Genomic DNA, 195,000 nt, shown 5'->3' with positions numbered 1-195,000 from the left:
TCAGTGATCATGTAAGGGGAAGCGTAGCCACGGTCAAATTGCATACCTTCTACTACTTCCAGCTCTGTTACGAATCCTTTGGATTCTTCAACAGTGATAACGCCATCTTTGCCCACTTTTTCCATTGCTTCAGCGATCAAGTTACCTACTTCTGGATCGTCAGCGGAAATAGCAGCTACTTGCGCGATAGAGGATTTGTTCTCAACCGGCTTCGCGATGGATTTGATTTCTTCAACAGCTGCACGAACTGCTTTTTCCATACCACGACGGATAACCATTGGGTTAGCGCCAGCAGTTACGTTTTTCAGACCTTCACGGATCATAGCTGCAGCAAGTACAGTTGCAGTTGTTGTACCGTCACCAGCGATGTCGTTGGTTTTGGTAGCAACTTCTTTAACCAGTTGCGCACCCATGTTTTCGTAAGCGTCTTCCAGCTCGATTTCTTTCGCGATAGTAACACCGTCGTTCGTAATCAACGGAGAACCGAATTTTTTCTCAAGAACCACGTTGCGGCCTTTTGGACCGAGGGTTACTTTAACCGCATTTGCCAAAGTTTCAACACCGCGGAGCATGGAGCGGCGAGCGTCTTCAGAGAATTTGACTTGTTTTGCCATCTAAACTCAACCTCCTGTTATGTGTTTATTCGTTCGACTTCCTATGTTAAGAGCCTTAACCGATGATCGCGAGGATATCGGATTCGCGCAGCACGAGGTATTCCTTGTTGTCTACCTTTACTTCAGTACCAGCGTATTTGGAGAAGATTACTTTATCGCCTTCTTTTACTTCCAAAGCGATGCGCTCGCCGTTGTCAGCAACACGGCCAGAACCTACTGCGATTACGCGGCCTTCTTGCGGTTTTTCCTTTGCAGAATCAGGCAAAACGATACCGCTTGCAGTCGTTTCGTCTTTGGAGATAGCTTCGATTACCACACGGTCACCCAATGGCTTAAGCACTAAAAACACCCTCCTCAAAAAATGTAGGTAAACAGTATTTCTGTTGTTAGCACTCGACTGTTATGAGTGCTAACACCCAATTCCTATAATAATGAATCACTATGTACTTTGCAAGTAGTTTCCCTCACTTTTTTCCATTTGCAACTGCTTGACTACTCTTCCTCCTATCAAATTGCATTCTCTAGCAAAAGGGTTCTAGTATTCGGACACGCTCATATAAATGAAACATAGAATCAGGCAAGCTCGCCAAGGAGGGAATTGTTCCATGCACAAATGGCTCTGGATTGGCTTAATTGCCCTGGGAGTCTTGGGAATCAGCCGTCTCTTCACTTCGGATACTACTTCCTTTATACGGGTCAACCTTAACCCAGCCTCCATCTATTGGGATGGCCGTGAAATCGTCGCAAGCGAAAAACCCGGGTACTACACAGAGGAAGGAAAGGAAATACCAGCTTCCTTAGAATATGAAGGGACGATTTATGTACCTCTGTCTATGATCAGCCGCCACTTGAACAAGCCTATCGGTTGGGATGAAACTTCTCAAACCGCTTGGGTCGGTCAACCTCCTGTATCCTCTGTCGGACAGCCCGAAAAACGGACCACACCAGATGCAATCCCTGCCTCTCTGCCGCTTCCCCAAAAGCCTGCAACGAACAAACCACCTGCAGCACCCATTCGAGAGGAGAAGCCTAACACGATTTTTGACGTAGGTCTCGGCATGTCTTCTGGGGAAGTACACAAGCTATTAGGTGAGCCTGCTCGCAAAGAGCCAAGCAGTCTCGGCTATCAATGGTGGGTGTACAATCGTGAGCCTGCCCGTTACATTCAAGTCGGCATCGCAAATGACAAAGTCGTCGATGTGTACTCGCTCGCTCCTACAGCAAAGCTCGGAAACATCGGGGTCGGCACCAGCCAGCAATCACTCGAGCGTCAGTTGGATGTACAAAACATTGTTTCTTTCTCTTTTCAGGGGGCACAAATCCAAATTACCAATCAAAAGCAGCAACGTCCTCTCGTCATGAAAGACGGCACCCCCTTCATTTATTACCTGGACAAGCAAAATGGCAATAAGGTCACCGCCGTACGTATGATGGATACGCAAATGCTATTGCGCGGCAGTTTTTACGAAACGAAATGGACCTATCAAGGTCAGGCACCCAATTTTGATCCCCCGCCGCTTCGTGTTGGTGAACGAGAACAAGTCAATGCTGCATCTGAGCGTCAAATCCTCGATCTGGTCAATGTCTCCCGCTACCGATACAAGCTTCCGCCCCTTCAATGGAACGAAAAGGCTGCCGATGTGGCACGAAAACACAGCATGGACATGGAGGGCAACAATTTCTTCGATCACATCTCTGCGACTACCGGGAGTAATCCATTTGACCGTATGAAAAGTGCCTCTCTCTCTTACAGCATGGCCGGTGAAAATATTGCAGCAGGCTACACAGATGCCATCGAAGCCCATGAAGGCTGGATGAACAGTCCAGGCCATCGCAAAAACGTACTCGAAAAAGGCTTCACCCAGTTAGGAGTGGGCGTATATACAGACTACTTCACTCAAACCTTCCTCACTCCCTTGAAATAATCGAAAAGCCCGGTTTCGTCGCTTTTTATGGACGACCGGGCTTGTTTTTGCTAGGAGAAACGCCACTTTACGGCAATTTCACTTGCTCCCTCAGATGGTCAACTTTTTCGGTAAACTCCACAACGACCGTCTCATATTCCTTCGTGTGCAGAATCAGCCACGGCCGACGCTCCCCTTTTTTGGGCATGATGACAAACATCTCTGCAATCATCGCATCGAGATTAGCGGATTTTAGCTTTATTGACTTTGGGGGGACTAGCGGAATTTTTACGATCATGGCAGAATCCAACGATGGATTAAACTCCAAGACCCGCCCGCTCACACTCTGCAAAATCTGCTGGGCTTCCTCCTGAAAGCCAGCTGTATTTTCAAAGCTAGCCACAACACGCTGCTTGTCCGTATCAAACAGTTCGATAGGCTCTCCCAGCCCGGTGGCATTAGCAGTACTCCCCGAAAAGAGTAACGCCAAACAGACGATCAGCCACATATTCAGCACCTCCCGGATCATAACGTCCGTAGTATTTCCCAATTTCTGCTGAAATACAAAAAAGTCCTCTGCCAAAAGGGACAGAAGACTTTTCTCATGCTCATTATTGAACGGGTTCGTTTGTTTCCAGACTGCCGTATTCTTGTTCCCACGCTTCTTGTTCTTTCAATTGCTTGCGATAAACAACACGGGATAGCCAAATGCTCAACTCGTACAAAAGCAGCAAAGGGATGATCACGAGAATATCGCTGACAATCTCGGGAGGCGTCAAGGTAATCCCGATGACAGCCAGTGCAAAGTAAGCGTAGCGGCGTGCCTTTGCCAGCCTCATTGGATTAAGGATGCGCAGCCTCGTCAGGAACATGACGATAATCGGCAACTGGAACAGTATCCCGAACGGAATGACCATATTAAACATGAAGCCAAAGTATTGCGCGATTCCGTAGTTCGGGTCTGCACCCATCGACGCTGTAATACTGGTCATAAACTGCATGACCATCGGGAAAACGACGTAGTAGCCAAACAAGATACCAACGATAAACAGAAAACAAGCCGCCGGGATGAAGTAAAGTGTCCCGCGCTTTTCCTGTACTTCCATCCCTGGCGAAACAAAACGCCAAACGTGATAAAGTGCTACAGGCAGTGTGATGACAGCGCCCACCAGGAAGGCAACCTGCATGTAAACACGAAGTGCGTCTGACGGATGCAACGAGACAATGGGCACGCCATCCGCAATCGGTTCTTGCTTTAAATAATCCACGAGTGGACCGGCGAGGAAAAAACCGACGATCAATGCGACAATAAACACGGCCAGCACCCATATGATGCGCTTGCGCAGTTCCGTCAGGTGTTCTACCACTGTCATTTCCTGATCCTTCATGGTAACCACCAACCTTACCTGTTACGCGTTCTTCTGCTCTTTTTCCATTTGCAGGCGCTCTAGCTCCAGCTTTTCGCGGATTTCTTTTTCCAAGCGCTCGCGTTCCATTTTTTCACGAACTTCGCGTTCAATTCGCTCCCGCTCCGCTGCTTCCTTCTCAGCGACAACAGGCGTTGTTTTGGCAGACGCTTCTTTGGAGGCTAGCTCCTTGCGCTTTTTCTCCTCATCGTCGTCTTCATCGTCGCTTGTCAGACTACGCGTAGCATTTTTGAATTCTTTCAAAGTATGACCTACCGCACGCCCCAATTCTGGAAGCTTTTTCGGACCGAAAAGCACCAAGGCTAAAACTAAAATTAAGATTAATCCAGGAATCCCGATTGAGCTCATACGTGTTCACTCCTTTTTCTTGTGAAGTCGTTTGCTTTTCGTTATTTGCCAGTCTAACCAGCTAGCACTTTCGTAAACCACCATATCCGAGTCTTGTCATATCGGATGCCACAATTCGTTCCCCTGCCAAAATGCGCGGCAAAAATACATCAAAGGAAGTAAAGGTTTCATGCATGACCGCTCCCGGCAGTCCGAGAATCGGCACATCGCCTTTGTAAGCAACCATCAGCATGGAACCCGGCAACATCGGCGTACCGTAGCGCACTACTTCCGCTCCTACTCCTGCAATCGCACCCGGCGTGCGGTCATCCGGATCGACAGACATGCCCCCCGTGACCAAGATCAGATCGACCCCTTCATCGAGGAACGAATGAATCTGTTGTTCGATCGCTTCCTTGTCATCTGGCGCAAAACGCTGGTCTACGACAGTAGAGCCGAGAGCTTCTACCTTGTTTCGAATGACAGGACCGAATTTGTCTGCGATCCTGCCAGAGAAAACTTCTCCTCCTGTTGTAACAAGCCCCACTCTTTTATCCTGAAACGTTTTTACTTGTACAATCGGTTCGTCAAACTGTTTGGCCAGTTGCTCCAGCTCGATGATTCGAGACTCTTCCATAATTAACGGGATGATTCTCGTAGCCGCCAATGTATGTCCCGGATGCACCACCTGATCGCCGTAAATCGTGGAGAACGCAATTCCTTCGAGCTTGTTCAACGCATGGACAGCTTCCTCATTGATTTTGGCTAAACCTGTTCTCGCGGCCTTCATCGACACCTTGCCCTCATAAGGAGGCGTCAAGGTCAAACCTGGTCCGGAAACAGCCTTCGCGATACGAATGCCCGCTTCTTCCTCATGGATGTAGCCTTCTGGCATCTCCAGCACGTAAATATGCTCTTTGCCAATGGACAACAGCGGCTCAATATCCGCCTCGGTGACAACATGTCCTTTTTTAAACAAGCGTCCTTTGAATTCTCCAGGCAAAATTTGTGTCATATCGTGAGGAAGCATCATGCCGATCGCTTCACGCACTGGCACTTCCCGCATTTGAGGTTTTTCTACCAATGCAATCCTCCCCAATCTTCGTTTGCTTCTCCCGTTCCTTGCAAAATGTGCAAAGCGTCGGACAGCATATCGCCAATCGCATTGAAACAGATTTCTACACCTCTCGGATTACCAGGGAGGTTGATAATCAACGAATTACCCCTAGTTCCCGCAACTGCACGGGTCAGCATCGCCCGTCGGGATTGCTTCAAACCAGCACGGCGCATTTCTTCGGCCAAGCCTGGGACTGGTCTGTCAATAACCCACGCTGTCACTTCTGGCGTAACGTCACGCGGGCTAAGTCCTGTGCCCCCCGTAACAATCAACAGATCGCATTTTTCCCGGTCTACGAGCTCAATCATATGTTCTTGCAAATCTTCCATATCATCACTAACGGCACGGTATACAGCGACATCTACTTGAAGCCATTCCCTTGTCAGATGACGAATAATTGGCATACGATCGTCGACACGATCTCCTCTGGCAATCGAATCACTTGCAGAAATAACGCCTACCTTCCATTTGCTCACGATACATTCCTCCGGTTTCTCATTCGATAGTATTGTACACTTTTCCGCCAAAAACGTCTCGCCGTTTTTCTTTGGCGGATAGCACCATTCGCGACAGTAGAAGGCATGAAAAAGCTGCTGACACAAAACATTCAAAAATGCAGAAGACCTTTCTCAGTGACAACTGCATCTAGCAAAACATCATGAGACTCTAGAGGCACATGCTCCACAACCTGAATAGAGAAGCCGACTCCAACCAAGAACGGGAGCTTTTTCAGCGTTGCCAGAAAGCGGTCATAATAACCACCGCCATACCCCATACGTCCGCCCTTGCTGTCAAAAGCAACGCCGGGAACAATGATCGCATCCAAGTGTGATACGTCCGCTTCCTCTGCCAGAGCAGGATCTGGCTCCCAAATCCCGTAAACTCCTTGCTTTAGCATGTGCGGTCCCGTATACCGATACGGAATGAGACGTCTATCGGCAACGTTTGTGAGCGGCAGCCATATGTCTTGGCCTCGCTTTTTTGTCTCATGTAGAAAGGGCAGAATATCCAGTTCATCGCCAAAAGGATGGAAAGCCATGATTGCTTTTGCATCAGCCAGCCTTTCATGAGACAGCAATTGATCGCATACTTCTCTGGAAAGCTGCTCCCGTTCCTTTGCAGACATGGACTTGCGTCTCTCCAAAATATGGCTTCGCAGCTGTTTTTTATTCGTTTTTTGGTCCATGACAACCTCTTCCCTCTTTCGTAACGTGCTTGGGACATTCCCACGAGGCTTGTCCCATGCGCTCTCTCTAGGCTACACTGGCATTAGTATATAAAGAGGTGAATCCGATGATTTTGCTACAAGCTGAACATATAGAAAAAACGTATGGTATCGAAACCATTCTACAAGACATCTCCCTGCAAATTCAAACTGGGGAACGGGTTGGTCTGGTTGGCGTAAACGGTGCAGGCAAATCGACTCTGATGAAGATCCTCGCCGGCGAGCTAAGCTACGACAAAGGAATTATCCGCATTCCAAAGGATGTTACACTCGGGTATTTGGCACAAAACAGCGGACTAGAATCGGAACGATCGATTTGGGATGAGTTGCTCTCCGTATTTTCCCATCTACAAAAAGAAGAGCTGGAGCTTCGTGAGCTCGAGGCCAAAATGGGCGATCCGGCTATTCTCGCAGATGAGAAGCGTTACCAGCAGCTGTTGGAAAATTACTCTCACCGCTCGGAGGCCTTTAAAGAAAAGGGCGGCTACAGCTACGAAGGTGCGATTCGTGGGGTTTTGCACGGCCTGCGCTTTGCGGACTTCGATTACACGACACCGATCCGCACATTGAGCGGCGGACAAAAGACTCGTCTGGCACTAGCCAAGCTGCTGCTCCAATCTCCCACCATTCTCCTGCTCGATGAGCCGACGAACTACCTGGACATCGAGACACTGACCTGGCTGGAGACATATTTGCAAAACTATCAGGGCGCCATTCTCGTAGTTTCCCATGACCGTTACTTCCTGGACAAGCTCGTGACCGTTGTCTATGAAATCGAACGGACACGCGCTACCCGCTATGTCGGTAACTACAGCCGCTTCCTCGATGAAAAGGCGGCTCGGCTCGAACAAGATTTGAAGCGGTTCGAAAAGCAGCAGGAAGAGATCGCCAAGCTGGAGGATTTCATCGCACGAAACATCGCTCGCGCTACCACGACCAAACGAGCGCAGAGCCGACGCAAGACGTTGGAAAAGATAGACCGCTTGGACAAGCCGATCATGAACAACAAATCTGTCCACTTCTCCTTTGATGTGGCGAAAATGAGCGGCACCATTGTGATGAAAGCAAACAACGTCGCGGTTGGTTACCCGGATGCTGTCCTTTCTCAGGGCCTTACGTTTGAAATCGAGCGCGAGGAGCGTGTGGCATTGGTCGGCCCCAATGGTATCGGGAAATCGACACTGTTAAAAACGATTGTGGAACAGTTGCCTAAGCTACGCGGCGATATTCATTTCGGAAGCAATGTAACAATCGGGTACTACGATCAGGAGCATCGTAACCTGAACGAACGGAATACAGTGCTCGGCGAGATTTGGGATGAATACCCGAACATGCTGGAAAAGGACGTCCGTACCTTGCTCGGCAACTTTTTGTTTAGCGGTGATGATGTACAAAAGAAGATCAGCGACCTGTCTGGAGGAGAGCGTGCACGCGTCTCCTTAGCAAAGCTCATGCTGAAGCAAGCAAACTTCCTGATCTTTGACGAGCCGACGAACCACTTGGATATTTTCAGCAAGGAAGTACTGGAGAATGCCCTCTATGATTATCCGGGTACGATCCTGTTCGTCTCCCATGACCGTTACTTCTTAAACAAGATTGCCACCCGCGTCCTAGAGCTGACAGGTGATGGGGTGACCAGCTATCTGGGTAACTATGATTACTTCGTGGAGAAAAAGCAGGAACTGGAAGAGCTCGCAGCCGAACAAGCAGCGCAGCCCGCAAAAAAACAAGGCGGTACCGTGGCGGCACAGCCTGAGAAATCCTCTTATGAGCTGGATAAGGAAGCGAAACGTCGCGAACGTCAACGCCAGCGCCGTCTGGAAGAAATCGAGGTCACGATCCAAAAACGAGAGGCCGACATTATTAAATGGGAAGAAGAGCTGTGTCTCCCGGAAATTTATAGCGATCATGTGCAGGCAAAAGAACGCAACAATCAAATCCATGCTGCCAAAGAAGAACTGGAGCAGTTGTATGACGAGTGGAGCGCGCTATCAGAAGAGTAGTCCCGTTTCAAGTAGAACAGCGCTCCTGCGCAGGCTCCTCCAAGGCGGCACAGAGAGCAGGAACCACCAGAAATGAAATACAGGTGGCTGCTGTGACGATGCCCGAGTCATTGAGGATCAGCCCAGCCAGAGCACCGACAATGACGCCAGCAAAGCCTTTGACCAAGTAAGGCGTGTCCTTCGCCAAATGGTGCAAAAAACGTTCGTTTTTCAAGGTGAGAACGCCTAGTGCAATCAAGGAGACGACAAATGCTTTGCTCCAAATGGAAACGCGAATCAAGCGGAGATTCATCGCCAGCTTGCGTTCGATCATCTGCCCTACCTCGGACCATTCACCATGTACAATCTGCTGAGAAAGCCGTCCGACATGAGTCAAAGGCTGATCTGACATGAGGCTGATCGCCATCAAACTGCATACACCCATAACCAGGCCGCCTGCCAACAGCAGGAGGCCTTTTTTGCCGATTCGCCATCCCTCAAGCCGTGACAATGCCACGGAAAATCCAATCAACCCCGCAAGAAAACCGCCTGCGTCCGTTCCCAGGTTTGGTACCACCATGTAGTAAAGCACGACACTGTATATGGCTGCGGAGACAGCAGGCAACCATTTATTTTCCCTGCTTAGCTCTTTTTGTCCCCCAAGCGTTCTCTCGTACAGCGAAGCCACAAGCATGATCGTGCTGCCGATCAGAACCCCTTCGTATTCATTTCCTAGCCCGTAAAACCTCGCTCCGATTACCGGATCATACCCGAGATACGATTGCCGCATCAAATGAGCGCCAGTCCATCCGTCCACCAGCAGAATGGCTGTCGTCACTCCGCTAACCGTCATCACGATTCGCGGGAGAGCATGGGCTTCCTGCCAAAAAGCCGCGATCAAGGCAGTCATGATGAGTCCCCCTAAGACAACCGCACCTGAAACCTGCCAGTCGAGCAGGCTCTCTAGCAAAAGCAATACGGGAAACCACCATAAAGCCAGCAACGCGAGACGTATTCCTCTACGAAGCCGCAAAAGTCCTGCCCCTTCTCTCTTCCGTCCAAACCACCAGAGAGCGACCGCACACCCTACAATGACAATCTGCAGCATGACGTAGGTATAGAGCACTGCTGGCCGTGTCGCATACGTATGATGAATCTCACCTACCTGATTTTGAAGGGCAGTGAGACCATTCCCTTTTTCGATACGTATGACATGACCAGCCAACCCTTTTGGTACGGGTACGTCCAGCCAAGACAGTATTGTTGGTACCATATCTAGTCCACTGACTAATCCCGACTGCCTCGTGGTAGCTGATGTCAAAACTCCACTCGCTTTCTCTCCCCAAATGAACACCGGAGATAAGAGAGCCTTTTCTTTTGTCGCCACATGATTGACGGCTGGCGATGCCAATACAATGCGTTGGTGTGGTTTACGTTCCACAAGGAGCTGGTCAAGGAAAAGGGACAAGTCGCGCAAAACCCGTTGATACTGCCAGGTAAACTGACCAGGGTCCATATCCGCACTCAACTGGTATAACCGGGATAAATCCGAGAGTTGAGCAATGATCAAGCCTGCTTGACGCTCACTGTGGATTTTCTCAAGCAGGTAGGTGTAGTTTGTCTTGATCCCGTACGGATAGCCACGCAGGAGCTCCACGCTTTTTGTAGAAATGTCCCCTGTCGGAACCTTTCCTTGCTGATCCATCGCAAACAGAACGGCATGTCTCTGTCGGATATCCTCATAGTCACCGTTTCCATACAAAGCGACCTGAATGTTGTTTGCAGCAAGCACGGTCCCAAGGAGCCCGATTTGCGCAGAATACGGTTTCTCCTGATTATCTGCCCAGAGCCGGAAAATACCCGGAAAAATGATCGAGGAGCGCGCCACCTCCTGCGCATGATCACTGCCTAGCTCCTGCGCCCGTTCACCGGCTGTTTCCCTCGACGAGAGCGCTTCATACGGATGATAGCCTGTCCCGCTCTTATCAGAGTAAAGCGCTTGACCGCCGCTTCCCATAAGCAGGTAGCCGTTTGCGGCTGTGCGCGATCCGGGTGTTCTGATGGACAGAGCCCCTGCTCCTGCATCATCCAACCATTTATCCACAGTAGATAACTTTTTTAGCTGCTCCAGATCATGAAACGACATCCCCTCCACAAACAGCATGATGACCTGTTGTTTTTCCTTTGCTACCAATGGTTTTCCTATATTTGTAGCTAGAAACAATATCAGGAATGACAAGCAAATCAGCACAAGTTTCTTTCTCACAAGTCTCCCTCCTGTTGATAACTCGACTTTTTTATCCACATTTTCCACAGAACAATCCACAGAGTACATGCGGTTTTCCCGGTCATTTTCTTGTGTTATCACCAGTATTCACAGGAGTACATGTGAACAATCCAGAAAGTTATCCTATGATGTGGATAAATCATAGATAGATGGACGGAAACATCTGAACCTTTTTGCCTCTGTTAGCGAATATAGGGGTGTAATACGTTCTGGAGGGGCCCCCATGAATGATAAAGAGTTACTCCCTTGGCTGGAAAAGATGCTGACGGGAGACGAAGCAGCTTTTCGCGTCGTTTATCAAGCCACGCATACCGATGTTCATCGTACGATCGCTTTTCTTGTCTACAACAAGCAAGACATCGAAGACATCGTGAATGAGACCTATATTCGTATGTGGCGTTCTTTTCACACTTATGATCAGAGTCGGCCGTTTCGATTTTGGCTTCACGGGATCACCGTTCGTCAGGTGCAGGACTGGAAAAGGAAGGCTTGGCGAAGAATACGGCTCTTTGAACGAAACCGCCTCATGTATGATGAGCAATTTGATTGGACAGATTCCGAAGTGATCAAATCAGAGACACAGCTCGAATTGCTCGGGGTGGTTCGGACACTTTCGTACAAGTTACGAGTAGTGGTCATTCTGCGCTATTTTCACGATTATGCTCTGGATGAAATCGCCGAGTTGCTGCAAATCCCGCTGGGTACCGTGAAATCCAGGCATCATCTGGCACTAAAGGCACTACGCAAGCATTGCGAATCAACAGGAGGAGACTCTTATGTCCATAGACAAACAACTACGCGATGAGCTTCTTCAACATGCTGAATCGTTGAAAACTCCACCTGAGATCGAGAGTCGTGTATACCTCTCCTATCAATATGACTTCTTGCAAAAGAAAGGGAGATTATCAATGAAAAAACGTTTGGTAAGTGGAATTATAGCAGTGGCTATCCTGCTCCCAACGGCGGCTCTGGCTACTCCTTATTTGGCTGATCAATTCTTCGGGTCATCGAAAACAATCATCGAGCGTGGTGGCACACAGGAGGATTACGAGGAAATCGAGAAATTCTTTCAGGAAGCAAAAAGTAAGCTGACGGAAGAAGAGTTCGCGGAATTTTCGGCGATCATGAAGGAGCTCATGGATATGAAAATAAGGATTACGGATGAAAACGGGGTCATGCACGAGGACCAGCTGACTGCTGAGGAACGGAAGCAGTTTGAAGAGATACTCCCCCAAAAAGCCGCACCCTTTTTCGAAAAGGTGCGTGGCGACAAGTAAGAAAAAAAGAAAGGGACTATCCGATTTGGATAGTCCCTTCTTGCATTTTTACATCTATTATTGCTCAGAAAGTGACAAGCTCGGTACGCCGTTCAAATCAAGCCCCTCAAACTGTCCTTTTTCATACTTGATAAAGCCTGCCGCCGCAATCATCGCTGCGTTGTCTGTGCATAGCGAGAACGGTGGAATCACCAACGGAATACCTTCTGCCTCGCACCTTGCTTGCAATCGCTCACGCAATCCGCGATTTGCGGCAACGCCGCCTGCCAGCAATACCTGCTTCGCTCCATGAGAACGAGCTGCCCGAATCGTCTTTTCTACGAGCACCTCTGTTACAGAGTCTTGGAAGCTCGCAGCCAGATTCGCCGGTTCGATCGTCTCTCCTCGCTGAGCTGCATTGTGCAAGGTATTGAGCACCGCTGACTTCAAGCCGCTAAAGCTGAAATCGTAGGAGTCTGGCTCCAGCCATGAACGAGGGAGCGGTACATTTGCCTCCCCTTCATGTGCGAGGCGATCAATATGAGGTCCTCCTGGATACGGCATATTCAGCGCTCGTGCTACCTTGTCATAGGCTTCCCCTGCTGCGTCATCTCGCGTTTCTCCCAAAATCTCGAACTGACCGTGCTCCTTCATCCAGACAAGCTCCGTATGTCCACCCGATACGACAAGTGCGATTAGCGGAAACTCCATTTCTTGCACCAGACGATTTGCGTAAATATGACCCGCGATATGATGGACTCCAATTAACGGGATGCCTCTGGCCATGGAAATAGCTTTTGCTGCTGCCACGCCAACTAACAGGGCTCCGACAAGCCCAGGCCCGTACGTCACCGCAATTGCCTGGATGTCATCCAACGTTTTTCCAGCCTCAGTCAGTGCCTCTTCGATGGTAAGCGTAATATTCTCTACATGTCTGCGAGAAGCCACCTCCGGCACGACTCCGCCAAACCTTTTATGGATATCGGCTTGGGAAGCGATGACGTTCGACAGCACCTCTCGGCCATCACGGATGATAGCAGCCGATGTCTCGTCGCAGCTTGTTTCAATTCCTAAAATATAAGTAGGAGCACCTGATTCCCTATGTGCTTCGTATTTTTGCTGTATGCGCTTCTCGTAGCGCGACGTATACGTCTTGTTCATTACAATGTCACCCACATAATGATTGCGTCCTCATTGTTATCCGAATAATATCCCTTGCGCCGCCCATGCTCTTTAAAACCGAGCTTGATATACATGTTCCGCGCTACTGTGTTCGAAGGTCGAACTTCCAGCGTCATGCTGTGGGCACCATGCACCTTGGCAACACCCATCATTTTGATCATCAGCGCCAATCCAACCTTTTTTCCACGATATAGTGGATGGACGGCGATATTTGTAATATGTGCCTCATCGATCACGATCCACATGCCGCAGTAAGCGATAATCCGATTTTGGTGAACGACGACTACATAGCGTGCATTTGGATTTCTCGTCAGCTCGTTGACAAATGCATCATGCGGCCATGGAGTTGTAAAAGCCAAGCGCTCCAGCTCTGCCACAGCCCCAACGTCCTGCATCGTCATATAACGATATTCCAAATCGATTGGTTGACTCATGCTTTTACTCCTTTACGGCCCCCGCCTGCTTTTGGGCAAGCCACTTCGCTTCTGCTTCTGCCAGTTGCAAATACTCTGGAACCAGTTCATGCGCATTTCCGCCGTCTTGAAGCTTGCTAAGTGCCACATAGCCGATATGGGCAGCCCGCGGGTGATTGAAAGCTGGAGAAGCAAATTGCGCCTGATTCCCGAGCTCTTGCACAATCGTCTCCCGATGCAGCCTTACATCTTCACCCAAGAACAAGATTGGCTCTCCTTGTGCTTGATCTCGCAACAATGGCAGCCATTCTCGCAACAGGATGATTTGTTCTGTGGACTGCGCTCGCACCGCCTCCATGCCATCGGAACGATAACAGCCGGTGTACACTTGACCTCTGCGCGCATCGAACAGCGGTACAATCAATCCAGAGAAGCCTGTGGCATTCATGGCGATTACCTCCAGACTGGATACACCAATGACTGGCACATTCAGTGACCAAGCCATGCTTTTCGCAGAGGCAACGCCGATTCTCACGCCCGTGTAGGAGCCCGGTCCGTTTGCCACCCCGAAGCCGCTGAGTTCCTCTGGCGCTGTTCCTGTTGCATCGAGCAGTTCACTGACGCAGTCCATCAGACGCACGGAATGGTTTTTTTGCTGGTTCGTCGTCATTTCTGCCAAGACCCGCTCTTCCTCTACCACAGCTACACTTAGCACCAGATTCGATGTATCAATCGCCAGTACGCGCATCAAAATCAAACTCCTCACACAATTTCACATAACGATTCCCTTGAGGAACCAGCTCGAGCATCCGCTGTTCCTCCCCTTCTCTACGCAGGAAGACGGTCATCCGATCTGTCGGCAGGACATCCTCGATCAAAGAGGCCCACTCTACGACACAGACACCTTCTCCAAAAAAGTAATCGTCCAGACCAAGAGAGTCTGGATCATCGCCTACCCGGTAGACATCCATATGATAAAGCGGCAAGCGCCCCTGATATTCTTTTATGATCGTAAAGGTCGGACTGTTCACTACTTGTCGGACTCCTAGTCCTTTGGCCAACCCCTGGGTAAAAGTTGTCTTGCCCGCTCCCAGATCTCCCTCCATCGCGAGGAAGTCACCTGGCTCAAGCAGGTCTGCCAGTTGCTCGGCAAAGCGCTGCGTCTCCTGCGCTCCCGTGAGCCTCCATGTATAGCTCATCTCTTTCATCCACTCCTAAAATGGTTGAAACCCGCTTTGGGCAACGGGAGCTGTTGATCATCGCGCTGAAGCATCAATTCTGGCTCATGCGTTTTTTCTACCACCTCACCGATGACAGTAAACGGTACACCACTAGCGGCAAATTGCTTGCTTACGGCTTCGTAGTGACTTTTCGCAAGCGTTCCGACCAATTGATAATCTTCACCGCCATAAAAAGCCCATTCCAGCGGATCTTTCTCTACGTGCCGTGCATACTCCCGAACTTCGTCATGGATCGGTACTGTTGCAGCATCGACCAAAATCGATACGCCGCTCGCCTCGGCAATCTCCCACAGCTCTGATGCAAGTCCATCACTGACATCATTCAGCGCACTGCATGCCCCTGATTCCAGGAGCAGTCTTCCCGCCTTTATTTGGGCAACAGGACGCTGATGAGCATCCATCAATGTCTCCCAAGGTAAAGAGACGCCTCTTTCAGCAGTCTCGCCTTGCAGGAGAAGATGTAGTCCTGCTGCAGAAGTTCCGACATGCCCTGTAACAAAAACAAGCTGCCCAGGCTCTGCTTGTGAGCGACGAATGGCACGCCCTTTTTCCACCTCGCCCAGTACGGTTACACTCAAGTGTAGGGCATCAGGCGCAGAAACGGTATCGCCACCAATGACACGAACTCCATATGCCTGACAGGCCTCGTAAATACCTTCATAGATTTGCTGGCATTCGTCAGGCATCCATTGCGGACTTACCGCGATACTGACAAGCGCATACCGGGCAACCCCGCCCATCGCTGCAACATCGCTCACATTGCTGATAACAGCCTTATATCCGATATCACTAGGATTCATCGTTTTCTTCAAAAAATGAACCGTCTCCACCATCGCATCGCAGCAGGCCACGACTTCCATTTCTGGCGCTGGGGAGAAGACAGCGGCATCATCCCCTATCCCGACAGTCAAACCGTTCCCTTCCTGCCCCGCAGAACGACTCGTCCATTGCCGGATCAGGGAAAATTCGTCGTGTGCCACTTCAAACGCTCCTTTTCCTTCGCGGAAAACATTTTTCGTCTGTTCATTATACCCCTGCTGTCAAAAGACGCGCAAGAAAGCCAGTCGCCTCTGACTCTTTACGTCACAAGCTCGCGCAACAGCAGCTTTCCTTTGCAGCGTCCGCAACGATAGCGGCTCGGGTTCATCTTTCGTTTGCGTTTGTAGCTCATACCACATGCCTTGCAAACCAGCTCGTAGCGATAAGGCAGGGTCGTCCGACCGTTTCCTACCTGTTGGCAGTATCGGCTTCCCCCCACTTGACGCAGAAGCAGTTGAAAATCCCGATCAGCGTGACGATACCCGCGCTTTTCTATGTGCAAATGATAATGGCAAAGTTCATGCTTGATGATCGCAATTAATTCCTCCACACCATGCTCCTGCAAATGCTTCGGATTCAATTCAATGTCATGCGAGCGTAGCAAATACCTTCCGCCAGTTGTGCGCAATCTGCTGTTAAAGCGGGCCTGATGGCGAAAGGGCTTGGCAAAAAATTCGCTGGATATTTGCTCTACCAGCATTTGCAGTTCCGAATCGGTCATCTCATCTCCTCCGCTTCCTTCCTTTCACCATAGCAGTTCCAGTTGAAAAGTGCCAGACAGATAGGCTACACTGATTGCAAATAAACGGTTGTGACCGTTTATTTGCTGACCGCATGCGGTCATATCCTGTTTAATGAAAAACGTCGAGACGTTTTTCACAAATAAACGGTAGACAGAATGGTGGAGGAGCTCATGCGCTATTTGTTGTTGCAGTCCCGTGACGGACTACAGTTTGTCTCGTTGCCCGAAACGCATATGTACCAATTAATCGCTCTATTGAAACGACTTTACAAGGAAATTGACAAATTGACGATCACAGAGCGCCCGGAATTGCCTACGGTTCTGGCAGACTGTGCGGATGTGGAACGGTTAGAGAGCGAGCTTTCGATCGTGGATGGTTTGGAGTACGTCAGTGGTCTGGAGCGCCGCTTTGCTGCCTTACAAGAGACCGAGTATCCACTCATCTCTTTATTGACAGAGATCCGTGCTCTGCAAGCCCAATTGGAGTATTTGCACGAAGAAGAAGAGTAAATGAAAATTCTAGGCACCTCCTGCTCGTCTCGGCGCATACATTGCCTATAGACGAATATCTCCAGGAGGTACTTTCATGCCACAATGGATGCGCAGGCAGTTGCAACGTGCCTTTAATGGGAAGGACGTTCGCCAAATACGTGTGCTCAACAGTTGCTGGTTCTTATATTTAGAAAAAAATGGCGGCCGTCCTGACTGACAGGAGGCCGCCTTTTAGTTCATGTTCAAGAAGTTGTCTTTTCAGCACCGAGAAAGTAGCGAAGCGAGAACCTTATCCTTCCGTTGGCGCGATCATGGTCATCCCTACACGCTGACGTTTCTCGTCAATTTCTACTACCCATACATCAACGATATCGCCAACGGTCACCACTTCAAGTGGATGTTTGACAAAGCCCTTCTTCAAGCGGGAAATGTGCACGAGACCGTCGTTTTTCAGACCGATATCCACAAACGCTCCGAAGTCGACCACGTTGCGCACAGTGCCTTGCAGCTTCATGCCCACACTCAGATCAGACAGCTGGAGGACATCACTTCGCAAGAGTGGTTTTGGCAGCTCGTCACGCGGGTCGCGACCAGGACGCAAGAGGCTGTCCACAATGTCTTGCAGTGTTGGCTCGCCAATCCCGAGCTTTGCAGCGGTCTCTTTTACATCCAAAGACTGCACGCGTTCTTTGCAGTTGTCACTGCCAATCTCCTGAGCGCTAATGCCCAGCATCGATAATAGCTGGTGGGTCGCATCGTACGATTCCGGGTGAATCGGCGTTTTGTCTAGTGGATTCGCTCCGTCCATCACGCGGAGAAACCCGATGCACTGCTCGTACGTTTTAGCACCCAAGCGCGGAACCGCCTTCAGCTGGGAGCGCTCCGTAAACTTCCCGATCTCGTCCCGTTTTTTCACGATATTCCCCGCCACTTGACGGCTGATCCCTGATACATACTGCAATAGAGAAGGAGAAGCCGTATTCACATCTACTCCAACATGGTTTACGGCAGACTCAACCACAAACTGCAGACTGTCTGCCAACCTCGATTGGGAAACATCGTGCTGGTACTGACCAACCCCGACGGACTTCGGATCGATTTTGACCAACTCAGCGAGCGGGTCCTGCAAGCGACGCGCGATCGAAGCTGCACTTCGCTCTGCTACATCCAAGTCCGGGAATTCTTCCTTGGCCAGGGTAGAAGCAGAATACACGGATGCACCTGCCTCGTTTACGATGATGTACATTACCTCTCGCTTCAGCTCTTTCAGTAGCGTGGCAATGAACTGTTCTGTCTCGCGCGAAGCAGTACCGTTCCCAATCGCCACAACCGTAACCCCATAGGTTTCGATCATCTGCTTCACTTTCACTGTAGCTTCAGCGACTTTATTGGCCGGAGGGGTCGGATAAACGACGGCAACCTCAAGCAGCTTGCCGGTCTCGTCTACAACGGCGAGCTTACAGCCTGTCCGAAACGCCGGATCGACCCCAAGTACGACTTTGCCTTTGACAGGCGGTTGAAGCAGCAAATTGCGCAGGTTTTCTGCAAAGATGTGAATGGCACGTTCCTCGGCTGCCTCTGTCAGCTCGGCGCGCACCTCTCGTTCAATAGAAGGGGCAATCAGACGCTTATACGCGTCCTCGACTGTCAAAGTCAGCAGATTGCGGGCTACTGTATCACGAGGAATAGTGCGTTTTTGCATCCAAGCCACAATCTCTGCGGCAGGCGCTTCAATGGAAACCTTCAAAATGCCTTCGTTTTCTCCCCGATTGATGGCCAGTACACGATGTGGAACGACCTTTTTCAGAGGCTCACTATATGCGTAATACATTTGGTATACATTTTTCTCGTCTGCTTCTTCGGCTTTCTGCTCCGTCAGAAGCAATCCTTTTTGCACGGAGCGTTGACGAACCCACTGGCGAATTTCTGGGTCATCAGACAGAAGTTCCGCCACAATGTCCATTGCTCCTTGCAGAGCTTGCTCAGTCGTCTCTACGCCTTTTTCCGGGTTGATATATGGTTTTGCTTCTTCTTCCGGATTCCCGGTTTTCGGTAAACTCATGAGGTAGTTGGCAAGTGGCTCGAGTCCCTTCTCCTTGGCCATGGTTGCACGCGTACGGCGTTTTTGGCGGTAAGGGCGGTACAGGTCCTCTACCTCTTGCAGCTTTGTGGCACGCTCAATAGCTGTGCGCAGCTCGTCCGTCAGCTTGCCTTGCTCATCGATGAGCCGAACGACTTCTTCCTTCCGCACTGACAGGTTGCGTAAATAGCGAACGCGTTCCTCAATCGCTCGAATTTGTGTTTCATCTAGCTGCCCCGTCATTTCTTTGCGGTAGCGGGCAATAAAAGGAACCGTGTTTCCTTCATCCAGGAGGGCAACCGTGCGCTCCACCTGGTGAGGTTTGACACCCGTATCTTGGGCGATTGTCTGGATCATCAACGTAAGCTCCATACCTGTCCTCCTGCGCTCATTCTTCGTCGTTTATTGTACCACATTTGCTAACAAGGACTGGAAAAAGGGAAGAAAAAAGAGGAGCCACTTGGCCCCTCTACGTCGCGGTTTCCAGCTGTTCCACTTTCAATGCTTCTCTCAGCTTGCCCAACGCCCTGCGCTGAAGGCGGGAAATATGCATCTGCGACATCCCCATGATGTCCCCCGCTTGCTTCTGACTCAAATTTTGATAAAAAGTTAATTGAATGATTTCTTTTTCACGGTGATCCAAAATTTGCAGGGCCCGCTCCAGCATCAGATTCTGCTCGACTGCTCCGTATCCTTCTTCCGTCGTCCCCACTAGGTCGAGTAAAGAAATGGTATTGCCGTCCAAATCCGCTTCCAGCTCGCTGTCCATGGAGAGAGAATGATAGCTGCGCCCCATCTCCAAGGTTTCCAGAATCGCTTCCTCTGTAACGCCGAGGCTGTTGGCAATGTCCGCAATTTGGGGAGAACGCTGCAGCTTGATCGTGAGCTCGTCTACCACCCGTTTGATCTTCGGGCTCAGTTCCTTTACTCTGCGCGGAACATAGACACTCCAAGTCTTGTCCCGAATATAGCGCTTAATCTCCCCCACGATAGTCGGGATCGCAAAGCTCTCAAATGTCCGCTCAAAACTAGGGTCGAACCGACGAAAGGAAGCAAGCAGGCCAATTAATCCGACTTGCACGAGGTCTTCATACATGACTTGTCCGCGAACAAACTTCTTCGCTAACGATTCCACAAGAGGAGTATAGGCCCTCACCAGTTGTTCCTGTATCGCAGGATCTTTTGTTTCACCATACAGGTGGATGAGCTCCTTCAACTCCTCTGGACTATATTTCTGCTTCCGAGATTGTCCAGTCATTGCCAGCCACCCCATCCTGCCGAACATACTTGGTCATAGAGACTACTACCCCTGATTCAGAGCGAGTCTCCACCTCATCCATAAGCGTGTGAATGAGATAGAGCCCGAGCCCGCCCTCATCCAAATCCTCTAGGCTTTTCCCTGCATAAATCGGCGTCAGTTGCTCAGCAATGAGCTCATTTGAAAATCCTACGCCCTGATCGCTTACCTCGATCACCAACCGATCTTCATAAACGTGGCATTGGATATGAATGGAGCCTGGATTCTCTGTTTCCTTGTATGCATGTCTTACTACATTCGTGCATGCTTCTCCGACGGCAAGCTTGATATCCTCAATCTCATCATAAGAAAAGCCCATACGGTTGGCTATACCGGATACAGTCAGACGCGCTACTCCCAAATACTCCGCCTTGCTTGGCAAAGTCAATTGAATCACGTCTGCCTGAGGTCGATTTGGACCCATTACTCGCTCTCTCCTTTGCGGATGGCAATATGATCGTATAAGCCAGTGATGCGAAATAGCCTTTCCACACGCGGAGACAATTTGTGCACCTCAAATGTACGATTTCGTTGGATGCACTCTTTCATAATCCCGATGAAAATTCCGATTCCGGTACTGTCCATGTATTCTACTGCTTCCAAATCAACCGTAATGTGATTGATATCCGGCTTGGTAACGAGTGATAGGAGTGTTTCCTTTACTTTCGGTGCTGTAAAAGCATCAATATCTCCACCAAGGACCACTCGATGCTCAGTTTCAAGGCTCGTTGTCTTAATTAGCAGGTCCATCTGCGTCTACCCCCCGTACGTTGCTTAGGTTCTTCGAAGTACAATCATGGTGTAATCATCCAGCAGGTCAAACTGGGAGAGCAGAAGCAGTCTATTGTACAGGCCGTTTGCCATCTTTTGGGCAGATTCGCCCACCTCTTTTTGCAAATGGTGTACAAGCTCTTCCCTTTGCAAATAGTATCGGTTATTTTTGCATTCTGTTACACCATCCGTCAGAAGAATCAGAACATCATTTATCTCTAAACGAATCTCCTGAACCTCGTATTCACTGTTTGGGGATAAACCGAGTGCATTCCCTCGCCCTTCGAGATCGTAAAACTTTCCTTCTGCCGACCTGTACAAAAATCCTGGCTCGTGTCCTGCCATCGCATAACGGAAACAGTGTTCCTTCGAGTTGTAACTGCCAAACAGCATCGTCACAAACATGCTCGGATCAATATTTCTTCCCACGATCCGGTTTAAATGGTGCAGCATTTCATCGGGACCCAGCTCCATTTGTCCAAGGCTGTCTATCGCATATTTCACCATCGACATACACATCGCAGCAGGCATTCCTTTTCCGGTAATGTCTGCAATAGCGACGCCGAAACGACCTTCGTTCTGTTCAATGAAGTCGTAATAGTCGCCCGAGATTTGTTTCGCGGCAACACTCACTACGCCAATCTCCAGATCTGGATAGACTGGAACCTCACTTGGCAAAAGTGATTGTTGCATCGCTTTCGCCACGGCTATTTCTGATTCCATCTGCTGATGCCTATTGCGCCAGCTGTTTACGGATCGGTGCTCGTTCCCATATTCAATCATGACCTCTGTCAAAATGGAGAAGGAGGAGCGCACAAACTCTGGCACTTCCCCGAGCTGCTCAAGCGCTCGCGCATGCAAATCAGTTATTTCTTCTGGCGAAATATCTTGAGAAAGCATCCATTTCCCCAACTGCTGGGCTCCGTAAAGCTGGTCCTCCCCTTGAGCACTCAGGTAATCCCGAAGAATTTTTACATACTCTTCCTGGAAGCTCCGGGTTACCATTTATCTCATTCCTCCTTTGCTTGATCGCTCCACTTCACAACAACGACACGCGTCCCTTCTCCCAGGGTACTGTGGATCTCAAATTCATCCATCATGCGCCTAACACCCGGCAATCCGGCCCCGAGGGCACCCGAAGTCGAATAACCATCATCTAACGCCTGACGAATATCAGGAATCCCTGGACCGCTGTCATTCGCTGTTATTTGCAAGCCGATCACTCCTTCGCGCTCAATCGGCGAAATGGTGATCGTCCCCGTACCCGCATACAAATAAATATTGCGAGCCAATTCAGAGATTGACGTGGCGATGCGGGACTGCGTGATCGTGCCAAAGCCAAACAACTTCGACATATTTCGCCCCACTTGCCGCGCCGTCACGATGTCTGATTCTTGTTCTATATTGATTGTCTCAGGAGAATAGTCTGCCACAACCAAAAAAACCCCTTCCGCCTCGCTTGGTAGGTAGAAATGAGTTTTTTCTCTACCTCGAAAAATAAATCATATTGTGTCACATTTTGTCTTATATTCTCTTTTCGAACAGTTCGCTGTGCACCTATAAAATCCCTGCAAATTTGACAGCAAAAAACCACTTGCTTCACTCAAGTGGCTTTTCCTATCTGATCTTTTTTCACACGTTAAAAATCAATGAGTCCTAAACTGATTTGCAAGGATTCATTAACCCGATCCATCATCTCGTCATCGAGATGCGTTATTTTATCAGTTAGACGTTGTTTGTCAATGGTTCGTATTTGTTCCAACAGAATAACGGAGTCACGATCAAATCCATAAGTTTTTGCGTCAATTTCCACATGCGTAGGCAGCTTCGCCTTTTGAATCTGCGCCGTAATGGCTGCGACGATGACCGTCGGACTAAATCGATTTCCAATGTCGTTTTGAATGACTAAAACAGGCCGTACGCCTCCTTGCTCAGAGCCAACGACCGGGGACAGGTCCGCGAAAAACACATCGCCACGTTTGACAATCACCAGTCACACCCCGCTAACTAAGCGGACAAGAGTATGGTCAGCCTCTTCTTCAGCGCCAAAAGCCTCCGATGCCATATTCAGATTGATCTTCGCCATCTCCATGTACCCTTTTTGCATGGTCTCACGGATTGTGCGTTTTTTTCGCTCTTTCAAATACAAATGCATCGCTTGACGAATAAACTCGCTGCGATTGGATTTTTCCTTTTGAATAACGCCATCCACTTCCTGAAGCAAGTGTTGTGGCAAGCTGATCATGATGCGTTTCGTGTTTGACTTCGACAAGACAAATCCACCTCCAACCATGACCGTAACTTCCATCCGCTATGCTGGTTCTAGAAAGAACAGCCAATATGAACAATACCATTATGTCGAATCCATTGCAAAAATATACCTACTGTCGCTTTTTTGGTGAGAAAACATGAGTGTAAACAATCAAAGATGCAGGTGAAGACTTCGTTTACCCAAAAAAGCCAGCTTTTTCGCTTAACTAGTATTCGTGTTCCGCGGGAAAATTCCTGCTGATTTCCCTTGCTAGTTATTTACATTTTCACGGGACGAGTGCTTCATTGTCAATGGATGAAATACGTCAGTTACTCTCTGGTCGCGCAAATAAAGGCGCGGAATTCGGTAATTCAGCATACAAGGAACCTCGTAATTGATGGTTCCCAGCAAATCGGCAATTTCATCCAAGGAGATTTCCTCGTCCCCCTGCTTGCCATACAAGACGATCTCATCATTGACCGCTGCTTCCGTCGAATTCAGGCTGACCATGAGTTGGTCCATGCAAACTCTGCCTGCAATCGGGTAGCGCGAACCATTGTACAACACCTCACCACGATTGGACAGAAGGCGAGAATAGCCATCTGCGTATCCGATCGGCAGCGTTGCAATCCACTCGTTAGGCTTTGCTGCATACGTAGCACCATAGCTGACCGTGAATGGCTCATCTGCCTTCTTCACGTGGGCAATTCTGGTCTTGAGCGCCAGGGCGGGGGCAAGAATGACATCCGCACGTTCTTTCATGTACAAAGAAGGATACAATCCGTATAAACCTATGCCTAAACGAATCGTATCATACCCCCAATCGGGAAATGCGATAGCCGCAGCCGTATTGCAGCAATGAACGGTCGGCAATGTTTTATTTGCTTCACGCAGTGCTTGCAAAAAGGATTGAAACAAGTCGTGTTGTCGTCGCACATGGGTTGTATCTGGTTCATCCGCGCAGGCAAAATGCGTAAAAATGCCTGTCCACTTAAGCTTTGAGCATTCTTCAAGGGCACTTACGACCGCAAGCAAATCTTCCTTTGTCCGAACACCCAAACGTCCCATGCCCGTATCGGTCTTTACATGAATCCCGACAGGCTTGTGATCGTTTTTCTGAAGAATGTCATTCGCTTCCGTGATCCATTCGACGCTGTAAGCGGTTAACTCCACTTCCAGCTCGCTTGCAGTGACAATGGATTCGAGAGGTGTGTATCCCAACACCAATATCGGCGCTGTGATCCCTGCCCTCCGCAAAATAAGCGCTTCATCAAGCAATGCGACTGCAAGTGAATCTGCACCGCTCGCCAACGCTTCTTTTCCAACATGGACAGCGCCATGACCATACCCGTCTGCTTTCACAACAGCCATAATACCTGTTTTTTCTGGCAAATGGCGTTTGAATGTCACGAGGTTCGCCCGGATGGCATCCAAATCAACCTCTACCCAAGTGTCACGACAAAACGATTTCATTCCTATCTCCTCTTGTTCCCTTTTTTATAGTAAAACAAGCGTTCATTTAAATGACTGAGAAATTGCCTGGAAACCATCAGTGATTCCTTTTTGCCGCCTACACGATAAAAATGACGGCCTTCATAAATCTGCTCGACTTCAGACAGCGGGTAGCTTTTTTCCTGCCCTGACATGGATATAATCAGGTGGGTCTTGGTCAGCTTGTACACCGGACGCAATACCGATTTGTACAGAAACGGAGACAATCCAACAACAGCAATGGCAATGGCGAAAACAAGCACCTTGAATCTCGTGTCATTGGTCGGGAAAAATTGAGAGAGAATCATCATCCCCAGCACAAACATGACAGTCTCGTTAATGCGCATTTTCCAGCTTTTTCGCAGGAGCATGTCTTTGTAGGTCGATGCTTCCTCGTACAAAACTTCGTTAGACGGTTTCTTCATGTAAAGCATGCCACCTCATTCAATAAGTTACTCTGAATGTATCGTGTTTTCCCGCTATGTGTCAATTCGCGGATTGTCCTTTCACCTCATTCGCACGTTGGTTTTTATGTACAAATCGGCCCTCATCGACCAATCCCGAGAAAATAGAAAAGCAGATGGGATTAGCTCCCACCTGCTGACTTTTCTACATGGTTTCCTCCTGGTCTTTTTCCTCTTTTTCATGTCTTGGGAAAACGACTTTTTCAAAGCTGCCATCCACCATCTTTTGCACCATCGCTGTCAATTCCTCGCTGCGCTTGTCTGCTTGCTCCTGTGTGAGCTTGCCTGCCTCTACTGCTTCTTTCAGCTTGGCTTCGTGCTGACCTACCAAGAGCTCGATAACGTCATCCACTTCTACGCCTTGCTCCTTGACGATGGTCGCCAACGATTTTCCTGCTTTTTGCTCTTCCTTCAGCTTGTCTGCATCCAACTTGAGGAGGGACAGCAGTTCTTCATTTTTCTCCATGCCCATTCCTTTACCCGGTCCACGTCCGTGATGCGTGTTTTGCACCATTTCTTTTACCCGCTCACTGGCATTCTCATTCATTTTGTCGGCTTGTTCCTGTGTCAGCTTCCTGGCGGTTACCGCCTCTTTCAGCTTGGCTTCCTGTTGTTTCACCAACAGCGCTACCAGATCATCCACGGATACGCCTTGGGCTTCTGCGATGGCAGCCAGCGTTTTCTTCGCTTTCAGCTCTTCTTGGAGTTTATCGGCATCCAGCTTCAAGAGAGACAACAGTTCTTCGTTTTTCTCGAAGCCACCGATGAAGCCTCCTTTGCTGAAGCCTTTATCCGGTTTCGTGTTTTCTACCTGTTCTTTTACGCGATCGCTCAGATTTTCAGACAGCTTATCTGCCTGCTCCTGCGTCAGCTTGCCTGCTGTTACTGCTTCCTTCAGCTTGGCCTCTTGCTGTTCAACCAAGAGTGCCACGACATCTGCGGTGTCAATTCCTTGGGCTTGTGCAATCGCTGCGAGTGTTTTCCCTGCCTGGAGCTCTTCTTTCAGCTTGTCAGCATCCAGCTTCAACAGCGCGAGCAGCTCTGTATTTTCTTTGAAACCCACTCCACCGTGGTGGCCCATCTTGCCAGTTTTGAATTTTACTTCTGCCGGTTTATTCAAGGAAGTTGTTTGTGCTGAATCGGCTGCCATTGCTCCGCCTATGCTACCCAGACTCAGAACCACTGCCATCGTTCCCATCAGCATTCCCATTTTCGCTTTGCTAAACATATACACTCAACCCTTTCGTCTTTGCTCGTGTAGTGTGCTTCCTCTTTGGTACAAGACCAAGTGTACATGGGTATTTTTAGATTCCCGTTTGAGAAAAAAGGAAAACTTGAGGGAAAATCGTAAAAAACTATGGAGGACATTTTGGTTTGAGTCAACATAGTGGAGGAAAAGAAAAAGCACAGTTCTCTTCGACTCTGACACGCCAGCAGGGGGATTCACTGGCCGTCTCCACTGCAAAAAAAGGACCGTCGAGCCAAAGCCACCCTACGGGCGGATGCTTCGCAAGGAAGAAGTGTTCGACAAGCGTGGTCCTCTTTTTGCAGTTCCGACTGGGTAGGCGTTGTCAAGGTCTGCGAGCCCTGTGCTTTTTCTTTTCGCCAGCTTTTTCGATTCATTTCTTAGATAGTAGAACAAAGCCGCTTGGGAAGAAGTGCATTTCCAGTCCAAGCGCCTCTGGAGCCCGACCCAGTTCCGAAATAAATGACGGGGGTTTTCAGCTTCAACCTCTGCGAATACGTCATCGAGATGACTACTTTTGAAGCGCTCCCGTCATTTATTTCGGAACGGACAGTCCAACCTACAGCGGGGCGTAGGCCGAAGCGTAGACTGGAAATGCGCTTCTTCCCTTCCACTGCAGCTACTTTCCAAAGCAAAAGCACATGCAAAAGAGGACGGCATTCACCGTCCCCTCTCCCACACTTTTATTTCGCGCTGAGGCCGTATGTCGACTGTGCGACATTCACCATTTCTTCCTCAGGCAGATCCCCCGCGATTGTATATTCGATGCCGTCGAGCTCCCATGTCAGCAGTCGCTGATTTTCACCTGTCTGCGCAAGCACACCAACCGTAAAGCCGAGGTTCACAGGCATACCTTGCTCATACGACACAGATGCTGCTGTCGGGCGTCCTTCGATTACCTTGTAATTGTAGGCCCCTTTGTAGGTCAAGATGACCTTTCTCTCTCCATCACGGGTAACTGGCTCGATATCTGCTTGCGTAACCCCTTCTGGCATATACGTAGGGACGATGACGCCGAATTGGCTGTTGGGCTGTTTCACGACCTGTCCATTTGTTTGCGCCATTGTTGGGATCGTTGTCAACGAGCTTGTTGTCATGTTGCGCTCTTTGTCAAAGGCGTCTTTATCAAACATAGGGTTGAACGAAAAATCAGTGAAATCAATCCGTACGAGCGGATTCATGCTCGCATCCATAATTTCGGCGTGCGTCGGTTTGAAATCTTCTGTCAGCCAAATTTTTTGCTTGGTCAAAGAACGGTTGCCGCTGTAGTTCGCTTTCACTTCGAATACATACTGTTTTTCTTCCATCTTCATTTGGCGCTCGGTGTCATCGATAATGCTCTTGGCCAGCGTTTCGTATAGATACAACGGTCCGTTGTTCTCAGGCCAGCCACTTTGGAAGCGGAAGCTCTTGTTCAGATGCGGGGTCAGTACAAAGACTCCTTCATTGTTTCGCAAGATGATTTGTGTAATGCCACGCTGCTTCGAAGTAAGAGCTACCCGATAGTTGGTTGGCTTTTCATACCAGACCTGAACATCGTACTCCATGGGGGTAGAGCCTGTCTGCATGGTCAAAACAGCCTGAGACTTGTACCCAGACATTTTTCCCAGCGTACCGTTCAGGTCGCTCACCACATCTTCTGGTGTTTTCTGACCGAAACAACCGCCGAGGAACAGGGTGAAAACCAACAATAACACCAGTGGTAAAGCTACCCGTTTCATTCAATGAACTCCTCCTTGTCAATATTTTCGACAAAGAAGGGCATCCCTGTCTATTTCCTGGGAAATCTGTCAGTCTCTCGCCCATGCAGCGCACATCGTGTCAATAGTTGCAAATGGATACGAAGTTGGCGATATATCGCTTGGATCGGCTACAGACTTAGCCTTCCTGTGTAAGAGCAGGTAGTCCCTCCTGATCTACGCGATATAAATGTATGTCCATCCTCGTCCCAATATGCAGACAAGTTTATCGAGGTTGTTCAAACATCTATCGTTCTTCTACAATGACTTGCGCAATCGCATGCGTCTGGCTATGTGAAATGCTCACATGAATATGAACACGAGTCGGGTCCAGATCGAGTTTGCTGTACACCTCGTGCTTTATGGTCATGATCGGCTTACCCGAAGCATTCGGGAGGATTTCCATGTCCAAAAAGCTGAGTACAGCACCAATGCCTGTGCCAAGAGCCTTTGCCCCCGCCTCCTTGGCAGCAAATCTGCCTGCTACCATTTCCGCCTGTCTCGTCTCTGCTTTTCCATGCAGGAGTTGTTGTTCATCTGTGGTCAAAAAGCGTTTGATTGCACTCTCTTGTCTGTTTATCAAAGTAGCCATGCGCTCTATTTCCACAATGTCTACGCCTGTTCCAATGATCATGAGCAATTGCCTCCTAAGTGGGCTGATTTACGAATCACAGTATCATCCACTTCCACGCTTTTGCAAGTGCGAGGATAGAAACCACATTCTGCGCATAGACTTTCCGTAAAAAATAAGAAAACCCCCGCAAATTGCGAGGGCCTTTTCCGCTGGCTCTTACTCAGTAGCTTGGCCAGATTGTTGCGCAGCCGATTGTTGGTTTTGACGGCGAACTTCCGCAACATTTGTCTCACTTGCGAATTCAGTCGCAGCACCTTGGGAAGCAGCGCGTTGTGCAGATTGTTGAGCGGATTGTTGGTTCTGACGACGAACCTCTGCTGCGTTTGTTTCACTTGCGAATTCAGTTGCAGTGTTTGCTGCTTGGCTAGCTTGGTTCGCTTGGCCCATACCAGCTTGTCTGTTTTGTTTAGGCATCGTTACATTCACCTCCTCGACGTCACTGAATATAATTTGTACAGCCCTCTATGTGCGTATCCATCCTCATTTTTCCAAATCATGCTGTTGTTGACTTGCTTTGTCGCGACCGATCATTCATATTGGAAAGTGCAAGGCTTCTATTCTGCTTTTGAAAGGAGCAATTACGTATGGCTCAAAAGGTTATTATCTATACCCAAGTCACTTGCGGTCCTTGTCAGGAAGAAAAAATGTGGCTGACTTCAAACAACATTGCTTTCGAAGACAGAGACATCCGTCAAAACGAGACTTATTTCCAGGAAGCCATTCAATTAGGCGCCAGCATGACACCTGTTACCTACATTGAAAAGGAAAACGGTGAGCAAATTGTCATCCATGGATTTGACAAGGAAGAACTAAAAAAAGCGTTGGATCTCAATTGATCCAACGCTTTTTACGACTGATCAGCCAAATGAAGGTTCACTTGCAACTGATTTTTGTTTGACGATTGGCGACATATCCGGCAAGTTAGACAAAATTTGCTTAACTTCAGGACCGCATTCTGTATTAACGGAGTAATATACCCACGGTCCCTTCCGACGCTCTTTGACCAAACCATGAGTTTTTAGCTTAGCCAAGTGCTGGGAAACAGAAGGCTGGGAAGTTTGCAAAATTTCCACGAGATCACGGACACATAAGGACTGTACTTGCAGGAGAGCCATGATCGTCAAGCGCGTCTTGTCACCAAGTAGCTTATAAGTCTCTGACAAAAACAGTACCTGCATCAAATCCATTTCCATAAGGATACCCACCTTTGCCTTACATATCTGTTTATCAGTATACTATATGGCTTATATGATGGGGAAGATAGAACGCAAAAGTTATGTGAATCCTGCTTATACATCTTGCTTTTTCATCGCCTCAATGATCTTGTCTGCAGTGCGCGCAGCAAGCGCCATGACTGTATTTGTCGGGTTGCTGCCACTCGAGGTAACGAACGTAGAAGCACCCGCTATGAAAAGATTGGGTATGTCATGTGACTGCCCATATTCATTCACCACAGAGGTTTCCCTGTCATTCCCCATCCGGCATCCCCCCATGAGATGAGCAGTATCAGATACCACATGTTCCGGCTGCCCCCCCATCGCTTCTATAATCCTGTTCATTTGCCCAATAGCATGCTTGTACAGTTGTTTGTCGTTCTCCTGATAACTGAACGTTACTGTAGGGATCGGCATACCGTATTCATCTTTTTCCCCTGAGAGCGTCACTCTGTTATCAGGATGAGGCAGCACTTCCCCTACCAAGGTGATCCGCGCATACATATTGTAATCCAGCATGGTCTCTCGAAGCTGTTTTCCCCATAAATACGAGCCGTCTTCCCTCTCGGCAGCAATGGCAGCAGCCATCCCGACCGGACGTACCCCGTGTGCACTCAACGTATATCCGCGGGCAAATCCTCGTTCCCGATCCGTTTCATAAAAATGCTGGGTCAAAGCAAGGACAGGTGTTCCTTTATACAATCGCACTTCCTCCGGGAGTCGTCCGTATACATCATGACTGGAGTGGGGCATAATTGCTTTTCCTACCCATCCACTCGAATTCGCCAGCCCTTGCGGAAACTGAGCATTCGCCGAACTGAGCAGCAATCGGGGAGTCTCCACCACAAACCCGGCCAAAATGACCACACGAGCCATTTGCCTGTGCGTCAAGCCATTATGGTTGAACAACACACCACTGACCCGGTCGCCAGCCATCAAAATTTCCGTCACCATGCAGTCGGACAGCACCTCTGCCCCCTCCGCTATCGCTTTGGGAATATGATGAATCAACCCGCTGTACTTGGCATTCGGCATGCACCCTTGATTGCAAAAGCCACGATTGATACAGGGAGGACGTCCATCAAAGGGAGCCGATAAAATCGCCAAAGGGGCGACCACACTCTCGATCCCCAGCTTCTCGCACCCTTCCCGGAACAGTTGGGCATTGGCACTGATTGGCTCCCGAACGGGGTACGGATAAGGGCCTTGAAAAGAACCCCACGGAAAATGATTGGGACCTGAGACCGCAATCTCCCGTTCGATCTTGTCGTAATACGGGGCAAGGTCCTGATACGTAATCGGCCAGTCTTCCCCTACGCCGTCTACGGTCTTCGTCTTAAAATCACTCTCGTGGAAACGCAGGAACACCCCCGTAAAATGCACGGTGCCTCCCCCAATTCCCCGTCCTGAGTTGTTATGTCCCATACGCAGTGGGTCATTGCCTGCTACCAGCCTCGTTTCCTGCCAGGCCAATCTCCGCATCGACAGCTCATCACTGGCAAAATCGTGTTGCGGGTCCCAAAACGGCCCTGCTTCCAGTACGACTACGCGCAACCCGGCCTTTGCCAGCTCATAAGCCAGTACGCCTCCTCCCGCTCCAGCACCTACGATGCATACATCTGCGTCATCGGCGTATTTTCTTTGATCCACAGGAGTGGGGCGATGAGTAATCGTACGATGGTCATGACTCGTCATTTGCTTTCGCCTCCCATGGGTCCGTCAAACCTTTTTCCACCCGTACATAGCCGCGCGGATAAGCAGGTCCGCCGTAGCCGATATCCGACCAAACTAACGGATGTGAATAGTACGCACTGACAGTGTCATGCAGCAACCGCTTGAAAAAATCTGTAGGAGCCAAGTCTGTCCACGCCTCCTGGTTTTGGATGCCCCCATTCGCGACGTGCTGAAGAACGGCTTCCTGCTGGTCTAGCTTCAACGCAACAAAATCAGTTCCATAAGCGGCATGACTTTCCGCATCAATCCCTTTCAAGCCCGAGCGGTAGAGCTCTTTTTTGGGTGGAACTCCGACCTTTCGTTGCGACTCCCCGATATTACTAGCCGTCGTATTATCCAGATGCTCCACCACAAAGGTCAGCACCTCCAAACGGTGATCGTGGACCAATACGCCTACGACTGTTTGTAAGAGCAAGGATTCAGGCTTCGTAAAAAATTGATTGGCAATCGCGGGCATTTTTCTGGCCCCTACTACTTTCCTTGTGTGAGCATCCCACTCTGTATGCTGGTCCCAAACATCATAGGATGGGTAACGTCGAGGCTTCTCCATGTCCTCTCACCCCTTCGAAAACGATTTTTACCAAAACAGCGCAAGAAGCCCTAATGCTGACATTGCGGTGATCAGTAAAGGAAGAATCACAGGAGGACCGACGAGAAAATTTTGACCTTGCGAATAACCTCCCACACGCTGCCCAACCCCGACCGTATGCAAATAAGCCCCGTACAAACCACCAGCCATGCCGACCACCATCATCAACGCAAACACCCAACGCAGCCAACCCGCATTCACAAACGATAAAACAATAGCAGTAACCGCAAATACAGGGAGCTCAAGCACAGGAATCCACATTGCCCAATGTCGGAAGTTTTGTCTGGAGTGAAAAAGTGTGACCTGAACCGCAATCAGGGCAAACGCCAATCCAGAAAAAAGAATCAGTACGCGTTCGATCGGCCAGCCATGCCACATGGAAACATCCTCCTTTTTACGTACGTTGCGCCTATTTTTTCCGTCCTTGTCAGGTCCTATTCTGCCTCTTGATTTTTGAAAAAACATTTTGAGATCAAATTATCTGACTATTATGAAAATAACTTTATAACTTCGCGCTATTTCATCCTGAACGTAAAACGTAAGTCTAACGCCTCGAAGTACAATTCATTAATCCATTGTCTCAACAAACTGATTACTGAGAACACGCTCCTTTGTTTTTCATTCTTTCAAACATTTATTACTTCCAACAAAACACGTTTCTGTCTCAAGACTGTTAACAAAACGGGTTGAGGACGATAATCCCCAACCCGTTTGCCATCGCTTATAATCATTCAGTCTGTATTTAAAGTCCTCCACCGAAAAAGAGGTGTTCTGTAGAATTTAGATCCTACTTTTATATTCTTCCTTAATCATGGTATTGTTTCTTTTTCACTGCAAATGTTCTTTTTATTAACTCTAGTTTACTAGCGTTGCATAAAAACACACGCACAAAAATAAACTGACTTTTCTGGATGATGTTTTGTTTTCAAAAAGCTAAGAACGGAATAACAACCTAAAGATAGTTCTGTCCATTTGGTAATTTTATGCCTTTACTATTCGAATAGATTTTCTCCAACACAAGAAAACAATAGGCGATCAGAGCGACAAACACCTGATTCAAAACGGCTTTTTCCCTTTCCCGTAAAACGAGGTAGTCCTCACTTGTTGTTTCAGCCATTAAAAAAGATTTCAATGGCCCACCGGCTGCGGTACATGTCGCCAATCTCTTCTGCCGATAGATCCCACCGATTTGTGATTAACACGAGGGGATTTCCTTCTGAATCTGTGGTTTCGACGAGGCGAAGAAGATAGCGCATTCGCTTTTGCATTGTCCTCACTTCCACGAAACTATCTCTAGTAATCGCCCTTTTTCAGGTATAGATCGGTCAAACAAATATTGAATCGATGCGTTCTTCTTCGCTCTATCGACAAAAAAACACATTGTTTGTAATACTCATCAAATTTCGCATAATCCAAAAATCACCTGTCAAATACATACGTAATGTCAGACTGACCAGCTCATCGAGTTGTGTTCGATCATGGGAACAAGCGGTTGTCAACTGTAACGTTTCTGGATAGACATCTTCCGGAGTTACAAAATCCAGCCGGAAGTATAGCTCCACCCCTGCTTTTGTCTCGCGAAAGGTTGCCCATTTATATGTTTCTACACACAACGGAATCCTCGTAGAGTTAATGATTCGAAAATCTCGCTTCCATTTTGAAGGCATTGAGCATAAGCGAATACGCTAAACCAACTCCATAAAGACATACTGGAGCAGTTGCGTGTTCATTTGTTGATGCTTTCGTGAAAGTTGCGAAGTACTGATGGATGTAAATCCTAATTCTAGTTGAAATTTCGTCTTTAACGCATCGTCTGCGATTGCACGCAACCCTTCTCGTTGTTGCAGTTGAGCATGGAGAAATAACAGGAGATAGGATGGAGTGGTTAGCTTTTTCACATACTTGTCCTGATCGTTTGAAGCTACCTCTTGATAAAACCTTTTCGAAAAAATAGGCGGAATCCATTTTAGCGCATGGACAAGGATACCTTTTTTTGGTCATTTGGTAATCCTTTCAGTGGATTATGGACAGAAACTATCTGACCATTCCATTGTAAAGGATTTTTTTATATCAACATCGAGACAAAGCCGAATCTTTCGTTTATTTTGACTGCATTAATACAACTCTAGTGAAAAACATCAGAAAACCAATACATTATAAAAATTGTGCTAAGTAACCTATAAATAAAGCGCCAGGGTATAGCATAGCCAGAGCTAAAATCGTTCCAAACAGTCTACTTATAGACAGATAAACCATTATTGACTTTACAGTGTCAAAAGGCATTTTCTTATTTATCCCTCTATCAATTACAATTGCTGAATATGGATCAACTAAAAATAAGAGCAAAAATGCACTAACAGCATTTACAGCTGGTGAAAGACTTGTAGCACGTGCCATATATTCTGGGTTTAGCCAAGCAGAATAATACGCAGATATTGAACCTACAGTGAAAAGAGAGTACAGTATCGCATTCATTACCAGAATATGTTTAGAAATTCCCTTGACACTAATCCTTCTCCACATTTCCAATGTCGGCCGTCTCCAGCATTTAAATAACTCATATATTCCTTTTTTAGATAGGAAAATAGATTTAAATACCTTTATTGCCGTTTGGCTAGCATCCATTTTGTTAATACCAAGTCTGTAGAAATTAACAACAGTAGGCATCATAAAAATGGCAGCTCCTGTACCGAGTGCTGCTCCCATAACAACGAATATTAAAACAAAGAATGGATCAAAACTATTTGTTATGGCACGATCGATAATCCCCCCAATTGGGGCAATATATAACAGTGTTGTAGTCCTTGACCCAAATGTCAACATGGAATATAAAGAGTTTGCAATAGCAAGTTTTCCTGTAGCGATACCACTTAATCTTGCAGCGTAAGCGGTAGTATCAAAAAAATTAGTTATTGCAATCATTATTAATATAAATATGACTTTCCCAAACTCAATTTGTCCGTTGAGTATACTTTGCATCCAAGTCATCTCAGATAAAAACCCCTATCTATACCCCTAGTAACGATAGAATTTATTTTAGCATTCTTTCATTAGAAACTACATTAGTGAGTTTAACTTGCTTTATGAGAGATTGCCTTTATGACAGCCATTAATTGCTCAAAGTTATCGACGCCATTTGCGTATAAAATATATCCCTTCTCATCAACCATAATCATTGTTGGAACAGTTCTAATATAATACTGTTTTACAATGTTTTCTGAACGAATTAATGATATTTGATCAGGAATGTTGTATTCCTTTTGTTTACTATAGTTACTTACTATAACAAAAATTTTCAGATATGGATTTATTAAAGTGATATCCGAAAGATAGGGAATTAAATCCTTGCAGGTTTCGCATGTTTCACTTATGAACAATAGCACAGATTTTTTACCGAAATTATCTGCTAGTTTTACTAAATTCCCAGTCTGATCTTTCTCACGAAATAACGGGGCTCTATCACCGACAATTAAGGATGTATCCTCAATAGTCTTCCCACTAAGCCGAAACCGATTTAAGAAATCAACAAGTAGTTTCGAAAAGAATAGAATTATTACTAATTGAATTAGCACAATAATCCATACAGCAATATTAGAGATTACAAGAAAATTAGTCATTGTTTTCTCCTTCAAATTGTTTTTACCTGTCACTCAATAGTTCTGCGCAACGTTTTCTTACCTTAATTAAGTCGGTTAATATTTGAAATATTACGATAAATGCTATAGTAATTATAGCTGCCCCCACATATTCAATGTTAAACACATCAGTCAGAGGTTGCCCCAAGACAACATTATATACTGATAGATGGTTGCTAGGGTTTATAATCAAAAAGGCAGCTATGCAAATAAATATCACATTTCTTAATACAAGCAACCAGGATAAATGATGGTTACCAGCTATTCCCCCACACCCACAAGAGATATTACGCCTGCCTCTTAGTAGGTTGATTGAAATGGCAAGAGTATAAATCAATAATAAAAAGGTAGCCATGCCAGCAGTTAACTTTGGGAATAAGCCCAGTGCAAGGAATATCCCCACACTGAACTCAGTATAGACTTCCAGCTTTGCAAAGACGTATACGAATCGATTCGGCAATATCTTATATTCCTTAATGATTAAAGCATGTTGATCTATGTTATGAAATTTTGATAGGCTTGTACTTATAAATAAAGTGATAAGAGTTATGCGGATAATTAAACTGAGGAACTCCATCTCGAATCCTCCATTACTTTAGAATCTACTTCCTCCTCCACGTACCATCGTGCTTGCACCTTAAACATCTTATAGTATTCTCCCTGTAAACGCATTAATTGAAGATGGTTACCATCCTCTATTAACGCACCGGACTTTAAAACTAAAATCCTATCGGCCATCCTAGCTGCTGCTAATCGGTGGGATATAAAAATTACAGTTTTATCTTTCACTAGGTACTGAAAATCACTAAATACCTCCATTTCTGCTTTTGGATCTAGTGCAGATGTTGGCTCATCTAATATCACGACCTGGCCAGCTCGATACAGAGCTCTTGATAGTGCAATTTTTTGCCATTGCCCTCCTGATAAGTCCAACCCGTCAGCAAAAAGTTGCCCAAGATTTGTTTCATATCCGTTAGGCATTTTTTGGATAAAACTGTCAGCACCAGACATAACAGAAACCATCTTGATTTTATCCATGTCATTCAGCTTTTTAACATTACCAAAACCAATATTTTCTGATACCGAAAAAGGATATTTGACAAAGTCTTGAAAAATCGCAGTAATATTGTCTCGTAGCATGTCTTTATTAATTTCTTTTAAATCCGTGTTATCTACAAATATTTTACCCTCAGTAATTTCATAAAGGCCTTGTAGACATTTAACTAGTGTCGTTTTCCCGGAGCCATTTTCTCCTACGATTGCTATCTTTTCACCCTTCTTTATATCGAATGAAATATTTTTCAATGTGTAGTTTGCTTCATCTGGGTATCTAAACGAGACATTTTTTAATGAAATTTTTTCGTGAAATGAAAATTCTGATTGTTGATCATTAGAATTACAGTCATATGAATCATGTTTGAAATTAAGAAAATCAAAAAAATCTTTAATATACAAGTTTTCTTCATAATACGATGCTAAAAGCATTGAAATTTGATTTATTGATTGTTGTGTTCCCTGCACCGCTTGACCAATTGCGACAAAATCTCCTATTGTGAGTGTCTTCCTTTTTGCAAGCCAAATAATAATACCGACCGAACAAGCATAAAAAATGGCTGTGATACCATCCAATGCTATCTGTGAGTGTTTTTCTTTCCGTAACAATTTAAGGGATTCAAAAGCATTCTTGTTGTATTTACTCGACCATCGTTCTAAAAGATAATGTTGAAGTCCAAACAACCGAATTTCTTTTGCAAACTCTCGTTCATTCAACAGTTTTGTAATATAGTTTGTTTCCCGCGCTAATGGTGTCTGAGTATAGTGAAACCAAAATCTCTCTTTACTATATTTTGTTTGCAATATCATTATTGGCAATGCGGCTAAGACGCTAAAAATTGTTAAAATCCAATGTGTACTTATTAGGAATACTAGAAACGAACTAGTTGTTATTACGGACTCCGCTAATGAAAAGATTCCCTTCAGCGGACTTAAAAAACGCCCTCCCTGCATACCATTTATTCTTTCCATATGATTATGAAATTCAGGTAGGTCATAATAAGCAAGGGGAACAGTTGATGTTTTCTTTGAAATTGTCTTTTGCAAGTCATGGCTTAATTTGATTTCTACAGATCTATCTAACAGTTCTTGTGTTTTTCTCAATACTGATGAAAAAATACTTATTAAAACTTGTGTGAGTAATATCCAGAAAGCATGTGAGTAACTGACGTTGTTATGTTGTATCGCTTCTGCAATTGCATCAATTAATTGTTTTGATAGCCATAATGTTATAAGAGGGTTAATTCCCTTAAAACATGATGTAAATACCGAAAAAAATATCCATTTTTTTGTCAACACGTAAAACAAATTTAATTGCGTAAAGAATAAATTTAAATTCCATATGTAACCCCTAAAGGAAAAATATGCAAACTTTACTATAAAGCTAAACTTTGGCTATACCATGTTCTTACACCTTGAGCAATATAAAAAACTTTCTCTATATCTCCTTCAGCATTCACTATTAGAAACGTCGGATTTGTAACAACATTAATATTTTTCATATCTTCATAGTAAATGGGGATAATAGGAAATTGTTCGTGATATTTTTCCATAAACTCATTGGCAAGCATTTCAATTGAGCTCTCTAAGAGACAAATAAAAGGAATGTTTAGTTGACTGTTCAGGTAGTCTTCTAATTCTCCATGACATGCTACACAGGATGGAGATACAAACATGTAGACTATGTACTTATCACTTTCGTTTTGTGGGTAGACAATAATTGATTTAACATTATTCCCCACTGGTGACAAGGTTGCTTTCTGTTTAATCGATGACTTCGGCAATCCGTTCACTTCCATTTTTAACCGTTGGAGTTCTGTTTTTGTAAAATTTAACAATAATATATAACTAACTATTAACAAGCCTTCTATTACGAACAAAATATCCCACCAATTCTTTATAGATTCTTATAAAAAAGAGGTCATCGCTAACATGACCTCTTTTGGAGTTATTCATTAAAGCATATTATAAATTTTTCTTTGAAGGCTTAAATCTGCTTCAATGAACATTGGAAATTATTGCGGGTTCCCGAATACACAACATTTGCTGTTTGTATACTCATCACATAATGTCCCATAATTTTTGTCGATTACTTGTACCACTTGATCAGTAAATCCAAAACCATACAGTTCATTGCACTTACCATAGTCTCCACAACTAATTACTTTTGTTGTTATAGAACATTCAGGAGCTAGCGGAGTTAGTCCGATTTTATTGTAAATTTTTTCAAACATTGTATATCACCTCCTTATTTATTTAAATAGTAAATTGTAATTTTTTTCAATACTTTATCTTACTAGTGTTGTATAAACACACACGCCTAAAATAAACTAACTTTTTCGAACGAATCTATATTTTCTAAAAGCTAAGAACGGAACAACAACCTAAAGGTATTTCTGCCAATTGGGAATATTATACGGTTCAATCAAGGGCAACACGATCTCTTGGTTGCTTTGCTTATGTATCAGGTTCCCTTTGTTTTGATGCAAGCAATTCCACCCCTGTCTTACAATTATCCCAAAGACTTGCTCTCAACCATCGATAAATCTGAAGCAAATTCGCTTTACTATTCGAATAGATTTTGGCCAGCTAATAGGCGATGAGGGCGACAAACACCTGATTCAGGACGACTTCTTCCTTTTTTCCGTAAAACGAGGTAATCCTTACGTGTTGCTCATCCCCTTAAAAAGATTTCAATGGCCCACCAGCTGCGGTACATGTCGCTAATCTCTTCTGCCGACAAATCCCACCGATTTGTGACCAACACAAGGGGATTTCCTTCTGAATCCGTAGTTTCGACGAGGCGAAGAAGATGGCTCATTCGCTTTTACATTGCTCCCATTTCCACGAAACAATCTCTTGTAATCCCACTATTTTCGGGAATAGATCGAGCATACAGATACTGAATCGATGCATTCTTTTTCGTTCGAGTGACGATAAAAATACCTTGTTTGCAATACTCATCAAACTTCGCATAGTCCACTAACCCTCGGTCAAAAACATACGTAATGCCAGATTGATTGATCAGATCATCCAGTTTGGTTCGATCATGGGAACGAGCAGTGGTCATCTGTACCGCTTCTGGATAGACGTACTTCGAAGATACAAAAGCCAGTCGGAAGTAAAGTTTCACCCCTGCTTTTGTCTCGCGAAAGGTGGCCCATTTGTAGGTTTCTACACACAGCAGAATCGTGGTCGAGTGGATGATTCGGAAATCTCGCTTCCATTTGGATGGTATCGAGCATAAACGAATACGCTGAACCAACTCCATAAAGACAAGCTGGAGCAATTGCGTATTCATTTATTGATGCTTCCGTGAAAGTTGCGAACCACTAATGGAGGTAATTCCTAATTCCCGTTGAAATTTCGTCCCGAACACATCGTCCGCGATTGCACGCAGTTGAGCACGGAGAAATAACAGGAGATAGGCTGGTAAAGTGTACCCTTTGTAAAGGACACGAATTCCACCAAAAACGCCAAATATGAATGCTCATATTGAGTCATTTCACCGACTTCTTCAAGAGAGTGTTTGTCACGATACGAGTTCCAGACATACGGAGAAGCGTACCAAGCTGTTAGTGAATACATTCGCTATTATAACGAGCCACGAATTCATTCCAGCATTCGTGATCTTTCTCCCTACGAGGTTTACGAGAAAAACCAAAAACAGCCCATCTCAATTAAGGCTGTTCGCGTATAATTAGCTATCTTGTGAAAAGCGAAGATTAAGGTAGTATGTGTCCAAAATCAGGGGGTTAATCCGACTTGCACCCATGCGTACTAGTGCTATACCCTTGATTCGTAACTATGTCGTACCTTGTAATTCTCTTCCTCTCGAACCTGTTCGTTGGGTCGCTTAATGTTGTCACAACTCCAATAATACTCACATGTTGTTTCAGAATACGTTTGAGAACATTCTAAACCCAGTGGTTCAATTCCAAATAATTATCCCATAAAATTACCTCCATTTTGTTATTTGTCAAAAAAGATCTCCTCATCTAACATTTTAATTGAAGATGTGCTTGGTTTTTCAAGTGTCTCAAAGCGGTTACTACGAATAGTCAAAGGGGAAAAAGCTACCGAATCAAGCGTCGAAAAGAGTTGGAGAAGCAATGTTCGCCGTATTTTTCTAGAGTCACATCATGTTGAAGCAACAAGGGATTCAGGTGTCTGAGAAAACGGTGGCTGGATCATGAAGGACCTGGATTTGAAATCACGAACCATCAAGAACTACAAACCCAACCACTTCCAAGCATATCCTGCCCGTTCACGACAACGTGCTAAACCAGCAGTTTACTGTTTATGCATCGAAGCGTTCAACGCGTTTTAAAGAATGAACTGGTAATTGGTTCGTGGTACTTGCGTTTATCAATATCAGGTGATTTTTAATTATCATTGAAAAAAGAGGGCTATCCTCTAGTCATTCTCATGACTTTCGAACAACCCTTTTCTACCATTTAGTAGTTAAACAAATCACCTCATCTCAAAGTTAGTTTTGGCAAACTTCACCCTCGTAATGCGCAGTGTAATAGATCATATCTCCCCAAGGTGACCCTGTCCAATTAAAGAGGGTTAAGGTTCCCTGCCATCCACCTTTTTCTTGGTAATTTACTGTTTGTGGCGGTTCTTGTCCAGGAAATAATGCCCCTTTTACTACATGGTCATCTATGTACTTACAAGCCATAAGTACTACGTCTCCTGATGTTTGCAATTTTTGCTCTAAACTTTTAGCACTTACTGAGGTAGTAATCGTAAATACTAACGCCAATGAAAATAAACTACTTAGCATTTTTTTGAACACTTTTTCATCCCCTCTTTCAAAATAGATGATAGTATTTATCACAAATAATAGTATATTAGTTATTTTCTGTAAATGAATATTTTTCAGACTTTTATCTTATACTCTCAGCATTTGAGTTTAGTTTTTTAAAAATCAAATTACACTTGAAACATCTTTTTATTTGATATAATAGCAACCTCAATTGTATGAGGATTAGGATAGCCCTGTGTAAATTCTGTACTCTTCAAATCCAAGAATGGCTTCAATGTGTTTGCACCCTCACAGATGAGTTTGTCAAGACAAAATATCAAACACAGAATCAAGGACCGGGTATTGCCACTTTTCCGGACTGATATTAATAGCGGTTTAAAACCTACCGTATAACTACATGCTCATAAAAAAAGCCTGCTGACCACGAATGAACTGTGACTTTAAATGTAGAAAGTTTTAAAAAAGCTACTAGCTAGGTAACCAAAAGATGACTTCTGAATTCATCAGGAGTCATCTTTTTTAATGACCATTGGTAGAGCCCTGAGTTGTAATACGTGATAAAATCGTCAATTTGGTCCCTTAACTCATGGATCGTCCGGCACTCCTTGTAATCCAGATCATCCTTCATATGACCAAAAAACGATTCCATGAAGTAAGCCAGCGGTAGTAACCAACTCGCGCTAACACGAACCAGCTTACATAGTTAATGCGTTAGACGTTTCAGATTGTGCTTACGAATGGTCTGGTTGATTATTTGATAGCGCTCGGAGGGCGTCAATGTTTCCTTTGCATCTTCTGCTTTTCGAGCGCATCGAGCTTTTTTAGAAAGTCATTCTCCGACTCTAACAGCTTGATGCGTGCGTGCTTCAGCACGTTTAAGCTTTTCCTCAGTAGACAGATTTTCTCCTGATGGTCTGCCCATACTACCTTTCCCTCTTTGTTCCTCTAAAAGCCCCGTCTCTCCATGAGTTGTATATGTATTACGCCAACGTTTTAAGCAATATTTGGGTTTCTCATGCCCAATGACATCTACGTCAAAACCTGCGCGAAGAAAGATCTCCATAGGTGTTTGTCCGCTTAGGTATGCTTGAACAGCAGCTAGTTTTAATGCTGGAGCATACGTAATACTTTTATCCGTTACATGTTGGACATTTGGATTCGACTCGAATTGCTTCATCTCATGTTCCGAAAAAATCTTTGAACAACCTCTTTTTTTGCCCATTAATTTTTTCCCCACTCTTTTCTAATTAGGTTGATTAAAACACAAATGACCCACAAGATGGTCACTTTTTTCAAAGTGTCCATCCTATGGGTCACAGTTCACTATTAACCAGCAGGCTTTTCATTCCCTATGAAAAATAAACCAACGTCAAATACAATCCAAGCAAGGTTACCATCAATGTCGGTACAGTCAAAATAACCCCCGTCCGAAAATACTGCCCCCACGTAATCGTCACGTCTTTGCGTCCCAAAACATGCAACCAGAGCAAAGTCGCCAGTGATCCAATCGGGGTCATTTTCGGCCCCAAATTGCTCCCGATCACATTCGCGTAGATCATTGCTTCCCGCAACACTCCGTCTGCCTGTGTCCCTGCAATTGCCAATGCGTTGAACATGACTGTCGGAAGGTTGTTCATGACAGAGGAAAGAGCAGCAGCCAAAAAGCCTGTTCCCAAGGTCGTTGCCAATAAACCATGCGCCACGAACCAATCCAAGGTTTCCTTGACCAAGTCAGTCAATTTCGCGTTGTGCAGCCCCCACACCACGACATACATGCCAATCGAAAAAACAACGACTACCCACGGCGCTTCTTTCATAATCCGCCGCATGGCGATCGCTTCACTTTTTCTTGCAGCCAGGCAAAAAATGATGGCTGCCCCCGCAATGATGATAGAAACGGGCGTATGGATGGACTCGCTAATAAAAAAACCAATCAACAAGACCGCAAGAATCGGCCACGCCAGACGAAACATTCTATGGTCGCGAATCGCTTCCTTCGGATTTTTCAGATGGGAAAGGTCAACCTGCACCGGGATGCTTTTGCGGAAATATAGGTACAAAACCAGTAGACTTCCACCAATCGAAAACAAAGTCGGAATGATCATTTTAGCCGCATACGCAGCAAAGCCAATATCAAAATAGTCAGCGGAAACAATATTCACCAGATTGCTAATCACAAAGGGCAAAGAGCTCGTATCTGCAATGAACCCGCTCGCCATGACAAATGCCAAAACCGTTTTCGCATCCAGCTTTAATGCCCGCACCTGTGCCAACACAATCGGTGTCAAAATCAGGGCTGCCCCATCATTCGTAAACAAGGCGGATACGAGTGAACCAAGCAGGATGACATAAACGAACATAAGCCGCCCATTTCCTTTGGCAAATCGAGCCATATGGAGCGCAGCCCATTCAAAAAAACCGATTTCGTCCAATACGAGTGAGATGATAATAATCCCGATTAACGCTAGCGTCGCATTCCAAACAATAGAGGTTACCTCTGCGACATCACCGATCGTGACGACCCCAATCGCCAAGGCCAACAGTGCTCCACCGACAGCCGGATAACCAATCGACAGCCCCCGCGGTTGCCAGATGACCAATGTCAACGTGATCAGAAAAAGGAAGAATGAAATCCAAACCACTGCAAGTATCTCCTTTCCAAAAACCCAAAAGAACGGACCTCGAAAAGTCCGCTCTCCTACCATACTACAAATGAAAATGATCCGAAACATCCGGTAATGGAATTCTTTAAAGTAAAATGTGGCCACCTTCTACATGAAGTACAGTTCCGGTTACAAAACTATTTTGGAGCAGGTATAGTACGCTTTGTGCGACGTCTTTCGCTTGTCCAACTCGCTTCACAGGGAGCTTGTCTGCCAATGTTGCATAGAAATTTTCGCGCACGTCTTCAGGCATTTTGCTGCGTGATGGCGTATCAATTATGCCAGGTGAAACGATATTCACTCGGATTGGTGCCAGTTCCAAGGCGAGGGTTTGCCCCAGATTCGAAACCGCCGCATTGACTGCGCCAAGCGCAGACGAACCAATCATCGCTTTGTAGGCGACGACCCCGGAGAATAAGGTGATGGAACCGTTTGTTGAAATCTTCGGAGCTCCGTACTTCGCCGCGTAGTACTGACCCCAAAATTTGTTTTCGAACAACTTCCGCGCTTGGGCTGTATCCGTTTGAAGGAATGAACCGCCAGATGTTTCCGCAGCACTGACAACCAGATGATCAAACGTGCCTACTTTTTCAAAAAAGGCCTGCACTTGCTGCTCATCGGTGGTATCCAGCGTATACGCCGAAGCTCTGGAGCCTAGACTCTCTTTTGCCTTCTGCAATTTATCTTCGGAGCGGCTCGCAATGATCACTTCTGCTCCAAGCGCTATTGCCTGTTTGGCTGTCTCCAAACCAATTCCGGAGCTTCCGCCGATGATGACTATTTTTTGATTGTGCAACATGATAAGATCTCTCCCCTTTATTGTGAGGTTTTTATTAGAAACTCAATACCTGTTTGAGATGCGCCTCGAGTTCAGATACAAATCGGTCGATCTGCGGATTTTTGATGACATCATAGCAAGCAAAGCTCTTTACAGGTTGCATGCCTAAAAATTCCTGTACGCGGTGCAAATGGCTGATTGCATCTTCCAGGCTTTCCCCTTTAAAAAATTGGGTCGGATCGTTAAATGCTTTTTCTGGAGCATTCCAAGTCGTCGAGAACATATATTTTTTGTCGGTTAATAAGCCGCCTCTTCCGTATTGATTAGCACCTTTGAAAAACAAGCCGTACGCATATACTTCATCCATATATGTTTTCAATAACCCAGGGACACTGAACCAGTAGATGGGGGTTTGATAAATGATCATATCTGCCCAGAGAAATTTCTGGTGCTCTTCTTCCATTTTGTATCCATTTTGAATAATGGTAGTTCGTACTTGGTTCTCTTTTTCGAGCAGACTCACCATATGATCCATCAACGTTTGGTTCAGTTTTCCTTCTGATGAGCCATATTTTTGGTGACCATTGATGATAAGGATTTTTTTCATTTTTTAACATCCCCTTTACGTTAGGACTTTCAATTTTCCGCTACGACGCCAATTTGTTGCATAAAAGTTAAATTGTCTTCCAGGTGCCAGTCTTCAACAAGCTTCCCATCCTTTATGCGTAAAACATCGATCGCCATAAATTGAATAGGCTTCCCGGCCAAAGGTTTTCCCATAAACTCGCCTTTGCTCGTACCCGTAAAGGAAAGACGAGCTGTCACCTTGTCTCCCACTACCAGTAAATCCTCAATTTTGCATTGCAAGTCGGGAACTGCTTTCCGAAAGTTGCGAGAAGCGAATAACAAGCCATCGGGGCCTTGCGGTCTTCCTTTCGGCAACGTGTTATCCATGAAACTTGGAGAAACGGTTTGTGCAATGAGATCCTCGTTCCCGGTGTTCCAGAATCCGTAGAAACGTTGAGCGGCCTGTACCATTTCGGTAGCTTCCGTTGAGTTCAATGAGGAGTCAATCGTCATTGAAACGGGTTGAGGAAGATCCTTCAATAGTTGAATGTCTGTCTTGGAGGACAACTCAGCAGTTTGATTATCATAAGCAGACGTTTTCGAATCAGTAGCGCATGCTGTTGCGAACAGCATCGTCCCGAAGATGACAGCAATACCAGCTATCGAACTAATTGTTTTGGTACGTGGAATCATGTTGTTCTATTCAGCTCCTTATCTAGAGTGGAAGGATCGGTTTACATTGATATTGTAATGACACTAACTTCATTTACGGAAGTAGTGATATTTAATTCATATAGTTTCCGAAAAGATACTATTGCGCTATAATAGCCAAAAAACCCTAAAAAAAATTTTTGGAGGATATTCCGATGAACGTTCTTGAGCCAATCGAACTGAACAAAGGAACCCCGGGCCAACCTTGCCCCATTGCCAAAACGCTTGACGTAATAGGGACCAAATGGACCTTTTTAATCATTCGGGACCTGCTTATCGAAGGAACGCTGCGTTTTAGCGACCTGCTGAAATCCATGGATGGGATTAGTCCGAAAACACTGTCGCTCAGACTGAAGGAATTGGAGGAGCACGGCATATTGGAAAGGAAGGTGTTTCCAGAAGTCCCTCCGCGCGTGGAATATACGTTAACGGAGAAAGGAAAACGATTGGAAGGTATTTTTATTGAGTTAAAGAGATTCGGGTTACATTTATAAACGTTTTAAAATCAAAAAGAGCGGACTTCGAAAAGTCCGCTCTTCCTACATCATGCCTATTGAATTATCCGAAACGTCCGGTAATGTAATCCTCTGTTCTTTTGTCACGAGGATTTTGGAAGATCGACGGAGTACTGTCAAACTCGACTAGCTCTCCATTCAAGAAAAACGCAGTCTTATCTGAAATACGTGCTGCCTGCTGCATGTTGTGCGTCACGATTACAATCGTATAACGGTTCTTCAGTTCTTCCAACAGCTCTTCGATTTTGGCTGTCGAAATCGGGTCTAAGGCTGAGGTTGGCTCATCCATCAAAATGATCTGTGGCTGAACAGCGAGTGCCCGTGCGATACAGAGGCGTTGCTGCTGTCCGCCGGAAAGCCCTGTTGCTGGCTTTTTCAGTACATCCTTCACTTCATCCCAAAGAGCTGCTGCCTTGAGGCTTGTCTCTACCAACTCGTCCAGCTTGTTACGATCGTTCATGCCATGAAGTCTCGGCCCGTACGTGATGTTGTCATAGATGCTCTTCGGAAAAGGATTCGGATGCTGAAACACCATGCCGATATTTTTACGAAGTCGCTCAACTTCTACGCGAGAGCTATAAATATCCTCATCGAACACTTTTACCGTTCCCGTAATTTTGGTGTTCGGTACAGAATCGTTCATTCGATTCAACGTCCGTAAAAATGTAGACTTACCGCAGCCCGACGGACCGATTAAGGCTGTAATAGAGTCAGGCTCTACATCCAGATTTATATGATAGAGGGCTTGCTTATTACCGTAGAAGAGATTCAACTCTCTCACCGAAATAACGCTCATACGGTCTTCGCTCCTTCGTGGTTGTTACGTCCTTTTACTTCCCCACTATAGCGCACCAATGTTAGGTTTCCGTGTGATGTTTATTAAGTTTCGATAAATTTTTTGTTTCGGGACTTTTTACATAGGTCATTTTACATTAAGTTATGGTAAATCTTGCTGGTAAAGCATATACGCTCCCCTAGGTACCCCCTACAATAAAGCTGAACGTTTTGACGAATAAGGGGAGAACAATGAATGCCAGACATAAGAAAACTATGGGGTCACTCGTCGTTTCATTATCGTTCAATTTTCACCAGGCTTTTCGCAGGCATTATGGGGATGGTAGTCTGCATGATGGCAATCGCCGCTTTCTTCATCAGCTATCAATCCGAAGCCACACTCAATGAAAAAACAAAGCAGCAATTACACGAGGCATCAGGTGCAGCTCTACAGAAAGTACATAGCAGGGTCTATGACATCGTAACCGCCTTGCAATCATTTGCTTCCACTTATAAAAACAGCAAGATCACCAACAGTCAGATATTTGGCATTTTTACAGATATGTCTGCCAGCAATCCTACGATTTCCGAATTACAGATTGTCACCTCAGACGGACGTTATTTGACCTTTCCGGGATCGCCCCTCGACAGTTCCTACGATCCGCGAAAAATGGACTGGTATGAGGGGGCATTGAATCAACCACAGCAGGGGCTTTTTGTCTCAGATGTCTTCCAGTTTTCCGAGACGGAATTTCCCAAGATCGCCGTCTCACTCCCTTTGCGCAATGAAGACGAGGAGCCCGTAGGCGTCGTCGTGGCATTTGTCTCTGTCCCGAAGCTGAGCGAATCCATCGGGCAGATTAAACTGGGGGAAACCGGATATGCCATGATCGTTGATCAACAAGGCAAGCTGGTCGCTCATCCCGATCAATCCTACGCGTTGCAGCGTCCCCTTCTCTCGGAGCTTGCAATCGTGCAAAACGTCATCGCTGGTCAATCTGGCTACGAACCGAGCAGAATCAATGGGGTGGACTCTTTTGCCGCCTATCAATTTGACCCCTCCCTAAAATGGGGAGTGATCGTCGCACAGTCGGTATCCGAGGTAAAAAAAGAGGTCCGTCGCCTTCAGCTAACCATTTTGGCCGTCTCACTCGTCGGACTCGCTGCACTCGCACTAATGCTGTATGTGTACGTACGTCGAATCATCAAGCCAATTAAGGAAGCACAACAAAAAATGTCCGCCTTTAGCGAGGGCGATCTCCTGCAAACCATGCACGTACAAAGCAATGATGAAATTCGCCAGCTGGCTGACAGCTTCAATCGAATGAGTGAACAAATCCGGACGATCATCGGTAAAATCCAGTATGTCATCTCAGACGTCAAACAAGTAGCCGATCATGTGGGAAAAGGTTCCCGCCATTCTCACGCCATGCAGTCAGAAGTCGTATCCGTAACAGAGCGGCTTGCCCAAGAAATGGACAACCAGCAGGAGCAGATCGATGATATCCACGCCACAATGGCCGACATCACGCAAGAAATGTCTCGGATCACAGACTCCATGGAAAAAGCAATCGTGCAGAGCCAGGAATCACGTCAGCAAAATGCGAAAGCAGCAACCTCCATTGACTTGCTAAAAGAAAATATGCACAGTATCTCAGAGGATATGAAAGCTTCTCTGCATGCGATGTCCTCCATGAGAGAAAGCATGAGCGACATCAACGAGATGCTCGGTCTGATTTCCGCCATCTCCAAACGAACCAAGCTTTTGTCCTTCAATGCCCGAATCGAAGCTTCCAGGGCTGGGCAAGCCGGAATCGGCTTCAGCGTCGTAGCAGACGAGATTCGCTTGCTGTCCGACCAGACCGAAGAGGCATCGACCCGTATTCAAAAGGTAATTGAATCGGGAGAAGAAAGAATGGAGCACGTAGCCGCCTGCTTGCAAACGACCGATCATGCTACTGTAAATGGCATTCAAACCTTGCACCAGGCCGCTTCTATCTTTCACAATACGATCCAGCTCAGCGAAGCGTTGACTGCGCAATTTGAATCGATCAGAATGCTCACAGGAACAATCTCGACACAGAGCCAAGCCATTTCACAGCGGGTAGACAATCTGTCTGCCTCTGCACAGCAAGTCGTATCAGGCACACAGCAAGCCGTAGCCGCGAATCAAGAAAGTCTATCCTTATCGGAGCAATTTCTCGATGACTCCCTGCGTTTGGCAGATATCGTTGAGGATCTGGAGCAAGCGATCAAGTTTTTCAGAGCGGAAGACAGTCCCTCTCACCAAAGACATACATAGATATGAAAAAGCCCTCCTGCAAGCACATCATGTGCTCGGGAGGGCTATCCTTTTCTATTAACCAAAGCGTCCGCTAATATACGCTTCGGTTTTTTCGTTTTCAGGTGATGTGAAGATTTTCCCCGTCTCATCCATCTCGATCAGCTCACCCATCAGGAAGAAGGCGGTTTTCTCAGAAATTCGCGCTGCCTGATGGAGGTTATGGGTAACGATCACGATCGTATACTCATCTTTTAGCTGCATGACGAGCTCTTCAATTTTCATGGTAGAGATCGGATCGAGAGCCGAAGCCGGTTCGTCCAACAGCAAAATGGTTGGCTGCATCGCGATTGCACGCGCGATACAAAGCCTTTGCTGCTGTCCACCAGAAAGGGAGAGCGCTGAGTCGCGAAGACGATCCTTTACCTCATCCCAAAGCGCTGCTTTTCGCAGGCTCGACTCAACCAATTCATCCAAATCACGTTTATTGGTCATCCCGTGGAAACGCGGTGCAAATGCGATGTTTTCATAGATCGATTTAAAAAATGGATTCGCTCGTTGGAACACCATTCCTACCACTTGGCGCAGACTCTCGATGTTTACTTGCGAGCTGTTAATGTCGATACCATCTACAATAATGGAACCCTCTACACGACAAGAAGGAACCAGATCATTCATCCGGTTCAAGCTCCGTAGAAGCGTCGATTTCCCACATCCGGACGGACCGATAAAAGCCGTCACGGAGTTGCGTTCAATATCCATGGATATATTTTTTACGGCGTGCTTCTCTCCGTAGTATACATTCACGTTATTCGTCTGAATGATCGTTTCTTTCATGGTCAGTACGGACATGGCTGCCACCTACCTCTTCTTAGTTTGATCCTGACGTCATCTTTTTGTAAACCCAATTCCCGAACCAACGAGCGGAAAGGTTAAAGAGCAAGACGGCAATAATCAGAACAGCAGCCGCGCCATCTGCGACATCACGCGCATCCGGTGTCAGCCCCTCGCTGTTTACCTTCCAAATATGCACGGCCAATGTCTCGGCAGGACGGAACGGGTTCAACGGTGAGGTCGTACTATTCAATGAGAAGTCGGTGAAATCCAGATTCGGTGAAGACATCCCCGCTGTAAACAGCAAGGCAGCTGCTTCTCCAAATACACGGCCAGATGCCAGAATGGCACCCGTAATGATACCTGGGAGTGCTGCTGGAAGGATGACAGACACGATGGTACGCCATTTAGTAATACCAAGCGCGAGACTCGCTTCCTTTTGACTGCGCGGTACGTTGCGCAGTGCATCCTCTGTTACACGAACCAAGAGTGGCAGGTTAAATACCGTCAGCGCAAGTGCTCCACCAAACAGGGTATAGCCCCAGCCAGTCATATTTACGAACACGAGCAATCCAAACAAACCAACTACGATAGACGGAAGGGAAGACAATACTTCTATACTCATGCGGATAAACTGTGTAATCTTGTTATCCGGCGCATATTCAGCCATATAAATGCCTGCTCCGATCCCGAGCGGCAACGCGATCAGCATGGTCAGGACCAGCAAGTACAACGAGTTGAAAAGCTGCGGTCCAATCCCGCCACCCGCATTGACGATATCCGGTGGAGAGGTCAAAAAGTCGAGATTCAGCTTATGCCAGCCTTGTGAGAGAATGAAGCCCAAAAGTCCCACCAAGGTACCGATAATCAGCACGGCAATCAGTGTCAAAACAACAGTAGCAGCGCGGTCCATCAGTCTCGCTTTCATCTATTTTGCCAACCTCTTTCTGCCCAACAGGCGCAAAATCACGATAAAGATGAAAGACATCGCCAAGAGCAGCAAAGCCATTGACCAGAGAGCATTGTTATACGGCGTTCCTTGAATCGTATTCCCCATGTTCAATGTAATACCGCTAGTGAGCGTACTGATCGGTTCGAGCAAACCGCCTGGCAGCTTCGTTGTGTTACCGATGACCATTTGCACAGCCAAAGCTTCTCCAAAAGCGCGAGACATTCCCAAAACAATGGCCGTCAAACAGCCAGGAAGCGAGGAATGCAACACGACATTCCAAATTGTTTGCCAGCGAGTAGCACCCAATGCGAGCGAAGCGTTGCGCAAATCTTGCGGAACAGCCTCAATTGCATCTGCTGCCACACTCGTAATGGTAGGCAAAATCATCAGGGCAAGAACAAGTCCCCCTGCCAATAAGCTGAAGCCAAGAACATCAAATTGTTCGCGAATAAATGGAACAAGCAAAGTTAGTCCAACATAACCATAAACGACTGATGGAATACCAACCAACAGTTCGATAACCGGCTTCAACACTTTTTTCCCGAAGCCCGGAAAAATCTCTGTCATAAAAATAGCGGCACCGATTCCGAGTGGCGCGGCAATCAAAGCAGCCAGTGCCGTTACGAAAAACGAACCAAGAATAAAAGGCAACACACCATACGCGGATGGCTCACCTTCTGGGTCCCATTTGTCATGGGTTAAAAATTCTTTGAAGCTTACTCCATCGACAAAGAACGTCGACAGCCCTTTGGAAGCAATAAAATAGGTGATCGATAAAACAACAATAACGAGCAAACCCGCACAAATCATCGCGATCGTTCTGCCAGTAATATTCTCTGTCTTTTGACGCTTGTTCGTTGTCAGCATTTTTTGCGCAATCATCGATTTACGCTCTGTATTTACCCCTTCAGTACGATGGCTCATGTTCTCCCTCCTGGAAAGAAAACGACTGTACGCAAGCAAAATGAGGGGAAGGCCCCCCTACCCCTCTATTTTGCTGTTGACGATAACGCTTATTTTTGTGTTACTTTGCCTTCTGCATCACGTTCCACTTTCATATCTGTGATTGGCAGGAAGCCCAATTCTGTTACAGTTTTCTTTTGTACTTCGTCAGTCAGGATGAAGTCGAGGAATGCTTTTGCATCGCCAGTTGCTTCACCTTTGGTGTACATATGCTCGTACGCCCATACTGGATATTTGTTCGTTGTAATGTTTTCTGCGTTTGCTTCCACGCCATCCAATTTCAGAGCTTTTACAGTGTCATTGAAGTAGGACAGTGCCAAGTAACCAATTGCACCTGGTGTTTCAGCAATGATTTTGCGAACAGTACCGGAGGAATCCTCTGTGATACCTTCTGCTTCTTCTTTGCCATCCAAAGCGAATTTGCTGAATGTCGCGCGAGTTCCGGAAGATTTTGGACGGTTAACCAGCGTGATCTTCATGTCTTCACCGCCAACGTCTTTCCAGTTGGTGATTTTACCAGTGAAGATGTCGATCAATTGTTGCTTAGTCAAGTTGTCTACTTTTACTTGCGGGCTTACCGCTGCTGCCATACCGACAACCGCTACTTTATGGTCTACCAGTTCGTTTGCTGGAATGCCTTTTTTCTCTTCTGCAAAAATATCGGAGTTACCAATCGTTGCTGCACCGCTTGCTACTTGGCTCAAGCCCGTGCCGCTTCCTCCGCCTTGTACTTGGATTTGTGCGCCTGCATTTTTTGCCATAAAGTCTTTGGCCGCTTGCTCGACCAGAGGCTGTAAAGCGGTAGAACCTACTGCTGTTACAGGTTCACCGGATGTTTTTGTTGTCGAACCAGAGTTGCTTTGCTCCTGGGCTGGTTGTTGCGCCGGTGCTGGTGTCTGTGCAGTGTTGCCACTTCCGCACCCCGCGAGTAATGCCCCTACACATGTCAGCGCAAAAAACATTTTGCTGAGTTTTTTCATTGGATGAAAATCCTCCTTAAAAGGTTCGGTTTGTTTTTTTCTCTCTTACAAGTACAAACTATACAGCGGGAATGTTGTCGTATTATGTTGTGAATGTAAAGCTTTCTTAAAGATGGAGAAATACCTGTTGTAAAACCGCAAACATGGGAATAATGTCCCTATTCTTTTCTGGGGGTGTCCATATGGATCGACTGGCCTTGCTGTTTGTTATCATCGGTGCCCTGAACTGGGGATTAATCGGGTTATTTCAATTTGATTTAGTCGCAAGCTTGTTTGGTGGAGCGGAGTCAATCGTAAGTCGAATCGTGTATACGCTGGTAGGCTTGTTTGGGGTATATGCCATCAAGTTTCTTTTCACGGATCGGGAAGAAACACCAACATAAAAGATGATGTCCGGCTGTTGGGGAGAGGAGGAAACAGGAGAAAACGCTCAGCTTCTTGTCCCACCCGCTGAGGGATTCACTGCCCGTCTCCATGAAAAAAAGCGAAACCCGCGTCCAAAGTGGTCCATTCAAGAGGCGTCTCAGAGGTGGACGCTAAAAGCTTGTTTCGCTTTTTTTCATTACGTCTCGGTCGGTGTACCAAAGATCTTCGCTTATTTCTCCTGTTTCCTCTACGAGCTTTCCGTTCTATTCGGGTTTTAAAAGCTTTAAAAGAATGAAGAACGTATTCAGTCACGACAGAGAAGAATATTTCCAGACGTAGCGACTTGTGAAGTCCTACCGAGCGGAGAAGCGATTAGCGGGCAAAAGAAACGCAACGTGCCCATGCGACGAAGCGGCTACCACTTTTGCGTTTCCCCGCTAATCGCTTCGAAGCGGACAGTCTCAGCCCCCAGTAGGACGGAGCCTGGAGCCTAGACTAGAAATATTCTTCTCCCCACGACGGCCACTATACGTGAACCACGTTATTATGAAAAAAGACGGCACATCCCGATTAACAGGGTGTGCCGCCTTTATGTGATGATTAATTGTCTCGTTTCAGTGGCTCGGAGAGATCTACGTGCCCCATCAGTGTTTCTACTTTCTTTCCATCCTCTAAGAAGACAATCTCCTTTACTTCCGGGAACTGAAAGAATGTATTCTTCAACGCATCCAAAGCCATCGTCTCGCCACTTGAACCCATATTGAACTGATTCTTGCTATCCGCATCAATCGTCAGGGTTCCTTTATCAAATGTGATCGAATGGTACTTGAAGTCTTTCCACAGTGGAATGTGCACGTCTGGCTTTACAGGCGTCTCCAGCAGAGCAAGTGACTTTTTGTACTTCTCGATATCTTCTGCAAACGTGATCTCTTGCTCTTCTTTTTGCAGCTCCATCACATTATTATCCGAATAGTAAACGGTGACCATTTGCTTTTTCAGAGTCGGCTCTGTTGTCGATGGATCAGTTTTTGAACCAGATGGCTGTTCTACTGGTGTGGTTGGCTGTGGTGTTTCTGTCGCGTTTTGCCCACATCCGGCCAAAAGCAGCATCACTAACGCTGCCATCCAGATCACTCGACTTTTTTTCATCGTGAAAAGCCCCCTTACTAATAAGACTCGTAGTATTCACGAATAGCCGCAACGATAGCTTTCGCGATTTTATCTTGGAATGCCGGATTCGTCAGCTGCGCGTTCTCCTGTGGATTGGAGAGGAAGCCAGTTTCGGTCAACACAGCAGGCATATTCGTGTTTTTGATCACATAAAAGCCGCTCTTCTTGACGCCTCGATCCGGGAACTGCGTTGCCCCACGCAAATGTTTATGTACCACTTGGGCAAAGTCTTTACTGTTTTCATTATAATAGAAAGTTTCTGTTCCTGCAGCCGTCGGTTTCGGGAATGCGTTGGCATGAATAGACAAGAACATGTCGGCTTCTAACTCATGTGCAAAAGCGACACGCTCTGACAGTTCATAAAACACATCTGTCGTGCGGACGGGAACGACTTGAAACTCTGGATATTGCTTTAACAAAGCCACAATCTTATTGGAGACAGCCAAGTTGTAATCTTTTTCATTGTTGCCAGCGGAGCCCTTCGTTCCTGGGTCTTTTCCTCCATGACCGGCATCGACGACGATCAGGTAGCCTGTTTTCTTCGGTTTTGGCGTCAATTTTACTTCGATACCGTCTTTCGTGTAAGCCAGCTCATACGTGCTCTTTTGGTTTAGCTCAATAACGACGCGAACCGTGTCAGGAGATGCACTGTATTGGCTGTAACGCAGGTCAGCGATGAGAGGTTCTTCTTTCGCTTGTTCTGCTTGATTCTGTTCATCAGAATCTGAATCTCTGTCTTGGTCTTCATCATCAGCGGAGGCTGTTTCTTCGGATTCGCCTACACTATCGTTTTTCTCGTCTTGACGTTTTAGATCTTCGACTAAATCATCATCCAATGCTGTTTGTGGGAGATCCAAGACGATCCGGTGAGGACCTGTCATCACAAAGGACTGAGGAATTACAGGTATGGTCGTTTCAATACGAACACGATCGCCGTCCTCAGATACATCTTTCAAAATATTGAGGCGCTCGATCTCAACCTGATTATTTTTCTTGTCCCACGCAAATGACCCTCCGAGCTCGTCCTCCATTTGACGTAATGGGAGGACCAACTGATCATCAATCGTCATCCCGCGCTCAGGTCGTTTCCACGCAAAGCCTTTTTGTCCCACTTGTTCAGCTACAGCCTGTGCGGACGCGTACATCGTGTCCTCCACTTGATACAGCTTGATCGGCTGGGTTGGTGCCTTGCCATTCAGCTTTACCTGTGGTGTTTCGTTCGCAATGACAGTTCGTGTGCTGTTGTCCCACCCGACTGTAACGCCAAGTGACTCCCCAACAAAACGCAGTGGCAGCAGCATACGCTTTTGTGAAATAACAGGCGGCGTATCGAGCTTCACTTGTTTGCCGTTCAACACTGCTGAACGGGAGTCAAGTGTAAGGGAGAGCTGCTGCGTGCCTTTGGTAATGACAGCTGTTCGAGTAGCGTCATTCCAATCCACGGTTGCACCTAGCCCTTCGGCGATGACACGGACGGGAACCAACGTGCGTCCATTCTTGATGACTGGCGGTACTTCAGCATTCACTGCTTGTCCACCAATCATGAGATTGACAGCTTCCTCTGAGGCACTGCTTGCCGCAACCGCCCAACTGGGGATTAGCAGCAGGACCAACAGCGCAAAAAGCAGAGGGTAAAATCGTCTCTTCATCCTGACCTCCTCCGTGATGTCTGTTTTCTCGTTATGTGGCGTCAGCCAATGTGCAACGTTCACCATTCTATTAGACGCTAGATGATCTGTAAAGTTTATAGTCTTTTGGTACCAAAATGAAAAGACCGCCTCCACAAGCCCGCGAGACAGTCTTTGCAACTGATCATGTGTTATCGAAAAAATCCCCTTCTCTCTTGCCTACTTACTTCTTGAACCGGTTTTTTTATCATGTTCAAGCCCCCGTTGGCAAGAAATTGCTGGATTAGCGAAATCACAGCTGGATTCGACAGCACCTTAATGGAGTCGGCTACCTTGGGGTTTTTTAATTGGGGAATAGCGTCGCCTAGATACGGTAAAAGCGGCAGTAAATCTTCGATAGAAATGGCAGGCTTTTGTGGTTGGGGTACAGCTTCCACTTGAGCGGCATTCCTTCGTCCTCCAAACAACAGGCCTCGCCGTTCGCCTGTATTTCTTGGAGGTGCTTGTTTGAGACGTCCCAGTGTATTCTTCATGTCCTGGAGCTCCTGTCGCACCTGACTCATCTCTCTCATCATTTGGGCATTGCTTGTATGTTGTGCATCCGCAAGTTTGTTGATCGATTCTTGCAAATTGCTCCTGGGGACAGCCTGCTTCTTTTTCGCTTTCATTTTCTCAACGATAATCCCACCTCCCTCCTCACTCTCCCCCCTTATCTAAACCGTTTTTTTATATTTTCCAAATCCTTTGCAGTGACACCTTTTTTCGAAAGCTTATTCAACAGACTTCCAACATTTTCTGTTTTCTGCATCTGACGAAACTGCGCAGCATAACTGTTAACCTCTTGCTCGGTCAATTTTTTCCCTGACTTCCTAGCCATTTCACGAATGACTTCCTTGATTCCCGCATCTGTCCTCAGCTTTTCCTTAGGAATGGATTTAACAATGTTGAGCAAAGAACCAATATCCATCAATATCCCCCCTGGTTGCAGTTAGTTCCTTTTTACTCTATGTAGCCAAGGGCGTAATGGATTGGTCATTTGTCCATGAGATAGAAAAAAAGAAGAGGGAAACGAAAATAGCCCTCTTCTCCTGCATTCTTATTTTTTGGTGAGATCCGCATATTTGAAATCGATAGCACCCAGACCATCCATCACGACATCTTTCAAATTCTCGTTCTGCACCCAAGAGTTCGCGTAGAAGTAGATTGGCATGATTGGCATTTCGTCCATCAGGATTTGCTCAGCCTGCATGAGAATTGCTTTGCGCTTCTCTGGGTCTTGCTCCAGAGCGGATTGGTTCAGGAGCTCCTTGTACTTTGGATTTCCCCAACGCGTATCGTTGTTTCCGCCGACTTTTTCTTGGAACATTTCCAAGAAGTTGATGGGATCATTGAAGTCACCCAGCCAGCCTCCACGAGCGATTTGATAATTACCTTGGTGTACGTCTTCTAAGTATACCTTCCATTCTTTATTTTCGAGCTTGATATCTACGCCGAGGTTTTTCTTCCATTGAGCCTGTATTTCTTTTGCAATCTTTTTATGACCTTCGGATGTGTTGTAGATGAGTGTGATTGGGGGGAGTTTGGAGATACCCTCTTCCTTCATACCTTCCACCAGTAATTTCTTAGCAGCTTCAAGGTCATTGTCTTTGAAGTAACCGTCTTTGTTCAACGCCATGCTTGGTGGTACATAGCCTGTTGCCGGTACTTGACCAGCTTTCAGGATATCGGCGGTGATGCTTTCACGATTAATGGCATACGCGAACGCCTTACGAATTTTTGCGTTGGTAAACGGTGCTTGCTCTGTATTGAAACGATAAAAGTAGGCACCGGCGATTGGCTGTGTCTTCAAGATGCCAGCTTCCCTCAAAACCGGAAGTGCGTCGGTTGGCAGGGAGGAGTTTGGAGCACCCGCCCAATCCAACTCGTCGTTATCAAACATGGACAATTCCGTATTCTCATCCTCTATCATGGAGAATTCGATCTTATCCAATTTTACATTGGCTTTATCCCAGTACTTCTCGTTCTTTACGACAGTCAGCTTGCTCTTGTGTTCCCATGTTTCCATTTTGAATGGTCCGTTGCCAACTACCGTCTTTGCCTCGTCAGCCCATTTTTTGTTGCCTTCGACTACCTTCTTGTTCACAGGGAAGTATGTTTTGAAAGCAACCAGCTCTGGGAAAAATGGTGTCGGGTTTGTCAGTTCCACTTTTAGCGTCTTATCGTCAATCGCCTTTACTCCAACGTCTCCCGCCTTGCCGATTCCTTTGTTGAAGTCTTCTGCACCTTTCACATAATACAACTGGTAGGCGTAGCTGGAATCTGTCTTTGGATCAAGCACGCGTTTCCAAGCATATTCGAAGTCATGTGCCGTTACTGGATCGCCGTTGCTCCATTTTGCTTCACGAATCTTGAATGTATAAGTCTTCCCATCCTCAGAAACGGTATAGCTCTCTGCTGCGGCTGGGTGCACCTTCCCGTCTTTTCCGAGACGTGTCAGACCTTCGAATATAGCCGTGATGATCGTACCAGAGGTAGTATCCTCCGCAATTCCTGGGTCTGCTGTAGGCGGCTCCGATTGCAGATTCATTCTTAATACTTTAGGCTCAGCTGCTTGGATAGCGCCTTCGTACCCTGTCATCATTCCACCGAAAACGAGGACCGAACTCAACACCATAAAAACACTCTTCTTCATCATATGCCCTCCATTACCCCCTGATAAAATCTTCCAAAAATAGTATACAATAAAAAGTAAAAATTTGGATATTAAATAGACAAAAAAAGAAGAGAGGTGAGTATAACACCGCTCTTCTTTTACATGCACAGCTATTATTTCTTTTCTACGAAATCTGCGTACTTGTAGTCTACAGCACCCAGACCATCGATGATAACATCTTGTACTCTGTCGTCCTTCACCCAAGATTGAGTATAGTAGTAGATTGGCATAATTGGCATTTCATCCATCAGGATTTGCTCAGCCTGGGCCAGGATTGCTTTACGTTTTTCTGGGTCTAGCTCCAGAGCGGATTGGTTCAGGAGTTCTTTGTACTTCGGATTTTCCCAACGAGTATCGTTGTTTCCGCCGTCTTTTTCCTTGAACATTTCCAGGAAGTTGATTGGATCGTTGAAGTCACCCAACCAGCCTGCACGAGCTACTTGGTATTTACCTTGGTGTACATCATCCAAGTAAACCTTCCACTCTTTGTTCTCGAGCTTCACGTCAACGCCGAGGTTTTTCTTCCATTGGTCTTGGATTGCCTCAGCAATCTTTTTGTGACCTTCGGAAGTGTTGAAGGATAGAGTAAGTGCAGGGAATTTGGTGAGACCCTCTTCTTTCAATCCTTCTTCGAGCAATTTCTTCGCTGTTTCGATGTCATTATCCTTGTAGAAACCGTCTTTGTTCAGCGCCATGCTTGGTGGTACATAGCCTGTTGCAGGCAATTGACCAGCTTGCAGGATGTTATCGATCAGGCTTTGACGATCGATCGCATAGGCAAACGCTTTACGGATTTTCACATTGTTGAACGGTGGTTTTTCTGTATTGAAACGGTAGAAGTAAGTACCCGCGATTGGCTGAGTTGTCATTTTGCCGGATTCTTTCAAAGCCGGGATCGCGTCTGTTGGCAACGCAGAAGTTGGAGCTCCTGCCCAGTGCAGTTCACCGTTTTCCCACATGGACAGCTCAGTATTCTCATCCTCTACCATGGAGAATTCGATTTTGTCCAATTTCACGTTGTCTTTATCCCAGTAGTTATCGTTTTTGGAAACGACGAGCTTGCTCTTGTGCTCCCAAGAATCCATTTTGAATGGACCGTTACCAATAACTGTTTTCGCATCGGTAGCCCATTTCTCGTTGCCATCCACTACTTTTGGATTAACTGGGAAGTATGTTTTGAATGCAACCAGCTCCAGGAAGAATGGAGTTGGGTTCGCCAGTTCTACTTCGAGTGTTTTATCGTCAATTGCTTTTACGCCAACGTCTTCTACTTTACCCTTGCCTTTGTTGTAGGCTTCTGCGCCCTTCACATAGTACAGTTGGTAGGCATAGTTGGAAGCTGTTTTTGGATTAAGAGCGCGTTTCCAGGCATATTCGAAATCTTTTGCCGATACAGGATCGCCATTGCTCCATTTGTTATCACGAATTTTGAATGTATATTTTTTACCGTCTTCAGAAACAGTATAGCTCTCTGCTGCTGCTGGATTATATTTACCGTCTTTACCAACGCGAGTCAGACCTTCGAAGGTAGCAGTGATGATGGTGCTGGAAGTTGTATCTTCCGCGATACCTGGGTCAGCTGTTGGTGGCTCGGAGTGCAGGTTTAGTTTCAGTACTTTAGAGCCAGTTGGTGCAGAATTTTCTGTCTTTGTTCCGGAAGCGTTGCTATCTGCCGGTGCCGCCTGGTTTCCGCCACCGCATCCTGCGAGTGCCGCGCCAAGAACGAGGATAGAACTCATTGCCACGAAAACATTCTTTTTCATACAAGTAATCCCCCTTTTCTAAATCTTTTATCAATATACATGGTTTTATATATTTTTTAAATATGTTTTAGAATGATTTAATAAATTTTTATTTATTTATAAAGAGAATTAATAAATTATAAAACATATTGATCGATAAATAAATTTTCCAGAACATCCCTACGTCGATACCTCTAAGAAAAACCGCATAATATCAAGCTTTTTCAGAGTTGAGGATTCAGAACTCATTTATCGATACATTTTTTCATTCACCCAATTTTATCGACATTCAGCAAAATGGCAATAGTAATTTAATTTATCCTCTGCTCGATTGTTCTCTCTTAAAATGGTTTACAAAAAAAAGAAGAGTGCCGTAGCACCCTTCTTTTTTTACAACGTGTTATGCACTTTTTCTTATTGAATGTCTGCCCATTTCCAGTCTACGAAACCGAGACCGTCGAGTACTACACCTTTTACTTTGTCTTTTTTCACATAAGAATGTGTGTAGTAGTAGATTGGAACTGCTGGCATTTCGTCCATGAAAATGGCTTCTGCTTGTGCCAGGATTTGTTTGCGTTTTTCTGGGTCTTTTTCCAGAGCAGATTGGTTCAACAGCTCTTTGTACTTCGGATTTTCCCATTTCGTGTCGTTGTTGCCGCCATCTTTGTCCTTGAACAGGTCCAAGAACGTGTATGGATCGTTGTAGTCACCAGACCAGCTGGAACGTGCGATTTGGAATTTACCTTGGTTCACATCTTCCAAGAATACTTTCCATTCTTTGTTCTCCAGCTTAATGTCTACGCCGAGTGCTTTTTTCCATTGGTCTTGGATCGCTTCGGCAATTTTCTTGTGGCCTTCAGACGTATTGAAGGAAAGAGTCAGGGTCGGCATTTTGGTAATGCCTTCTTCCTTCATACCTTCTTCCAGCATTTTTTTCGCTGCTTCAACATCGCCGTCTTTGAAGTACGGGCTTGTTGCCACTGCCATTGTTGGCGGGATCAGACCCATAGCTGGTTCTTGGTTTGCTTGCGTGATGTTGTCGATGATAGACTTACGATCGATTGCATAAGCAAACGCCTTACGGATTTTCGCGTTGTTGAACGGCGGAACTTCCGTATTGAATTTGTACATGTACGTACCCGCGATCGGGCGTGTTTGCATTTGACCGGTTTCTTTCAATGCAGGAATCGCATCGGTAGGAAGTGAGCTCAAAGGTGCTCCGGACCAATCCAGATCGTCATTGTCGAACATGGACAGCTCTGTATTTGCATCTTCAACCATGGAGAAGTTGAGCTTGTCGAGTTTTACAGCGTCTTTATCCCAGTAGGTATCGCTCTTCACGAGAACCAATTTGCTCTTATGTTCCCATGTTTCCATTTTGAATGGACCGTTACCTACGTGTGTAGCTGCTTCGCCCGCCCATTTATCGCTGCCTTCCACTACTTTTTGGTTAACTGGGTAGTACGTATAGAACGCAGTCAGCTCCAAGAAGAATGGGGTTGGGTTTTTCAAAGTCACGACGAGTGTTTTATCGTCTGTCGCTTTTACGCCAACATCTTCAGCTTTTGCTTTACCCTTGTTGTATTCTTCTGCATTTTTCAGGTAATACAATTGGTAGGAGTAGTTAGATGCTGTTTTCGGATTGAGCGCTCGCTTCCAAGCGTATTCGAAATCCTTTGCAGTAACTGAATCTCCATTGCTCCATTTGCTATCACGCAGGGTGAATGTATAAGTAAGACCATCTTCGGATACGTCAACTTTTTCTGCTACAGATGGATGTGGTTTGCCATCTTCGCCAATACGAGTGAGACCATCAAATGTTGCACGCAGAACCGCACTGGAAGTAGAATCCTCAGCCAATGCAGGGTCAGCAGTTGGTGGCTCGGACATCATGTTCATTCTCAATTCTTTAGGACCACTTGTTTGCTCCTTAGAAGCATTTCCTTGCTCGCCTGCTTTCTCACCGCCGCCGCCACAGCCTGCCAGCGCCGCACTAAGAACCAGGATAGAACTCATTGCTGCAAAAACGCTTTTTTTCACGGTGTTGACCCCCTATTTTTCTATCGGTAAAACTTCATTGAACGCTACTCCACAAATATACTGCATTTTTAGTAATATTGAAGACATTTTAAGTAAAATTAATTATGTTTTATTCAAACATCAAATTCTATTAAAGGAAATAAAATTGGTATTTTCATCACGATGAAGTATGCCTCTTACATGAAAATTTATGCAGCTATTTGGAGACAGTAAAAACCCCTCCGTCCTAAAAGACGAAGGGGTTCACTATGATTAAATTTTAGCTCGTCGATACTCGTTCGGCGCTACGCCGACGATTGCTCGAAAATCTCGAATGAAGTGAGAGTGATCGTAGTAGCCAAGAGAGGTAGACAGGTCCAGCCAATCTTGGACCGTTCCCTGGTCAATCTGCTCTGCCGCCTCGTGCAATCGGTATCTCTGAATGACTGATTTCGGACTGACGCCTACATAACGATCAAACAAACGCTGCATCGTCCTCATGTTCATTCCGGTCAACTGTACCGCATCCTCGACCTTCAGTACGGATCGATCTGCCTGGATCATCCTGACGATTTCACTGATGCGCGCTACATTCGGGTCAGGCTTCGGCAAATATTCAAATAGAAAGGCTTCTACTCTTTTCACCATTTCCTGATCATCTGGCATACTTAGCACTTCTTTCTCAAGCTGCTCAGTTGAAACACCAATACCAAATACGGATTCCAGACTCGTAGAAGTGCCACTCAGCTTTGATACCGGGGCATTTAGAAATGAATAAAAACCTCCGGGCTTGAATTTCACTCCGAAAACGTGACCTTGTCCCGCTAAAAGATGCGAGGAAGTCGTGCGGGCTACCCCAAAAATGCCAGTTGCTCCTTTTTCAAACACCAGATTCACATTGGGATGGGCCAGTACGGTTTGCGAGTAAGGAAGTTCCGTACGCAAATCCCACCGGACGACCCAGTAGTGCTGCACGAAGTAGCGAATTTCGGCAGATGGCTCGTATCTGTCCAGGGAAAATTTCTTCTGTCCAATCATGGCATGCAGTACACCCTTTGGGAGCTTGGCAGTCTGATTTTCCAAGGCGCGCCTCCTGTCGTGTTTTTACAATACATACTACCGAATTCTTCTTATAGTAAGAGTAGTAGTTGAGAGACTTGATTACAATTCCTAAATGAAAAAATTAGGGGGTAAAACGATGGATCTTCGCTTCGATTACTATATTGGTGCTAGGCCAGAGCAGGTCTGGCATGTCCTTACTTCCGATGAAGGCGTAAAGAGTACTTTCTTTGGCTGTACGATTCGTTCAACCTTTCAAGTAGGCGATGAGATGGCTTATGTTGGTCCGGGAAAAGACGGTGACGACACGGTGCATGTTTACGGGAAAATCTTGCAGTTCGAGCCTCATCACATTTTCAGTTTCACTGAACATCCTGGTCCTGCCTATTACGAAAATCATGCAGAATTGCAGTCTCGCGTCACCATTACCTTAGAACCGGTTGGTGGCAGCACCAAACTGACGTTGATTCAAGATCAATGGACAGAAAACCACCCCTCCCACGTAAGTGCCAGCAACAATTGGCCGATGATGCTCTCGTCGATCAAGACGTATGCGGAGACAGGCAAGACACTTGATTTTGGTTACGAATAGAAAAGAATCCCGAGACCAGGAAATGCCCTGACCTCGGGATTTTTATATTTTCGTTACTCCGTCATCTCTGCCCACTTCAGGTCGATAAATCCGAGTCCATCCACTTGAACGCCTTTCACCTTGTCGCTCTGTACCCAGACATCCACATCCGTGAACATGGGAATCAAAGGCATAGCATCTATGAAGATTTGCTCAGCTTCTCCAAACAGTTGCTTGCGCTTCTCTGGATCAGTTTCTACCGATGCCTGTTTCAGCAGCTCTTGGTAGCGCGGGTCTTCCCAGCCCGTGTCGTTGTTGCCTGTTTTACCATCACGGAACATTTCCAGGTAGTTCATTGGATCATTAAAGTCTGCATTCCAGCCGATACGGCCGATTTCGTAATTGAGCTCATGCATATCCTGTATGTGAACAGTGGCCTCCTTTACCATGAGCTTTACTTCAATGCCAAGTTTTTGTTTCCATTGGTCCTGAAGCGCTTCGGCAATTTTCTTATGTCTGTCGCTTGGATTGTAAGATAAGGTGATCGGAGGCAGCTTTGTCACGTTGAGCTCCTTCATGCCTTCTTCCAACAGCTTTTTTGCTGTTTCTACATCATTATCCTTGAAGTAGCCTTCTTTATTGATAATCATGGATTGTGGCAGCATCCCCATCGTTGGCACCTGACCAACTTGTGTGATGTTATCTACGATGGTTTGACGATCTACCGAGTATGCCAATGCTTTACGAATTTTCACATTGCTGAGCGGCCCTTTTGTCGTATTCAGCTTGTACCAGTACATCGTCGCTTTTGGATGAACAACGAGCTTGCCCGCATCTTTCAGCGACGGAATCGCATCGGTGGGAAGCCCGCCGAGTGGCTGACCTGCCCAATCCAGCTCACCGTTTTCGAACATGGACAGGGCTGTATTATCGTCCTCGATCATCGCGAACTCAATGCGATCGAGCTTCACTACATCTTTATCCCAATAGTGCTCGTTCTTTTCAAGAACAATCTTGCTCTTGTGCTCCCATGCTGTCATCTTAAATGGACCGTTGCTTACGTGTGTCGCCGCTTCGTTTGCCCATTTTGGATTGGCCTCCACTACTTTTTGGTTAACCGGGTAGTACGTGTAGAAAGCCGTCAGCTCCAGAAAGTAAGGCGTTGGATTCTCCAGCGTGACTTCCAGTGTTTTGTCATCGATTGCCTTTGCACCGAGGTCGTCGGGCTTTGCCTTGCCTTCGTGAATCAGCTTCGCGTTTTTAATGTAGTACAGCTGATAGGCATACTCGGCACCTAAGGTTTTGCCGAGTGCACGCTTCCATGCATACACGAAGTCATGGGCAGTTACTGGATCACCATTGCTCCATTTGGAGTCGCGGAGCGTAAACGTATACACCAGTTTGTCATCCGAGAGCTTCACATCGGATGCTACTGAATTCACTGGCTTTGCGTTTGCATCGAAGCGAGTTAAGCCATCAAACGTAGCACGAACGATCGCTCCCGCAGTGGCATCCTTCGCAAGACCAGGGTCCGCTGTAGCAGGCTCACTCATAATGTTCGCCCGAAATACCTGCGGCTTTGTGTTTGCAGGCTTTTCAGCTGTCGCTGCGGTTCCCTCAGCTGGAGGGGTTGTCGTTGATGGCTGCGTACTCGTGGAGCATCCAGCTAACACGCTTCCGGCGACCAGCATCGCGCCAAGAAACAACCTGAGATTTCTTTTCATCAGAAAATTCCCCCTAATCTATATTTTCTCATTTCACACAATATACTCGACAAGAAATGAGTTGAAAACGGGGACGAGATATATTTAACCAAATTTTATAAAAATTCACTATATTATAAATAAAAGTGAAACCCAACCAGCTTTCGAGCCAGTTGGGTTTCGTTGATCGATCAATTATTTCTTCAATTAGAACGCTGGAATAATCGCGCCTTTATATTCATCTTCAATGAACTTTTTCACTTCAGGTGAGTTCAGTTCTTTTACCAGCTTTTGAATGGCTTCGGAATCCTTGTTGTCAGGACGAGCTACCAAGAAGTTTGCGTATGGAGAATCTTTGTCTTCAATAAACAGGGCGTCTTTTGTTGGAACAAGCTTTGCTTCCAGCGCATAGTTGGTGTTGATCAACGCCAGATCTACTTCTTCCAGAACGCGCGGCAGCATTGCTGCTTCTACTTCTTTGAATTTCAGGTTTTTCTTGTTCTCAACAACGTCTTTCACTGTACCGCTGATGCCAGCGCCTTCTTTCAGCTTGATCACGCCGTTTTTCTCCAAGAGTGCGAGTGCGCGACCGCTGTTTGTCGGATCGTTTGGCAGCGCGATAGTTGCGCCATCAGCTAATTCATCCACAGATTTTACTTTTTTGCTGTAAGCGCCGAATGGCTCGATGTGTACAGCCACTACTGGCTCCAGGTTCATGTTTTGTCCTTTATTGAAGTCTTCCAGGTAAGGCTTGTGCTGGAAGAAGTTTGCGTCGAGTTGTTTCTCGTTCACTTGAACGTTAGGTTGTACGTAATCAGTGAACTCTTTGATTTCCAGGTTCACGCCTTGTTCTTTCAGTTTTGGTTGAACCAGCTTCAAGATTGCTGCATGTGGAACGGGAGAAGCGCCTACCTTCAATGTTACTTCCTGTTGTCCGCCTTGTGCGCCGCCTTCAGCTGGAGCAGGTGCTGTTTCGGTTTTGCCTCCGCAAGCTGCCAAAGAAAATGCCAACACAGTAGAAAGTACAGATACGACTAGCTTTTTCATAAATGATTTCCCCCTTGCATGTATTTCATCTTATTTTTTGAAAATCTATATGGAAAGATCCTATTTGCGGCTGAACTTTAGAACCAGACGGTCCCCCAGCGATTGTAAGATCTGTACCATCACCAGCAAAATAACAACAGTTACAATCATGACATCGGTTTGGAAACGCTGATAACCGTATCGGATCGCCAAGTCACCCAAACCACCACCGCCAATTACCCCAGACATCGCTGTATAGGAAACCAGCGTAACCGTCGTGATCGTAATACCCGCTATCAGGCCTGATCTAGACTCTGGCAAAAGGACATTCCAGACGATCTGCCAATTGGAAGCCCCCATAGATTGTGCGGCCTCAATCACGCCTTTATCAATCTCGCGCAGAGAGGTTTCCACCAAACGTGCGAAAAACGGAGCGGCACCAAATACGAGCGGCGGAATGGCACCCAGTACGCCGAGTGAGGTTCCTACGATCATTTTCGTCACAGGAATCAGCAAAATCATCAAAATGATAAACGGTACCGAGCGCAATACATTGACCACGAATGATGCGATCGTATAAAAAGTGCGGTTTTGCAGAAGCTGTCCGCGTGAAGTCAAAAACAGAATGATACCCAACGGCAAACCAATCAGGACGGTAAACAGGGTGGAGAAGCCGAGCATCGTGAGCGTATCCATCGTACCTACGCCGATTTCAGCCCAATCCACATTTTCGAATGTCCAGTCCATTTATATCACCTCTACTTCCAAGCCACGTTGGCGCAGCGTCTCGATGGTCTTTTGATTCTGTGCGACATCGCCTTCCAGCTCAATCACCAACTGACCATACGGCGTATCCTTCATGCGGGAGATCGTTCCCTGCAAAATACTGAACACCGTACCTGTCTCTTGCATCGTTTGAAACAGGATCGGCTGGTACGTTTTTTCTCCGAGGAAGGTGACACGAGCAATCGTGCGGTTCCCCGAGGCCTTTTCATGCTCGACTGCTTCACGCAGCTCTGTAGAATCCGCCACTTGTTCCACGAATTCTTGTGTCGTTGGATGCTTCGGACGAAGGAATACATCCAGTACGTTACCCGACTCGACGATCTTTCCTCCATCAATCACGCCGACACGATCACAAATAGAACGAATGACGTGCATCTCGTGGGTAATCAACACAATCGTCAAGCCTAGCTTGCGGTTGATGTCCAAGAGCAGTGCGAGAATGGAGTTCGTCGTCTGCGGATCGAGAGCCGATGTAGCTTCGTCACAGAGCAGCACTTTTGGATCATTCGCGAGCGCACGGGCGATCCCGACACGCTGCTTCTGTCCGCCAGACAGCTGGGACGGATATTTGTCCTTATGTGCCTCCAAGCCAACCAGCTTCAGCAGCTCGTTTACTTTCTTGTCAATCTCTGCCTTCGGACGCTTTGCCAGCTTGAGCGGAAAAGCGACATTTTCGCCGACTGTTGAAGAAGACAGCAAGTTGAAGTGCTGAAAAATCATGCCGATTGAGCGGCGCTTTGCTTGCAGTCTCCCTTCATCCAGCTTTGTCAAATCGACGCCGTCCACAATAACTTCCCCTGAAGTTGGGCGCTCCAGCAAATTGATGCATCGGATCAATGTACTTTTCCCGGCACCAGAGTGTCCGATGATCCCGTATATTTCTCCTTGCTCTATGGAAAGGTCGATCCCCGTTAACGCTGGGATGGTTTTACCTTGTACTTGATAGCTTTTATGCAATTGACGCAATTGGATCAACGCATCCACCTCCCGACCACAATCTTGATAAAATCAGAAAACCCCTTTTTCATAAACGAAAAAGGGGCTGCAACGCAATGTTATACGTTCGCATCCACCCTTCTCATCTATACAAGATCCAAACAATCTTGTAGGAATTGGCACCGCGACGTTCATCCGAAAATGAACCGGCTGCCGGGCTTCATAGGGCCTGTCCCTCCGCCTCTCTTGATAAGAAAGATATCTACGTATATTATGTTCGTCTTTTCTATTTCATGATGATACAAAACGGATTATATCCTTTTTGAAAATATCACGTCAATAGTAATAGTAGGAAAAGTTTTTTAATCCATGACGCCATTGCGGATGATCGTTGACTTTACGTGAAAGCGAAACGTTGCTTCCTTAAACATTTTTCTCCACTCAGCCTGCGTCATGTTTGCCATCCCTCTTCTATTTGCACGATACACCGTCCCGAAGCCAGCGGGATCGACATTGAGGTCCTGCAATTTGTGGACTACTTTCTGCAGTTCTTTTTCGATCTCTTTTTCCAATGCATTTTCCATGATTTTCATCAACTTTGCATTCTCCAACTTCAGCGGAAGGGTTAATTCCAAAATTCGCGCATTTAATCGGATATGAATATCAAAGAGTGGGGGGGATACTTGAGTCAGCTCGATTTTTGATTGGCTGGAAATCGTGTCAAAGACAAGCTGCACACGGTCTTTTTTACTTCCGTGACTCTTGGGCACCTCGCCAAAAATATGAGCAGGGACAGAAGTATCGTAGCTGCCAATGCTGAATTTTCCATGCATGAGCTTGATTAAAAAAGCTTCCTTAGGTGTGATCCATCCTACATAACGCTCCCCTTGAAATAATGCGATACCCTTGATTTGCAGCTCATCTCCCTTTCTTGCAATGAACGGCATGATCGGGTCGATTCCTTTGTCATAATAAGCCCGAAAAAACTCATGCATGGTGGAAGACGGAATTTTTTCCCCTTCAATATTTTGCTCAATCATACGATATAGATAGATTCCGATATTCCCTTCTTCAGAATAGGGATACGTTAACATATCATATGTTTCGCCTTCAAATAGGCAAAGATAAACCCTGCTGGAAATAGAGGAATCCCGATATAGCGTGTCAACGATACTGCCAAGTCCACGCTTAGCCAAATTTTCACTGTAGAGTGCGACACGAATCTGCCCACCCAATACTTTTTTATCTGATTGTAAATTTATCCGATCCCGAATTCCCTTGCTGGTTTCACCGGTGGCTGAAAAAACCTGTATCTTTTCTTTCGCCTCTGGATTAATGGAGGGCATGATTGCTGTCCCCCGAATGTTTCCATCCTTTAAAAGATCATAGCCGACCGCCGTGGCAAGTCCTGTCTCATCAAAAATTTGCCGATCTGAACAGCCTGCCAAAACGAGGACACATGAACACCACATCGCAAAAAGCCGCTTGGATAATTGCATCCAATGTTTTCGATCAGGCAGCATCAGGCACTCTCTCCTTTGCTGGTTGGTTTCGCCCTTTGCTTTCGCTGCTTAAAACAAACCATAAGGTACAAAAAATAGGGGTACACGTAAATAATGTACAGGGTTATATCCGAGAATATATTCGTCATCCTGCTCATCTCCTGCCTGGATAGCAGCGACAAGGAAGCTACATAAATCACGAGAATAATCCAATACAATGAATGACGCAGGTTGAATCCGAACAAGCGCTTGAGACCCCGGGCAGAAGCCCACAAATACAGCATGATATTCGGCAAGATCACGAGAAGCCATAACGAAATGACAACCAGCTCAAACCTTTCCAGAATAGGGAGGTACACCATCTTTTGCATGTTGAGTGTCGCCCAGATCGTTCTCATGAGCTGACCCTGACTAAAAAAAACCAGCGCCACAATCATGACAAACAAATAAATCAGATACGTCACTAGCACTCCCAACTGCACACTTTTATTTACTCTATCTTTATTTTGTACATAAGGATAGACAACGTAGAGAATCTCAAAGCCGGCACTGGTCAGAGACATGGCGATCATTCCATTGAAAAGGTCCTCTAGGCTAGTGTCCATGATGGGAAGCAAATATTCCCAACGTGCAAATTGCAAGGGAAAATATAAATCAAGTATCAGCCATATCGTGACCATAATGGAAAAAAACGAATAGCCTGCTATGACTCTTATCCCCCCTACGACTGTGTAAAACGCTAGAAAAAGGATGATGCCAGACAGAATCCATGTAGGCAAATTCGGAAAGACCCATGTTTGGACAACTTCGATGTAGGTACGCAAAATGACTCCAGCCGACACAAAAAAATAGGTCAAATAAATGATGCTAATGCCTGTTCCCAACCACTTTCCGAACACATCTTCCTGAATTCCGTAAATATCGGCTGAGGGGTATCTATGCAAGGTCTTGTTAATGGTCATCACCGTAAGATGAGTAAACAAGGCTGCGAGTATGACAGATATCCAAGCATCGTGCCCCGCTTCCTTGGCAATGATTCGTTGGAAGCCCAGAATCCCCATCCCTAGCTGCGTGCCATGCACAAGAACCCCTGCAAGAAATGCCGATATCGTATTACCCTTACTTACATCGATGTTTATATTCATGGCAGCCTCGCTTACTCGTCAATGTCTTTCTTCTCTTTGGCTCTATCCCTGTCGAAGCGCGATATTCGTTTTGGGTTAAAAAACTTGAGGCGCTCCGAAAGGGAGGATAAGGGAGCGCGTATAAATCCATCCTTCCAATCTGAAAATCGCACGGGGTAAATCGGGTACATATACGGACGCCCCAAGCTGGTCTGGCGAAGCAAGTGACTGGCTAAAAAACTAAATCCGACCACAATACCTAATGCCCCCAGCACACCCGCCAGAAAAATCATTGGAAAGCGAACTACCCGGATCGTAGAACCGATCATATAGCTAGGCGCGATAAAGGATGACAAAGCCCCGAGGGCAACGATAATAATCAAAATATTGCTCGTGAATCCGGCCTGAACGATAGCTTGTCCGATAACAATACCGCCCACGATACCAATCGTCTGACCGACCTTGGTCGGTAGCCTCGCTCCCGCTTCCCGCAAGAGCTCAATGATCAATTCCATCAAAATGGCTTCCCACAGTGGTGGAAACGGTACCCGAGAGCGCGATTGTGCGAGAGAAAGCAACAGATCAGCCGGAATCATCTCGTAATGATAGGTCAGAGCTGCCACGTAAATCGGTGTCAGCATCAGGGACAAAATCATGGCAAAGATTCGCATGACCCTGTTGAAGGTAGCGAGACTCCAACGCAAGTAATAGTCATCTGGCGACTGAAAAAATTGCAGCAGGGTAGTTGGCCCGAGTAAAGCGAACGGACTCCCCTCCACAAGAATGGCAATCTGTCCTTGGCGCAAACCGTGTATGACACGGTCTGGACGCTCTGTTTGCTGAAGAGTAGGAAATAATGATTTCTCATTGTCTGCGATATGCTGAGCCAGTATGGTAGAATCCAGACTGGTGTCTAATTCCAGATCATCAATCCGTTGACGTACTGTATTCACATTTTCCTCATCGGCCGTCCCACTCAAATACAGCATCGACACATTCATCGGTATCGTTTTCCCCACGTTCAATCGTTCATGGAACAATCTTGGGGTAGACATATATTTGCGGACGATGCAGATGTTCACATTCAGTTCTTCTACAAAAGCAATCTGTGGGCCGAGTACAACTGTTTCAATTTCGGGTGCTTGAATGCTTCTGCCAACTGTGCCATCACTGGGAAACGCCAAGCCGTAGGACGAGTTCTCCAATTGAATGATAATATGACCGCTGAGTAAACGTTCAATGGCTTCCCCCTCATCGAAAACTCGGTTACTGCTTGATGCTCCTAAGTGCTGAGCTATCACTTCAATCCCGCTTTCTTCCAAACAAATCTCACGCAGCTTCGGGATGAGCTCACTGTAAACAACCTTGGCATCCGCCATGGTCGATAAATAGAAAAGTCGCACGCGGCCTTCAGGCTCATCGATATGCTCAGTGACCAAGTCGCTTGTATGTGTAAACCAATTGCGTGCACTCTCCCGATCCATCGACATTGTCACCTCAGCACTTAGAAAATCATGGTTAGTCTTTCCTAATAAACACAAAAAAAACAGCACGCTTAGTTTTGCGTGCTGTTTTTCTTTTCTCCCACGGGTTGATCTGATGCTTCTGTAGGAGGGGCTATTTTTTCTTCAATAAACGACTGAACCTGATCGACATCCGGAATCAGAACAGAGCCTGCGCGGTTGGATTCACGGAACATCCCCATTGGCGGTAATTGATAATTACCTGGCTGTAGCGTGTCCAATTTTAATCCGAGTGCAGACAGCTTCAGCATATCCACCGAACTAATATTGGTTTGAATATACGGTGTTACTTCCTTCAAAATTGTAGGAAGCTGCATCAGCGTCGTACCATTCTTCATCTGATCCACGACTGCTGTCATTAATTTCCGCTGACGCTCCGTCCGTGTATAATCTGAGGTCGCGTCATGGCGGAAACGAACATATTGCAAAGCTTTGTCTCCATCCAGCTTTTGCAGACCCTTTTTCAGATTAATATCGTACTCGCCTTTATCAGTCGGGTCATGATAATACATGTTTTTTTCTACATCGATCTCGACTCCGCCCACTGCATCAATCAGAGCCTTGAAGCCTTCAAAGTCAGTAATCACGTAACGATCGACCGGAAGTCCAGTAAACTGACTAACGGTTTCCATTGCCAGCTCAGGTCCACCTTCTACAATCGCAGAGTTGATCCGAGAGCTGCCTCTACCGGGAATATCTACATACGTATCACGCAGGATTGAGAACATATCATAACGTTTCCCCGCAGGATCGATGCTGACCAGCATCATGGAGTCAGAACGAGGAAGCCCGTTATTTTTCATTCCTCTGCGGTCTACTCCCATCAGCAGGATATTGACACGTTCCTTGCCATCCCACTCTGGTATTTCTGCTGCTTTGGTGGAATTCCCACCACTAGGCGGTGCGATGTTAGGCTCTTGAATATTTTGAGCAAATTGATAAAAAGAGTATCCGTAATATCCAGCTGTCGCAGCCATCACGACAAGCAAAAGAAGCAACACTCGTTTCCATATCTTCATAAAGTCCACCTTTATTCTCTATATCCTCAGTTGATGTCATCTCTCCACTTTGTCTAGTATACTCGAATTCGACAAAAGTGGAGCAGCCTTTATTTGGGTACCTGTGACATTATAAACATTTTAATTTACAAAGTTTAGAATATTCGCTATACTATTCTTATCCATAATGGTAAGGGGTGTATTCGCGTGATATCACCGTCAGCTTTCCTCAATCGCTATCCACGTGAGGCCATTTTCTTCCTCATCGCCAGCTTTATTAACTCCTCCGGGAGTGCCTTTATGTGGCCACTTACTACCTTATACGTACATACCATTTTGCAACGCTCGATGATCGAAGCTGGATTCGTCCTGATGATCCAATCTCTGGCTGGGATCTTCGGCCAATTCATCGGCGGATCGTTGTTTCATCGACTAGGTGCCAAGCGTCTTATTGTCGGCGCATTGATTATTCAAGGACTTATTCAATTTTCCATTCCTTTCGTTCAGAGCTGGCCTGTCTACCTGATTCTCATGATGGGGCTTGGCTTTACGTTCAACCTGTCGTTTCCTGCCATTCAGGCATTTATCGGTTTTCGCTGGAAGGAACAGCGTCGCGAATTATTTAACATCGTCTACGTCGGTAATAATTTGGGGATGGCAATCGGAACCGCATTGGCAGGCGTCATTGCCACTTTATCCTTCCAGCTTACTTTTTGGTTCAACAGCACGAGCACCTTATTGTTTGCCCTGTTCTTCTTCCTTTTTATGAAGAACATATCCCATCAGGAGCTGGTCGGAGAAAACCTGGAAGAACAGCAAAAGCATCGTGTGAAAAACAACTTTACCCTGCTATTCCGCTACCAATTGTACTTGTTTATGGCATTGGGCGCAGCATTCATTTTCTTTTCCAATACGGTATGGAACACAGGCGTCGCTCCCTATATTACCGAACAAGGTATGCCTCTGTCTTCGTATAGCTGGCTGTGGACCATCAACGGGATTATCATTTTTGCCGGGCAGCCCATCACATCCTGGATCAAGCGGCTGTTGAATCAGAGCTTATCTGCCCAACTCGTCGTCAGTGCCATCGCGTATGCTGTCGGTTTTGGGTGTATGCTGGCCTACCACGGTAGTTATTACGCATTTGTTGTCGGAATGGTTATCACTACATTTGGAGAAATGCTCATCTCGCCGACCATTCCTACTTTTATATCGGAAAAAACCGGAGAGAATGCTCCATTTTATTTGGGGGTCGTAGGGGCGATTACAACCGGTGGGAGACTGCTGGGGCCTTTGGCTATGGGGTTCATGTATGACCATGGTGGAATTCATCCAACTCTGTTCTTGGCAACGCTTGTCTCTGCTGGTTCGGTCTTGCTCTGTCTGTTACACGCTTATTTTCATCGGGAAAAACGGACTGAGGTTGAAGCTAAATACTGATTCCAACTGCAAAGAAGCCGCCCGATCCTTTTACAGGAACGAGCGGCTTGGTTATCACACTACTTCTTTTCTTCCTTGATTGGCACTTCCCAATCGACTTTGTTCTCTTTTATTACATGATCAAGCACAACTGTTATTTCCTTCACATCTTTTTTATCAAAGAGCACATCTAGCTTCCCTTCGAGTTTTATCGTACCATCTTGGTTTTCTTTTTTGTTGACCCGTAACCATGCTATGCTGGCATCATTCCCGTTCTCGTCCTTCACCGTCCATCGCTCTGGAAGTCCCACTATATCTTTGGCCAGAATGGCTTCCAATGGAATATCGAATAAGGTATTCTCCTCATCCTCTTCCATAATGATCGGTTTAAATGTGATTTGGTTCCCAGCTACATCCACTTTTTTCGGATTTTTCTCCGGTTCAGCAAGAGATAGCTTGGTTTGAGATGAGACTTTTTCTCCTGTATAGATAGCATCGAGCTTCATTGTCAAGTTTTTTGCAGGGTCCAACGGCATGTACGTATGGACAAACCTCTTACTTGGCTGCCACTTCTGTGTGAAGTCAGTCGACGCGCCATGGCTCATGCTTATGATATTGAGATTGTGATTCAATTCATCCGATTCGATCATATCATCCCATTTGCCCACTACAGTACCCTTTTCATCGACCAGCTCGTAACGAAAACCCTCCACTACTTGCTTATTCGGATTGCTGTTTGAGAACTCTAGCTGCGTAGCAGTAGGAGCAAAGCGCGCTTCTTTTAGCTCTACTGTTGCTCCTGTTGGAGTTTTTAACTCCTTGTTCAACGCTACTGTTTTCATGGCTGCTTTTGCTGGTCGCATATCAATCGGGATATCGAAATTCCACGTGCCTTTCGTATCTGTCAGGCGCTTCACGCGCATTTCCAAAATCAATTCGTCCGGCATCGGATTCGCTTCATTAAAGTATGCGTTCATTCGTGCTTCGTAAGCGAAGTTTTCACCGTTCGGCAGCGGTAGCCATCTCATCAATTCAGATTTATCATCTAAATCCGTGATTACTTTGCCATTTTTATCTTTCAGTCGAACTTCCCTGAATTCATTCACAGTGTCGCCTGTTATGATCGTGAACTGATCCTTCCAGAACGAAGGAATCTTTTTGCCTGACGAGTCCTTCACCGAGCCCAGAATCATGATTCGCAACGGATCGGCTGCAACCGCATTGATTTCCATTGTCAGACCTTGGTCTGTCACCTTCATGTCAAGCGGCTGTACAAAGCCGTTTTCTGCCGCTTTCTTCACGCCAATGTCTGTCTGCTTTTTATCAAACAGGTTGACTGTTTGTTTCGCATTGTATGGCCCTTTTGTTACTGTTATCTCACTCGGATTGATCGATGCATAAATCCCATTCATATAGCTCGCAAACGTAGGAGAAACTGCTGTTCCGAATGTGACAACCATAGCCAAGCCTGCAACTGCAATCGTAGTTTTCTTCACAATATCCACACTCCGCTTTTTCCAATTTATTTGAACTGGTTGTTTTTGTATGGGTTTGAGCACGTTCATCGGGTAAGCGGGGAGCTTGTCTATGACATTTTGGATGGTTGCCTCCGTCTGCCATACATCTTCGGCTTCATCATTAGAGTTGTCCAGATCATCCAAATATTGTTCAAACTTGCTCTGACACGAACCGCATGTTTCCAGATGACGCTGTATGTTTTGCTGCATTCGCAAAGAAAACTTGTCTTCCAAATACGCCTTCAGCATGAATGTATTCAAGCAAGTCATAGGTAGAGGTCCCCTCCTTTACCCGAATTCGTAATGGCATTTTTGAGCTTGGCTCTGCCTCTGGAAAGACGTGTTCGCACCGTACTGATGGGAACATCCAGCTCTTCGCTAATTTCTTCGTAGCTCAAAAATTGGAGGTAACGCAGTTCCAGGACGACGCGGTATTTGGACTCCAGGGTCATCATTCGATTTTGTAAAAAGACTTTCTGCTCTTTCGCAAGGTATTCGAGCTCAGGTGAATGACTGGTAGCCAGTTCAATATCTGCTTCTGCAACTGGAATCGATCGTTTTCGGTTTCGCAGTTCATCAAAGCAATAATTGGTGGCGATCCTGTAGAGCCAGGCACCAAATTCGTAGCTTTTGCTGTAGTCACCCAAATGGTAATACACCTTGATAAAGATCTCCTGAGCCATGTCCTGCTCAAGATGCGGCTGTCCGATCATCTTGCGAATGAGCAATCTGACCCTTTTGTTATATTTTTGTATGATCTGAGAATACGCCTCTTTGTTCCCTTGGAGAACCTCCTCAATGATCAGCCTGTCGTCCTGCATCTGTCTTCCTCCCCATATCAAAACCTGTATCGAGGGCTACAGGTTCAAAAAGGTACGCTGCGCAGCTATCACCTTTTTGCTTGTACACCTTAATACGACGGAAAATGGTGGAAAAAGATCGCAACTTTTTTTAAAAAATATTATGGAAGTGAAATAATCGATGAATAAAGTCTCCCATCAACGGGAGTTTTTTTCATACCAAAAAAGCTGCCGAGGGTTTCTCGACAGCTAATGAAACAACGGCAACGATATTCAGTTGTTTCTCACTGGTGGGCAGGTAAGTGACTTTCCGTTGTCTTGCGGACCAAGACCGATGATGTACGGTACCGCTACACGGCTCCACTCTACCGGATTCGGTGCCGTGCCTACATCTTCTGGCGAGCATGAACGGAGCATGGAAGTATCGATACTGCCTCCTGGATCAAGCGCCACTGCCGCCATCCCCTCAGGTAATTCGGCTGCCAATGACTGTGTCAATCCTTCGATGGCGAACTTCGATGCGCAGTACGGTGATAAAAACGCTTCCCCGTGTCTTCCCCAGTACGAGCTAATATTGACGACGACTCCGCCATTTGCGCGCTGAACCATAAACGGTAAAAAGGTGCGAATTACATAGAAAACACCATTCACATTGATGTCCATCACTCTCGAAAACTCATTTGCCTCAAGACTAGTGACTGGACTGTTCCGGTTTATAATGGAGGCATTGTTAATCAACAGATCGGGAACGCCCACCTCGGCTCTGACTTCCTCTGCCCACTTTTCCACTTGCTCCATGACCGAAACGTCGACAACGGAAAAATGATGCTGATCTTCGAATTGCTGACGCAATCCTTGCACCTCTTTTTCCGAACGACCGCAGCCTGCAACCGTCCAGCCTGCTTCGTGAAAACGCTCGACCATTTCCCTGCCCAAACCACGTGTCACGCCTGTAATCACGACCAACTTACTCATTCTCTCTCCCCCTTCATTACCATACTTATTAAACATTTTAGTATAGTAATAAAAGGAAATTAATCCCAATAAATTTGAGTTAGGTACTCCTTTTGCGTTTCCCGGCTAATCACTCCGGAGCGGACAGTACAGGCTTCCCTGAAGGACGGAGCCTGGACCCATTTCAAACGATTACTAACACCAAGTCTGTCAAAAAAGACGCCCGTTACCGGGCGCCTCGTGATGTTTAGTGGTTTCTTATTTGTAAGTGTCGTAAGCATTGGTCAACAGGCCAGCGATTGTCGCCAGTTCGTTGTTCTCGATCTGATGACGCTCGATCATGGTCATGATTTTGCCGTCTTTCATGATCGCGAAGGATGGGGAAGACGGAGCATAGCCTTCGAAATACTCACGAGCTTTTGCAGTCGCTTCCTTGTCTTGACCTGCGAATACAGTGAAAATGTTATCCGGCTTTGTAGCGTGATTCAAGGAATGTACAACTGCTGGACGAGCGAGTCCTGCCGCGCAGCCACAAACCGAGTTCACGACAACAAGTGTCAAGCCTTTTGCATTTGGCAGTGCTTGCTCTACTTCTTCAGCAGTGCGAAGCTCCTGAAAACCGTTGCGAGTCAACTCATCGCGCATCGGTTGAATTACTTGGCTCATATATGCTTCATAAGACATCATTGGGCAACCTCTCCTTTATATCACGAAGTTTAACTTACCTATTATTATACCCCGACTGCGCCTACCCGAGAAAGCAGGAGCTACACTTCCATCAAAATGGTAAGAATCATTGGATTACGGCCTGTTTTTTCATAAATGAACGGCTTGATCACTTCATTAATCTGTGACTTCAGCTCAGACCATTCCTTGATTTTCTTATCCAATGCTTCCTGCAGACGCCCACGAACGAGCTGTGTCGCTTCCTGAATCAAGGATTCAGAACCGCGTACGTATACGAAGCCGCGGCTCACGATATCTGGGCCCGTCAAAATTTTGAAGTTCTTCATATCGAGGCTGACAACCACGACCATCAAGCCATCCTCCGCCAAATGCTTGCGATCGCGCAGGACGATATTGCCGACGTCGCCGATACCACTGCCATCAATGAGGACAATCCCTGCTTGTACTTTGCTGAGCCACGCTTTTTCGCGGTTGCAATTCAGCACTTCGCCGTTGTCCATAATAAAGATGTTGCTCTCCTCGATCCCAACCTGTTGGGCCAGCTTGGAGTGAGTCTTCAACATCCGGTATTCCCCGTGGATCGGGATGAAGTACTTCGGACGAATGAAATTGAGCATGAGCTTCAATTCTTCGCTGCTACCATGTCCCGATGCGTGAATATCAAATTCATGACTCAATACTACGTTGGCACCTGCACGGTACAGCTTGTCTATCGTGCGGCTTACGTTGATCGTATTTCCTGGAATTGGGGATGCAGAAATAATCACCGTATCTTCCGGATAAATGGAAACGGTACGATGGGAACCGGCTGCAATGCGGGTTAACGCTGCCATCGGCTCGCCTTGACTGCCTGTGCAAATAATCAGCACTTGGTTGTCTGCGTAGTTGTCGATGTGCTTAATATCAATCAGCATGCCCTCTGGCATCTGGATATAGCCTAGCTCTTGTCCAATCAAGAAAACCTTTTCCATACTGCGGCCAATAACCGCCACTTTGCGATTGCACTGCTCGGCAGCATCTACCACCTGTTGCAGGCGATGTACGTTGGAAGCGAAGGTAGCCAGAATGATGCGTCCACGCGCTTTGCGTACCACATCGAGAATCCCTTCCCCTACCGATCTCTCTGACATCGTAAATCCAGGACGCTCACTGTTCGTACTATCGGATAAAAGCGCCAAAACGTCACCGCTCGCACCAAAGCGTGCAATTTTTCCGTACTCCGTTGTTTGTCCGACTGGTGTCATGTCAAACTTGAAGTCACCCGTGTGAATGACCATTCCCTCCGGTGTATGGAGCACAATTCCCAAAGAATCAGGAATACTGTGGTTCGTCCGGAAGAATGTCGCCTTTAGCTTCGCAAAAGGAATTTCCGTATCTTCCGAAATTGGAATCAGCTTCACTTCATTTTGCAAACGGTGCTCTTCCAGCTTCGCCTTGACCAAGCCCAGGGTCAGACGACCACCGTAAATCGGCACCTTAATTTGCCGTAAAATATAAGGAATCGCACCAATGTGATCCTCATGTCCGTGCGTTAACAAAAGTGCTTTGATCTTGTGCTGGTTATCCACTAGATAGGAAACATCCGGGATAACCAGATCAATACCGAACATTTCATTCTCAGGGAATTTCACCCCGCAGTCAATGATGATGATTTCGTCCTCATACTCGACGCAGTACATATTTTTTCCGATCTCGCCGAGGCCGCCCATCGCGAAAATCTTAACGTCGCTCAAACTCTTTCCTCCTAACATCGTCGTGCATGATTATGGGAATCCGAACCAAGCATGCCATTCTTATTATATCACAACGTAAGACGTTCGTTTCACCCAGTCTTGTCTATTCCACACATTCATCTTCGGTCAATAATTGAATACTGATACTCCAAATCGGCAACTCGTTCATCCGTAACCACACTTGCTCTCGCCCAGAAGTCATGCTTCGCATAAGAATCGCCCGTCCATACCTCCGTAATTTCTCCTGAAGAGAGCTTAAGCGGTACTGCCTCGATTTCTTTTAATACGACGCCGCTTTTGTTTTTCAGTCGCAGTTTCAAATCAATCTCCAACGGCTGGTCCGACTGATTTCGTACCAGGATGAGACTTGAATACGGATACCCGGCACAATTTTTCGTACAGTCTTGTCTGCTGTATACGATGGCGAGATCAATGGGCTTCTCATTGTCCATCTTCGCCCCTTTCCACTGGTCTTTTGCTTTTTGTACGACGGTGACGTACTCCGCTTTCTTCAAAAACGGCCCCATTCCTAAAAAGGCAACAGCAAAAAAGCTAAACAAGCCAAATGCTGTACATAGAAAAACGAAATTCATTTTCCAAAACTGTTTTCTCATCGTGATTAAAAAGCCAATATACAGGAGGATACAAACAAACACTAACAGGATACAAAAGTATAAAAAGACCTCCAAATCAGACTCCGTGGGTAACACCGGAATACCATACTTCATTTGCCAATATACATTCGCGGCGAAGCAGCCTCCGTAAATCAATATGGCTGAAACAATCGTGAGCCCCCATTTTTTCCAGAAAGGAGGCTTTTGGAAAATCGCCGCAAGAACCCCCACCAAAACAGGAACGCCAAATAAGGGAATGAGCAAGTAATGCATCAAATACCTCCCACAATTCATTGTCATTATTTTCTACGAATGATATTCCGAAAAGTCTTCAAAATACATGGCAAACCATTTCGAAAAGGAGAGGGATAATCAGGTGCAGGTCACTCGCCGCCTATTTCGTTATCGGAACATGATGCCCCTTCTCTGTGCCGTACTTTTCCTGCTCATCTTTCAGACAGTCCCTACCTATGCCCAGCCTCCCTATGCAAAATGGGGCAGGCTCGCGATGCAGGAAACGATGAAGCGATATCCAAACGCTCAAATTGTGGACTACCTGCATGTCGGACGAAAACAAAAAACGCCCACCACGTCGGAAGAGACGTTTAAGCTCTTGCTTCAAGAAGGCAATCGCAGGTGGGCGTTACTCGTTCATATTGAATTCGTGAATCAGACAGAAGAAGTTGTAAACATCTCTTATGAGGAGACCCGCTAGTCAGCGAGCTGTTCCATCTCTTTCATCATGACTTCCATGTCCATGTCAGCTGCCATCCCGTACGCGCGACGCATGTTTCCATCTCCATCCACAAGGAACATGCGAGCCGTATGGGCATAAGAACCATCTGGCTGCTTCATGACCATCAGACCAAAATCCTTCGTCACTTTCTCTACAGCCTGAGCGTCCCCGCGCAGGAACTTCCAGCCACTCTGATCTGCCTTGAACTTGGCTGCATACTCCTGCAAGACTTCCGGCGTATCGTTATCAGGGTCAAAGGAAATGGAGATAAACTCTACTTTGTCTCCGAACAGTCCCTTTTCCTTCAACTGATCTTGCAGCTTGGCCATGTTGTACGTGGTCGCGGGACAAATATCCGGGCACTTGGTAAACATAAACTCAACCAGTCGTACCTTGCCAGCGCTTTCATTAAATGTATAGGTTGTTCCGTCACTGTTGTCTAAGGTGAAGTCCGCAATGGGCTTCAACACTTCGATCTTCTCTTGTGTCATGTACTTATAACCAAAGACTCCGACGATAGCCAAAATGATAATACCAGCTAACACAGGAAACCAATGTTTCTTCATCGCAGATTCCTGCTGCAATTGTGTTCCTTCACTCACGGGTTGCTTCCTCCCTGCTTGTCCCATGCGTGATGCCTCCTGATTGCAAGCGGGAGGCATCACACTGTTTCTATAGATTCTTACTGTTCGACTTCACCTGGCCATGCTAGCATGCCGCCAACCATATTCGCCACGTCATACCCTTGTGCACTCAAATACTCTGTAGCATTATGGCTTCTGGCACCACTACGGCAAACCATCACAATCGGAATGTCCTTATCCAGCTCATCGATACGATGCGGCAAAAATCCGAGTGGGATCAGCTTTGCCTCTTTAATGTGACCTGCATTCCACTCATCAACTTCACGTACATCAATGACTTGCAGCTCCTCTTTGGCTTCCAGCTTTTCCAACAGCTCTTGTGGTGTCATTTCCTTTACTCCATGGCTCATCGCTATTTATCCTCCTATATGTACGATCAGATCAGTTGTAACCACCTCCATGATATCACACGCTTTTTTACTTTTCTAACGCGAAGAGCACTTGGCTTCCCCATGCATCCGTGCTCCCTATTTTCTACCATTATCTCCTATTTCGCTGCGGCAGTAGCCACACGGGATGTGAACAGCTTAAGACAAAACCGTTACAAATTAATGGCATGAGTGAACACCTTTCATCCATATATACATAAAAACCTCCCCGATAACTGTATATTTCACATTGACAGCGAGGGGATATTTTCATACAATTACGACAATAACTTTTCTCATCAAGAGCGGTGGAGGGACAGGCCCTACGAAGCCCGGCAACCAGCAGACTAGCTGCATGGTGCCAATTCCTGCAGAATCCAATGATTCTGAGAGATGAACACAAGCCCGTGCATGAACGGAGCCTTCTTCTTCTCAGGAGAATGCTCCGTTTTTTATTATCTATTTTTCATAGAAAAAGGAGAGATGATCATGTCCGATCAACAACAATGGAAGCCAGAAACACTTGCGGTACACGGTGGGCAGGAGGTTGACCCTGTAACAGGCGCACGTGCTGTTCCGATCTATCAGACGACCTCCTATGTTTTCCGTGATACGGAGCATGCAGCCAACCTGTTTGGCTTAAAAGAATTTGGGAACATCTATACACGCATCATGAATCCCACGCAGGATGTGTTTGAGAAGCGTGTTGCCCTGCTCGAAGGTGGTGTTGGCGCACTCGCGACCGCATCCGGGCAAGCTGCCATTACGTTTGCCATCTTAAATATTGCGCATGCAGGAGACGAGATTGTCGCTTCCAGCAGCCTCTACGGCGGTACCTACAACCTGTTCGCCCACACGCTTCCCCGCCTCGGTATCAAGGTTCATTTTGCTGATCAATCCTATCCGGAAAATTTCCGTGCCTATATGAATGAAAAGACAAAAGCCGTGTTTTGCGAGACGATCGGCAACCCGCGCATTGATGTCGCTGATATTGAGGCGATCGCCAATATTGCCCACGAAAATGGCGTGCCTTTGATCGTGGACAACACCTTTGCGACTCCGATTTTGTGCCGTCCTTTTGAGCACGGGGCCGATATCATCGTGCACTCTACCACCAAATTCATTGGCGGTCACGGAACGGCAATTGGCGGTATCATCGTAGATTCTGGAAAATTCGACTGGAACAATGGGAAATTCCCAGCTCTGACTACACCAGACCCAAGCTACCATGGCGTCGTCTATACAGAGGCAGTCGGTCCACTCGCCTATATTATCAAGGCGCGCGTCCAGCTCCAGCGCGATATCGGAGCGGCTGTCGCTCCAATCAACTCCTTCTTGTTCCTGCAAGGATTAGAAACATTGCATCTGCGCATCGAGCGGCATAGCCAGAACGCCTTGGCAGTAGCCCAATTCCTCGCCAATCACTCTGCCGTAGAGTGGGTGAGTTATCCGGGACTGGAGTCAGACTCCCAGCATGAATTGGCACAAAAATATTTGCCAAAAGGTGCTGGCGCGATTCTGACCTTTGGAATTCGCGGTGGAATTGAGGCAGGAAAAACATTGATCGAGTCCGTGAAGCTGTTCTCCCATCTCGCAAATGTCGGGGACTCCAAGTCACTCATCATTCATCCAGCTAGCACAACACATCAGCAGATGACGGAAGAAGAGCAAGTGGCCGCCGGCGTGACGCCAGGATTGATCCGGCTCTCCGTCGGCACAGAGTCTATCGACGACATCATCTCTGATCTGGAGCAAGCACTGCAGCGTGCGTTGCAATTATCCACGGTGGGTTGATAGCTATGAAGAAGGATCGCGCTACCTCTTTTTTGAGCTGCGAGGTCCTTCATTTTTTTATTTATGTTCGAAAAATATTGAATTTTAAATTCGATTTTTCTATAATGCGAGCATAGATGAAATTTTTGGAAGGATGGATAAGACGTGAAAGTTTTGAACATCGGAAGTGAACGGACAACGTATCGCGTGGAGATCTCGTATTCTCCTTTATTTGAAGCTGCCTTGGGAATCGCTGCCGCTACCTACGATCAATTGCATCATACGATGGAACACCCTCCTGCCTATTGGGGTCAACTGTTGAACGAGCTATCACCTTCTGTTCGGCAAGAGGTCGACTATGCGAAGGAGCACAACACGTGGAAGACGCTTTTGCAACTGATCGATCTTTGCCCTTTCGCTGATCTGGATTCCTTTCTCTCATATGTCAGAGAGCTCTCAACAGAACAGCTCCGATACGAAGCCCTCCCTTATCTGGGTGAAAGTCTGCAGGAAGCACGGCGGAAGACTGCACAAGGAAGCAAGGATGATTGCGCCGCTTTGCAGGAAGCGTGCCGTGCCCACCTCTTTTTTGAAACGTATATCGGGCATATTACTTCCGTTGATGCAGAAGAGCTGCGTGGTCATATTCTTCGATTGATGGAAGGCTGGTATACCACTCATATCAAGCCGCGTGAGGAAGAAATCGTTCGCATGCTAGGACGGGATTGGTCGCAAAAGCAAAGCAAGCTAGGAAAGCTCAACCCGGAAGCCTTGGTGGAGTATGCAACGGGATCGAGCTATCTCCCGGAGCCTGCCGTGACACGAGTACTGCTGATCCCACAAGCGATCTATCGCCCGTGGACCGTACAGGCCGATGCTGTCGGGACGAAAATTTTTTATTATCCTGTTGCCGACGAGAATTTGCACGATGCTGTAGATCCTAATCAGCCACCTCCTTCACTGGTGCAAGCCTTAAAAGCACTCGGAGATGAGCACAGGCTGCGCATGGTCAAAATGCTGGCGGAAAAGGACCTGAGCCTGCAAGAGATAACAGATCAACTTTCTATGGCAAAATCGACAGTGCACCATCACCTGTCCATGCTGCGGTCTGCCCATCTCGTTGAAACAGCAGGCTCCCGTTACAGACTCCGCCGTCATACTTTGGACAAGCTCCCCCTGATGTGGGGTGAATTTCTGGACAGGAGCAACCCATGAACCAAACCGCGGTACAAGCCTCTGTCTGGCAGCAGCGTTCTTATCGTTGGATTCTTTTCGGTCAGCTCATTTCAGAACTCGGCGCCTCACTCGGTACCCTCGCCAATAGCTGGTTAATCTATCAGGCAACAGGCTCACAAGGTGCGGTTGGACAGATGTGGCTGTTGTATTTCTTGCCGTCGCTCGCTATTCAGTTGGTAGCTGGACCATACATCGACCGATTCGACAAGAAGCGTGTCATGCTTTTTTCTCAGTGGATGCGAGCTGCTGCATTTTGTTTGTCCTTTGTGGTCATTACTTCCGGGACCGAATCGCTCTGGCCGTTGTATTTCACTGCCTTGATCAACGGTCTCGTTCAACCGCTGTATGTGCCAGCCAGCCAATCACTCCTCCCTGCTCTGGTCAAAAGAGAGCAGCTCCTCCAAGCCAATGCCTATTTGGATAGTGTCCTGCGCATTGCCTTGATTACAGGTCCTCCTTTAGGGGGGATTCTCGTGGCGATTATCGGCGGTGAGTCAGTACTCGCATTGGTCGCGATCAGCTACGCACTTAGCGGTTTCTTTCTGGTTCTTTGTCCACTCGCCCCAGCGGATACCGCCAACAAGAAGCAATCGTGGTTTGTCATGTTTAAGGCTGGTCTTGCGATTTTTTGGCAGAAGCCCCTTTTGCTCTGGCTTGGTCTTTACTCGGCTCTCGTCCAATTTGCTGTCGGAGTTACACTCGTACTAAACCTGCCTTTTGTAGCCGGCGAGATGCAAGGCACCTCGTTTCATGTAGGCTTGTTTTTGGCTGGTTATCCGTTGGGATATTTCTTCGGCTCCTTGCTCGTGCCTCACTTCCGTAGCAGCCTTGGACAGCCCCTGATCATGTTGGGCTCACTGGTATTAGGTGGCTTAAGCTTTGTTGCAATAGGCTTTACCCATGACATCTGGCTTGCAATCACCATCGAACTGTTGGCTGGTCTGTTTGCTCCTTTTTTCCAAGTACATAGCACAAGCCTGTATCAGCTTCACGTTCCTTCCGAGCTAATGGGGCGTGTACTGTCTGTCCGCCTGCTCATCGTGCGTGCGACGATGCCCGTCGGTATTTGGCTTGGCGGACAGCTGAGCGATCAGGTAGGGATTCGCCCTCTTTACATCTCTGTAGGTGCCCTCATCGCGTTCGCTGCGCTGGCGGGAATATTATTTCGAAAATTTGTAAATAACAGGATATTCCATATATAATTAGAGCCGTATGACTCCTAAATTTTGAATGGGAAAAGGAGAATTTTCATGACTCATCCGACATTGGATAACCTGCAAGGTGCTATCAGCAGCGTCATCGTGGGCAAGGAAAGCCAGATCCGCCTATTGGTAACGGCCTTGCTCGCCCGTGGTCACGTATTGCTGGAGGACTTGCCCGGAATGGGAAAAACCGTGCTTGCCAAAACATTGGCGCAAGCGATTGGCGGCTCTTACAACCGCCTGCAATTTACTGCGGATCTACTGCCATCTGATGTCGTCGGTCTACATGTATTCAATCAACGAACAAGTGAATTCGAACTGCGCAAGGGACCTGTTTTTGCGGATGTCTTGCTCGCAGATGAAATAAACCGGGCCACTCCCAGGACTCAATCCGGCTTGCTGGAATGCATGGAGGAACGCCAGGTCACGATCGAAGGCATCACCCTGCCACTTCCATCGACCATGCTGGTCATCGCTACCCAAAATCCGATTGAATCGGAAGGGACCTATCCGCTGCCGGAAGCACAGTTGGACCGCTTCCTTTTCAAGCTGTCTCTTGGCTACGGTACGCGAGAGGATGCCAAAGAAATTTTGCGGAGATTCCGCAGTACCTCCCCATTAGAGGCCGTCGAGCCTGTCATCACTGTCGAGCAAATTGCGGCTCTGCAACGCGAGGTCACGACCGTCCATGTCAGTCAACCGGTGGAAGACTATGTTATCGACCTGACGGAAGCGACTCGCCAGCATCGTTCGGTTGAGGTGGGCATCAGTCCCCGCGCCATGCTCGCCCTGTTGCGATCTGCCCAGGCTTACGCGTTCGTTTCTGGTCGTACTTATGTCTTGCCGGATGATGTAAAAGTGGTGTTTCCAAGTCTGGCAGCACACCGCATTCGCCTCTCTATGGAAGCAGAGCTTCATGTGACGGAGCAGGAAGTCGTGGAGCAAATCTTGACCAGCGTCCCCGCTCCCGTCGAAGAAAGCGTGTAGCGCTATGATCACCAAGCAAACCTTTCACGTAATCGGTTTTGTCTTGCTGCTCTTCGCCGTTTTTTCCGGCCACTGGTTTTTCTTTCTGTTTGGGGGCTTTTTCTTTTTTCTCCCCGCTGCACAAGACTGGTGGGTCAAATCCATGTCCAAATGGGTGTCACTCGAATGGTCCAGTGATCAAACGCGCGTCCTGTCAGGGACACCCGTACACATTACAGTTCGCTTGCACAATCGTTCGTGGCTGCCTTTGCCTGCTACCTGGCTTCGCTTCACACTGCCGGAGCATGTCTCGGTGGAGGGCGCAGACGAGGTGCGAATCCTCAATCATCGGACGAGCGTTCGCCTGCGGTTTGATCTGCCGATGCGACAAAGTGCTACACGCACCTTGATTCTCATTCCGAACAAGCGAGGAACGGTCTGGCTGACGGATGTTCAATCCGAGACATTGCCGTTATTGGGCGAGGAGCCTACCGCTATGACATTGTTGATTTCCTTTTCCTTGCTGGTCTATCCGTTGCCTCTTGCTCTTTCTCCCGTCGTGCTCGCTGAAACGGAACCGGACGGGAATCGGCTTTCTCGTCAGCGCCAACAGGACGATGTCACTTTTCAGCGTGGCATTCGGTCGTACATGCCAGGTGACCGTTTCAAGCACATCCATTGGAAGGCAACCGCCAAAACAGGCTCACTGGAGACGCGTCTTTTCGAGTATACAGCCCATCCAAACTGGCGAATTGTCGGGCATATCCTGCCCTCCTATGAACCGATGATGCAAAAGTATAACGACACCACCAATGAACGGACGATCTCCTGTCTTGCGGCTTTGGCTGGCCTGTGCAGGAGAAAATCGGTCGGATACGAGCTGTACCTCACCGTGAAGCAACGAGGACGTGAGCATTTTCATTTGCCTGCGGGAAGTGGCAAGGCACACCACCTGCACGTCATGACTCAGCTGGCGCAAATGCATCATTTTGTGACAACGCCACTGACAACTGTTCTTCGCCGGTTAGAGGGAGCACATGGGAAGGAAGCCATTCTCATTGTGACACCACGAATGGACCAATCTGTACAAGCTTCCGCGGAGCGTCTTGTTCAACGCGGTCATCAGGTTGCAGTGCTGGATGTTTCTTCTGACCCTGTCATCATCCAGCGTTTTGAGCAAGCTCGCTTGAAAAAAAGGAGCGTGATGATGGGATGACACTCTCCTTGATCGGCCGTTGGACGCTCGCGTTTTGGCTGGAGGCCATGCTGACAGGCGTATTCCTGATATTGTTTGGGTATATGACAGCAGGCTTTGGTCAACTGCTCTCGTTTTGTCTAGTCGCAGCGATCCTACTCATGGCTGGGAGCTGGTTGTATCATGGTGGTGGCGGTCGCTTTATGCTTCACTTGTTACTGTATCCGACCGTGTTTGCAGTCGGGGTCGCCAGCTTTTACCTCTACGATTCCTGGCTCATTGCTCTGATACTGGCTGCTGTTTATTTTTGGAGAGTACAAAGTGCTGCATCGGAAGGTTATCGACATGACAGTCTGCAACGCAGATTTGTTCTCGCGCTGATGGCGGGTCTGATACAGCTCGTGATCGCAGTACTTTACACCTCCATCGTTGACCCAGATTCCTATTCGCTCCCAGCATCTTTTTCCATGCTCGTCCTCATTACTCTCAGCTATATGTTGGTGGCGATTGTGGCGTTCGTGCTGCGGGAAGGATCACTTTCTACGAGGCTACCTGCTCGCATTAGCTTGCTACTCGGCAGTCAAGTGCTTGGCACTCGTTTTCTTTTGATCGCAGGTTATTTGGCCGTCGGTTCTATCGTACTTGGTCTCATCTATTGGATCTGGAGTTGGATAAAAGGCCCTGTCAGCGCTGGACTGTATACGCTCTTTGAGCCTGTGCTTATTTTCATTGTGGAATTGTTTGAACGTTTGTACGAGAGGGCGAACCAAAAACAGGCAGCGATTCAGTTATTAACGGAAAATACAGGACAAAAACCAGATAACCCCAGTGTGCAGATACAACTCGGAGAACCACTCTTTTCTGTTCTGCAGCCATACTTAATCGTTGCCTTCATCCTCGTGTGCGTGCTCCTGCTCGGCCGATACATGTGGAAAAAGCGCTTCAAGGGGACGATTACGCTGGAAAAAGAAGTGGCGGCTGCACAAAATACCGTATTGACCGCTGTTCCTCCCTCTTCCAGTAAAGAAAGCGCGGTAGATGACTCTTTCAAATGGTTCAAGCAGCCTGTTGGCCCAGAGGATGACCCCACCAGGTACGCCTACTATCAATTCCTCGTCCTCATGGAAAAGCAAGGAATGCCAATCGCGCTGCATGAGACACCCCAAGAGTTTTTCAATCGCCTGCGCGAACAGTCCTTGCTAGATGTAGGTCAACTGGATGCTGTCAGTCGCATCACACGTTACTATCAGCAATATCGCTATCAGGAAAAGTCGCTTCCCGAAGCGGATTTGACAGCGATGCAGCAAACGGTGCAGACCCTCGGCTCTCGTTTTTCCGAAACGTGATACCGTTCCGCAACCACGTGCTACCCGTTAGCCGTGGTTGTTTTCTTTTTCTCTTGACATCGAGATGCCCCTCCGGCATAATTTCTTCAATTTTGCCCACTCCCAAATTAAATTCACCAAATGGTTAATTGAACGAGAAAGGAGGATGCTCGGTGCAAGATTTACCTGACTGGCTGCGTAAGCATCTTCATGTCGCATACATACCCGGCTATGAGTTTTTCTTAAGTCTCCATGTGCTTGCCAAGCCGGAGCATCACACCTCCCGCTTGCATTGGGCGGAGGAGTTGCTCACTGCTTTACCTGCCCCGCTCTTGAACAAGCTTCACTATTTTAGTTCCATGTCCAATCAGTTTCTCGATGCCATGGACTTCCTAGCACCTTGGGAGGAGTGCTTTGAGCATTCTGTTGAGGCCGCATTGGAGCGTGTACAGGCGATGGATGCTGGCGAGTTTGCCCAACTCATGATCGGTCCCGTCTATCATCCCAGACAACTTCACGCTTGGATGCAAGGACGTACAGACGAGATTTTTGATGAGCTGAAACCGGAGCATCGGGAGCTTTTGCGCCATCCGCTCTCGACCAAGCGCAGTTTTCTGGAGTTTTGCTACGACTACCTGCCTTTTTTCCAGACAGAAGAACGGCGAATTGAACCGTGGCTCGTCCGCGCCGTACATGAAGCACAAGAGCAGATCAAGCTTGATCCGATTTCGTTTTTGTCGCAGGTACACCCGCGCTTGAAGGTGCACGAAGACTTCTTGCAATTTCACAAGGCAAAAACGTATACATTTGGCTATTCGGAGCTGGCTCGTATCCATTTGCGTGTCTCTACTTTTATCGCACCGCATTTGTTGCTCGGCATTTACGACGACCATATCTCCGTGTGCTTATCCGTTGACGTTCCCGGCACCTCTGCCACCTCGGTGGTTCCCGCTGACTTCATCAGCAAAATGAAGGTGTTCAGTGACCCGACGCGGACAGCGATTCTCAAATCATTATTGGCTCATCCTTACTGTACACAGCAGTTGGCTGACCTGCATAACATCAGTGAGCCTGCCGTCAACAAGCACTTGAATCTGTTGGTAGACACAGGCTTTATCTGGAGTGAACGGCGGGGACGGTATGTGTTTTACCGCGCCATTGCATCACGGCTGGAACAACTCGCCGTCGATCTGCATGAGTTCATCGATATGCCTGTTCCTGGACTTGCCGCTCCACCTACTTCATCACATCCCCCAGAACGGAGGAAATAACTTGTTTCATGTCGCCAAAGCTACCTTTATCCGCAATACTCGCGTAATGATTCGTGCCTATCCGTGGTCGTTTGTCATCGGCCACATTTTTTCCGGGGTCTATACGGTGCTGTTCGCCTTCTTCGCCTATCACTATGTATTTGTCGGGCAGTTGGACGATAATTTTGCGCATCTCACTGGCTCGTCCGATTACTTGTCGTACGCCATCCTCGGCGGAGCTTTTTATGCGTTTGCCGTCTCGACCTTGATGAATGTCAGCCGCTCACTTATTACGGAGCTTCGGGAAGGAACCTTGGAGGCTGTTTTGCTCACCCCTTCCTTGCGCAGGGGGTACTTTTTGGGGAATGTCGCCCAACAACTCATGCGTACTTTGTTCGAATTTTCGGTGATTGTGCTTGTAGGGGCGTTGTTCGGACTTACGCTCTCTCATACGAACGTATGGAGCGCCGTTCTTGTCTGGATATTGTCTACAGGGGCTTTCTTTTGCCAAGCGCTTGTATTGGGTAGTCTCATGCTTTGGTTCCGCGATACGTACATCACACAAAACACGCTGTTTGCCGTAATGGCCTTTGTCAGTGGGGTGACGTTTCCGATTCCGTATTTGCCTGAATGGGTGCAACCACTCGGTCTCATCATGCCGCTCGCGCCTGCGCTGGATGCTTTTCGGCAATGCGTGATTCAAGGAGCGCCGCTGCATGCTGTTTCACCACAGCTGTTTCATATGGCAGCCCTGTCCCTCGTCTATCTCGTCATCGGGATGTGGGGCATTCGTAGGATGGAAAAACGCGTCATGGAATCAATTTTTGGATAACGAGGAGGACAACGATCATGCTGATTGCAGAAAATGTACGGAAGGTATACCGAGTAAGGGAGAAAAAAGGCTGGTTTCGCCAGCAATGGACAGAGGTCGAGGCAGTCGCTGATCTGTCCTTTCGCATGGTACCCGGCAAAATCATTGGATTGTTAGGCATTAATGGCGCAGGAAAAACAACAACGATCAAGATGTGCTCCACACTGCTCACCCCAACCAGCGGCACAATCACGGTAGACGGGTACGACGCGGTAAAGGACGATCGGTTCGTCAAAGCCAAGGTCAACATGATTGCAGGGGGCGAGCGCATGCTGTACTGGCGGCTGACAGGGCGGGAAAACCTGCAATATTTCGGCAGTCTGTACGGTTTGCAAGGGCAGGCCTTGCGCAATCGGATCGATTCATTACTCTTGCAGGTTGGCCTGTACGAGGCCGCCAACACCCCTGTCGAGCGTTATTCCAAAGGCATGAAGCAGCGACTACAAATTGCTCGGGGCCTGATCAATGATCCGCGCTACCTGTTCCTTGACGAGCCGACTCTCGGCTTGGACGCCCCCATCGCCCGACAGCTTCGCAAGCATGTGAGTGAGCTCGCTTCTCAGCATGGAAAAGCCATTCTGTTGACCAGCCACTACATTCATGAGGTAGAAGAGCTTTGTGACGAGGTATACATCATCAATAAAGGAAGGCTCGTGGCGCATGATACACCGGAGCAGCTGACCAAATCGCTCCACCTGGATACAGCCTTACAGGTAGTGATCCCCGCTCTTTCCGACTCGCTCGATTACGATCTGCGCCAGCTGGCTCTGGATTATGGCGGCTCACGGGAAATCGCGGAAACAGACGAGCAGTCCTGGGAAGTGACGTTACGAGGAAAAACGGATATGACGACTCCACTGCTTTCCCTCTTGGCTGCCCACCAATCCCCTGTCTTGCGTCTCTCTACCCAACAGCCATCTCTGGAGGACGTCATCCTGCACATGGCAGATCGGAGGGGAGCATGAAACAGCTAGGCAGCCTGCTTTTGGCCGAAATCATCAAGGAGCATCGCCATTCGTTTCACAGCAAAATGATCTACTTCTCGCTCTTGGTCTGGCCCGTCATCAATTTTGTTACCGCGTATTATTCGTTTGCCCCGTTCCGGATGGGAGCTGATTCCCCTTTAGCCCGGTTCATCAGTTACGAACAGTTGCCGCTGTTCCTGTTGACTGGCTATTTAGGCTACATCTTTTATTGGTGCCTGGTACAGTCGTCATGGCAAATGAGCTTTGAACGGCAAGCGGGAACCATGGAAATGATCTTCATCAGCCCGGTCAACCGGCTCGCTTTTTTGTATGGGCGTTCGCTTTCCTCGCTGATCGAGGGGGTCTGGCTGTTCTTCTGTTTTGCCCTGTTAGCCTTGTTTTTTGTCGATGGCATTCAGCTGAGCGGCTGGTGGGCGCCTCCACTCGCCTTCCTCATTTTGCTGGTATCGGCCATCGTCTGGGGCGGCTTTCTCTGTGTGCTCTTTCTGTTTTCACGCGATTCGAGCTTTCTGTACACCGTTCTGGATGAGCCGATGCTGATCTTTTCCGGTGTCCGCCTGCCCCCGATGGCCTTTCCGGTTTGGGCCAAGGTCATTTCCTTTTGCTTTCCCCTGACCTACGCGCTTCAGTTGATTCGCGAGCTGCTGATGGAGGGGGCGTCATTGCAAACAATGCTACCGAGTATGGGACTTCTCGCCGCTGTCTTGCTGGTGCTCGTGACAGCGACCGTCGTGTTGTTGAAGCAAGCGGAGAAGCATATGAAAAAGACCGGGAACATGGTGATGTATTAGTTGGGCAAAGAGTAGGTAAATAAAGAACGCCCTTTCCTGATTGGAAAAGGCGTTTTCTTATTTCCTCTTACTCCACCGTCAGCAGCTTCTCCACAAATCCTCCAATTTCCCGTTCCCGATCAATAAAATGAACCTCCAGGATCCAATCGCGCGGGTGTCCGTTATGATCCGGCTCTCTCATTGGCTTGTGATTGTCAGGGTGAATATAGTTGACGATATCATCCCCCTGAATTTTTTCATGCGGGAATTCGCCGATGAGATGCCCTGCGTGGGGACCACCGTACTCCCAGCCGTATGCTTTGGCGAGCTCGCACATGTAGGCAAACAGCTCGCTGCTCGTAATATCCGGCTTGGACAAAAAGTAAGCCTTGCCCTCGTCCCACGCTTTTTCAATATCGTCGCGCAGCTTTTGTTTTACCGGATCATTTCCAAGCACATACGTCCGCCCAAGATCGGCTTCCCAGTCCTCAAAAATCGGCCCGAAATCGAGAAAGACAATATCTTCGGGAGCGACAGTCAAGTTCGGTGGGTTTTCTCTGTATGGATACAGCGTGTTTCTCCCCGCTCGCACAATTCGCTTATGCCAATATTTTTTGATCCCGAACAATTGAAAGGCCAGCTCGTAAATCTCCTTGTTGATATCTTTTTCCGTCACGCCACTGCGAATGATGCCCTTCTCTTCGATTGTGGCAAATAAAAACTCCGCTTTGGTCTCTGCTTCGCGCAGTGCCTGATGTCTCTTCTCCAATAATGGATTCATCATTTGATGGCCTCCTTTTCGGTTTATGGAAGAGCTAACTCATACTGCGCGCCCAACTCTCGCAATTTTGCGATAATAGATTGCTCCACCTGATCATCCATGGTGATTTTTTCTTTTGCCAGTGAAAGAAGCGGTTCATACTCGCCAATCAATACGGAATGATGCGCTTTTTCAAACAGCGGCAAATCATTCATGTCATTGCCAAAGCAGATGAACGGCTCCCCTGCCACATCGAACTGATTCAGGGCAGCCCATTTATTCACTCCCCGATAAGTCAGGTCGAGAATGCCTTCTGCCGAATGATAATGCAGCGTAACGTCGAGTTCCTTGATTCTCGCCATCAATTCTTCATAACGGTCACACGATAAAATCAGGATTTTCAGCACGGCATTCAGTTGATCCACGTCCACGCGGCTGGCTGTCCGCTTGGGATCGATATTGCTCAAAAAAGGATGGGTCGACACACAATTATGTGCGTAATTCCACGAGTCATCGATGAAATACTGCGCGCGATAATCATCGAGAATGCTGATGATTTCATGTGCAAAACGATCCGGGATCGGCACACAGCCCTGCAAGCTCCCTCGATGATGTGTCATCGCCCCATTCGCTCCAATGAGGAGATGGTTGGCAAACCGCTCATCGAGGACAGGCAGCATGTCACGACACGGTCTTGCGGAGGCGAAACCTACGGAATGTCCCGCTTGTTCAAGTGCAAGCAGGCTATCCAAAATGTTTGTTGAGATCGGTTGACCCTTGAAGCAGATCGTCCCGTCCAAATCAAAAATGAACTTCATTTTTCCCACCCTTTCTCTGACGCTGTCCTGTCCATCGTAATGGATAGCCGTTCGGGGCCAAAGGGACAGATTGTTCGAGATGAGTGGGACAGAAAGCTGATCTGTTACTCGAACCAGGCGCTAGCCAACAAGCGGATGCCCTCTTGAATATCGTCGGGGGTCAATGCTCCGTATCCTAGCAATACCGTCGGATGCTCTCTTGTATCATGCAACCAGTATCGGGCAGTTCCGTAGACTTTTACGCCTTTCTGATAGGCACGCTCCATGAGTTCGGCTTCCGTACGCTGACTTTTAACGGTCAAAAATACATGCAGCCCCGTATCCTTCCCTTCTATTTCCACACGGCCGTCCATGTAACGAGCGACTGCCTGAAGAAACACCTCTCGCTTTTCCACGTAGTTTTTTCGCATGTGCTGCAAGTGTCTATGCCAATAACCATCGGACAAATACACTGCTAGCGTCAACTGGTCCAAGCGGGAAACAGGCTGATCGTATTCAGGCACGCGCTGGTGAAAAAGCGATAACAGTTCGTAAGGAAGGACGACGTAGCTAACGTTTACGAGCGGCAGCAATGCTTTGGAGAGTCGCCCAATGTAAACAACCTTTTGAGGAGTCAGACTCTGGATCGAAGGGATGTAGCTCTCTTGATATTTGAACTCCCATTCGTAGTCATCCTCCACCAGATAAGAATGCGATAAGGATTGCGCCCACAGGGACAATTGGTTTCTTTTCTCCAAAGGCATCGTCATTTTGTTGATGAATTGCTGGGAAGGACTCACATACATGATGCTTGCCCCGCTTTGCCTCAGTTCTTCAATGGATACACCGTCTGCCTCCAAGGAAATGCCATGTACACGGTAGCCACCGTTGAGAAACGTATTTCTCGCACCATCATAGCCCGGATTTTCTACGCCAATCACATGCTTCTCTCTGTCCAGAAGCTGGACGACAATCGACACCAACTGTTGCGGGGTGGCTCCAATAATAATCTGCTCCGGCGTGGCGAGGACTCCTCTCGTTTCATGCAGCAATTTCGAGAGTTCCTTTCGCAAGACGTATTCGCCTTGAGCCAGCCCCTCCACCATATACGTGCGCTGATGGTAGGAAATGAGCTTGTTGCGCAGCTTATTCCACGGATGAAAAGGGAATGCCCCGAGCTCGATGTTGCCATAGCGAAAGTCATAGCGAATCGGCGGTAAACGAGAGTCCTCTAGTTCCGCTGCGTACTGCCCGGAAGGAGATCCTGCTTTATACGTCACCTGATACCCTTTTTTCGGAATGCTGCTGATGTACCCTTCCGATACCAGTAGCTGATAGGCGACTTCCACTGTGTTTTTGTTGACAGCAAGCGATTGGGCACAGCTTCTGATCGAGGGGAGAAACTCTTCATACATGATTTGGTTACGCAATATTTCGTCTTTGATAAAGTGATAGATTTGGATGAACAGTGGCTCTCCCTCTGTAAAACGAATGGCAGAAAGCTCTCGCAACGAACAGGAACCCCCTTCCTTTTTTGTTTTAGTCTACCACATATTAGATTAAGCCTGAATGAACAAAAGGTCAGCTATCCGCCAGAAGGCTCTGTCTCTTGGCCCTACCGAACTGATAGTAGTAGAAGACGATTAGACATACGTGCATCAGGGCCATCATCAAATAAATATTGCTGTAAATGAAGCCGCTCGTATAAGGATTCACCGGGTTCCAATTGGTAGTCGCGCCAAGATCGATAACCTTGCTGTATACAGCAGACGCGATCCCCATGGAAATGAAGCTCAGCATCGAGAAGATTCCCATGCCTACTCCCGCCTGCTCCTTCGTCAACGTCCTCGAGATCGAGTTCGCCATCGAGATTTGCATATAAGACTGCCCCACGTTGCCTAGGATCAAGAAGAGCGCAATGCCTATAACCGAGGTGCTTGTGAAAGTAGACAGCAAGCCAAAGCAGCTAATCAGTAAGCTAGAGGCAACGAAATACAGAAAAGCATTCCCCCGCCTGTCCGCGAGCTTTCCTCCCACACGACCAAGCAATGCCGAAGCAATGGCCGCTGGAACCATCACAAAGCCGATCCAGCTCGTCGATAGCTGCTGTACCTGAGCCAAGAGCAGCGGACTGAGATAATAAAGCGATATCCCCATTCCATTTATGAGAAATGCCATCAGAATCCCGATTGTATACTGCTTGTTGGCAAAAACCTTCGGCTGGACAAACGGATCAGCTACCGAACGAATTCGTACGACGAACAGGAGCAAAGTAATCAAACTGCCCAATGCATACCACCACGATCCATTCGTTACTCCCAAAAGCAGTGACGTCACGCTGATCGCAAGTAAGGAGCCGCCCACCCAATCAAATTTCCCACCAGACGCAATCTCTTCATCCTCCAAATATTTGCGGTAGAACGGCAGCGTAAGCAAGATCAGGAGCGGTATGGAAAACAGCCAGCGCCAATGGGCAAAGCTGACGATTAACGCCGCAACCACAGGACCGAGTGCACCACCAAGAGCCAATCCTACTGCCGTTCTTCCTAAAACAGAACCCCTGCGCTCCGGCGGGAAGTATCGCAAAGGAATGAGCATCGCAGTAGCCGGAACGACAGCCGCCCCTACTGCCTGCAAGCATCTTCCGAAAAGGGCCATCGCAAAGGAATCGGAGACCAAACCGAAAAAAGAACCCGCCGTAAACACCATCAGTCCAAACGTCAACAAATTCTTGAGCTTGTATCGATCCGCCAGCTTGCCATACGTCACCGTTCCGATCGCGTATAACAATCCATATGCGGTCGATAGCCAGCTCACCTGTGCGATGCTCAAACCAAACTCCTTGCTAATTTCGGGGAGTGCAATGTTAAACACCAAAGCACTCATGGAGGAAATGACCAAGGTAAACATCAAGATCCGGATTAATATGTCCCTGTTTTGCTGCGTTTTTGTCGCTTCCATGCCGCATCTTCCCCTTCACTATTGTTATTCGCAATTTGACTGTCAGTACTGACTGACATATAAGTGGTAAAAAAACTAGGGAGTCAAACCCCTAGCAAAAACCTCTACACTCTCTTCGATAAATGCATCCAGAGATACCCCTGAAAAATTGCTAGCGCTATCCAGATCGTTCAAAAACGCCCCGAAATTCATGACCATGAAGGCTGTTGCCTGTGCCTCCGGATTCGTTTGGATCATCTTTCCCTTTTTGCCCATCTCTATGAAGTAATCTGTAAACAGTACCATCAACTGTCGCGGGTGCTTTTGGGTCCGCTCGCGGAATCCCGGCAAATGGGCCTCATCCTTCATGCTAATTAAAATCATTTTTCGATTCCGGTTCATCATTTCGTGATACGTTCGGCTGATCAATAGCAAATCCTCGCGCAAATCCCACGTAAGCTTCTCCGCAAAAAGCTTTGTCAGTCCTTCCGTGTAATGAAAACGGTCAAAGGCGCTTTCGAGCAAATTCCGCTTGCTGCCGAAGTGACGAAACAACGTCTTCTCGCTCAATCCTGCCGCTGTGGCAATTTCTTGCGTGGTTACGCCGTTGTAGCCTCTTTCCGCGATGAGGTCGATTGCGGCTATCATCAGCTTTTCGCTGCTTGTAAGACTTTTGCTGCTGCTCATTGCTATCCTCATTCCCGGAAGTGATTGTCAGTACTGACTGACATTTATCTTAAACGGACTGTCAAAAAGTGTCAAGGGCTCGCGGTAAAAAAGGGCTCTCCTCCGACTCATGCAGTCGAAAGGAAAGCCCCCGCTCTATTACTCGATTAAAACGCTCTTGAATATTGCTTCGGTGGCTGCAACTCATCCGCCGACAACTCACGAATCGCATGCAGTGCCCAATAAGGATCACGCAGCATACCGCGTCCGACTGCTACCAAATCCGTATCGCCATTGCCAATCGATGCTTCCGCCACTTTTGGATCATCGAGGTTGCCGACTGCAATGACTGGGACATCCAGTGCCTGCTTAATTGCGCGTGCCAATGGTACTTGATAGCCAGGATGAACACCTGGACGACCTGCTGAACCAATCGGTCCTTCCCCGCCGCTGGAAAGATGGAAAATATCAACGCCTGCTTCCTTGTATCGACGGCACAGCTCCGTGCTGTATTCCAGCCCATATCCACCATCCACGTACTCTACGGCAGAGACGCGCATGATCAGCGGCATGTCGGCTGGCATGACCTCTTTGATCGCCTGAATAATTTCCACGCCAAACAGCGCTTTATCCCGCCCATACTCATCGTCTCGCTGATTGGTCAAAGGGGAGTGGAACTGGTGAATCAAGTATCCGTGCGCACCGTGGATTTCAATGGTGTCAAACCCGGCTTCCACCGCACGTCTCGCAGAGTCCTGGAACTTGACGACCATTTGCTTGACTTCTTCTGTCGTCAACGCCCGTGGCGTTTTGTAGCGCGCCCCTGGGAAAGCAATCGCGGACGCCGATACAGGCACTTCTGCGTCTTCCGCTTTGCGGCCCGCATGAGCAATCTGTATGCCAATTTTGGCCCCATACTTATGAACCTCGGAGACAATTCGTGCATACGCCGGAATCTGCTCGTCTGACCACAAGCCCAAATCGCCGTTGGAAATTCTGCCATCAGGCTCGACATCGGTCATTTCCACGATAATCAGACCTGTTCCGCCTACTGCACGGGAAACGTAATGAACAAAATGCCAGTCCGTTGGTGTTCCATCGTGTGCATCCACAGAGTATTGGCACATCGGTGGCATGACGATCCGATTCTTCAAGCTAAGTCCTTTGAACTGAAACGGGGTAGACAACAACGCCATTTGCTCCACTCCTTACTTTTTTTTATTATCATGCCAAAAGTAAGCTTGTTCTGCAATCCCGAGTTGCACTTTGTGAAAACGATATATACTTTGTCCGGCTGTTGGGGTGGGGAGGAAACAGGAGAAAACGCTCAGCTTCTTGTCCCACCCGCTGTGGGATTGACTGCCCGACTCCATGCAAAAAGCGAAACCGCGTCCAAAGTAGTTCTTTCAGGATGTTTTTCAGAGGTGGACGCTTAAGAGCGTGTTTCGCTTTTTGCATTCCGTCTCGGTCGGTGTACCAAAGATCTTCGCTTATTTCTCCTGTTTCCTCTACGAGCTTTCCGTGCTTAAACGGGTTTTTAAAGACTTAAAGATTGAAGAACATCATCGGTTACGACAGAGAAGAATATTTCCAGACGTAGCGACTTGTGGAGTCCTACCGAGCGGAGAAGGGATTCGCGGGCAAAAGAAACGCAACGTGCCCGTGCTACGTAGCGGCTACCACTTTTGCGTTTCCCCGCGAATCCCTTCGGAGCGGACAGTCTCAGCCCTCAGCGGGACGGAGCCTGGAGCCTAGACTGGAAATATTCTTCTCTTCACCACAGCCACATCTATAACACCAAAAAAAGCTACCCGTATAACGGATAGCTTTTATGATTGGCGTCTCGATTATTCTGGCATCGTGCCAATGTAATTGGATTGCGGGCGAATAATGCGGTTTTTGCCTGCTTGCTCCAGAATGTGCGCACTCCAACCGACCACACGGCTCACGGCAAATGTCGGTGTAAACAAATTGTCGTCCAAGCCCACCGCGCGCATGACAGCTGCGGCAAAAAACTCTACGTTTGTATTCAGCTTGCGGCCTGGTTTGTACTCTTCCAGCAGTTGCAAGCCTACTTTTTCTACGTGTGTCGCCAGATCGAACCACGGATCGTTGGACGACAGCTCGGATGCAACGACGCGCAGAGCAGTTGCACGCGGATCAATCGTTTTATAGACGCGGTGCCCGAAGCCCATCAAGCGTCCGCCGCTCTCCAGCTTGTTGCGCAGCCACGGCTCTGCATTTTCCTTCGTGCCGATAGCCTCGATCATCTCCGTCACTTCAGAAGGTGCTCCGCCGTGCAAAGGCCCTTTCAGGGTTCCGATTGCCGCCGTAATGGAAGAAATCAGATCGGATTCGGTCGAGCTGACGACACGACCGGAGAATGTCGATGCATTCATGCCATGCTCCTGCGTCAAAATCAGGTACGCATCCAGTGCACGTACATGTGCCGCATTCGGCTTTTCGCCTTTGAGCATATACAGATAGTTCGCTGTATGATCCAGCTCCGGATTCGGTGCAAACGGCTCGCGGCCCTCCAGGCAAGCGAAGCGATACGCAACGATTGTCGGCATCTTGGCAGCGAGCGAAATCACCTCATCGATGGTTGGCGGGAAGCCGTGCGAGGAACTGCCCAGTGCCGAAACACCCGTACGCAGCACACTCATCATATCTACATCTGCCGGGATCAGCTTCAGGATTCCCTTTACGTGCTCCGGCAGCTCACGGTTTGCTTTGAGCTTATCTTTTAAATCAGTCAACTCCTGCTCGCTAGGCAAATGTCCGAACCAGAGCAGGTGTGCCACTTCCTCAAATGTGTGGTGGATAGCCAAATCACGCGCCCAATGACCGCGGTACACCAGCAGTCCATTAATCCCATCCACCAAACTAAGGTCTGTTTCTGCTACGGCGATACCATCCAAGCCGATAGCCAAAGGATGTTGTTTTGTCATCATCACCACTCCATTTTCGTCTCTTTTCTCTTCAGTATAATCGATTCATAATCGTGAAGGGAAATAAAAGAAAACCGGAGTTTTGATCACGTTTTACAATCAGTTAGCAGGAGCTGGAACCGTCTTCTTTTTACGTCCGTATGTCAGGAAGCGCCACAGCTTTTCCATCGGCCCCTGGTTAAAACGCTTCAGCCACAGCCAGCTTGCGAGTAATTGAAACGCATAGATCGGCAGCGCGAGCAAAAACCAAGAAGAGAGCGGCATGGCCGTAATACCGAGCAAAGGAATTAGAATAGTCATGATGACGGTCTGACCCAAATAAGTCGTTAATCCCATTTGTCCCGTGTAGGCAAATGGCTGGAGAACTTTCCTTGCTGGCTCACGATCCAGCAATAGAAACAAGCTGGCTATCAAACACAGCGCCATAGGCAGCGTACTTAGATCAACCAATATTTTATTCACCTGTTCAAGCTTTGGACCAAATACAACACCGCTAGCCCAAACAATCCCTGCTGCGATCGGAAGACTGATTGCCAGAGTAGTAACAGTGATTCGTTTCAACAACGGCTTATGCTCGCGAATTTGAGCAATCAAACCGCGTTTGCCCGCATACAAACCAGACAGGAACATCACGAAAATCGGTATCATTGTCGACTGTAATGATGCGATAAACGGATAGACCTCTTGACCATTTAGCGTCTGCACGAGCGCCACGCCTTGAGTGAGCATGTACACTCCTCCCAGACTGGCCGCCCATGCTAGAATCGTAGAAGGTTTTCTTCGATAAAAAGGCATCAGTAAAAAGCCGAGAAGTGCATACACCGTCAAAATATCTCCGAACCAAAGAATGACGTGCACCACACCAATGAAAAACATCGCGAACAACCGTCTGCTGAAGAGACGAAATACTTTTTGTCCACGCTGTTCAGCCCGTGACATAAAAATGTAAAAACCTAAGCCAAACAGAAACGAAAAGATCCCGAAAAATTTCGTCTGAATGAACAAGTCATAGCTCAAGCGAAGCCATGCATCGATCCCCGCCTCTATTGGCATAGGAACGTCTTCCGAATACATGATAAAGCCGGGCAAGTTCACCAGCAAAATCCCGAACAATGCCAATCCCCTTACAATATCAATAGAATAAATCCGATCCTTCTGTGCGATTGGTTCAGCCTGCATATTCGTCATTCCCCCCTGCTGTCTTCAAGCAGGGTTCAGTATAGGATACATATATTGGTCAAAACTATCGATTCACCTTACAACTACCTTACAGGCTTGTTATCTTTTATGTCCGTCCACCCGACTGAACAAGCGGCATCGGTGGATACAAGGACTGCAAGATATCCATAAAATGCTGCGCTGGCTCGCTAATCCCTGCTTTAGGTACCAGCAAATAAGAAGCGACCTTCGGCAAAACCAGGCCAGGTGTGGGCAGTTCAATAAAGCGGTTTTCAAACAAATCCCGATCGACAGCCGTCCGAGGCAAAAAGGAAACACCCAATCCATCCTCGATGAATCGCTTTGTAATGTCTACCTGCGAAACAGCCATCGTACGCAAGGAAAGCCCCCTCTGACGCAAAAGCAACAGCAACTCATCCCAGTAGCCCGGGTGATTGTGGGTCAGCAGACGATTCGATTGTACCTCTTGCTCCCAATCAGGCAAGGGCGCCTCCATATCTCCGCCACTGTGAGGGACAGCAAAAACAACAGGATCTTCGTACAAAAGATAAGTAGACAACTGGAATTCTCCCGGCACCATCCGGGTTAAGCCCAGATCAGCTTGTCCATTTTGAACCAGCGGGCCAATTTCCACGGAGTCGACAATTTTAATCGAGATATCTATATCGGGATAGAGCTTGGTGTACCGGTGCAGCAAATGGGAAAAACGAGCACGGGCAATAATCGGGGAAACAGCCAGTTGCAGCTTTTCCCGATATCCCTGTCTCCAAGCCTGCAAGTCCTCCATACTGTTATGCCACTGTTGAAGGAGTCCTTTTGCATGTGGCAAGTAGCGTTTGCCCGCAGCCGTTAACCGAACGCGTTTGCCAACCCGTTCAAACAGCTTGATCCCCAATTCCTTTTCCAATTGTCGTATATGCTGGCTGACAGTAGGCTGCGCAATGAACAACGCTTCTGCTGTCTGGTGAAAATTTTCTGTCGTGGCCGCCACCATAAACGTTTGCAGCACGCGAAAATCCACGTGATCTCCCCCCTGCTGTCGCTTTTTCTTTGTTCTATATGCATACAAAAGAAGGAAGACTGCAACTATTTGGGTCTTTCTTCCTCTTTTTTGAAGAAATTTACTGGAAATCGTTCCCCTTCATCCTCCTTATGGTACAATACAAAATCGAGTGCGCAAAATGATAACGCACATTGTACTCACCAAAGAGAGAGCAAAAAGGGGAGAGAAAAGATGGAAACTGCAACAAACGTGAACCCACCGCGCAAAAGCAAGAAAAAAGTATGGTTGATCGCGGGGGCAGCGGCTGTCGTTGTGCTGGGTGGATTAGGAACCGCCTATGCCAAGTACGATTTGTTTAAGAGCGCAAAAACGATTTACCTGCAAGCGGAAGCAGAGAGCATGATGAAGTTTTCAAGCGACGCATCCAAAGCTTACGGGGAATACCAAGACTACATGAAGCCTTACCTGGAAAAACCAGTTCACTCCACTACTGAGGTGAGTGAAATTGCCCTAGATGCAACGATCCCAGACCCGCAAGCACAAAAAATTCTCGACATGCTGGGCAAAGCGAAGCTCGTGATGCAAAGCAACATCGATGAACAGAAAAATCAACAATCAGGGAACCTGGAAGTTCACCTACAAGACAAAAAGCTGGCTACTCTTGAGTACTTCATGAATGATTCCGTGATGGGCTTCAAGCTGCCAGAGTTTTACTCTAAATACGCTTATATGGACTTGAAAGATCGCGATGCACTTAAGCAAAAGATGGGCGAGGAACTGCCGAAGCGCTTCGTAAGCTATAGCGATTTGCATGAAGCAATCAATTTTAACCAAGATGAACTGAAATCGGTAATGACTCCGTATGCCCTGCTGTATGCTGACAGCATCAAAGACAGTCAGGTAAGCATCAAGAAAGACGTTTCCTTCTCTGAAGAAGGCCTCAAGGAAGATGCACGTGAGATCACTGTTACTTTTAACGACGCAGAAGGCGCGGCTCTAACGAAGCAAATTGCAGAGAAGGCAAAAGCAGACCAAAAGCTGTTTGACCTGATCTACAGCCGCTACCACAATGTGGCTACACTGATGCTCGACAGCGGCTACCAAGTAGAAGAAATCAGCAAAGAAGAATTCAAGAAAAATTACGAGCAAGCCTTCGATGACATCATCAAGGATACAGAAGATACAGACGCCAAATCAACTGACCAATTGAGAATGGTCGTGCTCGTGGATAGCGATCATCAAATCTTGTCCCGCAAGCTCTTGTTCGATGAAAAAGAGAAAAAAGATCAGCTGGTCTACAGCAGTGTTTCCTACGATAAAGGTGCAGAATCGTACTACCGTTACTCCCTGCACAACCTGTCTGATCTGCAAAGTGGCGAAATGTCCTTCACCTACAGAGCGACAGAAGAAAAAGACAAGACAAAGGGTAAGTTCAGCATCTTGGCGAAAGAGACCGACCAGCCAATTCTGGACCTCTCGACTACTTTCGAGACAACCAAGCAAGACAAGAAAAAAACCGGAAAGTATGACTTTGCACTCGTAGTGGCAGACGAATATTCCTCCAACCCTGTTGCTCTGACCGGTAATGTTACCGTGAACGAGACGAAGACGGACAATGGTGTCGATTCTGACGGCACGGTAAAAGTAAACTTCTCGAACCCTACTCCAGATATGCCAAAAGGCTTTAGCTTCAAGATGAAGTCCAAAGCAGAATTCGGCAAAGCACTGGAAATTCCAGCTATGACTGCTGACAACTCCATCAACTTCGCTACGGTAACGGACCAACAAATGATGGAAGCGCAACAAGAAGTCATGCAAAACGCGGATAAATTCATGACTGAAAACGCTGAGCTCGTGCAACAGTTCATGATGCCTTAATTGTTTCGTGATAAGAAGAATCCGATCATAATCGTTACAGCAAGCTGGCATCGGCCCTAAACCGGTGTCAGCTTTTTTTGTTCTAATGAAAAAGGACCTCCTGAGGGGTGATATTATCCCCTTTGAGTAGACAGTGTAAAAAGCCCGCCCACCTAACGGTGGGTGGTACACTCTACTTGGAGGGGATTTTCTCATGGCTAAAAAAGGTCAAATATTCAAGCGTTATTCCGAGGAGTTTAAGCTGAGAGCAGTAAACATGTATCAACAGGGAGAGATGGGTTATAAAGCAATAGCTAAGGAATTAGGGATACCTAGTAAAACACAAGTTCTACAATGGGTTCGAAAGAAGAATAAAGGCGAAGGTTTTGTGGATCAAAGAGGAAAGAATGGTTCTAGTGACACCCCATTTGTTGGTCGTCCAAGAACCAAGTTTGCTACTGTGGAAGAAGAAAGGGACTATCTAAAGGCGCAGGTAGAATACCTAAAAAAGCGCAATCCCAATCTGCATCTGGGGGGAAGGTATGGAAAATAACTCGCTTTACGATCATAAACGAGCTGCGTAAAAAATATCCACTAACGTGGTTGGTAGAAATTGCGCAAGTGTCACGGTCGGGTTTTTACAAATGGCTTAGCACCAAAGGAAAGCCGTCAGCAAGAAATGAGTTAGATCAGATTCTGAAAAAGCATATGATGGCGATTCATTTGGAGCATCCATACTATGGTTATCCACGAATGCAGATAGCATTAAAGAAGAAGGGATTGAATGCGAATCATAAGCGAATATACCGCCTGATGAAAGAATTAAACCTTCAATCCATCATCAGGAGGAAGCGCCGCTATTTTGGTAAAGCACCTTCGATTGTATATCCCAACTTACTTAACCGTAAGTTTAGAGCGGACAAGCCCAATGAGGTATTTGTAACAGATATTACGTATGTTGCACTTCATAACCGTTACTATTACCTTTCGGTCATTCAGGACCTTTTTAACAACGAAGTTGTTGCCTGGAAAGTTTCCAAGCGAAATGATTTACAACTTGTGTTAGACACTGTGGGGCAGCTAAACGAAGAAAGAGACGTGCTGAAAGCAACCCTACATTCAGATCAGGGCTTCCAATACACGTCTCGACAGTACAATAAGCGAATAAAGGAACTTGGCATAAGTGGCAGCCACTCTCGCAAAGGAAACTGCCTTGATAACGCCTGCATCGAATCCTTTTTCTCGCATCTCAAAACTGAGACATTGTACTTTACTGAGTGTAAGACAGAAGAAGATCTCTTTCAAGCCATTGAAAAATACATTTGGTTTTATAACCATGAACGGTTCCAGAAAAAATTAAACCAGTGTGCCCCGGTTGAATACCGAAACACACTGGCTGCTTAGGCTTTTTTAATTGTGTCTACTTGACAGGGGTAAGACCAGGGGAAGTCCTTTTTCATTGTCCATTCTTCTTACTGATAACCTCTAATCACGATATAAACAATCGCTACATAAAACACGATACGATCCACAGTCCGATACATCGACTTGGACACCCGAATGCCGAGCCATCCCACTCGCAACGGCCACAATAACTGAATGCGTCCCACCAGCATATCGCTGATTAGATGGGACAAAATCCCCCACAGCGCTGCCATGGCAGCCGGAGAATCACCGAATAGCAGAAATGGAAGGAACAATATTACCCATGAATGTGTCACTGTACGATGGCCGAATCCTTTTTGCAGCATTTTGGATACAGGCCCCATCAAGTTTCCGAGCTTGCTATTTGCTTGATCAATATCAGGTACGAGTGCCATCGTCGCGCCAATGACGCTGCCCTTCCAAGAAGGATAGGCACAGTAGCCAGCGATGGCACCGAGTGCCATATGTGTTTTCCAATTCATTCGCCTTTCACACCGTCTTTCTAGGGTAGTCTAATGAGCTTATGTACAGTTGGTGGAATGGCAAACCAATACCATTATACATACGGATACTACGTCTCCAACAAGGACATAAAGCTCTCCGGATCAAGTCCATCTCCTTCGATCACGATTGCCGTCATTCCAGTTTCACTGCCCGATTCGTGTCCTTCCCCTGTGATCCAAAACGCCGCTTGTCCACTTTGGATCGGAATGCGTGCTGTACCTTCACCACGTACCCAGCCTTCACCGCTCACGACAAGAAACAGCTGAGGACAAGTCGCCGGATGATAGCCGACAATTCCGCCTGCCTCCAAATGGATACATCCAATCGAAACCGAATCAGGCGTGCGTAAGACACGAGAAATCGTCGCCTGGACGGAATTATAGCGATCAATCGTTTTGCCTACTTGCTGATCAAATCGGAATCGTTTCATACTTTCCCCTCCGCCTTTTGACGTGTAAGCCTTATCATAGCGCAACTAGTGGTGCTGTGACAGACTCATCTTCCACGATTACTGCCGAAACCAAATATTTGATTCGGATGTTTGCATTCGTATGCTTCGTCGTATAAGTCTGGACTTTATTGGAGCCAGGGCAGTTCCTTTTTTAACAGTGGCAGTTGAACCGCACAGGAGGAGTTTACCATAACAAGAACGTATGTTCTACAAAATTATTGAGAAATTTAACTAAAAAACAACAAAGCCACTTTGTCCTTCGGGCCTTGGGCTGTCTTTTTAGCAGCGGCAGTGGGGAATCTCGTGGTTTTTCTCGTGTATCGAAGATTGGCTTTGTGGAAATTGGCGTAAACGAAAAGACACCCCTCAGAATCATTCTGTCGATTCTAAGGGGTGTTTCGTGTGGCGAAGCTTTATACCTTGAAATGGTCTATCAGCTTTTCCAAATCATCTGCAAGACTCGCCAGCGATGCGGCTGAGGAGTAGATTTCCTCCATCGAGGCAAGCTGTTCTTCTGTAGCAGACGAGACTCCCACCGAGAGAGAGACAGCCGATTGCGCTACAGTGGCAATCATCTGCATCGATTGTCCGACCTTGCCTGTACTTTCCGTAAGGGTATGTGCGGCAGTCGATACTTCTTGGATTTCATTTGTCACGCCCACAACAGCATCGCGAATTTGAGAGAACGCTTCTCCTGCCCTTGCGACGCCCCCCATCCCATCTGATACTTCTTGAGAGCCTTTTTCCATCGTGAGGACTGCTTCGTTCGTCTCCAGCTGGATCGACGCTACCAACTGGGAAATTTCTTGTGCCGATGCAGATGCCTGCTCCGCCAGCTTTCGCACTTCATCCGCCACGACAGCAAAGCCTCTGCCATGCTCGTCCGCCCTCGCCGCTTCGATGGCGGCATTCAATGCCAAGAGATTCGTTTGACCTGAAATTTGCGTAATGACCTCGACGATTTGGCCGATTTGCTCGGAGCGTTTTCCCAAACCACCTACTAGTGCAGTCAAATGCTCCATGGTTTCTCCGATTCCGTTCATCTGGGCAACCGACTGCTGGATGGTCCGATCTCCTTCTGTCGCCAGCTCTGAGGTACTGGAAGCCGCAGCAGACACGCTTTGTGCACGTGCTGCAATTTTTTCAATTCCAGCTGATATTTCTTCGACTTCCTGCTGACTCTCCTCTACGTTTTGGGATTGCCTGTCCGTTCCTTCCGTCATTTCCTGGATCGTGATAGCGATCTGTTCCGTAGCTTGGCTCGTTTGCTTGGAGCTCGCTGTCAGTTGTTCAGCTGCGGCTGCAACCTGCTGGGCATGCTCGCGAACCTGAGAAATCAACTCTCGTAAATTGGCTAGCATCCGGTTGAATGAGCCTGCCAACTGTCCAATCTCGTCTTTTGAAAAGACCGTCAACTCTTGCGTCAAATCTCCTTTTCCGTTTGCGATATCATGCAGCTGTTTGTTCACCCGATGCAGCGGTACTACAATCGAGCGGATCAGGAGACCGCCAACCACAATCGCGACGAGAATTCCCACTACATTAAAAAACAACTGAATCATGGCCGAAATTCCTTCGTTTTCCGCCAGCTCGTGTTGATCTACTTCGATTTCTTTTCGCACCTCTTCAACCAATCCACTCACAACCGAATCCATTTCTTTTCTCGATTGCCGTTCCTGACCGAAATGATGAGAGATGGCTTCTTCACGTAGTCCATTATCCTGTGCCTCTACCGCTTTATCGCTCGACTCCAGATAGGACTTGTATAGTCTCTTTGCCTCCTCGATATCTTCATGATGGTGAGAAGACTCAAGAGAACTGTTCATTTTGGCAAACAGGCTGTCCACCTTTGCTGCCTTTTCCTTCAATTCCATCCGAAATTCTTCATCGCCCGTTAACAAGTAGGCTCGTTCGTCATTATTTCGACCCGTCATGATAAACTGCATTTCTCGTAGGTCCGTCAATAATTCTTCCTCTTCGATAATTTTTGTGTAGGATGCCTTCATTGCTAACATTTGCACATACATATACGTGCCTGAACCGAACAAGACTGCCAATATGACACCAAAAGCCAGGATGATTTTTGTTCTGATTTTCACAAGATGTGCCTCCCGTCATCTGATACTCATGTTCATTCCCGGCTCCTCTTTCCTTCAAACACTTTGATGTGCAAACAAAAAAAACCGTCAGACAACATCCTGACGGTTCAAACAGATTACACACGAAAATCCGTGCTACATACTAAACGCCGAGCTTCGCGAGCAGTTTATCCTCTGTTATATAGTTGTTTTCTTGTAACATGTTTTCAGGAGGATGATCAATCTCCCATGCAATCGTACGTCGCATAGACTCCTCTGCGGTGGCTTGTTCTATATACCCCAGCTCTCGCCTGATTTTTGCTGTGTCCAGTTGAATATGCTGCTTCGATTCGATCTGCGGGACCCACTCATTTGGCAACTCAGTAGAAGGCGCTGTAATCACTTTGCCATTCCAACCGTAAACGCTGCCGATTCGTTCAATCCACTCTCGCATCGACAAGCATTGCTCTTCTGCTACGTGGTAAATCTGATTTTTTGCTCGATCGTCGGTCGCCACCAGACAAATGGCATGCGCGATGTCTTCTACATAGCCGCGTGCCCAACGCCAAGAAGTAAAGCCTTCTTCGAGCAAAATAAACGGACGCCCGTCACGCATCTGCTGAAGATATGGATAGACGCGATGCTGGTAATCATGCGGGCCATACACCATCGGCAGGCGTAAAATCGTGCCCGGCAGACTCTGCTGCCCCATCACGACTTCCTCCACGAGTACCTTGTCATAATATTCGCGATCTGGTCTGGCCCCGCGGAACGGATAGCGCTTCTCGCAAAGCGGTGACTGCTCCGTAAGCGGCTCGGTCGTAATCGGACCGGATTCGATCTTGTTCACCCGTCCGAACGCCTGGTACACGTCACAGCTGCTAATCGCTACGACACGACTTGCTATTTCCTGAAACGTTTCTATCAGCAATCGGGCATCTGCTTCTGTATACGGAAACAGATCAATAACGACATCCGGTGCAAAGGAGCGAAAAGCCTCCCGGTATTCACCCAGGCGGGCACGATCTCCCGTGATAGAGATGATACCTTGTGGAAGAGTGGCTGCACCGTGGGAAAGCCCCCTATTAAATACAGCAACCTCATGACCTGCTTCTGCCAAGCGCTTCACTGCATGTGGACCGATAAAACGCGTTCCCCCCAAAAATAGGATCTTCACCCCGGCACCCCCAGCTCTACAATTTTTCGATCACTTTATCAATCAAACCGTATTCGAGCGCCTCTGCTGCGGTAAGGAAATAGTCGCGGTCTGCATCTTTTTCGATTTGCTCGACTGTCTTTCCCGTACGCCCCGCGATGATCGTATACAGCATGTTTCGATGTCGCATAATACGGTCTGCTGCGATCTTGATATCGCTCGCCTGTCCTTGACTGCCTCCCCATGGCTGGTGGAGCATGACTTCTGCATTGGGCAGCGCGTAGCGTTTGCCCGGCGCTCCTGCTACAAGAAGCATCGCTCCCATGGACGCTGCCATCCCCGTGCAGATCGTGGACACATCAGGCGCAATGAAACTCATCGTATCGATAATCGCCATCCCTGCTGTGACAGAGCCTCCGGGCGAATTGATATAAAGGTGAATGTCTTTTTTCGGGTCCTCTGCTGCCAGGAACAGCAACTGAGCTACGACTGCATTAGCTACCTGATCATCGATGGCACTACCGAGAAAAATGATCCGATCCTTCAACAACCGGGAGTAAATGTCATAGGACCTCTCTCCATAACTCGTTTGCTCGACTACTACCGGAATGAGATTCATGAAAAACCCTCCTTCGCTTGTGTACACTCGATTTTTTACGCGGCCATACGCATGCTGGTTGCTTGTGGCACTGCCACTGATTTTTTGTTAAATCCAGAAGAAACCTGCGTCACCACTGCCGGATTACTTGCCGGACCCACTGACCATGTCTGAACAGCTGCTTCTCTTTCGACCGCAACCCCATTTCCGCTTCGGGCTGGCATGGCAATGATCTGATCAGATTGTGACTGGATACGATTTTCCCAAACGATTACGGGTTTGGACTTGTTAGACTCTGTCACTTGTGCCTTCATGCCTCGTCTCCTCCTTGTTTTGGATAAACCGCGAGAACGACCTGATACGTTTCTTGTCCCTTTTCTTTTGGCTGATACTTCGCCACAAGCTGATTCACCAGTTGGACGTATTCCTCTACAAAAGCACTGCGCTGTTCCGCACTGGCAAGCTGAATACTCGCGTTCAGTGAGGCACTCGGAACCTCCACCTCTTGATCGGAACGCTCCAGCAACAGCATGGCATCCCGTTTGATTCGTTCTGCTGTCTGGACCAGATGAGACAACGATCCTTGGTCCTTCATTTGCTGAACGGTATCGTTGCCCCAGTTCAGCCCTTCCGAGAGTACATACGTCCGCGCAATCGCCAAATAAAGCACCTCGACGAGATTGCGCACCTGTCGACTCCCTACCCGCCTGACCAATCCGACCTTTTCCAAGGCCTTCAAGTGATAATTGACACGCTGCGGGATTTCATTGATACCGCGTGCGACTTCTGCTGCTGAAGCAGGCTCTGCCAAACGGCTTAATATCTCGGCACGGAGCGGGTTCAATAACGCCATCGCCTGTTCCGGCTTCTCGACTACATATGTTTCCAGTTGTTCGTGCGCCACAACAACACCTCATGACATTAATCATTTACGTAAAAATAGTTTATTACGTTCGTTTTTGTTTGTCAAATGATGGATGAGCCTTTTTTTCGACAACATCAAAAGCCCCGCTAGGACCTGCGGAGCTTTTGTTTTTCATTCCTATTCGGTTTACTCATTGAAAAGAAATGATTTCGCCATCCTGCGGAACATGTACGCGAACGGACAGCTGTTTTTCCTGCAAACATTCATTTAATTCCTGGCGGCTGAGCAAGCAATGGTTCCACGTCTCCATGTGGGCAACGAGAATCCGGCTGTCAGGCGCGGCATTTGCGACATGGACGATATCCTCCTTCGTCATCGTGATCGGGTCTCCCGTCAAGAACCGGGCCGCACCTGCGAAAACGACGATCACATCAGGACGATACGCTGCAACAGCCTGCTCCACTTCCTCACACCAAATCGTATCCCCCGCCACATACAGCGTCGGCTCACCAGCTCGCTCCAGAACGAAGCCAGATACTGGCCCCATCTGCTGTCCAATTTCCCCTGTTCCGTGTTGACCACCTGTCCGATGCAGGTGAACCCCTTGCCATGTATACTCCTCATCGATGGCAATGACTTGTTCGAAGCCATGCTGCACCAGCTTATCCAGATCCGGTGGCTGGCAAAATACAGGCAAATGCTTCGGGAGAAGGCGTATGGCCGCTTCATCGAGATGATCGAAATGGGTATGCGTCACCAAGAGAGCGTCCACGCCAACGAGTACCTCCTCCACGGATATGGGCAATTCTACTCCTGGATTCGGGCGCTGATTCGGCGTATTTGGTACTGCTGGCATTTCGCCCTTGGAGCTAAACATCGGATCGACCAAAAATGTCAGCCCTGCATATTCCACGCGCAAGGTAGCATGTCGTACAAGCTGAATCTGCATGTCATTTCTTCCTTTCCTCGTTATCGTTATAATGGATGTACGTTTATTGTATAAGGTCGTGAACGGTTGCCGCGAAACGATTGCTGGCTACCCACTTTCGCCGTGAAAGGAGATACACATGCTAGACCAAATTGATCTCTCCATCCTTGCCTTGCTACGCAAAAACAGCCGATTACAGTGGAAGGACATCGGCGAACAGGTCCATCTAAGCGGTCAAGCCGTCGGCAACCGAATTAGACGAATGGAAGAGCAAGGCATTATCCAAGGCTACACAACGCTCATTGATGAAGCCAAAATCGCCCCAGTCCTCACTGCTCTGGTTACCATGTTCATGACCACTACCGATCATTCTCTCTTCACTCGCTTTATCAAAAGTCGCAGCGAGATCGTCGAAGCGCATCGCATCAGCGGAGAAGGCTGCTATACCATGGTGGTACATGTTCCAGATCAAGAGGCCCTCAATCATTTTTTAGATGCCCTGCTTCCTTTTGGGAACTACCGTGTCAATCTATCTATTAACAAATTGAAATAGTTGGCATTTTGGCAATGAATCCGTTCTCATGATTTTTCGGGGTTGCTCGATATTGTGAACAAGAGTAGAATGATGAATACGAAAGGAGGAGAGTCGCCATGGAAGATATGCTATTGCTGCTGTTTTCGCTGGAGGATTTCTTCGCCTTGGTCGCGCTTTTTGTAGGATGCTTCACTTCTGCTTTTTGTCTCAGACAGTGTTACCTGCAAAACCGGGCTCTACATCAGAACGTCACGGATACGTACCGACCTTCCATTAACACGTTGTTGGTTGAGACTTATCCAATGGCGGCAAGGCAACCGCAGCGCCATCGTTTATTCAGGCGCATACAGCATACAGACGGCGAAATGGATACATATGGTTCCTTCGTTTTGGATCGCGTAGCGTAACAAAAATCCAAGAGGAGGTTGATCATATGATCGCCAAATATATCGGAGAAGCTTTGTTGTTTGTTGTGGGTCTGCCTATTTTCGCTTATCAAACATTCGAAGGAATGCACGCATTGGCAGATATCTTCGCACAAATGTCCGATTACACCAATTTCAAATAAGCTTGACGCATATAAAAAGCCTGACCGCTTCTTTAGACGGTCAGGCTTTCTTTAATCTGCCTGGATGCGGTCTCCTCTGGTTGTCGGCTGCGAGATCACAAGAAACTCCACATCCTCTGCTCCCTCGTTTTTCATCTGGTGTTTGACTCCTGGAGGCACTTCTACCCCTTCCTGCCTGCCCAACACATGACGAACGCCGTCCACTTCGAGCATAGCCTGTCCTGATAGCACGAAGAAAAACTGACGCGACCGCTCGTGATAATGACGTACTTCTGCTGTATTCCCGGGCATTCGTTCATGAATAATGCTTAGCTCTTGGCCTTTGACCAGATGCCAGCCGTCGCATTGATCTCCCCAGATGTAATGCTCTGCATTCTCTTTGCTAATTTTTGCCATGAATGCTTCTCCTCCGATTTTTGCTCTATCTTCACACGTAGGAGAGCATTTGTCATCAAATGTTTACTTTTTCTCCCCAATATGCTAAAATGTTTGTAGATCGTAAGTGAATATTCAATTCGTTACTGGAGGAGCCTGTCATCATAGGGTTCTTTTTGTCTTTTTTTAGCCGACAAAAAGAAAGCTGTGATTGCGGGCTCTTTTTTATTTCGTAAAAAGGGGGAAACCACATGCTTATTTTTCAGCTGGCTGTCATTTTGATCGCCTCCAAAATCGCTGGCGACATCAGCGTACGGCTGGGACAGCCATCCGTTTTGGGGAAACTGCTCATCGGTGTCGTTTTAGGTCCTACCGTTCTCGGGCTGGTCACAGACACAGAAATCCTCAAGGAAATTAGCCAAATCGGGGTTATCCTACTCATGTTTATCGCGGGCTTGGAGACCGATATTGATGAGTTCAAACGCACCGCCAAGTCTTCAACGAGCGTAGGTATCGCAGGGATTGTCATGCCCCTTGCACTCGGTTATGGTGCCGGAATTGCGATTGGTCTCTCCAACATCGAAGCGATCTTCCTGGGCCTGTTGCTCTCTGCTACAAGCGTGAGTATTTCCGTACAAACGTTGAAGGAATTGGGCAAGCTAAAATCAAGAGAAGGCGCAACAATCATGGGAGCCGCTGTTATCGATGACGTTTTGGTCATCTTGGCACTCGCTTTCTTGATGAGCTTTGCTGGCGGCGACGTAAATCTCGGCATGGTGGTTTTGAAAAAGGTCGCGTTTTTTGCCATCGTCATTGTTCTTTCCTGGAAGGTTGTCCCTTGGGTTTTGAAAAAATTTGCTCCGTTGCAGGTGACAGAATCGGTCATTTCCGCAGCGCTTATCATCTGTTTCATGTTCGCATATTTTGCTGAATATACAGGGGTTGCTGCCATCATCGGTTCCTACATCGCCGGGGTTGCGATCAGCTTGACCAATTACAAGCAAGAAGTGACGCACAAGGTCGAAACCATCAGCTACGCGGTTTTCGTGCCAGTATTCTTCACCTCGATCGGGGTAACGGCGCAGTTCTCTGGTATCTTGGAAAATCTCGGACTGATTGTGCTCCTGAGCGTCATCGCGATTATTTCCAAGCTCATCGGTGGTGCTTTTGGTGCAAAAATCACAGGCTTCCCGTGGAAAAACTCGATGGCCATTGGTGCGGCCATGGTATCGCGTGGGGAAGTCGCCCTCATTATCGCTGCGATTGGTTTGGAGAACAATTTGCTCACACAAGACATGTTTGCGGTACTGATTGTCGTCGTTCTCTTAACAACTATCGTCACTCCACCAATGATGAAATGGTTCTTCTCGAAAACGGCACAGCCAGAAGAAATCGCATTGAAAAAGAACGCCTAACACAACCAAGACTGTTTCTCGCCTAGACGCGGGGGACAGTCTTTTTTTATTATGGAAAAAATGCCCTCTTTCCTGATAGGAGGAAACACCGTCATGAAAATTGTAATCGCTCCGGACTCCTTTAAAGGTAGCCTGACTGCCAAACAAGTGGGCGAAGCCATTCGCTCAGGGATTAGACGTGTACTCCCGCAAAGTGAACTCATCGTGAAACCGATGGCTGACGGCGGCGAAGGTACCATGCAATGCCTGGTCGATGCCACAGATGGCAAAATACTGACCACCTCCGTAAAAAACCCGCTCGGCCAGGACATTTCTGCTGAATTCGGTATTTTGGGTGACGGTGTAACCTGTGTGATTGAAATGGCTGCTGCCTCTGGTCTTTACTTAATTTCAGCCGCAGATCGCAACCCGCTTGTCACGACGACCTATGGCTTTGGTCAATTGATTACGGCCGGACTGGATCAAGGGTGCCGCAAGTTTATTTTGGGACTGGGTGGCAGCTCTACCAATGACGGAGGGGCTGGCATGCTCCAAGCTCTCGGATATGTGCTTCTCGATCAAGACGATCAGCCACTCTCTTTTGGCGGTGGTGAATTATCACGACTGAGCCGTATTGATACGAGTCAGGCTGATAAGCGGCTGGCTGACTGTCACTTCATCATTGCGTGTGATGTTATCAACCCTTTTGTTGGACCAAATGGCGCTTCTCACGTCTTCGGCCCGCAAAAAGGAGCCACACCGGAAATGGTGCTGCAATTGGATGATCATCTGCGCCATTTCGCTGACTTGATCGAAAAGACCCGCGGCATCGCCATTCACGATTTGCCTGGCACAGGTGCTGCGGGTGGTGTCGCTGGTGCCCTTCTCGCTTTTCTAAATGGTCAGCTGCGTTCCGGGATTGAGATTGTGATTGAGACGACCGGACTTGCGGAAGCCATGGACAAAGCCAATCTTGTGATCACAGGTGAGGGACAAGTCGACTTCCAGACGGCCCAAGGAAAGACGCCATGTGGAGTTGCCCAAGTCGCACAACGATACGGCATTCCCGTCATCGTCCTCGCTGGTTCCATTGGAAATGGCATCGATACTCTTTATGAAAAAGGCGTTTCTGCCGTTGTCAGCATCACCAGCAAACCGATGACGCTGGATCAATCGATGTGCGAAGCCTCCTCTCTCTTGGAGCAGACAGCCGAGCAGGTCATGCGGATTTATAGCCTGAAATCCTGATCGGCCTCTTGTTAACCGTATATGAGTGCATCGACAAGCCTTTGATAGCCAATATCGGAAAAGAAATCGAAGGTGCCTTCGTCGTCATCATCAAAGCAACTCCAATCGTGGACTATGTCAAATGGTTGCAGGATGGCATCACAGCATTGATTGCTTCTCTCGTCATTATCTCCACCATTGTCAGGTTCCTCTTGCCTTCGCTCTGGCTGGACGCCATGCTCGGTACCATGGCATTCGTGTAAATCATGACGTTCATGGTAATCGGTAGCGGTGCACTGGTCTCCACCACCGCTTGTCGTACCCAGACATTGGTCATACTCGTGGAAGTTATGACATGGATTGTTGTGGTCTCCATTTTGGAGCTCATCCTTCTGTAAAGCTTTATCAGATTCATAAATGTGGCTGAGTCTATCTGCTGTTGCACGCCAACTAAATTTCTCCAAGGCAATTTGACGAGCTTCTTGTTTCATTTTTAAATACAGTGGCTTATTCATGATCAGCGAACAAATCGCTTCCGCGAATGCTTGCGGGTTTCTATATTGGTTGATCAGCAATCCAGTGCGGCCATGCTCAATGATTTCTTTTATGCCCCCGTTTTTCGAGGCTACGACTGGCAATCCGGAGGACATCGCTTCGACGTTAACAAGACCGAACGATTCATGTTTTTGCGAAGGACAAATAAACAGATCGGCTTTTCTAAAAACGCGGTGGATACTACGATGGGGGACCGTACCTAGAAATTCGGCATGTACGCCAAATTTACGAGAGAGCGATTGCAATTGCCTTGCATATTTGCTTGTTGGTGATCCTCCTGCAATCATTACTTTGACAGGTTGGGCTATCTGACTTTTCACAAGCTTAGCTGCTTGAAGCAATACGGGAATGCCTTTACGTGGAATAAGCCTGCCCGCGAACAATAAGGTGAAGGCACGGGGATGAGAGGTTTTTGGAATAGGGGAAAAGCGAGATGTATCGACGCCGAGCCATGCAACTCGGATTTTCCTCGATATGCTAGGAAAACGAGCAGAAAGCCGACTTTCAAGCGATGAACTGTTGGTGATAATCAAGTCCGCTTTTCGTAATCCAGCCAAGGTCTCTGCCCGGCTAGTATGGGGAGAATTGACAAAAGTCAGCGAGTGAAGATACAAGGATACGGTCGCTTTCGGAAACATCGATTTAATCTGCCTAACGAACTCCGGTCGATTATCGATTTGCAAAACGTCAAATCGGCGTTTTTTTAGGATTTTTTTCACATGGGTCAAATATTTCGCAGGACTGCCGGTAGGAACGCGATAAATGTGCACCCCATCTATAAAAGAATGCTTCGGATAACGAGGATGCGCTCTGCTGATAATCGAGACCGAGTGCCATTTACTCAATTCCTTGGCAATCGCCAGAATCGTAATCTCGACGGACCCCCCAAGAATGGGGGGGACGGGGATTTGCTCGGGGGCGATGATGACGATTTTCATACCGAACACTCTCCTGTTTAAGAGCTATGACTGGCAGCATACTCATCAAGTTCCTGCAAAAAAGGATCGATTCTCCTCTCTGAATCAAGTGCCCATCGTAACCGCTTCATGGTAAACGGGATTCTTTTGAATCCGGACACTACCAAATACGTCGAAAACGGAGATCGCAACCAGGCGCTCATCAGTTTGTAGTCGCTTTTGTCAAGATGGGCAACCTGACGATAGCCATCCAGAATTGCTTTCGCTATGGAAAAATCCCATTGATAATCTTTGCAGGAATTATAAATGATCCGGTATAAATCATAGGCACGCAGATCAACACGCAAGGTTTCAAAGTCGATCAGATAGGTTCCTTCGTCATTGAGAATGAAATTGCTCGGTCCCCCGTCTCCATGACACAATATTCCATGTTTGCGTGGATGGCGACGGTAGCTGAGATATCCGCTACTTTTCAATAATCCTTCCGCTTGTCTGGCATACCGTATGATTTCCGGTCCGTGCTGCTTGATAAAACGGTTAATTGGCTGGCTAAAACCATTTCTCCTCGCGTTTGCCATCTTCGTTTGTATATAGCAGTGCCGTTTACGTAAAGTGGCGAACCACGTCCCCATCTCACTGTGCGCGAAATTTCCTTTAAGAGCAGTTAATCCAGCCTCGTGAAAGCGTGCCAGCGCGACACCACATGCCCTCATATCAGCCAAAGAACTCGGTGAGGGTTTCCTCCCTGAAATCCAGGGAGTTAGCACGAAAATCTCTCCTTTCTTTGAGAGATGATAAGCTCTGCGACCCTCCGGCCTGTTTGGATTGCGCCAAGCCAAAAGCGATCCGCTTCCCCGAACCCGCAACAGCATTCGGTCGATCCACCGTGCTCGGCCGACTCCTTTTGGCATCCGCTTTAAACTGAGCGTACGGCCGTCTGGCGTTACAATCCGATAGATTCCTGCCCGAATTTTCTTTTGTTGGCGTACCCGGACCCCAAACTGTTTGGCTACACCGTTAATGGAGTGTTTGCTCATTGTCCTTCCACCTTGTTTAGGTTTGTAAACAACGATTCATATTGAAGCGTAATCGAAGACCAGTTATATCGTGCGGCAGTCGAGTGGGCATTGCGTACTCTATTTTTCGTTAGGGATGGATTATTCCAGAACGCTTTAATGGCTCGGGCTATATCTGCGCTAGTTACAGAGGAAATGATTTGGGCATTTTGGTCGTTTACAAATTCCTTTAATCCTCCCGACAAGGTCGAAACAAGTGGGACGCCATTTGCCATCGCTTCCAACGCAACCAGGCAAAACGACTCTTTTTTGCTTGGAACAATAACGGCACCGTACGAAGTGTACATTCGTTGCACCGCTCCATATTTGCTCTTTTTGACCCAGTGAATTCGCTTCGTGAGACCCATTTGTCTTGTAAGGGCTCTGATTTTTCTTTGATAGCTGATAAGGCCGCTCCCTACAATGGTTAAGCGAACATCTTTATGGGTTCGTGACAGGAGGCCAATGGCTCTTATTAAAGCATCGGCCCCTTTTGAAGGAATCAGTCTACCTACGTACAGCAATTTAGTCGGGGCAGCCTCTGACTGCCTGGTTCCAGGTTTAACACCGTGCGGGATAACAGAAAATTTATTGATATTTGTATTGGGGTAACGTCTCCTTGTTGCATCTATTTGCCACTTGCTCGGCACAATGATTCGACTTGCGCTGCGAATCAATTTTGTTTGGTTTTTTCCAGGCGCAGAAAGGGCACCTTGAGAGGCCATTGAGTGACAGGAATAGACGATCGGCACATGAAACCGGGCTTTCACCAATTTGGCAGTATCTGCAAAATCTGTACTATGCACATGAATGATATCCGGTTTGGTGAATCCCTTGCTAGACACCGTGTTCAAGATTGTTTTCGCTTTGAAGGATTGTTTCGTGCGATGAAAGTAACGAGTACTTTTTGGGAATCGAAGAATGCGCAAATTGTCGTTTGGTTTTGATATCGTCAATTGATTGGAATTTCCGGCGCATAGAACCGTTACCTCCACACCATTCTGACTCAGTGCTCTAGACAAATGAGTGGCGACAACCCCTAGTCCTCCCATTATTTGGGGTAGATACTCATTCGTCATGACCAACACTTTCAATTTGTTGTCGTTCTGCAAATAGTACCCTCCTCGTATACTCGCTGTTATCGCATCGCATTCTATAGACACAAGTATATTTTATGTTTGGCTGATAAGAAGGTGTTGGGCACGATGCCTATAGGTCCTCCAAGCCTTTTCGTTTTTACTTTGTTTCCCTGTGAATGGTATAACGCTTCAGACGTGGCGAATATTTTCTCAGTTCTAGTCGTTCTGGATGATTCCGCTTGTTTTTGGATGTGATATAGTTGCGGTCTCCGGTTTCAGTGCATTGCAGGGTAACGTTCACGCGCATGGATGTCAGCCTCCTCTTTTTTGGTTACAATGTCGTCTCGATTACAGCATCTGCTGTTGGGAGTGGATCGGGCAGTTTACTCCAGTCCGCCTCGTATTCCTCATCGTTCAGGAGACATGCATCGAGATGCTTCACGATTTGCTCCTGTTTCAGATCAATCCCGATAAAGACAAGCTCTGTCTTTCGATCCCCATGTACGGGATGCCATGTTTGCTGCCAGTCCGGCTCCTCTACCAGAATGGCTTGTTGCTCTTCTGCCGATAACGCTGCTGTCCAATAGCCTGCCGTTCCGATTTCGATGGATGGCCCCGCCTGACTGAGTGTCATCGCCACGTCATTTCGTGTCGCCAACCAGAAAAAGCCTTTGGCACGTACGACCTCCTCTGGCCACTCCTCCAACCACTTTTCAAAACGTTCTGGATGAAACGGCCTGCCACTGCGATAAACGAAGGAGGAAATTCCGTACTCGTCCGTCTCAGGTGTATGCTCTTCCTTTTGCAGCTCAGCAAGCCATCCCGCTGATTGACTGGCAGTCTCGAAGTCGAACAGGTTGGTATTCAAAATTTCTTGCGGGTCTACCTGCCCACGAACAGCGCGGATGAAGCGAGCATTTGGCTGTAGCTTGCGCAGAACGGCTTCCAGCTGTATCAAATCATCTGGAGCGACACTATCGCATTTGTTCAGGATCAGCACATCACAGAATTCAATCTGGTCGATCAAAAGATCCGCTACCTCACGGGTATCCTCTTCGCCAACTGCCTGCCCTCTGTCCAAAAGGTTTTCGCCGGAAGAAAAGTCATGCCAGAAGCGGTACGCATCCACTACGGTCACCATCGTGTCCAAGCGGCACAGCGCTGATAAATTGATGCCATTTTCTTCGTCTACGTATGTGAAAGTCTGGGCGACAGGAACCGGCTCGCCTACTCCCGTCGATTCAATCAGTATGTAGTCATACCTTCCTTCCAAAGCCAGACGCTCTACCTCCGTCAGCAAATCCTCTCGCAAGGTGCAGCAAATGCAGCCATTCGACAGCTCCACGACCTTTTCGTCCACGCGTGAAAGACCACTGCCCGAGAGAATAAGAGAGGCGTCTACGTTTACTTCGCTCAAGTCGTTAACAATCACGGCGACTCGTAGCCCGTCCCGATTGTTCAGGACATGGTTCAGTAGCGTCGTTTTACCCGCTCCCAAGTACCCGCTCAGGACTGTGACGGGGATTTTCGTTTCGTTCATGTTCATGGTAGGTTCTCCTTTTTGCTCCATTCAAAGCGTAATGATTACGATTTGTTGGTTATCATAACGCATCAAAATATCCGAAGTCAATACAAAACGAAATTATTACGATTTATACAAAAATGAAAAAACCTTGAAAGGAATTCTTCCAAGGCCTTTCCAGGAGTTATGAAATTAAACGGGTGAAATCTACTTTCCTTTTGCGGTCTGTGCAACTTCGCTTGTACTGGACACTCTGTTAATTGGTTAAACAACAGGCTTGAGTGTAACCTTAAAATTTTCACGTTCACTTAAGGGTGGTCTATCCACGTTGCAAATATAAAAAGTATTAGATCCATAATAATCTAATCTAACTCCATTTTTGACCTCATAATATTTAACAATATCCTCGCCATTTTCAATGTCAATTGCCATGTTAAATTTAATTTCGTTATTAATCTCTCCGTTAACCGTCACTTCAACGGCCATAGCTTTGCAGGTACCAAACCATATTGTAGAAAAATTACCGCTTGCACGGCTTCGTTGATCATCTAAGTCAGTATAACTCGATACTACAACAGCAATGGGTCTGCTCATCTTTCATCCTCCCGAAGTGTTTTTATGAAGAGTCATTTTTTACATTTATTAATTGGTAGAAGGTTTAATTGTAACCGTAAAATTTTTGTTCGTTGGACATCTGGTTTCACAGATATATAGCGAATTACTCTCGATATAGCCCAGTTCTGTATTATTACGTACGTCACGAGCTTTAACAGGATCGCTGCCGCTCCGATCTTCAGCAATACTAAATACAATCGTTTCATCAACTTGGCCATCAACAGTCACTTCAACGAGCATTCGATGTGCGCCTCCAAACCATTTAGTCGAAAAGTTACCGCTTGAGCGACTGCCTTGGCCTGCTAAGGGGCCTGGTTCGGATACAATAATTCCAATAGTTCTCTCCATAAACTTCTCCTCCTTTACGATAATAAATTCTTTATCATAAGTACTGATAAAAACCGTTTTTATGACCTAAATTTTCTTCGGTACGAACCACCTTCACTATAGTTGTTGTTCCCGCGACTTGTGCAAAAAAAATCAGCCAGATTTCACTCTGACTGATTCCTCCACGCCTACTCCACTATTGTTTTTTGGCCTTATTCATCCCAACCGCTTCCCCATAAACCCCAATGACTGGCTGGTACGCCTGACGATCATTTAATTTCCCCTGCTCGACGACTGGCTGCGGGCGATTTTCTTTCCACGTAATCTGACTGTACACATGACCTGTTGCAGTCGGCATCGTGACGAGGATGTCTTTTACCTGATCGGCATTGCCATCTGTGATGGCGAGCTTCGGAAGAATACCGCTGTCCCGTTTTCCTACAGAGATAAACGTCTGCTGATTATCCTTCCCTTCGCGAACCACGACACGCAGGTTATGGGCCGTCTGATTCATCGATACGCCCATCTTATCGCCTACAAGCAAAATAAGATCCTTGATGTTGTCTCCGGTCACATCTGCATACTTCGAATCAAGGACAAAGGTACTATCGCTGCTCATACTGAAGCCGCTATTGATCGTCACATCTGGCGACGGCATATTGTCCCAGTCTGCTTTTTGAACCGTTACCTGTAAAAGTTGCGGCTGTTTATTGACGATGTTCCACACACTGGTCGCTACTGCCAAGCGATCCTCCGTATTCAGCCCCCACAAGGTTTGCTTGCCCATATAACGCAGGTTGCCTTTCGCATCCCGAAATGGCACCAGCTCCACCAGCTTTTGCGTATATCCATTGGTTTCCTTTTGCAGCTTTCCATTGGCATGATAAATCCCTTGCCTCACGTACGTAGCCTTATTGTCCGATATATCTACTGTACTCGTCGCTTTTGTTTTTGCATTCGTTACTTTTGCCACAAATCCATCGACAAATTGTATGGTGAACGGGATATTTTGCTCTGGTTGCAATAAGACTACCGGCGCGTACGCTTGCGATTGGGTGCCACTTGCTTGAACCGGGTCAGCCCCAATGCCCGAAGCCATGAGAACCGCGCCGCTGCAAAGAACTGCCGCCATCGTTTTGTGCCATGCTTTCATCCTATTCTCCTCCTTCGTATAGATAACATCCAACTCCTATCCTACATTTTTAAACGAATTTGGTAGGTCAATTGTTGCTAGTAAAATGTTCCCTGTTCTCTCGCACTTTTTTCCTGTATAAGGAAGCATAGGACACGTTCCACTCGTTTGAAAAAGCTCAAATACGGGTTTTTTTACCGTTTTGCAACAAATTTGCGGGATGGGCAAGCTACAATATAGTCAAATGGATGCAGCAACAGAAAGGAACATTTGAAATGAAAAAGGCTTGGCTCGTTACGACAGCACTCTGCGCCTCGCTTGTTAGCGGTTGCGGACTCACAGATACACCCAATGAATTGATGCGCGCCCCGTCAGCAGACGGCGATCAAAAATCAATCAATCAGGCCGTCATGCAATTTTTGCCGGCTGGGTCACAATTATCTGTTCCTCTTCATCCCGCAGAAGCAAGTGCCGTCTCCCTACAGGATCTAAACGGAGATGGTGTTGCGGAGGTCGTCGCTTTTTACAAAACCGAAAAAACCGATTACGAAATCGGTGTGCTCGTGCTTACCCAAAAACAAGGAAACTGGGAAAAGCTCTCCTCCTTTACTGGTGTCGGCAGCGAATTGGACTACGTCTCCTTTCAAGATCTCACAGGTGACAAAATCCCGGAAATGCTGATTGGGATGGGGGGCGGCGAAGATTTGAACAAAGAGCTCTCTGTTTATTCGCTAGCCAATCATATGACCCAGGAATTGATGAAACAGCCCTATTCCGTCATGGCAGTAGGCGATTTAACAGGAGATGATCAATCCGATCTCGCTCTCGTTGTACTTGATAAAAATAACTTCACAGCCAAAGCCGAGCTGTATGGGGCGGCGAACGGCACAATCGCCAAACAGACTGAGGTAGCCCTTGACGGATATGTTAATGGTTACTATCAGGCTGTCATCGGAAAAGCATCGCCAACCCGCAACGGACTATTCATTGATGCTGGATTAGGTGCTCACTCTGCTTCCACTGAACTACTCCTCTGGGACAATGGACAACTGTCCAACCCTTTGGCAAAAATAGAAGGAGAGATGGACCCGACCTTCAAGCCATATTCTTTGGAAAGTGAAGATATCAACGGTGATGGCATCATCGAGATCGGCACGAAGATACAACCCGCTGGGACAGAGGATATGGCCATGGCGGAAATCCCCTGGATCTCCTCCTACTTACAATGGGACGGAAAAACGGGCTTGAAACACATCGAAGATCATTATCAAAATTACACACAAGGCGTTGACCTCAAGATTCCGGCAAAATGGGGCGAAAAATACACTATTTCCATCAACCATGATACGAATCCACTTCTAGTCCGATTCCAATATTTCAGTGCAAATGGGAAAAATAAGGCAGATTTACTAACGCTGCAAAGCATTCCACAAAACGAATGGGTCAAATTTGAAAGCGGATTGAAGCAAAAACAAGTTCCCTACATTTTGCTGAAGGAAGAGGGCAAACAAGTCTTGATCGCCATTTTACCGCAAACAACACCTACCCTTGGAAAGGCTGCTCTCGCGGAATACCGATCGATGCAGCTTACCGCAGAGGAGGTTCGTCAGCTCTACAAACCGATGACGAACCGGTAATAAAGTGAAATAGTAAATCCTTATCAAGGAGATTTGCCCTATGAAGGTTCTATTACTGGAAGACGAGAAATCCATCCGGGATTTTGTGCGCATCAATCTCAAACGCGAGGGCTATGAGGTAATCGAGGCAGGCACTGGAGAAGAGGCACTTGAGCTCGCAGATCAACAATCGGACATCGTCATTGCGATTCTCGACGTCATGCTTCCCGGCATTGATGGCTTCGAAGTATGCGGGCATCTGCGAAAAAAATATCCGCGCCTCGGGATCATTATGTTGACGGCTAAAAGCCAGGAGCTGGACAAAGTCATGGGTCTCGAATTCGGAGCAGACGATTACGTATCCAAGCCGTTTAGCCCCGCTGAACTGTTGGCCCGTGTCAAAGCGTTGCATCGCAGATTGACACCTATTCCAGAGGCTGAGGACAAAAATGAAATTAACATTGCCCCCTTCACGCTTTTGCTCGATGAACGCAAGCTGATTCGGGTGGAACAAGAAATTGACCTCACGCCAAAAGAATTTGCCATCATCAAATTACTCGCAGAAAATGCGAACAAAGCCATTAGTCGCGACGAGATATTGACAGCCGTTTGGGGTCAATTTTTTGTCGGGGACTTAAAAATCGTTGATGTGAATATCCGCCGAATCCGGCAAAAAATCGAGGACGATCCGGCTCATCCAGCTTTCCTGGAGACAGTCTGGGGGTATGGCTACTTGTGGCGAAAGGACGTCCCAGATGAAAGGCATTAAGAGCAGGCTCGTTCTTCATTTCGGCCTGATCCTCCTTTTGATCGTACTGCTTTTGGAAGGACTGTTTTACTGGGCCGTTCATACATATTACATAGGGACTGCGACCGAAGCATTAGTGACCCGCAGCACGACCTTCACCAATTTTATTAACAAGTACGCCACTGGCTACAGGTTAAAAGACAAAGCACGCTATATTTTGGAGAATGTTTCGAATCAGGAGTACGCCAAAATTGAGGTGTTGGACCCAGGGGGAAAAGTCATTCTCAACTCCTACGGCTTTCAGACCAGCGAGATCATCAATACCCCTGACGTCATGGATGCCGTCAAAGGGCAAAGCGGTCTGTACATCGGGAAAAGTCCACAGTCGCGGGAGCGTGTCATCGCGGTGTCCAATCCGCTTACGTACAGCGGAGAATTTGTAGGCGTTCTGCGGTACACGATCTCCGCTGAACCGCTCTATCAAGCTGTAAATCGCATTGCCTTGTACGGGGCTGGCGTTGGGACAGGCGTAGTCGTCCTTGCTTTTGCGCTCAGCCTGCTCATGGCAAAACGAATTGTCGACCCTATCGAAGATTTAACGAATGCGGCCAAACAAATGGCGGAAGGAAATTTCGCTGTCCGCGCGCCAAAACGATTCGATGATGAGGTAGGAACCCTCGCGGACACTTTCAATTACATGGCAGCGGAGATCGGAAAAAACGAAAAGCTGAAAAATGACTTCATCTCCTCTGTCTCCCATGAGCTGCGTACCCCACTTACCTCGATTAAAGGATGGGGCGAAACGATCATTTCGGGAGGTCTGGAAGAGCCTGAAGAGACGATGCTCGGTCTGGAAGTCATCTCCAAGGAGACAGATCGTTTGATTGGGCTCGTCGAGGAATTGCTCGATTTCTCGAAGTTTCAATCCGGTGAGATGAAATTGTCTCGCGAACACATGGATGTCCGGGAGCTTCTCCATGATTTGCATCTTCAATTTTCCGTACGTGCCAATGCCAAACAAATCGAGTTGAAGCTAGAGACTCCCCCTACCCCACTCATGGTTATGGGAGACACGAATCGGCTGAAGCAAGTATTTGTGAATCTATTGGACAACGCGTTGAAATTTACGCCACAAAACGGCTCGATTGTCATCGCAGCTTCCTTGTCAGGCGATCGGCTCCTTGTCACTGTCACGGATACTGGTGAAGGCATTAACCCGGAAGACCTGCCGCATGTCACAGAAAAGTTTTTCAAGGGACGCTCCAAGCTCTCCGGCAGTGGTCTGGGACTGGCGATCTGCAAAGAGATCATTCAACTCCATGCCGGGCGGTTTTCAGTCAGTAGCGCCCTTGGTCAAGGAACATCGATTATGGTGGATTTACCGTTGTTGGCGAATCAAAAAAACTCACCCTTGCCGCATTAGTATGAGGCATGGATGAGTTTTTTTGCTGTTGGAACACGATATTAGAAGCTGTTTTGAATAACCAGCTCTTCCAGGCCAAAACGGGAAGTTGAATAAGCTTGCACGCTTGCTTTCCCCAAAGTCAGCATCAGTGTTGGCAAATAGCGAGAAGGGATGTTCAACTCTTTAATAAGCGCATCACGGTTGTAGCCACCCATCGGGCACGTGTCGTATCCTTTTGCTTTTGCCGCCAACATGAGCTGCATCGCTGCATAGGACGAATTACGGATTGCTTCATCACGCGCGATTTCCGGGTTGTTATTGTAAGCCCCTTCGATTTGCGCGATCATAGTCTCACGCACTTGCTCTGTAACGTATCCTTTCGCCAATGCTTCATCATAAACAGGGCGAGCAGACTTGTAAGCCTCCAGATCGCCAAGAATGATGATGGTAGCGTAAGCATCCACTACCTGCTGCTGATTGTATGCGATTGGGAGCAGTTTCTCTTTGATAGCAGGATCAGTCACGACGAGAAAACGCCAATGCTGCAAATTCCAGGACGATGGCGCACTTGCCGCAAGACGCAGAATTTCGTTCAACTCGCCTTGTGGAATTTTTTCATTCGGATCGTATTTACGCACGCTGTGACGGGCTTCCATTACCTGTTCAGCGGTAATTTTCAGTTCTCTATTCATGGTTGAATCTCCTCCATACTGTATAGTACGCTGTTTAAAAGATACTACTTACCTTATTATCGTTACAAACATTTTGCAAGCAATTTTTACATTTTGCTTCATACCCTATTATTTGGAGGCACTCTCGATGAAATACACGGATAACATTGTCATCGTCACTGGCGGTGGCCAAGGTATCGGACGGGCTGTCGCCACCATGTATGCTGCCGAAGGAGCACATGTCGTCATCGCCGAGTACAATCGCGCTGCGGGAGAAGAAACGGCCTCGCTAATCAACACAACAGAAGCAGTGAAAGGCACAGCACACTTCGAGCACATCGACGTCAGCGTGCCAGCGCAGATCGAACAATTGATGAGAACCGTTGATGAACGCTGGGGGCGGCTCGATGTTTTGATCAACAACGCGGGCTTGTCCGTATGGGAATCTCCGTATGAACTGACCGTCGAAGCGTGGGACCATATCTTGAACACGAATTTGCGCAGTGTCTTTCTAGCGGCGAGAGAAGCAGCCAAAATCATGCGTCGCCATGGCGGAGGCGCTATCCTTAATCTTTGTTCGACGCGGGCGCATATGTCCGAGCCACATTCAGAGGCGTACGCGGCTTCTAAAGGAGGCATTTTATCATTAACACATGCGCTTGGTGTCTCACTCGGCCCCGATGGAATTCGTGTCAACGCGATCTCTCCTGGCTGGATTGAACACCGCGATTATGCCGCTCTTCGTCCCGGGGATCATGCCCAACATCCGGCAGGTCGCGTAGGTACACCCGATGATATTGCCCGTGCGTGCCTATTTTTGACGCAAAAGGACAACGATTTCATTACGGGTACTGAGCTGATTGTAGATGGCGGTATGACCCGCAAGATGATATACGAGCCTTAAGCTAAACCAATGCCCTCCCTCTTGAATATGTTGTGCTAACAAGAGAAAAAGGAGGAGTTGTATGCCATTTGAAGAGGAAGACCTCAGAATTCTCGCCCTATGGCTTTTGGCATTTGGGTATCTGATTCTTGCCTTTACCGAATTGGCAGCGCTAGAGTTTTTTTAAAAAAGAAGGGCCGCTCGCTTCCAAACGGAATGAGCGGCTTTTTTTGTACGTATCGTCTTACCAAGTCACAAAAGGTGGCGAGCCTGGTGCCTGGTGCTGAATTTGTTCCAAAATCGGATAACCATACGCGAGAATGATCAGGAAGGCAACGAGTCCGATCCATACAGGCCAACGCTCCAAAATTTTTGGAACCTCTTGCGTTGTCTCTGTCTCAGCAATCGGATATTCTGTATTCCCTTTTGGTGCGTAGAACGTCAGGTACAGCAAGATCACGATCAAGAGAATCGCAGATACGAACAGCAGTCCGCCACCAAACGCCATTACACGTTGATAATCCATCCAGCCCAAAGCTAACGGATGATCCATATACGTCGTGTAATCTGTGCGGCGCGGAGCCCCTTGCAAGCCCATTGCGTGCATGGCGAGCGACATCAGGAACATTCCTACTGCCCAGAATACCGTTTGCACCATTCCCATGCGATTCGCAGTCTTGGTCAGCTGCCGTCCAGTCAATGCTGGAATCAGCCAGAAGCTGACACCGAAGAAAGTGAGCGCAACAGCAGCTCCTACCGTGATGTGGAAGTGACCGGTAACCCAAATCGTATTGTGCACAACCGCGTTAATTTGGTTACTTGCGTTAATAATTCCCCCAGCTCCGCCAGGAATGAAGAATAGCATCCCTACAAATGGAGCAAAGAAACGTACGTCTGTCCAAGGCAGTTTTTTGAACCAACCAAAGAGTCCGACTCCGCCTTTTTTACGTCCAGTCGTTTCAAAGATGGCAAACATCGAAAATGCTGTCATCAAAGATGGGATTACAACAATCAGTGTCAGTGTAACGTGGATCATTTTCCATGCTGGTGAGATTCCCGGCTCCATCAATTGGTGGTGGAACCCGACAGGAATCGAGAACAACAGCAGGCAGATAAAAGCGAGTCGACTGAGCGAATCACTGAAAACGTGACCGCCAATGATTCTTGGTAAACATACATACCACGCCATATAAGCAGGCAATAGCCAGAAATAAACGAGCGGATGACCGAAAAACCAGAACAGCGTACGGCTGAGCATGACATTAATCGTTGGAACCAGCCCAAGCGACCATGGGATAAGCTGGAACAGAACCTCAGCTGCTACAGGAATCGTCGCAGTAATCCACAGGATGTAAGTAGTGACCCCCATGTAGAGGAACAGCGGAGACGTTTTCCCTTTATTTTCGCGTTTCCATTTGCGATAGCTGGCAAAAACCCCGAATCCCGCCAGCCAGCTGCCTACTACGAGCAAGGCAGAACCAATGTAAAAGTACGGAGATGCTTTCAGTGGTGCGTAGAACGTATAAAGGACAGAGGCTTCATTCAGCAGAATGGTGACAACAGCCATCAATGTCCCTACCGTCATGAGAATCCAGCCGGCCCATCCAAATTTCAGAGCGGCTCCGTGCAAGGAACCACCTGTTGTGCGGGCGACTCCTGAGAAAATAAATCCGACGATGAAGTACGTGGTAAAAATAAGTGCCATCAACACGCCATGGGCGGTCAAAATTTGATAGTAATTTGTCCAGCTCGGCAGTTCCATGATTCCACCACGAACCATGCCCTGTACCATCCCTGCCACAGCTGCCAATCCGAATGCAATATAAGCTACCCACACATAGGCCAAACTAAGACTTGCCGCAGAACGCTGAACCGGAACATGGGGGATAGTATCGTCGATCTTCCGTGCGATTACCATAGGATTCACCTACCTTTATTTCACAATAATCGTGGTCGCCATTACCTGATGACCTGCGCCACAGTATTCGTTACAAAGGATCAAATACTCGCCTGGCTCGTCAAACGTGTGTGTCGCCGAGCTGATGTGTCCAGGCAGAACCATGAAGTTGATGTTGGTCTCTGGAATCTGGAATCCGTGAATAACGTCTGGACTCGTGACGTGGAAATTCACCGTTGCGCCAACTGGTATTTCCATCTTGGTCGGAGCGAAGCCGAACGCAAATGCTGTCATGTAAGCGTCATATTCGTTGTCTCCTACCTGTTTCAAGCCTGGTTTATCAAAAGGAGGCGTCTCCGTAACCTTCTCCGGATCAATCATTTCCATATTACTTGGCGGAGCCATCCCCATGGCAAACGCATTGACGCACAACAATACAATAAATAAGGCCAAACCACCTGCGCCAAGCATCAACCAGATTTTTTCATATCGATGCAAATGCATAAGTACCCTCCTTTACTTCCCTTATTACGCCCTATCTAGGAAAAGCCCGAATACACCCAACCAACCGACTAGAATGATACCGCCAACGATCAGAACCGCGACAAACGTTCCCTTCAAGTCTTCCTGGTCCGTTTGCAGCTTGCTGGATTTTGATTTCTTTCCTTTCGCCGCTTTGTCTACTTGCGTCTCCATCGCGCTCTTCTCCTTTCCACGTGCCTTATAGGCCCTGTGTACTATTCACGCCTTCATTCTACCGCTGGAACCCCATGGAAGTAATTCGGGGAAATCCCCTAAAATGTTCCGGGAAACCCCTGATTTCGACCGTTTTATGACCGTTTTTGGTCACAGGTTCGACACAAAAAAAGACGCCCCCGTATTGGGATCGTCCTTGGACCTTGTTGTAGCCTCGACAAAAAAATGACCGCTCTTGAGCTAGCAGGCACCTGAGCGGTCATAACCCGTTTTAAATTCTGCTGAGTCGATCGCCCTTACTCAAAATCAAGCCAGCCCTTCTTAATCGCATACCGCACCAAATCAGGGCGGGTACGCAGGTGGAGCTTTTCCATAATATGCGCTTTATGTGATTCTACCGTCTTGACGGAAACAGTGAGCCGCTCGGCAATTTCCTTGTTGCTGAAGCCCTTTGCAATCAAGACCAGCACTTCTTTTTCCCGATCAGTCAGGATATCGTACTTGGCCTGCTCCTCACCGTTCTTGACCATTTGCAGAAATTCCTCGATCAGAGATTTCGTCGCGGATGGATACAAATAGGCCATGCCCTGATTGACCGAACGGATCGCCGTGATCAAATCGAGGTCAGGGGCGCTTTTTAAAATATAGCCGGCAGCACCGGCTTGCAGTACCCGAAACAAGTATTCCTCGTCATCATGCATCGTAAGCACGAGCACCTGAATGTCGGGTGCCGTTTCCTTCAGCCGTGCTGTTGCCGTCAAGCCGTTTTCCCCAGGCGGCATGCTCAAATCCATCAGGACGACGTTAGGCCGGACTTCCCATGCTTTTTCACATGCCTCTTTTCCGTCAGCTGCATAACCGACGACTTCCATGTCCTCTTGGGCGTTGATCAGCATCCCCAGCCCAGAGCGTACAATCGCATGATCATCAGCGATCAAGACGCGAATGGTCATCCTCTACCCCCTCCTTCGACACCGGAATTCGGACGATCACCGTCGTTCCTTCCTCGGGTGCGGAGCGAATATCAACGGTACCACCAAGCAGCTGGGCACGCTCCTTCATGCCAAACACCCCGAGACCTTTGCCGATTTTCAATGTTTTCTCTACTTCAAACCCTACACCGTCATCCACAATCGTGACGACAATTTCCTTCTCCCTATTCTCGAACATGATTCCCAGATGGCTCGCCTTTGCGTATTTTGCCGTATTGGTCATGGCTTCCTGTACAATCCGGTATAACGCTGTTTCCATCGCAGCGGAGTATCTGCGTTTCTCCCCCTGAACATGCAGCTCCACCTGGATATGAAACGTCTTTTCCACCCGTTTCATCAACGAACGTAATGCAGGCAGTAAACCGAGATCATCCAGTGCAGACGGACGCAGCTCCAGCGCCATGCGCTTCACTTCCTCCATCGCCTTGGAAGTCATATTCACCAATTCCGATACATGCTGCATAACCGGCTCGCTCAATTCTCGTTGTCTGACTACGTTTAGTCCCACTAAAATACTATAAAGCGCTTGCCCTACGCCATCATGCAGTTCCCGGGCGATGCGCTTTCGTTCTTCTTCTTGTGCTTGGATCGCAAAATTCGTCAGTTTGTACTGGTAGCGCTCTTTTTCCACTCGCTGTTGCGCAGACATATCACGCAAAATCATGACCAGCTTCCCCTGCGATTCATCCTCTAGTCTCGCAGAGCTGGCAGCGACAGGGTAATCCACACCCGATTTCGTTCGGAGCCTCATCTCGAATGAAGGCATTTGCACGCGCTTAAAAAAGCAATCCGTGCAGCTCGTTTCTTCCATACACGTTGCCATTCCGAGACACAGCTCGCAAATATGTTTATCTCGAATCAGCTCTTCTTCTGTCCAGCCCGTCATCTGCTCCAACGCAGCATTGGCCCTTACGATTCGTCCCTCATTATCAATTACCAGGATCGCATCGCTAGCGTTGGCAAAGATGGACTGCATCAGGGAAAGCACTTCACTCGACGTACCCATGCGCTCCTCCTTTTGAGACAATCATTCTAACGTTATTGTAAAGTTTCCATAAAAGAAAGTGTATCAGGGAATTCCCTTATCATCATTCGAATTGACATTTTATAAAATTAGAATATCATCTAATTAGATTAATATCAAACTCGTTGAAAGGAGCTTTTGACATGCCAAGCACTACTCCCTTCCCATCCGATAGCGCTCGATTGATTTTTCAGCCCGTCACGAAATACGATTTCCCCGAGCTGCTGACGGTGTACAATTCAAACCCCGATTATATGGAGTTTGCCTTTGGACAACAGGTCGTCACTCTACAGACAGTAGCAGATGACCATCAAGATAATCTGGCGTTTGCGGACTCCTATAGCTTTTCGATAAGAGAAGGACACGGTACCGAGATCATCGGGATCGCCCAGTTCATTTTGCGTAATCCGCGAGATGGCCACCCTTGGCTCGGCCTCATCATGCTGCACAGCGCCTACCAGCGTCACGGTTACGCTAGAGAATTCCTAGATACGTTAATCGCCTGGTACCGGGAAAACGGCTACACCTCTCTGCATCTGGCCGTTTTGGAGAAGAATAGCCGGGTCGTGTCTTTTTACGAGAAATACGGTTTTGTTGTCTACGAGGAAAAAGAGACGGAAAAGCTCGGCCGCGTCATGTGTATGAAATACACGATCTAGCCATGGACGCAAAAAAACGGGACAGCAAATGCCATCCCGTTCTTTCTCTTACTCTACTACGATTTTTTCAGCAGTGCCGATAGGCGGCAGGCTCTTTGTCATCATTGGGCCATAGAAGGCAACTACTTGCATATCTTCTTTCAGATCTGCTGGGGAGAGAACTTTGTTGTCTCGCGCATTGATGATCACCGTTTTCTCGGTAATGTTCAGGTTGATTTTTTCTTGGGAGGTTTCGGTAATACCACGACCCTCTACGAGCATTTTGTAGTTGCCATCCTTGTCAGATGAGATGCTCGCAACTTTTCCCGCTGTTCCCAGGATGTCCTGAGTCTCCAGGCCGCCTTTTACCGTGATGCTGAGCACACTCGTTTGTGGCGGCAAGCTCATCGCCATGAATTTTTCGGTAGTAGCATCTACAGCCATACCCAGCTTCAAGTCTTCTGGCTTCAGTACTTTACCTGCTTCATCCGTAATTTTCGTATCTTCCGTCAGGTGCAGGATGATGCCAGACTCATAGATGTTCAGTGTAACCGAGTATCCTTTGTCGGATTTGCTGATGTTGGTAATTGTACCTGTACGCATAGGAGCGATTTCGTCTTCTACTACAGTCACTGCATCATCGGTTACATTCACTTCTGCTTGCAGGATTTCGTCTACGAATTTAACTGGCACATATGTACTGCCATTCAGTACACGCGGCTCTGCTCCCAATGTTTTGTACATTTTTGCGAAAGGATAGCGATCCTCTCCTTCTTTGGCGTAGCTGGTGATCGCGCCTCTTTGCACTTCTGCTGCTTTTTCCTTGTCGTTCCAGCTTACTTTGAAGCCGAGGGCTTCAGCAACGGGACGAAGTGGAACCAGTACGGTTTGTTGACCTTTATCGAAGATCGCATCTTGTGCGATTGCTTGACCGTTAATGTTAACGGAAAGTTCTTTTACTGGTTCGGAGGTTGCAGATACCACGCTAGTTCCCAAAACGGCCAGTGCCGCGATTGTCATCATGCCTGTACGGATTGTTTTCATGTTGTTTACGCCTCCAATGTTCTTGCTTGTTTTTGTGTGTCTCTATTCATTGGACGGCACCCTTTCAGAAACGTTTCAAAAAAATTTTCATAGATGTGTAAATCGTTCGCGTGTAAGCGAAAAACATCACGGCTGGCTTGGGATTTGGTTATTTTGTGGCATCGGCACATCGGGCTTGCCTGACGGGTTGTCATACAAATAAGTCGGTACCTTGCCGACGATCAGGGCTTCGGAGACCGGGATTTGTGTGGTGACCGTCTGTTGCTTGGTCGCAAACGGGATAATGACCCGCAAATCGACTTCGACGTGAATGTAGACAGTCACCAGCACCATATTGATTCCGGCTTGCTTCAGGCCTGTTTCCAGCTTCGTTTTGACGGCTCCAATCGGAACGAACGACACTGGAATATCAGGCCCAAAGTGCTCCAGAAAGACGTTTTTGGTAGCCAAGCCTAGTGGTATGGTTGTCCGGACGTGCTCCTGCTCGAATTCCTTCAAGCGATTTTGAATACGGGCTGTCGTTTCCCCCACAATCCGGGAGTACTCTTTGAAATTAAAATTCACCGCTTTGATGCTGCCATTCTCGTCTTTCTCCATGATGACAACTTCGTTAACGTCGAGACCCTGCTGGGACATGCGTTTGGTGACTGCATCGGTAATAGCGAGCTTGGCGACCTGCTCTGCCTTGGCCTGGGCTATCAACATCAGCGTCGGCTCTACCCTGCGTTCCACAACGATAAACAAAACGATCAATACTACAATGATCAGCAGGATCCCAGCGAAAATTCTCCTTCTACGTCTTTTCCATCCTCCCCTTCTCAAGCGCACGATGGCTCCCTCTCCCCTTTGACGACTCGGTTAGTCAGGACGAACCGTACGCATAGCTGGGCGTTTTTCTTTGCTTGTGCGCTGTCTGCCGCTGGTAAGCACCCCACCGATTCCCGCGACAAACGTAGGAACTCCCGCCGCGACTAAAATTAATGCCCAATCGCGCAGATTTAAATCGGTTGTTTTGAAGATCGGCTGGAGTGCCTCCATGTATACAACACCGATCACGAGCACGATCGACGAAAGCACGGCCCAGACGAGGTATTTGTTTTCAAAAACATTGCGGTGAAAAACGCTGTATTGACTCCGGCAATCGAAAACGTGAATCAGCTGCGCCATAACCAACGTGACGAAAGCTACAGTTTGGGCATGCACCAAGTCATTCGGATTCTCTTTGAGAGTCAGCCAGAACGCGAGCAATGTCATGACCCCGATGAGGAAACCACGGCTGATAATTTTCCAGCCCAACCCCCGGCTGAATATGTTCTCTGCCTTGTTGCGCGGCTGTTGATACATCGTATCTTTCTCCGCCTGATCGACGCCGAGCGCCATTGCTGGTAAGCCATCCGTCACGAGATTGACCCACAGGATCTGGATCGGCACCAAAGGTAAAGGAAGCCCGAGGAGCATTGCAAAAAACATGACGAGAATCTCGCCTACGTTGGACGCCAGCAAATAACGAATGAATTTTCGAATGTTGTCATAGATATTGCGCCCTTCCTCGACGGCGGCGACAATCGTAGCGAAGTTATCATCGCGCAGCACGAGGTCTGCCGCTTCCTTCGTCACATCCGTACCGGTAATCCCCATCGCGATCCCAATGTCTGAGGTCTTGATCGCAGGAGCATCATTGACACCGTCTCCCGTCATGGCAACAACATGTCCTTGGCTTTGCAGGGCACGGACGATCCGCAGCTTGTGCTCAGGAGACACACGGGCATAGACAGTCACTCGCTCCGCATATTCTGCGAGCTGCTCATCTGACATGCCATCCAGCTCCCGTCCCTCCAATACTTCTCCGTAGCCACGCATCAAACCAATCTGCCGGGCGATTGCTTCTGCTGTCACCTTGTGGTCGCCTGTAATCATGACCGTCTTGATTCCTGCTTGATGGCACAGATTGATCGCGGGACGCACCTCTTCACGCGGTGGATCGATCATCCCGGCCAATCCGACAAAGACGAGGTTGTTTTCCAGGGTGCCGATCGGCTGTCCTGGGCGATAGCCTTGCAGCGTCTTATAGGCGAAGCCCAGTACGCGCAGCGCTTTGCCTGCCATCCGTTCCGTTTGCTCCAGTACTTGGTGGCGAAGCGTCGCGGAGAGTGGAATAAGCTCTCCCTTCCACAAAATGTGCGTCGATCTCGCCAGCAATGCCTCCGCCGCTCCTTTGGTCAGCAGGGAATACACTCCGTCCGTCCCCTTTTCGACGACCGACATCATTTTGCGGTCAGAATCAAAAGGGAGCTCCTCCACACGCTCTCCCTGATTCTTCTGGTTGCTACGCTCTGTATTGCCACCCAATGCCTTTGCGGCAAGCACCTTGAGAGCACCTTCTGTCGGGTCACCTACGACTTGCCAAAAGCGTGACGTCTTGCCCATTCCGAGCAGATTGCGTGTGCTTTGCTCCTCGCATGTCAAACGGGCGTTGTTGCATCGGTCTGCGATTCGGATCATTTGCGAGAGCGCTCCGTCACGGGCGGGAGATACCATTTTCCCTAGATAGTGAAAGGCTCCCTCTGGTGCGTAGCCGCTGCCGCTCACTTCATACGTGGAATCGCTGTGCCACACTTGGGTAACGGTCATTTTATTTTGAGTCAGGGTCCCTGTTTTATCAGAGCAAATGACAGAGGCGCAGCCCAATGTCTCGACCGATGGGAGCTTGCGTACGATCGCATTGCGCCGGATCATACGCTGGACGCCAAGCGCTAGCGCGACAGTCACAATCGCGGGCAAGCCTTCCGGAATCGCCGCCACTGCGAGACTCACCCCCGCAAGGAACATCGTAAACAGCTCATGACCATGCCAGACACCAGCAGCGATAACCACAATCGTCAACAGCAGTGCGACGACCACGAGAATTTTGCCCATTTGCTCCAATCGCAGCTGCAAAGGGGTTTCTGCTTCTTCCGCTGTATTCATCAAGTGCGCGATTTTCCCGATTTCCGTGCTCATCCCTGTCGCTACGACAATGCCGCTCCCTGTTCCTCCGGTCACCATCGTGCCCATGAACGCGAGATTTTTTTGGTCCCCAAGCGGTACAGTAGAAGCCTGGGCTGTCTCTAGTCTTTTCACGTTTTTTCCGACGGGGACAGACTCCCCTGTCAACGCCGACTCCTCCACCTCCAGCCGATTGGCCGAAAGCAAACGCAAATCTGCGGGAACACGATCCCCGGCCTCCAATTGCACCAGATCACCAGGTACCAGCCGCGAAGCCGGTATCATGGAAATGTGCCCACCCCGGATGACGCGCGCCATCGGGGATGCCAGCTCCTTTAGCGCTTGCAAGGATCGCTCAGCCTTGGCCTCCTGAATAAAACCGAGGATGCCGTTAATGAGGATGATCGCGATAATCGCAATCGCATCCAGGTACTCTCCGAGGAAGTACGAGATCAGAGTTGCGATGAACAGGATGAGTACCATAAAATCCTTGAACTGATCAACAAAGACCGAGTAGAGAGGCTTTCGCTTTTGTTCAGCCAACTGGTTGGCACCTTGTTTAGCCAGTCGCCGCTCCGCCTCCTGCTGAGTCAACCCTTGCGCAGCATCACTATGAAGGGCTTCGGTCACGTCGGCCGCCGCCAGCGTGTACCATTTTCGAATTGGCTGTGTATCCACCTACATCTCCTCCATCCACTTCTCACTCATTTTCATGTGTATGCAGACGAGCTAGAAAATAAAACAACCCGTCCATTTATCTGGACGGGTTCGATATTTTTGATATAAATAACTACTTCAAGCTTTTGGCTACACCAATGCAAATCAACAAAATCGGAGGCAGCCAGGTGAGTCGCGTCAACCAGCTCGCTTTTCCTGCGCGCCTACCGAGGGCAATTCCTACCACAAGAAGCAAGGCACTCATCAACGCGATACAGAGAGCGACGAGCAGTGGCGAGTATCCCAAAAACGTAAGGCTGATGCCTGCACCGAAAGCATCTAAAGACAGAGCAAGCCCCAGCATGACGGCCTCCCAGCCCATAATATGCCCAGAACGGTCAGCATCGGCTTTGGACGGATCTTTTAAAATCTGGATCATGACACCAAAAATGCGGAACTGCGACAATAATACGATGGGTTCCTGCTCTTCCTGTTTTTCTGCGGCTACAACGGCGTTGCTGCTCGCAGCAGTAGACTCCTGAGCCTCTGTCCCCGACCGTGTCGCAATGAGCCGCCACAGCGTAAACAAACCCATGAGGATCAAGACCGCGGCACCAATATACTTGCCAATCTCGGGTGTTAACCATTCGGTGAGGGATGAGCCTACGAGCATGACACCATAGACAACAGCAAACGAACAACCGGAAACGACGACGAGCGACAAAAAGGGCATTCTCATGTTCCGTAAACCATACGTCAATCCTACACTGACACTGTCCATGCTGATGGCCAGGGAAACGAGCAGGAGTGCGAGCCATCCGCTCATATGTGGTCACCTCTTTCCCATTGCCTATTAGGTATACGCGAAAAGCTCAGCGGATGTGCCAACGAATCATTGCCATCCCAGATGGAAAGTGCTACCATTAAATTAAACAATGTTTAAAACGTTGTTTAATAGAAACGTTTTGCTTCCAATAAAAAGGAGGTTGGTCATGTCACAGGTAGATAAAAACAGCGAAACGAAGGCGAAAATTTTGCAATCGACACTGGATTTGATCAAGATGGAGGGCTTCGAGAGTGTGACGGTGCGGAAAATCGCAGCCGATTCCGGTACTAACGTAGCTTTGGTTAACTACTATTTCGGTTCCAAGGATAGGCTCATCAATGAAGCCCTCAGTGCTTTTCTAAGCAGCTTTACAACTACATTTGATATCTTGGATGACACATCTCTGCTTCCCCAAGAACGACTCAAGCAGTTTTTAATGAGCTACGTGCAGATCATCAACCAATATCCCGAGCTGGTTTCGCGAATCTTCTCACTTGGTGGCGCTGTATTTACCTCGCAATATGAGTACGGTCAATTTCTCAAACGCATCGGGTTTGTGAAGATGGAGGGAGTTTTGAAGGAAATGACCCACGAAGAAGACCATGAGGTTCTCATGATGATGATCATGCAGCTGTTTGGAGCGATTTTTCTGCCAGCCTTGCTCAAGTCGATATTGTCTACAGGCGCTGGTATCCAGGTAGCTTCCGTAGAACAACAGATTGATTTGTTATTCGCACGCTATTTTCACGAAAAATAGGAAATAGGGGGAGAGACAAATGGGCTTTTTGCGAAAATATTGGTCTGACCTTGGTGTGTTGGTGGCAGTCGGCGTAGGGCTGTATCTTATGCTGCAATGGAGTACCATTCCTGCTATCGAGCGGCTGTTGTGGCTAAGCTTCATCGCTATCCTTGTTCATCAGTATGAAGAGTACCGTTGGCCGGGATATTTTGCCGGACTGTTTAATGGTTTGATTTTCAAAAGCAGCCATCCAGAACGATACCCGCTGAATCCACAGTCTGCGATGATCATCAACCTCGTCATTGCCTATGTCTTTTATCTGGTTCCCCTCTTATTCCCGACGGTCATCTGGCTCGGCTTAGCACCAATTCTCATGGGCTTCTTCCAGTTTATCTGGCATGGAATTTTTGCGAATCTGAAAGCAAAAACCTTCTACAATCCGGGTTTGTTCGCCGTTATCCTTTTCCACATCCCGATCGGGGTATGGTATATCCGGCACATCATCTCCACTGGCATGGTAACCACATCAGACTGGATCATTGGGACGGGCTACTTCATCGTTGCGGTGTACATTCTCATTGTGAAGGGGAATATGTGGCTAAAGGACGAAAATTCCCGTTATACCTTTACTCGTCAACAGTTGGGGCCTTACGTACACAAATCATAAAAAAACTAGCTCCTGTAATGAAAAAGAAGAGGCCACTGTCGGCCTCTTCCTTTTCTTTGAACTATTTGATTTCAAAAGGTACTTCCCACTTCACGTCATGTTCCACCGTATATTCAGGATAGGAAATGGTAAGCTTTTTCGGTGCTTGCTCCAATTTCGGAATGACCAGCTCGCCTTTGACCAGTACGCGTCCATCTTTGTCTCTAGTGCTTTCTGGTCTCAATGTCGCATAGTAAATCTTCCCATTTTCATCTTTTACATACCAATATTTGATGGAGACCATGTCTTTTCCTAGTGTACCCTCTACAGTTATCACAGCCTCACCTTTTTCTTCCCCGCTAGCAGGTGTCCACGAAAAGGAGGAGAATGTAAACGAACTGCCTGTCTCATCCTTGAAAGTCGCTGCCTTCTTGTTTAAGTCTTCTGGAATGAGGTCGAATTTGGGAGAAGCCAGTTTGTTCTCATAAACTTTTTGGAGCTGAAACTTTAACTTTTGTTCACCCTGTAGCGGGCCAAATGTATGCCACCACTTCATGATATCGCCTTCTTGTTTACTGGACAGCCCAGAGACGTAAAGAACATTCTTCTTTTTCGCGATTCCTTCATCTAATACAAACATATCCCGAGCTGCCACGACCTCACCTTTTTCGTTGGTAATTTCGTACGCGATATCACCCCCTGATAAAGTAGGTTCGACTTTTTTGTTTGTGATGTGGACTCCTCCCGGATGATCCTTATCATACATGAGCACTGCCCGTTCAAACTCTACGTAGGCTGATTTTGGAACCGTTGAATCCAGCATAACCCGTGTCGCACTTGGGGAGAATTCGATTTGTTTCAGTTTAAGCTCAAGCCCTTGTGGTGATTGATACACGGCGTCTTTGAACGCAACCGTCTTGGTCGCTTCTTTCGCTTTCTTCATATCGACCGGAATTTCCAAGTCCCACTTCCCTGTCTTGCCTTCGATGTCTGTTGGTACAATTTTCAAGGTCAGTTGTTCAGGAGTAGCCTCCGCCGATTCGAAAATATCGTTCAAGCCCACCTCAGTGATGAAAAACTGTCCATGATTATCCCCAGACTCCTCTCTTCCATCCTCCGCCAACCAATCTTTTCCGTTCGAATCAATTAACTGAAACTTCATAAAGTGGTCTTCTATCTGCTTTCCATTCTGGTCGTACATATCATAGATGACCGCAATCCGCATCGAGTCAGCCATCAGTTCTTTTGCTTCGAAAGTAATCCCTTGATCGGTTACCTTCTGCTCCAGCTTTTGGACAAGGCCTTTATTAACAGCATTTTTCATACCGCTATCCGCATCCTTTTCAATCTGGAACAAGCTATTCACATAGTTGGCAAACGTCGGTGAAACGACCGTTCCTGTCACCACCAACGCGGTAAGTCCTGCTACTACCAGTCCTGTCTTCTTCACAATATCCCAGCCCCTTTGTCTTCTGGTTCGGGAGGAGCGCTTTCGTGCCGTACGTACGGGAACCTCTTCGAACAGTTTACTCATGACCTCGTCCGTAAACGTATCGGGTACAGGAACTTCCGGATAGGCGGAGAATTCCTCTTCCAGCATGTGATCTACCCACTCTTGCAGCTTGATTTGACATTGTGGGCATTCTACTGCATGCTGCTCCAGTCCTTTGCTTTCGGCAGGGGAGAGCTCGCCATTTGTATAGAGCTTCCATTGATTAAACATGAAGCATGTCATAAACATCTCCCCCTCCCATTGTTTTCGTCAGGCTTTTCTTCATCTCTTTACGAGCACGGAACAAGCGCATTTGAACAGCACTCTCCGTAAGAGACAGTCGCTCGCTGATTTCCCGATACGACAGACGCTGCAAGTAATGCAGGACGAACACCTCACGATACTCCTCATCCAGCAGCATGATGCTGCGCTCCAGCTGGGCGTCCCGCTCCTTTTTTAACAGGGCGGTCTCTGGTGTCTCTGGATCAACGATCTGTTCCTCCACGATTGCAGTCTGCTCCGTCCTTTTGCGTCTCCGCATTTCATCGAGACAATAATTGCTCGCGATTCGATACAGCCATGAAGAAAACTTGTGCTCAGGCCGATAGTCTTTCAATAGGTAAAAGGTTTTGGTAAACACGTCTTGAGCCAAATCCTGTGCGTCAGGCATGTTACCGATCATTTTGTACAAGTAGGTAACGATCTTGCCCTTGTACCTGTCGATAATCTGACTGTACAGCTGATGATTGCCCGCCAGGATTTGCTCGATCAATTCCCGATCGTCCGGCATTTTTACTACTCCTCCATCTATCACCGATCAGCCTTTGGGGAATGCTGCGCAGCTTCCGATTTGGTTGATTCACAACTAATACGAACGGGCTGGAAAATCCTTTCTCCTTATTTTTAAAAATCTTATTTTCCTGTCAAAAGAGGTACCGCAAAGCTCACATCGCGATGCTCCTTCAACATACTGTCAAACGTGATCGTCATTTGCTTCGGCAAGGATTTCATCTCCTCGATTTCCAAATACCCGCTTACTTTCATCCGTCCATTTTGATTGGCGGATTCCTCGACATGGCATACCGTACTGTACTTTTTGCCCTTTTCGTCCGTCACGTACCATGTATCAAACGGGAAGATTCCCACAACTCCTTCCGCTAGCGTCCCCTCAAACTCGATGTTGTGGCGATCCTCTCCGCTGCCCTCCTTGTGAAACGTGAAGCGAGTCCCATTCTTTTCTGCTGTAACTGGCTTTGCTCCCACACTGGCAGGGTCCAGTTTTACGCTGAATCCTGGCTCTTCCTCTGTGTAAACAGCATGCAGCTTAAAGGTTAGACCATTCGATTCTTTCAGGTCGTGGAAGTAATGAAATTGTCGCAGCCCTTTTTCCACTGGAGCAGACTCGCGCCATTTCATCGTATTGATTACGTTTTTCTGAATGCTCTCATCATGGATAGCGACTGCAGAGTCCCATGCGCCAAGGACGACTCCCTTTTCATTGACAAGCTGATAGCTGAAGTCCTTGTTATTCGAATCAATCACCACTTCTGTTCCACTCGGTGCAAAGGTAATCTCTCGCAAATCGAACTGAAATCCTTTGGGAGAGGTATAGGACTGATTGACAGCCACTGTTTTCGTCGCAGCTTTTGCTTTTTTCAAGTTCACGGGTACCGACAGCTGCCAGTTGCCTTTGGTACTGCCCATCTTTTTCATGTAGAACTCTACGACCAGCTCGTCCGGCAGCTTGTTCCCATCGTCAAAATAGCTTCTGAGCTCGTGTTCAAACAGGATGTAATCGCCTATCTGGTTTGTTTTCCACGACACTTGATTGGGGGATGAGCTATGTAAAACCTTGCCCGCTTTATCCTTGATCGTGATTTCTTGATATTCATGGGTGGGGGAGTGGAAATTATCCCAATACACATCTGTTGCCTTGCCGTCTTTGTCTTTTACCCCGGCGATGATACTGATGCGCAGCGGGTCTGCCAGAACCTCTTTTGCTTCCAAGGTAAAGCCTTGATCGGTCACTTTCAGATCAAGCGGCTGGGCAAATCCATTTTGAGCGGCTTGCAAAATTCCAGGATCTCCAGCCTTTTGCGAGACAAACAAGCTAGTGTTCACAGACGGTGCTGCATTCACCACTGCTGCCGGACTACTTGTGAAAAACGACGGGGACACGAGGATTCCCGTTGATACAACGACTGCCAATGCTGCCACACATAATGCCATCTTTTTCATAACTGCTCCACTCCTTGTTTTCCTAGATTCACTCTATATTCACGAGAAACAATCGTTCGGTTCACGAGGAGCACGCAAAAAAAGAGCCCGACAGCCTGAACGAATCAGGATTACCGAGCTCACGTGCTATCGAATTGATTTCATAGATGGGAGGGCTTTACGCACGTGCAGATAGTGCCCGGGCGAGCAACTCTACCAGCCTCTGCGCATACTTGCCAGTGGTATCCCTTGCCCCTGAGAATTCCGTCACTTCCATACTGGTCACGCGCGAATCTCGTAGAACAGTCGCAAGCAATGTCTCCGCTTCGGACAGAGACAATCCTGTCTCACTTGGAGAATAGGCCGCTGGCATCGCGTCTTTGTGCATGATATCTACGTCGAAATGAACGAGGATTTTGGCATCAGGCGGGATCGATTCGAGCATATGAGAAACTCGTTCCACTAGGCTTCCCTCTGTGAGCTGAGCCAAGGTCATGACGTCAACGCCGAAAGTCTCTACAGGCATCTGCTGGCAGCCGACAAGGCGGATTCGCTCTGCATCCCAGCCGCTTGACTCGATCCATTGTCCGCGATCCTGAAGTAAAAACCACAATCCCATCCCTGCTGCCCCGATACAGCGAGAAGCCGATGGCACTACTGCATCGAGATGACCGTCAAGCACGAGCAGATACGCTTTTTCCTGATACCGAGACTGATGAGCCTGTGCCGTTGCAACGACCAAGCTGCAATCGCCACCGAGCATCAAGACAAAGTCGTCTGTATCGAGCCACTCTTGCGCGTCCTTTTGCAGCAAATCCCAGAACATGCGCGGTGCCGGCCAGTTACGAACTGGTGGAATATTGTGGCGAGGCAAATCATCCGGAAGATGCAGATTTCCTACATCCTGCACATCCAAGCCTTGCTGCTGCAACTGCTCGATCAATCCTGCTGTACGAAGCGCGTCCGGAGCTAATTCTGTGCCAGAGACATATGCTCCTGTGAAATGCGGGATACCAGCCACTTTTACTTTTATATAAAGTCCCTCCCAAGGAATTCATGGTATGAATGTCCTTAAAAGTATATCACAGCTTGGTTTGCAATAATTGGATGAGATCACCGACGGAAGGCCGCAACCAACGATCTGGCAAGGATGCCTTTTCCCCGCGCAGCAATTGGCAAGCAAGTGCATTCGGATGGATATCCGCACTTAAAAAATACACTTGGTGCACAGGCTGCGGGAGAGCGTCCATGACCTCCACACATTTGCTGACATACGTTTGCAGCGCATCCCGATAGGCGGGAGTCGTTAATGCCGCACCACACCACACATCAATTCCGGTCAACGCCTTGGCATGAGCTGCATCCAAGCTTTTGGCGAGCGAGCAGACAACGAACAGCAGCTTCTCTGGCGCCAGCTTGAACCGCTTCTGATACTGCTTGGCAAAACGGGCAAGTGTCGCATTCCAGGACGGAGTATCGTAGCTGCCGAGATCAGGGATGCATTTGAGTGCCCCGACTAGCTGCTCTTCCCTCTTTATAAACAAGAGACCATCGATCACTTGAAACGAAAGCCCGGTCAACTGCCCGGACAAAAACTCACCCACCCGCTCATGCATGACGCGAGAGATTCGCTGTGAGGATTTGCGCTTTAGCTTTTGCCGTATGCGCACCTCTTCTTCCTCCAGGTAGACCCGTATCAGCCTGGAAAACAAATCTGCCTCCGTAGTTGGCTCTAGTGTCAGGCACTCCAAACGGCTATAGGCATCTGCCACGCTTTGGTCCCATTGCCCTTCTTTTTCTGTGCCCATCATTACCCTCCCTCACATCATATCGGGTGCGTGATCAGCCACGACCAGCACATCCATGTGTCGGACCTCCCGCAATAATCGCTGGATGACCGAACCCTCGAGAATTTCCTTCCAGCGGGTCCGCGCCGACTGCCCGATGACGACCTGCGTCGTTCCTTTTTCGTTCATATGCCAAACCAGCTTGGTGAAAACCTTGCGTCGGGAAGGGGCTTCGTATCGTTCAAAACGACCTCCGAGCCGCTCCGTCAGTGCCTTCAGCTTTGCCAGTTGTGTCTCTTCCTCTTCTGTCAGCGTGGGATGATCCTGTACATACGCCACATGCCAGGTCGCTTTCAGGCGATACGCAATGCGAAACCCCCGACGAATCAACCGTTCACTGTCCGCACGCAAATTCACACAGACAAATATGACTTCCTGCTGCCGCCAAGGCCCGCGCAGCGTTCGCCGCTCCCACGCCTCCAAGCGTTCGTCGACGTCGTCCGCCACTTCACGCAAGGCCAGCTCTCGTAACGCGATCAAATTCCCTGTTTTGAAAAAGTTGGTCAGCGACTGCTCCACCTTTTCCAGCGCGTAAATATTGCCTTCCCGCATCCGCTGACGCAATGCTTTGGGTGAAATATCAATCAGCTCTACCTCATCTGCCTGATGCAGAATATGGTCCGGCACCGTCTCTCGCACGCGGATTCCGGTGATCTGCTCCACACTGTCGTTTAGACTCTCAAGGTGCTGTATGTTCATCGTGGATATGACGGAAATACCCGCAGCCAAAATCTTCTCGACATCGTGGTAGCGCTTCTCATAGGTGCTCCCCGGCACGTTCGTATGTGCCAGCTCATCCACCAGTACGACCTCCGGATTTCGCCGGATAATTTCGTCCGTATCCATTTCTTCCAGCGTCACGTTTTTGTACGGAATGCGCTTGCGCGGAATAAGAGGAAGTCCCTCTACCTGCTCAATGGTTTCTTTTCGTCCATGCGTTTCCAAAAGCCCAATCACCACGTCGATGCCATTTTCGGCGAGCTCGTTTCCTTCTCGGAGCATCGTGTACGTCTTGCCGACACCAGGTGCGGCTCCTACATATACTTTTAGCGTCCCGCGCTTGATTTTCCCGATTTCCTGCTGCATCTCCTCATCGGAGAGTCGTCGGTACGGATTGGCCGTTACCGCTTGTTCTCGCTTAGTCGGCATGACGCGCTCACCGTCCCGCTCGGAACGATCCGCCACGATCAAGATATCAATATTTTTCGTTTGCCGAAGAATCTTATGGACGATGGAGCCATACCATATCTCTTCCCAGCGCGTACGCTTGGACTGCCCCATGACGATTCGGGTCACATTATTCTCCATCGCATAAGCGACGAGCTCGTTTGCTACGTCCTTTTCACGTGCAAGCATCTGCTCTTCAAAGGTACCGCCGACTTTGTCCACGAGCTTTCCGATGGCTCTCTTAAAAGTCGCTTCTTCCTTCGTCAGCTTCTTGGATAAAGGGAGAAAACAGACGACCAAGAGCTCTCCGCCGAGCCGCTTGGCAACCTGTTGTCCTCGCCGAACCAATATCGAGCCGTTCCAATGATACTGGGCAGAAACCAGCACCTTCTCTGTGGCTCCTGAAGCCCCTACCATGCCGTGCTTCTCCCGATAATCCTCCAAATCCTCGTTGACGCCCGTAGCTACGAACCGAAGAGCGAGCTCCCGCAGCACATGCAGATTGTCTCTGCGAAACAGCGGATGCTTGGTTCGAGTCGGGTTGCGATCGTCTTCTTGCAGCCGTTTCAGAATGGCTTCTGGCGTAACATCGAGCAGCTTCACCTCGTCAGCCATGGCAAGCGTATCTTCCGGGACACACTGGTCGATCCGCACCTCTGCCTTCGTCAGTCGCTCCGCCATCTCTTTCATCCCGGCCAATTCGTAAATGTTGACCGTCGCGATCACACTAATATTATGATTCAGCAAATACTGAACATCTTCTAAGCTGGTTGGTCGCGGGGCGTCTGGACGATTACGATGAGCCAAACCGTCTACGAGCACGACTTCCGGATCTCGTTCGATAATGGCTGCAACGTCCAGATCATGTCTCGCTTCCCCGAGGGAATACCAGATGATTGGCTGGATTTGTTCCAAGCCCTCCCGCTTTTGCGCCAGCTTGGGATGAGTGGCCTCACCTGAGCCAGCTACGACCACATCAATCCCTTTTTTCTTAAGCGTCTGCCCTTCCATTAGCAGATGATAGGTTTTCCCTGAACCACTAACTGCCCCCAGAATGATTTTCAGCCTGCCCCGGTGCATTCTGGAGATGGACTGCAAGATTTCCTCCGGGGATTTTCGCCGAAACTGCTCTACCATCTCGCAGCCCTCCTTCATTCTTTACTTCTTCATTTCGTCCAAAGCCAAATTCAGCTTCACTACATTGACACGCGGCTCTCCGAAAACACCCAAGCTTCTTCCCTCTGTATTTGCCTCAATCAGAGCCTGTAGTTGTACCGGTTCGAGATTGCGCGCCTTCGCTACACGCTCCACTTGTATTTGGGCAGCTTTTGGCGAGATATGCGGGTCCAAACCGGAAGCGGAGTTGGTCAGCAAATCAGCCGGGATGTCCTCCTGCTTCACGCCAGGATTCGCTGCCAGAAATGCGGCGATATCCTTTTGCGTACGTTCGATCAAGGCCGGGTTGGATGGCGCGTAGTTGTTCGAGCCAGAGCCTGCCGCATTGTTATCAATAGAAGAAATGCGTCCCCAGAAGTACTTCGGATCGGTGAAGGTCTGCCCAATCAGCTCGGAGCCGACCACCTTGCCGCTCGCATCGGTGATGAGACTGCCACTCGCTTGTGCAGGCATTACAACCTGTGAAATACCTGTCATCGCCAGCGGGTAGGCAATGCCGCAAATCAGCAGCAAAACGAGGCTGAGACGCAAATTTTTCAATATCATATCGGTTCACCTGAGCTTTCTTTTTTCAATATGAGTTACACCAGATTCAATCCGGTCAAAATCAAGTCAATCAGCTTGATGCCCACGAACGGAACGATAATTCCTCCCAAGCCATAGATCACCAGATTGCGGCTAAGCAGCTTTGTCGCGCTCATTGGCGTGTATTTCACACCTTTCATCGCCAACGGAATCAGAATCGGGATGATGATCGCATTGAAGATCAACGCGGACAAAATTGCACTTTGCGGTGTAGCCAGACCCATGATGTTGAGCGCACTCATTTGTGGGATCGCCAGCATGAACATCGCAGGAATGATCGCGAAGTATTTCGCTACGTCATTGGCGATACTGAACGTCGTCAATGCGCCGCGTGTCATCAAAAGCTGCTTGCCAATCGCCACGACCTCGATGATTTTGGTCGGGTCAGAATCCAGATCGACCATGTTCGCTGCTTCCTTCGCCGCTACCGTTCCCGTATTCATCGCCAAACCGACATCGGCTTGTGCGAGTGCTGGCGCGTCATTCGTACCGTCACCTGTCATGGCGACGAGCTTTCCTGCCGCTTGTTCTTTGCGGATCAGCGCAATCTTGTCTTCCGGCTTGGCTTCCGCTACGAAATCATCTACACCAGCTTCGCGGGCAATCGTCGCTGCTGTCAGCGGGTTATCCCCCGTGCACATGACCGTACGAATTCCCATGCGGCGCAGCTCTTCAAAGCGTTCACGCATGCCTGGCTTTACGGTATCTTTCAAGTAAATCAAACCGAGAATCGTATTGCCTTCTGCTACAGCCAATGGCGTGCCGCCCGCGGTTGCAATCCGGTTTGCCTTTTCATCCAAATCAGCAGGGATGTTGCCCCCTTGCTCTACCACGTATTTTTTGATGGCGTCTACGGCCCCTTTGCGGATGAGAACGCCGTTTGCCAAATTCGTTCCGCTCATTCTTGTTTCAGCCCGGAACTCCACGCCTTCGGAACCAGGCAATTCCAGTTCAGCAAGTGCCAAACCTTGTTTTTTCGCCAGTTCTACAACAGAGCGTCCTTCCGGTGTTTCGTCATGAACCGAGCTTTGTGCAGCTACTCGGTTCAATTCCGTGCTTTTACTGTTGCCTACTGTGACAAACTCGGCAGCCATCCGGTTTCCGTGCGTGATCGTTCCCGTTTTATCCAAAATAATGGTGTTGATGTCACCGGATGCCTCTACGGCTTTACCGGACATGGCAATGACGTTAAACTGTGTGACCCGGTCCATACCCGCAATCCCAATCGCTGACAAGAGCCCGCCAATCGTGGTCGGAATCAAGCAGACGAGCAAAGCAATCAGTGTCGCAACCGGAATGGCTGCATTCACATAGTTGGCGATCGGCTGCAAGGTCGTGCAGACGATTAGGAAAATCAACGTCAAGCTGACCAACAGCGTATTCAACGCGATTTCATTCGGGGTCTTCTGTCTTTTCGCGCCCTCTACCAACGAAATCATGCGATCCAAAAACGATTCGCCGGGATCAGTCGTCACACGGACGCGGATGCGGTCACTGACTACACGTGTGCCTCCCGTGACAGAGCTGAAATCGCCACCTGCTTCTTTAATGACCGGAGCGGATTCACCCGTAATCGCTGATTCGTCCACAGAGGCGACACCCTCGACGATTTCCCCGTCGGATGGAATCAGCTCGCCTGCTTCCACGATAACCAGATCGCCTTTTCGCAGTTCTGTGGAACTGACGACCTGAATGCGACCATCTTTCCCCACTTTTTTTGCTTGCGTGTCCTGCTTCGTTTTTTTCAAGCTCTCTGCCTGTGCTTTGCCACGACCTTCTGCCAAGGCTTCTGCGAAGTTAGCGAACAAAATCGTCACGAACAAGATGAAGCTGACGACGCCGTTGTACAGCGGGTCCGAAGCTCCCCCAAACAAACTAGGTACAAACGTCAGGAGAAGCGTAATGAAGAACCCGATCTCTACCACGAACATGACAGGATTTTTCATCATTACACGCGGGTCCAGTTTTTTGAAAGACTCGACAAAGGCCCGTTGGTACAAATCTTTAGGAAGCGCAACCGTGCGCGTTCTACTCATGGAAAATTACTCCTTTGCCTCTAGTATTAGCGGATCGTTAGCCACTCGGCGATTGGGCCGAGTGCAAGCACAGGCAGGAATGTCAGTGCGCCTACGATTACCACAGTCGCAATCAAAATCACTGTGAATACACTATTGTCTGTGCGCAGTGTCCCCATCGTTTCTGGTACCGGCGTTTTTGCGAGCAAGGAGCCTGCTACCGCCAGCATCGTAATGATCGAGACGTATCGACCGAATAGCATGACGAGTCCGGTAGAAATGTTCCAGAATGGCGTGTTGTCGCCCAATCCTTCAAAACCGGAACCGTTGTTGGCTGCCGAGGATGTGTACTCGTACAGCACTTGTGAAATGCCGTGGAAGCCTGGGTTCGACACTGCGGATGAACCCATTTCTGTCGCCAGTGCAATAGCGGTTGGCGCCAAAATAATCAGGGGATGAACGAGAATCGCGATGGCGATCAGCTTCATCTCTTTTCCTTCGATCTTGCGGCCGAGGAATTCAGGCGTACGCCCTACCATCAAGCCCGCCAAAAATACAGCCAAAATTGCATACATCAAAATGTTAATCGTTCCGACGCCATCTCCGCCGAATACGCAGTTGAGCATCATTTCACCGAGCGGCACCAAGCCGCCAAGTGGCGTCAATGTATCGTGCATGTTGTTCACGGTTCCTGTCGTTGCCGCTGTTGTCACGGCGGTGAACAAGGCGCTTTGTGCGATGCCAAATCGGACTTCCTTTCCTTCCATGCTGCCCATTTCTTGTGACAGGCCAGCCCGTTCCAGCGCCGGGTTGCCGTTTACTTCATTGGCATACGCCGTAATCAAGAACGCCAGGAACATCACGAACATCGCTCCAAAAATAACCCAGCCTTGCTTGCGGCTCTTCGCCATGAAGCCGAATGCGAATGGCAGTGCCGCCGGGATCAAGAACATCGACAAAATTTCAATCACATTCGTAAGCGGTGTCGGGTTTTCAAACGGATGCGAAGAGTTTACCCCGAAGAATCCTCCCCCGTTTGTTCCCAAATGCTTGATTGATACGAGTGAAGCAACCGGACCACGAGCGATTTGTTGCTCCGTTCCGCTAATGGTTGTCGCTGTTGCCGTCGGCTCCATCGTCTGCGGCACACCTTGGGACACCAAGAGCAATGTCACGACAATCGCCAGTGGAATCAACACCCGTGTATGGGCACGCACCAGGTCAACGTAGTAGTTACCGATGCTGCGCTGCCCTGTCAGCCCGCGCATGAAGGCCATCACGACCGCGATTCCTGTCGCTGGCGTCGTAAACATCAGGTAAATAATGACCAGCATTTGCGACAGATACGACAATCCACTCTCCCCGCTGTAATGCTGAAGATTCGTATTCGTCAAAAAGCTGACGGCTGTGTTAAAGGAAAGCAACGGCTCCATCGCCGTAATTCCACTTGGGTTTCCCGGCAGCATCCCTTGCAAACGAAGCAAGAGATAGGCAATGGCTACCATCGAAATGTTGCTGACCAGAACAGCCATTGCGTACTGCTTCCAGGTCATATCTGCTACGCGAATGCCAGACAGCTTGTATATCGCTTTTTCCACCCCGCCAAAAACACGGTCCAATCGGGTCGTCTCCAGCGAAAAGGAGCGTGCCAAATATTTTCCCATCGGTATGGCGAGCACGAAAAGCACCACCAAAACCAACGCTATTTGTATAAAATCCACGACAGTTCCTCCTACTCCCTCTAAAAAATGGTTCCAAATAAACGAATGCTTCGGGTAAACCCCTAGTATTTTTCCGGGTAAATCAATGCGTGGCACAGGTACATCGCAAGCCCTGCCACAATCAGCAGCAACCAGATCATTTCTCTTTCCCTCCCTGTTCTCTTACCACGGCGTCACAAAACTTGATGAGTGCAAAAAATACACCGAATGAAAGCGCCAAGAGCAGTATGGAAACCACGTCCATGCAATGTCCCTCCTTTTTTGCCGTACGAATTATTCCGTGAAGTCTGACCGAAGCGTCTCTCTCGCTATCCCCTGTACGAGCTTTCTTGTAAAGGTAGTTCAAAAAGTTGTCTTTTGATCACGTAGTAGTCCTGAGGGCTTATGCGACGTCGAAAGTGTCGTTCACCTTCAAAGTCCGGTGCTCATGTAGGTCCCCTACACTCCGCTCCTCCTTCATCAGGTTCTCGCCACTTTCTCGGTGCTGAAAAGCCAACTTTTTGAACACAGATTTTTTTGAAGAAAGCCTGCCATTTGGGATAAAAAAATAGACCAATGCTTACAATTCCCCCGAAAGATCGCCACATTTGACCGAGCGAAAGATAAACAGACGAAACAAGTCGCCCGCCTTTTCGCGGCAAATAAAAACGTTCCTTTGTATCGGAGAAAAAGTACTCATTGGTCTACCTAACGCCCAGCCGACTTGAAGTTGCCTTCTTTGCGTTTTGTCTCCCGTTTCCTTTTTCAAAAAAACAGCTATTTATTTGTGAGTAAAAACGGTCATTGGCCGTTTTTGAGCAAAACGAAAAGACCTGCATTACGTTTCGAGTCAACCTTTGTCGTCCCAAATGGAAAACAAAAAGGCCTCCTCAAACAGGCGGTCTTTAGACCTCCCTCGCTTTAGCCGACGAAGTTAGCTGACGGGTAGGATGGCGAAAGAGTTTCTCATCCCTCCCACGATTCATACGTGGGATTAACCCCTACTGATTGGGTCCTCCGTTCCCGAGTGCCTCGGGATTTGGCCATATTTGCAATTGTTGGTTACGAGTCTCATTATACGTCTGGCATAATCGGATGTTAATGTCCTATTTCAGTCTTTTTCACACGATTTTTGCGTTCTTTATCCGTGTAAGCGATTTAAACCTATCAGGCCTCATCCGATCATGATATTTCATCGTTTCTCTTGCGTTTTCACATTATCAGCCTATTTGTTTGACAGCCTCCAGACGGCTGAGTAATATTAGGCACAATGATAAATTATGGGAGGTATGGCGTTTGGCCATCTCTAACAAAAAAAAGCTGGAAGCTGAAATCAGCGAAGCATTCATAAAATTTCAACGCGAACTAATTGGACGAGGTCCGCAGGAAGCCAAGACCTATATCGTCGGTGATATGGTCATCGCTAGGTTCAAGGGCGTTCTCACCGTCGAAGAAAAGCATCTGTCCAGTCACGATAAAGGTCGCCGCATCGTCAAAGAAATGCGCGAGGTTCTTCGTGAAATGTACAGCGAAGAATCGGAAGAAATCGTAGAAAAGCTAACAAGCTGCAAGGTACTATCGAGTCATAGTGACATCAGCACGAAAATGGGTGAACGAATCGAGGTATATGTATTGGACAAGGACCTCGAAAAAATGTTGGGCTAATTTCACGAAAACAAGGCTCCGCCTCATTTGCAGGCGGAGCCTTTTCTATTCCTCTCTTACCCACTCATCTGTTCAGCCAACCAGCCGTAGCCTTTATACCCGGGCTGGCTCACGATGACGTGATTCGCCCCGAGCGCCTTGTATAACATCGCGTTCCGGTGCTCCTGCGTCATCACAAAAATCCGGCAGGTGCCCAGCTGCTTGAACAGTGTAACGAAGTCACGTCCTTCCGCCCACTCATCGGGAAAGATGTAGACGGAATGATAGAGCAGCAAGGATTCCTGATCGCGGTAGCACTCGTCAAATGAGATGGGCAAAAAACGCTGAATCGTCTTGTCTCCAGGCCCTACCGTCAATGAAAAGGCACCGGGATTCCTTCCCCAAAAAGCTGGAAAACTGTCGCAGCATAGTGTCTGGACAAAAGAAGTGAAAGCTTCCCCCTTGCCCATTACGAGATAATGCTTCATAGCAGCACCTCCCCTTCCTTATTGGAGATCCTCAATTGACGAGATGTTCATGTACGAAGGAACCACGAGTCCAATTTTGGTACCGTCGAGATTCGGACCCAAATCCTCAATTTGCCCACCAAATTTTTTCAAATAGCTCGTATCTGTAGACGGCAGCCAAGCCGCAACCATCCCATCTACATCTCCAATGGCCACACCTGCCCACATCGGTCCAGTCTGCACCTGACTCAATTCGACTTCATACCCCAGCTTCTGCTCCAGCACATGCTCTACGACGTGCGTGCTGGCAATCTCGGAATCCCATGCTACATAAGCGAGAGTCAGCTTCTCTTTTTGGACAGGCTGGATGCCCTCCACCCATTTCGCTACTTTGGCTTCGTTGTTTTTTACCCATTCCGCAGCGGCCACTTCCGGGTCTTTTCCGTCAATCATTTGGACCATGACTGACTCCATATCGGCTGGCTCCCACCAGAACTTATCTAGAAATTGATAGGCAGCAGGCTGATCCTCTTTCAGCCCTTTGCGCACGATGGTATGGATTTGTTCCGCTCCACCAAAGCCGTTCTTCGGGTCCGCCAAATATTTTAAATCCATCTTTTTAAACATCCAATGCGGCGTCCAGCCCGTAATGATAATCGGTTCCTTCGCTTCGTACGCCTTGATCAAAGCTGCTGTCATTGCTGCATCTGAGCCTTCAACAAGCTGCCATTTATCCAAGCCATAAAGGTTCATGACTTCCTCTGTCTTCACCATCGAGCCTGCTCCTGCGTCGATTCCGATAATTTTGTAGTCGAGCTTTTCTCCTAGCGCGTTGTCCGACGTCTCTGAAGAAATCGGACCGATCACCGTTGCTGTCGGTATTTGTGTGTTTGTATTTTGACTGGAGCAGCCTGCAAGCCAAGCTGTCGCTCCCATCATCACTGCCAGTAAAGCTGGAACCATTTTGTTCATCATGTGTTTCGCTCCTTTTTTCCTGCATATTGAGTAAGCCGATCCAAGACGATAGCGATGATCACGATGGATAGCCCCGCCTCGAATCCTCTTCCTATATCCACTTGCGACACGGCGCGATATACGTCTGCACCCAAGCCTTTCGCCCCGATCATAGCCGCTATGACCACCATCGACAGGGCGAGCATGATGCACTGATTGACTCCCGCCAAGATCGTCGATTTCGCATACGGCAGTTGCACTTTCACGAGCTTTTGCCACCCAGTTGCGCCAAAGGCGTCCGCTGCTTCCTCCATTTCTGCTGGGACCTGACGTATGCCTAAGTTCGTGAGACGCACGATTGGCGGCAAAGCAAAAATAACGGAGGCAATAACTCCCGGCACCTCGCCCAAGCCGAAGAAAAAGATCGCGGGAATCAAGTAAACGAACGCTGGCATCGTCTGCATCAAATCCAGTACTGGCGTTACCAGATTGCGAAACGTATCGTGTCTCGCGCAAAGAATGCCCACCGGAATCCCGATGGCGATCGAAATCATGGTGGCAGTGAGGACGAGTCCCAATGTCTCGATTGTTTCATCCCAGTACCCCAAGTTGTGAATGAGAGAAAGTCCGATAACCGTAAAGACCATGGACGCTCTCCCTGCAAAAACCCACGCAGCGGCCCCCAGCAGCAAGATGAGAATCAGCGAAGGTATCTCTGCCAAAACCGTGGAACAGTAAGTCACCATCGTAGAAATGACAATAGACACCGGATCAAACAATACCCCTTTGTACTGGCCCAGCACCTCCACGAAGCCTTCCATCCATTCGCCAATCGGCAGCTTAGGCACGGCGTCCATCACTCATCACCTCTGCTCTCTGGTTTTCTTGGACATTGACTTTGCCTACCAGCCCGCCTAGAACCGCTCCTTTTACGATGACACCCAACAAACGCTGCTGCTCGCCCACTACAGCAATCGGGACGTGCAGGTCTGCCATCATCGGGAACAAACTGTGCAGACGTGCGTCCGGTGAAACAGTAGGGAGGTCAGTTTTCATGATCGTCTCCAGTGAATCTCCCGTACCGATCGCGAGTGATACGTCATAGGCCGTAATCAAGCCGAGCAGTGTGCGCTTTTTGTCCACGACGTACAAGCTGGACACTCCGTTATCCATCATGAGTTGCAACGCCACTCGCGCCCCTTTGTCAGGGGTGATTGCTTCTGCCCGTTTCATCACATTTTCAGCAACGAGCACCCTGGATAGGTCGGCATCCTCGACGAACTTCCGCACGAATTCATCCGCTGGATCTGCCATGATTTCTTCCGGGCGGCCGATCTGAATGATCTGTCCGTCTTTCATAAAGGCAATCCGATCGCCCAGCCGCAACGCCTCGTGCAAGTCATGTGTAATGAACAGGATCGTCTTTTTCATCGTCATCTGAAGCTCCAGCAGCTCATCCTGCATGTCTTTTCGAATGAGCGGGTCCAGTGCACTGAACGCTTCGTCCATCAAGAGAATGTCTGGATTATTCGCCAACGCCCGCGCCAATCCGACTCGCTGGCGCATCCCTCCGCTCAATTGATCCGGGTACGCATTTTCCCACTCGGTTAATCCAACGAGCGCGAGCGCTTCCCGTGCTTTTTCTAGCCGGAGCCCCGGTGGTACTTGTTGAATCTCCAATCCAAACTCGACGTTTTCTCGTACCGTCCGCTGCGGAAACAGGGCGAAATTTTGGAAAACCATCCCAAGCTTCTTCCTCCGCACCTCGCGCAAAGCCGTTGCTTTCATGTCTACAATCTCCTCCCCATCGATCTCGATGCTTCCGCTCGTTGGGTCAATCAGGCGATTACACAGTCGGATTAACGTTGACTTGCCGCTGCCGGACAGGCCCATGATGACGAAGATTTCACCTTCCTCGACTTCAAAGCTGACCTGATTTACCCCGATAGACTGGCCTGTTTGCTTGTAAATTTGTTCCTTCGTACGTCCTTCTGCCAGCAGCTTCAAGGCAAGCTCTGGCTGCTTGCCGAACACTTTTGTGAGTTGATGGACCTTCATTTTGGGCATGGTATCCCTCATCCTTCGTTTTTTCGTAAATGAAAAAAGCCCGCGAAGTTTCCACACTCCAGCAAAACCAAGCATGCACGCTTGATTTTTACTCGTGTTGAAAATCCGCAGGCTTACGTAATACCTGGCGTCCCTTTTCAGGACTCCCTGTACTCTGTCTTCCTGATTTCGATTGTCAGCGGTTTATGTCGTACCAACTGCCTCCCAGCGATCCACACCATTCCCTTTCACGTCTGTATCGCGTAAGCTGCTCGTCGGTATTTCCATAAAAAATAGGCCGATCCATCTTTTTCTCCAGAACAAAGGTCCCAAAGAAAAAGCCTGTATCGGCCTATCACATGCCCGCAAGGAAAAGGAATCCCCTTGTTGCGCATTATAAGCCTAGACTTTATCCATCCATGACCTTCCCTGCTTTGGCCGACGAGGTTAGCTGACGGGTAGGATGGCAGAGAAGACATTTCCTCATCCCTCCTGATCACTCAGGATTAACCCCAAAAGATTGGTTCCCCCGCTTCCGAGAATCTCGGAACTAGGCCGTATGTGTTGTTTCTTATTGAATCGTGATTGTGATTTGATTATACGCTCGCTTCCAGTTGTTGTGAACGTTCGTTTTCGTTGAATCAAACAGAATAGCGCCTTTCTTAATGAGTCGCATTGATTTAGATGGTTCATGCTTATCCAATTGAAGAATCCCTTGGCTATCTTTCCCTTTTTACACACAAACCTCTACGCATACACGCTCCTCATAGGAAAATCGCTGACTGATGTCCGTGACAACCTCCCAGTCATCCTCCCCGACCCGGATGGAATAAAGCAGCTCTCGCCCCTGAAATTGCACATGAGATACCTTTCCGACAACGCCTTCCATTCCTTGCTGCCACGGTACGAGCTTCAACTGATCGGGACGAACCGGCAATATTTGCTGAGCGTGAAAGGAAGAAAAGTCGCGGGAAACGGCAATCGGTACCGCTGGCTCTCCTTGCCTCTCCAACAAAAAGGTATTGGGGGAAGACCAGTTTCCTTTTAAGAAGTTGGCCCGTCCCACAAACTTGGCGACAAAAGGCGATTGGGGCAAATAGTATATATCCTGCGGGCTACCTGCTTGTTCCACCCTTCCGCCTTTCATTACGACGATCTGATCCGCCATAGCCAGTGCCTCTGACTGATCGTGTGTGACGTAGACGATGGAAGTCCCCAGCTCGCGGTGAATAAATTGGATTTCCTTGCGCATTTGCATACGCAGCTCTGCATCGAGACTGCTCAATGGCTCGTCCATCAGGAGCAGCGTAGGGTTAAACACGATGGCCCGCGCCAGAGCAACGCGCTGCTTTTGTCCACCAGAGAGCTGACTGGGAAATCTCTCTTCCATTCCTCCGAGACCGACCATCTCCAGCATTTGTGCCACCCGTGCCTTGGGATTATCTTTGTAAGCGGCAGGCACGTGCTTTTGATGTTGCAACGGAAACACCACATTCTCATAGACAGTCAAATGCGGCCAAAGAGCGAATGACTGAAACACCATACCTATCCGCCGCTCCTCTGCCGGCTTTCTTCTTGTCTGGTCCGCTACGCACTCTTGATTGATCCAGATTTCTCCGCTGGTAGGCGATTCAAAACCCGCTAATAGCCTAAGCAGTGACGTTTTTCCGCAACCGCTCGGCCCGAGCAAGGCAACGAATTCCCCTTGTCCAATTTGTAGATCCAGATGGTGGAGCGCCGTCACATCTCCGAATTTTTTGGAAACGCCCTTCACTCTTGCACTGTTCATCCCTGTATCCTCCGTTGCCAATATCGTTTCCACAAACCGCCCATTGCCAAAGCCAGCAGGATAGCCGCTACGATCAACGAAGAAAGGGCCGTGCTATGAGTCGTTGATCCCGCCTGCTCAAAGCTGAAAATAACGACACCGATCGTTTCCGAACCGGATGACCACAGAAGCGATGATATCGTCAATTCAGTAAATGCTGTCAGGAACACCAGGAACAAGCCTGTTGCCATTCCCGGTGCATAGAGCGGAAGCAAAATCCGGGACCACTTCGCCCAAAATCGACCACCGTTGATCCGTGCTGCTTCTTCTACTTCCTTGCCCACCTGCATAATAGAGACCGTACTGCTTTTTACTTGCAAGATCAAAAAGCGAGTTACATACGCAATCAAAATGAGCCAAACCGTTCCATATATTCCTGGCTGCCAGCCGGGAATCGGCTCGATCCACGTTAAAATCATCGCCAGACCAAGCACCATACCGGGCAAAGCATACGGCAAAGCGACAGCTCCTTCCATTACTTTTCCCATAAAGGAAGGCCGATGGATGCGCCAGTAAGCGAACCACGTTCCAGCCACCACGCACAAGACGCCAGTCAAGCAGGCTAGCATCAAGCTATTGCCGATGGCCGCTCTCGTTCCAACATGGTCAAACAGAACAAACGCAAAATGCTTCCACGTCAGATTTTGCGGAACAAAAGGCAACCCATACGCCTTGATGAAAGCGTTCGCTGCCATGGACAAGAGAGGAAGCACACTCGTCACCAACAAAAAGAGTCCAACAAGAACCTCCACAACCCGTCTATATCTTTCCAAGTGACGGCGAATCGATTTGTCCTCGGCACTGGTCTGGTCCACCCGGCTTTTACGCAAAAAGAGCCACTGTACTCCTGTTCCAGCCAATGCTATCACTCCAAGCAAAATAGACAAGACAGATGCCCTCGCAAAAGCGCTCGGGCCAAATCCGATGACCTCCTCATAAATCAACGTACTCAATAAAGGGATATTTTCCGGGATCCCGAGAAACGCCGGGACACCAAAATTATCGAGTCCGGAAATAAAAGCAAGCAGTCCTCCTCCTGCTATTCCCGGTAAGGCGAGTGGGAGTGTCACCTTGCGAAATACGGTCGTAGCCGTAGCCCCTGAAGAATGAGCCGCCCATTCCAGTTCTTTGGGAATCCGATACAGAACGGACAGCGTGAGCATGTAGACTAACGGATAATGCGTTAGACCCATTACAACAATGATCCCGTCCAAGCCATAGACGTTCCACAGCTCCAAAGGCCCACCATAAAGCCAGCTCGCTGCCAGGTTCAATACCCCTTGCGGACCTGCCAGTTGTGTCCAGGCCAAGGTCATCACGTACGAGGGAATCAGCAATGGCAACAGGGCAAGTACGTGAATGCCAGACTTCCAGCGTATGTCTGTATAGGCGCATAACCAAGCCAGCGACACGCCAATGACTAACGCGATGAGCGTAGAAGCTCCTGCCGCCGTAACGCTGTGACCGATAGCGTTCCACGTGCGTTCATGTGTGATCACATCCGCAAAGTATCGAAGACCGATCCCTGCTTCTGTTTGCACACTAAGAGCGATCAACTTCCACAACGGATAAATAAAAAAGAAGGCGACCGGCACCAACACGATCCATGTGGCCGCCTTTTCCAACGACAGGGGCACGGCCATTTTTCGCCGTTCCCCCATCTTGCGCTCGGACACTGCTGTCTGCCAGTTACTTTGCACCCATCATCTCTCCAAATTTCTTTTTGTCCGCCTCTCTGTTCGCTTCAAGTTCATCTGTATTCGCAGAAAGCACCTTGATCTGGTCTTGAGCGCGTAGCCCTTCCGGAGCAGCGATGCCTTTTCTGATCGGGGTGTACCCAAGACTGCTTGCAAGCTGCTGTCCTTCTTCCGAGAGCACATAATCGACAAACGCTTTTGCTGCCTCTGCATTTTTCGTTGCTTTCATGATCCCGATTGGTTCGGTTATGACAGGAACACCCTCGTTTGGATAGATGAGCTCGACTGGAGAGCCGTCTTTTTTCGCCCGAGCTACGAGGTAATCCACAACCATCCCATATTCCTTCTCGCCGCCTGCGACGCTTTTCAATACAGCACCATTGCCTTTTGTGACTGTCATCTGGTTTGCTTTGAGTCCGGCTATGTAGTCCCAGCCAAAATCAGCCTGACGTGTAAGTACGCCTATGTTATAGGCTGCTGCCCCAGAGTAGAGTGGACTTGGCATGATCGCTTTGTTCGAGGCTGTCGGACTGGTCAGAACCTTCCAACTATCCGGAAGAGCGGCAACCTTGCTGCTGTTGACTGCAAGAACGGTTGCCATCACTTTGGTTCCCGTATAGGCGCCCTCTGCATCCTTCCACTCCGCCGGAATTTCTTTAGCCTCGGGCGAAGCATATGGCATGAGCAAATCCTGTTTTTTCAAGCTAGCAAAGGTCGGTGCATCCGCAACCAAAAGCACATCTGCTTTTACCTGCCCAGCTTGTGCCTCCGCCTGCAAGCGACTCATCACTTCCTCTGTACCGGATCGGAACAGCTCTACTTTTACCTCCGGATAATTTTTCGAAAAACCCTCGATCAATGCTTGCGCGTCTGCATCTGGCTGGGAGGTATAAAAGCTCAGCGACCCTGCGATTTTGGCAGGGGCAGGGGCAGACTCAGATGTCGCTGCGGTGTTTGCCGCCGGGGTTGGTGATGTGGAAGAAGGCTGGGAACCGCAAGCTGCCAGTCCGAAGACAGAAACGGCTGCGAATAAAGAAAGGGTCCATTTTGGGCTAAGAACACGTTTCACTTGTTCATTCCTCCTAAAAATCATGAGTGGTTAACAGCTAAGAGCTTTGCTTCGCGCCTTGAAACCATTTGCCGATTTTTGCCTTCATGGCAGTATTCGTCATGTTTAATTGCAAAGGAGTAATCGTGATATAACCGTCGCGAAGCTTGTAATAATCAGACTCCTCGTCCTCAAAGTGGAGCTCACTCAAGTGGTCGGAGAGCCAGTAGCACATATACCCTTGCGGATCGTTCAAGCCCACATATTGATAGCGCAGAACATCCATTGCCAGCGGCGTGACTGCTACTCCTTTTACCATTTCCTTGGACAAATACGGGAGATTGATGTTCAGAACCGTTTCGGGACTGAGCTTGTGTCTGAGCAGAGTTTCAAATACTTCGTAGGCAAGCGGCTCGATGATTGAAAAATTCGGGTTTGGCTTCAGCGTAGCGAGAGATATGGCGATGGAAGGAATCTGGTACATCGCCCCCTCAATCGCTGCTGAGATCGTACCTGAATAAAAGACATCCCGTCCCAGATTCGGTCCACGGTTGATTCCAGATACAATTACATCTGGCTTTTCCTTGAGAATGACCTCAATCGCCATCTTGACGCAGTCAGCCGGTGTGCCATTGACGGCCCATGCTTCCAGCGAGGTTTCAAAAAAGTTTACTTTGTTTGCTTTGACTGGCGATTTCAACGTAATGGCATGGCTGATCGCACTACGTTCTTGATCCGGGCAGACAATGGATACATTGCCAAAGGGCTGAAGTGCCTGCGCCAGACAAAGCACTCCACTTGAAAAAATTCCATCGTCATTGGTTACGAGAATATTCAAAATTATACGGACCTCCTATCCAAATGAAACACAATCCTCTTGCCGTAAATAAACCATGTTTTGCTTGAGCTGAGACAAGCTCCTCGCATCATCGAAGCCTTCCACAACAACGGGTCTCTTTTCTTCAAACAACAACGGCCAAATGCCTAGCAAATCAATCTCTCCTGTTCCTAATGGCACATGCAGCTTGGTTGCCGTAGCGTCGCTCACATGAATTTTATCGATCCCCTCCAGCTCGCGGTAAAATTGCGACAAGGAACAGGAAAGAGGAACATGAGCAATATCAAACGTGGTTGTCGTCGGGTATTCCAATGCCGTTCTCAGTTGATTCATATCTTGCGGTGTCACGATCATTTCCTTCGGCAGAGGCTCAATGTGCTCGATAGACAACATACAATCTTTTTTCCTCGCTTCGTACGCCAGCTCATTCACGCTCTCAATCAGAATCGGCTCATGCCAGCTTCGGTTTCTGGGCGACAGTGTCACTCGTCCCGGATGGATGGTCACACTTTTGGCTCCGATTTCACTTGCTAGCGTCAAGGAACGCTTCACCTCTTCAATGGATTGCTTGCGAATGCCATGATTCAGCGAACACAAATTCAAATCCCAGCTAGCTGCATGCAAGGTCAGCTTCATTCCCGCTCGTTTTGCCGCCTGTTGGATTTCTTTCGGGTCACTCTGGTAAAACCAGACGTGCTCCGCCCATACCTCCATACCCGCAAATCCGTATTGACGCGCAATCAAGACAGCCGCCTCTACCGGGTAAGCCCACATCAGTGTTGATGAAACATACAGCATTTCCACCACTCCTTTACCTCTGCCGGGATTGGCACGCTACCGACCGGATATGGGTTGCGTGAGCGATGACCGTGAAAGTCGCTCCCTCCCGAACGGATGAGATGATGGGCTTTGGCTTGTCTCTCCCAAAAAGCCATCTGTGCAGCCGAATGTCTCGGATAATATACTTCAATCCCGTCGATTCCGTATTCAAGCAACGCATCAAGCTGAACCTCAAACGGGTAGATGCCAGGATGAGCCAGTACAGCAATTCCGCCCGCTTCATGGGTAATTTCAATCGCTTCCCGTGCAGAAAAGATAGGACGGGGCACGTAAGCGGCACACCCTTTGCGCAAATACGTCTCAAAGGCAGACTGGGGAGATGAGCAGTAGCCCCGGTCGGCAATGACCTCTGCAACATGCGTGCGAACTATCACTCTGCCGTTCGCCCGTGCCATGCACTCTTCCATAGAAATGGACAGCCCCAGTCGATTGCAGCCCACAACTATCTCGTTGATCCACTCGATACGCTCCCGTTGCCGTCTTTCCATGACATGAAGCAGGCGAGCATCGGATATATCCAGGCCGTACCCCAAAATATGTAGCTCGTCCTCCGATCCGTCTGTATTCCACTCAATTCCCGGTATAAGCTGTATGCCGAGCTGCTGGGCATCCTCACGGGCAAGCAGATAACCATCCACGGTATCATGGTCGGTAATGGCTAAATAATTCACACCACGCTCTTTGGCCTCTATGAGCAATTCCCGAGGTGACAGCTTTCCGTCAGAAGCAGTCGTGTGCATATGCAAATCCAGCATGACCATTCCTCCTGTTTCACTATCCGACATTGCTGTGTTTTCTGTTTGATTTCATTCTAAATCCCGTTTTTTAAGGCCATATAAAGCACCTAACAAGGTTTGATAAAAGTAAAATCAGGTGTTCATGCGATTTTGTTTCGTTCATCCGCTCAAATATGTACGTTTGATTAACGATTTACGAATTCTTTACAAAAAAGAAAAAAAGCTCTCGCCTCAATCAGGCAGGAGCTTTTGGATAGGTACGATGATTAAACGACGTCGTAACCTTGGTCTTCAATAGCTTCTTTTACTGCATCGAGAGTCAAGTTGCTCTCGTTGTAGGAAACCTCAACCTTTTTTTCAGCCAGATTTACTTTGCCTTCTGCACCCAGATCTTTCAACGTGTTCTCGATGCGCGCTACGCATTTGTTGCAAGACATACCTTCTACGTTCAATGTGATATTTGTCATGATCAATCTCTCCTTACATTTTATGTTGTATAGGTAAGGCGGACAAAGCCGCTTGTTACTGTTGTTACAGCTTCACTCGTTGCAGTCTCAATGCGTTGAGTACAACGGATACGGAGCTGAAGGCCATTGCGGCACCGGCAAGCCATGGAGCGAGGAAGCCGATTGCGGCAATTGGGATGCCCAAAGTGTTGTAGGCCAATGCCCAGAACAGGTTTTGCTTGATGTTGCGGATGGTGAGTTTGCTCATCTCGATGGCGTCTGCGACACTGGTCAGTTCGCCACGCATCAGGGTAATATCAGCTGCTTCCATAGCCACATCTGTACCTGTACCGATTGCCATACCAACGTCAGCGGTAGCGAGTGCAGGAGCATCGTTGATTCCATCGCCGACCATCGCAACTTTTTTGCCTTGTTCTTGCAGTTTTTTCACTTCTGCGGCTTTGCCTTCAGGCAGGACTTCTGCGATGACGTGATCGATTCCTGCTTCACGGGCAATGGCCTCAGCAGTTTGACGGTTGTCACCGGTCATCATGATCACAGTCAATCCCATTGCTTTCATGCGCTGAACAGCTTGCTTGGAGGTTGGTTTGATCGTATCCGCTACGGCAATCAAGCCAGCGAGCTTGCCTTCGACGACTGCGAGCATCGCCGTTTTACCGGAGCGCTCCAGTGCCAGCATGGTATCAGACACTGCTTCGTACGAAATTTGATGTTTTTCCAGCAAGCGGCGGGTACCGACGAGTACTTCTTTGCCAGCAACGGTTGCCCGGATACCGAAACCTGGAATAGCTTCAAACGAACCTGTATCAGTCAAGGCGATTCCTTTATCTGCAATTCCGCGAACGATGGCTTGAGCCAATGGGTGCTCGGAATTTTTCTCAGCGGCACCGACCAAAGAGAGTAGCTCTTGTTCTTCGATATCAATGGCAATGACGTCTGTCAGTTCTGGCTCGCCTTTGGTTACAGTCCCTGTTTTATCGAGGACGATCGTATCCAGGTGGTGAGCAGTCTCCAGATGCTCCCCGCCTTTGAACAGGATGCCCAGCTCAGCTGCGCGTCCAGAGCCTGCCATGATCGAGGTCGGTGTTGCCAAACCGAGGGCGCAAGGGCAAGCGATTACGAGTACAGCAATGGCTTTTTCCAAAGCCTCGCCGAAGTTGCCAGGTATAACGAAGAAGTACCAGATCAGGAAGGTAAGAATGGCAATCCCTACTACGATTGGGACAAAAATCCCGGAGATGCTGTCAGCTACGCGCTGAATCGGTGCTTTTGTTCCTTGTGCTTCTTCCACTACTTTAATGATTTGCGCCAGAGCCGTTTCTTTTCCTACTTTGGTTGCCTGGACTTTCAAAAAGCCGTTTTTGTTCAAAGTGGCGCCGATGACGGTATCGCCTGCGGCTTTATCCACCGGAATACTTTCACCAGTCAGCATCGATTCATCAACTGCGGACTGTCCTTCCATGACGATGCCATCGACAGGTACTTTGTCGCCCGGTTTCACGTGAACGACGTCGCCCAGTCTCACTTCTTCTACAGGAATGGTCATTTCGACGCCATCCCGTACGACTACTGCTGTTTTTGCTTGCAAGCCCATCAGCTTGCGGATCGCTTCCGAAGAGCGGCCTTTTGCTTTCATCTCAAACAGTTTACCCAAGACGATCAATGTGATCAGTACCGCACTGGTCTCAAAGTACAGCTCCAGCATGTGGCCGCCATGAGCACCGATGGAGTCGATCGCGACCCATAAACTGTAGAAATAAGCAGCTGAGGTACCGAGAGCAACCAGCACATCCATGTTGGCACTCTTGTTGCGAAGGGCTTTGAAAGCTCCCACGTAAAACTGTGCTCCGATGAAGAATTGTACGGGTGTTGCCAATGCGAGCTGTACCCACGGATTCATCAAGATTTCAGGCAGCCAGATAAACGAGGTGAAGGAAAAGTGGCTCACCATCGACCAGAGCAGCGGGAGCGACAGAATCGCGGAAATCCAGAACTTGCGGGTCTGACGCTTGATTTCTTCCTGGCGACGATCTACTTTTTCTTCTTCTTTTCCTTCTTCCTTGCGAGTCGCCTGATACCCTAGCTTTTCTACCTTTTGAATAATGTCCGCCACACTTACCTGTGATGAATCGTACTCGACAGTGGCTGTTTCCATCGCCAGGTTCACGTTTGCCTTCAGAACCCCAGCTGTTTTGTTCAAGCCTTTTTCGATCCGTGTGGAGCAAGCCGCACATGTCATTCCCGAGATGTTTAGCTCCACCTTGTCAGTGACGACGCCATAGCCGAGCGACTCAATTTTGGAGCGGATGTCGTCGATGTTCGTTTTCGTTGGATCGAACACAACTGTGGATTTTTCCAAAGCCAGATTGACGTTGGCGGTCTCCACTCCCTCCATTTTTCCCAAGCCCTTTTCGATGCGCAGTGCACAAGCTGCGCAAGTCATCCCTGAGATTGCGACTGTTGCCTCTGCTGTTTTCACACTCATTTTAATCCCTCCAAATACCCTTGAGGGGTATATTTTTTCGTATCGTTTCCCTTACGTTGTTTCCTGATCACACCTTTACTATACAATACCCCCTCAGGGTATATCAAGTGCTTTTTTCAATTTTTTTCTAAATAGGCTTTACGTGCTGAAAACACAGGGAAAATGCTTAGTTGTTATCCAGCTATTCTGCCGGACGAAGCCCTACCACATGTTTTCCAGTCGCCTTTTTCCTTACTTCGTTCGGGCGGTCTCCTTCCAAACATATGGCAGTACTTCTTTACAGCAATTGTCTTCCCCCAGCTTTACACCGTTTGCAGGTTAACTCAAAGAGGCATTACTTCCATGATTATTCCTCCTTGAAGCAGCGTTCACAATGTTATCAACAACTGCGCTTCGGCCTAGGCCACAACATTTCTTGTGTTAAATGAAGGATGTGACTAACAGCTAATCACTCACGTATTAATTCAGAGTAAAATCATTCAGACACAAATGGCTTTAAGGAGATTGAAATGATGGAAACGAAATCACGGAAAATCATCTTAGTTGGCACCATATGCTATACGATTTTAATTTTATTTTTTATGTTCTTTGCGTTTAACAGGCTCGGCGGTGCAACCAGTGTAGATGGATATACATTTTTACTTGTTCCAGAAGGAGTACCACTTCTATTTCCAGATCTAACTTTAATGTGGTTGGTTGATTTTGGGAATATTGTTGCTTTTATCCCTTTTGGAGTACTATTTCCCCTGTTGTATCGTGTAAGATTTGGGAAGTTCATATCCTTGTTTGTCTTAACGATTCTCGTTCTAGAAACTCTTCAGGCTTTAACTTATCTCGGTAGTTTTGATGTAGATGATGTTATATCCAATACATTAGGTGCAGCGATTGGTTATGTTGCCTATCGAGTTGGATTTTCTTCAAAAATTTCTTATAAAAAGCTCATGGCTTCTGCTCTATCTATTGTTGTCCTTATAATTGGAGTCATGGTGGTCTCTGAAATCATCAAAAAAAGAGAAGGCCCTATTCAGTCATTAACGGTTATGAAAGAAGTGACAGGAACTACACCTATGACTGAGAACCTCCCAAGTTTCACGGTAGCAGGTGAGCGAATAGAGCCGAAAATGAACGTGTATAGCAGTGAAGGGGAATCAACCAAAACATACAACTATATTCTGGGGAACCAAAAAAATGTCTGGCTTTATTTCTATTTCGGCATTCCCGACAATGGAGACTCTAAGGGTGAAGCCAAAATCATCGTAGATGGACAAGAACTATCTCCGTTAAACGAACAATCCTATCAAGGGGCAGAGGCTTTAAGGGAGATGCCTTTTAACGAGGTAAACGAAATTACCATTATCGTTTCCGGAAATGCTAAGCTGTGGGACGTTGGAATCCGTGGAATGCAACATTGGTGGGAATGAGTAAAATAAACGAAACGAGCCCTAGAAGCGATTCTAGAGGCTCGTTTTTCTTTGACTATTTTGTTGTTCGCTCTCTCTTATTTACCTTGGTTCGCTTCTTTCTGATAAGCTGCCGCGATTTTTGCAGCTACTTCAGCATTATGTTTTACCAGTGCGATGTTCGTTGCCAAGCTCTTGCCTTCTGTCAGCTTTTTCACTTTATCAAGCATGAATGGCGTTACCTGTTTACCTGCAATGTTGTTTTCTTTTGCTTCTGCGAGAGCTTTTTGGATCACAGCCTCGATTTCTTGGTAGTTTAATGCATCGGATTCTGGTACTGGGTTCGCGATAATCATACCGCCTTTGAGTCCCAGATCCCATTTGGTGTTCATCATCTTACCGACTTCTTCCGGTGTATCGATGCGCATGTCTACGCCAAATCCACTTTCGCGAGCGAAGAAGGATGGGAATTCATCTGTGCGGTAGCCCACAACTGGTACACCTTGCGTTTCCAAATACTCGAGGGTGCGGCCGATATCGAGGATCGATTTCGCGCCTGCGCATACTACAGCTACATCTGTTTGCGCCAGCTCAGTCAGGTCAGCAGATACGTCCCAAGTGATTTCGCCTTCACGGTGTACCCCGCCGATACCGCCAGTTGCAAACATGTGGATGCCAGCCATCTCAGCTGCGATCATAGTAGCGGCTACTGTAGTCGCACCGATTTTACCGCTAGCCAAAATGTAAGCAAAGTCGCGACGGCTTACTTTTGCTACATTTTTGTTCGTCGCAAACTCTTCCAGCTCGCTGTCAGTCAAACCGATTTTGATTTTGCCGTCCATGATCCCGATCGTAGCTGGTACGGCACCGTTGTCGCGAATGATTTGCTCAACTTCTTTTGCCATTTCAATGTTTTGCGGATATGGCATACCGTGCGAAATAATCGTCGTCTCCAGAGCAACTACCGGCAGGTTGTTCTCCAGTGCGTGGCGTACTTCCTCAGTAAAGGTCAAATATTGTTTCATCTCTTATCGCTCCTTTTCGAATTGTTCTATAGCCAGTTCCAATTGTTCTGCTTTTAATAGAGGAGATACGGACTGCTCTGTTTGCAATGTCAGAGCGGATGCTGCCAATCCAAGGCGGCACGCCCTCTGGAAAGACTCTCCGTTTACAATGCCATACAAGAGTCCCGACGCGAACGCATCTCCCGCACCCGTAACATCTACCACTTTCGTTGGATACGGAGGCATATGCTCCGCAACGTCCTCGGATTGATAGTAAATGCCTTCTTCACCCAAGGTCACGATGACGTGCTTGACGCCTCGTTCCCTGATCTTGCGGCAAGCCTCGGCGCATTCTTCGATCGTCGTGATCTTCATGCCAGCCATCAGCTCAGCTTCTTCGCGATTCGGCAAAATCGCTTCTACTCCGTCCAATTGCTGTGGGAGCTTCTTTGCTTTAATGGAAGAGACCGGGTCCACGAAGAGCAGGATGTTTTCTTCCCGACAACGTTCGATGATGTAGGCCAAGCAGTCCGCCGGAATGTTTGTATCGATGAAAACCACGTGGGATGCTGCAATATGCGACCATTTCTCCGCGAACATCTCCGGTGTGAGAGCATCGTAAATATCCATGTTCGCCAAGGAAACAACCATCTCGCCATCAATATCGAGAAGCGCGGTATACGTTCCGGTCCGCTGTGTAGGCAGTCTCCACACTTGGCTGATGTGTACCCCGTGCTTTTTCGTCTCCTGCAAGAGCCATTCGCCTTCTTTGTCCTCACCAATGCTGGTGATGAGTGACGTATTGCAGCCAAGACGACCGAGGTTCTCCGCGATATTCCGTGCCACCCCTCCACACGATTCCATAATCGTTACGGGATTGGATGAGTGTAGACGCACCTGTTGCTTGCCTCGTGCTTTGCGGTCCAGGTTGGCCCCACCGATACAAGCAATCATTCCTTCATCACGAAGTACATAAGCCCGTCCTTTGATTTCCCCGCGTTTGGTCAACTGTGCGATGTAACCAGCTACCGCTGAGCGTGAGATGCCAATCAGATCAGCCAGCTCCTGTTGCGTGATAAAAGGATTTTGCCGGATATGATGAAGGATCTGCATGTCTTTTTCCACGGTCATCCTCCTTTCTTCTGTTTCGCTTTCACAGCTCGTTTACAAACAAAAGTTTATCACGGAGACAACTGTTTGTACAGGCGTGTTTTTCATTTTATTTTTCATCTCAATTTGACAAATATGAATACGAGATGTAGGATTATCTTAAATTAGAGATATCGAAATTCCGATGAATAGGAGGGTCCATATGTCTGACAAACCACTACGAAATGATCCCCTTGATCTTTTTGTAGTTTTATCGAGGTCATACAACTGGGTTACCGCTCACTCCAATCGTCACATTCGCCAGCATGGACTTAATCCAACCGAATTCGGGGTACTAGAGGTATTATTTCATAAAGGTCCTCAACCATTGCAGCAAATTGGCGAAAAAATATTAATCTCCAGCGGAAATATCACCTACGTTGTAGATAAGCTAGAAAAGAAGCAACTGCTCATTCGCAAGCCCTGTGCGGCAGACCGCCGCGTCATTTTTGCGGAACTCACAGAAAAAGGGCACCAATTTTTGTCCGAAATCTTCCCTCCTCATCAACTCGCAATTGAGAAAGCGATGGAAGGTCTCACACCAGAAGAACAGCGTCAGGCAATCGAATTGCTAAAGAAGTTGGGACGCACTGCTCAGGCTACTTATTAGATGAGCAGTCCCCTCTCTCCACCACAATCGTTTTAAAAAAGTGTTGACAAAAGATCTTAAACATAATAATCTTAAAATCAAGATTTACACATTAAAAGTTAGTGACTTACTAAACGGAAGGGGAATAAAATTTTCATGAGTAAAGTACTTTTTATTAAAGCAAACGATCGTCCAGTTGAGCAGGCTACAAGTGTAAAGTTGTACGAAGCTTTCACCAAAGCATACAGAGAAACACATCCAAATGATGAAATCGCAGAATTGGATCTGTTCGCAGCTAACCTCCCTTACTATGGCAATGACTTGCTCACTGCTATGTGGAAAGCAGGAAACGGTATCGAACTGACTGCTGAAGAGCAAAAAGGTGCTGACCTGGTAAACAAATACCTGAACCAATTTGCTGATGCTGACAAAGTAGTAATCGCATTCCCTATGTGGAACTTCGCTGTTCCAGCAGTTCTACACACGTATGTAGACTACCTCTCCCAAGCAGGCAAAACATTCAAATACACTGCTGAGGGTCCAGTTGGTCTGATGGGCGACAAAAAAGTAGCTCTGTTGAGCGCACGCGGTGGCGTTTATTCCGAAGGGCCTATGGCTGAAATCGAAATGGCTAACAAATACATGCGCACTGTTCTGGGCTTCTGGGGCATCAGCAATGTAACAGAAGTGATCGTAGAAGGTCACAACCAATTCCAAGACAAAGCAGCTGAGATCGTTGCAGCTGGTGTAGAAAAAGCAGTAAAACTGGCGGAATCCTTCTAAGGCCCGCCAGCCTTTTTGGACAAATATCTCAAAATAAAGATACACTAATTTAAATTAATTAAGGAGAGATGAAAAGTGTTGGATACTGGATTGTTGTTGATTCGTTTGGTCATCGGTTTGACGTTTGCAGGTCATGGTGCGCAGAAGTTGTTTGGCTGGTTTGGTGGTTATGGTTTGAAAGGCACAGGCGGTTGGCTGGAGTCCATCGGGGTTAAGCCTGGCGTAGCGATGGCCTTCATTGCTGGCTTGTCTGAACTCGTTGGCGGTCTGATGTTTGCGGCAGGTGTAGGTATCTGGCCAAGTGCTATTTTGCTTGCTTTCACAATGCTGGTTGCCATTCTGAAGGTACACGGTCAAAATGGATATTGGGTCACACAAAACGGATTCGAATACAACCTGACGTTAATCACAGTTGTTATTGGTGTGGCGTTGATCGGTCCAGGCGCATACGTTTTGTTTTAATGGTGACTCCTCACAACCCGTAAGCCAGCAATTGTATTAAGGGAGGAAACATCAGATGGAAATCCGCGTCTTTACACAAAACGAGCAAGCAAAAGGACATTTTGGCGACGGTGAAATCGTAGAGAATAAACCAATTGGCTTCCCTCATGAAGGCTCCGTTGTCAAACGGGTAGGACCACTTTTTTACTGGGCATGGGCAAAATCACTGAAGACATTTGAAATTCCGCTGCACCCTCACTCCGGCTTCGAAATTTTGTCGTATGTCCTCACAGGGACAGTCGGACATCGGGACACGCTCGGAAATCTTCAAGAGGTGTCGACAGGCGGCGCGCAGATCATGCAAACCGGGTCGGGCGCGTACCATGCAGAAGAACTTGGCAAGGATACGGAAATGTTTCAAATCTGGTTTGAACCGCATCTCGCACAAACGACGAAGCAACCTCCGACTTACCATCAGTATGACCATGAGGAGTTTCCGTCTGAGGATGTTGATGGCGTGCAAGTAAAACACATCATCGGATCGTCTGCGCCCATTCAGTTGGTCACAGATTCCTTGATGAGCGACATCACGATTCCCGCTGGAAAATCGTATGCAAAAGAACTCCCGGCTGGTTACGCTCACGCAGTCGTCATAGTGGAAGGAAACGGAAGCGTTGCGGAGAAAGCAACTGTCAGCGAGAAACAAACCCCAGCAACCAAAGGTGACTTTGTCGTTACCTCCTCCGAGGAAGGCAACACAGCCATCTACCAAGCATCAACGGATGCTTCGCTCCGCCTGGTGTTGATTCAAGTACCAACTGAGGTTGATTATCCACTCTATCGTAAATAATCAATTCTTCCAAACGTCCTTATCCTATCATCAAGCCCGACCGTCACATTTTTGTGACGGTCTTTTTCGTATAAACTCCACCTCCTCATGGGACATTAACGAGGAAATCGTTAACAATTTTTGGTGCCGATCAGAAAGGAAGTTGAACGTGGAAGATATCGTGATGACCAGAGCCATATTCGGGACGACCATGGCCTTTCACATTATTTTTGCGACCTTGGGCGTTGGTCTCCCGCTCATGATCTTGCTGGTAGAGCTCCTCTTTTGGCGGACACGTGACCGCGATTACGAGATGATGGCTAAACGTTGGACAAAAGCCCAGGCGATCTTGCTAGGTGTCGCGATCCCGTCTGGAACGATTGCTGGGGTCCAGCTTTCCCTGTTATGGCCCGGGTTCATGGAGATTGTCGGCAAGGTGATCTCGCTGCCTTTTCAGATCGAAATATTCGCTTTCTTCGTGGAAGCCTTATTTATGTCCATCTACGTCTACGCAGCTCACCGCCTATCCCGCAATATGCGTTTATTGAGTTTGTTCATGGTATTGCTTGGTGCAACGGCCTCCGCGATTCTGATTACGAATGTCCACGCCTTTGAAGGCACGCCAACTGGGTTCCGGATGGTCGATGGGCAGATCGTCGACGTGGACCCGTGGAAAGCTTTTTTCAATCCCAGCTTTATCGTGACGGCAGGTCATGTAACTGTCTCTGCTTATATGACGGGGGCATTCATCGTCGCTGGAGTAGCAGCGTGGAAAATGCTGCGCGCCGAAAAAGGCAGCCGGGTTTACTTGTATCATCAAAAAGCACTCTTGGCCGGTTTGATTGTGGGTGGCACCTTTTCCCTTTTAACCGCCTTGAACGGTCATGAATCTGCACAGCTTTTGCATAAATACCAGCCGGAAAAGCTGGCCGCTGCGGAAGGACTGTTTGAAACACAAGCATATGCCCCACTCGCAATTGGCGGCTTTACCGATCCCGAGACGAAAGAAGTCAAATACGGCATCGAGATTCCCTGGGCGCTCAGCTTCCTTGCAGCCAATCGCTTTGACGAGGTCGTGGTCGGTCTGAACGATTTTCCACAGGAGCTGTGGCCTCCACTCTACGTCCATACGCTGTTTAACGGAATGGTCATCATCGGCAGCTTGTTGATCTTTGTTGGTTTCATCGGCTTCGCTTGGAAGAAGCTCCTGAAACGCTCTCAGTTTCCCCGTTGGGTACTCTGGGTATTTGTCGCGAGTGGACCGCTCGCCTTGTTAGGCATCGAATTCGGCTGGATTTTTGCCTGCACAGGACGACAGCCGTGGGTGGTTTATCGTGTGATGAAAACAGTAGATGCCGCTACCCAAGCAGCAGGCATCTCTACCCTGTTCTGGATTTTCCTCTCCGTGTACGTATTTTTTGCGATCGTCACCCTGCTCGTATTCCGCAGCTATTTTGGCCGTCACCCCTTGGAGCTCGATCCGCCAGAACAGCCGAAAGTGGACGGAGGAACTGCATGACCGACACGATTATTGCCATTACGCTGCTTTGGATTTTCGTCGTCATCTATTCCGTTGCGGCCTCCTTCGACTTCGGTGCAGGTTTTTGGTCGATGATCTATTTGAATCGGGAAAAAACCAAAGCCACTCAAATCGCCAATCGCTACCTCTCGCCCTCCTGGGAGGTCGTGAATGTCTTTATCGTGTTAATTGTTGTCGCGCTCGTTACCTTTTTCCCTGGCGCGACCTACACATTGGGGAGCCTGCTGCTGGTTCCCGGATGTCTCGTGGTGTTATTGATGCTGATTCGCAGTACGTTCATGGTGTTTTCACATCTGATTTACAAGTATGACAAGATGCTCAGCATCGTCTCCGGCGTTACCGGGATATTGGTGCCGGCTCTGTTAATCAGCGTGCTTCCTGTGACACAGGGTGGGTTGTCTCGAACGATCAATGGTGTGGAGTATCTCGATTGGGGACTGTTTTTGACCAGCCCGCATGTCTATTCTTTCATTGGTCTTGCCGTCAGCAGTACGCTCTTCCTCTCGTCGCTGCTTCTCGCGGACTATTCCTTTGTCGCAGGTGAAAAGCAAGCCTTCGCCGTCTACCGCCGGGATGCGGTGATTCTGGGTCCGATTACGTTGCTGGCGGCATTGGTTACTGTGCTCACGATGCAAATGGAGGCTACATGGCTATATGACCGCATTCTCGGCTATTTGCCGTGGCTTATTGCATCTGCGGTCTGTTTTTTCATTAGCTATATCGCTCTCTTGCTGCCCCAAGACCGTCGATACTTCGGCATCCATCTTCCGCGGATTGCGGTCATTGTCGCCACGACGCAATACCTGCTCGCCAGTTATGCGTACGGTGCAGCGCGCCTCCCCTACATCGTCTACCCCAATGTGACGATTGAGTCCAGCTTTACACATCCGGATACGTTCCACGCTCTGTTCATTTGTTATTTGGTCGGCTTTGCGATTCTCGTTCCCGGATTTATTTATTTCTGGCGTCTGTTCATGAAGGACGAGCAGTATGTACGGCAAAAATAGCAATTTCGCGATACGCAAAAGTAAGAGGCTTCGCCCTGATACGGCGGAGCCTCTTTTTTGTTCGGTCATGTAATCCCCACTGATCCGGTACATGTCCGTCACTTCCGGCGATTGCTTGCAGAAATGCAATGGAGACGAGAACCCGCCAAGGCTTCAACGCCCGAGCGGGTTTGTTTTTTCATCATTCAATCGCCTAAACCAACGCTGGCTTTTTCGCAAGCATCGTACCTTCCTGCGCGTAACGCACGTGCCAGGAGAATGCCTTTTCCAGTACATGCGGGGTGTGTCCGCCGCGTGTAAGTGCTTCCTCGTAGTACGCCATCAATTGATCGCGGTACATCGGATGCGCACAGTTCTCAATAATTTTGATGGCTCTTTGACGCGGAGCCAAGCCTCTCAGGTCAGCCAAGCCTTGCTCGGTCACGATAATATCTACATCATGCTCGGTATGATCCACATGGGAGGCAAACGGAACGATGCTCGAAATGTTTCCGCCTTTGGCGATCGACTTGGTTACGAAGATACCCAGACGTGCGTTGCGAGCAAAATCACCAGAGCCGCCGATGCCGTTCATCATTCGCGTACCCGATACATTGGTCGAGTTGACGTTACCGTAAATGTCCGCTTCAATCGCGGTATTGATCGCAATCAGACCGAGGCGGCGAATCAGCTCCGGATGGTTCGTGATTTCTTGGGGACGCAACAGCAGCTTGTCACGGTATTGGGCGAAATTTTCGGTAACATGCTTCATCTTGTCAGCCGTCAGCGTGATCGAACAGCCTGAGGCAAACGAAATTTTACCTGCATCAAGCAAATCAAACACCGCATCCTGCAACACTTCCGAGAAGACAGTCAGATCCGTGAACTCCGAATCCAAAAATCCGTTGAAAACCGCATTCGCTACCGATCCGATTCCCGATTGCAAGGGCGCGAGATTGTTCGGCAAGCGTCCCTCTTTTACCTCCTGACGCAAAAACTCGATCAGATGTGCAGCAATCTGCGCCGTTTCTTCGTCCGGTTCCACAATCGTCGAGGGAGAATCCAACTGATTCGTCAGGACAATCCCTTTTACTTTATCCGGATCGACGGGAATTCCAGCTGTGCCTATTCGCTGATCCACGGACGTGAGCGGAATCGGTTCACGCTCTCCCTGTTTCGCTGGTGTATAAATATCATGAATGCCTTCCAGCTCCACCGATTGAGCCATGTTCAGCTCAATGATGACATGCTTGGCATTTTCCACGAAAATATTGGAGTTCCCCACGGACGTAGCCGGAATGATCATGCCCTCTTCTGTAATTGCAACCGCTTCCACAATTGCGTAATCGATAGCGTCTATCGCTCCCTGACGAATCGCTTCCGCTGTATGCGACAGATGCTGATCAACGAACATCATGCTGCCATCGTTGATTTTTTTGCGCATGACCGGATCTGCTTGAAAAGGCAATCGCTTGTTGATGATCCCCGCTTCCGCCATCACGGCATCTACATCGGAGCCGAGTGAAGCTCCCGTATATACGTTTACGCCAAAAGGCTTGTTCTCTTTTTTCGCCAGCTCAGCCAATGCGAGCGGCACGACCTTGGCATCACCAGCACGCGTGAAACCACTTAACCCGATCGTCATGCCATCCTCAATCCATCCTGCTGCTACCTCAGCTGTCACGATTTTATCTGCCAGTCGTTTATCGCGTAAGCGCTCCCACATCATTGTGACCTCCCATGCCATCTTTATTGCCTTTACACTAGCACAGGGATTCTGAGCGGGCACTCGATTTTCAACAAAACAGAATATTTACGCGGCTATCAAGAAAAAACGGCAGCGAACCATTCTCATTTATCAGATATTTCAGAAGCCGAGCATTTGCCGAAACGAGCTGGCGTACGACTGACTCACAGGAACTCTCGTCTTTTGCTTGTCCTTCATCTCCAACAAAAACGTCGAATGAAAATGTGGGTGAATAAAGCCGATCGATTCCATATTGACGAAATACGACCGATGACAGCGCACAAATCGCTCTTGCGGGAGCAAGTACTCCAGTTCAGCCATGTTGTATTTGTTCGTATATGATCCACTAGCCGTATGCAAAAGCGTTTTTCCTTCATGAGAGCTGATATAGACGATCTCCGTTAACGGAATGGGTAGCCAGCCGTCCTCCTCCTTTCCGACCAAAAACGATAGCCGCGGCTCCGGGTTTGTGAGCGGAACGCTTTGAGGCGGATAGATGGCGGTTATACAGCCCATGACCTGACCATTTCGCACTAATGGAAGCGAGAGTCCGTAGTACGGCACGCCAAAAATACGACTCTCCACCTGATGCCCCACTTTTCCCATTTCCATGAGGGCTTGGTGTGTAGCCGAGCCTATGGGAACGATATCCCCTGGCGTAATTTTCAAATCAATATTGGAACTCGGTTGATAATACAAATATTGTGAGCCGTCCGAGATCGCAATCGATACCCCGTCTGGCACGACTTCCCCAATCATTTGCAGCACCTCTGGAACCAATCTGTCCTCCATGCTGATTCCTCCTGCTCCTTTTCTAGCTTTTCTACTTCTATTAAAACACATTTCCCCACCCGCAAATCAATCCTTGTCTTTCCTCTCTATACAAGCGAATCCATCCGATTACATCCAGGCATTGTGCTATCATGAGATTACAAAACATTCACGATTGTTTGAGCAAAGGCGGTGCATCATGGACCACACCATTGTCTTGATTGCAAAAGGAACGGACACTCTCGAATTTTTGTTAAAAGAACTGCGGGCTTATTTCGAGCCGTATTGCAAAGTCATCGGTTACGCCAGCCATGAGCATATTCCCGATTTGCGCGGAGTCGATCATGTCTTTATCACGACCAAATCCCCTGAGCTGTACACAGTTGCCCGTCAAGCTGTCGCTGACTCCGTACCCATCACGGTTTTAAACCGTTTTTTCGAGCTGCGTAAAATGAAAGCGCTGATGCAGATTCCTCCGGGGACGACCGTCCCTGTCATGAACAATTCGCCAGTTTCCGCACAGGAGGTCATCCAAAATCTATTAGAAGCGAACGTCGATCATTTAAATTACGTTCCCTTTCACCCTGGATGTACATTTGATGATCTCGAATTTCAATACGCCATCATTATGAGCGTTCCTGACGTGCCTCTCCCTCCTCATGTGGAGGTGATCGACCTCGGTTTTCGCAAAATCAGCATTCATGACCTGATTGATACCGGTCGAAAGGTAGGCGTGCCCAGTGAATGGGAGCGCGAGTATTTGTCTGCCTTCATCGTAGAAATGTCTGAGCTCGCGAAAATGCTCGGCACCTCCTACGCAGAAGTACAAAAGCTCAACAGCCAGCTGCAATCTACCTTTCAGGCAGTCAAAGACCCCGTGATCGCCTGCAACGAACAAGGTTTGATCACGTTTATTAACGACGTCGCAGTTGAGCTGTTTTGTCCACATGCATCCTCTATTGTTGGACAACCGTACACAGTGTTGAAAGAGCACAGCTTGCTGCAGCCCTTTTTTGAGCAGGAAGATCAGGAGGACGCCCTCGTAACCATTGATCACAAACAATTTATCGTCAGCAGTCAAAGCATCCGCCGCAGGCATGAGCATTTAGGCTTCGTTTGTACGCTAAAAGACGTGACCGAAATCCAACGCTTGCGAACCACGCTTACGTTGCGCGGTCATACAGCGACCTACTCCTTTTCCGATATCAAAGGACAAAGCCAACCGCTGCTCCAAGTCATCGAGCTCGGCAAAAAGATGGCAAAAAACAATCAAACGATCCTGCTGACAGGCGAAAACGGAACGGGAAAAGAGCTGTTCGCCCATGCCATTCATCAGCACTCGCTACGCAAAAATGGCCCCTTTGTTGCAATCAACTGTGCCTCCTTGCCGGAAAACCTGCTGGAGAGCGAGCTGTTCGGCTATGAAGACGGTGCTTTTACAGGAGCACGAAAAGGCGGAAAGCCCGGCCTGTTTGAGCAAGCGGACGGTGGGACGATTTTTCTCGATGAGGTGGGGGACATCTCTGGGGCCATTCAGGTCAAGCTGCTTCGCGTGCTGCAAGAAAAGCAGGTCATCCGTGTAGGCGGCACGGGAATTCTTTCTGTGGATTGCCGCATCATCGCTGCTACCAATCGGGATTTGGAAGACGCTGTTTCCCAAGGAAGCTTTCGCGAGGATTTGTTCTATCGTTTGGCTGTCCTGCCGATCCAGATTCCCGCTTTGCGCGAGAGAATCAGCGATATTCCTCTTCTCATCGATGAGCATTTGGAACAGCAAGGCATTCGCAAAACATGGTCGCCAGAAGTAATGGAGCTATTCTATCGCCATGACTGGCGGGGGAACATTCGCGAACTGAAAAATGTCGTGGACTATGCCATTACGGTAAGCGAGCATCCTGTCATCGGCATTCAGGATCTCCCCAAACGATTGACGGATAGCCTGTTTCAAAAGCAGCAGACGGCTTCTATCCCTAAATTGGACGACAACCGCGACTTGGATATTTTGTATTGCTTGCATCATTATTACGTATCCAACAAACCAGTCGGGCGTTATCAATTGGCGCACTCCCCTGAACTACAATCCATAGGCTGGACGGAGAGCGCACTGCGCCACAGGCTAAAACTGCTGGAACAACAAGGTTTAGTTCGTTCAGGAACGACCCGCCAAGGAACCTCCATCACCCCCACGGGTATCGAATTGTTGCGAAAACACGGGCGGATTTAGCTTCCGCCCAATGAATAATAGGATGTATTAGGCTGCATAAAACCTAATAAACATTCCTAAAGCTCATTTTATTCCCTTACCTTGCCTATGAAAATTCACTGAAAACGCTTATATTCGGGAAATTTCGACACTTGGCACGACCCTTGCTTGTCATAAGCAAAAAAAAGCGAGGTGACCTCATGTCTACACATCCATTGAAACCTGCAAAGAAACGTTTTTCTGTACCGCATACCTATGCCATCCTCTTTATCATCATCATTTTGGCAGCCCTGGCTTCCTACGTACTCCCGGCTGGTGAGTTCGAACGCGTCAAGGACGTTGCCTCAGGCAAAACTGTCGTCGTCAACGGCAGCTACCATCCTGTAGAAAGTGATCCGGTCTCGTTCTTTGACATGTTCAAAGCGATTCCAGAAGGGATGCAAAAAGGCGCGCAAATCATTTTCTACATCTTTATTGTAAGCGGTGTATTCGGAATCATCCGCCAGACAGGAGCGATTGAAGCCGGGATCAATAAAGGTGTCCGACACTTGGAGGGTCGGGAAAAGCTGCTCATTCCTGCTTCCATGTTCCTCTTCTCCATCGGTGGCTTCACCATGGGAATGGCAGAAGAAAGCATCATCTTCGTTCCAATCGGTATCGCGCTGGCTCGTGCAATGGGCTTCGATGCCGTAACAGGTACGGCCATGATCACCATGGGGGCGGCAGCCGGCTTCATGGGCGGGATGATCAATCCATTTACGGTTGGGGTGGCGCAGTCGCTCGCGCAATTGCCGCTCTTCTCTGGTCTTACCTTCCGTGCTGTTGTGTATGTCTTCGTTCTTGCTTTTGCCATCTGGTACGTCATGCGTTATGCGTATCGTGTCAAAGCAGACCCGACCAAGAGTGTGCTTTACGGCGTAGAGAATCACGAAAGTCAAGAACAGGCAACAGTAGACATCCCGGATTTGAATGCGCGTCACAAGCTCGTGTTCCTGGTAATGGTTTGTGGCCTCGCCTTCAACGTTTACGGTGTTTTCAAGTACGAATGGTTCCTGACAGAGCTTACCGCTTCCTTCCTGATCATGGGGCTGGTTGCTGGTCTCGTCGGAGGTTTGTCGGTCAATACACTGTTTGATTCCTTCGTCGCTGGTGCGAGAGCCGTTACGTTTGGTGCGCTGATCGTCGGTTTTGCCCGCGCGATCACGGTCGTCCTGGAAGACGGAAAAATTATCGATACGATGATTAACAGTCTGACTTCGGCGATTGGCCATTTGCCAGATGCCGTTAACGTCCTGGCTATGTTTGTGATTCAAGCCTTTCTCAATCTCTTTATCTCTTCTGGTAGTGGACAGGCAGCGACAACCATGCCGATCATGGTGCCGATTGCGGATCTACTCGGCATCCAACGTCAGATAGCGGTTCTTGCCTTCCAATACGGTGATGCGGTAACCAACTCCATTATCCCGACTTCTTCTGCGTTGATGGGCTATCTGGCTGTTGCAGGCATTCCGTATGAGAAATGGGTTAAATTCATTTGGAAGCTGCTAGCTGGTTGGGCCGTAATCGCTTCGATCGCGCTCATTGTAGCAGTAACAATCGGCGTTTCGTAACAAATAAGCTTTTCACAAAATTGGCTGCGTCAAGTGGATTGGCGTAGCCTTCGCTTCACATATCGACTACTTACGAACAAACCGATGGAGGAACCATGCGCACAACGATCAAACAATTGCAGCCCGCCATTTTTTCTCTATACGAGCATTTACACCAGCATCCTGAGATAAGCTGGGAGGAAGTACAGACCACCTCGTTTATCGCTGACTTCTTGAAAAAACACAATTGCCGCGTCACTACCTTTGACGACGTGACGGGAGTTGTTGGCGAATGGGGCGATCTGACGCCAGGAAAATTCACTGTAGGCGTACGAGCAGACATGGATGCACTCTGGCAAGAAGTAAACGGCGTCTTTACCGCGAACCATTCTTGCGGACACGATGCGCACATGACCATGGCCCTGGGCGTCCTGATGGTATTGCAAGTAATGGACGTCCAGCTCCCTGGGCGCCTGAAGCTCATTTTCCAACCAGCAGAAGAAAGCGGAAATGGCGCACTTGCGATGGTGAACAAGCAAGTAGTGGACGATATTGATTTTCTGTACGGTGTCCACCTTCGTCCCATTCAGGAAATCCCGCGCGGCACAGCTGCTTCTGCCATCTTGCACGGGGCGGCTGGTACAGTATTCGGGCAAATCAAGGGTGCCGATGCTCATGGCGCAAGGCCTCATCTCGGAGTCAACGCAATCGAGGTAGCCGCAGCGATTGTCGAGCAGTTAAAAGGCATTCACCTCGATCCGCTCGTCCCATATTCCGTCAAAATGACGCAGCTTTCCGCCGGCAGCAAAAGCAGCAATATCATTCCGGGCTCGGCGCAGTTCCACTTGGACCTGCGGGCACAGACGAATGAAGTCATTCACGCCCTCTTTGTCCGTGTCGAGCACATTTTGCAGCACGTTTCCCGTCTGTATGAAGTTGAGCTGTCTTACGAGATTACAGAACGTGTCTATGCAGCGGAAGTGAACGAAGAAGCAAGACTGATCATGGCAGATGCCATTACCCAAACCTTGGGGGCAGAGAAGCTCGAACCGCCGATCCAGACACCAGGCGCGGAAGACTTCCACTATTACACAAAAGAACGTCCACAGCTTCGGGCGACCATGCTTGGTTTAGGCTGTGGCCTGACACCAGGACTTCATCATCCGCAGATGACTTTTGAAAAAGAAGCACTGCTAGACGGCATCGAGATTTTGGCAAGAACGGTACTGAAAACGTTTGAGCGACAATCCATATGAACGGTTGAGGAGAGATGAACATGAAAATCGAACGCGTGGACCTGCAACGAATCAAAATTCCGTTGAATTCCCCTTTTGAGACGAGCATGGGGGTCGAAACCCACAAGGAATGCATTCTGGTGCGTGCATACAGCGGTGCCCATGTCGGCTTCGGCGAAAGCGTCGCGATGGACGTCCCTGTTTACAACGAGGAAGATGTCGATACGGTCTGGTACATGCTCGAAAAGTATTTGATCCCGCAGCTGTTTTCACGGGAGATCGAGCATCCTGATGACGTATCCCGCCTCTTCTCCTGGATGCGTCGTAATCACATGGCCAAAGCCGCTTTGGAAGGTGCCGTCTGGGACTTGTACGCCAAAATGAACGGCCTCTCCCTCTCCCAAGCATTGGGCGGAACTCGTACGACGATTGACGTCGGTGTGAGTATCGGAATCGAGCCGACCATCGAAAAACTGCTGCAACGCGTAGAAGGCTTCATCCGTGACGGCTACAAAAAGATCAAAGTGAAAATCAAACCGGGTTTTGATGTCGAGCCAATGCGTGCGATCCGCAACACATTTGGACCAGATGTTCCACTGATGGCAGACGCAAACTCTGCGTATACGCTGGCAGACATGGAGATGCTGAAGGCTTTGGATGGCTTCGGTTTGATCATGATTGAACAGCCATTGGCTCATGACGACATCATTGACCATGCGGCCTTGCAAAGGGAGCTGAACACGCCGATCTGCCTCGACGAAAGTATTCATACGGTGGAGGATGCCCGCAAAGCACTCGAGCTCGGCAGTTGCCGGATTATCAACATCAAGATCGGTCGCGTAGGCGGTCTAACCGATGCCAAGAAGATCCATGACCTGTGTGAAACACGCGGCGTACCTGTTTGGTGCGGAGGAATGTTGGAGGCAGGGATTGGACGCGCACATAACATCGCGATGGCTTCGCTTAGCAACTTCACGATTGCTGGCGACACATCCCCGTCCCATCGCTACTTTGCTGAAGATATCGTGACACCTGTCATCGATTTTGTAGCACCAGGTATGCTGGCTGTACCGACTACTCCAGGAATCGGTTTCGACATCAATGAGTCTGCCATTCGCAATGCCCTGATCGAGCATAAAAGCTACTATGCAAATCGGGAGTCTACTACGACTGTCATTCCTACCTGGTAGACGACACTCATTCGAAGTGAAAAAGAACAGAGAGTGCCCCTTGGCCTCCCTGTTCTTTTTATTTAGGTGATTGTATTAATCCGTAATCGTCAAAAGCTTGCACAAATTTCGCTCGGCAAGAGCTCTCTTCTCCGGCGGAAACCGCTTTAGCAGATCCAACGCAGCATATGGAAGCTTCAATGCATGAGGATCGCTGTATTGTCTTTCCCAGTATAACGGTGAAAAAATTTCCTCGAACGCTGGCTCCTTCACCTCGTCCTCCAAAGTAAACGGAGGAACATGGCGATTCAAATAGATTTGAAGACGATGGTTTACGATACCAGGCTTCACAATATCCTCATATCCGAATCGCTCCAGATCTGTTAACGCGTGAGCCTGTGTGATGTTATGGACGACCTCGCTCGCCAAATGATAGCGTACCCCGTTAATATCACGCGGCGGTATAACCAAATGTAGCTCGTCAAATGCCCGCTCTGCCATCTCTGCCGTTGTATGGTAAGGCGCAACTTCGTCTTTGACATCATCAATGGTCATGCCATGATAATTCTCGATGCCCCAATAACGGTCTATCCTGTCTTCTGTCGTCGCTTGGAGAATCTTGACCAGGCCGTTCACCACAGTCGGAGTGATCATATCAGGGCGTTCGCGCAGTGCTTTTAATGCCAACACACCTAGTGCTAGTCCATGACCTGAGGTCCGCAGCTGCTTCACATTTTGCTGGAGGCCATCGATGACGTGCTGTAACAAGGAGGGGTCAGCTTGCTCGTCTTGATCTAGTGGAACAAACCATTCAGGTTTTTGCTGGCGGAAAGACTCGCATGTCCGCTCAATGCCCTCTTTTACATGTTCAGGGAGATCGTGCTCTCGATCCATGAAGTACCCTGCCAATAAAGCTGCCCCATAATGACCATCGAACCATCCTGCTACAGCTGCACGTGCCATTCCCGTAATGCCAAGCTCCAAGTAAGAATCAAGTAAACGCATGTAACTTCCTCCTTTTTCCATTTATGTACCCATCATATACTATACATTTTTGTTTGTAAAGTATGATATTTTAGTTTTTTCGCACATATAAAAAGGCCCCGTATATCCGGAGCCCTTCATCTACTAGCTATCCTTTTCCTAGCTTAGTCCAGCTTAAATTCTACTTCGTCTGTCTCTGGCCGATAATCGACAATCAACCCTCTTCCATTCATATACCACAGCTCATCTTTTTCCATATAAAATGTGATGCCATCCTCGACTGTCGAAATGCCGATTTCATTCGGCAACTCTTTGGCAATCCCCATCGAAAATGAATCCTGAACCGTACTAACGCCTCCATACCGGACAAAAAAACGAATGCTATCTCCTTCTTTGCATCCCCATTCTTCCCGAAACCATGCTACCGCTGCTTTAGTGATCGTCATGTTCATTAGTAGGCCACTCCTCTCTTCTATAGTTTACCTCGATTTAGAGATATTTGAAACATAAAAGTATGTTAAATGGAATTGCTCCACTATTTGAAAAAAGAACCGATTCCCTACGTTGGGAAAACGGTTCTTTCCATCTGTTTAAGGCTTTATTGGAAGTGTAACCAAAAAACTCGTTCCGATACCTACCTCACTGCTGACCTGAATCTTTCCGTGGTGCGCATCCACGATCCATTTGGCAATGGAAAGCCCCAAGCCTGTTCCTTCTGTCGCTCGGGAGCGCATTTTATCAACCCGATAGAAGCGATCAAACAAATACGGAATATCCTCTTTGGAAATTCCGATCCCACTGTCTTTTACGAGAATCGAAACGCGACCACCTTCCTTTCTGCAAGAGACATAAATCCGGCCGTCTTCGTTCGTGTACTTCAAGGCATTGTCCAGCAAGATGACCATGAGCTGATGCAGACGTTCTTGGTCCCCCACCATCTCAATGGGTTGCTGGATGTCTGTTTCGAGACGAATTTCCCGTGCGATAGCAAGTTGTGCAAAAACCTGGGTGCATTTGATCGCTACTTCGTCTAAGCGCAGCGTCTGATTCATGATCTGCAGCTCGTTCGAATCACTGCGAGCTAGTGTGAGCAAATCCGAGACGAGTTTGCTCAAGCGCTTGGCCTCCTGCATCCCAATCATGATTTTTTCGCTTTCCTGCTCAATCGTATGATCCGGGTGTCTAAAAAGCCTCTCCAGATTGACCATAATGGCCGTGAGCGGCGTCCTCAGCTCATGAGAAGCATCGGCAATAAACTGCTGCTGCTTTTCCCATGAGACTTGGATCGGGATGAGTGCCCTTCTCGCCAAAAACCACCCAGCCACGATCGCAATGACAATACTGATAATGTCGCCGATTATTACAACGTACAGCAAGCTGTCCAGCATGTTTTGCTCAGGTGCCAGATTGTAAATCAGTTGAAACTGGTATGCGGTCTGTATCCGATTGCCTACAACGACCTTTTTCGGAACGGTAACTGTCTGCACGCGATAGACTTGTCCATTCACAGTTTTCGTTTCGATTCCGTCTGCTTTTCCGTTATGCTGGAATTCTGCATACTCCTCCGGCTCCAGCCGGTCACCAAATGCAGTCCCGATAACACGCCCAAAGTTATCCCAGACAAGCAAAACATATCGGCGATCCAGATCGTTAAACTTTTTCCTCTCCTGACGATTGAATGGGAAAGGGTCGTCTTCAATCCGATGGAGACGAGGCAAAGAATCAACTGCCAGCCTTTGACTGACTTTGGTCATTTCTCGGTCCACCTGCGAATAGAGACGGTACTTCATCGTGTAGTAGACTGCACTCCCCAGCCCGTTCAACAAGAGAAGCACCACTACTACGTTCAACGTTACGAGCCGAATCCTCGTTTTTCGAAACATCATTTGTCTTCCTTTTTCAAAATGTAGCCCACATTGCGGATCGTTCGGATGAAGCCTTCGTAAGCACCTAGCTTCTTGCGCAGATAGTGGACATACAAATCGACCACTCCGTAATTCGCTTCTGAATCAATTCCCCATACGCGGTCAAAAATTTGTTGGCGCGTCAATATTTGCTCCCGATTTTGCAGGAAGTACTTAAGCAGCTCGTACTCCTTTGTTGTTAGCTTCATCGGCTCATCATCAACAAAACCGTCATATTCATTTATCTTCAGCGATAGAGGACCGTACGCCAGCTCGCCTTCTGCGTTCTGTTTCCCTTGTCGGCGTAGGAGGGCTCTCACTCTCGCCGTCAGTTCTTCGGCCGCAAAAGGCTTGACCAAATAATCATCTGCTCCGGCATCCAATCCCTCGACTCTCGATTCTACGCTATCTTTTGCCGTTAAAAATAAAACTGGCGTCATTATCCCTTTTGCACGTAACGTTCTCACCAGTGAAAGGCCATCCATTCCTGGCATCATAATGTCCAAGACCAACAAATCGTAGATGCCGCGTTCCGCCAATAACAAGCCGTCATCTCCGCGCTCTGCCGTATCCACCTGATATCCTTCATCGGTCAGGACTCCTGCAATTGTCTGAAGCAGCGCTTTTTCATCCTCCACTGCAAGAATAAGCATATTGATCCCTCTTTCATTTGAAAAAGCTGTATGTCATTCAGCATAGCATAATCGACTGGAATCACAATAATGACCACACTCGCCGATCTCGGCTGTGCACACGCTCCTTTTATTAGAGCACGTATTTTTTTGAATCAGATTTGTAGGTGCTGGCGGAAATACAAAAAAAGCTGCATTCTCCATTACTTTTACAAGTAATCGGGAATACAGCTTTTCGCCTCATTCCTTCAAAACTGAATACGCATGATTGCTAAGAATTTGTGGATAAGTCCTCGACCGATTAGTATTCGTCAGCTCCACGCGTTACCGCGCTTCCACACCGAACCTATCAACCTCATCGTCTATGAGGGGTCTTACCAGCTTGCGCTGTGGGAAGTCTCATCTTGGAGGGGGCTTCACGCTTAGATGCTTTCAGCGCTTATCCCGTCCGCACATAGCTACCCAGCTGTGCCACTGGCGTGACAACTGGTGCACCAGCGGTGCGTCCATCCCGGTCCTCTCGTACTAAGGACAGCTCTCCTCAAACTTCCTACGCCCGCGACAGATAGGGACCGAACTGTCTCACGACGTTCTGAACCCAGCTCGCGTACCGCTTTAATGGGCGAACAGCCCAACCCTTGGGACCTACTTCAGCCCCAGGATGCGATGAGCCGACATCGAGGTGCCAAACCTCCCCGTCGATGTGGACTCTTGGGGGAGATAAGCCTGTTATCCCCAGGGTAGCTTTTATCCGTTGAGCGATGGCCCTTCCATGCGGAACCACCGGATCACTAAGCCCGACTTTCGTCCCTGCTCGACTTGTAGGTCTCGCAGTCAAGCTCCCTTCTGCCTTTACACTCTACGAATGATTTCCGACCATTCTGAGGGAACCTTTGGGCGCCTCCGTTACCTTTTAGGAGGCGACCGCCCCAGTCAAACTGCCCACCTGGCATGGTCCTCTCGCCCGATAAGGGCGACGAGTTAGAAACTCCGTACATCAAGGGTGGTATCCCACCGACAGCTCCACAGAGGCTGGCGCCCCTGCTTCTCAGCTTCCCACCTATCCTGTACATGATGCACAAAGTTCCAATACCAGGCTACAGTAAAGCTCCATGGGGTCTTTCCGTCTTGTCGCGGGTAACCTGCATCTTCACAGGTATTATGATTTCACCGGGTCTCTTGCCGAGACAGCGCCCAAGTCGTTACGCCTTTCGTGCGGGTCGGAACTTACCCGACAAGGAATTTCGCTACCTTAGGACCGTTATAGTTACGGCCGCCGTTTACTGGGGCTTCGGTTCAAAGCTTCGCTTGCGCTAACTCATCCCCTTAACCTTCCAGCACCGGGCAGGCGTCAGCCCCTATACTTCGCCTTGCGGCTTCGCAGAGACCTGTGTTTTTGCTAAACAGTCGCTTGGGCCTTTTCACTGCGGCCCCCTCGGGCTATTAACCCTACCGAGGCGCCCCTTCTCCCGAAGTTACGGGGCCATTTTGCCGAGTTCCTTAGCAAGAGTTATCCCGCGCACCTTAGGATTCTCTCCTCGCCTACCTGTGTCGGTTTGCGGTACGGGCACCTTGTTCCTCGCTAGACGCTTTTCTTGGCAGTGTGAAATCAGGGACTTCGGTACTTATATTTCCCTCGCCATCACAGCTCATGCTTAACGGTGTGCGGATTTGCCTACACACCACACTTACTGCTTGGACGGCCATCCAGTAGGCCGCTCACCCTATCCTCCTGCGTCACGCCATTGCTCAAGCGGAACAGAGGTGGTACAGGAATATCAACCTGTTGTCCATCGCCTACGCCTTTCGGCCTCAGCTTAGGTCCCGACTAACCCTGGGAGGACGAGCCTTCCCCAGGAAACCTTAGGCTTTCGGTGGACAAGATTCTCACTTGTCTTTTCGCTACTTACACCGGCATTCTCACTTCCAAGCGCTCCACCGC

General features: G+C 48.0%; 195 protein-coding genes, 1 rRNA gene and 4 riboswitches (2 of these 200 cut by a window edge). Of the genes, 50 read left to right on the top strand and 146 right to left on the bottom strand.

Going from position 1 to position 195,000, the window contains the following annotated elements; translation table 11 throughout:
* On the bottom strand, positions 1-614 hold the start of the coding sequence (groL, locus tag ACKKE8_RS03415) for a chaperonin GroEL (protein ID WP_017246591.1). Its footprint begins 1,018 nt before the window's first position; only the first 614 of its 1,632 coding nucleotides appear in the window; it begins with the start codon at positions 612-614; its stop codon lies beyond the left edge, outside the window.
* A gap of 55 nt (positions 615-669) precedes the next feature.
* A complete protein-coding gene (gene groES, locus ACKKE8_RS03410; protein ID WP_007721023.1) occupies positions 670-954 on the bottom strand; it encodes a co-chaperone GroES in 285 nt (94 codons plus the stop codon).
* A gap of 265 nt (positions 955-1,219) precedes the next feature.
* Here groES and ACKKE8_RS03405 point away from each other — a divergent pair, with 265 nt between their 5' ends.
* On the top strand, positions 1,220-2,539 hold the full coding sequence (locus ACKKE8_RS03405) for a CAP-associated domain-containing protein (protein WP_409176934.1): 1,320 nt from the start codon (positions 1,220-1,222) through the stop codon (positions 2,537-2,539).
* A gap of 67 nt (positions 2,540-2,606) precedes the next feature.
* Here ACKKE8_RS03405 and ACKKE8_RS03400 read toward each other — a convergent pair whose 3' ends face one another.
* The 6 genes from ACKKE8_RS03400 to ACKKE8_RS03375 all read right to left on the bottom strand — a co-directional run bounded on the left by ACKKE8_RS03400 (position 2,607) and on the right by ACKKE8_RS03375 (position 6,575).
* Positions 2,607-3,026, bottom strand: a complete 420-nt coding sequence (locus ACKKE8_RS03400) for a hypothetical protein (protein WP_409176933.1) — start codon at positions 3,024-3,026, stop codon at positions 2,607-2,609.
* 103 nt (positions 3,027-3,129) lie between these two features.
* A complete protein-coding gene (tatC, locus tag ACKKE8_RS03395) occupies positions 3,130-3,906 on the bottom strand; it encodes a twin-arginine translocase subunit TatC (protein ID WP_409176932.1) in 777 nt (258 codons plus the stop codon).
* 21 nt (positions 3,907-3,927) lie between these two features.
* A complete protein-coding gene (gene tatA / locus ACKKE8_RS03390; RefSeq protein WP_069852148.1) occupies positions 3,928-4,293 on the bottom strand; it encodes a twin-arginine translocase TatA/TatE family subunit in 366 nt (121 codons plus the stop codon).
* A gap of 61 nt (positions 4,294-4,354) precedes the next feature.
* Positions 4,355-5,356, bottom strand: a complete 1,002-nt coding sequence (locus ACKKE8_RS03385; RefSeq protein WP_409176931.1) for a molybdopterin-binding protein — start codon at positions 5,354-5,356, stop codon at positions 4,355-4,357.
* Positions 5,350-5,865, bottom strand: a complete 516-nt coding sequence (locus ACKKE8_RS03380; RefSeq protein ID WP_409176930.1) for a molybdenum cofactor biosynthesis protein B — start codon at positions 5,863-5,865, stop codon at positions 5,350-5,352. Before ACKKE8_RS03380 ends, ACKKE8_RS03385 begins: the two co-directional genes overlap by 7 nt.
* A 131-nt stretch (positions 5,866-5,996) precedes the next feature.
* Complete coding sequence (locus ACKKE8_RS03375) at positions 5,997-6,575, bottom strand: 5-formyltetrahydrofolate cyclo-ligase (RefSeq protein ID WP_409176929.1); 579 nt, start codon at positions 6,573-6,575, stop codon at positions 5,997-5,999.
* A 107-nt stretch (positions 6,576-6,682) separates the two neighbouring features.
* Between ACKKE8_RS03375 and ACKKE8_RS03370 the strand changes: the two genes are divergently transcribed.
* A complete protein-coding gene (locus ACKKE8_RS03370) occupies positions 6,683-8,617 on the top strand; it encodes an ABC-F family ATP-binding cassette domain-containing protein (RefSeq protein ID WP_409176928.1) in 1,935 nt (644 codons plus the stop codon).
* A 7-nt stretch (positions 8,618-8,624) separates the two neighbouring features.
* Here the strand turns inward: ACKKE8_RS03370 and ACKKE8_RS03365 are convergent, their stop codons facing one another.
* Complete coding sequence (locus ACKKE8_RS03365; RefSeq protein ID WP_409176927.1) at positions 8,625-10,862, bottom strand: hypothetical protein; 2,238 nt, start codon at positions 10,860-10,862, stop codon at positions 8,625-8,627.
* A 244-nt stretch (positions 10,863-11,106) separates the two neighbouring features.
* Between ACKKE8_RS03365 and ACKKE8_RS03360 the strand changes: the two genes are divergently transcribed.
* Both ACKKE8_RS03360 and ACKKE8_RS03355 read left to right on the top strand, forming a co-directional pair.
* The gene (locus tag ACKKE8_RS03360; RefSeq protein WP_409176926.1) at positions 11,107-11,688 is read left to right on the top strand and encodes a sigma-70 family RNA polymerase sigma factor; all 582 of its coding nucleotides are present in this window, start codon (positions 11,107-11,109) and stop codon (positions 11,686-11,688) included.
* A complete protein-coding gene (locus tag ACKKE8_RS03355; protein ID WP_409176925.1) occupies positions 11,660-12,160 on the top strand; it encodes a DUF3600 domain-containing protein in 501 nt (166 codons plus the stop codon). Before ACKKE8_RS03360 ends, ACKKE8_RS03355 begins: the two co-directional genes overlap by 29 nt.
* A gap of 57 nt (positions 12,161-12,217) precedes the next feature.
* Here the strand turns inward: ACKKE8_RS03355 and tsaD are convergent, their stop codons facing one another.
* The 6 genes from tsaD to ACKKE8_RS03325 form a co-directional block, all read right to left on the bottom strand.
* Entirely contained in the window at positions 12,218-13,300 is a 1,083-nt protein-coding gene (gene tsaD, locus ACKKE8_RS03350; protein ID WP_409176924.1) for a tRNA (adenosine(37)-N6)-threonylcarbamoyltransferase complex transferase subunit TsaD, read from the bottom strand.
* Positions 13,300-13,755 (bottom strand): ribosomal protein S18-alanine N-acetyltransferase, encoded by a 456-nt coding sequence (gene rimI, locus ACKKE8_RS03345; protein WP_409176923.1) that lies wholly within the window; start codon positions 13,753-13,755, stop codon positions 13,300-13,302. Before rimI ends, tsaD begins: the two co-directional genes overlap by 1 nt.
* A gap of 4 nt (positions 13,756-13,759) precedes the next feature.
* Complete coding sequence (tsaB, locus tag ACKKE8_RS03340; RefSeq protein ID WP_409176922.1) at positions 13,760-14,482, bottom strand: tRNA (adenosine(37)-N6)-threonylcarbamoyltransferase complex dimerization subunit type 1 TsaB; 723 nt, start codon at positions 14,480-14,482, stop codon at positions 13,760-13,762.
* A complete protein-coding gene (gene tsaE / locus ACKKE8_RS03335; RefSeq protein WP_409176921.1) occupies positions 14,463-14,933 on the bottom strand; it encodes a tRNA (adenosine(37)-N6)-threonylcarbamoyltransferase complex ATPase subunit type 1 TsaE in 471 nt (156 codons plus the stop codon). Before tsaE ends, tsaB begins: the two co-directional genes overlap by 20 nt.
* Positions 14,934-14,938: 5 nt before the next feature.
* A complete protein-coding gene (thiL, locus tag ACKKE8_RS03330) occupies positions 14,939-15,955 on the bottom strand; it encodes a thiamine-phosphate kinase (RefSeq protein ID WP_409176920.1) in 1,017 nt (338 codons plus the stop codon).
* A gap of 98 nt (positions 15,956-16,053) precedes the next feature.
* The gene (locus ACKKE8_RS03325; protein ID WP_409176919.1) at positions 16,054-16,515 is read right to left on the bottom strand and encodes a SprT family protein; all 462 of its coding nucleotides are present in this window, start codon (positions 16,513-16,515) and stop codon (positions 16,054-16,056) included.
* 192 nt (positions 16,516-16,707) lie between these two features.
* On the opposite strand from ACKKE8_RS03325, the gene ACKKE8_RS03320 reads away from it, so the two are divergent.
* Positions 16,708-17,046 carry a hydrolase/acyltransferase gene (locus tag ACKKE8_RS03320; protein ID WP_409176918.1) on the top strand — a complete coding sequence of 113 codons (339 nt, stop codon included), beginning with the start codon at positions 16,708-16,710 and terminating at the stop codon, positions 17,044-17,046.
* 76 nt (positions 17,047-17,122) lie between these two features.
* Positions 17,123-17,245, top strand: coding sequence for a cortex morphogenetic protein CmpA (gene cmpA / locus ACKKE8_RS03315; protein WP_012684250.1), 123 nt, complete (start codon positions 17,123-17,125; stop codon positions 17,243-17,245).
* Between the two features lie 72 nt (positions 17,246-17,317).
* On the opposite strand, the gene ACKKE8_RS03310 is transcribed toward cmpA, so the two are convergent.
* The 14 genes from ACKKE8_RS03310 to ACKKE8_RS03245 form a co-directional block, all read right to left on the bottom strand.
* A complete protein-coding gene (locus ACKKE8_RS03310) occupies positions 17,318-19,480 on the bottom strand; it encodes a Tex family protein (RefSeq protein WP_409176917.1) in 2,163 nt (720 codons plus the stop codon).
* A gap of 97 nt (positions 19,481-19,577) precedes the next feature.
* Positions 19,578-20,366 (bottom strand): RNA polymerase sigma factor SigB, encoded by a 789-nt coding sequence (gene sigB / locus ACKKE8_RS03305; protein ID WP_007721066.1) that lies wholly within the window; start codon positions 20,364-20,366, stop codon positions 19,578-19,580.
* Positions 20,335-20,829: an anti-sigma B factor RsbW gene (gene rsbW, locus ACKKE8_RS03300; protein ID WP_409176916.1), complete on the bottom strand. Its 495-nt coding sequence runs from the start codon at positions 20,827-20,829 to the stop codon at positions 20,335-20,337. Before rsbW ends, sigB begins: the two co-directional genes overlap by 32 nt.
* Positions 20,829-21,155 (bottom strand): anti-sigma factor antagonist, encoded by a 327-nt coding sequence (locus ACKKE8_RS03295; protein ID WP_409176915.1) that lies wholly within the window; start codon positions 21,153-21,155, stop codon positions 20,829-20,831. The genes rsbW and ACKKE8_RS03295 overlap by 1 nt, the downstream gene beginning before the upstream one ends.
* A gap of 24 nt (positions 21,156-21,179) precedes the next feature.
* Positions 21,180-22,181: a PP2C family protein-serine/threonine phosphatase gene (locus tag ACKKE8_RS03290; protein WP_409176914.1), complete on the bottom strand. Its 1,002-nt coding sequence runs from the start codon at positions 22,179-22,181 to the stop codon at positions 21,180-21,182.
* Between the two features lie 5 nt (positions 22,182-22,186).
* The gene (locus ACKKE8_RS03285; protein ID WP_007721070.1) at positions 22,187-22,615 is read right to left on the bottom strand and encodes an anti-sigma regulatory factor; all 429 of its coding nucleotides are present in this window, start codon (positions 22,613-22,615) and stop codon (positions 22,187-22,189) included.
* A gap of 200 nt (positions 22,616-22,815) precedes the next feature.
* Positions 22,816-23,166: a type II toxin-antitoxin system PemK/MazF family toxin gene (locus ACKKE8_RS03280; RefSeq protein ID WP_005830205.1), complete on the bottom strand. Its 351-nt coding sequence runs from the start codon at positions 23,164-23,166 to the stop codon at positions 22,816-22,818.
* A gap of 3 nt (positions 23,167-23,169) precedes the next feature.
* The gene (locus ACKKE8_RS03275) at positions 23,170-23,469 is read right to left on the bottom strand and encodes a CopG family ribbon-helix-helix protein (protein WP_007721089.1); all 300 of its coding nucleotides are present in this window, start codon (positions 23,467-23,469) and stop codon (positions 23,170-23,172) included.
* A gap of 228 nt (positions 23,470-23,697) precedes the next feature.
* A complete protein-coding gene (alr, locus tag ACKKE8_RS03270; RefSeq protein ID WP_409176913.1) occupies positions 23,698-24,900 on the bottom strand; it encodes an alanine racemase in 1,203 nt (400 codons plus the stop codon).
* Positions 24,901-24,902: 2 nt separating this feature from the next.
* On the bottom strand, positions 24,903-25,343 hold the full coding sequence (locus tag ACKKE8_RS03265; RefSeq protein WP_106652689.1) for a hypothetical protein: 441 nt from the start codon (positions 25,341-25,343) through the stop codon (positions 24,903-24,905).
* A gap of 184 nt (positions 25,344-25,527) precedes the next feature.
* Positions 25,528-26,610, bottom strand: a complete 1,083-nt coding sequence (locus tag ACKKE8_RS03260; RefSeq protein WP_409176912.1) for a hypothetical protein — start codon at positions 26,608-26,610, stop codon at positions 25,528-25,530.
* Positions 26,611-27,311: 701 nt separating this feature from the next.
* The gene (locus ACKKE8_RS03255; protein WP_409176911.1) at positions 27,312-28,349 is read right to left on the bottom strand and encodes a DUF4367 domain-containing protein; all 1,038 of its coding nucleotides are present in this window, start codon (positions 28,347-28,349) and stop codon (positions 27,312-27,314) included.
* Between the two features lie 265 nt (positions 28,350-28,614).
* On the bottom strand, positions 28,615-29,001 hold the full coding sequence (gene acpS, locus ACKKE8_RS03250; protein ID WP_409176910.1) for a holo-ACP synthase: 387 nt from the start codon (positions 28,999-29,001) through the stop codon (positions 28,615-28,617).
* Between the two features lie 156 nt (positions 29,002-29,157).
* A complete protein-coding gene (locus tag ACKKE8_RS03245; RefSeq protein ID WP_409176909.1) occupies positions 29,158-29,415 on the bottom strand; it encodes a gamma-type small acid-soluble spore protein in 258 nt (85 codons plus the stop codon).
* 170 nt (positions 29,416-29,585) lie between these two features.
* On the opposite strand from ACKKE8_RS03245, the gene ACKKE8_RS03240 reads away from it, so the two are divergent.
* Entirely contained in the window at positions 29,586-29,837 is a 252-nt protein-coding gene (locus ACKKE8_RS03240) for a glutaredoxin family protein (RefSeq protein ID WP_409176908.1), read from the top strand.
* A gap of 21 nt (positions 29,838-29,858) precedes the next feature.
* Here ACKKE8_RS03240 and ACKKE8_RS03235 read toward each other — a convergent pair whose 3' ends face one another.
* The 14 genes from ACKKE8_RS03235 to ACKKE8_RS03170 form a co-directional block, all read right to left on the bottom strand.
* Entirely contained in the window at positions 29,859-30,194 is a 336-nt protein-coding gene (locus ACKKE8_RS03235) for a metalloregulator ArsR/SmtB family transcription factor (protein ID WP_048036218.1), read from the bottom strand.
* A 96-nt stretch (positions 30,195-30,290) separates the two neighbouring features.
* Positions 30,291-31,910 carry a GMC family oxidoreductase gene (locus ACKKE8_RS03230; RefSeq protein WP_409176907.1) on the bottom strand — a complete coding sequence of 540 codons (1,620 nt, stop codon included), beginning with the start codon at positions 31,908-31,910 and terminating at the stop codon, positions 30,291-30,293.
* Positions 31,897-32,499, bottom strand: coding sequence for a gluconate 2-dehydrogenase subunit 3 family protein (locus tag ACKKE8_RS03225; RefSeq protein WP_409176906.1), 603 nt, complete (start codon positions 32,497-32,499; stop codon positions 31,897-31,899). The genes ACKKE8_RS03230 and ACKKE8_RS03225 overlap by 14 nt, the downstream gene beginning before the upstream one ends.
* 27 nt (positions 32,500-32,526) lie before the next feature.
* Positions 32,527-32,916, bottom strand: a complete 390-nt coding sequence (locus tag ACKKE8_RS03220) for a hypothetical protein (protein ID WP_409176905.1) — start codon at positions 32,914-32,916, stop codon at positions 32,527-32,529.
* A 731-nt stretch (positions 32,917-33,647) separates the two neighbouring features.
* Positions 33,648-33,806, bottom strand: coding sequence for a hypothetical protein (locus tag ACKKE8_RS03215; protein WP_409176904.1), 159 nt, complete (start codon positions 33,804-33,806; stop codon positions 33,648-33,650).
* Positions 33,807-33,899: 93 nt separating this feature from the next.
* Positions 33,900-34,151 carry a hypothetical protein gene (locus ACKKE8_RS03210; RefSeq protein ID WP_409176903.1) on the bottom strand — a complete coding sequence of 84 codons (252 nt, stop codon included), beginning with the start codon at positions 34,149-34,151 and terminating at the stop codon, positions 33,900-33,902.
* Positions 34,152-34,223: 72 nt separating this feature from the next.
* Positions 34,224-34,490 (bottom strand): DUF4372 domain-containing protein, encoded by a 267-nt coding sequence (locus tag ACKKE8_RS03205; protein ID WP_409179063.1) that lies wholly within the window; start codon positions 34,488-34,490, stop codon positions 34,224-34,226.
* Positions 34,491-34,692: 202 nt separating this feature from the next.
* A complete protein-coding gene (locus tag ACKKE8_RS03200; protein ID WP_173624082.1) occupies positions 34,693-35,526 on the bottom strand; it encodes a lipid II flippase family protein in 834 nt (277 codons plus the stop codon).
* 83 nt (positions 35,527-35,609) lie between these two features.
* Positions 35,610-36,155 carry a TlpA family protein disulfide reductase gene (locus tag ACKKE8_RS03195; protein WP_409176902.1) on the bottom strand — a complete coding sequence of 182 codons (546 nt, stop codon included), beginning with the start codon at positions 36,153-36,155 and terminating at the stop codon, positions 35,610-35,612.
* Positions 36,156-36,177: 22 nt separating this feature from the next.
* Positions 36,178-36,750, bottom strand: a complete 573-nt coding sequence (locus ACKKE8_RS03190) for a MauE/DoxX family redox-associated membrane protein (RefSeq protein ID WP_409176901.1) — start codon at positions 36,748-36,750, stop codon at positions 36,178-36,180.
* On the bottom strand, positions 36,732-38,522 hold the full coding sequence (locus ACKKE8_RS03185; protein WP_409176900.1) for an ABC transporter ATP-binding protein: 1,791 nt from the start codon (positions 38,520-38,522) through the stop codon (positions 36,732-36,734). The genes ACKKE8_RS03190 and ACKKE8_RS03185 overlap by 19 nt, the downstream gene beginning before the upstream one ends.
* Positions 38,523-38,602: 80 nt before the next feature.
* The gene (locus ACKKE8_RS03180) at positions 38,603-39,106 is read right to left on the bottom strand and encodes a hypothetical protein (RefSeq protein ID WP_409176899.1); all 504 of its coding nucleotides are present in this window, start codon (positions 39,104-39,106) and stop codon (positions 38,603-38,605) included.
* A gap of 135 nt (positions 39,107-39,241) precedes the next feature.
* Entirely contained in the window at positions 39,242-39,460 is a 219-nt protein-coding gene (locus tag ACKKE8_RS03175; protein ID WP_409176898.1) for a hypothetical protein, read from the bottom strand.
* Positions 39,461-40,053: 593 nt separating this feature from the next.
* Positions 40,054-40,527: a transposase gene (locus tag ACKKE8_RS03170; protein ID WP_409176897.1), complete on the bottom strand. Its 474-nt coding sequence runs from the start codon at positions 40,525-40,527 to the stop codon at positions 40,054-40,056.
* A gap of 228 nt (positions 40,528-40,755) precedes the next feature.
* Between ACKKE8_RS03170 and ACKKE8_RS03165 the strand changes: the two genes are divergently transcribed.
* A complete protein-coding gene (locus ACKKE8_RS03165; RefSeq protein WP_409176896.1) occupies positions 40,756-40,926 on the top strand; it encodes an IS3 family transposase in 171 nt (56 codons plus the stop codon).
* A 789-nt stretch (positions 40,927-41,715) separates the two neighbouring features.
* Here the strand turns inward: ACKKE8_RS03165 and ACKKE8_RS03160 are convergent.
* The 7 genes from ACKKE8_RS03160 to ACKKE8_RS03130 all read right to left on the bottom strand — a co-directional run bounded on the left by ACKKE8_RS03160 (position 41,716) and on the right by ACKKE8_RS03130 (position 46,698).
* Positions 41,716-42,027, bottom strand: coding sequence for a hypothetical protein (locus ACKKE8_RS03160; protein WP_409176895.1), 312 nt, complete (start codon positions 42,025-42,027; stop codon positions 41,716-41,718).
* Positions 42,028-42,469: 442 nt separating this feature from the next.
* Positions 42,470-42,646, bottom strand: coding sequence for an IS3 family transposase (locus tag ACKKE8_RS03155; RefSeq protein WP_409176894.1), 177 nt, complete (start codon positions 42,644-42,646; stop codon positions 42,470-42,472).
* Positions 42,647-42,826: 180 nt separating this feature from the next.
* Positions 42,827-43,219: a hypothetical protein gene (locus ACKKE8_RS03150; RefSeq protein ID WP_409176893.1), complete on the bottom strand. Its 393-nt coding sequence runs from the start codon at positions 43,217-43,219 to the stop codon at positions 42,827-42,829.
* A 127-nt stretch (positions 43,220-43,346) separates the two neighbouring features.
* A complete protein-coding gene (locus ACKKE8_RS03145) occupies positions 43,347-44,639 on the bottom strand; it encodes an arsenic transporter (RefSeq protein WP_409176892.1) in 1,293 nt (430 codons plus the stop codon).
* A 106-nt stretch (positions 44,640-44,745) separates the two neighbouring features.
* The gene (locus ACKKE8_RS03140) at positions 44,746-45,459 is read right to left on the bottom strand and encodes an SDR family oxidoreductase (protein WP_409176891.1); all 714 of its coding nucleotides are present in this window, start codon (positions 45,457-45,459) and stop codon (positions 44,746-44,748) included.
* A 34-nt stretch (positions 45,460-45,493) separates the two neighbouring features.
* The gene (locus ACKKE8_RS03135) at positions 45,494-46,045 is read right to left on the bottom strand and encodes an NAD(P)H-dependent oxidoreductase (protein WP_409176890.1); all 552 of its coding nucleotides are present in this window, start codon (positions 46,043-46,045) and stop codon (positions 45,494-45,496) included.
* Positions 46,046-46,074: 29 nt separating this feature from the next.
* Positions 46,075-46,698 (bottom strand): ester cyclase, encoded by a 624-nt coding sequence (locus ACKKE8_RS03130; protein ID WP_409176889.1) that lies wholly within the window; start codon positions 46,696-46,698, stop codon positions 46,075-46,077.
* A gap of 173 nt (positions 46,699-46,871) precedes the next feature.
* On the opposite strand from ACKKE8_RS03130, the gene ACKKE8_RS03125 reads away from it, so the two are divergent.
* Complete coding sequence (locus tag ACKKE8_RS03125) at positions 46,872-47,210, top strand: helix-turn-helix domain-containing protein (RefSeq protein ID WP_007721121.1); 339 nt, start codon at positions 46,872-46,874, stop codon at positions 47,208-47,210.
* Positions 47,211-47,274: 64 nt separating this feature from the next.
* Here ACKKE8_RS03125 and pstB (ACKKE8_RS03120) read toward each other — a convergent pair whose 3' ends face one another.
* Positions 47,275-48,027 (bottom strand): phosphate ABC transporter ATP-binding protein PstB, encoded by a 753-nt coding sequence (gene pstB / locus ACKKE8_RS03120; protein ID WP_409176888.1) that lies wholly within the window; start codon positions 48,025-48,027, stop codon positions 47,275-47,277.
* 330 nt (positions 48,028-48,357) lie between these two features.
* On the opposite strand from pstB (ACKKE8_RS03120), the gene ACKKE8_RS03115 reads away from it, so the two are divergent.
* Positions 48,358-50,307 carry a methyl-accepting chemotaxis protein gene (locus ACKKE8_RS03115; RefSeq protein WP_409176887.1) on the top strand — a complete coding sequence of 650 codons (1,950 nt, stop codon included), beginning with the start codon at positions 48,358-48,360 and terminating at the stop codon, positions 50,305-50,307.
* 57 nt (positions 50,308-50,364) lie between these two features.
* Here ACKKE8_RS03115 and pstB (ACKKE8_RS03110) read toward each other — a convergent pair whose 3' ends face one another.
* From pstB (ACKKE8_RS03110) to ACKKE8_RS03095, 4 genes are all read right to left on the bottom strand, one after another.
* Positions 50,365-51,138, bottom strand: coding sequence for a phosphate ABC transporter ATP-binding protein PstB (gene pstB, locus ACKKE8_RS03110; protein ID WP_409176886.1), 774 nt, complete (start codon positions 51,136-51,138; stop codon positions 50,365-50,367).
* Positions 51,139-51,157: 19 nt separating this feature from the next.
* Entirely contained in the window at positions 51,158-52,048 is an 891-nt protein-coding gene (gene pstA, locus ACKKE8_RS03105; protein WP_017247277.1) for a phosphate ABC transporter permease PstA, read from the bottom strand.
* Positions 52,049-52,996: a phosphate ABC transporter permease subunit PstC gene (gene pstC / locus ACKKE8_RS03100; protein ID WP_409176885.1), complete on the bottom strand. Its 948-nt coding sequence runs from the start codon at positions 52,994-52,996 to the stop codon at positions 52,049-52,051.
* Positions 52,997-53,085: 89 nt separating this feature from the next.
* Positions 53,086-54,015 (bottom strand): phosphate ABC transporter substrate-binding protein PstS family protein, encoded by a 930-nt coding sequence (locus tag ACKKE8_RS03095; RefSeq protein ID WP_409176884.1) that lies wholly within the window; start codon positions 54,013-54,015, stop codon positions 53,086-53,088.
* A 182-nt stretch (positions 54,016-54,197) separates the two neighbouring features.
* Between ACKKE8_RS03095 and ACKKE8_RS03090 the strand changes: the two genes are divergently transcribed.
* Complete coding sequence (locus ACKKE8_RS03090) at positions 54,198-54,398, top strand: DUF378 domain-containing protein (RefSeq protein ID WP_409176883.1); 201 nt, start codon at positions 54,198-54,200, stop codon at positions 54,396-54,398.
* A gap of 583 nt (positions 54,399-54,981) precedes the next feature.
* Here the strand turns inward: ACKKE8_RS03090 and ACKKE8_RS03085 are convergent.
* The 8 genes from ACKKE8_RS03085 to ACKKE8_RS03050 form a co-directional block, all read right to left on the bottom strand.
* A complete protein-coding gene (locus ACKKE8_RS03085) occupies positions 54,982-55,530 on the bottom strand; it encodes a GerMN domain-containing protein (protein ID WP_409176882.1) in 549 nt (182 codons plus the stop codon).
* Between the two features lie 17 nt (positions 55,531-55,547).
* On the bottom strand, positions 55,548-57,200 hold the full coding sequence (locus ACKKE8_RS03080; RefSeq protein ID WP_409176881.1) for an N-acetylmuramoyl-L-alanine amidase: 1,653 nt from the start codon (positions 57,198-57,200) through the stop codon (positions 55,548-55,550).
* Between the two features lie 170 nt (positions 57,201-57,370).
* On the bottom strand, positions 57,371-57,847 hold the full coding sequence (locus tag ACKKE8_RS03075) for a hypothetical protein (RefSeq protein WP_409176880.1): 477 nt from the start codon (positions 57,845-57,847) through the stop codon (positions 57,371-57,373).
* A 41-nt stretch (positions 57,848-57,888) separates the two neighbouring features.
* Complete coding sequence (locus tag ACKKE8_RS03070; protein ID WP_007721136.1) at positions 57,889-58,146, bottom strand: hypothetical protein; 258 nt, start codon at positions 58,144-58,146, stop codon at positions 57,889-57,891.
* 129 nt (positions 58,147-58,275) lie between these two features.
* Positions 58,276-59,871 (bottom strand): peptide ABC transporter substrate-binding protein, encoded by a 1,596-nt coding sequence (locus tag ACKKE8_RS03065; protein WP_409176879.1) that lies wholly within the window; start codon positions 59,869-59,871, stop codon positions 58,276-58,278.
* Positions 59,872-60,005: 134 nt separating this feature from the next.
* Positions 60,006-61,655 carry a peptide ABC transporter substrate-binding protein gene (locus ACKKE8_RS03060; RefSeq protein ID WP_409176878.1) on the bottom strand — a complete coding sequence of 550 codons (1,650 nt, stop codon included), beginning with the start codon at positions 61,653-61,655 and terminating at the stop codon, positions 60,006-60,008.
* Positions 61,656-62,048: 393 nt separating this feature from the next.
* Entirely contained in the window at positions 62,049-63,674 is a 1,626-nt protein-coding gene (locus ACKKE8_RS03055; protein ID WP_409176877.1) for a peptide ABC transporter substrate-binding protein, read from the bottom strand.
* Positions 63,675-63,926: 252 nt separating this feature from the next.
* On the bottom strand, positions 63,927-64,736 hold the full coding sequence (locus tag ACKKE8_RS03050; protein WP_409176876.1) for a DUF6597 domain-containing transcriptional factor: 810 nt from the start codon (positions 64,734-64,736) through the stop codon (positions 63,927-63,929).
* A gap of 115 nt (positions 64,737-64,851) precedes the next feature.
* On the opposite strand from ACKKE8_RS03050, the gene ACKKE8_RS03045 reads away from it, so the two are divergent.
* A complete protein-coding gene (locus tag ACKKE8_RS03045) occupies positions 64,852-65,304 on the top strand; it encodes an SRPBCC family protein (protein WP_409176875.1) in 453 nt (150 codons plus the stop codon).
* 53 nt (positions 65,305-65,357) lie between these two features.
* On the opposite strand, the gene ACKKE8_RS03040 is transcribed toward ACKKE8_RS03045, so the two are convergent.
* The 8 genes from ACKKE8_RS03040 to ACKKE8_RS03005 all read right to left on the bottom strand — a co-directional run bounded on the left by ACKKE8_RS03040 (position 65,358) and on the right by ACKKE8_RS03005 (position 74,902).
* On the bottom strand, positions 65,358-67,007 hold the full coding sequence (locus tag ACKKE8_RS03040) for a peptide ABC transporter substrate-binding protein (RefSeq protein ID WP_409176874.1): 1,650 nt from the start codon (positions 67,005-67,007) through the stop codon (positions 65,358-65,360).
* Between the two features lie 186 nt (positions 67,008-67,193).
* Positions 67,194-68,033, bottom strand: a complete 840-nt coding sequence (locus ACKKE8_RS03035; RefSeq protein ID WP_409176873.1) for a MetQ/NlpA family ABC transporter substrate-binding protein — start codon at positions 68,031-68,033, stop codon at positions 67,194-67,196.
* 60 nt (positions 68,034-68,093) lie between these two features.
* Positions 68,094-68,759, bottom strand: a complete 666-nt coding sequence (locus tag ACKKE8_RS03030) for a methionine ABC transporter permease (RefSeq protein ID WP_007721152.1) — start codon at positions 68,757-68,759, stop codon at positions 68,094-68,096.
* Positions 68,760-69,773, bottom strand: a complete 1,014-nt coding sequence (locus tag ACKKE8_RS03025; RefSeq protein WP_409176872.1) for a methionine ABC transporter ATP-binding protein — start codon at positions 69,771-69,773, stop codon at positions 68,760-68,762.
* Positions 69,774-69,873: 100 nt separating this feature from the next.
* Positions 69,874-69,990, bottom strand: a riboswitch (SAM riboswitch).
* Positions 69,991-70,096: 106 nt separating this feature from the next.
* Complete coding sequence (locus ACKKE8_RS03020; protein WP_409176871.1) at positions 70,097-71,257, bottom strand: Ger(x)C family spore germination protein; 1,161 nt, start codon at positions 71,255-71,257, stop codon at positions 70,097-70,099.
* Positions 71,257-72,381, bottom strand: a complete 1,125-nt coding sequence (locus tag ACKKE8_RS03015) for a GerAB/ArcD/ProY family transporter (protein ID WP_409176870.1) — start codon at positions 72,379-72,381, stop codon at positions 71,257-71,259. Before ACKKE8_RS03015 ends, ACKKE8_RS03020 begins: the two co-directional genes overlap by 1 nt.
* Positions 72,382-72,392: 11 nt before the next feature.
* Positions 72,393-73,844: a spore germination protein gene (locus ACKKE8_RS03010; protein WP_409176869.1), complete on the bottom strand. Its 1,452-nt coding sequence runs from the start codon at positions 73,842-73,844 to the stop codon at positions 72,393-72,395.
* A gap of 71 nt (positions 73,845-73,915) precedes the next feature.
* Positions 73,916-74,902, bottom strand: coding sequence for an LCP family protein (locus ACKKE8_RS03005; RefSeq protein ID WP_409176868.1), 987 nt, complete (start codon positions 74,900-74,902; stop codon positions 73,916-73,918).
* A 186-nt stretch (positions 74,903-75,088) separates the two neighbouring features.
* Here ACKKE8_RS03005 and ACKKE8_RS03000 point away from each other — a divergent pair, with 186 nt between their 5' ends.
* Positions 75,089-76,321: an MFS transporter gene (locus ACKKE8_RS03000; RefSeq protein WP_409176867.1), complete on the top strand. Its 1,233-nt coding sequence runs from the start codon at positions 75,089-75,091 to the stop codon at positions 76,319-76,321.
* Between the two features lie 59 nt (positions 76,322-76,380).
* Here ACKKE8_RS03000 and ACKKE8_RS02995 read toward each other — a convergent pair whose 3' ends face one another.
* The 6 genes from ACKKE8_RS02995 to ACKKE8_RS02970 form a co-directional block, all read right to left on the bottom strand.
* Positions 76,381-78,087, bottom strand: a complete 1,707-nt coding sequence (locus ACKKE8_RS02995; protein ID WP_409176866.1) for a DUF4179 domain-containing protein — start codon at positions 78,085-78,087, stop codon at positions 76,381-76,383.
* Positions 78,084-78,638 (bottom strand): RNA polymerase sigma factor, encoded by a 555-nt coding sequence (locus ACKKE8_RS02990; RefSeq protein ID WP_409176865.1) that lies wholly within the window; start codon positions 78,636-78,638, stop codon positions 78,084-78,086. The genes ACKKE8_RS02995 and ACKKE8_RS02990 overlap by 4 nt, the downstream gene beginning before the upstream one ends.
* 252 nt (positions 78,639-78,890) lie before the next feature.
* Entirely contained in the window at positions 78,891-79,592 is a 702-nt protein-coding gene (locus tag ACKKE8_RS02985) for an SDR family oxidoreductase (RefSeq protein ID WP_409176864.1), read from the bottom strand.
* 237 nt (positions 79,593-79,829) lie between these two features.
* On the bottom strand, positions 79,830-80,258 hold the full coding sequence (locus ACKKE8_RS02980; protein ID WP_012684201.1) for a BrxA/BrxB family bacilliredoxin: 429 nt from the start codon (positions 80,256-80,258) through the stop codon (positions 79,830-79,832).
* An 80-nt stretch (positions 80,259-80,338) separates the two neighbouring features.
* Positions 80,339-82,009 (bottom strand): ribonuclease J1, encoded by a 1,671-nt coding sequence (rnjA, locus tag ACKKE8_RS02975; RefSeq protein ID WP_409176863.1) that lies wholly within the window; start codon positions 82,007-82,009, stop codon positions 80,339-80,341.
* A 98-nt stretch (positions 82,010-82,107) separates the two neighbouring features.
* Positions 82,108-82,878: a hypothetical protein gene (locus ACKKE8_RS02970; protein WP_409176862.1), complete on the bottom strand. Its 771-nt coding sequence runs from the start codon at positions 82,876-82,878 to the stop codon at positions 82,108-82,110.
* A 103-nt stretch (positions 82,879-82,981) separates the two neighbouring features.
* Between ACKKE8_RS02970 and ACKKE8_RS02965 the strand changes: the two genes are divergently transcribed.
* Entirely contained in the window at positions 82,982-83,320 is a 339-nt protein-coding gene (locus ACKKE8_RS02965) for a YqzG/YhdC family protein (RefSeq protein ID WP_409176861.1), read from the top strand.
* Here ACKKE8_RS02965 and ACKKE8_RS02960 read toward each other — a convergent pair.
* Entirely contained in the window at positions 83,317-83,943 is a 627-nt protein-coding gene (locus ACKKE8_RS02960; RefSeq protein WP_409176860.1) for an SCO family protein, read from the bottom strand. The two genes, ACKKE8_RS02965 and ACKKE8_RS02960, sit on opposite strands and share 4 nt — an antisense overlap.
* Positions 83,944-84,023: 80 nt before the next feature.
* On the bottom strand, positions 84,024-84,335 hold the full coding sequence (locus ACKKE8_RS02955; protein WP_409176859.1) for a rhodanese-like domain-containing protein: 312 nt from the start codon (positions 84,333-84,335) through the stop codon (positions 84,024-84,026).
* Between the two features lie 311 nt (positions 84,336-84,646).
* A riboswitch (SAM riboswitch) is annotated at positions 84,647-84,753 on the top strand.
* 89 nt (positions 84,754-84,842) lie between these two features.
* Here ACKKE8_RS02955 and ACKKE8_RS02950 point away from each other — a divergent pair.
* The 10 genes from ACKKE8_RS02950 to ACKKE8_RS02905 all read left to right on the top strand — a co-directional run bounded on the left by ACKKE8_RS02950 (position 84,843) and on the right by ACKKE8_RS02905 (position 95,948).
* Positions 84,843-86,147, top strand: coding sequence for a homocysteine synthase (locus tag ACKKE8_RS02950; protein ID WP_409176858.1), 1,305 nt, complete (start codon positions 84,843-84,845; stop codon positions 86,145-86,147).
* A 144-nt stretch (positions 86,148-86,291) separates the two neighbouring features.
* A complete protein-coding gene (locus ACKKE8_RS02945) occupies positions 86,292-87,341 on the top strand; it encodes an ArsR/SmtB family transcription factor (RefSeq protein WP_409176857.1) in 1,050 nt (349 codons plus the stop codon).
* The gene (locus ACKKE8_RS02940; RefSeq protein WP_409176856.1) at positions 87,338-88,564 is read left to right on the top strand and encodes an MFS transporter; all 1,227 of its coding nucleotides are present in this window, start codon (positions 87,338-87,340) and stop codon (positions 88,562-88,564) included. The genes ACKKE8_RS02945 and ACKKE8_RS02940 overlap by 4 nt, the downstream gene beginning before the upstream one ends.
* A 48-nt stretch (positions 88,565-88,612) precedes the next feature.
* Positions 88,613-89,551, top strand: a complete 939-nt coding sequence (locus ACKKE8_RS02935) for an AAA family ATPase (RefSeq protein WP_409176855.1) — start codon at positions 88,613-88,615, stop codon at positions 89,549-89,551.
* 4 nt (positions 89,552-89,555) lie between these two features.
* On the top strand, positions 89,556-90,746 hold the full coding sequence (locus ACKKE8_RS02930; RefSeq protein ID WP_409176854.1) for a DUF58 domain-containing protein: 1,191 nt from the start codon (positions 89,556-89,558) through the stop codon (positions 90,744-90,746).
* The gene (locus ACKKE8_RS02925) at positions 90,743-92,071 is read left to right on the top strand and encodes a DUF4129 domain-containing protein (protein WP_409176853.1); all 1,329 of its coding nucleotides are present in this window, start codon (positions 90,743-90,745) and stop codon (positions 92,069-92,071) included. Before ACKKE8_RS02930 ends, ACKKE8_RS02925 begins: the two co-directional genes overlap by 4 nt.
* 152 nt (positions 92,072-92,223) lie before the next feature.
* Complete coding sequence (locus ACKKE8_RS02920) at positions 92,224-93,321, top strand: ArsR/SmtB family transcription factor (RefSeq protein ID WP_409176852.1); 1,098 nt, start codon at positions 92,224-92,226, stop codon at positions 93,319-93,321.
* 1 nt (position 93,322) lies between these two features.
* Positions 93,323-94,132: an ABC transporter permease gene (locus ACKKE8_RS02915; RefSeq protein ID WP_409176851.1), complete on the top strand. Its 810-nt coding sequence runs from the start codon at positions 93,323-93,325 to the stop codon at positions 94,130-94,132.
* A gap of 17 nt (positions 94,133-94,149) precedes the next feature.
* Positions 94,150-95,136 carry an ABC transporter ATP-binding protein gene (locus ACKKE8_RS02910; protein ID WP_409176850.1) on the top strand — a complete coding sequence of 329 codons (987 nt, stop codon included), beginning with the start codon at positions 94,150-94,152 and terminating at the stop codon, positions 95,134-95,136.
* Positions 95,133-95,948 (top strand): ABC transporter permease, encoded by an 816-nt coding sequence (locus tag ACKKE8_RS02905; protein WP_392428019.1) that lies wholly within the window; start codon positions 95,133-95,135, stop codon positions 95,946-95,948. Before ACKKE8_RS02910 ends, ACKKE8_RS02905 begins: the two co-directional genes overlap by 4 nt.
* 67 nt (positions 95,949-96,015) lie before the next feature.
* Here the strand turns inward: ACKKE8_RS02905 and ACKKE8_RS02900 are convergent, their stop codons facing one another.
* The 9 genes from ACKKE8_RS02900 to ACKKE8_RS02860 form a co-directional block, all read right to left on the bottom strand.
* On the bottom strand, positions 96,016-96,711 hold the full coding sequence (locus ACKKE8_RS02900; RefSeq protein ID WP_409176849.1) for a M24 family metallopeptidase: 696 nt from the start codon (positions 96,709-96,711) through the stop codon (positions 96,016-96,018).
* A 20-nt stretch (positions 96,712-96,731) separates the two neighbouring features.
* Entirely contained in the window at positions 96,732-97,505 is a 774-nt protein-coding gene (locus tag ACKKE8_RS02895) for an HAD-IIB family hydrolase (RefSeq protein WP_409176848.1), read from the bottom strand.
* A 104-nt stretch (positions 97,506-97,609) separates the two neighbouring features.
* Positions 97,610-98,995: a PLP-dependent aminotransferase family protein gene (locus ACKKE8_RS02890; protein WP_409176847.1), complete on the bottom strand. Its 1,386-nt coding sequence runs from the start codon at positions 98,993-98,995 to the stop codon at positions 97,610-97,612.
* 70 nt (positions 98,996-99,065) lie between these two features.
* A complete protein-coding gene (locus ACKKE8_RS02885) occupies positions 99,066-100,445 on the bottom strand; it encodes an MFS transporter (protein WP_409176846.1) in 1,380 nt (459 codons plus the stop codon).
* A gap of 75 nt (positions 100,446-100,520) precedes the next feature.
* Positions 100,521-101,111 (bottom strand): TetR/AcrR family transcriptional regulator, encoded by a 591-nt coding sequence (locus ACKKE8_RS02880; protein ID WP_409176845.1) that lies wholly within the window; start codon positions 101,109-101,111, stop codon positions 100,521-100,523.
* A gap of 146 nt (positions 101,112-101,257) precedes the next feature.
* Entirely contained in the window at positions 101,258-102,286 is a 1,029-nt protein-coding gene (locus tag ACKKE8_RS02875; protein WP_409176844.1) for an NADH:flavin oxidoreductase/NADH oxidase, read from the bottom strand.
* Between the two features lie 651 nt (positions 102,287-102,937).
* Positions 102,938-104,041, bottom strand: coding sequence for a citrate/2-methylcitrate synthase (locus tag ACKKE8_RS02870; RefSeq protein WP_409176843.1), 1,104 nt, complete (start codon positions 104,039-104,041; stop codon positions 102,938-102,940).
* Positions 104,042-104,140: 99 nt separating this feature from the next.
* Complete coding sequence (locus ACKKE8_RS02865; RefSeq protein WP_409176842.1) at positions 104,141-105,229, bottom strand: DUF418 domain-containing protein; 1,089 nt, start codon at positions 105,227-105,229, stop codon at positions 104,141-104,143.
* Between the two features lie 97 nt (positions 105,230-105,326).
* Positions 105,327-106,241, bottom strand: coding sequence for a LysR family transcriptional regulator (locus tag ACKKE8_RS02860; RefSeq protein ID WP_409176841.1), 915 nt, complete (start codon positions 106,239-106,241; stop codon positions 105,327-105,329).
* 213 nt (positions 106,242-106,454) lie between these two features.
* On the opposite strand from ACKKE8_RS02860, the gene ACKKE8_RS02855 reads away from it, so the two are divergent.
* On the top strand, positions 106,455-108,101 hold the full coding sequence (locus tag ACKKE8_RS02855) for a hypothetical protein (RefSeq protein WP_409176840.1): 1,647 nt from the start codon (positions 106,455-106,457) through the stop codon (positions 108,099-108,101).
* Between the two features lie 193 nt (positions 108,102-108,294).
* A protein-coding gene (locus tag ACKKE8_RS02850) for an IS3 family transposase (RefSeq protein ID WP_409174429.1) occupies positions 108,295-109,484 on the top strand; the annotation gives its coding sequence in 2 pieces (ribosomal slippage) (positions 108,295-108,583 and positions 108,583-109,484; 1,191 coding nt in all).
* A 68-nt stretch (positions 109,485-109,552) separates the two neighbouring features.
* Here ACKKE8_RS02850 and ACKKE8_RS02845 read toward each other — a convergent pair.
* The 8 genes from ACKKE8_RS02845 to ACKKE8_RS02810 all read right to left on the bottom strand — a co-directional run bounded on the left by ACKKE8_RS02845 (position 109,553) and on the right by ACKKE8_RS02810 (position 116,106).
* Positions 109,553-109,987, bottom strand: a complete 435-nt coding sequence (locus ACKKE8_RS02845; protein WP_017247226.1) for a metal-dependent hydrolase — start codon at positions 109,985-109,987, stop codon at positions 109,553-109,555.
* A gap of 89 nt (positions 109,988-110,076) precedes the next feature.
* The gene (locus tag ACKKE8_RS02840; RefSeq protein WP_409176839.1) at positions 110,077-110,439 is read right to left on the bottom strand and encodes a cupin; all 363 of its coding nucleotides are present in this window, start codon (positions 110,437-110,439) and stop codon (positions 110,077-110,079) included.
* Between the two features lie 434 nt (positions 110,440-110,873).
* Positions 110,874-112,559, bottom strand: a complete 1,686-nt coding sequence (locus tag ACKKE8_RS02835; protein WP_409176838.1) for a methyl-accepting chemotaxis protein — start codon at positions 112,557-112,559, stop codon at positions 110,874-110,876.
* 142 nt (positions 112,560-112,701) lie between these two features.
* A complete protein-coding gene (locus ACKKE8_RS02830; protein ID WP_409176837.1) occupies positions 112,702-113,715 on the bottom strand; it encodes an NAD-dependent epimerase/dehydratase family protein in 1,014 nt (337 codons plus the stop codon).
* A gap of 16 nt (positions 113,716-113,731) precedes the next feature.
* Positions 113,732-114,313, bottom strand: coding sequence for an ATP-dependent Clp endopeptidase proteolytic subunit ClpP (gene clpP / locus ACKKE8_RS02825; protein WP_409176836.1), 582 nt, complete (start codon positions 114,311-114,313; stop codon positions 113,732-113,734).
* 35 nt (positions 114,314-114,348) lie between these two features.
* Positions 114,349-114,606: a hypothetical protein gene (locus ACKKE8_RS02820; RefSeq protein WP_409176835.1), complete on the bottom strand. Its 258-nt coding sequence runs from the start codon at positions 114,604-114,606 to the stop codon at positions 114,349-114,351.
* Positions 114,603-115,196, bottom strand: coding sequence for a helix-turn-helix domain-containing protein (locus ACKKE8_RS02815; protein ID WP_007726169.1), 594 nt, complete (start codon positions 115,194-115,196; stop codon positions 114,603-114,605). The genes ACKKE8_RS02820 and ACKKE8_RS02815 overlap by 4 nt, the downstream gene beginning before the upstream one ends.
* Positions 115,197-115,347: 151 nt before the next feature.
* Positions 115,348-116,106: an MBL fold metallo-hydrolase gene (locus tag ACKKE8_RS02810; protein WP_409176834.1), complete on the bottom strand. Its 759-nt coding sequence runs from the start codon at positions 116,104-116,106 to the stop codon at positions 115,348-115,350.
* Between the two features lie 118 nt (positions 116,107-116,224).
* On the opposite strand from ACKKE8_RS02810, the gene ACKKE8_RS02805 reads away from it, so the two are divergent.
* From ACKKE8_RS02805 to ACKKE8_RS02795, 3 genes are all read left to right on the top strand, one after another.
* Entirely contained in the window at positions 116,225-116,638 is a 414-nt protein-coding gene (locus tag ACKKE8_RS02805; RefSeq protein WP_007726158.1) for an Lrp/AsnC family transcriptional regulator, read from the top strand.
* A 98-nt stretch (positions 116,639-116,736) separates the two neighbouring features.
* Positions 116,737-117,027 (top strand): hypothetical protein, encoded by a 291-nt coding sequence (locus ACKKE8_RS02800; RefSeq protein WP_409176833.1) that lies wholly within the window; start codon positions 116,737-116,739, stop codon positions 117,025-117,027.
* Between the two features lie 26 nt (positions 117,028-117,053).
* Positions 117,054-117,188, top strand: a complete 135-nt coding sequence (locus ACKKE8_RS02795; protein WP_409176832.1) for a hypothetical protein — start codon at positions 117,054-117,056, stop codon at positions 117,186-117,188.
* Positions 117,189-117,239: 51 nt separating this feature from the next.
* On the opposite strand, the gene ACKKE8_RS02790 is transcribed toward ACKKE8_RS02795, so the two are convergent.
* Positions 117,240-117,584: a cupin domain-containing protein gene (locus ACKKE8_RS02790; protein WP_409176831.1), complete on the bottom strand. Its 345-nt coding sequence runs from the start codon at positions 117,582-117,584 to the stop codon at positions 117,240-117,242.
* Positions 117,585-117,814: 230 nt separating this feature from the next.
* Between ACKKE8_RS02790 and ACKKE8_RS02785 the strand changes: the two genes are divergently transcribed.
* On the top strand, positions 117,815-118,978 hold the full coding sequence (locus ACKKE8_RS02785; RefSeq protein WP_409176830.1) for a cation:proton antiporter: 1,164 nt from the start codon (positions 117,815-117,817) through the stop codon (positions 118,976-118,978).
* 93 nt (positions 118,979-119,071) lie between these two features.
* Positions 119,072-120,205: a glycerate kinase gene (locus tag ACKKE8_RS02780; RefSeq protein ID WP_409176829.1), complete on the top strand. Its 1,134-nt coding sequence runs from the start codon at positions 119,072-119,074 to the stop codon at positions 120,203-120,205.
* 11 nt (positions 120,206-120,216) lie between these two features.
* Here ACKKE8_RS02780 and ACKKE8_RS02775 read toward each other — a convergent pair whose 3' ends face one another.
* The 8 genes from ACKKE8_RS02775 to ACKKE8_RS02740 form a co-directional block, all read right to left on the bottom strand.
* On the bottom strand, positions 120,217-121,677 hold the full coding sequence (locus ACKKE8_RS02775) for a glycosyltransferase family 4 protein (protein ID WP_409176828.1): 1,461 nt from the start codon (positions 121,675-121,677) through the stop codon (positions 120,217-120,219).
* A gap of 17 nt (positions 121,678-121,694) precedes the next feature.
* A complete protein-coding gene (locus ACKKE8_RS02770; RefSeq protein WP_409176827.1) occupies positions 121,695-122,693 on the bottom strand; it encodes a phosphotransferase in 999 nt (332 codons plus the stop codon).
* Positions 122,690-123,823, bottom strand: coding sequence for a glycosyltransferase family 4 protein (locus ACKKE8_RS02765; RefSeq protein WP_409176826.1), 1,134 nt, complete (start codon positions 123,821-123,823; stop codon positions 122,690-122,692). The genes ACKKE8_RS02770 and ACKKE8_RS02765 overlap by 4 nt, the downstream gene beginning before the upstream one ends.
* 124 nt (positions 123,824-123,947) lie before the next feature.
* Positions 123,948-124,097 carry a 50S ribosomal protein L33 gene (gene rpmG / locus ACKKE8_RS02760; protein WP_088910423.1) on the bottom strand — a complete coding sequence of 50 codons (150 nt, stop codon included), beginning with the start codon at positions 124,095-124,097 and terminating at the stop codon, positions 123,948-123,950.
* A gap of 24 nt (positions 124,098-124,121) precedes the next feature.
* Positions 124,122-125,336 (bottom strand): GTP-binding protein, encoded by a 1,215-nt coding sequence (locus ACKKE8_RS02755; RefSeq protein WP_409176825.1) that lies wholly within the window; start codon positions 125,334-125,336, stop codon positions 124,122-124,124.
* Positions 125,337-125,576: 240 nt separating this feature from the next.
* The gene (locus tag ACKKE8_RS02750) at positions 125,577-125,906 is read right to left on the bottom strand and encodes a hypothetical protein (protein WP_409176824.1); all 330 of its coding nucleotides are present in this window, start codon (positions 125,904-125,906) and stop codon (positions 125,577-125,579) included.
* A 48-nt stretch (positions 125,907-125,954) separates the two neighbouring features.
* Entirely contained in the window at positions 125,955-126,275 is a 321-nt protein-coding gene (locus ACKKE8_RS02745) for a hypothetical protein (RefSeq protein WP_409176823.1), read from the bottom strand.
* A gap of 175 nt (positions 126,276-126,450) precedes the next feature.
* Positions 126,451-127,407 carry a hypothetical protein gene (locus ACKKE8_RS02740; protein WP_409176822.1) on the bottom strand — a complete coding sequence of 319 codons (957 nt, stop codon included), beginning with the start codon at positions 127,405-127,407 and terminating at the stop codon, positions 126,451-126,453.
* A gap of 254 nt (positions 127,408-127,661) precedes the next feature.
* Between ACKKE8_RS02740 and ACKKE8_RS02735 the strand changes: the two genes are divergently transcribed.
* The 3 genes from ACKKE8_RS02735 to ACKKE8_RS02725 are packed head-to-tail and all read left to right on the top strand — an operon-like array spanning position 127,662 to position 131,173.
* Positions 127,662-129,023, top strand: coding sequence for a VCBS repeat-containing protein (locus ACKKE8_RS02735; RefSeq protein WP_409176821.1), 1,362 nt, complete (start codon positions 127,662-127,664; stop codon positions 129,021-129,023).
* A 40-nt stretch (positions 129,024-129,063) separates the two neighbouring features.
* Entirely contained in the window at positions 129,064-129,771 is a 708-nt protein-coding gene (locus ACKKE8_RS02730) for a response regulator transcription factor (protein ID WP_409176820.1), read from the top strand.
* Complete coding sequence (locus ACKKE8_RS02725) at positions 129,758-131,173, top strand: ATP-binding protein (RefSeq protein WP_409176819.1); 1,416 nt, start codon at positions 129,758-129,760, stop codon at positions 131,171-131,173. The genes ACKKE8_RS02730 and ACKKE8_RS02725 overlap by 14 nt, the downstream gene beginning before the upstream one ends.
* Positions 131,174-131,214: 41 nt before the next feature.
* Here the strand turns inward: ACKKE8_RS02725 and ACKKE8_RS02720 are convergent, their stop codons facing one another.
* On the bottom strand, positions 131,215-131,847 hold the full coding sequence (locus ACKKE8_RS02720; RefSeq protein ID WP_409176818.1) for a nitroreductase family protein: 633 nt from the start codon (positions 131,845-131,847) through the stop codon (positions 131,215-131,217).
* A gap of 127 nt (positions 131,848-131,974) precedes the next feature.
* On the opposite strand from ACKKE8_RS02720, the gene ACKKE8_RS02715 reads away from it, so the two are divergent.
* Positions 131,975-132,730 (top strand): SDR family NAD(P)-dependent oxidoreductase, encoded by a 756-nt coding sequence (locus ACKKE8_RS02715; protein WP_409176817.1) that lies wholly within the window; start codon positions 131,975-131,977, stop codon positions 132,728-132,730.
* Positions 132,731-132,953: 223 nt separating this feature from the next.
* On the opposite strand, the gene ACKKE8_RS02710 is transcribed toward ACKKE8_RS02715, so the two are convergent.
* From ACKKE8_RS02710 to ACKKE8_RS02690, 5 genes are all read right to left on the bottom strand, one after another.
* Positions 132,954-134,627 (bottom strand): b(o/a)3-type cytochrome-c oxidase subunit 1, encoded by a 1,674-nt coding sequence (locus ACKKE8_RS02710; protein ID WP_409176816.1) that lies wholly within the window; start codon positions 134,625-134,627, stop codon positions 132,954-132,956.
* Positions 134,628-134,642: 15 nt separating this feature from the next.
* On the bottom strand, positions 134,643-135,110 hold the full coding sequence (locus tag ACKKE8_RS02705; protein ID WP_007726119.1) for a cytochrome c oxidase subunit II: 468 nt from the start codon (positions 135,108-135,110) through the stop codon (positions 134,643-134,645).
* 24 nt (positions 135,111-135,134) lie between these two features.
* Entirely contained in the window at positions 135,135-135,302 is a 168-nt protein-coding gene (locus ACKKE8_RS02700) for a cytochrome c oxidase subunit 2A (RefSeq protein ID WP_088910416.1), read from the bottom strand.
* Between the two features lie 296 nt (positions 135,303-135,598).
* Complete coding sequence (locus ACKKE8_RS02695) at positions 135,599-136,255, bottom strand: response regulator (protein WP_409176815.1); 657 nt, start codon at positions 136,253-136,255, stop codon at positions 135,599-135,601.
* Positions 136,230-137,300: a histidine kinase gene (locus tag ACKKE8_RS02690; protein WP_409176814.1), complete on the bottom strand. Its 1,071-nt coding sequence runs from the start codon at positions 137,298-137,300 to the stop codon at positions 136,230-136,232. Before ACKKE8_RS02690 ends, ACKKE8_RS02695 begins: the two co-directional genes overlap by 26 nt.
* Before the next feature lie 161 nt (positions 137,301-137,461).
* Here ACKKE8_RS02690 and ACKKE8_RS02685 point away from each other — a divergent pair, with 161 nt between their 5' ends.
* On the top strand, positions 137,462-137,977 hold the full coding sequence (locus ACKKE8_RS02685; protein WP_409176813.1) for a GNAT family N-acetyltransferase: 516 nt from the start codon (positions 137,462-137,464) through the stop codon (positions 137,975-137,977).
* Between the two features lie 48 nt (positions 137,978-138,025).
* Here the strand turns inward: ACKKE8_RS02685 and ACKKE8_RS02680 are convergent, their stop codons facing one another.
* The 4 genes from ACKKE8_RS02680 to ytaF form a co-directional block, all read right to left on the bottom strand.
* Positions 138,026-139,000: a copper amine oxidase N-terminal domain-containing protein gene (locus ACKKE8_RS02680; RefSeq protein WP_409176812.1), complete on the bottom strand. Its 975-nt coding sequence runs from the start codon at positions 138,998-139,000 to the stop codon at positions 138,026-138,028.
* A gap of 126 nt (positions 139,001-139,126) precedes the next feature.
* Positions 139,127-139,828 (bottom strand): sporulation protein YunB, encoded by a 702-nt coding sequence (yunB, locus tag ACKKE8_RS02675; protein WP_409176811.1) that lies wholly within the window; start codon positions 139,826-139,828, stop codon positions 139,127-139,129.
* Positions 139,829-139,858: 30 nt separating this feature from the next.
* A complete protein-coding gene (locus ACKKE8_RS02670; protein WP_409176810.1) occupies positions 139,859-142,663 on the bottom strand; it encodes a calcium-translocating P-type ATPase, SERCA-type in 2,805 nt (934 codons plus the stop codon).
* Between the two features lie 112 nt (positions 142,664-142,775).
* Entirely contained in the window at positions 142,776-143,468 is a 693-nt protein-coding gene (ytaF, locus tag ACKKE8_RS02665; protein ID WP_409176809.1) for a sporulation membrane protein YtaF, read from the bottom strand.
* 166 nt (positions 143,469-143,634) lie between these two features.
* Here ytaF and ACKKE8_RS02660 point away from each other — a divergent pair, with 166 nt between their 5' ends.
* Complete coding sequence (locus tag ACKKE8_RS02660) at positions 143,635-144,225, top strand: TetR/AcrR family transcriptional regulator (protein ID WP_409176808.1); 591 nt, start codon at positions 143,635-143,637, stop codon at positions 144,223-144,225.
* Between the two features lie 19 nt (positions 144,226-144,244).
* Positions 144,245-144,874, top strand: coding sequence for an HXXEE domain-containing protein (locus tag ACKKE8_RS02655; protein ID WP_409176807.1), 630 nt, complete (start codon positions 144,245-144,247; stop codon positions 144,872-144,874).
* A 61-nt stretch (positions 144,875-144,935) separates the two neighbouring features.
* Here the strand turns inward: ACKKE8_RS02655 and ACKKE8_RS02650 are convergent, their stop codons facing one another.
* The 10 genes from ACKKE8_RS02650 to kdpF all read right to left on the bottom strand — a co-directional run bounded on the left by ACKKE8_RS02650 (position 144,936) and on the right by kdpF (position 157,213).
* Positions 144,936-146,588: a DUF4179 domain-containing protein gene (locus ACKKE8_RS02650; RefSeq protein WP_409176806.1), complete on the bottom strand. Its 1,653-nt coding sequence runs from the start codon at positions 146,586-146,588 to the stop codon at positions 144,936-144,938.
* Positions 146,569-147,135: an RNA polymerase sigma factor gene (locus tag ACKKE8_RS02645; RefSeq protein WP_409176805.1), complete on the bottom strand. Its 567-nt coding sequence runs from the start codon at positions 147,133-147,135 to the stop codon at positions 146,569-146,571. Before ACKKE8_RS02645 ends, ACKKE8_RS02650 begins: the two co-directional genes overlap by 20 nt.
* Positions 147,136-147,257: 122 nt before the next feature.
* Positions 147,258-148,583: a DUF4179 domain-containing protein gene (locus ACKKE8_RS02640; protein ID WP_409176804.1), complete on the bottom strand. Its 1,326-nt coding sequence runs from the start codon at positions 148,581-148,583 to the stop codon at positions 147,258-147,260.
* Between the two features lie 157 nt (positions 148,584-148,740).
* On the bottom strand, positions 148,741-149,583 hold the full coding sequence (locus tag ACKKE8_RS02635; RefSeq protein WP_409176803.1) for an arginase family protein: 843 nt from the start codon (positions 149,581-149,583) through the stop codon (positions 148,741-148,743).
* 61 nt (positions 149,584-149,644) lie between these two features.
* Positions 149,645-150,370 carry a hypothetical protein gene (locus tag ACKKE8_RS02630; RefSeq protein ID WP_409176802.1) on the bottom strand — a complete coding sequence of 242 codons (726 nt, stop codon included), beginning with the start codon at positions 150,368-150,370 and terminating at the stop codon, positions 149,645-149,647.
* A 12-nt stretch (positions 150,371-150,382) separates the two neighbouring features.
* Positions 150,383-152,713 (bottom strand): universal stress protein, encoded by a 2,331-nt coding sequence (locus ACKKE8_RS02625; RefSeq protein WP_409176801.1) that lies wholly within the window; start codon positions 152,711-152,713, stop codon positions 150,383-150,385.
* A gap of 21 nt (positions 152,714-152,734) precedes the next feature.
* Complete coding sequence (kdpC, locus tag ACKKE8_RS02620; protein ID WP_409176800.1) at positions 152,735-153,298, bottom strand: potassium-transporting ATPase subunit KdpC; 564 nt, start codon at positions 153,296-153,298, stop codon at positions 152,735-152,737.
* Positions 153,299-153,333: 35 nt separating this feature from the next.
* The gene (kdpB, locus tag ACKKE8_RS02615) at positions 153,334-155,373 is read right to left on the bottom strand and encodes a potassium-transporting ATPase subunit KdpB (protein WP_409176799.1); all 2,040 of its coding nucleotides are present in this window, start codon (positions 155,371-155,373) and stop codon (positions 153,334-153,336) included.
* A gap of 26 nt (positions 155,374-155,399) precedes the next feature.
* Positions 155,400-157,073, bottom strand: a complete 1,674-nt coding sequence (kdpA, locus tag ACKKE8_RS02610; RefSeq protein WP_409176798.1) for a potassium-transporting ATPase subunit KdpA — start codon at positions 157,071-157,073, stop codon at positions 155,400-155,402.
* Positions 157,074-157,135: 62 nt separating this feature from the next.
* Positions 157,136-157,213, bottom strand: a complete 78-nt coding sequence (kdpF, locus tag ACKKE8_RS02605) for a K(+)-transporting ATPase subunit F (RefSeq protein WP_111914364.1) — start codon at positions 157,211-157,213, stop codon at positions 157,136-157,138.
* Between the two features lie 747 nt (positions 157,214-157,960).
* Positions 157,961-158,107: riboswitch (cyclic di-AMP (ydaO/yuaA leader) on the bottom strand.
* Between the two features lie 241 nt (positions 158,108-158,348).
* On the opposite strand from kdpF, the gene ACKKE8_RS02600 reads away from it, so the two are divergent.
* Entirely contained in the window at positions 158,349-158,717 is a 369-nt protein-coding gene (locus ACKKE8_RS02600; RefSeq protein ID WP_012684130.1) for a DUF2294 domain-containing protein, read from the top strand.
* Between the two features lie 56 nt (positions 158,718-158,773).
* Here ACKKE8_RS02600 and ACKKE8_RS02595 read toward each other — a convergent pair whose 3' ends face one another.
* The 12 genes from ACKKE8_RS02595 to ACKKE8_RS02540 all read right to left on the bottom strand — a co-directional run bounded on the left by ACKKE8_RS02595 (position 158,774) and on the right by ACKKE8_RS02540 (position 172,103).
* Positions 158,774-159,184, bottom strand: a complete 411-nt coding sequence (locus ACKKE8_RS02595) for a hypothetical protein (protein ID WP_409176797.1) — start codon at positions 159,182-159,184, stop codon at positions 158,774-158,776.
* A gap of 18 nt (positions 159,185-159,202) precedes the next feature.
* Positions 159,203-160,138 (bottom strand): glycine betaine ABC transporter substrate-binding protein, encoded by a 936-nt coding sequence (locus tag ACKKE8_RS02590; protein WP_409176796.1) that lies wholly within the window; start codon positions 160,136-160,138, stop codon positions 159,203-159,205.
* On the bottom strand, positions 160,135-160,974 hold the full coding sequence (locus ACKKE8_RS02585; RefSeq protein WP_409176795.1) for an ABC transporter permease: 840 nt from the start codon (positions 160,972-160,974) through the stop codon (positions 160,135-160,137). Before ACKKE8_RS02585 ends, ACKKE8_RS02590 begins: the two co-directional genes overlap by 4 nt.
* Positions 160,958-162,184 carry a glycine betaine/L-proline ABC transporter ATP-binding protein gene (locus ACKKE8_RS02580; protein WP_409176794.1) on the bottom strand — a complete coding sequence of 409 codons (1,227 nt, stop codon included), beginning with the start codon at positions 162,182-162,184 and terminating at the stop codon, positions 160,958-160,960. The genes ACKKE8_RS02585 and ACKKE8_RS02580 overlap by 17 nt, the downstream gene beginning before the upstream one ends.
* Before the next feature lie 399 nt (positions 162,185-162,583).
* Positions 162,584-162,730, bottom strand: a riboswitch (cyclic di-AMP (ydaO/yuaA leader).
* Between the two features lie 166 nt (positions 162,731-162,896).
* Positions 162,897-163,952 carry an ABC transporter ATP-binding protein gene (locus ACKKE8_RS02575; RefSeq protein WP_409176793.1) on the bottom strand — a complete coding sequence of 352 codons (1,056 nt, stop codon included), beginning with the start codon at positions 163,950-163,952 and terminating at the stop codon, positions 162,897-162,899.
* Entirely contained in the window at positions 163,949-165,691 is a 1,743-nt protein-coding gene (locus ACKKE8_RS02570) for an ABC transporter permease (RefSeq protein ID WP_409176792.1), read from the bottom strand. Before ACKKE8_RS02570 ends, ACKKE8_RS02575 begins: the two co-directional genes overlap by 4 nt.
* Positions 165,681-166,757 carry an ABC transporter substrate-binding protein gene (locus ACKKE8_RS02565; protein WP_409176791.1) on the bottom strand — a complete coding sequence of 359 codons (1,077 nt, stop codon included), beginning with the start codon at positions 166,755-166,757 and terminating at the stop codon, positions 165,681-165,683. The genes ACKKE8_RS02570 and ACKKE8_RS02565 overlap by 11 nt, the downstream gene beginning before the upstream one ends.
* Before the next feature lie 37 nt (positions 166,758-166,794).
* On the bottom strand, positions 166,795-167,574 hold the full coding sequence (gene surE / locus ACKKE8_RS02560) for a 5'/3'-nucleotidase SurE (protein WP_409176790.1): 780 nt from the start codon (positions 167,572-167,574) through the stop codon (positions 166,795-166,797).
* A 15-nt stretch (positions 167,575-167,589) separates the two neighbouring features.
* Positions 167,590-168,372, bottom strand: a complete 783-nt coding sequence (locus ACKKE8_RS02555) for a sugar phosphate isomerase/epimerase family protein (protein WP_409176789.1) — start codon at positions 168,370-168,372, stop codon at positions 167,590-167,592.
* Positions 168,348-169,169, bottom strand: a complete 822-nt coding sequence (locus ACKKE8_RS02550; RefSeq protein WP_409176788.1) for a PHP domain-containing protein — start codon at positions 169,167-169,169, stop codon at positions 168,348-168,350. Before ACKKE8_RS02550 ends, ACKKE8_RS02555 begins: the two co-directional genes overlap by 25 nt.
* 248 nt (positions 169,170-169,417) lie before the next feature.
* A complete protein-coding gene (locus ACKKE8_RS02545; protein ID WP_012684125.1) occupies positions 169,418-169,618 on the bottom strand; it encodes a cation transporter in 201 nt (66 codons plus the stop codon).
* A 64-nt stretch (positions 169,619-169,682) separates the two neighbouring features.
* The gene (locus ACKKE8_RS02540) at positions 169,683-172,103 is read right to left on the bottom strand and encodes a heavy metal translocating P-type ATPase (protein WP_409176787.1); all 2,421 of its coding nucleotides are present in this window, start codon (positions 172,101-172,103) and stop codon (positions 169,683-169,685) included.
* 509 nt (positions 172,104-172,612) lie between these two features.
* On the opposite strand from ACKKE8_RS02540, the gene ACKKE8_RS02535 reads away from it, so the two are divergent.
* Positions 172,613-173,524 (top strand): VanZ family protein, encoded by a 912-nt coding sequence (locus tag ACKKE8_RS02535; RefSeq protein WP_409176786.1) that lies wholly within the window; start codon positions 172,613-172,615, stop codon positions 173,522-173,524.
* A 77-nt stretch (positions 173,525-173,601) separates the two neighbouring features.
* On the opposite strand, the gene ACKKE8_RS02530 is transcribed toward ACKKE8_RS02535, so the two are convergent.
* The gene (locus tag ACKKE8_RS02530; protein WP_409176785.1) at positions 173,602-174,528 is read right to left on the bottom strand and encodes a pseudouridine-5'-phosphate glycosidase; all 927 of its coding nucleotides are present in this window, start codon (positions 174,526-174,528) and stop codon (positions 173,602-173,604) included.
* A 3-nt stretch (positions 174,529-174,531) separates the two neighbouring features.
* Entirely contained in the window at positions 174,532-175,632 is a 1,101-nt protein-coding gene (locus tag ACKKE8_RS02525) for a carbohydrate kinase (protein WP_409176784.1), read from the bottom strand.
* Positions 175,633-175,819: 187 nt separating this feature from the next.
* Here ACKKE8_RS02525 and ACKKE8_RS02520 point away from each other — a divergent pair, with 187 nt between their 5' ends.
* From ACKKE8_RS02520 to ACKKE8_RS02495, 6 genes are all read left to right on the top strand, one after another.
* Positions 175,820-176,266, top strand: coding sequence for a MarR family winged helix-turn-helix transcriptional regulator (locus tag ACKKE8_RS02520; protein WP_409176783.1), 447 nt, complete (start codon positions 175,820-175,822; stop codon positions 176,264-176,266).
* A gap of 135 nt (positions 176,267-176,401) precedes the next feature.
* On the top strand, positions 176,402-177,028 hold the full coding sequence (locus ACKKE8_RS02515) for an FMN-dependent NADH-azoreductase (RefSeq protein ID WP_409176782.1): 627 nt from the start codon (positions 176,402-176,404) through the stop codon (positions 177,026-177,028).
* A gap of 75 nt (positions 177,029-177,103) precedes the next feature.
* Entirely contained in the window at positions 177,104-177,490 is a 387-nt protein-coding gene (locus tag ACKKE8_RS02510; RefSeq protein ID WP_409176781.1) for a DoxX family protein, read from the top strand.
* 55 nt (positions 177,491-177,545) lie between these two features.
* The gene (locus ACKKE8_RS02505) at positions 177,546-178,319 is read left to right on the top strand and encodes a pirin family protein (RefSeq protein WP_409176780.1); all 774 of its coding nucleotides are present in this window, start codon (positions 177,546-177,548) and stop codon (positions 178,317-178,319) included.
* Between the two features lie 163 nt (positions 178,320-178,482).
* Positions 178,483-179,817: a cytochrome ubiquinol oxidase subunit I gene (locus ACKKE8_RS02500; protein ID WP_409179062.1), complete on the top strand. Its 1,335-nt coding sequence runs from the start codon at positions 178,483-178,485 to the stop codon at positions 179,815-179,817.
* A complete protein-coding gene (locus ACKKE8_RS02495) occupies positions 179,814-180,845 on the top strand; it encodes a cytochrome d ubiquinol oxidase subunit II (protein WP_409176779.1) in 1,032 nt (343 codons plus the stop codon). Before ACKKE8_RS02500 ends, ACKKE8_RS02495 begins: the two co-directional genes overlap by 4 nt.
* Positions 180,846-181,038: 193 nt before the next feature.
* Here the strand turns inward: ACKKE8_RS02495 and ACKKE8_RS02490 are convergent, their stop codons facing one another.
* Positions 181,039-182,550 (bottom strand): acetyl-CoA hydrolase/transferase family protein, encoded by a 1,512-nt coding sequence (locus tag ACKKE8_RS02490; RefSeq protein WP_409179061.1) that lies wholly within the window; start codon positions 182,548-182,550, stop codon positions 181,039-181,041.
* A 141-nt stretch (positions 182,551-182,691) separates the two neighbouring features.
* Complete coding sequence (locus tag ACKKE8_RS02485) at positions 182,692-183,363, bottom strand: LytTR family DNA-binding domain-containing protein (RefSeq protein ID WP_409176778.1); 672 nt, start codon at positions 183,361-183,363, stop codon at positions 182,692-182,694.
* Between the two features lie 178 nt (positions 183,364-183,541).
* Between ACKKE8_RS02485 and ACKKE8_RS02480 the strand changes: the two genes are divergently transcribed.
* From ACKKE8_RS02480 to menC, 4 genes are all read left to right on the top strand, one after another.
* The gene (locus tag ACKKE8_RS02480) at positions 183,542-185,566 is read left to right on the top strand and encodes a sigma 54-interacting transcriptional regulator (RefSeq protein WP_409176777.1); all 2,025 of its coding nucleotides are present in this window, start codon (positions 183,542-183,544) and stop codon (positions 185,564-185,566) included.
* Between the two features lie 179 nt (positions 185,567-185,745).
* A complete protein-coding gene (locus ACKKE8_RS02475; protein WP_409176776.1) occupies positions 185,746-187,155 on the top strand; it encodes a YfcC family protein in 1,410 nt (469 codons plus the stop codon).
* Positions 187,156-187,250: 95 nt separating this feature from the next.
* Entirely contained in the window at positions 187,251-188,390 is a 1,140-nt protein-coding gene (locus ACKKE8_RS02470; RefSeq protein ID WP_409176775.1) for a M20 peptidase aminoacylase family protein, read from the top strand.
* A 20-nt stretch (positions 188,391-188,410) separates the two neighbouring features.
* Positions 188,411-189,559: an o-succinylbenzoate synthase gene (gene menC, locus ACKKE8_RS02465; RefSeq protein ID WP_409176774.1), complete on the top strand. Its 1,149-nt coding sequence runs from the start codon at positions 188,411-188,413 to the stop codon at positions 189,557-189,559.
* 75 nt (positions 189,560-189,634) lie between these two features.
* Here menC and ACKKE8_RS02460 read toward each other — a convergent pair whose 3' ends face one another.
* From ACKKE8_RS02460 to ACKKE8_RS02440, 5 genes are all read right to left on the bottom strand, one after another.
* Positions 189,635-190,543 (bottom strand): hypothetical protein, encoded by a 909-nt coding sequence (locus tag ACKKE8_RS02460; RefSeq protein WP_409176773.1) that lies wholly within the window; start codon positions 190,541-190,543, stop codon positions 189,635-189,637.
* A gap of 143 nt (positions 190,544-190,686) precedes the next feature.
* On the bottom strand, positions 190,687-190,974 hold the full coding sequence (locus ACKKE8_RS02455) for a HesB/YadR/YfhF family protein (RefSeq protein ID WP_007728959.1): 288 nt from the start codon (positions 190,972-190,974) through the stop codon (positions 190,687-190,689).
* Positions 190,975-191,112: 138 nt separating this feature from the next.
* Complete coding sequence (locus ACKKE8_RS02450) at positions 191,113-192,408, bottom strand: sensor histidine kinase (protein ID WP_409176772.1); 1,296 nt, start codon at positions 192,406-192,408, stop codon at positions 191,113-191,115.
* Positions 192,405-193,079 (bottom strand): response regulator transcription factor, encoded by a 675-nt coding sequence (locus tag ACKKE8_RS02445; RefSeq protein ID WP_007728963.1) that lies wholly within the window; start codon positions 193,077-193,079, stop codon positions 192,405-192,407. The genes ACKKE8_RS02450 and ACKKE8_RS02445 overlap by 4 nt, the downstream gene beginning before the upstream one ends.
* Positions 193,080-193,339: 260 nt before the next feature.
* A 23S ribosomal RNA gene (locus tag ACKKE8_RS02440) occupies positions 193,340-195,000 on the bottom strand (it continues 1,268 nt past the right edge of the window).

Origin of the sequence: Brevibacillus fortis (assembly GCF_046196545.1) — a bacterium.
GTDB classification, from domain to species: domain Bacteria; phylum Bacillota; class Bacilli; order Brevibacillales; family Brevibacillaceae; genus Brevibacillus; species Brevibacillus fortis_A.
This window is presented reverse-complemented; position numbering and strand designations above follow the sequence as displayed.

Bases quoted from the DNA above. Each gene is read 5' to 3' on its own strand.
- ACKKE8_RS02735 (WP_409176821.1), top strand. From the start codon at position 127,662: ATGAAAAAGGCTTGGCTCGTTACGACAGCACTCTGCGCCTCGCTTGTT.
- sigB (WP_007721066.1), bottom strand. From the start codon at position 20,366: ATGACTGGACAATCTCGGAAGCAGAAATATAGTCCAGAGGAGTTGAAG.
- ACKKE8_RS03125 (WP_007721121.1), top strand. From the start codon at position 46,872: ATGAACGTTCTTGAGCCAATCGAACTGAACAAAGGAACCCCGGGCCAA.
- ACKKE8_RS03030 (WP_007721152.1), bottom strand. From the start codon at position 68,759: ATGGACTGGACATTCGAAAATGTGGATTGGGCTGAAATCGGCGTAGGT.
- kdpF (WP_111914364.1), bottom strand. From the start codon at position 157,213: ATGATCTGGTTGCTGCTGATTGTGGCAGGGCTTGCGATGTACCTGTGC.
- ACKKE8_RS02580 (WP_409176794.1), bottom strand. From the start codon at position 162,184: ATGCCCAAAATGAAGGTCCATCAACTCACAAAAGTGTTCGGCAAGCAG.
- ACKKE8_RS03085 (WP_409176882.1), bottom strand. From the start codon at position 55,530: ATGAAAAAAAGTCGAGTGATCTGGATGGCAGCGTTAGTGATGCTGCTT.
- ACKKE8_RS02800 (WP_409176833.1), top strand. From the start codon at position 116,737: ATGGAAGATATGCTATTGCTGCTGTTTTCGCTGGAGGATTTCTTCGCC.
- ACKKE8_RS02955 (WP_409176859.1), bottom strand. From the start codon at position 84,335: ATGAGCCATGGAGTAAAGGAAATGACACCACAAGAGCTGTTGGAAAAG.
- ACKKE8_RS02885 (WP_409176846.1), bottom strand. From the start codon at position 100,445: ATGGAAGCGACAAAAACGCAGCAAAACAGGGACATATTAATCCGGATC.
- alr (WP_409176913.1), bottom strand. From the start codon at position 24,900: ATGAAATCGTTTTGTCGTGACACTTGGGTAGAGGTTGATTTGGATGCC.
- pstA (WP_017247277.1), bottom strand. From the start codon at position 52,048: ATGAAAGCGAGACTGATGGACCGCGCTGCTACTGTTGTTTTGACACTG.
- ACKKE8_RS03010 (WP_409176869.1), bottom strand. From the start codon at position 73,844: ATGGATCGGGAGAGTGCACGCAATTGGTTTACACATACAAGCGACTTG.
- ACKKE8_RS02775 (WP_409176828.1), bottom strand. From the start codon at position 121,677: ATGAAAATCGTCATCATCGCCCCCGAGCAAATCCCCGTCCCCCCCATT.
- ACKKE8_RS03155 (WP_409176894.1), bottom strand. From the start codon at position 42,646: ATGGAATCGTTTTTTGGTCATATGAAGGATGATCTGGATTACAAGGAG.
- ACKKE8_RS03005 (WP_409176868.1), bottom strand. From the start codon at position 74,902: ATGAAGATATGGAAACGAGTGTTGCTTCTTTTGCTTGTCGTGATGGCT.
- tatA (WP_069852148.1), bottom strand. From the start codon at position 4,293: ATGAGCTCAATCGGGATTCCTGGATTAATCTTAATTTTAGTTTTAGCC.
- ACKKE8_RS02445 (WP_007728963.1), bottom strand. From the start codon at position 193,079: ATGCTTATTCTTGCAGTGGAGGATGAAAAAGCGCTGCTTCAGACAATT.
- ACKKE8_RS02745 (WP_409176823.1), bottom strand. From the start codon at position 126,275: ATGGAGAGAACTATTGGAATTATTGTATCCGAACCAGGCCCCTTAGCA.
- ACKKE8_RS02645 (WP_409176805.1), bottom strand. From the start codon at position 147,135: ATGCCGGACGATCGGGAATTGATCGAGCAAATCCTGGCGGGCAATCAT.
- rnjA (WP_409176863.1), bottom strand. From the start codon at position 82,009: ATGTTAGGAGGAAAGAGTTTGAGCGACGTTAAGATTTTCGCGATGGGC.
- ACKKE8_RS02585 (WP_409176795.1), bottom strand. From the start codon at position 160,974: ATGGACGCCGTGCCTAAGCTGCCGATTGGCGAATGGATGGAAGGCTTC.
- ACKKE8_RS02985 (WP_409176864.1), bottom strand. From the start codon at position 79,592: ATGAGTAAGTTGGTCGTGATTACAGGCGTGACACGTGGTTTGGGCAGG.
- ACKKE8_RS03130 (WP_409176889.1), bottom strand. From the start codon at position 46,698: ATGATTCCACGTACCAAAACAATTAGTTCGATAGCTGGTATTGCTGTC.
- rpmG (WP_088910423.1), bottom strand. From the start codon at position 124,097: ATGCGCGTGAACGTTACCCTGCAATGCACTGAAACCGGAGACCGCAAC.
- ACKKE8_RS03225 (WP_409176906.1), bottom strand. From the start codon at position 32,499: ATGGAGAAGCCTCGACGTTACCCATCCTATGATGTTTGGGACCAGCAT.
- acpS (WP_409176910.1), bottom strand. From the start codon at position 29,001: ATGATCATTGGAACAGGCGTAGACATTGTGGAAATAGAGCGCATGGCT.
- ACKKE8_RS03275 (WP_007721089.1), bottom strand. From the start codon at position 23,469: ATGGTTGGAGGTGGATTTGTCTTGTCGAAGTCAAACACGAAACGCATC.
- ACKKE8_RS03320 (WP_409176918.1), top strand. From the start codon at position 16,708: ATGCGCTATTTGTTGTTGCAGTCCCGTGACGGACTACAGTTTGTCTCG.
- ACKKE8_RS02805 (WP_007726158.1), top strand. From the start codon at position 116,225: ATGCTAGACCAAATTGATCTCTCCATCCTTGCCTTGCTACGCAAAAAC.
- ACKKE8_RS02770 (WP_409176827.1), bottom strand. From the start codon at position 122,693: ATGAGCAAACACTCCATTAACGGTGTAGCCAAACAGTTTGGGGTCCGG.
- ACKKE8_RS02630 (WP_409176802.1), bottom strand. From the start codon at position 150,370: ATGGGCACAGAAAAAGAAGGGCAATGGGACCAAAGCGTGGCAGATGCC.
- ACKKE8_RS03075 (WP_409176880.1), bottom strand. From the start codon at position 57,847: ATGAAAGCGAAAAAGAAGCAGGCTGTCCCCAGGAGCAATTTGCAAGAA.
- ACKKE8_RS02845 (WP_017247226.1), bottom strand. From the start codon at position 109,987: ATGAATTGGAAAACACATATGGCACTCGGTGCCATCGCTGGCTACTGT.
- ACKKE8_RS03360 (WP_409176926.1), top strand. From the start codon at position 11,107: ATGAATGATAAAGAGTTACTCCCTTGGCTGGAAAAGATGCTGACGGGA.
- tsaB (WP_409176922.1), bottom strand. From the start codon at position 14,482: ATGCGCGTACTGGCGATTGATACATCGAATCTGGTGCTAAGTGTAGCT.
- ACKKE8_RS03045 (WP_409176875.1), top strand. From the start codon at position 64,852: ATGGATCTTCGCTTCGATTACTATATTGGTGCTAGGCCAGAGCAGGTC.
- ACKKE8_RS02740 (WP_409176822.1), bottom strand. From the start codon at position 127,407: ATGAAAGCATGGCACAAAACGATGGCGGCAGTTCTTTGCAGCGGCGCG.
- menC (WP_409176774.1), top strand. From the start codon at position 188,411: ATGAAAATCGAACGCGTGGACCTGCAACGAATCAAAATTCCGTTGAAT.
- ACKKE8_RS02725 (WP_409176819.1), top strand. From the start codon at position 129,758: ATGAAAGGCATTAAGAGCAGGCTCGTTCTTCATTTCGGCCTGATCCTC.
- ACKKE8_RS02545 (WP_012684125.1), bottom strand. From the start codon at position 169,618: ATGACAAATATCACATTGAACGTAGAAGGTATGTCTTGCAACAAATGC.
- ACKKE8_RS02485 (WP_409176778.1), bottom strand. From the start codon at position 183,363: ATGGAGGACAGATTGGTTCCAGAGGTGCTGCAAATGATTGGGGAAGTC.
- ACKKE8_RS02840 (WP_409176839.1), bottom strand. From the start codon at position 110,439: ATGAAACGATTCCGATTTGATCAGCAAGTAGGCAAAACGATTGATCGC.
- ACKKE8_RS02490 (WP_409179061.1), bottom strand. From the start codon at position 182,550: ATGTGGGAGCGCTTACGCGATAAACGACTGGCAGATAAAATCGTGACA.
- tsaE (WP_409176921.1), bottom strand. From the start codon at position 14,933: ATGAGCTATACATGGAGGCTCACGGGAGCGCAGGAGACGCAGCGCTTT.
- ACKKE8_RS03240 (WP_409176908.1), top strand. From the start codon at position 29,586: ATGGCTCAAAAGGTTATTATCTATACCCAAGTCACTTGCGGTCCTTGT.
- ACKKE8_RS03080 (WP_409176881.1), bottom strand. From the start codon at position 57,200: ATGAAGAGACGATTTTACCCTCTGCTTTTTGCGCTGTTGGTCCTGCTG.
- ACKKE8_RS02475 (WP_409176776.1), top strand. From the start codon at position 185,746: ATGTCTACACATCCATTGAAACCTGCAAAGAAACGTTTTTCTGTACCG.
- ACKKE8_RS03400 (WP_409176933.1), bottom strand. From the start codon at position 3,026: ATGTGGCTGATCGTCTGTTTGGCGTTACTCTTTTCGGGGAGTACTGCT.
- ACKKE8_RS03265 (WP_106652689.1), bottom strand. From the start codon at position 25,343: ATGAAGAAACCGTCTAACGAAGTTTTGTACGAGGAAGCATCGACCTAC.
- ACKKE8_RS02705 (WP_007726119.1), bottom strand. From the start codon at position 135,110: ATGCATTTGCATCGATATGAAAAAATCTGGTTGATGCTTGGCGCAGGT.
- ytaF (WP_409176809.1), bottom strand. From the start codon at position 143,468: ATGAGCGGATGGCTCGCACTCCTGCTCGTTTCCCTGGCCATCAGCATG.
- ACKKE8_RS02980 (WP_012684201.1), bottom strand. From the start codon at position 80,258: ATGATGTCTTATGAAGCATATATGAGCCAAGTAATTCAACCGATGCGC.
- ACKKE8_RS02690 (WP_409176814.1), bottom strand. From the start codon at position 137,300: ATGGGTACGTCGAGTGAAGTGCTTTCCCTGATGCAGTCCATCTTTGCC.
- ACKKE8_RS03135 (WP_409176890.1), bottom strand. From the start codon at position 46,045: ATGAAAAAAATCCTTATCATCAATGGTCACCAAAAATATGGCTCATCA.
- ACKKE8_RS02905 (WP_392428019.1), top strand. From the start codon at position 95,133: ATGAAACAGCTAGGCAGCCTGCTTTTGGCCGAAATCATCAAGGAGCAT.
- ACKKE8_RS02470 (WP_409176775.1), top strand. From the start codon at position 187,251: ATGCGCACAACGATCAAACAATTGCAGCCCGCCATTTTTTCTCTATAC.
- rimI (WP_409176923.1), bottom strand. From the start codon at position 13,755: ATGAGTCAACCAATCGATTTGGAATATCGTTATATGACGATGCAGGAC.
- ACKKE8_RS02930 (WP_409176854.1), top strand. From the start codon at position 89,556: ATGATCACCAAGCAAACCTTTCACGTAATCGGTTTTGTCTTGCTGCTC.
- ACKKE8_RS02500 (WP_409179062.1), top strand. From the start codon at position 178,483: ATGACCAGAGCCATATTCGGGACGACCATGGCCTTTCACATTATTTTT.
- ACKKE8_RS02995 (WP_409176866.1), bottom strand. From the start codon at position 78,087: ATGACTTGCTTGAATACATTCATGCTGAAGGCGTATTTGGAAGACAAG.
- ACKKE8_RS02480 (WP_409176777.1), top strand. From the start codon at position 183,542: ATGGACCACACCATTGTCTTGATTGCAAAAGGAACGGACACTCTCGAA.
- ACKKE8_RS03060 (WP_409176878.1), bottom strand. From the start codon at position 61,655: ATGAAAAAGAATGTTTTCGTGGCAATGAGTTCTATCCTCGTTCTTGGC.
- ACKKE8_RS02715 (WP_409176817.1), top strand. From the start codon at position 131,975: ATGAAATACACGGATAACATTGTCATCGTCACTGGCGGTGGCCAAGGT.
- ACKKE8_RS02590 (WP_409176796.1), bottom strand. From the start codon at position 160,138: ATGATGAACAAAATGGTTCCAGCTTTACTGGCAGTGATGATGGGAGCG.
- ACKKE8_RS03150 (WP_409176893.1), bottom strand. From the start codon at position 43,219: ATGGGCAAAAAAAGAGGTTGTTCAAAGATTTTTTCGGAACATGAGATG.
- ACKKE8_RS02750 (WP_409176824.1), bottom strand. From the start codon at position 125,906: ATGAGCAGACCCATTGCTGTTGTAGTATCGAGTTATACTGACTTAGAT.
- ACKKE8_RS03170 (WP_409176897.1), bottom strand. From the start codon at position 40,527: ATGAATACGCAATTGCTCCAGCTTGTCTTTATGGAGTTGGTTCAGCGT.
- ACKKE8_RS02880 (WP_409176845.1), bottom strand. From the start codon at position 101,111: ATGAGCAGCAGCAAAAGTCTTACAAGCAGCGAAAAGCTGATGATAGCC.
- ACKKE8_RS02865 (WP_409176842.1), bottom strand. From the start codon at position 105,229: ATGACGAATATGCAGGCTGAACCAATCGCACAGAAGGATCGGATTTAT.
- ACKKE8_RS03215 (WP_409176904.1), bottom strand. From the start codon at position 33,806: ATGCAAAAGCGAATGCGCTATCTTCTTCGCCTCGTCGAAACCACAGAT.
- ACKKE8_RS02780 (WP_409176829.1), top strand. From the start codon at position 119,072: ATGAAAATTGTAATCGCTCCGGACTCCTTTAAAGGTAGCCTGACTGCC.
- ACKKE8_RS02455 (WP_007728959.1), bottom strand. From the start codon at position 190,974: ATGAACATGACGATCACTAAAGCAGCGGTAGCATGGTTTCGGGAAGAA.
- ACKKE8_RS02655 (WP_409176807.1), top strand. From the start codon at position 144,245: ATGGGCTTTTTGCGAAAATATTGGTCTGACCTTGGTGTGTTGGTGGCA.
- ACKKE8_RS03260 (WP_409176912.1), bottom strand. From the start codon at position 26,610: ATGTTTAGCAAAGCGAAAATGGGAATGCTGATGGGAACGATGGCAGTG.
- ACKKE8_RS02970 (WP_409176862.1), bottom strand. From the start codon at position 82,878: ATGCATTACTTGCTCATTCCCTTATTTGGCGTTCCTGTTTTGGTGGGG.
- ACKKE8_RS02875 (WP_409176844.1), bottom strand. From the start codon at position 102,286: ATGGCGTTGTTGTCTACCCCGTTTCAGTTCAAAGGACTTAGCTTGAAG.
- kdpB (WP_409176799.1), bottom strand. From the start codon at position 155,373: ATGAGTAGAACGCGCACGGTTGCGCTTCCTAAAGATTTGTACCAACGG.
- ACKKE8_RS02680 (WP_409176812.1), bottom strand. From the start codon at position 139,000: ATGAAAACAATCCGTACAGGCATGATGACAATCGCGGCACTGGCCGTT.
- ACKKE8_RS03065 (WP_409176879.1), bottom strand. From the start codon at position 59,871: ATGAAGAAGAGTGTTTTTATGGTGTTGAGTTCGGTCCTCGTTTTCGGT.
- pstC (WP_409176885.1), bottom strand. From the start codon at position 52,996: ATGAGCCATCGTACTGAAGGGGTAAATACAGAGCGTAAATCGATGATT.
- ACKKE8_RS02950 (WP_409176858.1), top strand. From the start codon at position 84,843: ATGTCCGATCAACAACAATGGAAGCCAGAAACACTTGCGGTACACGGT.
- ACKKE8_RS03020 (WP_409176871.1), bottom strand. From the start codon at position 71,257: ATGCTGCCTGATCGAAAACATTGGATGCAATTATCCAAGCGGCTTTTT.
- ACKKE8_RS02900 (WP_409176849.1), bottom strand. From the start codon at position 96,711: ATGATGAATCCATTATTGGAGAAGAGACATCAGGCACTGCGCGAAGCA.
- kdpC (WP_409176800.1), bottom strand. From the start codon at position 153,298: ATGATATTGAAAAATTTGCGTCTCAGCCTCGTTTTGCTGCTGATTTGC.
- ACKKE8_RS03200 (WP_173624082.1), bottom strand. From the start codon at position 35,526: ATGACTTGGATGCAAAGTATACTCAACGGACAAATTGAGTTTGGGAAA.
- ACKKE8_RS03290 (WP_409176914.1), bottom strand. From the start codon at position 22,181: ATGGTAACCCGGAGCTTCCAGGAAGAGTATGTAAAAATTCTTCGGGAT.
- ACKKE8_RS02755 (WP_409176825.1), bottom strand. From the start codon at position 125,336: ATGAACATGAACGAAACGAAAATCCCCGTCACAGTCCTGAGCGGGTAC.
- tsaD (WP_409176924.1), bottom strand. From the start codon at position 13,300: ATGAACAAGACGTATACGTCGCGCTACGAGAAGCGCATACAGCAAAAA.
- ACKKE8_RS03405 (WP_409176934.1), top strand. From the start codon at position 1,220: ATGCACAAATGGCTCTGGATTGGCTTAATTGCCCTGGGAGTCTTGGGA.
- ACKKE8_RS02460 (WP_409176773.1), bottom strand. From the start codon at position 190,543: ATGCGTTTACTTGATTCTTACTTGGAGCTTGGCATTACGGGAATGGCA.
- ACKKE8_RS03195 (WP_409176902.1), bottom strand. From the start codon at position 36,155: ATGACTAATTTTCTTGTAATCTCTAATATTGCTGTATGGATTATTGTG.
- ACKKE8_RS02625 (WP_409176801.1), bottom strand. From the start codon at position 152,713: ATGGTAGAGCAGTTTCGGCGAAAATCCCCGGAGGAAATCTTGCAGTCC.
- ACKKE8_RS02990 (WP_409176865.1), bottom strand. From the start codon at position 78,638: ATGCAGGACGACAGGCTGATCATTGAGGAGGTTCTCCAAGGGAACAAA.
- ACKKE8_RS02795 (WP_409176832.1), top strand. From the start codon at position 117,054: ATGATCGCCAAATATATCGGAGAAGCTTTGTTGTTTGTTGTGGGTCTG.
- ACKKE8_RS03220 (WP_409176905.1), bottom strand. From the start codon at position 32,916: ATGTGGCATGGCTGGCCGATCGAACGCGTACTGATTCTTTTTTCTGGA.
- pstB (WP_409176888.1), bottom strand. From the start codon at position 48,027: ATGAGCGTTATTTCGGTGAGAGAGTTGAATCTCTTCTACGGTAATAAG.
- ACKKE8_RS02505 (WP_409176780.1), top strand. From the start codon at position 177,546: ATGGAAATCCGCGTCTTTACACAAAACGAGCAAGCAAAAGGACATTTT.
- ACKKE8_RS03140 (WP_409176891.1), bottom strand. From the start codon at position 45,459: ATGTTGCACAATCAAAAAATAGTCATCATCGGCGGAAGCTCCGGAATT.
- ACKKE8_RS03325 (WP_409176919.1), bottom strand. From the start codon at position 16,515: ATGACCGATTCGGAACTGCAAATGCTGGTAGAGCAAATATCCAGCGAA.
- ACKKE8_RS03115 (WP_409176887.1), top strand. From the start codon at position 48,358: ATGATGGCAATCGCCGCTTTCTTCATCAGCTATCAATCCGAAGCCACA.
- ACKKE8_RS02695 (WP_409176815.1), bottom strand. From the start codon at position 136,255: ATGACCATTCGCGTCTTGATCGCTGATGATCATGCGATTGTACGCTCT.
- ACKKE8_RS02660 (WP_409176808.1), top strand. From the start codon at position 143,635: ATGTCACAGGTAGATAAAAACAGCGAAACGAAGGCGAAAATTTTGCAA.
- ACKKE8_RS03040 (WP_409176874.1), bottom strand. From the start codon at position 67,007: ATGAAAAGAAATCTCAGGTTGTTTCTTGGCGCGATGCTGGTCGCCGGA.
- ACKKE8_RS03095 (WP_409176884.1), bottom strand. From the start codon at position 54,015: ATGAAAAAACTCAGCAAAATGTTTTTTGCGCTGACATGTGTAGGGGCA.
- ACKKE8_RS02810 (WP_409176834.1), bottom strand. From the start codon at position 116,106: ATGCAGATTCAGCTTGTACGACATGCTACCTTGCGCGTGGAATATGCA.
- ACKKE8_RS03190 (WP_409176901.1), bottom strand. From the start codon at position 36,750: ATGGAGTTCCTCAGTTTAATTATCCGCATAACTCTTATCACTTTATTT.
- ACKKE8_RS02870 (WP_409176843.1), bottom strand. From the start codon at position 104,041: ATGACAAAACAACATCCTTTGGCTATCGGCTTGGATGGTATCGCCGTA.
- pstB (WP_409176886.1), bottom strand. From the start codon at position 51,138: ATGTCCGTACTGACCATGAAAGAAACGATCATTCAGACGAATAACGTG.
- ACKKE8_RS02790 (WP_409176831.1), bottom strand. From the start codon at position 117,584: ATGGCAAAAATTAGCAAAGAGAATGCAGAGCATTACATCTGGGGAGAT.
- ACKKE8_RS02640 (WP_409176804.1), bottom strand. From the start codon at position 148,583: ATGAAAAAGATGGCATTATGTGTGGCAGCATTGGCAGTCGTTGTATCA.
- ACKKE8_RS02785 (WP_409176830.1), top strand. From the start codon at position 117,815: ATGCTTATTTTTCAGCTGGCTGTCATTTTGATCGCCTCCAAAATCGCT.
- ACKKE8_RS02700 (WP_088910416.1), bottom strand. From the start codon at position 135,302: ATGGAGACGCAAGTAGACAAAGCGGCGAAAGGAAAGAAATCAAAATCC.
- ACKKE8_RS02520 (WP_409176783.1), top strand. From the start codon at position 175,820: ATGTCTGACAAACCACTACGAAATGATCCCCTTGATCTTTTTGTAGTT.
- ACKKE8_RS02730 (WP_409176820.1), top strand. From the start codon at position 129,064: ATGAAGGTTCTATTACTGGAAGACGAGAAATCCATCCGGGATTTTGTG.
- ACKKE8_RS03070 (WP_007721136.1), bottom strand. From the start codon at position 58,146: ATGGATATTGGTTCTTTGCTCAACATTGTTAAATCCATTCCTAAGGAA.
- ACKKE8_RS03255 (WP_409176911.1), bottom strand. From the start codon at position 28,349: ATGAAACGGGTAGCTTTACCACTGGTGTTATTGTTGGTTTTCACCCTG.
- ACKKE8_RS02685 (WP_409176813.1), top strand. From the start codon at position 137,462: ATGCCAAGCACTACTCCCTTCCCATCCGATAGCGCTCGATTGATTTTT.
- tatC (WP_409176932.1), bottom strand. From the start codon at position 3,906: ATGAAGGATCAGGAAATGACAGTGGTAGAACACCTGACGGAACTGCGC.
- ACKKE8_RS02530 (WP_409176785.1), bottom strand. From the start codon at position 174,528: ATGAAACAATATTTGACCTTTACTGAGGAAGTACGCCACGCACTGGAG.
- ACKKE8_RS03370 (WP_409176928.1), top strand. From the start codon at position 6,683: ATGATTTTGCTACAAGCTGAACATATAGAAAAAACGTATGGTATCGAA.
- cmpA (WP_012684250.1), top strand. From the start codon at position 17,123: ATGCCACAATGGATGCGCAGGCAGTTGCAACGTGCCTTTAATGGGAAG.
- ACKKE8_RS02515 (WP_409176782.1), top strand. From the start codon at position 176,402: ATGAGTAAAGTACTTTTTATTAAAGCAAACGATCGTCCAGTTGAGCAG.
- rsbW (WP_409176916.1), bottom strand. From the start codon at position 20,829: ATGGGTCCAAATCGACCTCAGGCAGACGTGATTCAATTGACTTTGCCA.
- ACKKE8_RS03090 (WP_409176883.1), top strand. From the start codon at position 54,198: ATGGATCGACTGGCCTTGCTGTTTGTTATCATCGGTGCCCTGAACTGG.
- ACKKE8_RS03175 (WP_409176898.1), bottom strand. From the start codon at position 39,460: ATGTTTGAAAAAATTTACAATAAAATCGGACTAACTCCGCTAGCTCCT.
- ACKKE8_RS02940 (WP_409176856.1), top strand. From the start codon at position 87,338: ATGAACCAAACCGCGGTACAAGCCTCTGTCTGGCAGCAGCGTTCTTAT.
- ACKKE8_RS02710 (WP_409176816.1), bottom strand. From the start codon at position 134,627: ATGGTAATCGCACGGAAGATCGACGATACTATCCCCCATGTTCCGGTT.
- ACKKE8_RS03310 (WP_409176917.1), bottom strand. From the start codon at position 19,480: ATGGAGCTTACGTTGATGATCCAGACAATCGCCCAAGATACGGGTGTC.
- clpP (WP_409176836.1), bottom strand. From the start codon at position 114,313: ATGAATCTCATTCCGGTAGTAGTCGAGCAAACGAGTTATGGAGAGAGG.
- ACKKE8_RS02910 (WP_409176850.1), top strand. From the start codon at position 94,150: ATGCTGATTGCAGAAAATGTACGGAAGGTATACCGAGTAAGGGAGAAA.
- ACKKE8_RS03035 (WP_409176873.1), bottom strand. From the start codon at position 68,033: ATGAAAAAGCTAGTCGTATCTGTACTTTCTACTGTGTTGGCATTTTCT.
- ACKKE8_RS02895 (WP_409176848.1), bottom strand. From the start codon at position 97,505: ATGAAGTTCATTTTTGATTTGGACGGGACGATCTGCTTCAAGGGTCAA.
- ACKKE8_RS02450 (WP_409176772.1), bottom strand. From the start codon at position 192,408: ATGATGTTTCGAAAAACGAGGATTCGGCTCGTAACGTTGAACGTAGTA.
- ACKKE8_RS02935 (WP_409176855.1), top strand. From the start codon at position 88,613: ATGACTCATCCGACATTGGATAACCTGCAAGGTGCTATCAGCAGCGTC.
- ACKKE8_RS02650 (WP_409176806.1), bottom strand. From the start codon at position 146,588: ATGACATGCTTCATGTTTAATCAATGGAAGCTCTATACAAATGGCGAG.
- ACKKE8_RS02550 (WP_409176788.1), bottom strand. From the start codon at position 169,169: ATGCTGGATTTGCATATGCACACGACTGCTTCTGACGGAAAGCTGTCA.
- ACKKE8_RS03355 (WP_409176925.1), top strand. From the start codon at position 11,660: ATGTCCATAGACAAACAACTACGCGATGAGCTTCTTCAACATGCTGAA.
- ACKKE8_RS02855 (WP_409176840.1), top strand. From the start codon at position 106,455: ATGGAAACTGCAACAAACGTGAACCCACCGCGCAAAAGCAAGAAAAAA.
- ACKKE8_RS03235 (WP_048036218.1), bottom strand. From the start codon at position 30,194: ATGGAAATGGATTTGATGCAGGTACTGTTTTTGTCAGAGACTTATAAG.
- ACKKE8_RS03295 (WP_409176915.1), bottom strand. From the start codon at position 21,155: ATGGACCTGCTAATTAAGACAACGAGCCTTGAAACTGAGCATCGAGTG.
- ACKKE8_RS02535 (WP_409176786.1), top strand. From the start codon at position 172,613: ATGATGGAAACGAAATCACGGAAAATCATCTTAGTTGGCACCATATGC.
- ACKKE8_RS03245 (WP_409176909.1), bottom strand. From the start codon at position 29,415: ATGCCTAAACAAAACAGACAAGCTGGTATGGGCCAAGCGAACCAAGCT.
- ACKKE8_RS02540 (WP_409176787.1), bottom strand. From the start codon at position 172,103: ATGAGTGTGAAAACAGCAGAGGCAACAGTCGCAATCTCAGGGATGACT.
- ACKKE8_RS02595 (WP_409176797.1), bottom strand. From the start codon at position 159,184: ATGAAGCATTATCTCGTAATGGGCAAGGGGGAAGCTTTCACTTCTTTT.
- ACKKE8_RS03375 (WP_409176929.1), bottom strand. From the start codon at position 6,575: ATGGACCAAAAAACGAATAAAAAACAGCTGCGAAGCCATATTTTGGAG.
- ACKKE8_RS02925 (WP_409176853.1), top strand. From the start codon at position 90,743: ATGACACTCTCCTTGATCGGCCGTTGGACGCTCGCGTTTTGGCTGGAG.
- ACKKE8_RS02495 (WP_409176779.1), top strand. From the start codon at position 179,814: ATGACCGACACGATTATTGCCATTACGCTGCTTTGGATTTTCGTCGTC.
- ACKKE8_RS03230 (WP_409176907.1), bottom strand. From the start codon at position 31,910: ATGACGAGTCATGACCATCGTACGATTACTCATCGCCCCACTCCTGTG.
- ACKKE8_RS02575 (WP_409176793.1), bottom strand. From the start codon at position 163,952: ATGAACAGTGCAAGAGTGAAGGGCGTTTCCAAAAAATTCGGAGATGTG.
- ACKKE8_RS03015 (WP_409176870.1), bottom strand. From the start codon at position 72,381: ATGAATATAAACATCGATGTAAGTAAGGGTAATACGATATCGGCATTT.
- ACKKE8_RS02555 (WP_409176789.1), bottom strand. From the start codon at position 168,372: ATGCTGTATGTTTCATCAACACTGATGTGGGCTTACCCGGTAGAGGCG.
- ACKKE8_RS02720 (WP_409176818.1), bottom strand. From the start codon at position 131,847: ATGAATAGAGAACTGAAAATTACCGCTGAACAGGTAATGGAAGCCCGT.
- ACKKE8_RS02820 (WP_409176835.1), bottom strand. From the start codon at position 114,606: ATGAAGGCACAAGTGACAGAGTCTAACAAGTCCAAACCCGTAATCGTT.